202 protein-coding genes and 1 tRNA gene (2 of these 203 only partly in view) are annotated in these 228,111 nt (G+C 70.2%); 56 read left to right on the top strand and 147 right to left on the bottom strand.

The window, feature by feature from the left end:
* From ACSQ18_RS02775 to ACSQ18_RS02745, 7 genes are all read right to left on the bottom strand, one after another.
* On the bottom strand, window positions 1-30 hold the beginning of the coding sequence (locus ACSQ18_RS02775; protein ID WP_436035551.1) for a hypothetical protein. It extends 627 nt beyond the left edge of the window; 30 of the gene's 657 nt are visible here — the first part of the coding sequence; its start codon is at window positions 28-30; its stop codon lies off the left edge, out of view.
* A gap of 49 nt (window positions 31-79) precedes the next feature.
* The gene (locus ACSQ18_RS02770) at window positions 80-859 is read right to left on the bottom strand and encodes a glucosamine-6-phosphate deaminase (RefSeq protein ID WP_436035550.1); all 780 of its coding nucleotides are present in this window, start codon (window positions 857-859) and stop codon (window positions 80-82) included.
* On the bottom strand, window positions 852-1,796 hold the full coding sequence (locus tag ACSQ18_RS02765; protein ID WP_436035548.1) for an ROK family protein: 945 nt from the start codon (window positions 1,794-1,796) through the stop codon (window positions 852-854). The genes ACSQ18_RS02770 and ACSQ18_RS02765 overlap by 8 nt, the downstream gene beginning before the upstream one ends.
* Before the next feature lies 1 nt (window position 1,797).
* A complete protein-coding gene (locus ACSQ18_RS02760) occupies window positions 1,798-2,640 on the bottom strand; it encodes a carbohydrate ABC transporter permease (protein ID WP_436035546.1) in 843 nt (280 codons plus the stop codon).
* A complete protein-coding gene (locus tag ACSQ18_RS02755; protein WP_436035544.1) occupies window positions 2,637-3,599 on the bottom strand; it encodes a carbohydrate ABC transporter permease in 963 nt (320 codons plus the stop codon). The genes ACSQ18_RS02760 and ACSQ18_RS02755 overlap by 4 nt, the downstream gene beginning before the upstream one ends.
* A gap of 64 nt (window positions 3,600-3,663) precedes the next feature.
* Complete coding sequence (locus ACSQ18_RS02750; RefSeq protein WP_144807197.1) at window positions 3,664-4,944, bottom strand: extracellular solute-binding protein; 1,281 nt, start codon at window positions 4,942-4,944, stop codon at window positions 3,664-3,666.
* A gap of 66 nt (window positions 4,945-5,010) precedes the next feature.
* Window positions 5,011-6,150, bottom strand: a complete 1,140-nt coding sequence (locus ACSQ18_RS02745; protein ID WP_436035542.1) for an ROK family transcriptional regulator — start codon at window positions 6,148-6,150, stop codon at window positions 5,011-5,013.
* Between the two features lie 150 nt (window positions 6,151-6,300).
* Between ACSQ18_RS02745 and ACSQ18_RS02740 the strand changes: the two genes are divergently transcribed.
* The gene (locus ACSQ18_RS02740) at window positions 6,301-7,701 is read left to right on the top strand and encodes a L,D-transpeptidase family protein (RefSeq protein WP_436035540.1); all 1,401 of its coding nucleotides are present in this window, start codon (window positions 6,301-6,303) and stop codon (window positions 7,699-7,701) included.
* A gap of 113 nt (window positions 7,702-7,814) precedes the next feature.
* Here the strand turns inward: ACSQ18_RS02740 and ACSQ18_RS02735 are convergent, their stop codons facing one another.
* Entirely contained in the window at window positions 7,815-10,031 is a 2,217-nt protein-coding gene (locus ACSQ18_RS02735) for an NADP-dependent isocitrate dehydrogenase (protein WP_436035538.1), read from the bottom strand.
* A gap of 153 nt (window positions 10,032-10,184) precedes the next feature.
* On the opposite strand from ACSQ18_RS02735, the gene ACSQ18_RS02730 reads away from it, so the two are divergent.
* Entirely contained in the window at window positions 10,185-10,637 is a 453-nt protein-coding gene (locus ACSQ18_RS02730; RefSeq protein ID WP_144807193.1) for a GNAT family N-acetyltransferase, read from the top strand.
* Window positions 10,638-10,848: 211 nt separating this feature from the next.
* Here the strand turns inward: ACSQ18_RS02730 and ACSQ18_RS02725 are convergent, their stop codons facing one another.
* The 7 genes from ACSQ18_RS02725 to ACSQ18_RS02695 form a co-directional block, all read right to left on the bottom strand.
* Window positions 10,849-12,663, bottom strand: a complete 1,815-nt coding sequence (locus tag ACSQ18_RS02725; protein WP_436035536.1) for an ABC transporter ATP-binding protein — start codon at window positions 12,661-12,663, stop codon at window positions 10,849-10,851.
* Window positions 12,660-14,489, bottom strand: coding sequence for an ABC transporter ATP-binding protein (locus ACSQ18_RS02720; protein WP_436035535.1), 1,830 nt, complete (start codon window positions 14,487-14,489; stop codon window positions 12,660-12,662). The genes ACSQ18_RS02725 and ACSQ18_RS02720 overlap by 4 nt, the downstream gene beginning before the upstream one ends.
* Window positions 14,490-14,812: 323 nt before the next feature.
* Window positions 14,813-15,295, bottom strand: coding sequence for a methylated-DNA--[protein]-cysteine S-methyltransferase (locus ACSQ18_RS02715; protein ID WP_436035534.1), 483 nt, complete (start codon window positions 15,293-15,295; stop codon window positions 14,813-14,815).
* Window positions 15,292-16,791 (bottom strand): AlkA N-terminal domain-containing protein, encoded by a 1,500-nt coding sequence (locus tag ACSQ18_RS02710; RefSeq protein ID WP_436035533.1) that lies wholly within the window; start codon window positions 16,789-16,791, stop codon window positions 15,292-15,294. The genes ACSQ18_RS02715 and ACSQ18_RS02710 overlap by 4 nt, the downstream gene beginning before the upstream one ends.
* A 55-nt stretch (window positions 16,792-16,846) precedes the next feature.
* Window positions 16,847-18,451, bottom strand: coding sequence for a bifunctional phosphoribosylaminoimidazolecarboxamide formyltransferase/IMP cyclohydrolase (gene purH / locus ACSQ18_RS02705; RefSeq protein ID WP_436035532.1), 1,605 nt, complete (start codon window positions 18,449-18,451; stop codon window positions 16,847-16,849).
* A 36-nt stretch (window positions 18,452-18,487) separates the two neighbouring features.
* Window positions 18,488-19,081 (bottom strand): phosphoribosylglycinamide formyltransferase, encoded by a 594-nt coding sequence (gene purN, locus ACSQ18_RS02700; RefSeq protein WP_144807187.1) that lies wholly within the window; start codon window positions 19,079-19,081, stop codon window positions 18,488-18,490.
* The gene (locus ACSQ18_RS02695; RefSeq protein ID WP_436035531.1) at window positions 19,005-20,312 is read right to left on the bottom strand and encodes a cell division protein PerM; all 1,308 of its coding nucleotides are present in this window, start codon (window positions 20,310-20,312) and stop codon (window positions 19,005-19,007) included. The genes purN and ACSQ18_RS02695 overlap by 77 nt, the downstream gene beginning before the upstream one ends.
* 167 nt (window positions 20,313-20,479) lie before the next feature.
* Between ACSQ18_RS02695 and ACSQ18_RS02690 the strand changes: the two genes are divergently transcribed.
* On the top strand, window positions 20,480-21,895 hold the full coding sequence (locus ACSQ18_RS02690; RefSeq protein WP_436038377.1) for an NCS2 family permease: 1,416 nt from the start codon (window positions 20,480-20,482) through the stop codon (window positions 21,893-21,895).
* 172 nt (window positions 21,896-22,067) lie between these two features.
* Here the strand turns inward: ACSQ18_RS02690 and sucD are convergent, their stop codons facing one another.
* Complete coding sequence (sucD, locus tag ACSQ18_RS02685; RefSeq protein ID WP_144807186.1) at window positions 22,068-22,970, bottom strand: succinate--CoA ligase subunit alpha; 903 nt, start codon at window positions 22,968-22,970, stop codon at window positions 22,068-22,070.
* Window positions 22,971-22,981: 11 nt separating this feature from the next.
* Window positions 22,982-24,145, bottom strand: coding sequence for an ADP-forming succinate--CoA ligase subunit beta (sucC, locus tag ACSQ18_RS02680; protein WP_436035529.1), 1,164 nt, complete (start codon window positions 24,143-24,145; stop codon window positions 22,982-22,984).
* 146 nt (window positions 24,146-24,291) lie between these two features.
* Here sucC and ACSQ18_RS02675 point away from each other — a divergent pair, with 146 nt between their 5' ends.
* Window positions 24,292-24,972 carry a TetR/AcrR family transcriptional regulator gene (locus tag ACSQ18_RS02675; protein WP_436035528.1) on the top strand — a complete coding sequence of 227 codons (681 nt, stop codon included), beginning with the start codon at window positions 24,292-24,294 and terminating at the stop codon, window positions 24,970-24,972.
* Here the strand turns inward: ACSQ18_RS02675 and ACSQ18_RS02670 are convergent.
* Complete coding sequence (locus ACSQ18_RS02670) at window positions 24,953-26,146, bottom strand: pyridoxal phosphate-dependent aminotransferase (protein WP_436035527.1); 1,194 nt, start codon at window positions 26,144-26,146, stop codon at window positions 24,953-24,955. The genes ACSQ18_RS02675 and ACSQ18_RS02670 overlap by 20 nt on opposite strands.
* A gap of 96 nt (window positions 26,147-26,242) precedes the next feature.
* Here ACSQ18_RS02670 and ACSQ18_RS02665 point away from each other — a divergent pair, with 96 nt between their 5' ends.
* Entirely contained in the window at window positions 26,243-27,490 is a 1,248-nt protein-coding gene (locus tag ACSQ18_RS02665) for an acyl-CoA dehydrogenase family protein (RefSeq protein ID WP_436035526.1), read from the top strand.
* Window positions 27,491-27,493: 3 nt separating this feature from the next.
* On the opposite strand, the gene ACSQ18_RS02660 is transcribed toward ACSQ18_RS02665, so the two are convergent.
* A complete protein-coding gene (locus ACSQ18_RS02660) occupies window positions 27,494-28,069 on the bottom strand; it encodes a hypothetical protein (protein ID WP_436035524.1) in 576 nt (191 codons plus the stop codon).
* A 161-nt stretch (window positions 28,070-28,230) separates the two neighbouring features.
* Here ACSQ18_RS02660 and ACSQ18_RS02655 point away from each other — a divergent pair, with 161 nt between their 5' ends.
* The 3 genes from ACSQ18_RS02655 to ACSQ18_RS02645 all read left to right on the top strand — a co-directional run bounded on the left by ACSQ18_RS02655 (window position 28,231) and on the right by ACSQ18_RS02645 (window position 32,137).
* The gene (locus ACSQ18_RS02655) at window positions 28,231-29,280 is read left to right on the top strand and encodes an ATP-dependent DNA ligase (RefSeq protein ID WP_436035523.1); all 1,050 of its coding nucleotides are present in this window, start codon (window positions 28,231-28,233) and stop codon (window positions 29,278-29,280) included.
* 197 nt (window positions 29,281-29,477) lie between these two features.
* Complete coding sequence (locus tag ACSQ18_RS02650; RefSeq protein WP_436035521.1) at window positions 29,478-30,779, top strand: threonine/serine ThrE exporter family protein; 1,302 nt, start codon at window positions 29,478-29,480, stop codon at window positions 30,777-30,779.
* A 170-nt stretch (window positions 30,780-30,949) separates the two neighbouring features.
* Window positions 30,950-32,137 (top strand): AI-2E family transporter, encoded by a 1,188-nt coding sequence (locus ACSQ18_RS02645; RefSeq protein WP_436035520.1) that lies wholly within the window; start codon window positions 30,950-30,952, stop codon window positions 32,135-32,137.
* 19 nt (window positions 32,138-32,156) lie between these two features.
* Here the strand turns inward: ACSQ18_RS02645 and ligD are convergent, their stop codons facing one another.
* The 4 genes from ligD to ACSQ18_RS02625 all read right to left on the bottom strand — a co-directional run bounded on the left by ligD (window position 32,157) and on the right by ACSQ18_RS02625 (window position 37,132).
* Window positions 32,157-33,173 (bottom strand): non-homologous end-joining DNA ligase, encoded by a 1,017-nt coding sequence (gene ligD, locus ACSQ18_RS02640; protein WP_436035519.1) that lies wholly within the window; start codon window positions 33,171-33,173, stop codon window positions 32,157-32,159.
* A 44-nt stretch (window positions 33,174-33,217) separates the two neighbouring features.
* The gene (locus ACSQ18_RS02635; protein WP_436035518.1) at window positions 33,218-34,192 is read right to left on the bottom strand and encodes an SseB family protein; all 975 of its coding nucleotides are present in this window, start codon (window positions 34,190-34,192) and stop codon (window positions 33,218-33,220) included.
* 85 nt (window positions 34,193-34,277) lie between these two features.
* Window positions 34,278-36,368 (bottom strand): carboxypeptidase regulatory-like domain-containing protein, encoded by a 2,091-nt coding sequence (locus ACSQ18_RS02630; RefSeq protein WP_436035517.1) that lies wholly within the window; start codon window positions 36,366-36,368, stop codon window positions 34,278-34,280.
* A gap of 140 nt (window positions 36,369-36,508) precedes the next feature.
* Window positions 36,509-37,132, bottom strand: coding sequence for a sunset domain-containing protein (locus ACSQ18_RS02625; RefSeq protein ID WP_436035516.1), 624 nt, complete (start codon window positions 37,130-37,132; stop codon window positions 36,509-36,511).
* A 307-nt stretch (window positions 37,133-37,439) separates the two neighbouring features.
* Here ACSQ18_RS02625 and ACSQ18_RS02620 point away from each other — a divergent pair, with 307 nt between their 5' ends.
* Window positions 37,440-38,972 carry a SulP family inorganic anion transporter gene (locus ACSQ18_RS02620; RefSeq protein ID WP_436035514.1) on the top strand — a complete coding sequence of 511 codons (1,533 nt, stop codon included), beginning with the start codon at window positions 37,440-37,442 and terminating at the stop codon, window positions 38,970-38,972.
* 24 nt (window positions 38,973-38,996) lie between these two features.
* Here the strand turns inward: ACSQ18_RS02620 and ACSQ18_RS02615 are convergent, their stop codons facing one another.
* The 5 genes from ACSQ18_RS02615 to ACSQ18_RS02595 all read right to left on the bottom strand — a co-directional run bounded on the left by ACSQ18_RS02615 (window position 38,997) and on the right by ACSQ18_RS02595 (window position 45,183).
* A complete protein-coding gene (locus tag ACSQ18_RS02615) occupies window positions 38,997-41,468 on the bottom strand; it encodes an ATP-dependent helicase (protein ID WP_436035513.1) in 2,472 nt (823 codons plus the stop codon).
* A 107-nt stretch (window positions 41,469-41,575) separates the two neighbouring features.
* Entirely contained in the window at window positions 41,576-41,986 is a 411-nt protein-coding gene (locus ACSQ18_RS02610) for a hypothetical protein (protein WP_436035512.1), read from the bottom strand.
* Window positions 41,987-41,994: 8 nt separating this feature from the next.
* Entirely contained in the window at window positions 41,995-43,068 is a 1,074-nt protein-coding gene (locus tag ACSQ18_RS02605) for a glycosyltransferase (RefSeq protein WP_436035511.1), read from the bottom strand.
* Between the two features lie 134 nt (window positions 43,069-43,202).
* Window positions 43,203-43,865: a LuxR C-terminal-related transcriptional regulator gene (locus tag ACSQ18_RS02600; RefSeq protein ID WP_436035509.1), complete on the bottom strand. Its 663-nt coding sequence runs from the start codon at window positions 43,863-43,865 to the stop codon at window positions 43,203-43,205.
* Window positions 43,858-45,183: an ATP-binding protein gene (locus ACSQ18_RS02595; RefSeq protein ID WP_436035508.1), complete on the bottom strand. Its 1,326-nt coding sequence runs from the start codon at window positions 45,181-45,183 to the stop codon at window positions 43,858-43,860. Before ACSQ18_RS02595 ends, ACSQ18_RS02600 begins: the two co-directional genes overlap by 8 nt.
* A gap of 115 nt (window positions 45,184-45,298) precedes the next feature.
* Between ACSQ18_RS02595 and ACSQ18_RS02590 the strand changes: the two genes are divergently transcribed.
* The 5 genes from ACSQ18_RS02590 to ACSQ18_RS02570 all read left to right on the top strand — a co-directional run bounded on the left by ACSQ18_RS02590 (window position 45,299) and on the right by ACSQ18_RS02570 (window position 49,328).
* A complete protein-coding gene (locus ACSQ18_RS02590) occupies window positions 45,299-46,834 on the top strand; it encodes a PspC domain-containing protein (protein ID WP_436035507.1) in 1,536 nt (511 codons plus the stop codon).
* Window positions 46,831-47,133 (top strand): hypothetical protein, encoded by a 303-nt coding sequence (locus tag ACSQ18_RS02585; RefSeq protein ID WP_436035505.1) that lies wholly within the window; start codon window positions 46,831-46,833, stop codon window positions 47,131-47,133. The genes ACSQ18_RS02590 and ACSQ18_RS02585 overlap by 4 nt, the downstream gene beginning before the upstream one ends.
* A gap of 7 nt (window positions 47,134-47,140) precedes the next feature.
* Window positions 47,141-47,530 (top strand): YccF domain-containing protein, encoded by a 390-nt coding sequence (locus tag ACSQ18_RS02580; protein ID WP_436035504.1) that lies wholly within the window; start codon window positions 47,141-47,143, stop codon window positions 47,528-47,530.
* Window positions 47,531-47,567: 37 nt separating this feature from the next.
* Window positions 47,568-49,085, top strand: coding sequence for a M16 family metallopeptidase (locus ACSQ18_RS02575; RefSeq protein WP_436035503.1), 1,518 nt, complete (start codon window positions 47,568-47,570; stop codon window positions 49,083-49,085).
* A 167-nt stretch (window positions 49,086-49,252) separates the two neighbouring features.
* Window positions 49,253-49,328: transfer RNA gene (locus tag ACSQ18_RS02570), tRNA-Met, on the top strand.
* 24 nt (window positions 49,329-49,352) lie between these two features.
* Here ACSQ18_RS02570 and ACSQ18_RS02565 read toward each other — a convergent pair.
* The 3 genes from ACSQ18_RS02565 to ACSQ18_RS02555 all read right to left on the bottom strand — a co-directional run bounded on the left by ACSQ18_RS02565 (window position 49,353) and on the right by ACSQ18_RS02555 (window position 51,677).
* Window positions 49,353-50,564: an MFS transporter gene (locus tag ACSQ18_RS02565; RefSeq protein WP_436035502.1), complete on the bottom strand. Its 1,212-nt coding sequence runs from the start codon at window positions 50,562-50,564 to the stop codon at window positions 49,353-49,355.
* Window positions 50,565-50,680: 116 nt separating this feature from the next.
* Window positions 50,681-51,028, bottom strand: coding sequence for a hypothetical protein (locus tag ACSQ18_RS02560; RefSeq protein ID WP_436035501.1), 348 nt, complete (start codon window positions 51,026-51,028; stop codon window positions 50,681-50,683).
* A 34-nt stretch (window positions 51,029-51,062) separates the two neighbouring features.
* Window positions 51,063-51,677, bottom strand: coding sequence for a GNAT family N-acetyltransferase (locus ACSQ18_RS02555; protein ID WP_436035499.1), 615 nt, complete (start codon window positions 51,675-51,677; stop codon window positions 51,063-51,065).
* A gap of 99 nt (window positions 51,678-51,776) precedes the next feature.
* On the opposite strand from ACSQ18_RS02555, the gene ACSQ18_RS02550 reads away from it, so the two are divergent.
* From ACSQ18_RS02550 to ACSQ18_RS02530, 5 genes are all read left to right on the top strand, one after another.
* A complete protein-coding gene (locus ACSQ18_RS02550; protein WP_436035498.1) occupies window positions 51,777-52,124 on the top strand; it encodes a DUF6804 family protein in 348 nt (115 codons plus the stop codon).
* A 128-nt stretch (window positions 52,125-52,252) separates the two neighbouring features.
* On the top strand, window positions 52,253-53,842 hold the full coding sequence (locus tag ACSQ18_RS02545; protein ID WP_436035497.1) for a serine/threonine-protein kinase: 1,590 nt from the start codon (window positions 52,253-52,255) through the stop codon (window positions 53,840-53,842).
* 74 nt (window positions 53,843-53,916) lie between these two features.
* Window positions 53,917-54,501, top strand: coding sequence for an alpha/beta fold hydrolase (locus tag ACSQ18_RS02540; RefSeq protein WP_436035496.1), 585 nt, complete (start codon window positions 53,917-53,919; stop codon window positions 54,499-54,501).
* 1 nt (window position 54,502) lies between these two features.
* A complete protein-coding gene (locus ACSQ18_RS02535) occupies window positions 54,503-55,030 on the top strand; it encodes an N-acetyltransferase family protein (protein WP_436035495.1) in 528 nt (175 codons plus the stop codon).
* Between the two features lie 46 nt (window positions 55,031-55,076).
* A complete protein-coding gene (locus ACSQ18_RS02530; protein WP_436035494.1) occupies window positions 55,077-55,475 on the top strand; it encodes a hypothetical protein in 399 nt (132 codons plus the stop codon).
* Window positions 55,476-55,583: 108 nt separating this feature from the next.
* On the opposite strand, the gene ACSQ18_RS02525 is transcribed toward ACSQ18_RS02530, so the two are convergent.
* The 4 genes from ACSQ18_RS02525 to ACSQ18_RS02510 all read right to left on the bottom strand — a co-directional run bounded on the left by ACSQ18_RS02525 (window position 55,584) and on the right by ACSQ18_RS02510 (window position 61,896).
* The gene (locus ACSQ18_RS02525; protein WP_436035493.1) at window positions 55,584-58,658 is read right to left on the bottom strand and encodes a S8 family serine peptidase; all 3,075 of its coding nucleotides are present in this window, start codon (window positions 58,656-58,658) and stop codon (window positions 55,584-55,586) included.
* Between the two features lie 180 nt (window positions 58,659-58,838).
* On the bottom strand, window positions 58,839-59,915 hold the full coding sequence (locus tag ACSQ18_RS02520; protein WP_436035491.1) for an ABC transporter permease: 1,077 nt from the start codon (window positions 59,913-59,915) through the stop codon (window positions 58,839-58,841).
* Window positions 59,912-60,844 (bottom strand): ABC transporter ATP-binding protein, encoded by a 933-nt coding sequence (locus ACSQ18_RS02515; protein WP_436035490.1) that lies wholly within the window; start codon window positions 60,842-60,844, stop codon window positions 59,912-59,914. Before ACSQ18_RS02515 ends, ACSQ18_RS02520 begins: the two co-directional genes overlap by 4 nt.
* A gap of 44 nt (window positions 60,845-60,888) precedes the next feature.
* Window positions 60,889-61,896: a glycerophosphodiester phosphodiesterase family protein gene (locus ACSQ18_RS02510; RefSeq protein ID WP_436035488.1), complete on the bottom strand. Its 1,008-nt coding sequence runs from the start codon at window positions 61,894-61,896 to the stop codon at window positions 60,889-60,891.
* Window positions 61,897-62,041: 145 nt separating this feature from the next.
* On the opposite strand from ACSQ18_RS02510, the gene ACSQ18_RS02505 reads away from it, so the two are divergent.
* Window positions 62,042-62,974, top strand: coding sequence for a Bax inhibitor-1/YccA family protein (locus ACSQ18_RS02505; RefSeq protein WP_144807154.1), 933 nt, complete (start codon window positions 62,042-62,044; stop codon window positions 62,972-62,974).
* A gap of 138 nt (window positions 62,975-63,112) precedes the next feature.
* The gene (locus tag ACSQ18_RS02500; RefSeq protein ID WP_436035486.1) at window positions 63,113-64,330 is read left to right on the top strand and encodes a DNA polymerase domain-containing protein; all 1,218 of its coding nucleotides are present in this window, start codon (window positions 63,113-63,115) and stop codon (window positions 64,328-64,330) included.
* A gap of 7 nt (window positions 64,331-64,337) precedes the next feature.
* Here ACSQ18_RS02500 and guaA read toward each other — a convergent pair whose 3' ends face one another.
* The 4 genes from guaA to ACSQ18_RS02480 are packed head-to-tail and all read right to left on the bottom strand — an operon-like array spanning window position 64,338 to window position 68,479.
* A complete protein-coding gene (gene guaA, locus ACSQ18_RS02495; protein ID WP_436035484.1) occupies window positions 64,338-65,921 on the bottom strand; it encodes a glutamine-hydrolyzing GMP synthase in 1,584 nt (527 codons plus the stop codon).
* On the bottom strand, window positions 65,918-66,466 hold the full coding sequence (locus ACSQ18_RS02490; RefSeq protein ID WP_436035482.1) for a DUF3817 domain-containing protein: 549 nt from the start codon (window positions 66,464-66,466) through the stop codon (window positions 65,918-65,920). Before ACSQ18_RS02490 ends, guaA begins: the two co-directional genes overlap by 4 nt.
* Window positions 66,467-66,476: 10 nt before the next feature.
* Entirely contained in the window at window positions 66,477-67,361 is an 885-nt protein-coding gene (locus tag ACSQ18_RS02485; RefSeq protein WP_436035480.1) for an SURF1 family cytochrome oxidase biogenesis protein, read from the bottom strand.
* Entirely contained in the window at window positions 67,361-68,479 is a 1,119-nt protein-coding gene (locus tag ACSQ18_RS02480; protein ID WP_301040764.1) for a GuaB3 family IMP dehydrogenase-related protein, read from the bottom strand. Before ACSQ18_RS02480 ends, ACSQ18_RS02485 begins: the two co-directional genes overlap by 1 nt.
* Before the next feature lie 307 nt (window positions 68,480-68,786).
* Between ACSQ18_RS02480 and ACSQ18_RS02475 the strand changes: the two genes are divergently transcribed.
* On the top strand, window positions 68,787-69,638 hold the full coding sequence (locus ACSQ18_RS02475) for a DUF559 domain-containing protein (protein WP_436035478.1): 852 nt from the start codon (window positions 68,787-68,789) through the stop codon (window positions 69,636-69,638).
* A gap of 206 nt (window positions 69,639-69,844) precedes the next feature.
* Here ACSQ18_RS02475 and guaB read toward each other — a convergent pair whose 3' ends face one another.
* Window positions 69,845-71,347: an IMP dehydrogenase gene (guaB, locus tag ACSQ18_RS02470; protein WP_144807150.1), complete on the bottom strand. Its 1,503-nt coding sequence runs from the start codon at window positions 71,345-71,347 to the stop codon at window positions 69,845-69,847.
* A gap of 207 nt (window positions 71,348-71,554) precedes the next feature.
* On the opposite strand from guaB, the gene ACSQ18_RS02465 reads away from it, so the two are divergent.
* The 4 genes from ACSQ18_RS02465 to ACSQ18_RS02450 all read left to right on the top strand — a co-directional run bounded on the left by ACSQ18_RS02465 (window position 71,555) and on the right by ACSQ18_RS02450 (window position 75,642).
* On the top strand, window positions 71,555-72,880 hold the full coding sequence (locus tag ACSQ18_RS02465; RefSeq protein WP_436035476.1) for an ABC transporter permease subunit: 1,326 nt from the start codon (window positions 71,555-71,557) through the stop codon (window positions 72,878-72,880).
* 5 nt (window positions 72,881-72,885) lie between these two features.
* A complete protein-coding gene (locus ACSQ18_RS02460; RefSeq protein WP_144809085.1) occupies window positions 72,886-73,875 on the top strand; it encodes a branched-chain amino acid ABC transporter permease in 990 nt (329 codons plus the stop codon).
* Window positions 73,865-74,866 carry an ABC transporter ATP-binding protein gene (locus ACSQ18_RS02455; protein WP_436035474.1) on the top strand — a complete coding sequence of 334 codons (1,002 nt, stop codon included), beginning with the start codon at window positions 73,865-73,867 and terminating at the stop codon, window positions 74,864-74,866. Before ACSQ18_RS02460 ends, ACSQ18_RS02455 begins: the two co-directional genes overlap by 11 nt.
* 62 nt (window positions 74,867-74,928) lie before the next feature.
* Window positions 74,929-75,642, top strand: a complete 714-nt coding sequence (locus ACSQ18_RS02450) for an ABC transporter ATP-binding protein (RefSeq protein ID WP_436038376.1) — start codon at window positions 74,929-74,931, stop codon at window positions 75,640-75,642.
* Window positions 75,643-75,949: 307 nt separating this feature from the next.
* Here the strand turns inward: ACSQ18_RS02450 and ACSQ18_RS02445 are convergent, their stop codons facing one another.
* The 3 genes from ACSQ18_RS02445 to groES all read right to left on the bottom strand — a co-directional run bounded on the left by ACSQ18_RS02445 (window position 75,950) and on the right by groES (window position 78,728).
* Entirely contained in the window at window positions 75,950-77,218 is a 1,269-nt protein-coding gene (locus ACSQ18_RS02445) for an ABC transporter substrate-binding protein (RefSeq protein WP_144807147.1), read from the bottom strand.
* A 119-nt stretch (window positions 77,219-77,337) separates the two neighbouring features.
* The gene (rarD, locus tag ACSQ18_RS02440) at window positions 77,338-78,276 is read right to left on the bottom strand and encodes an EamA family transporter RarD (RefSeq protein WP_436035471.1); all 939 of its coding nucleotides are present in this window, start codon (window positions 78,274-78,276) and stop codon (window positions 77,338-77,340) included.
* 155 nt (window positions 78,277-78,431) lie between these two features.
* Window positions 78,432-78,728, bottom strand: a complete 297-nt coding sequence (gene groES, locus ACSQ18_RS02435) for a co-chaperone GroES (protein WP_005050391.1) — start codon at window positions 78,726-78,728, stop codon at window positions 78,432-78,434.
* Window positions 78,729-78,887: 159 nt separating this feature from the next.
* Between groES and ACSQ18_RS02430 the strand changes: the two genes are divergently transcribed.
* The gene (locus tag ACSQ18_RS02430; RefSeq protein WP_436035469.1) at window positions 78,888-80,075 is read left to right on the top strand and encodes a THUMP-like domain-containing protein; all 1,188 of its coding nucleotides are present in this window, start codon (window positions 78,888-78,890) and stop codon (window positions 80,073-80,075) included.
* Between the two features lie 33 nt (window positions 80,076-80,108).
* Here ACSQ18_RS02430 and ACSQ18_RS02425 read toward each other — a convergent pair whose 3' ends face one another.
* The 9 genes from ACSQ18_RS02425 to coaA all read right to left on the bottom strand — a co-directional run bounded on the left by ACSQ18_RS02425 (window position 80,109) and on the right by coaA (window position 87,845).
* The gene (locus ACSQ18_RS02425) at window positions 80,109-80,564 is read right to left on the bottom strand and encodes a hypothetical protein (RefSeq protein WP_436035467.1); all 456 of its coding nucleotides are present in this window, start codon (window positions 80,562-80,564) and stop codon (window positions 80,109-80,111) included.
* Complete coding sequence (gene tsaD, locus ACSQ18_RS02420; RefSeq protein ID WP_436035465.1) at window positions 80,561-81,652, bottom strand: tRNA (adenosine(37)-N6)-threonylcarbamoyltransferase complex transferase subunit TsaD; 1,092 nt, start codon at window positions 81,650-81,652, stop codon at window positions 80,561-80,563. The genes ACSQ18_RS02425 and tsaD overlap by 4 nt, the downstream gene beginning before the upstream one ends.
* Window positions 81,652-82,191 (bottom strand): ribosomal protein S18-alanine N-acetyltransferase, encoded by a 540-nt coding sequence (rimI, locus tag ACSQ18_RS02415; protein ID WP_436035463.1) that lies wholly within the window; start codon window positions 82,189-82,191, stop codon window positions 81,652-81,654. Before rimI ends, tsaD begins: the two co-directional genes overlap by 1 nt.
* Window positions 82,188-82,856 carry a tRNA (adenosine(37)-N6)-threonylcarbamoyltransferase complex dimerization subunit type 1 TsaB gene (gene tsaB, locus ACSQ18_RS02410; protein ID WP_436035462.1) on the bottom strand — a complete coding sequence of 223 codons (669 nt, stop codon included), beginning with the start codon at window positions 82,854-82,856 and terminating at the stop codon, window positions 82,188-82,190. The genes rimI and tsaB overlap by 4 nt, the downstream gene beginning before the upstream one ends.
* A gap of 40 nt (window positions 82,857-82,896) precedes the next feature.
* Entirely contained in the window at window positions 82,897-83,406 is a 510-nt protein-coding gene (gene tsaE / locus ACSQ18_RS02405; RefSeq protein WP_436035461.1) for a tRNA (adenosine(37)-N6)-threonylcarbamoyltransferase complex ATPase subunit type 1 TsaE, read from the bottom strand.
* A complete protein-coding gene (gene alr, locus ACSQ18_RS02400) occupies window positions 83,403-84,527 on the bottom strand; it encodes an alanine racemase (RefSeq protein WP_436035459.1) in 1,125 nt (374 codons plus the stop codon). The genes tsaE and alr overlap by 4 nt, the downstream gene beginning before the upstream one ends.
* Window positions 84,524-84,889 (bottom strand): holo-ACP synthase, encoded by a 366-nt coding sequence (locus tag ACSQ18_RS02395; protein WP_301039286.1) that lies wholly within the window; start codon window positions 84,887-84,889, stop codon window positions 84,524-84,526. Before ACSQ18_RS02395 ends, alr begins: the two co-directional genes overlap by 4 nt.
* Window positions 84,890-84,963: 74 nt before the next feature.
* Window positions 84,964-86,814: a glutamine--fructose-6-phosphate transaminase (isomerizing) gene (gene glmS / locus ACSQ18_RS02390; RefSeq protein ID WP_436035456.1), complete on the bottom strand. Its 1,851-nt coding sequence runs from the start codon at window positions 86,812-86,814 to the stop codon at window positions 84,964-84,966.
* An 86-nt stretch (window positions 86,815-86,900) separates the two neighbouring features.
* Window positions 86,901-87,845 carry a type I pantothenate kinase gene (coaA, locus tag ACSQ18_RS02385; protein WP_436035455.1) on the bottom strand — a complete coding sequence of 315 codons (945 nt, stop codon included), beginning with the start codon at window positions 87,843-87,845 and terminating at the stop codon, window positions 86,901-86,903.
* Window positions 87,846-87,894: 49 nt separating this feature from the next.
* Between coaA and ACSQ18_RS02380 the strand changes: the two genes are divergently transcribed.
* A complete protein-coding gene (locus ACSQ18_RS02380; protein ID WP_436035454.1) occupies window positions 87,895-88,839 on the top strand; it encodes a Ppx/GppA phosphatase family protein in 945 nt (314 codons plus the stop codon).
* 51 nt (window positions 88,840-88,890) lie between these two features.
* Here the strand turns inward: ACSQ18_RS02380 and ACSQ18_RS02375 are convergent, their stop codons facing one another.
* Genes ACSQ18_RS02375 through rplM form a run of 4 tightly spaced genes read right to left on the bottom strand, consistent with a single transcriptional unit; the run spans window position 88,891 to window position 92,998 of the window.
* A complete protein-coding gene (locus ACSQ18_RS02375; protein ID WP_436035452.1) occupies window positions 88,891-90,675 on the bottom strand; it encodes a hypothetical protein in 1,785 nt (594 codons plus the stop codon).
* Window positions 90,676-90,682: 7 nt separating this feature from the next.
* Window positions 90,683-92,026: a phosphoglucosamine mutase gene (gene glmM, locus ACSQ18_RS02370; protein ID WP_436035450.1), complete on the bottom strand. Its 1,344-nt coding sequence runs from the start codon at window positions 92,024-92,026 to the stop codon at window positions 90,683-90,685.
* 7 nt (window positions 92,027-92,033) lie between these two features.
* Complete coding sequence (gene rpsI / locus ACSQ18_RS02365; protein WP_436035448.1) at window positions 92,034-92,522, bottom strand: 30S ribosomal protein S9; 489 nt, start codon at window positions 92,520-92,522, stop codon at window positions 92,034-92,036.
* 29 nt (window positions 92,523-92,551) lie between these two features.
* The gene (gene rplM, locus ACSQ18_RS02360) at window positions 92,552-92,998 is read right to left on the bottom strand and encodes a 50S ribosomal protein L13 (RefSeq protein WP_144807132.1); all 447 of its coding nucleotides are present in this window, start codon (window positions 92,996-92,998) and stop codon (window positions 92,552-92,554) included.
* Window positions 92,999-93,318: 320 nt separating this feature from the next.
* Between rplM and ACSQ18_RS02355 the strand changes: the two genes are divergently transcribed.
* Complete coding sequence (locus ACSQ18_RS02355) at window positions 93,319-94,344, top strand: CAP domain-containing protein (protein ID WP_436035446.1); 1,026 nt, start codon at window positions 93,319-93,321, stop codon at window positions 94,342-94,344.
* A 1-nt stretch (window position 94,345) separates the two neighbouring features.
* Here the strand turns inward: ACSQ18_RS02355 and ACSQ18_RS02350 are convergent, their stop codons facing one another.
* From ACSQ18_RS02350 to ACSQ18_RS02065, 58 genes are all read right to left on the bottom strand, one after another.
* Window positions 94,346-95,038 (bottom strand): endonuclease/exonuclease/phosphatase family protein, encoded by a 693-nt coding sequence (locus tag ACSQ18_RS02350; RefSeq protein ID WP_301039278.1) that lies wholly within the window; start codon window positions 95,036-95,038, stop codon window positions 94,346-94,348.
* 77 nt (window positions 95,039-95,115) lie between these two features.
* The gene (gene truA, locus ACSQ18_RS02345; RefSeq protein ID WP_436035444.1) at window positions 95,116-95,952 is read right to left on the bottom strand and encodes a tRNA pseudouridine(38-40) synthase TruA; all 837 of its coding nucleotides are present in this window, start codon (window positions 95,950-95,952) and stop codon (window positions 95,116-95,118) included.
* Window positions 95,953-95,983: 31 nt separating this feature from the next.
* Window positions 95,984-96,898 (bottom strand): carbohydrate kinase family protein, encoded by a 915-nt coding sequence (locus tag ACSQ18_RS02340; protein WP_436035443.1) that lies wholly within the window; start codon window positions 96,896-96,898, stop codon window positions 95,984-95,986.
* A 50-nt stretch (window positions 96,899-96,948) separates the two neighbouring features.
* Window positions 96,949-98,001, bottom strand: coding sequence for a GNAT family N-acetyltransferase (locus tag ACSQ18_RS02335; RefSeq protein WP_436035441.1), 1,053 nt, complete (start codon window positions 97,999-98,001; stop codon window positions 96,949-96,951).
* 107 nt (window positions 98,002-98,108) lie between these two features.
* The gene (gene rplQ, locus ACSQ18_RS02330; protein ID WP_436035439.1) at window positions 98,109-98,672 is read right to left on the bottom strand and encodes a 50S ribosomal protein L17; all 564 of its coding nucleotides are present in this window, start codon (window positions 98,670-98,672) and stop codon (window positions 98,109-98,111) included.
* Window positions 98,673-98,727: 55 nt separating this feature from the next.
* Window positions 98,728-99,717 (bottom strand): DNA-directed RNA polymerase subunit alpha, encoded by a 990-nt coding sequence (locus ACSQ18_RS02325; protein ID WP_144807125.1) that lies wholly within the window; start codon window positions 99,715-99,717, stop codon window positions 98,728-98,730.
* A gap of 115 nt (window positions 99,718-99,832) precedes the next feature.
* Complete coding sequence (gene rpsK, locus ACSQ18_RS02320; RefSeq protein WP_144807124.1) at window positions 99,833-100,231, bottom strand: 30S ribosomal protein S11; 399 nt, start codon at window positions 100,229-100,231, stop codon at window positions 99,833-99,835.
* A gap of 33 nt (window positions 100,232-100,264) precedes the next feature.
* Window positions 100,265-100,639, bottom strand: coding sequence for a 30S ribosomal protein S13 (gene rpsM / locus ACSQ18_RS02315; RefSeq protein WP_144807123.1), 375 nt, complete (start codon window positions 100,637-100,639; stop codon window positions 100,265-100,267).
* Window positions 100,640-100,804: 165 nt separating this feature from the next.
* A complete protein-coding gene (rpmJ, locus tag ACSQ18_RS02310) occupies window positions 100,805-100,921 on the bottom strand; it encodes a 50S ribosomal protein L36 (protein WP_005050492.1) in 117 nt (38 codons plus the stop codon).
* A 65-nt stretch (window positions 100,922-100,986) separates the two neighbouring features.
* Entirely contained in the window at window positions 100,987-101,208 is a 222-nt protein-coding gene (infA, locus tag ACSQ18_RS02305) for a translation initiation factor IF-1 (protein WP_017201569.1), read from the bottom strand.
* A 146-nt stretch (window positions 101,209-101,354) separates the two neighbouring features.
* Window positions 101,355-102,032, bottom strand: coding sequence for a DsbA family protein (locus ACSQ18_RS02300; RefSeq protein WP_436035428.1), 678 nt, complete (start codon window positions 102,030-102,032; stop codon window positions 101,355-101,357).
* A gap of 255 nt (window positions 102,033-102,287) precedes the next feature.
* Complete coding sequence (locus ACSQ18_RS02295; RefSeq protein WP_436035426.1) at window positions 102,288-103,295, bottom strand: hypothetical protein; 1,008 nt, start codon at window positions 103,293-103,295, stop codon at window positions 102,288-102,290.
* A gap of 200 nt (window positions 103,296-103,495) precedes the next feature.
* Window positions 103,496-104,329 carry a type I methionyl aminopeptidase gene (map, locus tag ACSQ18_RS02290; RefSeq protein ID WP_436035424.1) on the bottom strand — a complete coding sequence of 278 codons (834 nt, stop codon included), beginning with the start codon at window positions 104,327-104,329 and terminating at the stop codon, window positions 103,496-103,498.
* Between the two features lie 2 nt (window positions 104,330-104,331).
* Window positions 104,332-104,943, bottom strand: a complete 612-nt coding sequence (locus ACSQ18_RS02285) for an adenylate kinase (protein ID WP_436035422.1) — start codon at window positions 104,941-104,943, stop codon at window positions 104,332-104,334.
* Complete coding sequence (gene secY / locus ACSQ18_RS02280) at window positions 104,940-106,268, bottom strand: preprotein translocase subunit SecY (protein WP_144807119.1); 1,329 nt, start codon at window positions 106,266-106,268, stop codon at window positions 104,940-104,942. The genes ACSQ18_RS02285 and secY overlap by 4 nt, the downstream gene beginning before the upstream one ends.
* A 105-nt stretch (window positions 106,269-106,373) precedes the next feature.
* Entirely contained in the window at window positions 106,374-106,991 is a 618-nt protein-coding gene (gene rplO, locus ACSQ18_RS02275; RefSeq protein ID WP_144807118.1) for a 50S ribosomal protein L15, read from the bottom strand.
* On the bottom strand, window positions 106,991-107,176 hold the full coding sequence (rpmD, locus tag ACSQ18_RS02270) for a 50S ribosomal protein L30 (RefSeq protein ID WP_144807117.1): 186 nt from the start codon (window positions 107,174-107,176) through the stop codon (window positions 106,991-106,993). The genes rplO and rpmD overlap by 1 nt, the downstream gene beginning before the upstream one ends.
* On the bottom strand, window positions 107,176-107,868 hold the full coding sequence (rpsE, locus tag ACSQ18_RS02265) for a 30S ribosomal protein S5 (protein WP_436035419.1): 693 nt from the start codon (window positions 107,866-107,868) through the stop codon (window positions 107,176-107,178). Before rpsE ends, rpmD begins: the two co-directional genes overlap by 1 nt.
* On the bottom strand, window positions 107,865-108,224 hold the full coding sequence (gene rplR, locus ACSQ18_RS02260; protein ID WP_144807115.1) for a 50S ribosomal protein L18: 360 nt from the start codon (window positions 108,222-108,224) through the stop codon (window positions 107,865-107,867). Before rplR ends, rpsE begins: the two co-directional genes overlap by 4 nt.
* A gap of 2 nt (window positions 108,225-108,226) precedes the next feature.
* Window positions 108,227-108,763: a 50S ribosomal protein L6 gene (gene rplF, locus ACSQ18_RS02255; protein WP_144807114.1), complete on the bottom strand. Its 537-nt coding sequence runs from the start codon at window positions 108,761-108,763 to the stop codon at window positions 108,227-108,229.
* A 6-nt stretch (window positions 108,764-108,769) separates the two neighbouring features.
* Complete coding sequence (rpsH, locus tag ACSQ18_RS02250) at window positions 108,770-109,168, bottom strand: 30S ribosomal protein S8 (protein WP_144807113.1); 399 nt, start codon at window positions 109,166-109,168, stop codon at window positions 108,770-108,772.
* A 67-nt stretch (window positions 109,169-109,235) separates the two neighbouring features.
* A complete protein-coding gene (gene rplE / locus ACSQ18_RS02245) occupies window positions 109,236-109,823 on the bottom strand; it encodes a 50S ribosomal protein L5 (protein ID WP_436035417.1) in 588 nt (195 codons plus the stop codon).
* A gap of 2 nt (window positions 109,824-109,825) precedes the next feature.
* On the bottom strand, window positions 109,826-110,185 hold the full coding sequence (gene rplX / locus ACSQ18_RS02240) for a 50S ribosomal protein L24 (protein ID WP_144807111.1): 360 nt from the start codon (window positions 110,183-110,185) through the stop codon (window positions 109,826-109,828).
* 2 nt (window positions 110,186-110,187) lie between these two features.
* Window positions 110,188-110,556 (bottom strand): 50S ribosomal protein L14, encoded by a 369-nt coding sequence (gene rplN, locus ACSQ18_RS02235; protein ID WP_144807110.1) that lies wholly within the window; start codon window positions 110,554-110,556, stop codon window positions 110,188-110,190.
* Between the two features lie 35 nt (window positions 110,557-110,591).
* Window positions 110,592-110,858 carry a 30S ribosomal protein S17 gene (rpsQ, locus tag ACSQ18_RS02230; RefSeq protein ID WP_067165812.1) on the bottom strand — a complete coding sequence of 89 codons (267 nt, stop codon included), beginning with the start codon at window positions 110,856-110,858 and terminating at the stop codon, window positions 110,592-110,594.
* A 119-nt stretch (window positions 110,859-110,977) separates the two neighbouring features.
* On the bottom strand, window positions 110,978-111,292 hold the full coding sequence (gene rpmC / locus ACSQ18_RS02225) for a 50S ribosomal protein L29 (RefSeq protein ID WP_144807109.1): 315 nt from the start codon (window positions 111,290-111,292) through the stop codon (window positions 110,978-110,980).
* Window positions 111,292-111,711: a 50S ribosomal protein L16 gene (rplP, locus tag ACSQ18_RS02220; RefSeq protein WP_018171451.1), complete on the bottom strand. Its 420-nt coding sequence runs from the start codon at window positions 111,709-111,711 to the stop codon at window positions 111,292-111,294. Before rplP ends, rpmC begins: the two co-directional genes overlap by 1 nt.
* On the bottom strand, window positions 111,711-112,466 hold the full coding sequence (rpsC, locus tag ACSQ18_RS02215; RefSeq protein ID WP_144807108.1) for a 30S ribosomal protein S3: 756 nt from the start codon (window positions 112,464-112,466) through the stop codon (window positions 111,711-111,713). The genes rplP and rpsC overlap by 1 nt, the downstream gene beginning before the upstream one ends.
* The gene (rplV, locus tag ACSQ18_RS02210) at window positions 112,466-112,858 is read right to left on the bottom strand and encodes a 50S ribosomal protein L22 (RefSeq protein WP_144807107.1); all 393 of its coding nucleotides are present in this window, start codon (window positions 112,856-112,858) and stop codon (window positions 112,466-112,468) included. Before rplV ends, rpsC begins: the two co-directional genes overlap by 1 nt.
* Window positions 112,859-112,896: 38 nt before the next feature.
* Window positions 112,897-113,178 carry a 30S ribosomal protein S19 gene (gene rpsS / locus ACSQ18_RS02205; protein WP_144807106.1) on the bottom strand — a complete coding sequence of 94 codons (282 nt, stop codon included), beginning with the start codon at window positions 113,176-113,178 and terminating at the stop codon, window positions 112,897-112,899.
* Window positions 113,179-113,190: 12 nt separating this feature from the next.
* Window positions 113,191-114,030, bottom strand: a complete 840-nt coding sequence (gene rplB, locus ACSQ18_RS02200) for a 50S ribosomal protein L2 (protein WP_144807105.1) — start codon at window positions 114,028-114,030, stop codon at window positions 113,191-113,193.
* A 25-nt stretch (window positions 114,031-114,055) separates the two neighbouring features.
* Window positions 114,056-114,355: a 50S ribosomal protein L23 gene (gene rplW / locus ACSQ18_RS02195; protein WP_144807104.1), complete on the bottom strand. Its 300-nt coding sequence runs from the start codon at window positions 114,353-114,355 to the stop codon at window positions 114,056-114,058.
* The gene (gene rplD, locus ACSQ18_RS02190) at window positions 114,352-115,014 is read right to left on the bottom strand and encodes a 50S ribosomal protein L4 (protein WP_144807103.1); all 663 of its coding nucleotides are present in this window, start codon (window positions 115,012-115,014) and stop codon (window positions 114,352-114,354) included. Before rplD ends, rplW begins: the two co-directional genes overlap by 4 nt.
* Window positions 115,015-115,016: 2 nt before the next feature.
* Complete coding sequence (gene rplC, locus ACSQ18_RS02185) at window positions 115,017-115,676, bottom strand: 50S ribosomal protein L3 (protein ID WP_144807102.1); 660 nt, start codon at window positions 115,674-115,676, stop codon at window positions 115,017-115,019.
* A gap of 7 nt (window positions 115,677-115,683) precedes the next feature.
* Window positions 115,684-115,992 (bottom strand): 30S ribosomal protein S10, encoded by a 309-nt coding sequence (gene rpsJ / locus ACSQ18_RS02180; RefSeq protein ID WP_005050520.1) that lies wholly within the window; start codon window positions 115,990-115,992, stop codon window positions 115,684-115,686.
* A 450-nt stretch (window positions 115,993-116,442) separates the two neighbouring features.
* Window positions 116,443-116,658 carry an Rv0909 family putative TA system antitoxin gene (locus ACSQ18_RS02175; RefSeq protein ID WP_144807101.1) on the bottom strand — a complete coding sequence of 72 codons (216 nt, stop codon included), beginning with the start codon at window positions 116,656-116,658 and terminating at the stop codon, window positions 116,443-116,445.
* Window positions 116,659-116,759: 101 nt separating this feature from the next.
* Entirely contained in the window at window positions 116,760-127,373 is a 10,614-nt protein-coding gene (locus ACSQ18_RS02170) for a hypothetical protein (protein WP_436035408.1), read from the bottom strand.
* Window positions 127,374-127,642: 269 nt separating this feature from the next.
* Complete coding sequence (gene tuf / locus ACSQ18_RS02165; RefSeq protein ID WP_144807099.1) at window positions 127,643-128,836, bottom strand: elongation factor Tu; 1,194 nt, start codon at window positions 128,834-128,836, stop codon at window positions 127,643-127,645.
* A gap of 151 nt (window positions 128,837-128,987) precedes the next feature.
* The gene (fusA, locus tag ACSQ18_RS02160; RefSeq protein ID WP_144807098.1) at window positions 128,988-131,102 is read right to left on the bottom strand and encodes an elongation factor G; all 2,115 of its coding nucleotides are present in this window, start codon (window positions 131,100-131,102) and stop codon (window positions 128,988-128,990) included.
* A gap of 111 nt (window positions 131,103-131,213) precedes the next feature.
* A complete protein-coding gene (rpsG, locus tag ACSQ18_RS02155; RefSeq protein WP_144807097.1) occupies window positions 131,214-131,684 on the bottom strand; it encodes a 30S ribosomal protein S7 in 471 nt (156 codons plus the stop codon).
* 5 nt (window positions 131,685-131,689) lie between these two features.
* Window positions 131,690-132,058, bottom strand: coding sequence for a 30S ribosomal protein S12 (rpsL, locus tag ACSQ18_RS02150; protein WP_018171438.1), 369 nt, complete (start codon window positions 132,056-132,058; stop codon window positions 131,690-131,692).
* A gap of 312 nt (window positions 132,059-132,370) precedes the next feature.
* Window positions 132,371-133,039: a hypothetical protein gene (locus ACSQ18_RS02145; RefSeq protein ID WP_436035406.1), complete on the bottom strand. Its 669-nt coding sequence runs from the start codon at window positions 133,037-133,039 to the stop codon at window positions 132,371-132,373.
* Window positions 133,036-133,518 carry a hypothetical protein gene (locus ACSQ18_RS02140; protein ID WP_436035404.1) on the bottom strand — a complete coding sequence of 161 codons (483 nt, stop codon included), beginning with the start codon at window positions 133,516-133,518 and terminating at the stop codon, window positions 133,036-133,038. The genes ACSQ18_RS02145 and ACSQ18_RS02140 overlap by 4 nt, the downstream gene beginning before the upstream one ends.
* Window positions 133,519-133,561: 43 nt before the next feature.
* On the bottom strand, window positions 133,562-135,442 hold the full coding sequence (locus tag ACSQ18_RS02135) for a hypothetical protein (protein ID WP_436035403.1): 1,881 nt from the start codon (window positions 135,440-135,442) through the stop codon (window positions 133,562-133,564).
* On the bottom strand, window positions 135,442-135,729 hold the full coding sequence (locus ACSQ18_RS02130) for a hypothetical protein (protein WP_144807093.1): 288 nt from the start codon (window positions 135,727-135,729) through the stop codon (window positions 135,442-135,444). Before ACSQ18_RS02130 ends, ACSQ18_RS02135 begins: the two co-directional genes overlap by 1 nt.
* Before the next feature lie 116 nt (window positions 135,730-135,845).
* Window positions 135,846-136,133, bottom strand: a complete 288-nt coding sequence (locus ACSQ18_RS02125; RefSeq protein WP_144807092.1) for a WXG100 family type VII secretion target — start codon at window positions 136,131-136,133, stop codon at window positions 135,846-135,848.
* Between the two features lie 217 nt (window positions 136,134-136,350).
* The gene (locus ACSQ18_RS02120; protein WP_436035402.1) at window positions 136,351-136,521 is read right to left on the bottom strand and encodes a hypothetical protein; all 171 of its coding nucleotides are present in this window, start codon (window positions 136,519-136,521) and stop codon (window positions 136,351-136,353) included.
* A 301-nt stretch (window positions 136,522-136,822) separates the two neighbouring features.
* Entirely contained in the window at window positions 136,823-137,389 is a 567-nt protein-coding gene (locus ACSQ18_RS02115) for a hypothetical protein (RefSeq protein WP_436035401.1), read from the bottom strand.
* Complete coding sequence (locus tag ACSQ18_RS02110) at window positions 137,386-137,847, bottom strand: hypothetical protein (protein WP_436035400.1); 462 nt, start codon at window positions 137,845-137,847, stop codon at window positions 137,386-137,388. The genes ACSQ18_RS02115 and ACSQ18_RS02110 overlap by 4 nt, the downstream gene beginning before the upstream one ends.
* Before the next feature lie 103 nt (window positions 137,848-137,950).
* Window positions 137,951-138,412, bottom strand: a complete 462-nt coding sequence (locus ACSQ18_RS02105) for a hypothetical protein (RefSeq protein ID WP_436035399.1) — start codon at window positions 138,410-138,412, stop codon at window positions 137,951-137,953.
* Window positions 138,413-138,468: 56 nt separating this feature from the next.
* Window positions 138,469-139,761, bottom strand: a complete 1,293-nt coding sequence (locus tag ACSQ18_RS02100) for a hypothetical protein (protein WP_436035397.1) — start codon at window positions 139,759-139,761, stop codon at window positions 138,469-138,471.
* A gap of 354 nt (window positions 139,762-140,115) precedes the next feature.
* Entirely contained in the window at window positions 140,116-140,403 is a 288-nt protein-coding gene (locus ACSQ18_RS02095) for a WXG100 family type VII secretion target (RefSeq protein WP_144807092.1), read from the bottom strand.
* A 185-nt stretch (window positions 140,404-140,588) separates the two neighbouring features.
* Window positions 140,589-145,061: an FtsK/SpoIIIE domain-containing protein gene (locus ACSQ18_RS02090; protein ID WP_436035396.1), complete on the bottom strand. Its 4,473-nt coding sequence runs from the start codon at window positions 145,059-145,061 to the stop codon at window positions 140,589-140,591.
* The gene (locus ACSQ18_RS02085; RefSeq protein WP_436035395.1) at window positions 145,058-146,116 is read right to left on the bottom strand and encodes an RDD family protein; all 1,059 of its coding nucleotides are present in this window, start codon (window positions 146,114-146,116) and stop codon (window positions 145,058-145,060) included. The genes ACSQ18_RS02090 and ACSQ18_RS02085 overlap by 4 nt, the downstream gene beginning before the upstream one ends.
* A gap of 41 nt (window positions 146,117-146,157) precedes the next feature.
* Window positions 146,158-147,717 carry a DUF5684 domain-containing protein gene (locus ACSQ18_RS02080; RefSeq protein ID WP_436035394.1) on the bottom strand — a complete coding sequence of 520 codons (1,560 nt, stop codon included), beginning with the start codon at window positions 147,715-147,717 and terminating at the stop codon, window positions 146,158-146,160.
* Window positions 147,718-147,727: 10 nt separating this feature from the next.
* Window positions 147,728-148,393 (bottom strand): spermidine/putrescine ABC transporter substrate-binding protein, encoded by a 666-nt coding sequence (locus ACSQ18_RS02075; protein ID WP_144807088.1) that lies wholly within the window; start codon window positions 148,391-148,393, stop codon window positions 147,728-147,730.
* A 78-nt stretch (window positions 148,394-148,471) separates the two neighbouring features.
* Window positions 148,472-148,927: a hypothetical protein gene (locus tag ACSQ18_RS02070; RefSeq protein WP_436035393.1), complete on the bottom strand. Its 456-nt coding sequence runs from the start codon at window positions 148,925-148,927 to the stop codon at window positions 148,472-148,474.
* Window positions 148,928-148,982: 55 nt separating this feature from the next.
* Window positions 148,983-149,918: an ABC transporter gene (locus tag ACSQ18_RS02065; RefSeq protein ID WP_436035392.1), complete on the bottom strand. Its 936-nt coding sequence runs from the start codon at window positions 149,916-149,918 to the stop codon at window positions 148,983-148,985.
* Between the two features lie 134 nt (window positions 149,919-150,052).
* Here ACSQ18_RS02065 and ACSQ18_RS02060 point away from each other — a divergent pair, with 134 nt between their 5' ends.
* On the top strand, window positions 150,053-150,694 hold the full coding sequence (locus ACSQ18_RS02060; protein WP_436035391.1) for a hypothetical protein: 642 nt from the start codon (window positions 150,053-150,055) through the stop codon (window positions 150,692-150,694).
* Between the two features lie 3 nt (window positions 150,695-150,697).
* Here ACSQ18_RS02060 and ACSQ18_RS02055 read toward each other — a convergent pair whose 3' ends face one another.
* From ACSQ18_RS02055 to rpoB, 3 genes are all read right to left on the bottom strand, one after another.
* A complete protein-coding gene (locus tag ACSQ18_RS02055; protein WP_436035390.1) occupies window positions 150,698-151,309 on the bottom strand; it encodes a hypothetical protein in 612 nt (203 codons plus the stop codon).
* Between the two features lie 214 nt (window positions 151,310-151,523).
* Window positions 151,524-155,399 (bottom strand): DNA-directed RNA polymerase subunit beta', encoded by a 3,876-nt coding sequence (gene rpoC, locus ACSQ18_RS02050; RefSeq protein ID WP_144807084.1) that lies wholly within the window; start codon window positions 155,397-155,399, stop codon window positions 151,524-151,526.
* Between the two features lie 41 nt (window positions 155,400-155,440).
* The gene (gene rpoB, locus ACSQ18_RS02045; protein ID WP_436035389.1) at window positions 155,441-158,941 is read right to left on the bottom strand and encodes a DNA-directed RNA polymerase subunit beta; all 3,501 of its coding nucleotides are present in this window, start codon (window positions 158,939-158,941) and stop codon (window positions 155,441-155,443) included.
* Window positions 158,942-159,214: 273 nt separating this feature from the next.
* On the opposite strand from rpoB, the gene ACSQ18_RS02040 reads away from it, so the two are divergent.
* Window positions 159,215-161,839 carry a DUF4062 domain-containing protein gene (locus ACSQ18_RS02040; RefSeq protein ID WP_436035388.1) on the top strand — a complete coding sequence of 875 codons (2,625 nt, stop codon included), beginning with the start codon at window positions 159,215-159,217 and terminating at the stop codon, window positions 161,837-161,839.
* A gap of 43 nt (window positions 161,840-161,882) precedes the next feature.
* Here the strand turns inward: ACSQ18_RS02040 and ACSQ18_RS02035 are convergent, their stop codons facing one another.
* The 3 genes from ACSQ18_RS02035 to ACSQ18_RS02025 are packed head-to-tail and all read right to left on the bottom strand — an operon-like array spanning window position 161,883 to window position 164,839.
* Window positions 161,883-162,470, bottom strand: a complete 588-nt coding sequence (locus ACSQ18_RS02035; RefSeq protein ID WP_436035387.1) for a hypothetical protein — start codon at window positions 162,468-162,470, stop codon at window positions 161,883-161,885.
* 45 nt (window positions 162,471-162,515) lie between these two features.
* Window positions 162,516-164,090 (bottom strand): 5-oxoprolinase/urea amidolyase family protein, encoded by a 1,575-nt coding sequence (locus tag ACSQ18_RS02030; protein ID WP_436035386.1) that lies wholly within the window; start codon window positions 164,088-164,090, stop codon window positions 162,516-162,518.
* Entirely contained in the window at window positions 164,084-164,839 is a 756-nt protein-coding gene (locus ACSQ18_RS02025) for a LamB/YcsF family protein (RefSeq protein WP_436035385.1), read from the bottom strand. Before ACSQ18_RS02025 ends, ACSQ18_RS02030 begins: the two co-directional genes overlap by 7 nt.
* Window positions 164,840-165,062: 223 nt before the next feature.
* Here ACSQ18_RS02025 and ACSQ18_RS02020 point away from each other — a divergent pair, with 223 nt between their 5' ends.
* A complete protein-coding gene (locus ACSQ18_RS02020; protein ID WP_436035384.1) occupies window positions 165,063-166,784 on the top strand; it encodes an ABC transporter ATP-binding protein in 1,722 nt (573 codons plus the stop codon).
* Between the two features lie 54 nt (window positions 166,785-166,838).
* On the opposite strand, the gene ACSQ18_RS02015 is transcribed toward ACSQ18_RS02020, so the two are convergent.
* The 3 genes from ACSQ18_RS02015 to ACSQ18_RS02005 form a co-directional block, all read right to left on the bottom strand.
* The gene (locus ACSQ18_RS02015) at window positions 166,839-167,792 is read right to left on the bottom strand and encodes an ABC transporter permease (RefSeq protein ID WP_436035383.1); all 954 of its coding nucleotides are present in this window, start codon (window positions 167,790-167,792) and stop codon (window positions 166,839-166,841) included.
* Window positions 167,789-168,793, bottom strand: a complete 1,005-nt coding sequence (locus ACSQ18_RS02010; protein ID WP_301039240.1) for an ABC transporter permease — start codon at window positions 168,791-168,793, stop codon at window positions 167,789-167,791. The genes ACSQ18_RS02015 and ACSQ18_RS02010 overlap by 4 nt, the downstream gene beginning before the upstream one ends.
* A gap of 83 nt (window positions 168,794-168,876) precedes the next feature.
* Window positions 168,877-170,541 (bottom strand): ABC transporter substrate-binding protein, encoded by a 1,665-nt coding sequence (locus ACSQ18_RS02005; RefSeq protein WP_144807076.1) that lies wholly within the window; start codon window positions 170,539-170,541, stop codon window positions 168,877-168,879.
* 142 nt (window positions 170,542-170,683) lie between these two features.
* Here ACSQ18_RS02005 and ACSQ18_RS02000 point away from each other — a divergent pair, with 142 nt between their 5' ends.
* The 3 genes from ACSQ18_RS02000 to ACSQ18_RS01990 all read left to right on the top strand — a co-directional run bounded on the left by ACSQ18_RS02000 (window position 170,684) and on the right by ACSQ18_RS01990 (window position 172,666).
* Entirely contained in the window at window positions 170,684-171,547 is an 864-nt protein-coding gene (locus ACSQ18_RS02000; protein ID WP_436035382.1) for a spermidine synthase, read from the top strand.
* 79 nt (window positions 171,548-171,626) lie between these two features.
* Window positions 171,627-172,148, top strand: coding sequence for a hypothetical protein (locus ACSQ18_RS01995; RefSeq protein WP_436035381.1), 522 nt, complete (start codon window positions 171,627-171,629; stop codon window positions 172,146-172,148).
* A gap of 29 nt (window positions 172,149-172,177) precedes the next feature.
* The gene (locus tag ACSQ18_RS01990) at window positions 172,178-172,666 is read left to right on the top strand and encodes a SprT-like domain-containing protein (protein ID WP_436035380.1); all 489 of its coding nucleotides are present in this window, start codon (window positions 172,178-172,180) and stop codon (window positions 172,664-172,666) included.
* A 156-nt stretch (window positions 172,667-172,822) separates the two neighbouring features.
* Here the strand turns inward: ACSQ18_RS01990 and ACSQ18_RS01985 are convergent, their stop codons facing one another.
* Window positions 172,823-173,461 (bottom strand): 2-phosphosulfolactate phosphatase, encoded by a 639-nt coding sequence (locus ACSQ18_RS01985; protein ID WP_436035379.1) that lies wholly within the window; start codon window positions 173,459-173,461, stop codon window positions 172,823-172,825.
* Between the two features lie 53 nt (window positions 173,462-173,514).
* Between ACSQ18_RS01985 and ACSQ18_RS01980 the strand changes: the two genes are divergently transcribed.
* Window positions 173,515-174,057 (top strand): hypothetical protein, encoded by a 543-nt coding sequence (locus ACSQ18_RS01980; RefSeq protein ID WP_436035378.1) that lies wholly within the window; start codon window positions 173,515-173,517, stop codon window positions 174,055-174,057.
* A gap of 118 nt (window positions 174,058-174,175) precedes the next feature.
* Here the strand turns inward: ACSQ18_RS01980 and ACSQ18_RS01975 are convergent, their stop codons facing one another.
* From ACSQ18_RS01975 to ACSQ18_RS01955, 5 genes are all read right to left on the bottom strand, one after another.
* Entirely contained in the window at window positions 174,176-175,639 is a 1,464-nt protein-coding gene (locus ACSQ18_RS01975) for an FtsX-like permease family protein (RefSeq protein ID WP_436035377.1), read from the bottom strand.
* Complete coding sequence (locus ACSQ18_RS01970) at window positions 175,636-176,397, bottom strand: ABC transporter ATP-binding protein (protein ID WP_436035376.1); 762 nt, start codon at window positions 176,395-176,397, stop codon at window positions 175,636-175,638. The genes ACSQ18_RS01975 and ACSQ18_RS01970 overlap by 4 nt, the downstream gene beginning before the upstream one ends.
* 104 nt (window positions 176,398-176,501) lie before the next feature.
* Window positions 176,502-177,158, bottom strand: a complete 657-nt coding sequence (locus ACSQ18_RS01965; protein WP_436035375.1) for a response regulator — start codon at window positions 177,156-177,158, stop codon at window positions 176,502-176,504.
* A complete protein-coding gene (locus ACSQ18_RS01960) occupies window positions 177,155-178,342 on the bottom strand; it encodes a sensor histidine kinase (RefSeq protein ID WP_436035374.1) in 1,188 nt (395 codons plus the stop codon). The genes ACSQ18_RS01965 and ACSQ18_RS01960 overlap by 4 nt, the downstream gene beginning before the upstream one ends.
* Before the next feature lie 79 nt (window positions 178,343-178,421).
* A complete protein-coding gene (locus ACSQ18_RS01955) occupies window positions 178,422-178,877 on the bottom strand; it encodes an Lrp/AsnC family transcriptional regulator (RefSeq protein ID WP_436035373.1) in 456 nt (151 codons plus the stop codon).
* Between the two features lie 118 nt (window positions 178,878-178,995).
* Between ACSQ18_RS01955 and ACSQ18_RS01950 the strand changes: the two genes are divergently transcribed.
* Both ACSQ18_RS01950 and ACSQ18_RS01945 read left to right on the top strand, forming a co-directional pair.
* Complete coding sequence (locus tag ACSQ18_RS01950) at window positions 178,996-180,411, top strand: DUF6421 family protein (protein ID WP_436035372.1); 1,416 nt, start codon at window positions 178,996-178,998, stop codon at window positions 180,409-180,411.
* Complete coding sequence (locus ACSQ18_RS01945; RefSeq protein WP_436035371.1) at window positions 180,404-181,102, top strand: SDR family oxidoreductase; 699 nt, start codon at window positions 180,404-180,406, stop codon at window positions 181,100-181,102. The genes ACSQ18_RS01950 and ACSQ18_RS01945 overlap by 8 nt, the downstream gene beginning before the upstream one ends.
* 6 nt (window positions 181,103-181,108) lie before the next feature.
* Here the strand turns inward: ACSQ18_RS01945 and ACSQ18_RS01940 are convergent, their stop codons facing one another.
* Window positions 181,109-182,614, bottom strand: coding sequence for an MFS transporter (locus ACSQ18_RS01940; RefSeq protein ID WP_436035370.1), 1,506 nt, complete (start codon window positions 182,612-182,614; stop codon window positions 181,109-181,111).
* Window positions 182,615-182,679: 65 nt separating this feature from the next.
* On the opposite strand from ACSQ18_RS01940, the gene ACSQ18_RS01935 reads away from it, so the two are divergent.
* Window positions 182,680-183,750: a threonine aldolase family protein gene (locus ACSQ18_RS01935; protein ID WP_436035369.1), complete on the top strand. Its 1,071-nt coding sequence runs from the start codon at window positions 182,680-182,682 to the stop codon at window positions 183,748-183,750.
* Window positions 183,751-183,778: 28 nt separating this feature from the next.
* Here ACSQ18_RS01935 and ACSQ18_RS01930 read toward each other — a convergent pair whose 3' ends face one another.
* The 4 genes from ACSQ18_RS01930 to ACSQ18_RS01915 all read right to left on the bottom strand — a co-directional run bounded on the left by ACSQ18_RS01930 (window position 183,779) and on the right by ACSQ18_RS01915 (window position 188,714).
* Window positions 183,779-185,110, bottom strand: a complete 1,332-nt coding sequence (locus ACSQ18_RS01930; RefSeq protein ID WP_436035368.1) for a cell division initiation protein — start codon at window positions 185,108-185,110, stop codon at window positions 183,779-183,781.
* Between the two features lie 178 nt (window positions 185,111-185,288).
* Window positions 185,289-187,202 carry a M3 family metallopeptidase gene (locus ACSQ18_RS01925; protein WP_436035367.1) on the bottom strand — a complete coding sequence of 638 codons (1,914 nt, stop codon included), beginning with the start codon at window positions 187,200-187,202 and terminating at the stop codon, window positions 185,289-185,291.
* A 26-nt stretch (window positions 187,203-187,228) separates the two neighbouring features.
* Window positions 187,229-188,044: an AlbA family DNA-binding domain-containing protein gene (locus tag ACSQ18_RS01920; RefSeq protein WP_436035366.1), complete on the bottom strand. Its 816-nt coding sequence runs from the start codon at window positions 188,042-188,044 to the stop codon at window positions 187,229-187,231.
* Window positions 188,045-188,057: 13 nt separating this feature from the next.
* On the bottom strand, window positions 188,058-188,714 hold the full coding sequence (locus tag ACSQ18_RS01915; RefSeq protein ID WP_436035365.1) for an NUDIX hydrolase family protein: 657 nt from the start codon (window positions 188,712-188,714) through the stop codon (window positions 188,058-188,060).
* A gap of 84 nt (window positions 188,715-188,798) precedes the next feature.
* Here ACSQ18_RS01915 and ACSQ18_RS01910 point away from each other — a divergent pair, with 84 nt between their 5' ends.
* The 5 genes from ACSQ18_RS01910 (at window position 188,799) to ACSQ18_RS01890 (ending at window position 198,567) form a co-directional block, all read left to right on the top strand.
* Entirely contained in the window at window positions 188,799-189,446 is a 648-nt protein-coding gene (locus ACSQ18_RS01910) for an alpha/beta hydrolase (protein WP_436035364.1), read from the top strand.
* Window positions 189,447-189,726: 280 nt separating this feature from the next.
* Window positions 189,727-191,331, top strand: coding sequence for an ABC-F family ATP-binding cassette domain-containing protein (locus ACSQ18_RS01905; protein WP_436035363.1), 1,605 nt, complete (start codon window positions 189,727-189,729; stop codon window positions 191,329-191,331).
* A 151-nt stretch (window positions 191,332-191,482) separates the two neighbouring features.
* A complete protein-coding gene (locus tag ACSQ18_RS01900) occupies window positions 191,483-192,916 on the top strand; it encodes a hypothetical protein (protein WP_436035362.1) in 1,434 nt (477 codons plus the stop codon).
* Between the two features lie 55 nt (window positions 192,917-192,971).
* A complete protein-coding gene (locus ACSQ18_RS01895; RefSeq protein ID WP_436035361.1) occupies window positions 192,972-197,774 on the top strand; it encodes an Lhr family ATP-dependent helicase in 4,803 nt (1,600 codons plus the stop codon).
* Window positions 197,775-197,793: 19 nt separating this feature from the next.
* Window positions 197,794-198,567 carry a DNA-formamidopyrimidine glycosylase family protein gene (locus ACSQ18_RS01890; protein ID WP_436035360.1) on the top strand — a complete coding sequence of 258 codons (774 nt, stop codon included), beginning with the start codon at window positions 197,794-197,796 and terminating at the stop codon, window positions 198,565-198,567.
* Between the two features lie 25 nt (window positions 198,568-198,592).
* Here the strand turns inward: ACSQ18_RS01890 and ACSQ18_RS01885 are convergent, their stop codons facing one another.
* Window positions 198,593-199,291 (bottom strand): YitT family protein, encoded by a 699-nt coding sequence (locus ACSQ18_RS01885; protein ID WP_436035359.1) that lies wholly within the window; start codon window positions 199,289-199,291, stop codon window positions 198,593-198,595.
* Between the two features lie 99 nt (window positions 199,292-199,390).
* Between ACSQ18_RS01885 and ACSQ18_RS01880 the strand changes: the two genes are divergently transcribed.
* The 4 genes from ACSQ18_RS01880 (at window position 199,391) to ACSQ18_RS01865 (ending at window position 202,611) form a co-directional block, all read left to right on the top strand.
* Entirely contained in the window at window positions 199,391-200,332 is a 942-nt protein-coding gene (locus tag ACSQ18_RS01880; protein ID WP_436035358.1) for a phosphodiester glycosidase family protein, read from the top strand.
* Complete coding sequence (locus ACSQ18_RS01875; RefSeq protein ID WP_436035357.1) at window positions 200,329-201,432, top strand: glycosyltransferase; 1,104 nt, start codon at window positions 200,329-200,331, stop codon at window positions 201,430-201,432. Before ACSQ18_RS01880 ends, ACSQ18_RS01875 begins: the two co-directional genes overlap by 4 nt.
* 38 nt (window positions 201,433-201,470) lie before the next feature.
* On the top strand, window positions 201,471-201,878 hold the full coding sequence (locus tag ACSQ18_RS01870; RefSeq protein ID WP_301039214.1) for a transferase: 408 nt from the start codon (window positions 201,471-201,473) through the stop codon (window positions 201,876-201,878).
* Between the two features lie 145 nt (window positions 201,879-202,023).
* Complete coding sequence (locus ACSQ18_RS01865; RefSeq protein ID WP_436035356.1) at window positions 202,024-202,611, top strand: thermonuclease family protein; 588 nt, start codon at window positions 202,024-202,026, stop codon at window positions 202,609-202,611.
* A gap of 55 nt (window positions 202,612-202,666) precedes the next feature.
* Here ACSQ18_RS01865 and ACSQ18_RS01860 read toward each other — a convergent pair whose 3' ends face one another.
* Window positions 202,667-203,065, bottom strand: coding sequence for a DUF1304 domain-containing protein (locus ACSQ18_RS01860; RefSeq protein WP_436035355.1), 399 nt, complete (start codon window positions 203,063-203,065; stop codon window positions 202,667-202,669).
* A 31-nt stretch (window positions 203,066-203,096) separates the two neighbouring features.
* Between ACSQ18_RS01860 and ACSQ18_RS01855 the strand changes: the two genes are divergently transcribed.
* Entirely contained in the window at window positions 203,097-203,846 is a 750-nt protein-coding gene (locus tag ACSQ18_RS01855) for a LysR substrate-binding domain-containing protein (RefSeq protein ID WP_436035354.1), read from the top strand.
* A gap of 450 nt (window positions 203,847-204,296) precedes the next feature.
* Here the strand turns inward: ACSQ18_RS01855 and ACSQ18_RS01850 are convergent, their stop codons facing one another.
* Genes ACSQ18_RS01850 through ACSQ18_RS01835 form a run of 4 tightly spaced genes read right to left on the bottom strand, consistent with a single transcriptional unit; the run spans window position 204,297 to window position 209,642 of the window.
* Entirely contained in the window at window positions 204,297-206,786 is a 2,490-nt protein-coding gene (locus tag ACSQ18_RS01850; RefSeq protein WP_436035353.1) for a CHAT domain-containing protein, read from the bottom strand.
* A 59-nt stretch (window positions 206,787-206,845) separates the two neighbouring features.
* Window positions 206,846-208,513 carry a S8 family peptidase gene (locus tag ACSQ18_RS01845; RefSeq protein WP_436035352.1) on the bottom strand — a complete coding sequence of 556 codons (1,668 nt, stop codon included), beginning with the start codon at window positions 208,511-208,513 and terminating at the stop codon, window positions 206,846-206,848.
* A 33-nt stretch (window positions 208,514-208,546) separates the two neighbouring features.
* Window positions 208,547-209,011: a hypothetical protein gene (locus ACSQ18_RS01840; RefSeq protein WP_436035351.1), complete on the bottom strand. Its 465-nt coding sequence runs from the start codon at window positions 209,009-209,011 to the stop codon at window positions 208,547-208,549.
* Window positions 209,001-209,642, bottom strand: coding sequence for an RNA polymerase sigma factor (locus ACSQ18_RS01835; RefSeq protein WP_301039209.1), 642 nt, complete (start codon window positions 209,640-209,642; stop codon window positions 209,001-209,003). The genes ACSQ18_RS01840 and ACSQ18_RS01835 overlap by 11 nt, the downstream gene beginning before the upstream one ends.
* Before the next feature lie 187 nt (window positions 209,643-209,829).
* On the opposite strand from ACSQ18_RS01835, the gene ACSQ18_RS01830 reads away from it, so the two are divergent.
* Window positions 209,830-210,555: a glutamine amidotransferase-related protein gene (locus ACSQ18_RS01830; RefSeq protein ID WP_301039208.1), complete on the top strand. Its 726-nt coding sequence runs from the start codon at window positions 209,830-209,832 to the stop codon at window positions 210,553-210,555.
* Between the two features lie 26 nt (window positions 210,556-210,581).
* Here ACSQ18_RS01830 and xylB read toward each other — a convergent pair whose 3' ends face one another.
* Both xylB and xylA read right to left on the bottom strand, forming a co-directional pair.
* The gene (gene xylB, locus ACSQ18_RS01825) at window positions 210,582-211,865 is read right to left on the bottom strand and encodes a xylulokinase (protein ID WP_436035350.1); all 1,284 of its coding nucleotides are present in this window, start codon (window positions 211,863-211,865) and stop codon (window positions 210,582-210,584) included.
* Window positions 211,866-211,870: 5 nt separating this feature from the next.
* The gene (gene xylA / locus ACSQ18_RS01820) at window positions 211,871-213,070 is read right to left on the bottom strand and encodes a xylose isomerase (RefSeq protein WP_436035349.1); all 1,200 of its coding nucleotides are present in this window, start codon (window positions 213,068-213,070) and stop codon (window positions 211,871-211,873) included.
* 166 nt (window positions 213,071-213,236) lie between these two features.
* Between xylA and ACSQ18_RS01815 the strand changes: the two genes are divergently transcribed.
* A complete protein-coding gene (locus ACSQ18_RS01815; RefSeq protein ID WP_436035348.1) occupies window positions 213,237-214,415 on the top strand; it encodes an ROK family transcriptional regulator in 1,179 nt (392 codons plus the stop codon).
* On the opposite strand, the gene ACSQ18_RS01810 is transcribed toward ACSQ18_RS01815, so the two are convergent.
* Window positions 214,381-215,379, bottom strand: coding sequence for a LacI family DNA-binding transcriptional regulator (locus ACSQ18_RS01810; protein WP_436035347.1), 999 nt, complete (start codon window positions 215,377-215,379; stop codon window positions 214,381-214,383). The two genes, ACSQ18_RS01815 and ACSQ18_RS01810, sit on opposite strands and share 35 nt — an antisense overlap.
* A 124-nt stretch (window positions 215,380-215,503) precedes the next feature.
* On the opposite strand from ACSQ18_RS01810, the gene ACSQ18_RS01805 reads away from it, so the two are divergent.
* The 4 genes from ACSQ18_RS01805 (at window position 215,504) to ACSQ18_RS01790 (ending at window position 221,040) form a co-directional block, all read left to right on the top strand.
* Complete coding sequence (locus tag ACSQ18_RS01805) at window positions 215,504-216,793, top strand: ABC transporter substrate-binding protein (protein ID WP_144807041.1); 1,290 nt, start codon at window positions 215,504-215,506, stop codon at window positions 216,791-216,793.
* An 8-nt stretch (window positions 216,794-216,801) separates the two neighbouring features.
* Window positions 216,802-217,821, top strand: coding sequence for a carbohydrate ABC transporter permease (locus tag ACSQ18_RS01800; RefSeq protein WP_436035346.1), 1,020 nt, complete (start codon window positions 216,802-216,804; stop codon window positions 217,819-217,821).
* A complete protein-coding gene (locus ACSQ18_RS01795; RefSeq protein WP_301039203.1) occupies window positions 217,818-218,726 on the top strand; it encodes a carbohydrate ABC transporter permease in 909 nt (302 codons plus the stop codon). The genes ACSQ18_RS01800 and ACSQ18_RS01795 overlap by 4 nt, the downstream gene beginning before the upstream one ends.
* Window positions 218,727-218,814: 88 nt before the next feature.
* Window positions 218,815-221,040, top strand: coding sequence for a glycoside hydrolase family 3 N-terminal domain-containing protein (locus ACSQ18_RS01790; RefSeq protein WP_436038375.1), 2,226 nt, complete (start codon window positions 218,815-218,817; stop codon window positions 221,038-221,040).
* Window positions 221,041-221,126: 86 nt separating this feature from the next.
* On the opposite strand, the gene ACSQ18_RS01785 is transcribed toward ACSQ18_RS01790, so the two are convergent.
* Window positions 221,127-222,644 (bottom strand): alpha-N-arabinofuranosidase, encoded by a 1,518-nt coding sequence (locus ACSQ18_RS01785; RefSeq protein ID WP_436035345.1) that lies wholly within the window; start codon window positions 222,642-222,644, stop codon window positions 221,127-221,129.
* A 71-nt stretch (window positions 222,645-222,715) separates the two neighbouring features.
* Between ACSQ18_RS01785 and ACSQ18_RS01780 the strand changes: the two genes are divergently transcribed.
* Window positions 222,716-223,744 carry a LacI family DNA-binding transcriptional regulator gene (locus ACSQ18_RS01780; protein WP_436035344.1) on the top strand — a complete coding sequence of 343 codons (1,029 nt, stop codon included), beginning with the start codon at window positions 222,716-222,718 and terminating at the stop codon, window positions 223,742-223,744.
* Here ACSQ18_RS01780 and ACSQ18_RS01775 read toward each other — a convergent pair.
* The 3 genes from ACSQ18_RS01775 to treY form a co-directional block, all read right to left on the bottom strand.
* Window positions 223,713-224,567 carry a tryptophan-rich sensory protein gene (locus ACSQ18_RS01775; RefSeq protein ID WP_436035343.1) on the bottom strand — a complete coding sequence of 285 codons (855 nt, stop codon included), beginning with the start codon at window positions 224,565-224,567 and terminating at the stop codon, window positions 223,713-223,715. The two genes, ACSQ18_RS01780 and ACSQ18_RS01775, sit on opposite strands and share 32 nt — an antisense overlap.
* Before the next feature lie 63 nt (window positions 224,568-224,630).
* Window positions 224,631-226,406 (bottom strand): malto-oligosyltrehalose trehalohydrolase, encoded by a 1,776-nt coding sequence (gene treZ, locus ACSQ18_RS01770; protein ID WP_436035342.1) that lies wholly within the window; start codon window positions 226,404-226,406, stop codon window positions 224,631-224,633.
* Window positions 226,403-228,111, bottom strand: partial view of a malto-oligosyltrehalose synthase gene (treY, locus tag ACSQ18_RS01765; RefSeq protein ID WP_436035341.1) — the 3' portion only. 808 nt of this gene lie beyond the right edge of the window; 1,709 of the gene's 2,517 nt are visible here — the last part of the coding sequence; the start codon falls outside the window, past its right edge — the gene reads right to left on this strand; its stop codon occupies window positions 226,403-226,405. The genes treZ and treY overlap by 4 nt, the downstream gene beginning before the upstream one ends.

The raw sequence follows: 228,111 nt of genomic DNA, 5'->3' as shown, positions 1-228,111 counted from the left end.
TGTCGTCGTCATCCTCGCCGCGTCGCTCACGGTGCCGACTCTAGCGCCGGCGCCCGATGCGCTTCAGAAACCCTGCGCCTCAGAATCCCTGCCAGGCGGGCTTGTGGGCGAAGGCATACCGGTAGTAGTCGGCGTTGCGCAGTCGGGAGGCAGCCGCCTCGTCGACGACGACGGTCACGTGCGGGTGCAGTTGGATCGCCGATCCGGGCAACGAGGAGGTCACCGGGCCCTCCACCGCGCCCGCCACGGCATCCGCCTTGCCCTCCCCGAACGCCAGCAGGAACAGGTGCCGGGCGTCGAGGATCGTGCCGAGGCCCTGCGTGATGCAGTGCCGGGGAACGTCGTCGATCGAGTCGAAGAAGCGGGCGTTGTCGGCACGGGTCTGCTCGATGAGGGTCTTGACCCGCGTGCGCGACGCGAACGACGAGCCCGGCTCGTTGAAGCCGATGTGACCCGACGTGCCGATCCCGAGGAGCTGGAGGTCGACGCCGCCGGCAGCGGCGATCGCCGTCTCGTAGTCCTCTCCGGCGTGCTCGATCCCGTCGAGGCTGCCGTCGGGCGTGCGGATGCGGTCCGGGTCGAGCCCCAGCGGCTCGACCACCTCGCGCGTGATCACCGAACGGTAGCTCTCCGGATGCCGCGGATCGATGCCGACGTACTCGTCGAGCGCGAAACCGCGCACGCGGCTGACATCGACGCCGGTGAGCCGCGGGCGCAGCGCCGTGTAGACCGGCAGGGGCGTCGAACCGGTCGCGAGTCCCAGCACGGCATCCGGGCGGGTTCGGACGAGGCGGACGATCTCGTCGGCGACGAGTTCTCCCGCCGCGGCCGGAGTGGGGACGATGACGACCTCAGCCATGCGCGAGGACCTCCTGTTCGTGTGCGGTCGCGCCGATGAGGGCGGCGCCCAAGGCTGCCGCGGGCGAACCCGGCGGCAGGAGTTCGATGCGTTCGGGAAGGTGCAGCGACCGCAGGAACGTCGACTCCGCCGCGCTGACCTCGAGCTCCGCCACGAGCGGTGCGAGCAGACGATCGCCGAGCGCCGTCAGTCCCCCGCCGAGTACGACGGTCTCCGCATCCTCCGTCAGCACGAGGATGCGGACGGCCGCCGCCACGCCGTAGGCGAGATCGCGGCGGAGCCCGTCGGCCGTCGGGTCACCGGCATCCGCCGCGTCGAACACATCGCGGATGGGAAGGATGCCGGGCTCGCCCCAGCGCTGGGCCACGGCACCGCCGCCCGCCAGCGCCTCGATGCACCCGCGCTGGCCGCACCGGCAGCGCGGCCCGCGCGGATCGACGGGAATGTGCCCGACCTCACCGGCCGTGCCGCGCGCACCGCGCCACAGACGACCGTCGCGCACGATGCCGGCCGCGACACCCGTTCCCAGGTTGAGGTAGGCGAGGCTCCCGGATGCCTCCCGCGCTCTCGCCCTGCGCCGGAGCGCGAAGGCGCCGACCGCCGCTGCCTTCACGTCGTTCTCCGCGCGCACCGGCACGCCGAAGAGCGGACCGACGGCGGCGCCGAGGTCGAGCGTCTCGATCCCGAGGTTCACCGCGTGGGAGATGCGCGCCGTCCCCTCGGCGACCTGGCCCGGGATGCCGATGCCGATCGAGTCCAGCTCGGTCGGCGCATGCCCGATGTCGGCACAGAGCGCGACCACCGCGTCGGCGATCGTTCCCACCACGGCATCCGCGCCCCACCCGGTCGGCCGGCGCAGACGCGCGACGATCTCGCCGTCGGGCGCGACGGCCACTGCGTCGGTCTTGGTGCCGCCGACGTCGAATCCGAGACGCATGTCAGCCCTTCACCGCTCCGGAGACCAGGCCGCTGGTCATGCGTCCCTGAACGATCAGGAAGAACACGACGACGGGGATCGCCATGAGCGTCGAGCCGGCCATCACGACCGCCCAGTCGGTGGCCTTGGTCGCCTGCACGAAGCTGCGAAGCCAGATGGGCAGCGTCTGCGATTCGGGCCGGGTCATGATCACCAGCGCGAACACGAACTCGTTCCAGGCCTGGATGAACGCGAAGATGCCGGTGGAGACGAGCCCCGGAGCCAGCAGCGGGAACGTGACACGCCAGAAGGCCTGGTTCCGGCTGCAGCCGTCGATCATCGCCGCCTCCTCCAGGTCGGCGGGCACCCCGTTGACGAAGCCGCGGAGCGTCCAGATCGTGAACGGCAGCACCATGGCGATGTAGACGGCCGACAGACCGACGATCGTGTTCAGCAGCTGCCACCCGTCGAGCACCCGGAACGTCGAGATGATCATGGCTTCGGCGGGGATCATCTGGATCACGAGGATCGCGATGATGAACGACTTGCGGGAGCGGAAGCGATAGCGCGACACGGCGATCGACGCCAGGAAGGCGAACAGCAGCGCGGTGACGACCGTGAGGATCGTGACGGCGAGCGAGACGCCGAGCGCCGGGAGGAACCCGCCGTCGTTCCACGCCGCGACGAACGAGCGCAGCGTGAACTCGTCGGGCCACAGGTGCGGCGTCTCGCTCCGGACGGCGGAGCCGGGCAGGAAGGCGGTGTTCACCATCCAGTAGACCGGGAAGACCGAGCAGACGAACACGACGAGTGCCGCGAGATTGAGGAGAAGACGCCGCGCCCGGCGAGTCGTGCGCGCGCTCACAGTTCCTCCTCCGACTTCAGCATCGTGCGGATGTAGGCGGCGGAGATCGCGAGCAGGATGAGCACGAGGATCACCGCGATCGCACCGCCCGACCCGAGGTCTCCGGTCGCCATCGAGACGCTGTAGATGTAGACGCCGATCGTGTTCGTGTCGGCGCGGACGCCGCCGATCGTCTGCAGCGCGTAGATCTGCGCGAACACGCGCAGGTCCCAGATCACCTGCAGGATCAACAGGACGATGAGGATCGACTTCACGTACGGGACGACGATGAGTCGGAAGCGCTGCCACCCGCCGGCACCGTCGAGCGAGGCCGCCTCCATGACCTCGTCGGGCACCTGAGTCAGACCCGCGTAGGTCGAGAAGGCCACGAAGGGGATCGCGCCCCACGTGATGATGATGGCGGCGACCGCGAAGAAGCTCAGCGGATCGCTCAGCCAGCTGTGACCGGTCCAGTCGGTGCCCGTCACCTGAGTGAGGAAGTAGTTGACGAGACCGTAGTCGGTGTCGAAGATCCACCCCCACACGATCGTGGCGGTCAGCGCCGGCATCGCCCACGCCAGCAGCAGCCCCACCGAGACGACGGTGCGCATGACCGACCCGAGCGCCCGCATGAGCAGGGCGATCGATACGCCGAGCACCATCGTGGCGGCCACGCTCACGAGGCAGAGACCGACACTGCGGCCCAGCACCACCCAGAACTCCGGGTCGGTGAGCACGCGGACGTAGTTGTCGATGCCGATGAAATCGGCAGGAGCGCCGAAGATCTGCTCGCGGCCGTACTTCTGGAACGACATCATCACGAGCTGCACGAGCGGCCAGCCGATGAAGACGACCAGCATGACCAGCGACGGGAGCAGGAGGGCCAGCGGCGTGGCGCTGAACCGGCGGCGACGAGGTGCCGCCGGGGCCGGCGGCGGACTGCCCGTCGCGGCGAGGGGGAGGGTGGTGGAGGCCGACACGGTCTCGTCCTTCTGTGTGGGGAGTTCCCCCGGGGCGCCCGGCGCCCCGGGGGAACGGGATCGGTCAGCCGTTGAGGATGGACTCGATCTGGGTGTCGAGCTCGGCGGCCAGCGACGCGATGTCACCGCCGTTGGCGACCTTGACGAAGAAGTCCTGCAGGAGGCCCTTCGCTTCCACGTCGGCCCACTTGGGCGACGCGGGGGTCAGCTTCGCGTTCGCCGCGGCATCCGCGATGACCTTGGCGAGCTCGGGGGTCGCCGCCGCGACGTTGCCGCCCAGCGACTTCTTGGCGGGCACGAGTCCCGCCTTGGCGAGGATCGTCTGGTACTCGTCGCTCAGCATGATCTCCAGAGCGCTCTTGGCGAGCTCCGGGTGCGCCGACTTCGCGGCGATACCCACGTTCGAGCCGCCCGCGAACACCTGCGCGGCGCCGCCGTCCTTGCCCGGGAGGGCGAAGTAGCCGAGCGTGTCGGTGAGCGCCGTCTCCTTCTGGTCCTCGTCGGCGACGATCGACCAGTAGGCCCAGCTCGGAACCGACAGGGTCGCAGCCTTCTCGGTGCGGAACGGCACCCAGGCCTCGGTCTCGTCGCCGTCCTTCGCGGCGAGTGACGCCTTCGTCATGAGCTCCTGCACCTGAGCGATGCCGGCGAGCGAGCCCTCCGACGAGAACTGCGCGTCCCAGCTGCCGTCGTCGTTCTGCACGGCGACCTCGCCGCCGTTCTCCCAGATGAAGGGCAGGGCGTTGTACCAGTCCTTGCCCGGGAAGTAGACGCCGGAGACCCCGTCGAGCGAGTCGGCGAGCGTGACGCCGTTGGAGACGTACTCGTCGAGCGTCGTCGGCACGGCGACGCCGGCCTCCTCGTACTGGGCCGTGTTGTAGAAGACCACGCGGGCGCCCGAGTAGTACGGCGCGGCGTAGAGCTTGCCGTCCCACGAACCGGCCTCGACGAACCCGTCGAGGAGGTCGGAGCCGCCCAGCTGCTCCTGGATGTCGCTGAGATCGAGCAGCGCCCCCGCCGACGTGAACGCGGCGGCCTGCGTGTTGCCCATCTCGACGATGTCGGGGCTGTCGTTGGAGGACAGGCTCGTGGTCAGCTTGTCCACGAGGCCGGTCCACTGCTGCTCTTCGATGACCAGGGTGCTGCCGGGGTTCTCCGCCGCGAACGTCTCGGTGAGGTAGTCGCGCGCTTCCTGCGGGGTGTCGGTGCCGACGAGCCACACGCGCAGCTCTCCCGGCTCCGGCGTGCCCGCGGACGTGGGCGTCGTTGCTCCGCCGCCCGCGCAGCCTGCGAGAACGACAGCCGAAGCGCCGATGAGCGCAAAGGCTCCGAGCTTCTTGTTCATGGTGTCTTCCTTCGTTTTCTCTTGGTGTTCCGGAGGGATACCGTCCGGGATGGGTGATGCCGGGTGTCAGGAGACGCCGAGGCGTCCCGACAGGACCATGACGGCGGCGCCGCGGAGGACGATGTCCTCGCCTTGCGCCGTCATCCGCACCCGCACGCCGTCGTGGAACTGGGCGAGCGTGCGTGCGCGGAGCGTCTCGACGGTCGCCTGTGCGAGCGCGCCGTCGAGAAGTTCGAGGGGGCCGGAGAGCACGATCTCCGACAGGTCGAGGGCGCCCACGATGGGCGCGAGGGCGATGCCGAGGCGTTCGCCGGCGTCACGCAGGATGCCGTCGGCATCCGCGTCGTCTTCTGCGAGGCGCGTCTCGAGTGCCGGTACGGACAGCCACGCCTCGAGGCAGCCGACCTTGCCGCACACGCAGCGGGGACCGCCGTCGGTGCCGACGGTCACGTGGCCGATCTCGCCCGCGGCGAAGCGGCTCCCCCGCATCGGTACCCCGCCGGCCAGGAGTCCCGAGCCGACACCGCGACCGACGCGTACGAGGAGCACGTCGTCGGGAGCGCCGCCGAAGGTGTACTCGGCGAGCACGGCGGCGTTGGCGTCGTTGGCGACGAGGACGGGGAGGTCGAGCTCGCCCGACAGCGCCCCTTCGACGTCGACCTCGGTCCACGCGAAGTTCGGAGCGGTCAGCACGACGCCGCTGTCGTCGACGATGCCGGGAGTGCCGACGCCGATGCCGAGCACGGGGGCGTGGGCGTCGGCGACGAGGTCGCGGGCGAGGGAGGTGACGACGCTCAGGATCTCCGCCGGGTCGGCGGGGACGGGCACGTCGTGGCGGGCGACGATCTCGCCGTCGAGGGTGAGTACCGCGCCGAGGAACCGATCGGTGCCGGACAGATCGAGGCCGACGATCCGGTGACCCTCGCGGTCGAGATCGACGAGGATCGCGGGCTTGCCCGGGCCCGACACTTCCCGCAGGCCGCGTTCGATGACGTAGCCGTCGGCGATGAGCTCGCTGATGAGGTCGGAGATGGTCACCCGGGTGAGGCCGGTCTCGCGCGACAGGTCGGCGCGGCTCATGGCCCCCTGGTGGAAGAGGGTCTGGAGCACGAGCGAGCGGTTGTGCGCTCGGGCGTGCTCGGGCAGCACCTTCGTCGCGTGGCGAATGCCACGACCCGGAAGGGAGCGCACGTCGGATGCCGTCATGTTTGTTAGTAGACCTTACGAACTCCCGCCGACGCAACGGCTTTCCGGAATTCGGCAGGATCATTTACAAAACTGTTACATTCACCGGTGCATTCGCGCTGAGCAGCCGATTCACTGCTTCTTCCCGACCGGCTCGCGTACCATGGGCCCGTGACCGATCCGACCGAGACGACCCCCGACGCGCCCGCTCCGGCGCTGCAGTGGGCGCCCGCATCGCCCGCGCCGAAGCGCCGGCGTTGGGGACTGCGCATCGGCGTTCCCGCCGCCGTCGCGACGGTCGGACTCGTCGCGGCATCCCTCGTCCTCATCGCGCCGGGCACCGCCGTGGCCGGCGTTCCCGTCGGCTTCCTCACGGCCGGTGCCGCCAGCGACGCCATCGCACAGCGCCTCGCGAACACGACCGTCACCCTCGGCGAGGGCGGCCCGAGCGTCACCGGTGCCCAGCTCGGGGCGATCGTGGATGCCGGGACTCTCGCGGGCCAGGCGTATCACGACCGTCCGCTCTGGAACGTCGCGCAGTGGTTCGGCGACACGGCCGACGCCGAGATCGACCTCGACGCGACCACCGCGACGGCCGCGCTCCAGCAGGTCGCACCCGAATCTTTCACGGCTCCCACCCCCGCCGCGATCGTCTTCGCCGACGACGGCTACATCGTCACGCCCGCCGTCGACGGCCGCGGCATCGACCTCGATGTCGTGACCGCCGCGCTCCAGGACGCGTTCTCCTCGGGTCGCTCCGACGTCGTCATCGACCCGACGGCCGGGCCGGTGTCCGCGACCGCCACCACCGAGAAGGCGCAGGCCACCGCCGACCGCCTCAACGCGATGCTCGCCGAGATCGGGTTCTACGTCGGCGACGAGCGCACCGTCCCGGTGAGCCCAGCGGATGCCGCGTCGTGGCTCACGATCACCACCGACGACACCGGCGAGTTCGTCGTCACCGCCGACGCCGCCCGCATCCAGGAGGTCGTCGACTCACTGGACATCGATCAGAAGGTCATCGACGGGACGGTCGTGACCAACGCCGCGGGCGACGTGCTCCGCGAGATCGTCACGGGGCAGGACGGCCGCGTCCTCGGTGACACCTCCGGCGTCGCGGCGGCCTTCGCCGCTCAGCTCGCCTCCGGCTCCGGTGTCTACGAGCTCCCCGTCGCCGTCACCCCGCAGAAGACCACCGAACTCGAACGGCTCCTCGAGGTCGATCTCAGCAAGCAGCGCCTCTACCTCAAGGAGAACGGCAAGGTCGTCGACACGTGGCTCATCTCCAGCGGACGCCCCGGCGCGGTCACCTACCAGGGCCACTACTCGATCGGCTGGAAGACGGCGTCGCAGGATATGCAGGGCACCGCGCGCGACTCGGGCAAGAAGTACACGCAGGAAGACGTGCCGTGGGTCATGTACTTCAACGGCAACCAGGCCTTCCACGGCGCCTACTGGCACAACAACTTCGGCAACGTCATGAGCGCCGGCTGCGTCAACATGCCGCCCGCGAAGGCCAAGAAGATCTACGACTGGTCGCCGGTGGGCGTCGACGTGTGGATTCACGCCTGAGCCATCGCCGGCAGGCACCACCCAGACCTCAGACCGACCCGCACGAAGGCGGCCCGGCATCCTCTCGGATGGCTCGGGCCGCCTTCGTCGTCGCCCTCTCGGGGCGTGCCTGACTACAGGGCGTCGATGACGCCGTTGAGCGTCGCGGACGGCCGCATCACGGTTTCGACCTTCTGCGTGTCGGGGTGGTAGTAGCCGCCGATGTCGACCGGCTTGCCCTGCACCGCGACGAGCTCGGCGACGATCGCCTGCTCGTGTGCGGCGAGGGTCTCCGCGACCGGAGCGAACGCGGCGGCCAGCTCGGCATCCGCCGCCTGCCGCGCGAGCTCCTGCGCCCAGTACAGCGCGAGGTAGAAGTGGCTGCCCCGGTTGTCGATCGTGCCCAGCGCGCGACCGGGCGACTTGTCCTCTTCGAGGAAGGTGCCGGTGGCCGCGTCGAGCGTGTCGGCGAGGACCTTCGCCTTCGCGTTCCCGGTGAACTCCGACAGGTGCTCGAAGGAGGCCGCGAGCGCGAAGAACTCCCCCAGCGAATCCCAGCGGAGGTAGTCCTCCTCGACGAGCTGCTGGACGTGCTTGGGGGCCGAGCCGCCCGCACCCGTCTCGAACAGACCGCCGCCGGCCAGGAGCGGCACGATCGAGAGCATCTTGGCGCTCGTGCCGACCTCGAGGATCGGGAACAGGTCGGTGAGGTAGTCGCGCAGCACGTTGCCGGTGACCGAGATGGTGTCGAGGCCGTGACGCATGCGAGCGAGCGTGTACCGCGTGGCCTCGGCGGGCGACAGGATCGAGATCTCCACGCCGTGCGTGTCGAGCGTGGCGAGAGCCTGGTAGACCTTCGCGATGATCTGGGCGTCGTGTGCGCGGTTGACATCGAGCCAGAACACGGCGGGCACGCCCGTCGCACGGGCACGACCGACCGCGAGCTTGACCCAGTCGACGACGGGCAGGTACTTCGTCTGCGTCGCGCGCCAGATGTCGCCGGCCTCGACGTCGTGCTCGATGACGACCTCGCCCGAGCCGTCGACGATCTGCACGACACCGGGCGCGGCGATCTCGAAGGTCTTGTCGTGGCTGCCGTACTCCTCGGCCGCCTGCGCCATGAGACCCACGTTCGGGACGGTGCCGATCGTGGCGGGGTCGAGCGGACCGTTGGCGATCACGTCGTCGATGACGGCCTGGTACACACCGGCGTAGGACGAGTCGGGGATGACGGCGAGCGTGTCGGCTTCGCCGCCGTCGGCGCCCCACAGCTTGCCGCCGTTGCGCACGAGGGCCGGCATCGACGCATCGACGATGACGTCCGACGGGACGTGGAGGTTGGTGATGCCCTTGTCGCTGTTGACGTAGGACAGGCGCGGGCCGTCCTGCAGTCGCGCCAGGAACGCGGCGCGGATCTCCTCGCCGCCCTCGACCTCGCCGAGTCCCGCGAGGATCGAGCCGAGCCCGTTGTTCGGCGTGAGGCCGGCCTCGGCGATGCGGTCTCCGAACCGCGCGAACACGTCGGCGAAGAACGCCTTCACGACGTGACCGAAGATGATCGGGTCGCTGACCTTCATCATGGTCGCCTTGAGGTGCACCGAGTAGAGCACGTCGTCGGCGGAGGCGGACTCGAGCGTGTCGGCGAGGAAGGCATCGAGCGCGGCAGCCGAGAGGAAGGTCGCGTCGATGATCTCGCGCGGCAGCACCTTCAGGTTGTCCTTGAATACCGTCTCCGTGCCGTCGGCGGCGACGTGACGGATGGTCAGCACGTCGTCATGGGCGGCGACCCAGGACTTCTCGTTGCTGCGGAAGTCGTCATGGCCCATGGTGGCCACGCGCGTCTTCGAGCCCGCGGGGAACGGCTTGTTGCGGTGCGGGTGCTTGCGCGCGTAGTTCTTCACCGACAGGGGCGCGCGACGGTCGCTGTTGCCCTCGCGCAGCACGGGGTTCACGGCCGAGCCCTTGATGCGGTCGTAGCGGGCGCGGATGTCCTTCTCCTCGACCGTGGCCGCCTCGTCGGGGTAGTCGGGGATGTCGTAGCCCTGGGCCTGCAACTCGGCGATGGCCGCCTTCAGCTGCGGGATGGATGCCGAGATGTTCGGCAGCTTGATGATGTTCGCCTCGGGGAGCGTGGCGAGACCGCCGAGCTCGGCGAGCGCGTCGCCCACCTGCTGCTCGGGCGTGAGCCGCTGCGGGAACGCGGCGAGGATACGACCGGCGAGCGAGATGTCGCGGGTCTCGAGCTCCACGCCCGCCTGCCCGGCGAACGCGCGGACGATCGGCAGGAACGAGGCCGTCGCAAGCGCGGGCGCCTCGTCGGTGTGCGTGTAGATGATGGTGGAATCGGGCACGGGTGTCTCTCCTGATGAGCGTCGGAACGAGCGACTGAGGGCCTCGCGGCGCCGTGCCCCAGCCTATCGCACGACCCGCGAAGATATCTCGACGTCGAGATATCTCGAGAATCGGGGAGTGCGGCACGGCATCCCGCCGGGTAGCCTGGCCCCATGACCGAGCTGCGCCTGGTGGAACTCTCGGCCGCGACCATCGTGGCCGTCAACGCGATGTCGCTCAAGCCCGGCCAGGAGCAGTTCCTCGCACCCACGAGCTACGCCGTCGCGGCGGCGGTGATCAACCCGGCCACGGCGTGGCAGCGGGTCGTCCTCGACGAGAACGAGGTCGTCGGCTTCGTGAGCGCGAACTTCGACCCCGAGGCGCCGCAGGAGCACTTCCGCTCCGTGCTGTGGCGCATCAACGTCGACGCCGATGACCAGGGCCGAGGTGTCGGGCGCTACGCCGTCGAGCAGCTGCTGGACGAAGCGCGTCGCCGCGACATGGACCACGTCAACGTCATCTACGAAGCCGGCGAAGGGGGCCCCGAGGCGTTCTTCCGCCGCGTCGGCTTCACTCCGGTGGATGAGACCGAGTTCGGCGAAGTGGTCGCCGAAATTCGGCTCTGACCTGCACTTCCCTCTCCCACCGCCGTGGGATTCCGGCCGGCGGCGAGGCATTCGTATACCCTCCCCCAACGGTGCCTCGCCGCCCTCGGTGCGCCTGCCGACGACCCGCGGGGCCGGCGGCACAACGGAGGAGATCCGCATAGCGGAGGGTGCCTGACCGGCATCCGCCCTCCGTTACGCGGATCTCCTCCGCTACGCCACCTCGACGCCGCTAGACGAGCGACTCCCGCCAGGCGGCGTGCAGCTGCGCGAACTTGCCCGTTCCCGAGATCAGCACCTCCGGGGAGTCGTCCTCGATGATGCGACCGTGCTCCATCACGAGCACCCGGTCGGCGATCGCGACCGTCGACAGCCGGTGCGCGATGATGATCGCCGTCCGGTCGGCGAGGAGGGTCTGCAACGCGTCCTGGATCTGCCGCTCCGACGGGATGTCGAGGGATGCCGTGGCCTCGTCGAGGATGAGCACCGCCGGATCGGCGAGGAACGCGCGGGCGAACGAGATCAGCTGACGCTGACCCGCCGACACCCGGCCGCCGCGCTTGTTCACGTCGGTCGCATAGCCGTCGGGCAGTCGCTCGATGAAGTCGTGGGCCCCGACCGCACGCGCCGCGGCGCGGATCTCGTCCATCGTCGCGTCGGGCTTGCCGAGGGCGATGTTGTCGGCGACCGTCCCGCTGAACAGGTAGGCCTCCTGCGTGACCATGACGATCGCGCGACGGAGGTCCTTGGGGTGCAGCGACCGCAGATCGACGTCGTCGAGCGTGACGGCGCCCTTCGACGGGTCGTAGAAGCGCGACACCAGCTTGGCGAGCGTCGACTTGCCCGCACCGGTCGTGCCGACGAGCGCGATCGTCTGCCCCGCCGGGATGTCCAGCGAGAAGTGCGGCAGGATCGTGCGGTCGTCGGAGTAGCCGAACGTCACGTCGCGGAACTCGATGTGCCCCTTCGCCGTCCACAGGTCGACGGGCTTCGCCGGGTCGGGAACCGTCGGCTCCTCCTCCAGGACGCCCGAGACCTTCTCCAGCGCGGCCGTGGCCGACTGGTAGGAGTTCAGGAAGAACGCGATCTCCTGCAGGGGCGAGAAGAAGTTGCGGACGTAGAGCACGCCGGCGAGCAGCGTTCCCACGAGGATCGTGCCCTCCGCCACGCGGATGCCGCCCCACAGCAGCACGAGCGCGACCGAGATCGACGCGACCGCCATCATGGCCGGCTCGAAGATGCCGAACAGGCGGATCGAGCGGAGGTTCACGTCGCGGTACTGGCTCGACAGGTCGCCGAACTCGTCGTCGTTGCGCGTCTCCTTGCGGAACGCCTTGACGGCACGGATGCCGGTCATGGTCTCGACGAACTTGACGATCACCTTGGCGCTCACGACGCGGGACTCGCGGTACACCCGCTGCGAGTTCAGGTAGAACCACCGCATGACGAACCACAGCGGGATGCCCATCACGAGGAGGATGACGCCGGAGTGCCAGTCGAGCAGCAGCAGCGCGATGAGCGTGAACCCGCCATAGAGCACACCGGAGACGAGCTCGTTGAGTCCTCCGTCGAGCAGCTCGCGGATGGAGTCGAGGTCGCTGGTCTGGCGGGAGATGATCCGGCCCGACGTGTACGACTCGTGGAACTCCAGACTGAGGCGCTGCGTGTGGAGGAAGATCCGCTTGCGCAGATCGAGCATGACGGCCTGCGTCAAGCGGGCCGCCACGACCGCATACCACCCGATGAGGGCGGCGCCGCCGATGCCGGCGACGAGGTAGACGAGCACGACGACAGCCGTCGGCATCCAGTCGCCCACGGAGAGCACCTTGGGCAGCGCCTGGTTGATGCCGTAGGCGATGAGCGCGGGGCCCGCCACGCGCAGAGCGGTGGACACGACGAGCACTGTCGCCGCCAGCACGAGCTGGGGGCGCAGCGGCTGCACGAGCGAGCCGAGCAGCCGCAGCGAACGCTGACGGATGGCGCGCGATTCGTCGCGCGTGTAGTCGGAGCGGTCTTCGCCGCTGGTTCCGGTGACCGTGGAGCTCACAGGTTCACCTCCCTCTCCCGCTGGCGGGATTGTTCGTCTTCGAGACTCGAGATCACGTGGCGGTAGTGCTCGCTGGAGCGCAGGAGCTCGGAGTGGGTGCCCACGGCGGTGATGCGCCCGTCTTCGAGCAGCGCGACCCGGTCGGCGAGCGTCACGGTGGACGGCCGGTGCGCGACCACGAGCGCGGTCGTCTCGTGCAGCACCTCGCGCAGCGCGTCTTCGACGAGGGCCTCGGTGTCGACGTCGAGCGCCGACAGCGGGTCGTCGAGCACGAGCACCGCGGGGCGGGCGGCGACCGCGCGGGCGAGCGCGAGCCGCTGACGCTGACCGCCCGAGAGCGACAGGCCTTCCTCGCCGATGACCGTGTCGGCACCGTGAGGGAGGTCGTCGACGAACCCGGCCTGGGCGACGGCGAGCGCCTCGCGCATGACGGCTTCGGCCTCCTCGCTGCCGACCTCGAGGTCTTCCCTGCCGAGCAGCACGTTCTCACGGACGGTCTGCGAGAAGAGCGTGGCGTCTTCGAAGGCCATGCCGACGACCGTGCGCAGCTTCTTCAGCGGCAGGTCGCGCACGTCGATCCCGTCGACGGCGACCCTGCCCTGCGTCACGTCGTAGAGGCGTGCGGGCAGGGTCGTGAGCGTGGTCTTGCCCGAACCGGTGAGACCCACGAGCGCCATCGTCTCGCCCGGGAGAAGGGCGAGGTCGATGCCGTCGAGCAGGTCGCGCTCGGAGTCGGCCGCGTCCTGGTAGCGGAAGTGGACGCCCTCGAAGGTGAGCGCGCCGCGGGAGACGGGCGCGTCGACCGGGTTCTCGGGGTCGACGATGGTGTTCTCCTCGTCGAAGACCTCGAAGATGCGGTCGGTGGCCGTGCGCGCGTCGAGCAGGAACGAGAACAGGAAGCCGATGGACTCCATCGGCCAGCGCAGTACCGTCGCCATCGCGAAGAACGCGACGAGCTCCGCGATCTGCAGCTGGTCGGTCTGGATCAACAGGATGCCGACGCCCAGGCACAGCGCGAACGCGATGTCCGGGAGCAGCACCAGCCAGAACCAGATCCAGCCGATCGCGCGCGCCTTACTCAGCTCTGTCTCGCGCAGCGTCTCGGCCTGGCGGGTGAACTTCACGAGCGCGTGCTTGCCGCGCCCGAACGCCTTGAGCACGCGGATGCCGTGGACGGACTCCTCGACCGACGTCGCGAGGTCGCCCGCCTGGTCCTGGCTCTGCCGGGCGAGGGTGCCGTAGGTCTTCTCGAACCGGTAGCCGGCGTACCACAGCGGCGCGCACACGACGAGGAAGGTCGCGCCCAGCAGCCAGTGCCAGCGGAACAGGAGCACCGCGCCGACGAGGATCGTGAGCATGTTGACCACGAGCAGCACGAGGCCGAACGCCATCCAGCGGCGCATCATGCTGATGTCCTGCATCATGCGGCTGAGGAGCTGGCCCGACTGCCACTTGTCGTGGAAGGAGACGGGCAGGCGCTGCAGCCGCTCGTAGAAGCCGGTGCGCAGGTCGTACTCGACCTTGGTCGCGGGGGCCATCACGAAGAAGCGGCGGGCCCACACCATGAGCGCCTCGAGGAGGCCGAGCACCAGCACGACGCCCGCGCCCCACGCGAGCTGCGTGAGGTCTCCCGAGGCGATGGGGCCAGCGACGACGACCTCGAGCACGAGCGGGATGGCGAGCGCCAGCAGGCTCGCGATGAGCGCGCTGACGGCACCCAGCACGAGCCGCGGCAGCACCGGTTTGGCGTACGGGTAGAGGCGGGCGAGCGCCCGCAGAGTGGAAAGTCGCGGAGTCGCGGAGGGTCTCTCGGTGGAAGAGGTCATGATCCTTGTGGGGTGGTGGAGCGGATGCCGGAGTCGGCGGAGAGGCGTAGGCGCGCGGAAAGGCGGTTCGTCACCGTGACGAACGTAACGCGGGGTGGAGACACTGCCTTCCCGAGGGAGGGCGTGCTCCGCGTGAGGCGGAGCGGGGCGTCAGGCCCGGTCGCGTCCGGCGACGGCGAGGGAGGACGGCTTCGTGATGACGATGGCCTGGGACATGATTCCTCCTCGGGTCGGTGACAGGGACGCCGCCACATCGTGCGAACGACGCGACAGCCCTCCAGCCTATGCCTGGGAAAACGCTGAGCGCAACACCCGATGCCGGATCAGGCCGCTTCTCGCGCCAGCAGACTCCGCTTCACCTCGACGCCCCACGCGAATCCCCCGAGGCTGCCGTCGCCCCGGAGCACTCGATGGCACGGCACGAACAGCGCCGGAGCGTTGCGCGCACAGATGGATGCCGCGGCGCGCACGGCGCTGGGTCGGCCGAGTTCCGCGGCGAACGCCGTGTAGCTGAGCGGCGCGCCCGGAGCGATGCGCCGCAACGCCGCCCACCCCGCCAGCTGCAGGGCGGTGCCTATCTGGGCGACCGGCACCGCATCGATCGCTGCCACATTCCCGCCGTAGTACTCCGCGACAGCGCCGGCGGCATCCGTCTCGCCTTCGCGCGCCTGCGGGGGCGTGCTCAGTCGTGCGAGGATCGCCTCCGCGTCGGCGGTCCACCCCGACGCGAGCACCCGCTGGCGCGCGTCGGCGAGGATCGTGAACGCCCCGTCGGGGGTGTCGATGGTCTGGATGATCGCGGTCATGACGAGGTCCTGTTCTGCGGAGTGGTGTCGAGCGCGCGCCACAGGTGCGCGGTCATGTAGCTGCGCCACGGCGCGGTGCGCGCGGCCCACGTGTCGAAGCCGCGCGGATCCGAAGGGATGCCGAGAAGCGCTGCCCCCGATCGCACCGCGACGTCGCCGGGGAGGGTGATGTCGGGATCGCCGGTGACGCGCATGCGGACGTAGTCGGCCGTCCACGGACCGATGCCCGGCCGCGCCAGTAGCGCCGCACGCTGGTCGTGGCCGTCGTCGGCGGTCGTGAGGGTCAGCTCGCCGGCCGCGAGCGCCTCGGCGGTCCCGGTGACCGCCCGGATGCGCGCGCCCGGTCCGCGGAGGACGTCGGCGCCGTGCGCGGCGATCGCCGCCATCGTCGGGAAGAGCCGATCGGTTCCCTCGAACGCGTCGACGCGCTCCCCCAGCGCTTCGGTGAGCGCCGTCAGCGCCGTGCGTGCGGCGGCGACGGTGATCTGCTGACCCACCATGGCCCGGATGAGCATCTCGTGCGGGTCGGCGGCGCCGGGAACACGGATGCCGGGCACGGCGGCGACGCGGGCGGCCAGCTCGGGATGCGTGGCCAGGGCGGCGTCGACGGCGAGCGGATCGGCGTCGAGATCGAACAGGCGGCGGGCGCGGGCCACGAGCGGCGCCAGATCACGCAGATGGGTGAGCCGTGCGCGCAACCGGACGCGGCCCGCGGCGTCGAGGCGCACCTCGAACCAGGCCGGTCCGCCGTCGAGTCGGAGGGTGCGCGCGAAGGACCGCTCGGTCGCGACCTCCGCGCCGTGCACGGCCCGCACCGCCATCCACCGGAACAGCCCGTCGGCGTCGATGGGTCCGCGATGGGGCAGGACGAGATCGATGGCCCCGGGCGCGGCGGTCGCGGCATCCTTCGCCGAGCGTCGGGCGCGCAGCTCGGTCGGGGTGAGCCCGAACACCTCGCGCACGGTGTCGTTGAACTGCCGCACGCTCGCGAAGCCCGCGGAGAACGCGACGTCGGCGGCGGCGAGATCGGTGCCGACGAGCAGCATGCGCGCCGTGTGTGCGCGCTGGGCGCGCGCGAGGGCGAGCGGACCGGCGCCGAGCTCGGCCGTCAGCAGGCGGGTGAGATGCCGGCTCGAGTACCCCAATCGCGCGGCAAGGCCCGGCACGCCCTCGCGCTCGACCACGCCCTCGGCGATGAGCCGCATGGCCCGGGCGGCCGTGTCGCCTCGGAGATCCCACTGCGGCGAGCCGGGGGCGGCTTCGGGCAGGCACCGCTTGCACGCGCGGTAGCCGGCCTCGTGCGCGGCCGCCGACGTCGGGTAGAACGTCACGTGCGACGGCTTCGGCGTGCGCGCCGGGCACGACGGCCGGCAGTAGATGCCGGTCGAGCGCACCGCCGTGACGAACTGGCCGTCGAAACGCGCGTCACGGGCGTCGATCGCGCGGTAGCGCTCGTCGAACGTCGCGCTCGTCATCGTGATCGCAGGGCCGGTCATGCCTCCACTCTCGCACGCGTCACCGACACCCGCTCGCGGGAATCGGACATCGCGATCAGTGGAAGAAGTGACGCTCTCCCGTGAAGAACATCGTCACGTTCGCGGCGCGGGCAGCGTCGATGACCTCCTGATCGCGCACCGATCCGCCGGGCTGGATGATCGTCTTGATCCCGGCGTCGATGAGCACCTGCGGGCCGTCGGCGAAGGGGAAGAACGCATCGGATGCCGCAACCGACCCGGCCGCCCGGTCACCGGCGCGCTCCACCGCGAGGCGGCAGGAGTCGACACGGTTGACCTGGCCCATGCCGATGCCGACCGTGGCCGACCCCTGCGCGAGCACGATCGCGTTGGACTTGACGGCGCGGCACGCCTTCCACGCGAAGATCATGCCCTCGAGCTCCTCGGGGGCGGGACGGTCGCCGGAGACCAGCTGCCAGTCCTTGGCGACCGACTCGATCTCGTCGGGGAACCGATCGGCATCCTGGAGCAACAGTCCGCCGGAGACGAGACGCACGTCCATGCGCTCCTGCTTCCAGTCGGCCGGCAGCCGCAGGACGCGGAGGTTCTTCTTGAGCTTGAACACCTCGAGGGCCTCGGGCTCGAAATCGGGGGCGACGATCACCTCCGTGAAGATGTCGCGCAGGTTCTCGGCCATCTTGAGCGTGACCGTGCGGTTCGCCGCGATCACGCCGCCGAAGGCCGACACGGGGTCGCACTCGTGCGCGCGCAGGTGAGCCGACGCGATCGGGTCGAGCGCGTTCGGCGCGCCGATCGCGATGCCGCAGGGGTTCGCGTGCTTGATGATCGCGACGGCGGGCTTCACGAGATCGAACGCCGCGCGCAGAGCGGCGTCGGCGTCGACGTAGTTGTTGTACGACATCTCCTTGCCCTGAAGCTGCGTGGCCTGCGCGATGCCGTGACCGCCCAGGCGCGTGTAGATCGCTGCGCGCTGGTGCGAGTTCTCGCCGTAGCGCAGGGTCGCGAGCCGCTCGGCCTTCACCGTCAGGTGCTGCGGCAGCTCGTCGGAGGACAGCGTCTCCTCCGCGAACCACGTGGCGACGGCCCGGTCGTACTCGCACGTGTGCGCGAAGGCGCGCGCCGCGAGGTCACGTCGCTGCGCGAGGCTCGTGCCGCCGCCGGCGACCGCCTCGATGATCGCCGGGTACGACTCCGGGGAGACGACGATGGCGACGTTGGCGAAGTTCTTCGCCGACGCGCGCACCATCGCGGGACCGCCGATGTCGATCTGCTCGACGACGGCGTCGCCCGTGGCGCCCGAGGCCACGGTCTCGACGAACGGGTAGAGGTTCACGACGACGAGTTCGAAGGGCTCAATGCCGAGCTCCTTGAGCTGCGACTCGTGGTCTTCCAGCCGCAGGTCGGCGAGGAGGCCGGCGTGCACGTGGGGGTGGAGCGTCTTGACGCGGCCGCCCAGCGACTCGGGGAAGCCCGTGATCTCCGAGACGTCGGTCACGGCGATGCCGGCATCCCGCAGGAGCGCGGCCGACCCTCCGGTCGAGAGGATCTCGACACCCGCGGCGGAGAGCGCCTCGGCAAGCGGGAGGAGCCCCGTCTTGTCACTCACCGAGATGAGTGCGCGCCGGATCGGCACGAGGTCGCGAGGGCGGTAGAGGGCAGGGTCGATGGTCGGTCCGGCCATGGGGGCTCCTTGTCCTGAGATGCCAGGGTGTGGGTGTCAGTGGGTGTCGTAGACGGAGAGGTCGAGGTCGCCGGTCGCGATGCGTCGCACGACATCGATGAGGAGGCGCCGCTCGACGGGCTTGATGCGCTCGTGGAGGGTGTGCTCGGTGTCGCCGGGGAGCACGTCGACGCGCTCCTGCGCCAGGATCGGCCCCGTGTCGACACCGCCGTCGACCACGATGACGCTCGCGCCGGTCTGGGTGGCTCCCGCCGCGAGCGCGTCGCGGACGCCGTGGGCGCCCGGGAACTCCGGCAGGTACGCGGGGTGGGTGTTGATGAGGCGCGGCGCCCACGCGTCGACGAACGCGGCCGGCAGCAGGCGCATGAGGCCACTCAGCACCACGAGGTCGGGGCGCCACACCGTCAGCTGCGCGTGCAGCTCGGCGCCCCACTCCTCCCGCGAGGCGAACTCGCTGTAGGGGACCATGATCGTCGGGATGCCGAAGGCCTCCGCGTGCGCGAACCCGTCGGCCTGGCGATCCGCTCCGACGACGACGATCCGGGCGGGGAAATCAGGGTCGCTCGCCGCCTCCAGCAGGGCCCGAAGATTCGAACCCGTGCCCGAGATCAGCACGGCCAGGGTCAGCACCGGCCCAGTCTACCGGCGACGACACGGCTTCCTCGCCGGGGGAATCGGCCCGGGGCGACAGCAGGACCGCCGCCGCACCGAGGGCGACCTCGACGGCCACCGCGAGAGCGAACGACCCCGCCGACGGACCCGCCTGCGCCAGACGACCGGGCCCGAGCGACCCGGACGCGAGCACGGCCAGCAGCGCCGCGCCTCCCGCAGCCCCCGCGACCACCAGGGCGAGGACGATGAGCCGGGACAGCAGCGGCTCCCCGGCATCCGCCGCTCTCAGTCGCGCACGCGCGACCCAGCCCGCGCCCGCGCCGACAGCGACCACGGCGAGCGCGAGGAGCAGGAGCCACGGCGACGGATCTTCGGGGATGAGCCCCAGCACGGGCACCCCGGGCACGACACCGAGGTCGGTACCGCCCGGGCCCACGGCGGTGCCCTGACCGACCGAGAAGCCGGGCCCCGACGCGAACGCCGCCGCCCACACGATGAGGGTCGGGAGGTAGGCGAGCTGGCCGAGCCCGAGGACGATCACACCGATCAGGTCGACGTGCGCGGCTTCGAAGAGCGCGACCATCCGGCCGCCGCCCGCGAAGACCGCCACCGTCACGACGAGGCCGCCGACGCCGAGGATGCCGGTGAGCGCCGCGGCGATGCCCCGCGCTCCCGCCTCGACGACGCCCGTGTCGTCGACGTCGAGGCGATGCCGAAGCCGGTCGAGGATGCCGTCGTCGCCGTGACGCCAGGCGGTCACGAGCGCACCGAGCAGACAGGGGACGGCGAACACCGCGACAGGGATCGCGATCGCCGCGACGGTGTCGACGGCGACGACAGTGAGCCGCGAGGTGAGCGCGACGAGGGTCGCGAGCACCCCGACCACGACGACGCCCGCGGCGACGCCGACCGGCCAGGCTCCGGCGCGGGCGGCGCGGGCTCCGGAGCGCGCCGCGAACACCGCGGTGAACACGGTGAAGGCGAGCGGGGCGAGGGAGAAGACGAAGTTCGACGCGTCGGGGCTGATGCCGACGGCCGTCACGTACTCGGCATCCAGTGCCACTTTGAGGGGCACGAGGTGTCCCGCCTGCCACAGCGTCGCGGCGGCCGGCCACAGCGCCTGCCAGTCGGCCGCGGGGACGCCGAACACCCACAGCACGGTGAGCGGGGCGAGTGCGGCGGCGAGGCCGACGGCGACGACGATCACGGCGTCGAAGGCGGCGAGGAGGGCGACGAGCAGGCGGTTCATGCGGGTTCGACCCTACCTACCGGTCGCGAGCGTTCCCCGAGGGCGCGCGGGCGCGCTACCTTCGTCGATGGAGGTCCCCCTTGAGCACCAAGCGAAACACCCGCGCGCAGAGCACCGCGAGCACCGAGAACACCGCGCGAACCGACACCACCGGGAGCACGACGCGCATCGACCGCTTCTTCCAGATCACGGAGCGCGGCTCGACGATCGGGGCGGAGGTCCGCGGCGGCCTCGTCACCTTCGTCGCGATGGCCTACATCGTCATCCTGAACCCGATCATCCTCTCCAGCGGCGTCGACGTCACGGGCACGCAGCTCCAGTTCGAGCAGGTCGCGGCCACGACGGCTCTCACCGCCGGGGCCATGACGATCCTCTTCGGCCTCGTCGCCCGCCTGCCGTTCGCGTTCGCCGCGGGCCTCGGCATCAACTCGTTCCTCGCCGTCGCCGTCGTCGGTCAGGTCACGTGGGCCGAGGCGATGGGCCTCATCGTCATCAACGGTCTGCTGATCGTCCTCCTCGCCGCCACCGGCCTGCGGCGCCTCATCTTCGACGCCGTCCCCATGGCGCTGAAGACCGCCATCACGGTCGGCATCGGCCTGTTCATCGCTTTCATCGGCTTCGTCGACAGCGGCTTCGTGACGGCCACGGGGGCGAACTCGCCGCCCGTAGGTCTCGGTGTCGCGGGGTCGATCGCCACCGTTCCGACGCTCCTCTTCGTCCTGACGCTGCTCCTGGCGGCCGTGCTGCTGGCACGCAAGGTCAAGGGCGCGATCCTCATCGCGCTGGTCTCGGGCACCCTCGCCGCCGTCGTCGTCGAGGCGATCTGGAACCTCGGTCCGAAGATCGGTGCCGACGGGCAGGTCGCGAACCCCGGCGGGTGGGGCCTGTCGGTGCCTGAGCTGCCCAGCTCGCTCGTCTCCTGGCCCGACCTCTCGCTGGTCGGACAGATCAGCTTCGGCTCGTTCGAGCGCATCGGCGTGCTCGCGGCGACGATGCTCGTCTTCACCCTCCTCTTCACGAACTTCTTCGACGCGATGGGCACCTTCACCGGCCTGTCGCGCGAGGCGGGTCTGGCCGACGCCAAGGGCAACTTCCCGCGCCTGCGCTCCGCGCTGATCGTCGAGGGTGTCGGCGCCGTCGCGGGAGGCCTCACGTCGTCGTCGTCCAACACGGTGTTCATCGAGTCGGGCGCGGGTATCGGCGAGGGCGCCAAGACGGGCCTGGCGAACCTCGTCACCGGCGGACTGTTCCTCCTGGCGATGTTCTTCACGCCGCTCACCACGATCGTGCCCACCGAGATCGCGGCCGCGGCGCTCGTGATCGTCGGTGCGCTGATGATGGCGCAGATCCGTCACGTCGACCTCACCGACCTGTCCGCACTCGTCCCCGTCTTCCTCACGGTGACGGTGATGCCGCTGACCTACTCGATCGCCAACGGCATCGGCGCGGGCTTCGTCAGCTGGGTCGTGATCCGGTCGCTGTCGGGCAAGGCGAAGGAGATCAGCCCGCTCCTGTGGGTCGTCGCCGCCGGATTCGTCGTGTTCTTCGCGCGCGGTCCGATCGAGGCCCTGCTGGCCGGCTGACCGCCGCTGCGGGCGCTCGTCGAGGCGCCCGACGGGGCTTCGACCGCGCCACTCTGCGGGTGCGCACGCCGCGGACCCGCAGAATGGCGCCGGCGAAGCGCGGGCAGCTCCCCCGCGGAACGACGAGAGGGCCGGATGCCACGTGGCATCCGGCCCTCTCGGGTGTCTGGTCTCAGAGACCGGCGATGATCTCGCGCATGAGCGCGGCGGTCTCGGACGGCGTCTTGCCGACCTTGACGCCGGCGGCCTCGAGGGCCTCCTTCTTCGCCTGCGCCGTGCCCGCCGAGCCGGAGACGATGGCGCCGGCGTGGCCCATCGTCTTGCCCTCGGGGGCGGTGAAGCCGGCGACGTAGCCGACGACCGGCTTCGTCACGTTCGCCTTGATGAAGTCGGCCGCACGCTCCTCGGCGTCGCCGCCGATCTCGCCGATCATGACGATCGCCTTGGTCTCGGGGTCGGCTTCGAACGCGGCGAGCGCGTCGATGTGGGTCGTCCCGATGATGGGGTCGCCACCGATGCCGATCGCGGTCGAGAAGCCGATCTCACGCAGCTCGTACATCATCTGGTACGTCAGGGTGCCTGACTTGGACACGAGCCCGATGGGGCCCTTGCCGGTGATGTTGGCCGGCGTGATGCCGACCAGCGCCTCGTCGGGCGTGATGATGCCGGGGCAGTTCGGACCGATGATGCGCGTCTTGTTGCCGCGGCTCTGCGCATACGCCCACGCCTCGGCGGTGTCGCCGACGGGCACGCCCTCGGTGATGACCACCAGCAGCGGGATGTCGGTGTCGATGGCTTCGACCATCGCCGCCTTCGTGAACGCGGGCGGCACGAAGGCGATCGACACGTCGGCGCCGGTGGCCTCAATGGCCTCCGCGACGGTGCCGAAGACCGGCAGCTCGATCGAGTTGCCGTCCTTGTCGGTGTGCAGCACGGTGGTGCCCGCCTTGCGCGCGTTGACGCCGCCGACGACGTTCGTGCCCGCCTTCAGCATGAGCGCCGTGTGCTTGGTGCCCTCGCCGCCGGTGATGCCCTGGACGATGACCTTGGAGTCCTTGGTGAGGAAGATCGACATTTCTCTAGTCCTTACAGGTTGGCGAGCTCGGCGGCCTTGTCGGCGCCCTCGTCCATCGACACGGCCAGGGTCACGAGTGGGTGGGCGGCGTCGCGGAGGATGGCGCGACCCTCCTCCACCTTGTTGCCGTCGAGGCGCACGACGAGCGGCTTGGAGGCGCTGGAGCCGAGTTCGGCGAGCGCGCCGACGATGCCCTTGGCGACGGCGTCGCACGCCGTGATGCCGCCGAACACGTTGACGAACACCGACTTCACCTGCGGGTCGCCGAGGATGACGTCGAGACCGGCGGCCATGACCTCGGCCGAGGCGCCGCCGCCGATGTCGAGGAAGTTGGCGGGCTTCACGCCGCCGTGCTTCTCGCCCGCGTAGGCGACGACGTCGAGCGTCGACATCACGAGGCCGGCACCGTTGCCGATGACCCCGACCTCGCCGTCGAGCTTCACGTAGTTGAGGTCGTTGGCCTTGGCCTTCGCCTCGAGCGGGTCGGCCGCCTCCTTGTCTTCGAGGAGGGCGTGGCCGGCGTGGCGGAAGTCGGCGTTCTCGTCGAGCGAGACCTTGCCGTCGAGGGCGATGATGTCGCCCTCCTCCGAGAGGATGAGCGGGTTCACCTCGACGAGCGTGGCGTCCTCGCCCTTGTAGACCTGGAAGAGCTTGACGAACACATCGGCGACCTTGGGCGCCAGCTCGTCGTCGAAGTTCGCGGCCTTGGCGATCTCGAGGGCCTTGGCGGCGTCGATGCCAACGAGCGGGTCGACCTCGACCCGGGCGAGGGCCTCGGGACGCTCGACGGCGAGCTCCTCGATCTCCATGCCGCCCTCGACGCTCGCGAGCGAGAGGTAGGAGCGGTTGGCGCGGTCGAGCAGCACCGAGAAGTAGAACTCCTTGGCGATGCGGGCTCCGGCGGCGACCATGACGCGCTTGACGACGTGGCCCTTGATGTCGAGGCCGAGGATGGCCTGCGCCGCCTCGAACGCCTCGTCGGGCGTCTTGGCGACCTTCACGCCACCGGCTTTGCCGCGGCCTCCGGTCTTGACCTGAGCCTTGACGACGACGACGCCGCCGAGCTTCTCGGCCGCTGCCTTCGCCTCCTCAGGGGTGTCGGCGACGATGCCGGCGAGCACCGGCACCTCGTACTTTTCGAACAGGTCTCGTGCCTGGTACTCGTAGAGATCCACGTGCAATCCTTCGCTGGGCGACGGTGGGTTTTGAGGACGAAGAAGTCTCGATGTCGAGATATCGACCAATCCCCCAGCCTAGTACGTGCGACTGAGTGCCCCGTTCAGGGAGCACGGGCGGTCTCGGCGTCGCTAGGCTCGGCGTCATGAGTGACCTCACTCCCCCGCCCACCCGCAACACCGTCGTTGCGGCCGCTCTCGACCTGTTCGCCACGCAGGGGTTCGAGGCGACCTCGGTCGAGCAGATCGCGCAGGCCGCGGGGGTCTCCCGATCCACCTTCTTCCGTCAGTTCGGCGGCAAGGACGACGTCGTCTTCACCGATCACGACGAACTCCTCGCGCGCCTGCGGGGGTTCCTCAGCACGGCGCACGAGAACGGCCACGAGAATCCGTGGGCCGCGGTGTGCGAGGCATCCGTCCAGGTGTTCCGGCACTTCGCCGCCGATCCCGAGCTGGCCCGCCGTCGATACTCCGTCGTGCGACAAGTGCCGGCGCTGCGGGAGCGCGAGATCGTGACGGTGTTCCAGTATGAGCGCCTCTTCGACGACTTCTTGCGCGGAGCGCTCCCGGGCATCGACCCGGTGGAGTCGGTCGCCTTCTCCGCGGCGGTCACCGCGGTGCACAATCACGTGCTGCGGCGGTTGCTGCGCGGCACGAAGAAGGTGCCGGCATCCGTTCTCGCCGACGCCTACGACGACCTCATGCACCGATTCGGCGTGCACCCCGGCGGCGAGACTCCGGCCCCCGACGATCTCGTCATCGCGGCGTTCCCGCGTCGCATGCCCACCGCGGAGATCGCGCGTCGCCTCAAGTCCGAGCTGACGTGACCGGTCCTGCCTCGACCGCCGCGGGCGGGTGCGGCAGCAGCGACAGTCCGTGGAGCAGGTCGGCGCGCGACGCGGCGACGCAGACGCGGATCCACCCCTCGCCGGACGGCCCGAACGCCGAACCGGGTGCGACCGCGACGCGCTCGCGTCGGAGGAAGTCCTCGGTCCAGGCGGCGACGTCGCCGCCGGAGGCATGGCGCATGTCGATCCACAGGTAGAAGGCGCCCGACGGCTCGAGGTAGCGGATGCCGCGCGCGTCGAGGAGGTCGGTCGCAGCGCGCAGGTTGTCGCGGTAGTGGACGCGCGCGTCGGCGACTCCGCTCTGGCTTCCGGCGAGCGCCGCGATGGCCGCGTGCTGGGCCGGGGCGTTGAGGCAGGAGATCATCGCCTCCTGAGCCGACCGCAGCGGACCCTCCCAGTCGCGGGGCGCCACGAGGAACCCCACCCGGATGCCGGTCAGGGCATATGTCTTGGACAGCGAGAACACACCGACCACGCGCTCACCGCCGGTCTCGCGCGTATCGAGCGCGGTGAGGCTAACGTGCGGCGCGTCCCACGTGAGCTCGGCGTACACCTCGTCGCTGAGCACCCAGAGGTCGTGCCACCGAGCAAAGTCGAGGATGCCGCGCGCCCTCTCCTCGTCGAGGGTCGTGCCGAGCGGGTTGGACGGCGAGTTGACGATGATGACGCGCGTGCGCGGCGTGACGAGACGTTCGAGCACGTCGAGCTCCGGGAGGAAGGCCGCCTCCTCGCGAAGCGGGTAGGCCACAGGGATGGCCGACAGCATCCGGGGACTCATCGAGAACGTCGTGTAGCCGGGGTCGGGCACGAGCACCTCGTCGCCCGGATCGAGCATGAGACCGAGCGCCTGGTGCAGCGCCTGCGTGCCGCCGACCGTGGCCCAGACGCGTTCGGGATCGAGGGCGACCCCGCGGTCGTGGGCGAACCGCTGCGCGAACGCGCGGCGCAGGGGCGGGATGCCGCCGTTGGCGGTGTAGTTGGTGTCACCGGCATCCCACGCCGTCTTCGCGGCCGCGGCGATGTGGTCTGCGACGGGAAGGTCGGGCTCCCCTACGGCGAGGAACGTCACGTCGTCGAGGGTGAGCGCGATCTCGAAAAGGCGACGGATGCCGCTTCCGGGAACGTGGGCGACGTGAGGGCTGAGGTGCGGCACCGGGCCAGGCTACGCTCCCGGTGTGACGGTCGGATCACATGAGACTGCGTACCGCGTAGGGTGACACTGAATCTCCAACGGCGGTATTCTGAAGGAATGTCCACCCGCACCGACACCCTCCCCGGCGAGTCCGTCGCGTCGTATGACGTCACCGGCCGCCTCGGCACCGACTACTACGCCGTCTTCGCCGACATCCCCCACGAGGACCGTGCGGTGTGGGAGCGCGCGCAGGCCTACATCGACGAGGTCGGCCCGCAGATGCGCGACGCGTGGGATGCCGCGGAGTACCCGCTGCACCTCGCGGCACGCCTGGGCGAGCTCGATCTGCTCAACGACGGCATCGATCACCCCGACCTCACCCGGTTCTCCCCCTTGGCGGCCGGACTCGTCAACATGGAGGTGTCCCGCGGCGACGGCTCGCTCGGCACCGTGATCGCCGTGCAGGGCGGTCTCGCGCTGCGCACGCTCGCGCTCTTCGGCAGCCCGGCGCAGCAGGCGCGCTGGCTGCGACCGATCGCGCGCGCCGAGGTGCCCGCCGCGTTCGCGCTCACCGAGCCCGACCACGGCTCCGACTCCGTCTCGCTCGAGACCGTCGCGCGGCGCGAGCCCGCCGATGACGGGGGCGGCTGGGTGCTCCGCGGCACGAAGAAGTGGATCGGCAACGGCGCCGCGGGCGGCGTCACATTCGTCTGGGCCCGCGTCGACGACGAGGGCGCCGACGACCACGGCGCGGTCCGATGCTTCCTCGTCGAGCAGGACACGCCCGGCTACACCGGCACGGTCATCACCGGCAAGGGCGCGCTGCGCGGCATCCATCAGGCCCACATCGCCCTCGACGACGTGCGCCTTCCCGCCGACGCCGTGCTGCCGGGCGCCCGCACCTTCCGCGACGCCTCGACGGTGCTGTACTCGACGCGATCGGGTGTGGCGTGGTCGGCCCTCGGCCACGCGACCGCGTGCTACGAGGCCGCCCTGCAGTACGCCGGCCAGCGGATGCAGTTCGGCAAGCCGCTCGCCCGGTTCCAGATGGTCCAGGAGCGGCTGGCGCAGATGCTCGAGGAACTCACCGCGATGCAGCTCTACTGCCGCCACCTCGCCGACCTCGAGACGTCGGGAGGCCTCCGCCCCACGCAGGCGTCGCTGGCCAAGTACCACAACACGCGCGCGGCACGGCGAATCGCCTCGACGGCTCGCGATCTGCTGGGGGGCAACGGCATCCTCTTGGAGAACGGCGTCATCCAGCACATGGCGGACATCGAGGCGATCCACACCTACGAAGGCACCGAGAGCGTGCAGGCTCTCCTCATCGGACGCGACATCACCGGAGTGAGCGCGTTCGCCTGAGGATCAGCGGCGGACGATCGACCCCGACCCGCCCTCGCTGACGGCACCCTCGATCTCGGCTCCGCGGTAGAGGATGAGGCTGCCGCCGTCGCGCTCGATCACATCGCGGTCGACCTCACCGGTGCGGAACACCGCGAGGTTGCCGGTGCCGGTCTCGCGCGCAGTGCCGTCGACCGACCCGTGGATGTGGAGCGAGTTGCCGTCGCGCTCGGTCACGTTGCCGTCGACCTCACCGGAGCGCTCGATGTACACGCCGCCGGAGTCATGCTCGGAGACGTGGCCGTCGACCTCGCCGATCACGCGGACCCCGCCGGAGCCGGACTCGACGACGCTGCCGTCGACCTCGCCACGTGTGCCCACGACGACCCCGCCGGAGCCGCTCTGGCGGACGTTTCCGGTGACATGTCCGTGGATGGTGACGGTGCCGCCCGTGACCACGAGGTCGCCGCGGATGATGGTGCCGGCCGCCACCGTGTAGTCACCGGAGCGCACGACATCGGCGGCCATGGCGGCAGCCGGAGCGGCGACCAGGAGGAGTGCGGAAGCGGTGCCGATGGTCAGGATGCGTGACGTCTTCATGGGGAGTCCTCTCGTCGTCGCCGGAGCCGTTCCGGCGGTGAACCCAGTTCATCGGGCGAGGATGAGACGGCCATGAAGCGGCCATGAGAACGCTCTTAGCCGCTTCGTTCTCGGGTCCGCTTCGGCTCCACCCCTCGCCCCGTTCCCCGCGACGGACCAGGATGGATGCCGTGTACGAGATCCCCGCACCGATGCTCGCCAAGTCCGTCCCGGCGGTCCCCGCCCCCGATCGCGTCGAAGGCGGCCTCTCCTACGAACCGAAGTGGGACGGGTTCCGCGCACTCGTCGCGTGGGACGGCACCGGCGTCGAGATAGGCTCGCGCGGCTCGAAGCCGCTGACACGCTACTTCCCCGAGCTCGTCGAGGCGTTCTCACGCCTCCTCCCGGGGCCGTGCCTCCTCGACGGCGAGATCGTCGTGGCGGTCGGGGAGCCCGGGCGGCAGCGCCTCGACTGGTCGGCGCTGTCCCAGCGCATCCATCCGGCTGCCTCCCGCGTCGCCTTGCTCAGCGAGACCACCCCCGCGATGTTCATCGCGTTCGACCTGCTCGCGCTCGGCGACGACGATCTGCAGGACGAGCCGTTCAGGCAGCGGCGCGCCCGGCTCGAAGAGCTGCTGGACGGTGTCGCCCACCCGATCCACCTGACGCGCACGACCCGCGATGCGGCGCTCGCCGACCGCTGGCTCGCCGAGTTCGAGGGCGCCGGACTCGACGGGGTGGTCGCCAAACCGCTCGCGCAGCCGTATGCACCCGGAAAGCGGACGATGTTCAAGGTCAAGCACGCACGGACGGCCGACGTGGTCGCCGTCGGCTACCGGGTGCACAAGAGCGGCGAGGGCGTCGGTTCGCTGCTCGTCGGCCTGTACGACGCCGACGGGCGCATCCGCAATGTCGGCGGCGTCGCCGCGTGGAGCGACGTGCGGCGCCGCGAGCTCGTCGACGAACTGGCACCGCTGGTGGAGCGCGACGAGGAGGGCGCGACGGTCGTCGGAGAGACCGATCGCTCGCGCTTCTCGGCATCCAAGGACGTGTCGTTCGTGCGGCTGCGTCCCGAGCGCGTGCTCGAAGTGCGCTACGACCAGCTCGAAGGCGAGCGCTTCCGCCACACGGTGCAGTTCGAGCGCTGGCGCCCCGACCGCGACGCGCGCTCGTGCACATTCGACCAGCTCGAGACGGTCACGGCCTACGACCTCGGCGACGTGCTCGACTGACACAGAACGGGCCCGTGTCGGCGCCGGACTCCAGCGGCCGGACTCACGGGCCCGAAATCTGTGTGAAGCCGTCGGGGGGGTCCGGCTCCGTGTCTCCGACGCTACCCACCCCGCCGCCACCCGACGTCGCCGCTCGCCGTGATTAATGCCGGTTCCGCGGTCGTGCGATGCGGCATCCCGGATGCCAGGATCGAGGCATGGCCGACGCATCCGGGACGCCGGATCCCGATCCCACCCACACGGCGGAGCTCCGGCTGGAGCCCGTCGGGTTCATCGCGCGCACGGATGCCGTCCTGCGGCTGGGCGCGCTCATGCTCGGCGCCGGCGCATCTTCGGCCCGGGTGAGCGACAGTATGGCGCGCGCCGCGCGTGCGGTCGGGATCGAAGAGCTCCACTCCCGCGTCGGGATGAAGGACATCGTGTCGACGGCGAGCCGCGGACAGATGTTCCGTACGCGGGTCGCGGAGATCCGCACCCCCGCCGTCGACGCGGATCGCCTCACCGCGCTCAAGCGGCTGACCAACGACCTGCGCCCCGGCATGACGGCCGCCGCCGTGCAGGAGCGTCTCGACGGAATCGAACGGATGCCGCGGCGGTACTCCTCCGTACTGCGCGTCGTCGCGGCCGCCCTCGCGTGCGCCGCGTTCGCGCTCCTCAACAACGGCGGGTGGCAGGAGTTCGTCGCCGTGGGGATCGCGGCGGGAACCGGCCAGGCGGTGCGCATGACGATCCACCGCCTGCGCATCAACGAGTTCCTCGTCGTGTTCGCCTCGGCGATCACCGCTCTGCTGGTCTACCTGCTCGTCGCGCAGCTGTTCACCCTGCTGGGGCTGCCGGGGGGTCAACACGACGCGGCACTCACGAGCGCGGTGCTCTTCCTCGTGCCGGGCTTCCCGCTGGTCACGGGCGCGCTCGACCTCGCACGCCTCGACCTGAACTCCGGGATCGCGCGCGTGACGTACGCGGTGCTGATCCTCCTGGCGACGGGCACGGCGGTGTGGGGCGTCGCGACGGTCTTCGATGCGACCGTCACGCAGACGGCGAGCCCCGCCTTCGCCGAGCCGTGGCTGTCCCTCATGCGCTTCGCCGCCGGAATCGTCGGCGTGGTCGGTTTCGCGGTGCTCTTCTCGACGCCTCCGGCGATCGCCCTGGCCGCGGCCCTGCTCGGCGCGACGGCGAACGTCGGGCGCCTCGCCCTCATCGACGCCGGTCTGATGCCGGCGGTGGCCGCTGCCGCAGCCGCCCTCGCGGTGGGCCTCGGCGCGTTCCTCGTCGGCGATCGCCTCCGCGCGCCCCGCGTGACCCTCACGGTGCCCGCCGTGCTCATCATGGTGCCCGGGGCAGCGGCCTACCGCTCGATCGCGGGGGTCATCGACGGCGACACCCTCGCCGCGATCCAGAACGGGATGCAGGCGCTGTTCGTCGTCGTCGCGCTCGCCATCGGACTCACCGTCGCGCGCGTGCTTACCGAACGCGAGTGGCAGCTGCCCGCGCGCTGACGCCCCGGCATCCCCTCCCGCCCCCTCGCGACCTCGCGAAAGTGACGCAAGCGGCCGCCACCACCTCGCGAAAGTGACGCAATCGGCCGCCACCCCGCGCACGTGACCACACCATGCGCCACGTTCGCAAGGTGTTCTCTGACGAAGCCGGCGTCGTCTAGCGTCGACTCATGGCTCCCTTCCAGCTCTTCCGTCCCGCGCCGAAGACCGTCCGCCTCGACACCACGCACGCGGCCCCCGTCGGCGTCGTGGCCGGCGGGAAGCCCTGGAGCCTGTGGAGCGACGGCCTCGGCACCCTCGCGATCCGGTCGCTGCAGGTGCTCATCGTCGTGGCCATCACGGCGGGCGTCATCCTCGGCATCCAGCAGCTCACCGTCGTCACGATCCCGCTGGTGCTGGCGCTCATCTTCGCCTCCGCGTTCGCGCCCGTCATGACGTGGTTGCGCCGTCGTGGCGTGCCCTCGCTCGTCGCGACCCTCCTGGCTCTCCTCGCGATCGTCCTGATCCTGGGCGGAGTGTCCTGGCTCATCGTCTGGGCCGTGCGCGATCAGTGGGACGAGCTCTACACCAAGGCGCAGCAGGGCGTGCAGGACTTCACCGCGTGGGTGGGGACGCTGCCGTTCGACATCGATCAGGGGCAGATCGACGAGTGGGTCGCGACGCTCCAGGACTTCGTGACGAGTGCGCAGTTCGGCTCGGGGGCCCTTGCGGGGGTCAGCGCTGTCGCGAACTTCATCACCGGGCTCGTACTCATGATCGTGATGCTGTTCTTCTTCCTGAAGGACGGCCCGCAGATGTGGGCGTTCCTCCTCCGCCCCTTCCAGGGGGAGCAGTACGAGCGCGCCGTGCGCATCGGCGACAAGACCGTGACGACCCTCGGCTCCTACGTGCGCGGCACGGCGACCGTCGCCGCGGTCGACGCCATCGGCATCCTGATCGGTCTGCTCATCCTGCAGGTGCCGCTGGCGATCCCCCTGGCCGTCCTCGTGTTCCTGCTCGCCTTCATCCCCATCGTCGGGGCGACCGTCGCCGGCATCCTCGCCGCCCTCGTCGCGCTCGTCGCGAACGGCTGGTTCGTCGCCCTGATGGTCATCGGAGTCGTGGTGCTCGTCAACCAGCTCGAGGGCAACCTGCTCCAACCGCTCCTCATGGGCCGCACGATGAAGCTGCACGCTTTCGTCGTACTCATCGCCCTCACGATCGGAACGGTGCTCAGCGGCATCATCGGCGCCGTTCTCGCCGTACCGATCGCCGCGGTCGCGTGGGGCATCGTGCAGGTGTGGGACGGCCCCGACCTCCCCGCACGCTGGGCGCGCCCGAAGCGCCGCGAGGCCGTCTCGAAGGCCGTCTCGGCCTGACGGCTCTCGGCCTGACGGCTCAGGCGTCGGGGTTCTTCGCCCTGCTGGGCTGCACGCGCGGCGGCTCTCCCGGCATCTTCGGGAACTCCGGAGGGAACGGCAGCTCGCCGAGACCGTCGGAGAGGTCGCGTTCCCACCACTGGAGGAGCGTGTCGATGCGCCCCGGCGCCGCCTGCATCCGCTCCCACGGGTCGCCGACGTCGGACAGCCGCTGCGGAACCGTGCGCACGGTGAACGCCGCCGGGTCGACGCCCTCGGCGAGTTCGTCCCACGTGATCGGCGTGGCGACCGTGGCGGTCGGGAGGGCGCGCGGACTGTAAGCGCCGGCCATCGTGCGGTCGCGGTTGGCCTGATTGAAGTCGAGGAAGATGCGCTCGCCGCGCTCCTCCTTCCACCAGTTCGTCGTGACCTTGTCCGGCATCCGGCGCTCCAGCTCGCGGCTCGCGGCGATCACGGCGTGCCGGACGTCGAGGAACTCGTGCGTCGGCTCGATGGGACAGAAGACATGGATGCCGCGATTGCCGCTCGTCTTCAGCCACGCCTCCAGCCCCGCTTCCCGGAGCACGTCGCGCAACGCCGGGGCGACCGCCGCGGCATCCGCGAAGTCGGTTCCCGGCTGCGGGTCGAGGTCGATGCGCAGTTCGACGGGGTTGTCGGTGTCGGCGGCGAGCGAGGCCCAGGGGTGGAAGACGACCGTGTTCATCTGCACCGCCCAGACGATCGCCGCGGCCTCATCCAGGACGACCTGCGGATGCCGTCGCCCGCTGTTGTAGGTGCACATCACCTGATGGACGTACTCCGGTGCGCCCTTGGGCGGGTTCTTCGAGAAGAACCGCTCCCCGTCGACGGTGTCGGGGAAGCGCTCGAGCGAGACCGGACGATGACCGTTGGCACGCAGGAACGGCTCCGACACGGCGATCGCGTACTCCGCGAGTTCGTGCTTCGTGATGCCCAGGTCGGGCCAGATGACCCGGTTGGGGCTCGACAGCGAGACCTCCCGGTCGCCGGCGGTCAGAGTGATGCGCTCAGAGGCCATGGCACGACCCTAGGCGCTGCGTCCGACGTCCGACAGCCCGGCCCTCAGTCGGCGAGCGCGAGCACGGGGGCGAGCTCGGTGCGGCCGAGTTCGATCCACGGACCCGCCGGATCTACGACGACACCGGTGATGCCGTCGTCGGCGGCGAGCGCCTTCGCCAATTGCTCGCCGGTGATGGGGAGCGGACGGTCGCCGCGACCGAGGGCGATCACTTCCAGCGGGTGGGAGAAGACCTCGAGGCGACGGCGTCCGTCGGTGGAGCGTGCCTCGGCGAGGCCGATGCGGCCCTCGGGATCGGCGTTGCCGGCGACCCACAGCTTGGCGCGGGTGAGAGCGTCGGCGACGTCGACGGCCGTGCGGGGGGTCCGTTCCGACACGAGCAACGTCTTCACGGCGAAGGTCGGATCGGCCTCTTCCAGCGCCTTCGCGATGAGCTCCGAGGGCAGGATGAGGCGCGCGCCCGAGGTCGCGTGATCGAGGAAGAGACCCGCGTACGGGCCCGCGACGACGTTCTGGAACACGGTCGATGCCGGCTGCCCGACCGCCGAGGTGGCGGCGTCGCCGTCGGCGCGTACCGAGTCCTGGAGTGCCGCGCCGCCGGTGAAGGCGAGGAGGAACCGCTTGTCGCCGATGGCGGTGACGGCGAGGGTGAGGTTCTGCCCTTCCGCGATCAGCGCTTTCGCGTCGCCCTGCACCCGGACGTAGAGGTGACCCTGGAGGGCCTGCCGCATGACGTTCATGACGTCGGTGTTCTGCGGCGCCTCGGGAAGAGCGGCGAGCGCCTGCTTGACGATCGCGTTGTCGGGCAGCCCCGGCACCGTCTGCGTGCGCGCGGGCGCCTCCGCGGCGGGGCGCACGGCGGCGGGGGTCTCGGCGGCCTTGCCGTAGGTGGAGAAGGAGATGCCGACCTCCGGCACGATCTCCTCAGGGAGCACGACGTCGTCGGCCGCGGCCTCGGCATCCTGCTGCGGGGTCGTTTCGGGCTCGTCGGGCCGGTCGCGACGCGAGAAGAGTGCCATGCGGCCAGCCTATGCGAGAACGGGGCGCCGTCCCCGGCTGGGGAGCCGGGTGACCGCCCCGTCCGATACCGACGCCCTGTCGGTGTCAGCCGACCCGGGCGGTGGCCTTCGACGTCTTCGCGACGGTGCCGTAGCCCGACTTCGATCCCGTGACCTTCACGGTGATCTTTTTGCCCTTCTGCGACGAGGAGATCGTGTACGTCGACTTCGTCGCCTTGCTGATCGCCGTCCCGTTGGCGTACCAGCGGTAGGTCAGGGTCGTGCCCGACGTCCAGGTGCCCGGCTTCGCCGTGAGCTTCTTGCCGACCTTCACCGTGCCGGAGATGGTGGGCACGGGGGCGGTCAGGATGCCGGCGGCCACCTTCGCGGTGGGAGCGGAGGTCTTCGCGGTCGACGCGTATCCGGTGCGCGAGGCCGTGACGCGCACCGTGAGGGTCTTGCCGCGCTGCGACGCTCCGGGCGTGAAGGTGCGGGCGGTCGCGCCACTGATCGCCACGCCGTTCGCCGACCACCGGTAGGTGTAGACCGTGCCGGTCGGCGCGGCCGGAGCGGTGAGCTTCACGCCCACGCGCGCGGTGCCCGTGATCTTCGGCGTCGACAGCGCGACGGGCGTCAGAGCGAGGGTCGCGGTGAGCGAGGCGGGTGCGGTGCCGGGAACCACGGTGATCGTCGTCGCGGTCGCGGCGGTCGCGGCATCCTTCCACCACTCGGGCACGTACGTGCCGGGGTGGGCGGCGACGCCGAACGCGACGGTGTAGGTGCCGCGCGGCAGTCCGCGGACGGAGAACGCGCCGCTGGATGCCGTGGTCGTCGCGGCCGGTGCCGCCACGACGTCGGGGTCGTCGCCGGTGGGCGGGTGCACCTGCACCGAGACGCCACGGAGGGCGGCGTCCCCGACTCCGAGGACCTTGCCGGAGAGCGTTTCGCCGACGATCGCGTTGACGTTCGGCGTCACCTCCCTGGCTTCGACGACGACGGGAGTGCTCTCGTCGCACGATGAGCCACCGAGCCATCGCGGCGCGTAGGCCGTGGTCGCCTCGTCGCCGAAGCGAAGCCGGTACGAGCCCGGAAGGAGTCCCTGCAGGCGGTAGGCGCCGTCGTTCGCCGTGCGCACCACGGCGAACTGCACGTCGGAGGTGCAATCCGCGTAGGCGTACACGGACAGGTCCCCGACGCCGCCGAAGGCGTCGGTGACCGTGCCGGTGATGGAAGAGGCGGCGTCGAGCACCGCGTTGACGTTCGTGGCGGCCGAGCCGTAGATCCCGACCAGAACGGCATCCGATCGCGTCGCCGCGCCGTCCCACCACTCGTCGGTGAGGTTCGCGTCGAACGGCGCATCGACGTAGAGCACATACTCGCCGTCGGGCAGGTCGGTCATCGCGTACGCGCCGTCCTCGTCGGTGCGCGTGAAGAGAGCCGTACTGTCCGCATCGGACGGGTAGAAGTAGACGGTCGCATCGGCGATTCCCTGATGGTCGCAGTTCGTGACACGACCGGAGACGACGCCCGTCTCGCCCAGTTCTGCGTCCACTCCGACCAGATGACTGCCCTCGCGCACGTCGAGGTACGTGCTCGACGCGGGAAGCGGGGTCTCGTACGACTCGTAGGAGAGGCGATAGTCCCCCGGCCACAGGCCGGTGAACTCGTAGTGACCCTCGGAGTCGGTCGTCGTCTCGTCCACGAAGGACTCGCCCCACGGCGTGCGGACGAAAGCCGACACCACGACGTACTCCACGGTGGCGAGGGTGGTGCCGTCGATGACGCGGCCCTCGATCTTCGCCCCGTCGTACAAGCTCGCATCGGCTGTGGCCGTCGCCCCCGCGGTCACCGTCACGGGAGTGGCATCCGCCTGCACCCGTGCACCGTTGTACCACTCGCTCAGGATGCCGTCGATGACGTCGGCGTTGAACCGCACCTTGTACTGGCCCGCGGCGAGCCCGGAGATCGTGTAGCGGCCGTCGTCGTTCGTCAGAACCGCCGGTTCTTCGCTGCCGCCGACACGGGTCGCTTCGACAGAGACATCCGCTACCGGGTCGCCGCTCGTGTCGACCACGACGCCCGTGATGACGCCATCGTCGGCCGCCTGCGCGGCGGTGCCCGACAGTCCCGCGAGGAGGATGCCGGCCACGGCCGCCGTCACCGTCGCGGCGCGCCAGCGCGATCGCATCGTCGTCATGATCTCCCCCGGATCGCGAAAAGCACGGGCGGGCGAGTCGGGTGGATGCTGTGGATCCACCCGACTCTGCCCCGGGTTTCCCGTGTACCGCCGAAGCCCCGTTCGACGGTGGGTCTTGTGTTGTGGTGTGGTCTGTCGAATCAGACCTTGGATGCCCGGTAGCCGGCGGCTCGCGCCGCGGTCTCCGTGGCGAAGCACTCTTCCGGATGTGTGGCTGCGTAGTAGCGGCCGCCGGGGACGTGGTAGATCCAGTCAGACGTGTGCCGAGTCGTCTGGTTTCCCTTGATCGGATAAGCCTTCGGGCACGAGGTCTTCGACGCCGGGCGCGCTTTCCCCGACTTCACCGCCGCGGTCGGCTTCGAGGTCTTGGACACGGTGGTGTGGCCGGCCTTCTTGCCCGTCACCTTCACCGTGATCCGCTTGCCGATCTGCGCGCTCTTCAGCGTGAGGGTGCTCTTCGTTGCACCGGAGATGGCTTTGCCGTCCGCGAACCACTTGTACGACAACGACGCCCCGCTGGTCCACCGCCCCGGCTTGGCGGTGAGCTTGACCGTCGCGATCGCGCGGCCAGAAATGGTGGGCGTGGAGGAAGCAACGCGCTTTGCGGGGAGCACTCGGATGCTCAGCTCCGCAGCGGCGGAGGCCGCCTGAGTCGCACCGAGGGACTCGGCGGCGACGGCAGGCGCGGCCAAGGCAAGGGTCGACGCCAGCATCGCGCTCGCCATGGCGAGAGCGATCGAACGCGTGCGAAGTCGAGTGCGCATGAATCCCCAGGACACATCCCCGCCGGGGGTCAACGAGCCGACGTGTCTGCGCTGAGATTAGAGCATTCTCATGTAATTGGAAAGTGGGTGTCGCAAAACGGCTCATCAGGCATCGGTCTGCCGCGAAAGCTCGAAGCTCACCTGTCGGGCGCGGCTCGGCTCCGCGATACGCCCGATATCGACGTACATTTGCTCACAGACGCGATTCTCGCGATCTCTTCCCCCTTCTCCTCACGCCGGCCGCTAACACGCGCCCGCGCACACCCCCCGACGTCCTCTCCCCCGCGAGAACGCCAGCCCAGGAGGCATGTTGACCGCCGTCAACCCCGCACGCGACCGCGCACCGCGGTACCGCATCGAACCGACTGTGCTTCAGGCGCTTCGCACCCCGCGCATCCTCACGCGCGAAGTGCTGGCAGGGCTGGTCGTCGCCCTCGCCCTCATCCCCGAGGCGATCGCGTTCTCGATCATCGCCGGGGTGGACCCCCGCCTCGGGCTGTTTTCCTCGTTCGTCATGGCGGTCGCGATCGCCTTCCTGGGCGGCCGTCCGGCGATGATCACCGCGGCCACCGGCGCTGTCGCGCTCGTGATCGCTCCCGTCGCCCGCGAGCACGGAATGGACTACTTCATCGCGACGGTGCTGCTCGGCGGGCTCCTGCAGATCATCTTCGCCGTCCTCGGCGTCGCGAAGCTGATGCGATTCATCCCCCGTTCGGTGATGGTCGGCTTCGTGAACGCGCTCGCGATCCTCATCTTCACCTCTCAGTTCCCGCAGTTGTTCGGCGACGGCATCCCCTGGCTCGTCTACCCCCTCGTCGCCGCCGGGCTCATCGTCATGTACGTGGTGCCGCGATTCACGAAGGCGGTTCCCGCGCCGTTGGTGGCCATCGTGCTGCTGACGGTGGTGGTCGTGGCCGCAGCGTGGAAGGTGCCCACCGTCGGCGACCAGGGAGAGCTGCCCGACAGCCTCCCCACGCTGTTCATCCCTCAGGTGCCTGTGAACGTCGAGACGCTGCAGATCATCGCTCCCTATGCGCTGGCCATGGCCGTGGTCGGGCTGCTCGAGTCGCTCATGACCGCGAAGCTCGTCGACGACATCACCGACACCCACTCGCCCAAGACCCGCGAAGCCTGGGGACAGGGCGTCGCCAACATCCTCTCGGGCGCCTTCGGCGGCATGGGCGGTTGCGCGATGATCGGCCAGACGATGATCAACGTGAAGGCCTCCGGCGCTCGCACCCGCATCTCCACCTTCCTCGCGGGCGTCTTCCTGCTGATCCTGGTGCTCGTGCTCGGCGACATCGTCGCCATCATCCCGATGGCGGCGCTCGTTGCCGTCATGATCGTGGTGTCCATCGCGACCTTCGACTGGCACAGCATCCGTCCAAGCACGCTCACGCGGATGCCGAAGAGCGAGACGGCCGTGATGCTCATCACCGTCGTCGCAACCGTGTGGACCCACAACCTCGCCATCGGCGTGGTCCTCGGGGTGATCGCCGCCATGGTCATGTTCGCCCGCCGCGTGGCCCACTTCGTGACGGTCACGCGCTCCGTCGAGGAGACAGCCGCCGAGCCGACCGTCTCGTACACGGTCGACGGCGAACTGTTCTTCGCATCCAGCAACGACCTCACCACGCAGTTCGCCTACACCGACGACCCCGAACGCGTGGTCATCGACATGAGCCGCTCACACATCTGGGATGCCTCGACGGTCGCTGCCCTCGACGCGATCGTCACCAAGTACGAACGGCTCGGCAAGACCGTTCGCATCGACGGGCTCAACGCGACCGCATCCGCTTTCCACGGACGACTCACCGGCAACCTCGGCGACGGCCACTAGGAGATACGCGCCGCGCCCGCAGCGCTACAGCTTCGCGATCGGGGCGATCTTGATGAGGAGCTTCTTCGGCCCGGCAGAGTCGAATCGCACGTGCGCGACGCGCTTGGCGCCCTCGCCGGTGACCATGTCGACGCGCCCCTCGCCGAAATCGTCGTGACGGATGCGGTCGCCGGGAGCCAGTTCCAGGTCGCCGTTGTCGCGCACCTTCGCCGGGATGCGGTTCGCGAACTTCGCGATGTCACCCACCGGCTTGTCTCGCCGCGGCAGCGGCACGAGGTCGTCGCCGTAGCGGTTGCCGCCGCCGTAGCCCTGCCCACCGCCGCGCCGCGCATTGAGCGCGCGGGACTGACTGCCGCCGCGGGAGTTGACGTCGCCGGGCGACTGTCGCCAGTCGATGAGCTCGTGCGGGATCTCCTGGAGGAAGCGGCTCGGCATCGCGACGGACACCTCGCCGAACTGCGCGCGCGTCATGGCGAGCGAGAGATGCAGCTTCTTCCGCGCTCGCGTGAGGGCGACGTAGAACAGGCGACGCTCCTCCTGCGGTCCGCCGGGCTCGCCGGCCGAGATGCGGTGCGGAATGAGGTCTTCCTCCACCCCGGTGACGAAGACCGCGTCGTACTCGAGGCCCTTCGCCGTGTGCATGGTCATGAGCGAGACGGTGCCCGACGCGTCGTCGAGGTCGTCGGCATCCGACACGAGCGCGACCTCCGTGAGGAAGTCGAGCACGGTGCCGTCGGGGTTGTTACGGGCGAACTCGCGCGTGACGGCCACCAGCTCGTCGAGGTTCTCGACCCGCGCCTCGTCTTGCGGGTCTTTCGAGATACGGAGCGCGTCGAAGTAGCCGCTCTTGTTGAGCAGCAGCGACAGCCCCTCGGTGACCGACGTCGACGGCGCCACCTCGCCCGACGACGGCAGCATGATCTCGGTGGCCTCGGCCAGCACAGCGTCGAGCTGCGCGATGGACTTCTGGATCTTCGGCCCGACCCCGAGCGCCGACGCGTTGGCCAGGGCGTCGCGGAACGTGATGCCCTCCTCCGCCGCATAGCGGGAGATCGACGTCTCGGTGACGTCGCCGATACCGCGCCGCGGCTTGTTCAGGATGCGGCGCAGGGCCAGCTCGTCGGCGGGGTTGGCCACCGCCACGAGGTACGCCAAGGCATCCTTGATCTCGGCGCGGTCGTAGAACTTCGTGCCGCCCATGATCTTGTACGGCACCGCCGAGCGGATGAGGATCTCCTCGAGCGCGCGGGACTGCGAGTTGGTGCGGTAGAAGACCGCCATCTGGCCGTACGGCAACCCCGCGCGGTGCAGCGCCTCGACCTCGTCGGCGACGAACTGCGCCTCGTCGTGCTGCGAGTAGCCCGTGAAGCCGATGATGGGATCGCCCGCCCCGACGTCGGTCCACAGCTTCTTGTCTTTGCGGTCGAAGTTGTTGCTGATCACCGCGTTGGCGGCAGAGAGGATGTTCTGCGTCGAACGATAGTTCTGCTCGAGCAGCACGACCCGCGCCCCCGGGAAGTCGCGTTCGAACTCGGAGATGTTGCGGATGTCGGCGCCGCGGAACGCGTAGATCGACTGGTCGGAATCGCCGACGACGGTGAGCGAAGCCCCCTCGAGTTCGGGCGCATCGACCGGGTCGAAGATCATCATGCCGCCCGACGAGAACGCGTCGGGGGTCGCGCCGACGACGGGCCGCGTGAGCTCGTGGATGAGCGAGTACTGGGCGTGGTTGGTGTCCTGGTACTCGTCGACGAGGATGTGCCGGAACCGTCGCCGATAGACGTCGGCGACGTGCGGGAACGCGCGGAACAGGTAGACCGTCTGGGCGATGAGATCGTCGAAGTCGAACGCATTGGCCTTCTGCAGGGCGCGCTGATAGTCGCCGAAGATCGCGGCGAACAGGCGCTCGGCGGGATCGTTGAGATTCGCCTGGCGGGCGAACGACTCGGCATCGGACAGTTCGTTCTTCAGCTTCGAGATGCGCCCCTGCACGGACGCGGGGGTAAGCCCGAACGCGTCGGCCTCGTGCTCCTTCACGAGCCGCTTGATGAGCGCCCGGGAGTCGGCGGAGTCGTAGATCGTGAAGCTCTTGGTGAACCCGAACTGATCGGCCTCACGGCGGAGGATGCGCACGCACGCGGAGTGGAACGTCGAGATCCACATGCCCTGCGCGGCCTGACCGACCAGGTGCTGCACCCGCTCGCGCATCTCGCCGGCGGCCTTGTTGGTGAAGGTGATCGCGAGGATCTGACTCGGCCACGCCTCGCGGTTGCGCAGCAGCGACGCGATGCGGTGCGTCAGCACGCGCGTCTTGCCCGACCCGGCGCCCGCGACGATGAGGAGAGCGGGCCCGCGGTAGGTCACCGCCTCGAGCTGCGGCGGGTTCAGCCCCTCGAGGAGATCCTGGTCGGCGCGCACGTGGTCGCCTGCCCCGGGGTCTCCACTCGCGCGGCGCGGGCCGCCTCCGACGATGACGGGCTTGATCGGGTCGCTCATGACCCGTCAAGTCTAGGCTCGCGCCCCGACACCCGACCGGTCGCCCGCGGCGGACACACTCCCGGATGCCGACCACCTCGCGCGAAGGTGGCGCATACTGCGGCCACTTACGTGGCGAGGTGGCCGATTGCGTCACCTTCGTGAGACACCACGTGCCACCGAGCGGGGTGAGCCGGCACCACCACCGGCACGGCGAACGCGACCGCCAGGGCTAGGGGCCAGGCGACACCTCCGGCGGCCCACACGCTTCCGGATGCCACGACCGCCCCGCCCGCGAGCAGCGGCACGACGAGCAGCTCCGCGCGGAAGAGGTCGATCCGCTGGCGGACGCCGAGCGACACCGCACGCTTGGGCGTGACCCGGAACACCGCACGCCGGCCGAGCAAGCCGCCGACGACGGCCGCGACGACGACGAACATCGTGGAGGCGTACAAGGCGCCCGCCGCGATCGCGAACGTGACGCCGGCGGCGAGCCTCCGCGACCGTGCACGACGAACCGCTTCCGGCAGGAGCGGCATGAGCCCACTCAGCGCCGACAGCACGAGGGCCCACAGCGGGGGGACGGACCCGCCCGCGGCGAGTGCCGCTCCCGACACGATCGAGGTCGCGCCGGCGAGTGCCGCACCGGGGACCAGGGCGGTCTCCCCCACCACGTCGATCGCCTCCCGGACGGGGAGCCCGCGCACGGCGGGCCGCCGAAGGAACTCCACGGCACCCTCCGCCGTCTTGCGCAGTTGCGTGCGGAACGCGCGGTAGTCGACCGGGAAGTCCTCTGTGAAGGCGATGTCCGCGTGACCAGGCGCCACCCGCGGCGGCGCAGCGCGACGGTCAGCGCGAGGTCTTCGGCCACGACCTCCGGCACGCCTCCGACGTCGTCGAGAGCGGCGGCGCGCAGCAGCGCACCCCGCCCGAGGAACGCCGACACTCCGTCTCCGGCGCGTCCGCGACGCGTGACGGCCAGGTGCGTGGCGAGCAGCGGGCCGAAGTATCGTGCGAACGCGGTCCGTCCGAGGGCTGCGACCGGCGCGGCCTGGGCGACCGCGACCGTCGGATCGGCGAGCTCCGCCGCGCACACACGGACGAACCCGGGCGGGAGCACCACGTCGCTGTCGCACACGACGTACGCGTCGTAGCTCCCCCGCAGCACCCGGAGGGCGTGATTGAGGTTGCCGGCCTTGAACCCGGTGCGGTTCGAGCGACGCACGACGCGGCATCCCGACTCCCGCGCGAACCGGTCGATGTCGGAGCGCGAACGCGGGTCGCGAGAGTCGTCGAGAATCACGGTGTCGACGTCGACGTCCTGCCGCATGCTCACCGACACCGCCGCCGCGTCGACGTCGGCGACGCAGAAGAGCAGAGCGACGCGCAGGGGCGCGGGGTCGTGATGCGGAGCGTGAGCGCGCCGGGCGCGCTGTCGCACCGACCGCACCCACAGGGCGGCGGAGCGGACCCCCGTCGCCCACAGGATCGACGTCGCCACGGTGAACGCGATCGCCGCGATGGTGCCCAAAGACCACGCCCACACCGTCAGCGGCGCCATCACGGCGAGCCAGCAGGCGAGCGGAAAGGATGCGGACGGGGCGACCCTCGGTGAACTCATGTCAGGAGTCTGTCGAGGCCGGTGCACTCGTGGCATCCGGGGTGCCCCTGGTCCATGCCCTGGCCGGTCCCTGGTCCGCCCACCGGGTCGGTCCCGGAGTGCCGCCGGGGCGTGTCCCCCGAGGCATCGCGGGCTCAGAGCAGACGGCGCTCCGACGCCCACACCGTGAGCTCGTGCCGCGACGACAGCTGGAGCTTGCGCAGCACCGACGACACGTGCGTCTCGACCGTCTTGATCGAGATGAACAGCTCCGCGGCGACCTCCTTATAGGCGTAGCCGCGGGCGATGAGCCGCATCACCTCCTGCTCCCGTGACGAGAGCCGATCGAGCTCGTCGTCGACGACGGCGGTCTCGCCCGCGACGGCGCCGAACGCATCGAGCACGAAGCCCGCCAGCCGGGGCGAGAACACGGCGTCACCCCCGGCGACGGCGTGCACCGCGCGGCTCACCTCCCCGCCCGACGAGCCCTTCGTGATGTAGCCGCGGGCGCCCGCGCGGATGACCCGCACGACGTCCTCGGCGGCATCCGACACGCTGAGGGCGAGGAACCGGGATGCCGTCGGCGCCGAGCCGCGGATCACCGCCTCACCGCCCGAGGCCTCCGCGACGCCGGAGGCGCCCGGCAGGTGCACGTCGAGCAGCACCACGTCGGGGGCGGTCTCGGCGATCACCGCGATCGCCGTGGCGACATCGGCGGCCTCGCCCACGACATCGACCGACGGGTCGAGATCTGCGCGTAGCCCCGACCGGAAGATCGAGTGATCGTCGACGATCACGACGCGCAGCGGCTCACCCATGACGCCCCTGCCCGCTGGAGACCCGACCCGGACCGGGCGCGTACCGCAGGTGCACCTCGGTGCCCGTGCCGCCGCCGCCGGGCCGGATCGTCGCCGACCCGCCGATGCGCCGCATCCGCCCGATGATCGACTCGCGCACGCCGAGCCGGTCGGCCGGCACGGCGTCGGGGTCGAACCCGGGCCCGCGATCACGCACGTACACGTCGACGGATGCCGCGGTGCCCTCCAGGTAGACGGAGATCTCGCCGCCGGCGTGCCGCGCCGCGTTCAGGATCGCCTCCCGCGCCGCCGCCGCGACCTCGCCGCTCGCACGCTCGTCGGAGGCGCCCGCCGAGACGACGTCGATGCGCACCGGGAAGTCGAGCTCCAGCGCCCCCGCGTAGTCGCGCAGATCGGTGGGCAGGTCGCTGTCGGCGGGGGCGTCGCCGTCGTAGAGCCAGGCGCGCAGCTCCCGCTCCTGCGCGCGGGCCAGTCGAGCGGCCTCGCTCGAGGCGCCGGCCCGGTTCTGGATGAGCGCGAGGGTCTGCAGCACGGAGTCGTGCAGGTGCGCCGCCATCTCGGCGCGCTGCTCCTCACGGATGCGCTTGACACGTTCGCCGCTGAGGTCGCGCCAGCGCTCGATGAGCGTCGTCGACGAGACCGCCACGAGCGCCACCAGCGGGATCGCCGTCCGCACCAGCTGCGTGACCCCGCCGCCGCCCGCCAAGCGCGACGACTCCAGCACCAGCAGCACGGCGAGGAGCGTGATCACCGCCGCGCGGACGAGCAGAGCGTGGCGGATGCCGCGCGCCGGGTCGGCGCGGTCCACCAGCGCCGCCCACATCCCCGCGGTCATCGCGAGGGCGACCGTCGTGACGAGAAGAAGCATCGCCGCAACGGCGTCGGGGGCGCTGTACCCTCCCCAGATGTTCCACGCCCACGGGTCGAGGGAGAGGGGCACGAAGGTGAGCGCGAGCGCCGTCGACGCGACGGTCAGCAGCCAGGCAACGGGCGCGCGCCGCGTCGGCGAGGCCTCGCCCGCGGCCCACGGCATGAACACCCAGCACCACAGGTACAGCAGCACCCCCGCGCCGAGCATGCCGGCGGTCACGACGAAGAAGGCGCGCACCGCCCACAGCGGCGCACCGAGGTGGACCGACAGTCCCTCCGCGACCCCGGCAACGAGGCATTCGCGAGGCCGCACGAGTGGCGGCCGCGGCGGTGCGGCGACCACCGGACGCGCGGGCCGCGGCGGGCGTGCGGGCCGCGGCGGACGGACCGGGCGCATCGACAGCGACCCCGGTTCGGGCCGAGCCCCGACGGGGGCGGTGGAGGACATGCCGCCATCCAATCACCCGCACCCGCGCCCTCGGTACGCCCGGCGGGCATAATCAGGGGCCGCTCAGGGGTTCACCCCATGGCCGGCCACCACCCGCGCCAGGGAGGATCGAGACATGACCACCGCGCCCCCGATCGATCCCGGCCCGCCGCCGGCCGCACCGACGATGACCTCCCGGTCGGACGGGATCTTCTCCTGGACCGCCGGCCTCGGCCTCGTGCGCGGTGAGGGCTGGATCGGCGGCGTGGCCGCGGGTGTCGCAGCGCGCCTGCGCATCGACCCGCTGATCGTGCGCGGCATCCTCCTCGTCATCGGCCTGTTCGGCTTCCCCGTCCTCTTCCTCTACGGCGTCGCCTGGGCACTGCTGCCCGACCTCGACGGGCGCATTCCGCTGCAGGAGGCCGTCCGCGGCCGGTTCACCGCGTCGCAGGTCGGAGCGGGCCTCTTCGTGCTCGCCGGGTTCGTCCCGTTCCCGGTGCTCATGTGGGGCGGCTCGTTCGGCCTCGTCTCCGTCGCCTGGGTCTTCGCGCTCGGCTTCGTCCTCTTCGTCGGCGTCCTCCTCGCCGGCGGCCTCATCCTTCTCATCGTGCGTGCCGCGCGCCGCACCCCGGGCGAGTCCGAACTGCGAACGGCTTCCGCAGCGTCCGACACGCCCGGTCCGTCTGCCGACGAGTCCGGCCGGGAACCGGACGACGTCGCGGACCCGCGGGGGGTGGATGCCCTCGCCGCCGGCGACGCGGCATCCCTCCCCGCACCTCTCGACGACGGCGACGTCGCTGCCGCGGAAGCACCTCCCGCAGACCTCGCCGCGTGGAGAGAGCAACACGCCGCCTGGAAGGAGCAGGACCAGCAGTGGCGCCAGCAGCAGCAGGATGCCGTCCGCGCCGCACGCGAGGAGGCGCGTCGCGAGCGTCAGGCCCGAGCGACGGCCTTCGCGGCGGAGGCGGCGGAGCGACGCCGCCTCCGCCGGGCGAGCCACCCCCGCACCCCGGCCGCGGCCGTCGTGGTCGCGCTGGGACTGGCGGTCGTCGTGGGAACCGTGGCGGCGCTCACCGAGGGCGGCCCGCTCGCGCCCGCACAGGGGCTGTTCGTGGCTGCCCTCGTGCTGGCCGCGGGGATGGTCATCGCGGGAGCGCTGCGACGACGCAGCGGCTTCCTCGCGTTCGTCACGCTGCTGACCCTCTTTGGCGGGGCCGCCGCGACCGCCGTGCCGGCCGCGCAGGCGCTGCACCTCGGCAACTACGGCATCTCCAACACGAGCGATCAGCGCTACCCCGCCTCCGCCCCGTTCACGCAGCCGTGGGGCGACCTCAGCGTCTTCCTCGGCGCCACGGGCGACGACGGCACGACCTACATCGACAAACGTTCGGGCGCGACGTTCATCACCCTCGAGCCGGGTGTCGAAGTGACCCTGGAGGCGACGACGAGCACCGCCGCCCTCTACTACGGGGGGTCGGACAACACGTCCGAAGACCTCACCCGCGCGGCCGGCACGACCATGGAGACCCTCCCCGACGGCCGCGTCCGATACCGCGCGGTCGTGGCGGCGGGCACCGAGCCGGTCACGACGCGCGAGACCATCGTCATCGAGCAGGACTCGGGCTACATCGAGCTGTACATGATCGACACCCGCATCGGAGAAGACCAATGAGCGACGACACCCTCCCCCTCGCGTCGGAACTGCTGGCCGAAACCGAAGACCCGCAGCCGCCGCGTCCTCGCACCCGCTGGGCGGGCATCGTCTGGGGGCTCGCCTTCGGAGCGATCGCCGCGGGCGGCATCTGGCTGAGCTCCGGACTCGAGCGGCTCGAAGGGCTGTCCACCTGGCTTCTCGACCTCGGCGCGGGCGCGGCCGTCGGCTACGGCCTCCTCGCCATCGGGGGCCTGCTCCTCGTGGGCGGTATCGCGGGACTGCTGCGTCGTGCGCAGGTCGCGACATCCCGGAGATAATCGACGAGTGCGCACACTGCTCAACATCATCTGGGTGATCTTCGCCGGGTTCTGGCTGTTCGTCGGTTACGTCCTGGCGGGGGTGCTCCTGTGCATCCCCATCATCACGATCCCCTGGGCGATCGCGTCGTTCCGCACTGCGCGCTACGCGATCTGGCCCTTCGGCCGCACGATCGTGAGCAAGCCCACGGCGGGCGTCGGCTCGTTCCTCGGCAACGTCATCTGGGTCATCCTCGCCGGATGGTGGCTCGCGATCGCCCACCTCGTGAGCGGCATCGCGCTGTGCCTCACGATCATCGGCATTCCCCTGGGAATCGCCGACTTCAAGATGATCCCCATCTCCCTCATGCCCCTCGGCAAGGACATCGTCTCCACGCGCGACGGCTCCCTCGTCTGATCGCGGGCACCTTCGCGGATGTCCCACAATGTGACGTATGCCGATTCCCCCGATCACGGCCGTCGACGTCGACGGCATACCCGCCTACTGGGCCGACATCCGCACGAATTACACCGGCACCTTCACGTTCGGCGTCGGGCTCCGTGATGAGACCGCGCGCACCGCGGGGCTCGCACACCTGATCGAGCACCTCGTCATGGCTCGCGTCGGCCGCGTGAACGTGACCCACAACGCCACGACCGCCGACGAGTCGATCTCGTTCTACGCCCAGGGCTCCCCCGCCGCCGTCGGCGACTTCCTCACGCGGGTCGGCCAGGCGATCTCCAGCCTGCACGAGACGACCCCCGAGACGGTCGCCGAGCAGCGCCGCATCATCAGCAACGAGCTCGGCGACCAGGACGAACGCCCCGGGCGCGGGCACCTGATCGACCGCTTCGGCAACCGCTCGGTCGGGCTGCTCGACCTCGGCAGCCCCGCGCACCGCTCGCACACGCGGGAAGACGTGCTGCGCTTCGCCGACGAATGGCTGCACGTCGGCAATGCGGCGCTGAGCTTCACCGGTCCCCCGCCGGAGGGGCTCTCGATCACGCTCCCGCCCGCACGCGCCCTCCCCTCCCGCCCCGATGCGGAGATCATCCGCCACGGGCAGTGGGTCGTCAACGGCGACGCGCCCCTCGTGCTGTCGGTCGTCGTACCCGCCGACGATCTGGCCGTCGCCGGCATCGCATCCGCGCTCGTCGCCGACACCCTCCTCGGCGTCCTGCGGACCGAACGCCACCTCATCTACTCGGTGGGAGCCATGCAGGTGCCGCTCACGCGCGACTCCGGACTCACCGGTTTCGTGCTCGACCCGCGCCCCGAGCACGTGGTCGAGACCGCCGCGGCCGCCCTCGACGTTCTCCGCCGTCTCGCCGCGGAGGGGCCGACGGCCGAGGCGCTCGCCGAGCAGATCGAGAAGTGGCAGCAGAGCGATGAGGATGCCGTCGTCCAAGCCGAAGTGGTCGACGGACGCGCGATCGCCGTCGTCCGCGGCCGCCGCTCTCGCGACGACGAGACTCCGCCGGCGACACCCGACCACGTCACGGCCGAGGCCGTGCGCGATCTTCTCGCGGGCGCCCTCGAGACCGTGTTCGTGACCATGGGAGAGGAGTTGGAGGCGGAGAGCGAAGAGCAGATCACCGAGGCGCTCGGTCTCCCCGCCGCCGAAGACCCCGACCCGCTCTTCCCCTCCCTGACCAAGTGGCAGCTGATGTCGCACTACACGCAGGACTCCACGGAGATCTTCGGCGGCAAGCTGTTCTCCGGGGCGCGTGGCGCTGACCTCGTCATCGACACGGAGCGGGTCAGCCTCGTCGACGACGGGGTGTCCGAGGTGCGCTACGACGACATCGTGCTCGCGACCTACTCCGAGAAGCTCCGCCTGTGGACGCTGATCGCCACGCAGGGACACATCATGTTCGTCGACCTCGACCAGTGGCGTCGCGGATCGAACCTGCACGCGCTGCTCGGCCGGCGCATCCCCGGGTGGGCGCAGTGCGAGGTCGACGCGGCGTGAGATCCGCGTGACGGGACGTCGTCTCGACGGGATGCCGCTCGCGACCGCGACCGTCACACGAGGACTCACGCCGGAATCACAGGTCACATTGCTGGCGCGCGTCGGAGGCCGGGGTTAGCGTGAGGACAGTTCCACGATCGTCGGCTCGCCGGCATCCGTGGGATCATCGCGGCGATCCGGGCGGCCCCGGGCATCGGCTCATACCCGATCGCGTTGCGGGTTCGACTCCCGCCGTCGCGTCCACCCAGACGGCACGCCTTCGCGAGGTCAGAGCGTTCGAGACAGCTGAGCACCCCTGCGCGTCAGGCGGTGGAGGCGTCCGGCCATGATCAGGCCGAGCAGCATCAGCGCGCCGAGGAAGAGCGGGAAGATCCACAGCCCCGACCATGCCGAGATCGCGCCGAACAGCGGCGGCGCCAGCGTCGACCCGGTGTATGCGGCCGCCATCTGCACGCCGATGATGGCCTGTGAGTTGCGGCGCCCGAAGTTCACCGGCGTGGAGTGGATGATCGCGGGGTAGACCGGGGCGCAGCCGAGCCCGGCGATCACGAGGCCCGCGAGAGCGAGGACGTTCGTCTGCACGGGGAGGGCGAGGAGCACGACGCCGAGCCCCACCGTGAGGAACCCGCCGCGGATCATCCACCGATCGCCGATCCGGTCAGCGAAGAAGCCGGCGAGGAAGCGCCCGGCGGTGATGCCGAGGAGGAACAGCGAGGCGAAGGCGGCCGCGGTGGCCGCATCCACTCCCCGGTCGGTCACCAGATAGGTCGATGCCCACAGGATGGTCGTGCTCTCGAGCGCGCAGTAGGCGAAGAACGCGGTCAGGATGAGCCACACCCCGCGAATCCGCAGCGCCACCGCGAGAGGCACGTGCGTGGCACCCGATCCCTCGGCGCCCCCGGACGCGTCGCGCGCATCGGCAACGGTCGGGTTCACCTTCGTCCACAGGGGAACGCTCACGAGCAGCCCGAACGTGAGGACGACCTGGATGACACCGATGATCAGGTAGGCCGACGACCAGCCCGACCCGGTGGCGAGAGCGGAGCTCATGATGAACGGGCTGATCGAGGCGCCCAACCCCCAGCACGCGTGCAGCCAGTTCATGTGCCGGGCGGCGTAGTGCAGCGCGACGTAGTTGTTGAGGGCCGCGTCGACGGCTCCCGCTCCGAGGCCGTAGGGGATCGCCCACAGACACAGCATCCAGAACGAGTCGGAGAAGGAGAACCCCACGAGCGCGGCGGCGGTCATGCCCACGCTCACCGCGGTCACGAGGCCCGCGCCGAACCGCCGAGTCACTCGCTCCGACGCGAGGCTCGACAGGATCGTCCCGCTCGCGATGATCATCGTGAGGATGCCCGCGAACCCGATCGGCACACCCAGGTCTTGATGCATGACCGGCCAGCCGGCGCCCACGAGGGAGTCGGGCAGTCCGAGGCTGATGAAGGCGATGTAGATGATCGCGAGGAGGAGGGCGTACACGAGGAGCGGGATGCCTTTCGAGCGGAGGCGGCGGCGCCGCGGGTCAGAGGCGGGTCAAAGGTGGGGAGGATCTGAGCGAAGCGCGCGCAAGGAGAGCGTACGACCACCGCGCGGCGTCACCCGCCGAGCCGGTTCATCCACTCGCGGCGGCGGGCGATCTCGGCATCCGATTCTGCCTCGTCGGACGCGTCGTGCGGCTCCAACCGGCCGTCGGCATCCAGGGCGATCAACCGCAGGCAACTGGGGCACAGCGCCCGCCCGTCGGGGTAGCCGTCGGGCAGCGTGGCCGCCGCCACCGCCGCCTCCCCCGACCCCGGACAGCGAGGCGGATCGGATGCCGGGTCGGCCCACATGATCGTGCGGTGACGGTGGAGCCCCGGATGATCGAGCGGACGCGTGCAGCGCCGACCGTCGTTGCGGTGCCGGCAGAAGCGCACCACCCCGGCATCCGTCGCCCCCTCCATGCTCCGAGGGTAGCCGCGCCCACGCAGCGGCGCGTCACGCCACCGCGGGCGGGACGGTGAGGCGCATGACCGTCTTGCTCGTGCCGATGTGCCGCTCGAAGGTGAAGCCGGCCTTCTCGAACATCGCGCGCGTGCCGTTGTGCAGGAACGACGACGACGTGCGCTTTCCGGGGGCGAGCTCGTTCGGAAACGACACGACCTCGCCGCCGCCCCGCTGCGCGATGAGAGCGAGCGCACCGTCGAGCGCTTCACGGGCGACCCCAGAGCGCCGGTGGTCGCGGTCGACGAAGAAGCAGGTGATCCGCCACGGCGCGGGGCGCGACTCCCCCGCGTCGTACTGCTTGCGGTGGTAGATGTTGGGCAGCTCGACCGGGCTCCCGAACTCGCACCATGCGATGGCGTCGTCGCCGTCGAAGACGAGCGCGGCGTGCGCCACGCCCTCCTCGACGAGGCGCCGCTTGAACGTCGCACGGTCGTCGTCGTCCTTCACGGTGCCGGCGGTATCGCCGTGGAAGTAGGAGCAGTAGCACCCGCCCCACACCCCGTTGTGCTTCTGGGCGAGAGCAAGCCACGCCGGGAAGGTCTCGGGAGTGAGCGGGCGCACGATGTGGCGGCTCGCGGGATCCGTCGCCTTCTGCTCGGCGCCCATCGCCGCCTCCTCGCCTCGACCGTGGGCCCAGTCTGCCGACCCCCACCGACACCGGCAATGCCTCGGCCGCGAATTATCGGACGTTGGATAATGGGAGCGATGTCACGCCACGCCGAGCCCGTCCTCTTCCAGCGCAACGCCCTCGCGCCGAGCCTCATCGCCGCCGCCGTGCTGTTCGCGGCGCCGCTGCTGGCCGCGATCGAGTGGGGCCCGTCGACCGTGCGGTTCACGACGGCGATCCTCGCGCTCATCGTCGCGTGGTTCGCGCTGCAGGCTCGCCAGTGGTGGTGGACGATCGTGTTCGTCGCGATCGCTGTCGTCTGGAACCCCGTCTACCCGTTCGCGTTCGACGCACTGGTCTGGACGATCGCTCAGCCCGCGGCAGCCGTCGTCTTCCTCATTGCCGGCGCGCTCATCAAGGTACGCCGCGAGACGCCCCCGCGCTGATCAGCCGCAGCGCCTGGTTCTCCGAGCGTGGAATCAGGAATCCGGGCCGCTGTCAACCCCGAGCGTCGCCCCGATCCCGCCCGTAGAGTGCTTCACAGCGCATGGGGCGCTACGCAGGAGGTCACGCGGTGACATCACCCATCGAGGGCGAGCACACGGCCGAGCTCCTCGGCGGACGGTACGCCGTCGGAGAGTGCATCGGCCGCGGAGCGATGGCCGACGTCCACCGCGCCGACGACGTGATCCTCGGCCGGGCGGTGGCCGTGAAGATGCTCCGCGCCCCCGACGACGGGTCGAATCCCGCCCCGCGCGCACGCGTCGAGATGGCGCTGCTGGCATCCCTCAATCACCACTCGCTCGTCACGCTGTACGACGCGCGGATCGAGCCGGGGATGCCGTCGTACCTCGTGATGGAGCTGATCGACGGGCCGTCGCTGGCGGAGGAACTGCGCCAGGGACCGCAGGACGCCCGGACGGTCGCGCTACTGGCCGCAGACCTCGCCGGCGCGCTCGAGGTCGTCCACGCGGCCGGTGTCGTTCACCGCGACATCAAGCCGTCGAACATCCTCCTCGCGAACGATCCGCTTCCCGGACGTCCCCGGCGCGCGAAACTCGCCGACTTCGGTGTCGCGCACATCGCCGACGGCGCGCGCTACACGTCGCCCGGCTTCGTGATCGGCACGGCGGCCTACCTCGCTCCCGAACAGGTGCGCGGTGCCGCTCCCGCGCCGCCGGCCGACATCTACGCCCTCGGCCTCGTGCTACGCGAGGCGCTCACCGCTCAGCGGGCGTACCCGGATGCCACGGGCATCGGCGCGGCGATGGCGCGCCTGGTCGAATCGCCGGAGATCCCCTCCTGGTTCGGGCCGCAGTGGTCCGATCTGCTCACGCGCATGACGGCTTCCGATCCGGCCGAGCGGCCCACGGCGCACGAGGTGGCGGTCATCGCCGCGACACTGCCCGGCGACGTGTCGCCCGCTGCGAGCACGGATGCCGGCGAGCTGACGGAGCCGGCGGATGCGGAGAGTTCCGACCTCGATGTCTTCGCGGCGCTCGACGACACCGACGAGTCGCCCACGATGGTCGTTCCGCCCGTTCTCACCCCGAGCGGCTCTGCGTCGTACCCGCCCCCGCCGCCTCTGCCGAGCGGAGCGGTTGCGGACGGCGGCGCATCAGCCGCGCCGGTATCGGTCGTCACCACGTCCGTCGACACAGCGAGCGATGCGGTGCCCCGCGGGTCGCGCCGCGAACGCTCGCTCCGGCGTCGGCGCCGCCGCACCCGCGTCGCCGTCGTCGTCGGTTCGGCGTTCACGGCGGCCGTGATCATCGGGCTCCACGCCGCAGGATGGGTGGGCGGCGCAAGCCTCGGCCCGACAGAAGTCGAGACGGTGCCGTCCCCCTCGTCGTCCGTCGTCGAGCCGCTGGCCGACACCGACCTGTTGGGCGGCACCGGCACCGCCTCCGAGAACACCGACGGGGTGACCACGGTGACCGTGTCGGTCGACGAACCGGCTCCGCAGGACGAGAACGCTGCGCGGAAGGCGGAGCGCGAAGCGGCCAAGATCGCCGCCGCCGACGAGCGCGACGCCGCGAAGGCCGCTCGGGAAGAGCAGAAGGCCGCCGCCGCTGCGGAACGTGACGCCGCCAAGCAACAGCGCGACGCGGCGAAGGGCAAGCCGGGGAAAGCCGACAAGCCCGGCACACCCGACAAACCCTGAACCCCGACCGGATTGGCGAACCCTGCGCGACGCTGATAGACCGGAGGATGCACGCGTCTGCGCGAGAGGGATCCATGACTGACACAGACCGCCACATCTTCGAGCCCGACGGCCGCGCCGTCCCCTACGTCGACGAGGGGTCGGGCCCGGCGCTCGTCCTCGTTCCCGGCAAGGGCATCGACCCCGTGCACCTGGGGACGCTTGCGCACGTGATGCTGGAGGAGGACTTCCGCATCGTGCGCGTCGGCTCCCGCCACTCCGGCGCCGACGAGGGCACGACCCTCCTCGAAGCGGCACAGGACGTCGTCGATGTCATGGACCACCTCGGCATCGCCGACGCGTGGGTCGGCGGGCACGCCTTCGGCGGCACGGTCGCCCGGGCCGTCGCCCGCGCGCACCACGACCGGGTCAACGGCGTGCTCCTCCTCGCCGTCGAGAGCGACGTTCCGGCCGAGGCAGAGCTGGCCGACGGCATCCCCGTTCTCGTCCTGCAGGGCGCCGACGACGACATCACTCCGCCCGCGAACGGCGAGGCGCTCCGAGACGCGGCCCCAGGCCTCGTGAGCCTCGTGACCATCGACGGGGCCGGGCACCTCTTCGCCGCGACGCACGCGGGCGAGGCCGCCGCCGTCATCGAGGACTACCTCGACTGGGACTGACGTGACCTCCGCGCCTCGCCTGCGGGACGCCGAGCCGCGCGACGGCGAGGCCATCGCCGCGATCTACAACGACGCCGTCGCTCACACGACCGCCATCTGGAACGACGCGACGGTGGATGCCGCCGACCGCGTCGCCTGGATGACCGCTCGCCAGTCCGCCGGTCACCCCGTGATCGTCGCGGTCGACGCCGACGACGAGGCGATCGGCTACGCGACCTACGGCCCCTGGCGTCCGCACGACGGCTACCGCCACACCGTGGAGCATTCGGTGTACGTCCGCGACGACCAGCGGGGCCGGGGGCTCGGCCGCAGCCTCATGGAGGCGCTCATCGGCCGGGCGCGCTCGGCCCGCATCCATGTGCTCATCGCCGGGGTCGACGCGGGCAACACCGGCTCGATCGCGCTCCACGAGCGCCTCGGCTTCGTGCAGGTCGGCACCGCTTCACAGGTGGGGACGAAGTTCGGCCGGTGGCTCGATCTGACCTTCCTGCAGTTGACCCTGGATGCCGGCGAGCCGACTCCCCGCTGATCCTCAGCCGACGGTCCTAACCTGGCTGCGATCGTCAGGAGTCACCATGCGCAGACGTCTCGCCGCGGCATCCGCGGTCGCCCTCGCCCTCGTCCTCACCGCCTGTGCGACAGGAGCACCGATGCCCGATCAGTCCTCCTCCCGACCGCCGTTCCAGACGACGACACCGGGAGCGGTAGGCCCTTCGGGCACCCCCGCCGCCGTGCCCGCCGATCGGTGGACGGCCATCCAGGACGACCTGGCGGCACGGGGCGTGACCGGAGAGGCGACGGTCGTGTCGTCGGAGCAGGTGACCTTCTCCGACGGTTCGCTCGGGTGCGCCGAGCCCGGCCAGTCGTACACGCAGGCGATCATCGACGGGATGCGCGTGGTCGTGGCGGTCGACGGCACGAGCTACGACTATCGCTTCGGCGAGGGCACCGACCTCAAGCTCTGCACGCGCTGACCTCGCTCGGCCCGAGGCTCGCGCCTGCCGTGGCACCGTGGCCGCCTGCCGGCGGACACACCGAGGGGGCGGTGCGTCGCGCACCGCCCCCTCGGGCTGGGGAGCCCCTTACTTGACCTTCAGCAGCAGCGCCTCACCCGCACCCGACTGGTTGTCGAAGACGACCACCATCGAGCCGAGCGGCTTCTGCGCCTTGTAGGCGTCGGCGTCGACCTCGACCTCGACCGTCGCCTTGCCCCGCTTGGGGACGGTGGCGTACTGGCCGTTGCTGATCGCCGGTGCCGTCGGGTCGTACGTCGCCGTTCCGGAGAACGCGTCCGTCCCGCTGTTGGTCAGGCTGAACGACTGCACGGTGTAGTCGAACTCGCCCGAGACGTCCACGTCGCTGGCCCAGACCGGCAGCAGGATGGTGCTGCTGTCGGTGGGAGCCTGCGCGAGGAAGCCCGTGGCCGCGAGAGCGCCGGTGGCGATCTCCTGCACGAACACCTCGGCCACACCGTCGACGCTTCCGGCACGCACGGCGCCGGAGTCGTACGAGAAGACGATGTAGTCGGGCTCGCCGTCGCCGTCGACGTCGAGGACGACGTCGAACTCGTTGCTCGCGGCGTTCGACCAGCGCTTGTGCGTGTTCACGGCGAAGACCAGCAGGTGGTCGTCACCCTGGGCGAACGACTGCACGCCGGCGGCCCGCAGGTCGTACCCGGTGTCGACGATCGCCTTCGAGACGTCCTTCTTGTCGGAAAGACCCCACGTGTACACGTCGGCCCCGGCATCCAGCGCGCCGAGCGTGTTCCGCAGCGAGATCTTCTTCGTGGTGTCCTTCATCTTGTCTCGGTGGGAGAACAGGGTCGAGACGTTCGCGCTCACCTTGCTGTTCGAGCGCGGCACCAGCAGGTACGGCACGCGCAGCGTCGAGTCCTTCGAGGTCAGGACGACATCGCCCGAGATCTCGTAGAAGGCGAACTGATCGTCGCTCAGCACCGACGTCGGGACGTCCTTCGCGGCGCCCGCGACGGCCACGACGAGCTTGGCGGTGCCGCCGGCCCGAACGGTGACCTTCTTGGTGCTGAACTTCACCGAGGCCTTGGCCGACTGCTCCGACGGCGTCGAGGACACCGTGTAGGTGACCGACTTCTTGCCGTGGTTGGTCAGCGTGACCGTCTTGACGCCGCCGAACCCGAGCGCCGACTCCTGGAAACCGAAGCTCAGCGCGGACTCGCGCGCCCAGCCGCTCTCGGTGCGGAAGGCGTCGCCCGTCGCGGTGACCTGCGTCGCCACGGCCTGGGCCGTGTCGACGAGACCGAGGCCGCCGATCGTGAGGCTCTGACCGGCCACCTTGTCGGGGTCGGCCGTCGAGACGATGGCCGCCGAGATCTGCGGAGCCGTCCACTTCGGGTGCGACTGCACCGTCAGCGCCGCGACACCGGCCACGTGCGGGGCCGCCATCGAGGTGCCGGACAGGATCGCCGCACCGTTGCCCGTGCCGACAGCAGCCGACGAGATCGAGACGCCGGGAGCTGCCACGTCAGGGCTGATCGCGCTGTCGCCCGAGCGCGGACCCGCCGACGTGAACGACGCATAGCCGCGGAAGCCCGGGTTCGTGATCGTCGCGGCGGCGATGGACGCCGTGGCACCGGCCGTCAGGTCGGCGCCGTCGGAGGAGCGGACACCCAGGAACGGGATCGTGACGAGGAACTCGTCACCCGTGTCGGGGTTCGACGTGATCTGACCCTCGTAGGGCGGGAGGTCGTCGGAGGTGTTGACCATGACGACCGCAGCCGCACCCGCCTGCTGACCGAAGATCGGCTTCGCGGCGCGGGCACACGTGCCGCGCGAGACCACCGCGAGCTGGTTGCCGCCGCTGACGATCCCCGCCTTGGTGAAGGCTTCGACCGAGCATCCGAGCGCCTCGTTCTCCGAGGTCGCCGGGTCGTCGGTGACGCGCACGACCGTGAGGTCGCCGATGCCCTCGAGCGACGCGCCGTTGGCGTTGATCGCCTCGACGGTGTTGCCGCCGACCGTGATCTCCGCTCCCGGGAAGCTCTCCGTGCTGTCGACCGCCGAGACCGCGATCACGCCGTCACCGGTGCCCGGCGAGCCCGTCAGGTACGGGTTGTGGCCGGAGTTGCCTGCCGAGGCGACGACGACGACACCGGCACCCACAGCGTTCGCTGCGGCTACGGCATCCGGGTCGTCCCCACGCCCGTACGACGAACCGAGCGACATGTTGATGACGTCCATGCCGTTGGCGACGGCCCAGTCGATGGCCGGGACGACGACATCGGTCGAGCCGTCGCAGCCGAAGACGCGGACGGCGTAGAGGTCGGACTCCGGCGCGACACCCGGACCGACGCGGAACTCGTTCGACGAGGTCGTCGAGTCGTAGGCGCCGGTGTAGGTCGAGCCGTCAGCGAGCACGCCCGAGCCGCCGGCCGTACCGGCGACGTGCGAGCCGTGGCCCTCACAGTCGAGCGGGTTGTCGTCGGGGTGCGGGACCGGCTGGTAGGAGTCGCTGTTGGGGTCGGCGTTGTAGTCGTCGCCGACGAGGTCGATGCCGCCCTTGACGCGCGGCGCGTTCGGACCGTAGAGGGCGGGATCGGCCGGCTGGTCGGAGGTCGCCGCGGCGGCCTCGTACGACTCGACCGTGCCCGGACCGCCGAACGTCGCGTGGGTGTAGTCGATGCCGGTGTCGAGGATCGCGACCTTCACGTTCTCGCCCGTGTAGCCCGTGTTCTCCCACACCTGCGGCACACCGAGGAAGGGGACCGAGACCGAGTTGTCGAGCTCGTACGTTCGCACGGGGTGGATGGCGACGACGCCCGGCAGGTCGGCGACCGCGTCGAGCTGCGACGCGGGGACCGAGGCCTGGATGCCGTTGTACGCCGACTGCATCTGGGCCTGGATCTTGCCGCCCTTGCCGGTGATCGAACCGCGGATCGAGTCCTGCGCCTTCTTCAGCTTGCCCTTGACGGACGAGCGCTCCGAGGAGGTGAGATCCCTCCCCTTCTCGGCCTGCACGACAGCCACGGGATCGCCGGTCATCTCGATGATGACCGTGACGCGCCCGTCGGACCCGATGGCGGAGGCCGAGATGGAACTGTCGACGCTGCCGTGGGAATCGGACTGCGTGAAGCGCGACGACGGATCGTCGTCGGTTGCGGCGAAGGCCGCGGTCGAGGGCAACAAGAGCGCTATCGCGCCTACTGCTGCCAGAGTGCGTCGTTGCAAGGTGGAACCGCCTTTCGTGCAGGGGCGTGCATTTTGCATACCAAGACCCCGGCGTGGTTGAGCAGGGGCTGAAAGGAGGCTATGCATCCGCCGTACGCGGACGATACCCGTATGAGAGGACTCTCACACGAACTTTTACGCGATGCGCGTTCCCGGCGGCAGGGCACGCGCGGGAGTGCGGGTGCGGGCGTAGGCCCAGACCAGCAGCGCCACGGCGAGCAGCAGCTGCACGCCGAGACCGACGAACCAGCTCGGCACCGTCTGGTCGAGGATCTCCTGCGCCGTCGGGTACGGGTCCTCGTCCCAGGGTGCGCACTCGTCCCACACGATCTCCAGGTCCGGGGGGATCTGCGTCTGGCGCACACCGACCTTGAGGTAGCCGAACGCGTCCTCCGGGTTGCCGAAGCGGTCGAACTGCGTCGGGGTGGCGTCGGCGAGGATGACGAAGGGGTTCGCCGACAGCAGCCACCACACGCGATCGAACCTCATGGTTGGCTGCGTGTCGGTGGTCCACTCGTCGCAGACCATCTTCTCGGGCTCGTCCCAGCACGTCGTCGCGTCGTCGATGCACAACGGCCCGTCGTCGCCGTACACGGCACTGCGCTGCGAGACGGTCGCCTCCGAGGTCATACTCGATCCGATGAGCCCGAAGCCGATCACCGTGCCGATCGCGAGGGCGGCGACCACCAGATAGGTCGTCGCCACCGAGAACAGCGGACGAGCAAGGATGCCGCTGAGAGCGACCCCGATCGCGGCGATGACGCCGATCTCCACGATCAGCACGACCAGCGACACGGCCACCGTCGCCCCCTGCACGCCACCCGCCAGGGTCGCGATGAGGAGGAACGGCGCGGCGACCGCGGCGAAGGCGAGCCCCGTGATCCAGGCGGCGAGGAACTTACCGAGGAGGATTTCCGCCGTCGTGGCGAGGGTGACCTGCAGAGGCGCGAGGGTCGCGGCATCCCGGTCGCCGTTGATGCTGTTGCCGCTGAGGGTGGGCGAGACGAGGATCACGAGGAGGAGCGTGATGTAGACGACGGTCGAGTACACGCCCGGACCGGTCTGCTCCTGACCCCCGAACGACAGGAAGGCGAGCCCGGTGGCTCCGACGAGCAGGAGGGCGAACACCCCGAGGAGCACGTACCAGGACACCGTGCGCACGCGCTGGAGGAGTTCCAGTCGCGCGATGGTCCACAGCCGGACGACGTTCATCGCGCACCCCCTTCGAGGTCGAGGAAGGTGTGTTCGAGGAGCCCCGTCGCCGCGGAGAACTCCGCGACGGGAAGCCCGGCGCCGATGAGGGCGGCGAGGCCGGTCGCGGCGGCGGCGTCGGAATCGAAGCCCACCAGGACGTCGCGGCGGTCGACGGGAACGAGGGCGGCGTCGAGCCCGAGAGTCTGCGCGATCGGCAGCACGCTGGCCGTCGCGTCGCGGTCGGCGAGTCGGATGCGCCACGTTCGGACGCGGGTGGCCGCCTCGGCGACCCGCTCGGAGCTGACGGTGGCGCCCTGCACGAGGAACACCGCGTCGTCGACGACCTCCTCCAGCTCCGAGAGGATGTGGCTCGACAGGAGGATCGTGCGGCCGTCGGCGGCAAGGCGGCGCAGCAGCAGCCGGAGGTCGATGCGGGCCTGCGGGTCGAGACCCGACGCCGGCTCGTCCAGCAGCAGGACGCGAGGATCGTGGACGAGCGCCCGAGCGAGTCCGAGGCGCTGCTTCTGCCCGCGCGAGAGCACGCGCGCCGGTGCGTCGGCGAGATCGGTGAGACCGACCTCCTGCAGCAGCTGCGCCGCGCGCGCGTGAGCGACGTCGCGATCGAGGTCGTAGAGGCGGGCGGTCGTCACGATCGTCTCGCGGGCCGTGAGCGAGGCCCATGCGCCGAGCGCGTCCGGCATCCAGCCCAGCAGGGCGCGCGCGGCCGCGGGGTCGGCGACGGGGTCGACTCCGCCGATGCGCACTTCGCCCGCGTCGGGAGTGAGCAGCGACGCGAGCATGAGCAGGAGGGTGGTCTTGCCCGAGCCGTTGGGTCCGACCAGACCCGTGACAGCGCCCTCGCGGGCTTCGAGCGAGACGTCGCGGACGGCGTGGACGTCGCCGAAAGAACGGCGCACTCCGCGGGCGACGATGCCGGGTGTGGTCATGGCCTCACCCTATGCGCTCGCTGTGGACGTCGGCCAACCGTGCGTCAACGGAAGGCGGTCATCCCGAGGTCGGGATGATCGACGAAGACACCGTCGACCCCCAGCTCGGCGATCCGCCGCCACTCCGCGGCGAAGTCGCCGTGCGCGGCGGGGTCGTCACCCGAGCGGAACTCCGGCTCGAGGAACGCGTTCTCGGGGCGGCACGTCCAGGTGAATACGCGGAGACCTCGGGCGTGCGCCTCGCCGACGAGGGTCGGCACGGCCGCGCCCGGCGGCCCGACCAGCAGGAGCTTGTCGACGCTGATTCCGTCGACCTCGGCGGCGAGCGCGTCCAGCGCGGACGGCTCGAGCATCGACCGGTACGTCGGCGCGGCCGGGCCGTCGGCCAGCACGAGGTCGTAGGGCTTCCCGTCAGCTTCCAGGAGGAAGACGAACTCGGCCCGGATGCCACGGGCTTTCAGCTGCGCGAGCACCGTCGGCTCGAACGACTCGACGATGAGCGGATGGATGCCGGCGGCCCACCCGGCATCCGTCAGTTCGGTGTGCAGGAGCGAGGCGACGTCGAAGCCCATCGAGGCGAACAGCGCCGCGTGCTTCACCTCGAGCACGACGGCGATGTCGCGATCGTGGCGCGAGGAGGCCTCCTCGACGAGGTCGAACAGGTCACGCAGGCGGAGGATCGGTTCGGTGCCGTCGTGGGCGGCGCTGTCAGGGCGCAGCAGCGGCAGCCGTTCCCGGCAGCGCAGGGTCGCCAACTCCTCCCACGTGAAGTCCTCCGTGAACCACCCGGTGAGAGGCACGCCGTCGACGGGCTTCGTCGTGCGGCGGGCGGCGAACTCGGCGCGATCGGCGACGTCGGTGGTCGAGCCGATCTCGTTCTCGTGCCGCACGACCGCGACCCGGTCCTTCGTGAAGACGACGTCCGGTTCGACGGCGTCGACACCAGCGGCGAAGGCGAGCTCGTAGGACGAACGCGTGTGTTCCGGACGATAGCCGGGGGCGCCGCGGTGTCCGATCACGAGGGGTCGACGAGTCGGCGAGGGACGCGGCATCCCCCCAGGCTATCGGCGGCGTGTTCGCTCAGGGCGAGGGGCTTCATGGCGCTCTCACAGCACCGCCCCGAGACGCCGGAAACACGGTCCGATACGCTGGAATCCACAGCAAAGCGCTGTGCACCTATTTGGAGTGAGAGAGACCATGGCCTCCGGCAACTTCGCATTCAACAACCCGGCCTTCCAGGAGCAGCGCCCCGGCCTGACTCCGCCGTCCGCACAGCAGCAGACCGGCGCCCAGACCGCGTACGCGTCGGCGACCCACCAGGCGGCCGACGCGGCCGTCAACGCCCAGCTCGAGGGCGCCTTCGCCGCACCGCCGGCCGGCTCGGTGCAGACCGGTCGCATGACCGTCGAAGACACCGTCGCCAAGACCCTCGGCCTGTTCGCCATCCTGCTCGTCACCGCCGTGGTCGGCTGGGTGTGGACCCTCGGCGGCGCGTTCAGCCCCACGCAGGTGGTCAGCGAGTCGCAGGTGACGATCCTCCCCTGGATCATCGGCATGCTCGGTGGCTTCGTGCTCGCCATGGTCGTGTCGTTCACGTCGCGGAAGAAGATCCGCCCCGCGCTGATCTTCGCGTACGCCGCGTTCGAGGGCCTCTTCGTCGGCGGCATCTCCGCCTACTTCGAGCTCCTCTGGCCCGGCATCGTCATCCAGGCCGCGATCGCCACGTTCGCCGTCGTCGGCGTCGTCCTCGCCCTCTTCGCGAGCGGCAAGGTGCGCGCCTCGGCCCGCGCCAACAAGATCTTCCTCGTCGCGCTGCTCGGCTACGCCGCTTTCGGCCTCATCAACCTCGTCCTCATGTGGACCGGCGTCACGCAGGGCATGTTCGGCCTGTACAGCGCCGAGCTGAGCATCATGGGCATCGACATCCCGATCGGTCTCATCATCGGCGTGTTCGTCGTCCTCCTCGCGTCGTACTCGCTCGTGCAGGACTTCGACCTCATCCAGCAGGGCGTCCGCAACGGCGCTCCGCGCGAGTTCGGCTGGCTCGGCGGCTTCGGCATCATGGTCACCGTCGTCTGGCTGTACATCGAGATCCTCCGCATCATCGCGATCGTCCGCGGCAGCAACTGACGCGGGTCGCATAGGCGAAGGGCCGTCCGGCATCCGGGCGGCCCTTCGTCGTATCCGCTCGTCCGTCGACACGCCGCCGCGACGGTCCGCGTGTCAAGGCGGTGGCAACACGGCATCGGCCGGGGCTAGCGTGTGGCCGTGGCAGCACGCACAGAGACCCACGTCGAGGCCGCCGGGCACGAGGTGCGCATCTCGAGCCCCGACAAGCTCGTCTTCCCGCAGGCGGGGATCACCAAGCTCGATCTCGTCGAGTACTACCTCGCCGTCGCCGACGGGGCGCTGTGCGGCGCCGGCGGCCGGCCCATGGTGCTCAAACGGTTCGTGAAGGGCATCTCGGCGGAGCCGTTCTTCCAGAAGCGCGTGCCCGACGGCAGGCCCGACTTCATCGACACCGCGACGCTCCACTATGCGTCGGGCACGTCGGCGGAAGAGACGGTGATCCGGGATGCCGCGGGCCTCGCGTGGGTGATCGGACTCGGATGCCTCGACCTCAACCCGCATCCGGTTCGCGCGGAAGACCTCGATCATCCGGACGAACTGCGGATCGACCTCGACCCCATGCCGGGCGTGGACTGGGGCCAGATCGTCGACACGGCGTTCGTCGCGCGAGACGTCCTCACCGACCACGGACTCGTCGGGTGGCCCAAGACGAGCGGCTCACGCGGTCTGCACATCCTCGTGCGTCTCACACCCGGCTGGACCTACCCCGACGTGAGGCTCGCGGCGGAGAGTCTCGCCCGCGAGGTCGCGGAGCGCGCGCCAGGCCTCGCGACGGCGCGCTGGTGGAAGGAGGAGCGCGGCGAGAGCGTCTTCGTCGACTTCAACCAGAACGCGAAGGATCGCACCGTCGCCTCCGCCTACTCGGTGCGCGCGCTCCCCGATGCGCGCGTCTCGACGCCGCTCGACTGGGACGAGGTGCGCGTCCGCCGCCCGGAGGAGTTCACGGTCACGTCGGTCCCGGCGCGCTACGCCGAACGCGGTGATCCCCACGCCGGCATAGACGATGCCGCCGGCCCGCTGGACGGACTCCTGCAACTCGCCGAACGGCTCGGACCCGCGGAGAAGCCGCCCCGCGGACGCAGCGCCACGGGGCGCCGGGAGTCGGTCATGCCCCTCGTGGAGATCGCGCGCACCCGGACGAAGCCCGAGGCGGAGGCCGCGCTCGCACAGTGGCGTGACCGGCATCCGTCCGTCGCCGACGCGCTGCACCCGGCCGACGTGCTCCTCGACGGCATGCGCGGGTCGAGCTCGCTCTGGTACCGCGTGCGCATCAACCTCCAGCACGTGCCGGAGGCCGACCGGCCGCCGCAGGAGGAGCTGCTCGCGGACTACGACCCGTGGGCGTCGAGGCGCTGACGCGCCGTCACTCCCACTCGATGGTCCCCGGAGGCTTGCTCGTGACGTCGAGCACGACCCGGTTGACCTCACGCACCTCGTTGGTGATGCGGTTGCTGATCTTCGACAGCACGTCGTACGGCAACCGCGTCCAGTCGGCGGTCATGGCATCCTCGCTGGAGACCGGACGCAGCACGATGGGGTGACCGTAGGTGCGACCGTCGCCCTGCACCCCCACCGAGCGGACGTCGGCGAGCAGCACCACGGGGCACTGCCAGATCTCGCCGTCGAGGCCGGCCTTCGTCAGCTCCTCGCGGGCGATGGCATCGGCGTCACGCAGGATCTCGAGGCGGTCAGCGGTGACCTCACCCACGATCCGGATGCCGAGGCCGGGGCCAGGAAACGGCTGACGCGCGACGATGACCTCGGGCAGCCCCAGCTCGCGACCGATCGCCCGCACCTCGTCTTTGAAGAGGGTGCGCAGCGGCTCCACCAGTTCGAACTGGAGGTCTTCCGGCAGACCGCCGACGTTGTGGTGGCTCTTGATATTGGCCGTGCCCGCACCGCCACCGGACTCGACGACGTCGGGGTACAGCGTGCCCTGCACGAGGAAGCGGATCGGGTCTCCCTCGGCGGCCGCCTCCGCGATCAGGTCGGACTGCACCTTCTCGAACGCGCGGATGAACTCGCGCCCGATGATCTTGCGCTTCTCCTCCGGGTCGCTGACACCGGCGAGCGCCTGCAGGAACGTCTCGCGCGCATCGACCGTGATGAGGCGCACCCCGGTGGATGCCACGTAGTCGTTCTCGACCTGCTCCCGCTCGCCCTTGCGCAGCAGTCCGTGATCGATGAACACGGCGATGAGCTGGTCGCCGACCGCCTCGTGGACGAGCGCGGTCGAGACGGCGGAGTCGACACCGCCGGACAGCGCGGACAGCACGCGGCCGGAGCCCACCTGCGCACGGATCTTCTCCACCTGCTCGGCGATGACGTTTCCGCTGGTCCAGTCGGCGGGGAGCCCTGCCGCCTTGTGCAGGAAGTTGACGATGACGTCCTGGCCGTAGTCGGAGTGCTTGACCTCCGGATGCCACTGCACGCCGTAGAAGCACCGCTCCGCGTTGCCGAACGCGGCGACGGGGGTGGCGGCCGTCGAGGCGAGCACCTCGAAGCCCTCGGGGGCGGCCGAGACCTGGTCGCCGTGGCTCATCCAGACGTTCTGCTGCGACGGCTGCCCTCCCAGGAGCACTCCGCCGTCGTTCGCCACGACGGCATCCGTCGCGCCGTATTCGCGCAAGCCGGTGTTCGCGACCTCGCCGCCGAGCTGCTGCGCCATCACCTGGAAGCCGTAGCAGATGCCGAGCGTCGGGATGCCGAGCTCCAGGATGCCGGGGTCGAGCGACGGGGCGCCCGGCTCGTACACCGACGACGGACCTCCGGACAGGATGATCCCGACGGGGTTCTTCGCGGCGACGTCATCGGCGGTGGCCGTGTGCGGCACGATCTCGCTGTAGACCCCGGCTTCGCGCACGCGACGGGCGATGAGCTGGGCGTACTGCGCGCCGAAGTCGACGACGAGGACGGGCCGCTGGGCGGTCTCGGTCTGAGTGGTCACCGCATGTTCTCCGTGGGGATCTGGGTGGATGGGGCGTCGGGGGTGGGCGGGGCGTCGGGTGAGGCCTCCGCCGCCTCGCGCTGCGCGAGGTAGCCGCGCACCTCGCGGGCGACGCGGGCCTCCATGAAGAAGGACAGCAGCGGCACGATGCCGCCGAGCGCCAGCAGGATGAACCGCGGGAAGCCCCAGCGCATGAGGCTCCAGATGCGGAAGCACGCGAAGAGGTACACGACGTAGAACCAGCCGTGAGCGATGAGGATGAGCAGCGAGATGTTGAGGCCGTCGCCGGCCGACGTGATCTCGCACGTCGTGGAGCCCGGAACGAACAGCGACCACCACTGGCAGTCGTAGCCCACGATGACGGGGGCGAACCACAGGAAGCCACCGCTGCCGCCGGCGAAGAGTTCGACGTGGAGCGGCGAATACTTCAGCACCATCTCGGTGACGAGCAGCAGCAGACCGACACCCGTGATGATCGAGGCGATCTGGTAGAACTTCAGCGCCCCGCGGATCGCCGGAAACGAGGCGAGTTTGGGCTGCGGCATGCCACCCAGTCTAGTCGGCGGGGGGAGCGGCCCCGGCGCGCTCGAGGGCCGCCTCCTCGAGCGCCTCGACTTCCTTCTCCCACGCGTCGCGGGCGAGCCGGTACCACATGTAGAAGGCGAAGCCGGCGAACACCGCCCACTCCACCGCGTAGAAGACATTGAGCCAGTTGACGCTCGACAGCTCGGTCGGCGCGGGCGAGTCGATCGCGACGAGCGGGCCGCGCGCCTCGGGGAGTCCCGTGCTGTCGAGGTCGGCCACGAGGTACGGCCGATAGACCGACAGCCCCTCGGTGTCGTGCCACCAGCCCAGCAGGGCGGCGGGCGACATCGTGGTCATCTCCGTCAGCGGCGCCCCGGGCGCCGGAGCCCGCGGCCCCTCGTCGGAGACCAGCCGCCCCACGAGTGTCGCCTCGCGGCCGTCCTGAGAAGAGAGGGAGTCGATGAGAGCGGATGCCGCGGCATCCGCGTCGGCCCGGTCCGCCGTCCACCCGATCGCGACGGCGAGAGCCGTCGGCCCCGCCACCCCGGAGGCGGCGTCGGACACGCGGAACTGACCGGTGACCCAGTAGCCCTGGTCGCCACCGTTGAACCGCGACGAGACGACGAGGAAGTCTTCCGCGACCCAGGCGCCGTCGAGCTCGACCCGCTGCCCCACGAGGGGCTCCGGGAGATACTCCCCCGGCGCGACGATGTCGGCCAGCGGACGCACCGTCTCGGTGGCTCCCGGCGGAGGCGGGTCGGTGTCGATGGCACGTCCGAGCTGCCACTGCCCGAGCCAGGCGAAGACGGCGGCCACCGCGAGCGCGAACAGGAGCATGCCGATCCACCAGGGCCGCAGCATGACTTCCCGCAGCGTGGGCGGGAAGACGTCGAGCGTCGTGGTGTCGGTGCTCATCAGTGCGACGCGTACGGCGCGACGACCACCTCGACGCGCTGGAACTCCTTGAGGTCGGAGTAGCCCGTCGTGGCCATCGACTTGCGGAGCGCGCCGATGAGGTTCGCCGTGCCGTCGGCGACCGGCGCCGGGCCGTACAGGATCTCTTCGAGGGGAGCGACCTGACCGACCTCGACCCGACGGCCGCGCGGCAGCTTCGGGTGATGCGCCTCCGGACCCCAGTGGAACCCGCGGCCGGGTGCGTCGATCGCGCGAGCCAGTGCGACACCGAGCATGACGGCATCCGCGCCCATCGCGAGGGCCTTCACGATGTCGCCCGACGTGCCCACACCGCCGTCGGCGATGACGTGGACGTAGCGCCCGCCCGACTCGTCGAGGTAGTCGCGCCGTGCCCCGGCCACGTCGGCCACAGCGGTCGCCATCGGCGCGTGGACCCCGAGGGTCGCGCGGGTCGTGGAGGCGGCGCCGCCGCCGAAGCCGACGAGCACGCCGGCAGCGCCCGTGCGCATGAGGTGTAGGGCGGCCGTGTAGGTGGATGCGCCGCCGACGATGACGGGGACGTCGAGGTCGTAGATGAACTTCTTGAGGTTCAGCGGAGCGGCGTCGCTGGACACGTGCTCGGCCGAGACGGTCGTGCCGCGGATGACGAAGAGATCGACCCCGGCCGCCACGACGGTCTCGTACAGCTCCTGCGTGCGCTGCGGCGTGAGCGCACCGGCCACCGTGACGCCCGCGTCGCGGATCTCGGCCAGCCGCGCGCGGATGAGCTCGGGCTTGATCGGCGCCGCGTACAGCTCCTGCATGCGGCGGGTCGCGACGTCGGCCGGGAGCGAGGCGATCTCGGCCAGCAGCGGCTCGGGCTCGTCGTACCGCGTCCACAGCCCCTCGAGGTCGAGTACACCGAGTCCGCCCAGGCGGCCGAGCATGATCGCGGTCTGCGGGCTCATCACCGAGTCCATCGGGGCGCCGAGCACCGGGATCTCGAACCCGAACGCGTCGATCGACCACGCCGTCGAGACGTCCTCCGGATTGCGCGTGCGGCGCGAGGGCACTACGGCGATGTCGTCGAACGCATACGCGCGGCGGGCGCGCTTGGCGCGGCCGAGCTCGATCTCCATGCTCACACCCCCAGCCTACCCGCGCGGCCCGCCGGCGCCGCCGACGGCATCCGTCTCGTTCACCGGCCTTCGTGTGGGGATGAGCACCTGCGGATGCCGCGGCGTTCGCACAGCGGAGGAGTTCTTCACAACGGAGGGCGCTCCCGGCATCCGCGCCCTCCGCTGTGCAGATCGCCTCCGAACGGCAGCGACCATGGCCCACCCGAGACGGACCGCCACCTCCTCCCCCGCGCGGAAGCGCATCGCAGTTTCCCCCGATCGTGCGCACGCGAACCACCGACGCCCCCGCACGCCCCACGCTGAAGCGATGAGCAACGCGACGCGCGACGCCCTCCTTCGCTGGATCGACGTCCGTGGCGGCGTCGTCCGCACGACTGCGGCACAGGATGCCGGTCACTCGCGCCATCGCATCGCGGATGCCGAGCGCGCGGGCGACCTCGTCCGCGTGCGACGCGGGTGGGTGGCGCTGCCCTCTGCCGACTCGTTCCTGATCGCGGCGGCGCGCGCCGGCGTCGTCCTCACGTGCGTCACTCAAGCGGCACGGCGCGGTCTCTGGGTGCACGGGCACGGGGACGCCACGCGACCTCACGTGGCCGCGCCGTCGCACGCCGGACGCGTCTGCGCGCGCGACGCGACGGTCCACTGGAGCGCTCCCGTGGTGCCACGCCACCCCGATCGTCTCGAGGACGGCATCGAGAACACGCTCGTCGCGGTCGCACGCTGCCAGCCATGGGAGGAGGCGTTGGCGGTGTGGGAGTCGGCGCTCCGCCAGGGGCAGACGACTCGCGAGGAGATGGCACGCCTCCCGCTCCCCTCGCAGGCGCAGCGGCTGTGTCGCGAGGCTCGACTCTTCGCCGACTCGGGACTCGAGACGATCGTCCCCGCACGTCTGCGGTGGCTGAAGCTGCCACTCCTCCCCCAGGCGTGGCTCCTCGGCCGCCCCGTCGACCTCTTGATCGGTGACCGGCTCGTCCTTCAGATCGACGGCGGCCACCACGTCGGAGCCCAGCGCAGCAGCGACATCGAGCACGATGCCCGCCTGCTGCTGCACGGGTACCACGTGATCCGCGTCACGTATGCGCAGGTGATGGACGACTGGCTGACGGTGCAGCAGCTGATCGCCGGCGCCGTCGCCCAGGGTCTCCACCTCGCGCGCTGACCGCCCGGCTCCGACTACGGCGCCGACATCACCACGCTGCGAGAGACCCCACGCGTCCTGCACAGCGGAGGAGATCCGCACAGCGGAGGACCGACGCGCGGACCCTGGGCCTCCGCAACGCAGATCTCCTCCGTTACGCGGCCCAGTGGAGTCGCGCCGCCCGGTCGGGAAAGCGAGTCCCGGTCGGGCACACCCGATCCGGCGGACTACTTCTTGTAGTTGGGGGCCTCAACGACGATCTGCACGTCGTGCGGGTGCGACTCCTTGAGCCCGGCAGCCGTGATGCGGACGAACTTGCCGCGAGACTTCAGCTCGTCGATCGTGCGCGCGCCGACGTAGAACATCGACTGACGGAGACCGCCGACGAGCTGGTAGGCGACGGCGGATACGGGGCCGCGGTAGGCGACCTGACCCTCGATGCCCTCGGGGATCAGCTTGTCGTCGTTGGGCACATCGGCCTGGAAGTAGCGGTCCTTCGAGTACGACGTCTTCTTGCCGCGCGTCTGCAGCGCCCCGAGCGACCCCATGCCGCGGTACAGCTTGTACTGCTTGCCGCCCTGGAAGACGACCTCGCCCGGCGACTCGTCGGTGCCGGCGAGCAGCGACCCGAGCATGACGGTGTCGGCACCGGCGACCAGCGCCTTCGCGATGTCGCCCGAGTACTGCAGGCCGCCGTCGGCGATGACCGGGATGCCGGCGTCACGCGTGGCCTGGAAGGCCTCCCAGATCGCGGTGACCTGGGGGACGCCCACTCCGGCGACGACGCGCGTCGTGCAGATCGAGCCCGGACCGACACCGACCTTCACGGCATCCGCTCCCGCGTCGACGAGCGCCTGCGCACCCTCGCGCGTGGCGACGTTGCCGCCGATGACGTCGATGTGGTCGAACGAGCTGTCGGCCTTGATGCGGCGGATCATGTCGATGACACCGGCCGACTGGCCGTTGGCGGTGTCGACGACGAGCACGTCCACCCCGGCGTCGCGCAGTGCCTCGGCCCGCTGCCAGGCGTCGCCGAAGAAGCCGATGGCGGCGCCGACGCGCAGCCGTCCCTGCTCGTCCTTCGTGGCGAGGGGGTACTTCTCGCTCTTGTCGAAGTCCTTGATGGTGATGAGACCCGCGAGCTTGCCCTCGTCGTCGATGAGGGGAAGCTTCTCGACGCGGTGCTGGGCGAACAGGGCGATGACCTCGTTCGCGCCGATGCCGACGCGGCCGGTGACCAGACCGTCGCTCGTCATGACGTCACGGACCTTCGTGGTCTGACGCTCGAAGCCCGACACGAACCGCATGTCACGGTTGGTGATGATGCCCACGAGCCGCCCCTCGGCATCCACAACCGGCAATCCCGAGATCCGATACTGCGCGCAGAGGCTGTCGACCTCTTCGATCGTCGCGTCGGGTGTGGTCGTGATGGGATCGGTGATCATGCCGGACTCGGAACGCTTGACGCGATCGACCATCGACGCCTGCTCTTCGATGGAGGCGTTGCGGTGCAGGATGCCGATACCGCCCTCGCGTGCGATGGCGATCGCCATCCGCGATTCGGTGACCGTGTCCATCGCCGCCGACAGGAGCGGCGTCGCGACGGTGATGCGCCGCGTGACCCGTGACGAGGTGTCCGCCTCGGACGGGATGACATCGGTGTGCCCCGGCAGTAGCAGGACATCGTCATACGTCAATCCGACGAAACCGAACGGGTCGTTGTGCTCCATGCGCTCTCCTGCAGTATTCGGGCTCTCTGAGTCTAAGTCGTGCGGATACGGTTTCATTCCGGTCGCGGATCGACCGGTAGGCGAAACACGGCCGACACATTACGCTCGTACCGTCGTTCATCGATGCTGATGCGACCGCATCACCCGATCCGGTGCGCTGGACTGGAGGAACCTTTGAGTCCCACGACCAACACCGCACTCCGACCCATGAGGTGGGGTGCGCTCGTTCTTGGCGTCGTGCTGGCGGCCGTTCTGCTGATTCTCAGCAGTCCGGGTGCGGCACACGCAGCGGCGCCCGATACCCCGGGTGCCGATCAAGAAGAGACAGACTTCTACTTCGGCGGCGTCATCACATTCGACGACGAACCCGTGCCCGACGTCACCATGTCGATCTCCGGCAACGGGTTCGAGGCGGCCACGATCACGGATGCCGAGGGCCGCTGGCGACTCTACGTCCCCGCGAAGGAGACGTACACGCTCGTCGTCGACGAGAACACGCTCCCGGAGGGCGTCATCGTCGACCCGGCGCTGTTGACCGAGGGCCTGCAGCCGGTGTCGGGGACGACGGGGTCGTTCGAGGTCGAGTTCGGCCTGACGAAGACGAAGATCGTGAACCTGTTCCTGGGTGAAGGTCAGCGGGTGACGCAGTCGTTCGTGGACCAGCTGCTCATCCGCGTCGTGAACGGCCTCAACTTCGGCCTGCTGCTCGCGCTGGCGGCCATGGGAGCCGCCCTCATCTACGGCACGACGGGCCTGTCGAACTTCGCCCACGGTGAGATGGTCACGTGGGGCGCCCTCGTGACGATGATCGCCACCACGACCTTCGCCCTCCCGCTGTGGCTCGCCATCGTCGCGGCCCTCGCGGCGGGAGCGTTGCTCGGGCTCATCCTCGACGCGGGACTCTGGCGGCGACTGCGACACCGCGGCCTGGGCGTCGTGCAGCTCATGATCGTCAGCATCGGTCTGTCGCTCGCGCTGCGCTACACGTTCCAGTTCGTCGTCGGAGGCTCGACGTCGCAGCTCCCCGGCGCGAGCCCGACGCCCATCCAGATCGGCCCCATCCAGGTCTCGTACATCGACCTCGTCAGCATGGGCGTGAGCGTCGCGGCGATCCTCGGTGTCGCCTTCTTCCTCCTGCGCACCCGCATCGGCAAGGCCACGCGGGCCATCTCGGACAACCCGCAGCTCGCGGCATCCTCCGGCATCGACGTGGACCGCGTCGTCCGGATCGTGTGGGTGTTGGCGGCGACGCTCGCCGCCGTGTCGGGCGTGCTCTGGGCCTACTTCCGACCGGGCGTCCGCTGGGACATGGGCACGCAGATGCTGCTCCTGATCTTCGCGGCGATCACCCTCGGCGGCCTGGGCACCGCCTTCGGCGCCCTCCTGGGCGCGCTCATCGTCGGTGTGGTGGTCGAGACGTCGACGCTCTGGATCCCGTCCGACCTCAAGTACGCCGGCGCGCTCGTCGTGCTGATCCTCATCCTGCTCGTGAGACCACAGGGCCTACTCGGTCGTAAAGAAAGGCTGGGGTGATCGCCATGGATTGGGGTGCCATCCTCAACAACACGCTCAGCTACCTGCTGAGCCCCGTCACGATCGCCTACGCCCTCGCGGCCACGGGCCTCGCCGTGCACTTCGGCTACGCCGGACTGCTGAACTTCGGTATGGCCGGCTTCATGGCCCTCGGCGCCTACGGCTACGCGATCTCCATCCTCACCTTCCAGCTGCCGTGGTACCTCGCGATGCTCGTGGGTCTCGCGCTGGCCGTCGTTTTCGCCGTCATCCTCGGTGTGCCGACGCTGCGCCTGCGCGCCGACTACCTCGCCATCGTGACCATCGCGGCCGCCGAGATCGTGCGCCTGCTCTTCACGACCCAGGTGTTCGACGAGTGGACCAACTCGGCCGACGGCCTCGGCAATTACAACGGCAGCTTCCAGTCGTCCAACCCGTTCCCGGCGCTCCCGACGGGCGAACGATACGGCTTCGGTCCCTGGCAGTTCACGCCGCAGCAGCTGTGGATCGTGGTGTTCGGTCTCATCGTGCTGGCGCTGTCGATCTTCGTCGTGTGGTCGCTCATGCGCAGCCCGTGGGGCCGTGTGCTCAAGGGCATCCGTGAAGACGAGGATGCCGTGCGCTCGCTCGGCAAGAACGTCTTCGCCTACAAGATGCAGGCGCTCATCGTCGGTGGTGTCATCGGTGCCCTCGGCGGCATCGTCTACGTGCTGCCGTCGGCGGTGATCCCGTCGAGCTACACGACGGCGCTCACGTTCTTCCTGTGGACGATCCTGCTGCTCGGCGGCGCATCCACCATCTTCGGTCCGTCGCTCGGTGCCGTGATCTTCTGGATGGTGCTCGCACTCCTGGGCAACCTGCTGCCGCAGATGGCGCAGGCGGGCTGGCTCCCGATGACGCCGATCCAGGCGGGCACGCTCCGCTACATCCTCGTGGGCGTCGCGCTCATGCTCCTCGTGATCTTCAGGCCGCAGGGAATCCTCGGCGACAAGAGGGAGATGACCTTTGTCAAGTAATGAGACTCCCGGCGCCCCCGAACCGGCGCCCGTCACGGGCAGCGTCCCGCGGCCGAAGACGACAGGACTCGCGAAGGGCGACGCCGTCCCCGGCGTCGCGAAGGTCGATCCGATCATGGTGGTCGACGGCGTGACGCGGCAGTTCGGCGGCCTGAAAGCCGTCGACGTCGAGCACCTGGAGATCCCGCGCAACGCGATCACCGCGCTCATCGGCCCCAACGGCGCCGGCAAGACGACGCTGTTCAACCTGCTCTGCGGGTTCGACAAGCCCAACTCCGGAACATGGTCGTACGACGGGAAGAGCCTCTCCGGCATCCCCGCCTTCAAGGTGGCCCGCATGGGCCAGGTGCGCACTTTCCAGCTCACGAAGGCGCTGTCGCTGCTCACGGTGCTCGAGAACATGAAGCTGGGCGCCCCCCAGCAGCGCGGGGAGAAGTTCTGGCAGTCGTTCCTCCCCGCCACCTGGCGGGGTCAGGAGACCGACAACGAGGAGAAGGCGCGCGGTCTGCTCAAGCGCTTCAAGCTCGACGCCAAGGAGCAGGACTTCGCGGCATCCCTGTCCGGCGGTCAGCGCAAGCTCCTCGAGATGGCGCGGGCGCTCATGAGCGACCCCCAGCTGGTCATGCTCGACGAGCCGATGGCCGGGGTCAACCCGGCGCTGACGGAGTCGCTGCTCGATCACATCCTCGATCTGAAGGAACTCGGCGTCACGGTGCTGTTCGTCGAGCACGACATGCACATGGTTCGCCACATCGCCGACTGGGTCGTCGTGATGGCCGAGGGCAAGGTCGTGGCCGAGGGTCCGCCGGACACCGTCATGCAGGACCAGGCGGTGATCGACGCCTATCTCGGCAGCCACCAGGACGTCGATCTGGGCGTCGTGACCGGTCGCGTCTCGGGCACTCTCGACGATTCGGCGCGGGAACTGCTCGACGAGATCAACGAAGAGGAAGCCGCCTCGATCGCCGACGCGGAGGAGGACAAGAAGTGACCGATTCTTCCAGCCAGCCGGAAGGCGCGGGCGCCGCGACCGTCGACGAGCGAGAGGTCGTCGTGCAGGTCACCGATCTGCTCGCGGGCTACCTGCCCGGCATCAACATCATCAACAGCGCCAACCTGGTCGCTCACAAGGGCGAGCTCATCGGCATCATCGGCCCCAACGGCGCCGGGAAGTCGACCCTGCTGAAGTCGATCTTCGGTCTTGTCAAGGTGCGCGGCGGTGACATCACCGTCAACGGCGAGTCGATCGTGGGGCTCAAGGCGGACAAGCTCGTGCAGCGCGGGGTGGCCTTCGTGCCGCAGACGAACAACGTGTTCCCCTCGCTCTCGATCGAAGAGAACCTGCAGATGGGGCTCTACCAGAACCCCCGCATCTATGCGCAGCGACTGGAGTTCGTCACGGGGATCTTCGCGGAGCTCGGCAAGCGTCTCAAGCAGCGTGCCGGTTCGCTCTCCGGCGGTGAGCGTCAGATGGTGGCGATGAGCCGCGCCCTCATGATGGACCCGTCGGTGCTGCTGCTCGACGAGCCCTCCGCCGGCCTCTCCCCCGTTCGCCAGGACGACGCGTTCTTGCGCGTATCGGACATCAACAAGGCCGGCGTGACGACGATCATGGTCGAGCAGAACGCCCGCCGCTGCCTGCAGATCTGCGACCGCGGCTACGTTCTCGACCAGGGCCGCGACGCGTACCACGGCACCGGTCGCGAGCTGCTGAACGACCCCCAGGTCATCGGCCTCTACCTCGGGACGCTCGGCTCCGGCGACTGACCGCCCCACAACGACGACAGAGGGTCGGATGCCACGTGGCATCCGACCCTCTTCTCGTGCGCGTAGGCGGCCCGAGGGGGTGTGCGGCCCGTGCGACGGGTGCGCGGTCCGGGCGTGGCCGCTGGGGCGCCCAGGCGCGGCACAGCGGAGGAGGTCGACGCTTCGGAGGAAAGGATGCCGGCTGCGCTCCCTCCGTCACGCGTATCCCCTCCGCTACGCGCCCTGGCCACCCGCGCTCCCTGGCCGCGCCAGCACGGGAAAGGCCCCGCAGCCGGAGCTGCGGGGCCTTTCGCGTGCCGTGTGAGCGTCAGCGGGTGTCGATGCGCTCGTGGGTGTTGTCGGCCTTGTACTGGAAGATACCGATCGACGCTTCGGTGGGGTCACCGGCCTCGTCGAACGTGATCGGACCGGAGACGCCGTCGTAGTCGGCGGTGCCGCCACCGAGGATGATGTCGGCGCACTCGGCGTACGTGGTGCACTTCGTGCCCTCGCCCGAGCCTCCCGAGACCTCCTGGAGCTTGCCGGCGATGTCGGCGGCGTCGGTCGAACCGGCAGCCAGCGATGCCAGCGAGAGCAGCACGACGGCGTCGTACGACTCAGCGGCGTACGAGTAGTCGTCGAGCGCAGCGTTGCCCGCGTCGGTCCAGGCCGCGTTGAGACGGTCCTGGAAGTCCGTCTCGAGCACCGGTCCGGGCGTCGTGCCCTTCGCGCCCTCAAGCGAGACCGACACGTCGTCGCCCCACTGCTTGAGGTTGCCGTCGACGAGGTAGTAGTTCGCCGGGTCGACACCCGCGTTGGACAGCAGCGGCGCGATCGTCGCGAACTGGTCGAACGTGATGAGCACCACCGCGTCGGGCTTGGCCGCCGCGATCGTGGACACCTGGGCGTCGAACGAGCTGTCGCCGTCGTTGTACGACGCCTCAGCCACGACCGAACCACCGGTCGACTCGAACACCTCCTTGATGACACCGAAGAGGCCGGTGCCGTAGGCGTCGTTCTGGTAGATGATGCCGATGTTCTTGTGGCCGTCCTCGGCGATCAGGTTGCCGAGAACCTCACCCTGGAGCAGGTCGCTCGGAGCGGTGCGCCAGTAGAGGTTGTCGTCGTCCCACGTCGTGAAGTCGGGCGAGGTGTTCGCCGGCGAGAACGTGATGATGCCCGCCTGGACGTTGGAGTCGAGGAACAGCTTCGTGACACCGGATGCCGCGGCACCGATCATCGCGGAGACTCCCGCGTTCTGCAGCTTCGGGACCGTGGTCTCGAACGCCTTGTTGTCGGCGTCACCCGAGTCGCCGGGGGTGAACTCCACCTCGAGGCTCTTGGCGGCCTCGTTGATCTCGTTGACGGCGAGGAGCACACCCGCCTCTTCGGGCGGGCCGAGGAAGGCGAGGCTGCCGGTCTGGGGCAGCACGCTGCCGATCTTGAGGGTGAGGTCCTCTGCGACAGGCGCACTGCTGTCGCTCGGCGCCGGCGTGCCACCGCCGCCGGCGCAGCCGGCGAGCAGAAGGGCGCTGACACTGACGACGGCGATGCCGCCAAGGACCTTGCCCGCACGCGAACGTGTGAAGACGGTCATGTTGCTCCTTGCTATGGATGAACAAGGGACGACCTCGGGTGCCGTCCCAGTTGGAATCAACCTAATCGCCGAGACGCGTCACCAATGTTGCGATCCGTTAACGCTGTGAAACGTCATGATCACGATGCGATAACGGCATCCCCCACCCGTGAGCGGCGTGCGTGGCGCAGCGTGTCCGCCATGAGCACGACGAGCGCGAGCCACACCAGCCCGAAGCCGATCCAGCGCTCGAGAGGCATCGGCTCGCCCATGATCCACGCGCCCGTGATGAACTGCAGGATCGGCGCGACGAACTGCAGGAGCCCGATGACCGTGAGGGGCGCGCGGCGCGCACCGGCCGCGAAGAAGAGGAGCGGCGTGGCGGTCACCGCGCCCGCCAGCAGCAGCAGGGCGGCGTGCCCCGGACCGGCCTGGCCCATCGTGAGACCCGTGGTCGCCGCGACGACGATGAGCTGGACCACGGCGACGGGGAGCAGCCACAGCGACTCCAGGGTGAGCCCGCTGATGGCATCCACACTCGGACCGATCTGCTTCTTCACGAGACCGTACGCGCCGAAGCTCGCCGCGAGGGTCAGCGCGATCCACGGGAAGTCGCCGTACCCCACCACGATGACGATGACGGCCAGCACGGAGATGCCGATCGCCACCCACTGGGCGATGCGCAACCGCTCCCCGAGCACGAGGACGCCCAGGAGCACCGTCACGATCGGATTGATGAAGTAGCCGAGGCTGCCCTCGATCACGTGGCCGGTGAGCGTGCTGATCAGGAAGACCTGCCAGTTCACATAGATGAGGAGGCCTGCCACGATCGTCCACAGGACGAGCCGGGGCGTGCGCAGAATGGCCCACAGCTTCGCCCACGTGCGCGTCACCGTCAGTAGCACGGCGCAGAACGCCAGGGACAGGATGATGCGCCAGGAGACCACTTCCCACGGGCCGGTCGGGGTCAGCGTGAGGAAGTAGAGGGGCATGAAGCCCCACAGGAAGTAGGCGATGAACGCCAGCACTCCCCCGCGCACCTCATCGCCGTCACGGACGGAACGCGCGGAAGGTGTCATGGGTCCAAGCCTAGGACGGTCATGACGCCGCGCGGCCTTCGGGAGCGACGACATCCTGCCGTTCGTCGCGACGCGACTGCCAATACCCTCGGCGCCGGCAACGACGAAGGGTCCGGATGCCACGGCATCCGGACCCTTCGGTCAGCTGTATGCGATCAGCGGACGACGACCGCCAGCACGTCGCGAGCCGACAGGACGAGGAACTCGTCGCCGCCGAACTTCACCTCGGTGCCACCGTACTTGCTGTAGATCACGCGGTCGCCGACGGCGACGTCGAGCGGAACGCGGTTGCCGTTGTCGTCGATGCGACCGGGGCCCACCGCGACGACCTCGCCCTCCTGGGGCTTCTCCTTCGCGGTGTCGGGGATGACCAGTCCACTGGACGTGACCTGCTCAGCCTCGACCTGCTTGATGACGATGCGGTCCTCGAGCGGCTTGATGGAAACCGACACGGTCTACCTCTTTCTTGCTTCAGGGGTCATGCGTAAAGACTCATTAGCACCCGCACACCGCGAGTGCTAATGCCAGTCTAGGGCGATGCTGGCACTCGTGCAACGCGAGTGCCAATCCTCCGACGCGCGGCGACACGCGGTGCCGCATAGGCTTGCCCGGTGGACCACGCCGAGCTCGCGACCCTGCTGACACCGGAGGCGCTGCGTCTGCTCGACTCGCTCGGCCGCATCGACTCGACCGACGACGTCGCCGCCGCCGTCAGCCGCCTGCGCGCCGCCGGAACCCCTCCGGAGCTCGTGTCGGCGGTGGTCGGTCAGGCGCGACTGCGCACCCGCGCCGCCGCGAAATTCGGGCCGTTCGCCGAACGCATGCTGTTCACCCGCGCGGGGCTGGAGCAGGCCTCCCGCCTCGCCGTCGCGGCCCGCCACGCCGGTCGATTCCGGGATGCGGGCATGACGCGCGTCGCCGACCTCGGATGCGGCATCGGCGGCGATGCACTGGGGCTCGCGGGGATCGGCCTGCACGTGCTCGCCGTCGACGCCGACGAGATCACCGCCGCGATCGCCGCGTACAACCTCGCCCCGTTCGGCGACACGGCGACCGTGCGCCACGCGACCGCCGAGTCCACCGACCTCGCGGGCATCGACGCCGTCTGGCTCGACCCCGCCCGCCGCTCCGCCGGACACAGCGAGACGCGTCGCACGCGCGCGGCCGACTGGACGCCGTCGCTGGATTGGGCGTTCGACCTGGCATCCCGGATGCCGGTGGGGATCAAGCTGGGTCCGGGCTTCGACCGCGAGCAGATCCCCGACGGCGTCGAAGCCCAGTGGATCACCGTCGACGGGTCCACGATCGAACTCGTGCTGTGGTCGGGTGCCCTCGCCCGCCCGGGCGTCGCGCGAGCCGCGCTCGTCGTCCACGGCGATGCGGCGCACGAGCTGACGGCATCCGGCGACGCCCCCGATGCCCCCGTGCGTCCGCTGGGCGCGTACGTGCACGAGCCCGCGGGCTCGGTCATCAGGGCCCGTCTCATCGGCGAGGTGGCGCGGCGCCTGGATGCCGGCATGATCGCCGACGGCATCGCCTACCTCACGTCGGACACGACCACGACGAGCCCGTTCGTGCAGACGTTCCGCGTGCGCGAGCAGCTGCCGTTCGACCTCAAGCGGTTGTCGAAGGCGCTCCGCGAGCGCGGCATCGGCACGCTCGAGATCAAGAAGCGCGGCGTCGACATCGACCCGGCATCCCTGCGCACGAAGCTGAAGCTGCGGGGCGACGCTGCGGCGACGCTCCTGCTCACGCGCGTGGACGGTGCGCGGGTCGCGCTTCTCGCCGACCGCCTCTGACCGTCGCGCCGAACCTGGGGAACCGGTGGCCGTTCAGCCGAACAGCGGCCCCTGCGTCGAGGCCCACCACAGCCAGCCGCCGCTGTACACGAGCGACAGCGCGCTCAGGCACAGCGCCCAGACGGCCACGCCCCGGCTCTCCCACGGGCGACGCAGGGCGACGACGGCGAGCGACGCGCCCAGGATGCCGATGAGGAACCCCCATCCGACGAGCAGCGACACGAGCAACCCGAGGACGGCGAAGGTCAGCGCCCACGGCGCGCTGCGGGGCAGCGGAGCGGGCGGGGCAGGCGCCCACCGCACCTCCGTGTGCACGGGAGCGGTCACCGCGACCGGTTCGGTCAGCGCGCGCTGGAAACCGCCGCGGTGCTCCCCCGGCAGCCTCACCGTCTCCCCGGGCACGACGTCGCTCGACGCCGACTCGATGATCGGCACGGGAAGCTGCGGCACATCGGCCGGCAGGGCGGGCGGGTCGTCGGGCCTGCTCATGCGCTCACCGCCACCTGGATCTCGGTGACGGGAAGGGTGGAGTCCGCACCGAACTCGAGCGTCGAGGCGGGACGCCCGCTGCGGATCAGTTCTGCCGCGAGGGCGGCGATCATCGCGCCGTTGTCGGTGCACAGCGACAGCGGCGGGATGCGCACCGCCACTCCGGCGGCCTCGGCGCGCGCAACGGCCACCTCACGCAGGCGCCGGTTCGCGATGACGCCGCCGCCGAGGAGGAGCCGGGGCACGCCGTAGCGCTCACAGGCATCGAGGGCCTTCGTGACGAGCACGTCGACGACCGCCTCGCGGAAGGACGCGGCGACATCGGGGACGGACACCGTCTCCCCCGCCGCCTCGGCCCGCTCCACCCAACGGGCGACCGCGGTCTTCAGTCCCGAGAACGAGAAGTCGTACCGGTGCTCCGCCATGTCGGAGGCGCGGGAGAGTCCGCGTGGGAAGCGGATCGCGTCGGGGTCGCCCAGCGCGGCTGCGCGGTCGATCTCGGGACCGCCCGGGTAGGGCAGCCCGAGGATGCGCGCGATCTTGTCGAAGGCCTCGCCCGCCGCATCGTCCATCGTCTCGCCGAGGAGCTCGACGTCGGAAACCAGGTCGCGCACGAGCAGCAACGACGTGTGTCCGCCCGAGACGAGGAGCGCGACCGTCGGGTACTCGACCTCTTCGCCCGTGAGGATGTCGGCGGCGATGTGACCGACGAGGTGGTTGACGGCATAGAGCGGGCGGTCCAGCGAGACGGCGAGCGCCTTCGCCGCGCCGACACCGACCATGAGGGCACCGGCGAGGCCCGGTCCGCTCGTGACGGCGACGGCATCCAGGTCGGTGAGGGCGATCCCCGCTTCCGCGACGGCCTGCTCGATCGCGGGCTGCAGCGCCTCGAGGTGTGCGCGCGCCGCGACTTCGGGCACCACGCCGCCGTAGCGCGCGTGCTCGGCCATGGAGCTCGCGATCGTGTTGGACAGCAGCGTGCGGCCCCGCACGATGCCGATGCCGGTCTCGTCGCAGCTGGTCTCGATCCCGAGCACGAGCGGCTCGCGGGGAGCAGCGCCGTTCGACGAGAGGATGTCCCCGACCATCAGCACCACCCCGTTCCAGCGGTGGTCGCCGCCGACGCTCCCGGCTCCGCCGGTGCGGACGGCCGCTCCGAGTCGGCGTCGCGCGCGGCCCACGCCGCCAGGTCGAGCTTCATCACGACGGCGTCGACGTCGTCGGGCTGGTAGTAGCGCGGACGACGGGCGATCTCGATGAACCCCTCCGAGATGTACAGCGCCGTGGCCACCGGGTTGTCGGCGCGCACCTCGAGGAAGACCTCGCGAGCCCCGCGCTCCCGCGCCGTGCGCAGCAGCTCGTCGAGCAGCTGACGCCCGCGCCCACGACCCCGCGACGACGCGACGATCGCGATCGTCTGGATGTCGGCATCCGCGGATCCCTGCACGGCGCGCACGCCGCCGTAGCCGTGGAGCACGGCGCCGTCGACGTCGACGACGTAGCGCCCGTGGGGCGACGCGAGCTCAGCGGCCATCATCGCCTCGCTCCACGCGTCGGTGGGGAACGAGTCGCGCTCGAGCGCCATGATGGCATCCAGATCGGATGCCGTCGCCGTCCGCACCGTCATGTGCCCACCTTCTTGGGGCCGGCGGGGAGGGTGACGTCGGGCGCCCGGAGGTAGAGCGGCTCACCGTCGGCGAGGACGCGCCCCGAGGCGACCGCGCGTGCCGCGGCGAGCGCGAGCATCGCAGCCGAGATCGACGACACGTCACGGCGCTGGACACCGAGGTCCGCCAGGACGTCGTCGATCGCGTCGCGGGGGGCGAGGGCGGCGGGCGCTCGCCGCACGGGCAGCCCGTCGTCGTCGACGCCGTCGTAGACGGTGTACGCGTACTCCCTGCGGCGGGCGTCGGTGACGACGGCGAACGGGCCCGGCACGCTGTGCGGATCGGCCAGCAGCATGGCGAGCGCGGCGGCGTCGTGGCTGGGCACGGGGATGACGGGCAGTCCGCGGCCGAGCGCGAACGCCCGGGCGGCCGCGATGCCGACCCGGAGGCCCGTGAAGGGCCCCGGCCCCATACCCGCTGCGACATGCGTGATCTCGACGGCGTCGGAGAAGGTCGTCGCCCCGATAGGACCGTGCGCCGCGTCGGCGAGCACACCCTCCAGGAGCATGCCGATGACCTCCGCGTGCGCGAGGGCGTCGGCGCTCGTCGCCTCGGCGCGGACGACACCGTCCGCCTCGACCACGGCGACCGCCGTGCCGAGGGAAGTGTCAACGCCCAGGATCATCCCTCCAGCGTAGCCGCGGCTCCTCGAGATGCGAGCGCGGTCAGGGACGACGGGCGACCGTCACCAGCCGCGGCGCCGTGTCGTCCATCTCACGCGCGCCCGGCCCGCCGACGCCGCACGCCGTGTCGATGCCGGCGCCGCCCCACTCGCGATCCAGCTCGATCTCCCACCACTCGTCGACGAGGGCCTCGACCATCCCGCGACCCCACTCGACGATCGTGACCGAACGTTCCAGATCCAGGCCGAGATCGTCCAGCTCCGCCGCCGACCCCAACCGATACGCGTCGACGTGGACGAGCGCAGGGCCTCCGACGAGCGAGGGGTGCGTGCGGGCGAGGACGAACGTCGGACTCTGGACGGGTCCGCGCACCCCGAGGCCGGCCGCGATCCCCCGCGTGAGGGTCGTCTTGCCCGCACCGAGGGCTCCCGTGAGCACGACGACGTCGCCGGCTCGGAGCACGGCGCCGAGCTCGCGCCCGAACTCCTCCATGGCCGAGGCGGAAGCGATCTCGCGCCGGCCGACGAAACGTGCCAGGTCGTCCGTGCTCATCGCGTCACCTGACGGCGCGGCACCCGCGGCCCGATGCGGGTGACGATCTCGTAGTTGATGGTGCCCGCGGCATCCGCCCACGTCTCCACCGCAGGCTCGCCCAAAGTCGGGTCGCCGAACAGCAGGGCCTCGTCGCCCACCGCGACGGGGTGGTCGCCGACGTCGACGACGAACTGGTCCATCGCAATCCGCCCCGCCACGGGGAACACCCGCCCGCCGATGCGCACAGCCCCGCCGGCGGACGCGTTGCGCGGGATGCCGTCGGCGTACCCGAGCGGGATGAGCGCGAGCGTCGTATCGGAGTCGGTGCGATGGAGGTATCCGTACGAAACGCCCTGACCCGCCGGGACGCGGCGGACGGCGGCCACGGCGGCCCGCAGCGACATCGCGGGACGGAGCCCGAGTTCGGCGGAGGTACGGTCGGCGAACGGCGACAGGCCGTACATCGCGATGCCGATGCGCACGGCGTCGAATCTCGCTTCCGGCAGGGCGATGGCCGCGTGCGATGCGGCGAGATGGCGCAGCCGTGGAGCGAGGCCCTGCGCTGCGGCCGCCAGCAGCGCCTCGTCGAAGCGTCGCACGGCGGCCCGGTCATCGGCCTCGCTCGTATTCGACAGGTGGCTGAAGATGCCGACGACCCGCACCCGGCCGAGGCGCTCCCAGCGGGCCGCCTCGGCGAACACGTGTCCCCATTCGGCCGGCGGCACGCCGTTGCGACCGAGGCCCGTCTCGACCTTCACGTGGATGGCGGTCGGCCGGTCGGCAAGGGCGGCGGACGCAGCGGCCAGAAGCTGATCCGCCGACGAGACCCCGATCTCGATCCCGCGAGCCGCGGCCTCGGCGAACGTCTCACCGGGGGCGTGGAGCCATGCCACGAGAGGGGCATCGATGCCCGCCCGACGCAGCGCGAGCGCCTCCGTCACGTCGGCGACGCCGAGACGCGTCGCCCCGCCGTCGAGGGCGGCGAGGGCCGATCGCGCCGCACCGTGGCCGTACCCGTCGGCCTTCACGACCGCGAGCACCTCGACTCCGGTGAGACGGCGCAGGTGCCGCACATTCGCGGAGATGGCTCCGACGTCGATCGCGGCCTCCCGCATCTCGCCCGGGTGCAGAGCGGTCATGCGGGACTCCCGTCGCTCTCGGCCACGACATAGGCGATCGCGACGCCCGCGTCGTGGGTGAGGGACAGATGCACGGTGCGGATGCCTCGCGCCGCGACGGTGGCCGCCGTCTCGCCGGTGAGCGCGAAGACCGGGCGGCCCGACGGCTCGGAAGCCACCTCGATGTCGGTCCAGTGCACGCCGTCCGACCCGCCGAGCGCCTTGATCAGCGCCTCCTTCGCGGCGTATCGCGCCGCAAGGGACGGCGGACGCAGAGCACGCTCCGCCGGTGCGAACAGGCGGTCCATGAGACGCGGCGTCCGCTCGAGCGAGCGCTCGAAACGGGGGATGTCGACGAGGTCGACGCCGATGCCGACGATCATCCCGCCAGCCTACCGTCGGCCGGACGGCGCACGCCGGGCGAAGGCGGATGCCGTCACCCGCCGCCCGGTTGCGCTCACTCGACCGTGACGGACTTCGCGAGGTTGCGCGGCTGGTCGACGTCCAGGCCCTTGGCGGTCGCGAGCCCCATCGCGAAGATGTGGAGGGGCACGACGGCCAGCAGCGGCTCGAAGAGAGGCCCGGCGAGCGGGATGCGCAGCACCTCGTCGGCGAACGGGAGGACGGCGGCATCCCCTTCTTCGGCCACGGCGATGACGCGGGCTCCGCGAGCGCGGATCTCCTGGATGTTGGAGACGACCTTCTTGTGCAGCTCGGCCGACTCGCGCGGCGACGGCACGATGACGAAGACCGGCTGGCCGGGCTCGATGAGGGCGATCGGGCCGTGCTTGAGCTCGCCGGCGGCGAAGCCCTCGGCGTGGATGTACGAGATCTCCTTGAGCTTGAGGGCCCCCTCGAGCGCGATCGGGTAGCCCACGTGACGCCCGAGGAACAGCACCGACTGCGTGTCGGCCATCCAGTGCGAGAACTGCGCGATGTGCGCCTGCTCCTTCTCGAGCACCCACGAGATCTTCTCCGGCACCGCCTCGAGTTCGCGCACGAATCGGGCCGCGTCGGCGTCGCTGAGGGCGCCGCGCACCCGCCCGACGTGGAGGCCGAGGAGGTACAGCGCGGTGATCTGGGCGACGAACGCCTTCGTCGAGGCCACCGCGACCTCGGGCCCCGCGTGCGTGTAGACGATGGCATCCGATTCGCGCGGGATCGTCGCGCCCTGCGTGTTGCAGATCGACAGGGTGCGTGCGCCGCGCTCCCGCGCGTACTTGACCGCCATGAGCGTGTCCATCGTCTCCCCCGACTGGGAGATGGACACGACGAGCGTGTCGTCGCCGATCACCGGGTCGCGATAGCGGAACTCGTGGGCGAGCTCGACGTCGACGGGGATGCGTGCCCACTGCTCGAGCGCGTACTTGCCGACCATGCCGGCGTACGCCGCCGTGCCGCACGCGATGACGATGATGCGGGAGATGCCCGCGAACAGCTCGTCCAGGCCCTCCAGCTCGGGAATCACGACCTGACCGTCGCGGATGCGGCCGCGCACGGTGTTGGCGACGGCCTCGGGCTCCTCGGATACCTCCTTCGCCATGAACGACGGCCAGCCGCCCTTCTCGGCAGCCGCAGCGTCCCACACGACCTCGAAGGGCTCGACCTCGACGGGGTTGCCGTGGAAGTCGGTGACCGTGACCCCCTCGGGCGTGATCGAGACGATCTCGTCCTGGCCGATCGCGAGCGCGTTGCGGGTGTGCTCGACGAAGGCCGCGACATCGGAGCCGAGGAAGTTCTCGCCCTCGCCGAGACCGATCACGAGCGGGGAGTTGCGCCGCGCCCCCACGACGAGCCCGGGCTCGTCACGGTGCATCGCCAGCAGGGTGAAGGCGCCCTCCAGACGCGACACGACCGTGCGGAACGCGGCGACGAGGTCACCCGTCGCGCGGTACTCGCGGCCGAGCAGCACTGCCGCGACCTCGGTGTCGGTCTCGCTGCGGAACGTGAACCCCTGCGCGACGAGTTCTGCCTTGAGCTCCGAGAAGTTCTCGATGATGCCGTTGTGGATGACGGCGAGCTTGTCGTCGTCGGCCAGGTGCGGATGCGCGTTGGCGTCGGTCGGTCCGCCGTGCGTCGCCCAGCGCGTGTGCCCGATGCCGGTCGTGCCGTCGGCCAGCGGATGCGCCGACAGGTCGTCACGCAGCACCTTCAGCTTGCCCGCGCGCTTGCGCAGCCCGAGGTCGCCGTCGGCGTCGATGACCGCAATGCCGGCGGAGTCGTAACCGCGGTACTCCAGACGGGCCAGGCCCGAGAGCAGGATGTCCTGGCTCGGCCGTGGGCCGACATATCCGACGATTCCACACATGCGTTCAATCGTAGGCGGGCCGTGGCCGGGAGCCGCGCACCGGGGCCGGGAATGACCTGGGGATGCCGTGGCCTCCGGCGGCGCGGTCAGAGCTTGCGGAGTCGGACCGACGAGACGGTGTGGTCGGCCGCCTTGTTCAGAACGAGTTGGGCGCGGTGTCGCGTGGGTTCCACGTTCTCGCGGAGGTTGGGCAGATTGATGTCGCGCCAGAACCCGAGCGCCTGACTGACCGCCTCGTCGTCGGAGATGTCGGCGAACACCCGGAAGAACGACTTCGGGTTGCTGAAGGCGCTCTCGCGCAGAGCGAGGAACCGGTTCACGAACCAGGACTCGATGTGGTCCACATCGGCATCCACGTAGATCGAGAAGTCGAACAGGTCGCTGACGGCGACGTCGTGCGGGGACGGCGGGGGTGCCAGCACATTGAGACCTTCGACGATGACGACGTCGGGGCGCCGCACCGTGACGTAGGCGTCGGGGATGATGTCATACCGCATGTGCGAGTAGAACGGCGCCCGCACCTCGGCTGCCCCCGACTTCACCGCCGAGAGGAAGCTCACCATCGCGCGGCGGTCGTACGACTCCGGGAACCCCTTGCGCTCCATGAGGCCGCGACGTTCGAGTTCGGCGTTCGGGTAGAGGAACCCGTCGGTCGTCACCAACTCCACCCGTGGCGTACCGGGCCACCGGCTCATCAGCTCACGCAGGAGGCGCGCGATCGTGGACTTCCCGACCGCCACCGAGCCTGCCACCGCCACGACGAAGGGGGTGGTGGAGTCGGGCTCACCGAGGAAGGCCGCCGTCTCCGCCCCGAGGCGCTTCGTGTTCTCCGCGTAGGCGCTCAGCAGCCGACTCAGCGGAAGGTAGACCTCCCGCACCTCGGCCAGGTCGAGCCGGTCTCCGATGCCGCGCAGCTGCACGATCTCGGTCTCGGTGAGCGGGTTGGGAACGCCCGGGGCCAGCCGTGCCCAGTCGGCGCGGTCGATCTCGCGGTAGAGCGAGTCGCTCATGGCGGTGTCTTCGGTGGCCATCGACGGCCACTCTATCCTCTGCTCTCCCGCATCCCGCTAGCCTGACGGGATGCGCCTGGGAGTCCTCGACATCGGCTCGAACACCGTCCACCTGCTCATCGCCGACGTGCACCCCGGCGGGCGTCCGCTCGCGACGACGAGCACGCGCACCGTCCTCCGACTGATGCGATACCTGGAACCCGACGGGGCGATCTCCGAAGCGGGTGTCGTCGCGCTCGTCGACGCGGTCGCGCGGGCGCGGGAGGTCGCCGAGAGCGAGAACGTCGCCGAACTGCTCGCGACGGCCACCAGCGCCGTCCGCGAGGCGACCAACGGAGACGACGTCATCTCCCGTATCGAGTCGGCCCTCGGGCAGGAACTCCAGGTGCTCGGCGGCGAGTCCGAAGCGCGCTTCACGTTCCTGGCCGTCCGTCGCTGGTTCGGCTGGTCGGCGGGCCAGATCCTGCTCTTCGACATCGGCGGGGGCTCCCTGGAAGTGGCCGCCGGCGCCGACGAGCTCCCGGACGTCGCCGCATCGGTTCCTCTCGGTGCCGGTCGCATGACGGTCGAGTTCCTCGCGGAAGACCCGCCCGGAGAGGATGCCGTCGAGGTGCTCCGCGACCATGCGCGAGCCACCCTCGCCCCGGTCGCCGAGCTCATGGTCGACCAGCCGGCACCGCACCACGTCGTCGGGTCGTCGAAGGCGATCCGGTCGCTCGCGAAGCTCGCCGGCTATCCCGTCCCCGGGTGGAACGGCGCCGACCGCATGCTGCTCCCCCGCGGCGCTCTCGGCTCGTGGATCCCGCGGCTCGCGCGGCTTCCGGCATCCGCTCGACAGGAGCTGCCCGGCATCACCGCCGACCGCACGTTCCAGATCGTCGCCGGAGCGGTCGTCCTGCACACGGCGATGACCGTGCTCGACGTCGACGAACTCGAGGTCTCCCCGTGGGCGCTCCGCGAGGGCGTCCTCCTGCGGTACATCGAGTCGCTCTCGTGGAGTGCACCGGGCGTCTGAGCGCGCCCGGCATCCCGGAACACGCAACGCCGCAGGCGCACCGCCGCCGCGTCAGGGCAACGAGACCGTCGTGGTCGGTGCGCGCCAGCGACGGTGCGGTCCGCCCTTCCTGCCGACGCCCGCGCGTGCCAACGGGACGATCACCTGCAGCACGACGTGGTCGCCTTCCTGCCGCAACGTCGCCTTGTCGCCGAAAGACGCGAGTCCGAGACCCGTGGCACCCGACCCGCGAAGGACTCCCCGTGACGCGATGGCGACGGTCAACTCCGACTCATCGGCGCTCGTGGTCACCGACAGACGCGCCGCGCGTGCTTCGGAGTGTTTGACGGCGTTGACGAAGCCCTCGCTCACCGCGGCGACGACCGCCGTGGCGACGACGGGCGTCTGCAACGCCACCATCGCCGACGTGTCGATGTCGGCCTGCACGTCGAGCACTCCGGACCACGTCGCGAGGAGACCGTCGAGATCGGCGATGTCGGCCCGGTCGGGTGCGCCGACCAGGATCTCCGCGAAGGCGGCCTCGGTCGACGCACGGAAGCGGCGGATCTCCTCGGGTGTGGGCTCCCGCTCATCGACACGTGCCGCGAAGATGACGCATCGGCTCTGCACGCGATCGTGGAGGAGGTCGACCGCGCGCCACAGCGGCTCACGCGCCTGAGCGGTCTGCGCCGTCGCGAGGGCGGCCGTGTGGGCGAGCAGGTCGGTGAGCGTGCGGCTCTGCGTGCCGGTGCGCTCCACGGCATCCGCCGTCAGCGCGACGACCACCGCGAGAGCGGGGATCGTGACGAGCGGGATGGCGAGCACCAGTTCGTCGGCGTCTGTCAGGAGCACGCCCACGAGAACCGTCCCGAGAGCGACGGCCACCCAGCACAGCAGCACGATGATGCCGCGCGCGACGGGTCCGTGACCACGCGAGGCGAGACGGATGACCGCGTCGGCGATGAGCGCGAACACGACGAGCAACGCGAGTGCGGCGATCACCAGCAGCACCCCACCCAGCGCGAACGTGTACGGCGTGCTGGCGGCGAAGTAGAGTCCGACGACGAGCAGCGGATGCGGCCGTGCCAGGCGCGCCAGGAACGGGACGCGCGGCGTCCGTGCCGCCTCGTCCGGGGCGTCGTGGTCGAGCACGACAGCGTCGAGCCGGGCACTCAGCCGCGCATCGAGGCGGTGGCTGGCCGCGCGCACGTCGTCGGCGAAGGCCCGCACGGCGTCGAAGTCGATCACCCCCGCCAGCAGCGCGTCGCGACGACGCCGCACGTCGGCGACGGCATCCGTGAGGAGCGCGGCGTTCTGCTGGCCGTAGCGCCGCACGAGCCCGCGCAGATCGGCGAATACCGCGAGCGCGGACTCCAGCCGCTGAGCCGTCTCGCGCGCGTCCGCATAGCGCGACGCGGCGGCGGCCACCAACGGCAGCACCGTGAACCAGCTGAGGGCGTTCGTCGCGACGCGCTGAAGCCATTCCGCCGTCCACGGATGGTCGAACAGGAGCGCGGCTGCCGCGTCGTTCAGGAAGGGGCGCGCGATCGAGATGGCGAGGAGCGCTCCGATCACGAGGGCCCCGCGCGCGGCCGGACGGGAGAGGCGACGTTCCGCGACAGCTGCCGGGATGAGGAGGACGACCAGGGTCAACCATGTGACGGCCGAGGCGATCATCGCCGCCAGGTGCTCCGCGACACCGTCGAGTCCGCTGAACGGGCTGAGGATGAGAATCGCGACGACGGCGGATGCCAGGAGGGTCCAGCGGGTGAAGAAGCGGCCTCCCGAGACGGCGCCCCACCAATGATCGACGACCTCCGCCAGTCCTAAGCGGTCGCTCGATCGCGGGGTCGTCATCTCGCTGTCAGCCGCGCACCACGTCGGCGAGATCGTCGGCGACGCGTTGAGCCGTCGCTGCGTCCGCAGCCTCCACCATGACCCTCACCATAAGCTCCGTGCCCGACGGGCGCAGCAGAACGCGACCCGTGTCGCCCAGTTCTGCTTCCGCCACACGGACGGCCGCCTGCACGTCGGGGTCGGCCGCGCGCGTGCGATCGACCCCGCGAACGTTGACGAGCACCTGCGGGAACACCGTCATCACGGCGGCGAGCTCGGCCAGCGACTTCCGTTGCCGCGCCATCTCGGCGCACAGGTGCAGCCCGGTGAGAAGCCCGTCACCGGTGGTGGCGTACGCGCTGAGGATGACGTGACCGCTCTGTTCGCCGCCGAGCGAGTAGCCGCCCTCCGTCATCCGCTCGAGGACGTAGCGGTCGCCGACCGACGTGGTCTCCACACGGATGCCGTTGGCGGCCATGGCGCGGTGCAGACCGAGATTGCTCATGACGGTCGCGACGAGCGTGTCGTGATGAAGCCGCCCACGGTCGCGCATCGCGACGGCGAGGATCGCCATGATCTGGTCGCCGTCGATGACGCGCCCCTCGGCGTCCACCGCGAGGCACCGGTCGGCGTCGCCGTCGTGGGCGATGCCGACATCCGCTCCGACGCGGACCACTTCGGCAGAGAGTCGCTCGAGATGCGTGGAGCCGTAGCCCTCGTTGATGTTGAGGCCGTTGGGGTCGTTGCCGATGACGGTGACCTTGGCTCCCGCGTTGCGGAACGTCTCCGGCGACACGCCCGACGCTGCGCCGTGCGCACAGTCGACGACGACATGGAGGCCGTCCAGACGGTGGGGCAGCGACGCGAGGAGGTGCAGCACGTAGCGGTCTTCGGCATCCGCGAATCGGATCACGCGTCCGACATCGCCTCCCGTCGGCCGCAGCTTCTCCCCGGACATCGCTTCTTCGATGCGCTGCTCCACGACATCGGGAAGCTTGACGCCCCCGCGCGCGAAGATCTTGATGCCGTTGTCGGCGGCGGGGTTGTGCGACGCGGAGATCATGACACCGAAGTCCGCATCGACGTCGCTGATGAGGAACGCCGCCGCCGGAGTCGGAAGCGTGCCGGCATCCAACACATCGACGCCGGAGGAGGCGAGTCCCGCCTCGACGGCAGCACTCAGAAACTGACCGGACAGCCGGGGGTCGCGCGCGACGACCGCCGTCAGTCGCTTGCCTGCGGTCTTTCGCGCCTCCGCGATACGCCCCTGGCCCAGGACGACAGCAGTCGCCTGGGCCAGGGAGAGCGCGAGGTCCGCGGTGAGGGGGCCGTTGGCCAACCCCCGCACACCGTCCGTACCGAACAGCGCCATCGAGTGTTTAGCGCTTCGAGTACTGAGGTGCCTTGCGGGCCTTCTTGAGACCGGCCTTCTTGCGCTCCTTGACGCGAGCGTCGCGCGAGAGGAAGCCGGCCTTCTTGAGGGTCGGGCGGTTGTTCTCGACGTCGATCTCGTTCAGCGCGCGAGCGATGCCCAGGCGCAGCGCACCGGCCTGGCCCGAGGGGCCACCACCGGAGATGCGGGCGATGACGTCGTAGGCGCCGGCGAGGTCGAGCACCGTGAACGGGTCGTTGATGAGCTGCTGGTGCAGCTTGTTCGGGAAGTAGTCCTCGAGAGTGCGGCCGTTGACCGTGATCGTGCCGGAGCCGGGCACGAGGCGCACGCGCGCGATGGCCTGCTTGCGACGGCCGACGGCAGCGCCGGGCACCGAGAGAACGGGGCGCGGGGCGGCAGCGGCGGCCTCGGCGGCCGGGGTCTCGGTGGAGTAGTTCTCGGGGGTCTCTTCGAGGGAGTCAGCGATCTTCGCCATGGGATGTCCTCAGTCTGTTTCGGCGGCGCTTACTGGGCGACCTGGTCGAAGGTGTACGTGGTGGGCTGCTGGGCCGCGTGCGGGTGCTCGGCACCGGCGTAGACCTTCAGCTTCGACAGCTGCTGGCGGCCCAGGCTGTTCTTGGGGAGCATGCCGCGGACGGCCTTCTCGACGGCGCGAACCGGGTTCTTCTCGAGAAGCTCGGCGTAGGAGGTCGCGGTGAGGCCACCCGGGTAGCCCGAGTGACGGTAGGCCATCTTCTTCTGGAGCTTCTGGCCCGTCAGCGCCACCTTGGCGGCGTTGACGATGACGACGAAGTCACCGGTGTCGATGTGGTTGGCGAAGGTGGGCTTGTGCTTGCCGCGGAGGAGGGCCGCCGCGTGCGAGGCGAGGCGTCCGAGGACGACATCGCTCGCGTCGATGACCAGCCACTCGCGCTGGGTCTCGCCAGCCTTGGGGGTGTAGGTGCGCGTCACAGTAGTGCTGCTTTCTTGATCGAACGGAGAAGTTCGTGAATCCCACTCCGGGGTGGTTCCCGTGCTCGAGTGATCGAGCGGAACACGCCAGTGGAGGGCTCACGTTCGCGGCGCCGGGTCAGCTGAGCCGAACACCAAGGGACCAGTCTACGCGAACGAGGGCGTCACCGCGAATCGGTCCGCCGTCGAGGCCACCATTGGTGATGGCTGACACTCGTAGCACGCAATCAAGGAATCCCCTGATATTGGGATTGGCGTGTCGCGAGTGACCTGTGGTACCAATGTGGCACAAGAAGTCCTTTCCCCCCGGAGGATTACAGATGTTCAGTCGCCCTCGGCGACGCCTCGGCGTCGCTGCTGGGGCGGCGACGGCATTGGTGGTGGCGCTACTCGGCGCCGTCGTCCCTGCCACCGCCGCCGCCGGCGCTAGTTCATGCACGTCGTCCCTCACCGTCTCCCAGGTGCAGGATCGCATCCTCGCCGACGTCAATGCGGCACGCAGCCGCGTCGGCGTGAAGGCCCTGCGCGCCAACGCCGCGATGGACTCGGTCGCCCTCAAGTGGTCGCAGCGACAGGCAGCCGACGCGACCATGAAGCACAATCCGAACTACTCGACGCAGATCCCCGCCGGCTGGTCGGCGGCCGGTGAGAACGTCGCGTTCGGGTACTCCCCCACCACCGTGACGCGGGCATGGCTCGACAGTCCCGGCCATCGCGCGAACATCCTCCGTTCGAGCTTCACGCACATTGGTATCGGTGTCGGGTGCAGCGAATCCGGTCGCCCGTATTACACGCAGGTGTTCGGCGCCTACAAGACACTCACGACCACGGCCCCCGCCATCAGCGGCACCCCGAAGGCGGGCATCACGCTCACGGCGAAGACCGGCACATGGACGACCGGCACCACGCTGAAGTACCAGTGGTACGCCGACGGTTCGTCGATTTCGGGCGCCACCGCGAAGACCTACACGCCGAAGTCGACGGATGCCGGCAAGACGGTGAAGGTCAAGGTGACCGGCGTCAAGACCGGCTACGCGCCCACTGCGCGCGTCTCGAAGCCGACCGACGAGGTGGCCAAACTCAGCACCTTGACCACCGTGAGGCCGCGCGTCTCCGGAGTCATCAAGGTCGGTGAGGAGCTCCTGGCGGTCCGCGGCGTATGGACGACCGGCACGACCTACTCGTACCGGTGGTACCGCGACAGCACCGCCATCTCCGGCGCCACGGGGAAGCGGTACGTGCTGACCAAGTCCGACCGAGGCCACACCATCACCGTCAAGGTCACGGGCAAGAAGGCGGGTTACGCCACCGCGAGTCGCGTGGCGGCGAAGACCCTGGTGCCCTGACTCAGGCGGTCGCACCTGACCGGCGCGGACTGAGTTCGGCGTCGATGAGGATCGGCAGGTGGTCGCTGCTGCCCTGCGGCAGCGTCGTGATGCTCTCGATGGTGACGCCCACGCTCGTCGCGAAGTCGTAGTGGCCACGGAAGAACTTGTAACGCGTGTAGGTGCGGGCATCGCTGAGCGTGAGCTCGTAACCGGCATCCCGGATGCGCTGGCTCAGGCTCTCCTTGAACACCGGATAGTTGTAGTCGCCCACCATGAGGATCGGGAGGCCGGGCCCGAGCGTGCTCAACTCTGCGAGGGCCGCCTGGATCTGCTTGCGACGGAGGGAGTTGAGTGCCGTCAGAGGTGCGGCATGGAAACTGGCCACGAGGAACTCGCGGCCATGATCGATGTCACGCATCCGGACACCGAGCATGCGCTCCTCGGCCGGCTTGAGCACTCGGTCGTGCAGCGACTTCTTGAGCGCCAGCGTGCGCACCTCGACCGCGGTGTAGGTGTTCTCCCGGTGGTACACGGCGAGTCCGAGCCGGTTGCGGACCGTGGCCTCGGCGAGGCGCAGACCCGCGATCTGCGTCGGCAGATCGTCGCTCACCGCCTCCTGGAGGCACAGGACGTCCGCGGCGTGCGCCTCGACCAGCTCTTCGAGCTCGTGCGCAGCCTTGTGCTTATTGAGGTTGTACGAGATGACCTTCATACCGTCGACAACAATATGCCGCGTGCCTGGGATCCGCCTCGGGGTTGCAAAAGTGTCCGCGGTGAAGCAGGGCGGTGTCAGTCGCCGTCGAGCGAGCGCCGCTTCCTCGTCTGCTCGGCCCGGACGGCGAGCAGCTCATCGGGCGGGTAGCCGACCTCGGTGAGAGTGAGTCCGCGCGCGGCGAGCACCTTGGTCTCGCTCGTGCGCTCGCCCGCCTCGCGGATAGCCACGACGTCGGCCACATCGAGTCGCCCCTGCCCCACGGCGACGCACGCGCCGACGAGCGCACGCACCATGCTGTGACAGAACGCGTCGGCCTTGACGTTGGCGACGAGGATGCCGTCGGCGTCGCGGTGCCAGTCGAATTCGAGCAGAGTGCGGATCGTCGTGGCCTCCTCCCGCCACTTGCAGTACGCGGCGAAGTCATGCAGCCCGACGAGCGACCTCGCGGCGGCATCCATCTGCTCCACATCGAGGTCGGCGTTGACGCTCGTCGTCCGCAGCCGATCCAGCGGATCGTACCCGCTGACCCGGTCGGCGACGCGGTACGAGTACCGGCGCCAGACGGCGGAGAATCTGGCATCGAACCCATCGGGCGCCACCGCAGTGAGATGGACGGCGAGATCGGGGTACTGCCCGAGCACTCCCGTCAACCGCGCGGCGAGGGCCTCCGGATGCGGGTTGCGACCGCTCTCGAGCCGGTGGCGTTGCGCGTCGCTGAGATCGACGTGCGCCACCTGACCGCTCGCATGCACCCCCGCGTCGGTGCGTCCCGCCACCACCAGGCGCGGGTCGCCGCCGAGGATGCGCGCGATCGCCGCCTCCAGGACGCCCTGCACGGTGCGCAACCCCGGTTGACGCGCCCACCCGCGGAAGTCGGTGCCGTCATAGGCGAGATCGAGACGCAGCCGCACGTCGCCAGCCTACCGATCCCCCGACGGCGAGTCAGAGGGCGGCGTCGACCTCCGCGCGCCGCGGCGGGTTCGCGCCGGCGCGGGCGACCGTGAGACCCGCGGTGACGGCGGCGCGCCGCAGCGCCCGCAGCAGCGCTGGCTTCGACTCGAAGAGCTGCGGGTCGTCGAGGACGCTGGAGATGAGGCTCGCCATGTACGCATCGCCCGCCCCGATCGTGTCCACGACGTCGACGGGCAGCGCAGACACCTCCGCGACTCCGCCCGGACCGAGCGCGAGCGCTCCCTCGCCGCCCCGGGTCATGACAACGATGCGCGGACCGAGCGTCGCGATCTCTGAGAGCACCTGCTCCGGGAGCAGCTCGGGATAGAGCCACACGGCATCCTCGTCGCTCAGCTTGACGAGGTCTGCCGACCGTGCCGCCTCGGAGAACTGCTGCAACGCCGTGTCGTGGTCACCGATCAACGCGGGCCGGATGTTGGGGTCGAGGGTGACGCGCTGCGAGCCGGCTGCCCGGCGAAGCGTGTCGCGCACGGTAGCGGCACCCGGCTCCAGGAAGAGGGCGATGGACCCGGTGTGGACGAGGTCCACCCCGTCGAGGTCGGGCGCGCCGACCGCCCAATCAATGTCGAACTCGTACTCGGCCGACCCGTCTGCGCGGAGGCGCGCGCGCGCCGTCGAGGTCGCGGCGTCGGTCCAGGAGGCCGCGGTGAGCGCCGCGCCGGCAGAAGCCACGTGCTCGGCGATGCGCGCCCCCCGCTCGTCACGGCCGATCCGCGTGAGCAGGTGCACGTCGTGGCCCTGCCGCGCGAGCCCGACGGCGACATTCGCCGGGCTGCCGCCCACGAGTTCGCGATCCAGCGTCGCCGCCGTGGAGTCGCCCTCGGACGTGCGTCCGTGAACGATGTCGATGAGAGCCTCGCCGATGACGAGCGTTCGGGTGTTCATGGCATCCAGTCTTGTGGAACGGTGCGGTCGGTGGAAGCGCGACGCGGGGGCTACAGGCGGTGAACGAGAGCGAGCGAGCGCTCCGTCGCTGCGAAGCCGAGTCGTTCGTAGAGGGTATTCGCACCCGTCGGGCTGGCCGTGTCGACATCGAGCACGGCCTTCTCGAGCCCCTCCTCCGCGATCGCGGCGAGAGTCGCGGCGATGACGGCGGGCGCCAGACCGCGGCGACGGTGCGCTCGCACCACACCGATGAGATCGATGTAGGCGTGGGTGGCCCCGAGCGCCTCCCAGTCGTCGCGATTCACGGATGCCAAGCACAGCGCGATCACGGCGCCGTCCGCGTCGAGCGCGATCCGGGAGAGGTCGGGCCGCAAGAACTCGCCGCCGACGAACTTCTGCCAGCTCTCCTCGCTCGTCGGGAGGCTCCCCCAGTGATCGCGGAAGGCGTCGTTCCGGGCAGCGAGGACGTCGAGCGCCCGATCTGATGAGTACGCGACGATCGTCGCATCCGCGACGGCCGGCGGAGCGGGAACGGGCTCCGACATGTCGCGCACCATCGTCGTGAACCAGCGTTCGACTTGGAAGCCGAGCGGCTCGGTGATCGCGATGACGTCGGGCGTCGACTCCTCCGCGTACACCTTGATCTCGAGCTTCCACGGCTCGCCGTCGTGCGTCGCCGGAAGATCGGCGGCGGCCTCGGCGAGCTGCCCGAGCGCCCGTGCGTGGCTCCACGCCAGAGCGGCGGAGCCGATACCGCGACGACGCCATTGCGGATCGACCGCCCCACCGATGTGCACCGTGAGCGTGCCCTCGCGAGACGGGTGGAGGAACGCGCTGGAGAACACGACCGGGGTGCCGTCGACGCCGAATCCGATCACCGTGTCGCGAGTGTGGTCGATATGGCTGAGCTCGAAGGTGTCGGCGATTTCTTCCCGCGGCGTGATCCACGTGGGATGGTCGGCGGCGTCCGCGACGGCGTGCACACGGTGAATGTGGTCGATGTCTTCGACCGTGGCGGTGCGCCACGTGGCGATGTCGTCGTGACGGGGAGGCTCGGGCGACGGGACGGCGCCGATCCGGTCGTTCAAGGGCTGCGCACTCACCGCGCCAGCCTACCTGTCGCCGGCGACACGCGTTCTGTCGCCGCCCGCCAGGAACGACGAAGCCCGCACCGTGAACGGTGCGGGCTTCGCGACGTGGATGACGGAGATTACTCCGCCTTCTCCTCGGTCTTCTCCTCGGCGGGTGCCTCGACGGCCTCCTCCGCGGCGGCCTCGGCGGCAGCGCCCTCGTCCTGCGACTCGGCGCCGGCATCCTCGGTCGGGGTCTCCTCGACCGGGGTCTCCTCAGCGGGGGTCTCCTCGGCGGGGGTCGCCTTCGCGGCGGACTTCTTCGCCGACTTCGGCTTCGGGTTCACCGGCTCGAGCACCAGCTCGATGACGGCCATGGGGGCGTTGTCGCCCTTGCGGTTGCCGACCTTGGTGATGCGGGTGTATCCGCCCTCACGCTCCGCGACCAGCGGCGCGATCTCGGCGAAGAGGACGTGCACGACCTCCTTGTCACCGATGACCGACAGCACGCGACGACGTGCGTGCAGGTCACCGCGCTTGGCGAAGGTGATGAGTCGCTCAGCGAGGGGACGCAGGCGCTTGGCCTTCGTCTCCGTCGTCTTGATCGACTTGTGCGTGAAGAGGGCAGCCGCGAGGTTCGCAAGCAGCAGGCGCTCGTGGGCGGGGCCGCCTCCGAGGCGGGGACCCTTGGTGGGCTTGGGCATGTCAGTTACTCCTGGTGAAAAGTGTCAGCGAGAGACCCGGCGGACCGGAATCCGCTCAGAGGGTCTCGTCGTCGTAGCCGCCGTAGAAGTGCGCGCCGTCGAACCCGGGCACCGAGTCCTTAAGCGACAGGCCGAGCGAGACGAGCTTGTCGCGCACCTCGTCGACCGACTTCTGACCGAAGTTGCGGATGTTCATCAGCTGCGTCTCCGAAAGGGCGACGAGCTCGGACACCGTATTGATGCCCTCGCGCTTGAGGCAGTTGTACGAACGCACCGACAGATCGAGGTCCTCGATCGGCATCGAGAGCTCGTTGGTGAGCACCTGCTCGACCGGCGCGGGGCCGATCTCGATGCCCTCGGCCTCGACGTTGAGCTCACGGGCGAGCCCGAACAGCTCGGTGAGCGTGCGACCGGCGGAGGCCACAGCGTCGCGCGGGGCGATGGAGGGCTTGCTCTCCACGTCGAGCACGAGCTTGTCGAAGTCGGTGCGCTCGCCGGCACGCGTGGCGTCGACGCGGTAGCTGACCTTCAGGACGGGCGAGTAGATCGAGTCGATCGGGATCTGACCGGCCTCGGCGTACTCGTTGCGGTTCTGCGTCGCCGACACGTAGCCGCGGCCACGCTCGATCGTCAGCTCGAGCTCGAAGCGCGCGCTGTCGTTGAGGGTCGCGATGACCAGCTCGGGGTTGTGCACCTCGACGCCGGCAGGAGCGGAGATGTCGGCAGCGGTGACCTCACCGGCACCCGTCTTGCGCAGGTACGCCGTGATCGGCTCATCGCGCTCGCTCGAGACGACGAGCTGCTTGATGTTGAGGATGATCTCGGTGACATCTTCCTTGACACCCGGAATGGTGCTGAACTCGTGCAGCACGCCGTCGATGCGGATGCTGGTGACGGCTGCGCCGGGGATCGAGGAGAGCAGGCTGCGACGCAGCGCGTTGCCGATCGTGTAGCCGAAGCCGGGCTCCAGCGGCTCGATGACGAAGCGGCTGCGGAACTCGCCGATCTTCTCCTCGGTCAGAGTGGGACGCTGTGCGATGAGCACTATGTGTTCCTTTCAGTCACGTGCCCGCTATATGACACGTGGGTGTTCTGAGATTTTGAGTTGTTCATGGCGGATGCCGGGACGCACCGGAAACGGTGGCCCCGGCATCCGGAAATCAGACGCGGCGACGCTTGGGCGGGCGGCAGCCGTTGTGGGCCTGCGGGGTGACGTCCTGGATGGAGCCCACCTCGAGGCCGGCGGCCTGCAGCGAGCGGATCGCGGTCTCGCGGCCGGAGCCGGGACCCTTCACGAAGACGTCGACCTTCTTGACACCGTGCTCGGCGGCCTGACGGGCGGCCGACTCGGCGGCCATGCCGGCCGCGTACGGGGTCGACTTGCGCGAGCCCTTGAAGCCCACGCCACCCGAGGAGGCCCAGCTGATGACGGCGCCGGACGGGTCGGTGATCGAGACGATCGTGTTGTTGAACGTCGACTTGATGTGGGCGTGGCCCAGCGCGATGTTCTTCTTCTCCTTGCGGCGCGGCTTGCGCGCGGCGGACTTGGCCTGTGCCATGGTGCGTTCTCCCTAAATCCCTGGGGCCGCGCCTTAGCGCGCCTTCTTCTTGCCGGCGACGGTGCGCTTGGGGCCCTTGCGGGTACGCGCGTTCGTCTTCGTGCGCTGACCGCGCACGGGAAGGCCGCGGCGGTGACGCAGACCCTCGTAGGAGCCGATCTCGACCTTGCGGCGGATGTCGGCGGCCACCTCACGGCGGAGGTCACCCTCGACCTTGTAGTCGGCCTCGATGAGGTCGCGGAGTGCGACGAGCTGGTCGTCGGTGAGGTCCTTGACGCGGATCGACTCGTCGATCTGCGTCGCCTTGAGGATCTCGACCGAGCGGGTACGGCCGATGCCGTAGATGTACGTGAGGGCGATCACCACGCGCTTGTCGCGCGGGATGTCAACGCCGGCAAGACGTGCCATGCGGTTCTCCTGGGAGTTGGTGGAGGTATGGAGCAGAATCGGTGCCCGGGCCTCCGACCCGGGGTGTCCCCCCGCCGTGCGACCGGAGCCGCGGCGAGGTTCTGAAGCTGCCTGTATTTGTGAAGTTGTGAGTCCGAGGCCGGATGCCGTGGCATCCGGAGCACATCAGCCCTGGCGCTGCTTGTGACGCGGGTTCGACTTGCAGATGACCATGACGCGACCGTGGCGGCGGATGACCTTGCAGTGGTCGCAGATGGGCTTGACGGAGGGGTTGACCTTCATGATTTCCTGATTCGCTGTCTTCACCGGGCAGACCGAGGTCTGGGGTGTTACTTCTCGACCGGTCTTTAGCGGTAGCGGTAGACGATGCGGCCGCGCGTGAGGTCGTAGGGCGAAAGCTCCACGACGACGCGGTCTTCGGGGATGATGCGGATGTAGTTCTGCCGCATCTTTCCGGAGATCGTGGCGAGAACCTTGTGTCCGTTGCTGAGCTCCACGCGGAACATCGCGTTCGGCAGAGCCTCGGAGATCACACCTTCGATCTCGATGACACCGTCTTTCTTCGCCATACGCTCGCTTACAGTCGTGCAGACCGGTCGATCTGCGGTGGGTGGGATTGTCGGTGCTCCGACACGCCAATGAAGGCGCAAGGCACCAAAGATCCAGTGTACGTGATAGAACGCGGCGCGGCAAACCGCCGGTCGATGCTGATGGGTTACTGCGTCAGCCGGTCGACGATGTCGGCCTGCGGGTCGAAGGTCACAGGCACCAGGGTGTCGTTGACCGCGAGCGTCGGAGTTCCCGTCGCGCCGTCGGGCAGGGTCTGGCTCTTCGCGAAGTCGAGGAACTTGTGATCGAGGATCGCGGACTCGAGGTCGGCGGTGACATCGACCCCGGCATCCTTCGCGATCTGGACGATCTGCTCGTCGGTGAGCCCCGTCGACTGCTCCGCCGGCTGGTTGTCGTACATCGCCACGAGGAACGCGTACGCGTTTTCCGGATCGGCCTCCGCGACGGCGTACATGGCGGAGGCTGCGCGGCTGGAGAACTCGGTGCCCTGCGACAGGCGGTCGAGGATCGCGACGGGGTGCAGTTCGAGTGTGATGCTGCCGTCCTCGACGAGCTGCGTGATCGTCTCACCCTCGGTCTGCTCGAACTGGTTGCAGTAGGGGCACATGAAGTCGACCCACGTCGACACCGTGTCGGGTCCGTCACCGAAGACGATGGCCCCGGTCTCCTGATTGATGCCGCTGGAGTCGGGGGCGAGGCCAGGATCGGTCGCCTTGTTGTTCATCAGCATCACGACGACGACGAGGATCGCGACGACGGCCACGACGGCGACACTCGTCCAAATCGCGAACCAGTTGGTCTTGTTGGTTGCAGCGCCTGCCATGTTCGTGCCTCTCTCCGGTCGGTCTGGGAACCGACCTCTCATTCTGGCATCGACTCCTATGTGCCTGCTGTGCCGGGCCCGTGCAAATCCGCGGGCCGTGCGCCCGTGCGCAGCCCCAGCCCCCGAATCAACAGCCTCCCCGCGAAACAACGGCCTCCCCGCGAAACCACACTCCCGATGCGCGGCGCACGTGTTGATTCGCGCGAACCGTGTCGATTCGGCGCGGTCGCCGCGGGAGCGGAGAGGCGTGACCTCTCACCGGGTCGACCGCGGGTAGACGGAGAATGCCGCAAGCCGTTGCCGGAGAGCGGACGCGTCGCGGATGTCGCGAGCACCCCAGCGCACGATGCGGCGCCCCGAGACTCCGCGGATCCAGTCCTCGCGCTCCTTCTCCGCGAACATCACGTCCTCGAGATCCGCGCGAGACCCGCGCAGATCCGAGTCGGTGTACTTCGCGCGGCCGTCGAACTCACCCCACACGTCGGCATCGTCCAGGCCGAAGTCCACGAAGTAGGAGCCTCCTCGCGGCCCGGCGATCGGCACCTGCAGTCGGGGCTGGGCGAATCCCAACCGGATCAGGTACAGACGACTGATGCTCTCGCCGGGCAGTTGCGCGCGGCCGTCGCCGAGCGGCAGGAGACGCCGCGCCCGGCGAACGCCGCGCGCCCCCGCCTGCAGATGCTCATCGACCTCGCCGGAGAAGTCGTCGGCCGCGGCCTCGTCGTACCGTCGGCCGGAGTCGTCCCAGGCTCTCATCCGCAGCGCCGCGTCCAAGGCGGCGAGCCCCGTCTCCTCCGACGTCGTGCGGAGGAGGTCCGCCACCGTGCGCGCGAGCGATGTGCAGGGCAGCGAATGCACGATGGTGGTGTCGGACGGAGCGACCGCAACGCGATGACGCGACACGAGCGGGTCGCCCCCGCGGACGCGCCCGTTCGTGGCATCCCCGGAGATCTGGACGCGATCCGGCTCCCAGCGAGCGAGGGGAAGCCCCCACAGCACCGCAGCGGAGGCGTGCGAGAAGACGCCCCCGACCGTACCGCGCCCCCCATGGGCGCTTCGCCGGCGATGCGCCGCCAGCACCCGGATCAGCTGGCGCTCCTCCGTCGTCCACTCGCGCCAACTCGCACCGTCGACGTACCACCCACGATCGACCCGCTGCATGCGTCCGTGCTGCACATGGGATGCCAGCATCCTCGCGGTAATGCCTGCTCGCTCCAGCTGCGCAGCGGACCGCAGCCACCGTAGGCCTTCGTCGACATTCATGGGTGCCACGCTGGCCGACGCGGGCCGTTGCATCTCGAGCGATCCGCGACTCCGTGGCATCCCCGTCGGGATCGATCACTGGGGAGGAGGCGAGCCGCCGCGCCGACACCACAACCACCCACCGAAACAACACCACTCGAGCGCGGGAGTCGTGTGGACTCGCGCGAATCGTGTGGAGTCGAGCGAAGTCGCCCGGTGCCTCAGGCGATGGGGGTGGGGGTGATGCCGAAGCGCGCGAGACCGGCAGCGCCACCGTCCGGCGCGGTCAGCACCCAGATGCCGTCGGCGTGCACGGCAACGCTGTGCTCCCAATGACATCCGTCCGAGCCGTCGACCGTCGACACCGTCCAGTCGTCGTCCTCGACGAGCGTCGCCTCGGATCCGGCGACGACCATCGGTTCGATCGCGACGCAGAGGCCCGGTCGGACTGCCGGGCCGAGATCGTCCACACGATAGTTGAAGACGGTCGGGCCCTCGTGCATGCGGCGACCGATACCATGACCGACGTAATCCCGCAGGATGCCATAGCCCTCCCCCGACGACTCGATCGACGTCTGCACCGCGTCGCCGATCTCGCCGACCCGTGCGGCTGACGCGAGCGCCGCGATACCGGCCCACAGCGACGTCTCGGTCACCTGCGACAGTCGCTCGCGTCCGGCGACGAGCTCCGGACGCGACGGATCGGGCACGACGATCGTGATGGCCGAGTCGCCGTTCCAGCCCTTGTACTGCGCGCCGGCATCGATGGACACGATGTCGCCGGGCTCGAGAACGCGCCCGCCCGGTATGCCGTGCACCACCTGCTCGTTCACCGATACGCACGTCGTGTGGCGGTAGCCGCGGACCAGCTGGAAGTTCGACTCCGCGCCGCGTACGCGCACGACCTCGTCCGCCGCCGCGTCGAGCTCGGCCGTCGTCACGCCGGGCGCAACGATCGCACGCACCGCGTCGAGCGCCGCAGCAGTGATGAGTCCGGGCTCGACCATCGACCGCAACTGGGCGGGGGTCTTGTAGAGCGAGCGGCGGAGTCCCACGATCAAGCGGTGATGCCGCGTGCCGCGAGGGCGGCCATGATGCGTTCGGTGATCTCGTCGAGCGACCCGACCCCGTCGACCTCGTCGACGATGCCGCGGCCGCGGTAGACCTCGAGGATCGGCGCGGTCTCGGACTCGTAGATCGACAGGCGCTTCGCGATCGACTCTTCGTTGTCGTCGGCGCGACCCTGTTCGGTGGCGCGCAGCGACAGACGCTGAATGGACTCTTCCCGCGGCACCGACAACTCGATGACGGCCGTGAGGGGCTCGCCGCGGCCGTCGAGGAACGCGTCGAGGTCGCCGACCTGACCGAGGTTCCGCGGGTAGCCGTCGAGCAGGAAGCCACTCGCGGCATCCTGCTGCGACAGTCGGTCGCGCACGATCGCGCTCGTCAGCTCGTCGGGGACCAGGTCGCCGGCGTCGATGATCGCCTTGACCTGCTGGCCGAGCTCGGTCCCGTCCTTGACGTTGGCGCGGAACACATCGCCGGTTGACACTGCCGGTATGCCGAGAGCCTCCGCGATGCGGACGCCCTGCGTCCCCTTCCCGGACCCCTGCGGGCCGATGATGAGAAGCCGAGCCGCGGCGCCGTCCTGAGCCTGTCGAAGGGTCATCGCAGCAGTCCCTCATAGTGGCGCTGCTGCAGCTGCGCGTCGATCTGCTTCACCGTCTCGAGACCCACACCGACGATGATGAGGATCGAGGCGCCGCCGAACGGGAAGTTCTGGTTGGCACCGACGGTCGCGAGGGCAATGAGCGGCAGGAGGGCGATGAGACCCAGGTAGATCGAGCCGGGCAGCGTGATACGCGTGAGCACGTAGTCGAGGTACTCGGCCGTCGGCCGTCCCGCACGGATGCCGGGGATGAATCCGCCGTACTTCTTCATGTTGTCGGCGACCTCGACCGGGTTGAACGTGATCGCGACGTAGAAGTACGTGAATCCGATGATCAGCAGGAAGTAGACGGCCATGTAGATCGGCGAGTCGCCGGTCGTGAAGTACGCCTGGATCCAGGTCACCCACCCGGGGACGTTGCCGTCGGCATCCGGGGTCTGGTTGAACTGTGCGATCAGCGCGGGGATGTACAGCAGCGACGAGGCGAAGATGACGGGCACCACGCCGGCCATGTTCACCTTGATCGGGATGTACGTGTTCGTGCCGCCGAGCGTGCGGCGTCCGACCATGCGCTTGGCGTACTGCACGGGGATGCGGCGCTGCGACTGCTCGACGAAGACGACGAGCGCCACGACCGCGATACCCACCGCGAGGACGAGGAGGAAGACCTCGAAGCCGTTCGTCGCCTGGATCGCCCACAGTGCGGCGGGGAAGGTGGCGGCGATCGACGTGAAGATGAGGATCGACATGCCGTTGCCGACGCCGCGCTCTGTGACGAGCTCGGCGAACCACATGATGAGGCCCGTGCCGGCGGTCATCGTGATGATCATGAGGAGCTGGGCCCACCAGGCTTCCTCGGTGAGCAGCGCCTCACACTCGGGCACCCCCGAGCCGCTCGGGAAGAGCTGGCCCGAACGAGCGACCGTCACGAGCGTGGTGGACTGCAGGAGCGCCAGCGCGATCGTCAGGTATCGCGTGTACTGCGTCAGCTTGCTCTGGCCCGCCTGACCCTCCTTGTAGAGGGTCTCGAAGTGCGGGATGACGACGCGCAGCAGCTGCACGATGATCGTCGCCGTGATGTACGGCATGACGCCGAGCGCGAAGATCGACAACTGCAGCAGCGCACCGCCGGAGAACAGGTTCACGAGCGACAGGAGCCCGTCGGTCGATCCCGTCTGGTCCAGACAGGTCGTCACGTTCGGGTAGTCGACGAACGGCGTCGGCACGTGGGCACCGAGGCGGTAGATGGCGATGATCGCCAGGGTGAAGGCGATCTTCCGCCGAAGATCCGGCGTGCGGAAGACCCGCGCAATGGCGCTGAACAAGAGATTCCTCCAGGTGGACGACGGCGTGTCGGGACACACCGTCAACCAGAGTACGGCAACAGGGGCCGACCCGGCTGATGAGCCGGGGCGGCCCCTGTCACAGGACTACTTGACCGAACCGCCCGCGGCGACGATCTTCTGCTCGGCAGAACCCGAGACCTTGTCGACGGCGACGGTGAGCTTGACCGAGATGTCGCCGGTGCCGAGCACCTTGACCTTCTCGTTCTTGCGCACGGCACCCTTGGCGACCAGGTCGCTCACGGTGACGTCACCACCGCTCGGGTACAGCTCGGCGAGCTTGTCGAGGTTGACCACCTGGTACTCGACGCGGAACGGGTTCTTGAACCCGCGCAGCTTCGGCGTACGCATGTGGAGCGGCATCTGACCACCCTCGAAGCCGACCTTCACCTGGTAACGGGCCTTCGTGCCCTTGGTACCACGGCCGGCCGTCTTACCCTTCGAGCCCTCACCGCGACCCACACGGGTCTTCGCGGTGTTGGAGCCCGGGACGGGACGAAGGTGGTGCACCTTGAGGACGCCCGGACGCGCCGCAGCGGCATCCTTCTCGTCCTTCTTCGGAGCAGCCTTCTTGGCGGGCGCCTTCTTGGGGGCGGCCTCGTCCTTGGCGGCGGCCGCAGCCGGAGCCTTCTTGGCCGGAGCCTTCTTGGCGGGCGCCTTCTTCTCGACGACCTCTTCGGTCGCCTTTTCAGCCTTCTCGGCCATCAGTCGATCTCCTCAACCTTCACGAGGTGTGCGACGGTCTTGACGTACCCGCGCGTCTGCGAGTCGTCGGGACGGACGACGGAGTCGCCGATCCGCTTGAGACCGAGGGAACGCAGCGTGTCACGCTGGTTCTGCTTCTCGCTCACCTTGGACTTGACCTGGGTCACCTTCAGACGGGCAGCCATCAGGCACCAACCTTCTGTGCCTTCGCGGCCTCAGCCTCGGCACGGACGAGGCGGGCGGGCGCGACCTGGTCGAAGTCCAGACCACGGCGCGCGGCGACCGCACGGGGCTCTTCGAGCTGCTTCAGGGCCGCGACGGTCGCGTGCACGATGTTGATCGTGTTCGACGAACCGAGCGACTTCGACAGCACATCGTGGATGCCGGCGCACTCGAGCACGGCACGCACCGGGCCACCGGCGATAACACCGGTACCGGCGGCAGCCGGACGCAGGAGCACCACACCGGCAGCGGCCTCACCCTGCACGGGGTGCGGGAGGGTCGAGCCGACACGGGGAACGCGGAAGAAGTTGCGCTTGGCCTCTTCGACACCCTTGGAGATGGCCAGGGGCACCTCGCGGGCCTTGCCGTAGCCGACCCCGACGAGGCCGTTGCCGTCACCCACGACGACGAGCGCCGTGAAGCTGAAGCGACGACCGCCCTTGACGACCTTCGACACGCGGTTGATCGTCACGACGCGCTCGAGGAACTGGCTCTCGTTGCGGTCGCGCGAGTTGCGGTCACGGTTCGGGTTGCGCTCGCGGCCACCGCGGCGCGGCTCGCGCTCACGCTCGGTGGTCGCCTCGGTCGCAGTCGTGCCCTCGGGCGCGGTCTGCTCGGCAGTGGCTGCCACTTCGGTCTCCTTGATTTCGCTCACAGGTTCAGTCCCCCTTCGCGGGCGCCTTCGGCGATCGCCGCGACACGGCCCGCGTAGCGGTTGCCACCACGGTCGAACACGACATCCTCGATGCCGGCCGCCTTGGCACGCTCGGCGACGAGTTCGCCGACCTTGCGGGCCTTCGCGGTCTTGTCACCCTCGAAGCCGCGCAGGTCGGTCTCGAGCGTGGATGCCGAGGCCACGGTGTGGCCCTTGCTGTCGTCCACGACCTGGACGAAGACGTGGCGGGCAGAGCGGGTGACGACGAGACGCGGACGCGACTCGGTGCCCACGACCTTCTTGCGAAGGCGCTTGTGACGACGCGCGCGGGCGTCGGACTTGGACGTGATAGCCATGGTTACTTACCACTCTTTCCGGCCTTGCGGCGAACGTTCTCGCCGGCGTACCGCACACCCTTGCCCTTGTAGGGCTCGGGCTTGCGGATCTTGCGGATGTTCGCGGCGGCCTCACCGACCGCCTGCTTGTCGATGCCGCTGACGGTGAGCTTGTTGTTGCCCTCGACGGTCAGGGTGATGCCGGCCGGAGCCTCGACGAGAACAGGGTGCGAGAAGCCGAGTGCGAACTCGACCGCCGTGCCCTTCTGCGCGACGCGGTAACCGGTGCCGACGACCTCGAGGCCCTTGGTGTAGCCCTGGGTGACGCCGATGATGTTGTTGTTGATGAGGGTGCGGGTAAGACCGTGGAGCGAACGCGATGCGCGCTCGTCGTCGGGACGCGAGACCAGAACCTGGTTCTCTTCGACCGCAACCTCGATCGGACGCGCGACGGTGAGCTTCAGCTCCCCCTTCGGGCCCTTGACGGCGACATCCTGGCCGGCGACCTCGACGGTCACTCCTGCGGGGATGTCGATGGGAAGACGTCCAATACGCGACATGTCAGATCACCACACGTAGGCGAGGACTTCCCCACCCACGCCCTTCTGCTCGGCCTGGCGGTCCGTGAGGAGACCGGAGGAGGTGGACAGGATCGCGACGCCGAGGCCACCGAGGACCTTGGGGAGCTCGGTCGACTTCGCGTAGACGCGGAGACCGGGCTTCGAGACGCGCTTGATGCCGGCGATCGACCGCTCGCGGTTCGGGCCGTACTTCAGCGTCATGGTGAGGGTCTGTCCGACGCGGGCGTCCGAGACCTCCCAGCCGGCGATGTAGCCCTCCTGCTGGAGGATCTCGGCGATGTGCGTCTTGAGCTTGGAGCTCGGCAGCGCCACGGTGTCGTGGTGCGCGGAGTTCGCGTTGCGCAGACGGGTCAGCATGTCTGCGACCGGGTCTGTCATCGTCATTTCGTGTGTTTCCTTTGTTCAGCGGTTTCGGATGCCGTTACACGACAGCCGACCTTCGTGATGGGTATTACTGGGCGTCGTCCGTCTTGAACGGGAACCCGAGCTGGCGCAGCAGCGAGCGACCCTCGTCATCCGTCTTCGCCGTGGTGACGATCGTGATGTCGAAGCCGCGCACGCGGTCGATCTTGTCCTGGTTGATCTCGTGGAACACGGACTGCTCCTGGAGACCGAACGTGTAGTTGCCGTTGCCGTCGAACTGCTTGGGCGACAGACCGCGGAAGTCGCGGATGCGGGGCAGCGCGAGGTTCACGAGGCGGTCCAGGAACTCCCACGCGCGGTCGCCGCGGAGGGTGACGTGCGCGCCGATGGCCTGGCCCTCGCGCAGCTTGAACTGCGCGATCGACTTGCGGGCCTTGGTGACGAGCGGACGCTGTCCGGTGATCTTGACGAGATCGTCGATCGCGCCCTCGATCACCTTGCTGTCGCGAGCTGCCTCGCCGACACCGGTGTTCACGACGACCTTGACGATCCCGGGGATCTGCATGACGTTCGCGTAACCGAACTCCTCCTGCAGAGCCTTCTTGATCTCGCCCTGGTACTTCTGCTTCAGGCGGGGCTGGATCTTGCCAGCCGCCGCGGCAGTGGTGGTGCTCATATTCAGAGGTCCTTGCCGCTCTTCTTCGCGTAGCGCACGCGGACGGTGCGCTTCACGCCGTCCTTCGTCTGCTCCTCGACACGGTGACCGACACGGGTCGGCTTCTTGGTCGAGGGGTCGACGAGGGCGACGTTGGAGATGTGGATCGGGGCTTCCATCGTCTCGATGCCGCCCGTCTTCGTGCCGCGCTGGGACTGGCCCACACGGTTGTGCTTCGTGACGTAGTTGACGCCCTCGACGATGACGCGGTTCTGCTCGACGAGGATCTCGAGGACCTTGCCCTGCTTGCCGCGGTCGCCGCCCTTGTCCTGCTTCTTGCCGGTGATGACCTGAACGAGGTCACCCTTCTTGAGCTTCGCCATGATCAGATGACCTCCGGGGCCAGCGAGACGATCTTCATGAACTTCTTGTCGCGAAGCTCACGACCGACCGGTCCGAAGATGCGGGTGCCGCGGGGCTCCCCGTCGTTCTTCAGGATGACGGCGGCGTTCTCGTCGAACTTGATGTACGACCCATCGGCACGACGGGTCTGCTTCTTGGTGCGGACGACGACGGCCTTGACCACGTCGCCCTTCTTCACGTTGCCGCCCGGGATCGCGTCCTTGACGGTCGCGACGATGATGTCGCCCAGACCGGCGTAGCGGCGGCTGGAGCCACCGAGCACGCGGATGGTCAGCAGCTCCTTGGCGCCGGTGTTGTCGGCGACCTTGAGGCGGGATTCAGTCTGAATCACTTCTTACTCCTTGGGTTCCAAGAAGGCCGGGGGCCTTACTTGGCCTTCTCGAGGATCTCGACCAGGCGCCAGCGCTTGGTGGCGCTGAGCGGACGGGTCTCGTTGATGAGGACCAGGTCGCCGATGCCGGCGGTGTTCGCCTCGTCGTGCGCCTTGACCTTCGACGTGCGGCGGATGACCTTGCCGTAAAGCGGGTGCTTCACGCGGTCCTCGACCTCGACGACGATGGTCTTGTCCATCTTGTCGCTGACGACGTAGCCGCGGCGCGCCTTGCGGTACCCGCGGGCGTCGGCGTCACGCACGTCGTGCGCTGCCGACTCGTGGCCGGCGACCTGCGTCTCGACGGGCTCGGCCACCGCAGCGGCTGCGGGCTTCTTGGCGGCCGGCTTCTTGGCCGGAGCCTTCTTCTCAGTCTCAGCCATCACTCGGCCTCTTCCTTCGCAGCCTCGTCAGCGGCATCCGCCTTCTTGGCCTTCGTCTTCTTCGCCTTCGTCGCGACCTCGACGGGCGCGGGCGTGGCACGGATGCCGAGCTCGCGCTCACGGATCACGGTGTAGAGCCGCGCGATGTCGCGCTTGACCGCACGGATGCGGCCGTGGCTCTCGAGCTGGCCGGTGGCCGACTGGAAGCGCAGGTTGAACAGCTCTTCCTTGGCCTTGCGCAGCTCCTCGACGAGGCGCTGGTCTTCGAACGTATCGAGCTCGCTCGGAGCGAGCGTCTTGGTGCCGACGGCCATTACGCGTCGCCCTCCTCGCGCTTGATGATGCGTGCCTTGAGAGGCAGCTTGTGGATTGCACGGGTCAGGGCCTCGCGAGCGAGTTCCTCGTTGACGCCGGCGACCTCGAAGAGGACGCGACCCGGCTTGACGTTCGCGACCCACCACTCGGGCGAGCCCTTACCGGAACCCATGCGGGTCTCAGCCGGCTTCTTGGTGAGCGGACGGTCGGGGTAGATGTTGATCCACACCTTTCCACCACGCTTGATGTGACGCGTCATAGCGATACGAGCGGACTCGATCTGACGGTTCGTCACGTAAGCGGGCGTGAGCGCCTGGATGCCGAACTCACCGAACGACACCTTGGTGCCACCGGTGGCCTGGCCCGAGCGACCCGGGTGGTGCTGCTTGCGGTACTTGACCTTGCGGGGAATAAGCATCAGGCAGACGCTCCTTCTGCGACGGGGGCCTCGTTGCGCGGGCCACGGCGACGGTCGCCGCGGTCGTCACGACCGCGGGACTTCGGCGCGTTGGCCTGCTCGCGCGCGAGCTCCTTGTTGGTGAGATCGCCCTTGTAGATCCAGACCTTCACGCCGATGCGGCCGAAGGTGGTCTTGGCCTCGTAGAAGCCGTAGTCGATGTTCGCGCGGAGCGTGTGCAGCGGCACACGACCCTCACGGTAGAACTCCGACCGGCTCATCTCCGCGCCGCCGAGGCGGCCGGAGACCTGGATGCGGATGCCCTTGGCGCCGGCGCGCTGTGCGCCCTGGAGACCCTTGCGCATCGCGCGACGGAAGGCGACACGGGCAGAGAGCTGCTCGGCGATGCCCTGCGCGACGAGCTGAGCGTCGGCCTCGGGGTTCTTGACCTCGAGGATGTTCAGCTGGATCTGCTTGCCGGTGAGCTTCTCGAGGTCGGCGCGGATGCGCTCGGCCTCGGCGCCGCGGCGACCGATCACGATGCCCGGGCGGGCGGTGTGGATGTCGACGCGAACGCGGTCACGCGTGCGCTCGATCTCGATGCCGCTGACGCCGGCGCGGTCGAGCTGCGTCTGCAGAAGCCGGCGGATCTTGATGTCCTCGGCCACGTAGTCGGCGTAACGCTGTCCCGGCTTCGTCGAGTCGGAGAACCAACGCGACACGTGGTCCGTGGTGATGCCGAGGCGGAAGCCGTACGGGTTGACCTTCTGTCCCATTACTTGCTCGCCTTCTTGGTCGTGGTCGCGACCTCAGCGACCTCGGGGGTCGCGAGCTCGACGGTGATGTGGCTCGTGCGCTTCTTGATCTGGAAGGCACGACCCTGGGCGCGGGGCTGGAAACGCTTCAGCGTCGTGCCCTCGTCCACGTACGCGTTCTTCACGTACAGGTCCTGCTCGTCCAGGAACTCGCCGTCCTTGTCCGCCTTCACGCGGGCGTTGGCGACTGCTGCCGCAACGAGCTTGTAGATCGGCTCGCTGGCGCTCTGCGGGGCGAACTTCAGGATGGCGAGTGCCTCCTGAGCCTGCTTGCCCTTGATGAGCGCGACGACACGACGAGCCTTCTGAGGGGTCACGCGGATGTGCTTCACGCGTGCGATGGATTCCACCATGTCTCTCCTCCTCTAGTCCTCTCTGGAACGCCCCCGCGTCAGCGGCGGCGGCCCTTCTTGTCGTCCTTCACGTGGCCGCGGAAGGTGCGGGTGGGCGCGAACTCGCCCAGCTTGTGGCCGACCATGGTCTCGGACACGAACACGGGGATGTGCTTGCGTCCGTCGTGCACGGCGATGGTGTGTCCCAGCATGGCGGGGATGATCATCGAACGGCGCGACCAGGTCTTGATGACGTTCTTGGTACCGGCTTCGTTCTGCGAGACGACCTTGCGAAGCAGGTGCTCGTCGACGAAGGGGCCCTTCTTAAGGCTGCGAGGCATCTTCCTCTACTCCTACTTACGCTTCTTGCCGGCGTTGCGACGACGGACGATGTACTTGTCGCTTTCCTTGTTGGCGTGGCGGGTGCGACCCTCAGCCTGGCCCCAAGGAGAGACGGGGTGACGTCCACCGGACGTCTTGCCCTCACCACCACCGTGCGGGTGGTCGACCGGGTTCATCGCGACACCGCGGACGGTCGGGCGGACGCCCTTCCAGCGCTTGCGGCCGGCCTTGCCCCAGTTGATGTTCGACTGCTCGGCGTTGCCGACCTCGCCGATGGTCGCGCGGCAGCGCGCATCGACGTTGCGGATCTCGCCGGACGGCAGACGCAGCTGGGCGTAGGGGCCGTCCTTCGCGACGAGACGCACCGAGGTGCCCGCGGAGCGGGCGAGCTTGGCGCCGCCGCCGGGGCGGAGCTCGATCGCGTGGATCACGGTACCGGTGGGGATGTTGCGCAGCGGCAGGTTGTTGCCCGGCTTGATGTCCGCGCCGGCACCCGACTCGACGATGTCGCCCTGCTGCAGCTTGTTCGGGGCGAGGATGTAGCGCTTCTCACCGTCGAAGTAGTGCAGGAGCGCGATACGCGCCGTGCGGTTGGGGTCGTACTCGATGTGAGCGACCTTGGCGTTGACGCCGTCCTTGTCGTTGCGACGGAAGTCGATCAGACGGTACTGGCGCTTGTGTCCGCCACCGATGTGACGGGTGGTGATGCGGCCCTGGTTGTTGCGGCCACCGGTCTTCGACAGGGGGCGCAGCAGCGACTTCTCCGGCGTCGAGCGCGTGATCTCGGCGAAGTCAGCCACCGACGAACCGCGACGACCCGGGGTCGTGGGCTTGTACTTGCGAATAGCCATGGTGTGTTGTCCTCTATCCCGACCGTCAGCCGACTGCCGTGAAGATGTCGATGGTGCCCGACTTCAGCGTGACGATCGCGCGCTTGGTGTCCTTGCGCTTGCCGATGCCGAAGCGGGTGCGACGGGCCTTGCCCACGCGGTTGATGGTGTTCACCGCGGCGACCTTGACGCCGAAGATCTTCTCGATGGCGAGCTTGATCTCGGTCTTGGTCGCGCGGGGGTCCACGAGGAACGTGTACTTGCCCTCGTCGATGAGCCCGTAGCTCTTCTCGGAGACGACCGGCTTCAGGATGATGTCGCGCGGGTCCTTGTTCACAGCGGTCATGCCGAGACCTCCTCGGTGGCGCCGGCCTTCGCAGCGACGAACGCGTCGTAGGCGGCCTTGGTGAAGACGATGTCGTCGGAGACGAGCACGTCGTAGGCGTTGAGCTGGCCGACGGGGAGCACGTGGACGTACGCGAGGTTGCGCACGCTCTTGATCGTGATCTCGTCGTCGCGGTCGATGACCACCAGGACGTTCTTGACGGCCGACAGGCCGGTCAGAACGGCGGCGGCAGCCTTCGTCGAGGGCGTGCCCTCGATGCCGAAGGAGTCGACGATGTGCAGACGGCCACCGCGAGCGCGGTCGCTGAGCGAACCCAGGAGCGCCGCAGCGATCATCTTCTTGGGCGTGCGCTGCGAGTAGTCGCGCGGCTTGGGGCCGTGGACGATGCCACCACCGGTCATGTGCGGCGCGCGGATCGAGCCCTGGCGGGCGTTACCCGTGCCCTTCTGCTTGAAGGGCTTGCGGCCGGCGCCGGAGACCTCGCCACGACGCTTGGTCGAGTGCGTGCCCTGGCGAGCCGCCGCGAGCTGCGCGACGACGACCTGGTGGATGAGCGGGATGTTCGTCTTGACGTCGAACAGGGCGGCGGGAAGCTCGACCGAACCGGCCTTCTTTCCGCCGACGCCGTGGACGTCGAGCGCGAGAGTCGAGTCAGCCATGATCAGGCACCCTTCACTGCGTTGCGGACGTAGACGATGCGGCCGCGCGCACCGGGGACGGCGCCCTTGACGAGCAGCAGACCCTTCTCGGCGTCGACGGCGTGCACCGTGAGGTTGAGGACGGTCACGCGCTCGCCACCCATACGGCCGGCCATGCGCATGCCCTTGAAGACGCGGCTGGGCGTCGAGGACGCACCGATCGAGCCGGGCTTGCGGTGGTTGCGGTGCGCACCGTGCGAAGCGGAGACGCCCTTGAAGTTGTGGCGCTTCATGACACCGGCGGTGCCCTTGCCCTTGCTGGTGCCGACGACGTCGATCAGCTGGCCCGCCTCGAAGGTGGCGTCGACGGTGAGCTCCTGACCGAGTGAGTAGTCAGCGGCATCCGCCGTGCGCACCTCGGTGAGGTGGCGGCGCGGGGTCACGCCCGCGGCCTCGAAGTGGGCCGTCAGGGGCTTGTTCACCTTACGGGGGTCGATCTGGCCGTAGCCGATCTGCACCGCGTTGTAGCCGTCCTTCTCGGGCGTGCGAACCTGGGTGACCACGTTCGGCGCGACCTCGATGACGGTGACGGGAACGAGCTTGCCGTTCTCGTCCCAGACCTGGGTCATGCCGAGCTTGGTACCCAGCAGGCCCTTGGAAACCTTGTTGTTGATGTCAGCCATGTCGACCTCAGAGCTTGATCTCGATGTTGACGTCGGCCGGGAGGTCGAGGCGCATCAGCGAGTCGACGGCCTTGGGCGTCGGGTCGATGATGTCGATCAGACGCTTGTGGGTGCGCATCTCGAAGTGCTCGCGGCTGTCCTTGTACTTGTGGGGCGACCGGATGACGCACACGACGTTCTTCTCGGTCGGAAGGGGCACGGGGCCCACGACAGTCGCGCCCGCACGGGTCACGGTGTCGACGATCTTTCGCGCCGACGTGTCGATGACCTCGTGGTCATACGACTTCAGGCGAATGCGGATCTTCTGTCCCGCCATTGTCTGCTCACTCTCTTTCTCGCGTCATACCTCTCGGGCATTGGACGCACGTGGCGCGGTTACGCCGGGTACTTCGTCCTCATGGCTCGTGTTGCGAACCGGTGAGGGATGCTGCACCGCTGTTCTGATGTCAGTCCGTTCCCCCCGCACGCGTGCGGAACCTGTTTCCAGGTGAGGAGTCGGATGTGGTGTTCTGCTGCCCGCGGCCTAGGACCCTGCACCGGTCCTCGCGAGGAGGAGGCGCCGCCTATGCACTGCCCTGGCAGTGATCCCGCAGCGCGCTGGCGCGCACGCAGGAATGTGGAACCTGACTAGTCTACGTGCCGCCCGGGCGTGTCGCAAACTCGGGCGTGTCGCGCTTCACTGAATCCCCCGCGCCCGGCGTCTGCCGGGCCGGAAACGACGGAGGGACGGATGCCGCGCGGCATCCGTCCCTCGTTCGGCGAGGTGCTACTCGTTGCCGATCTTCGAGTCGATCGTGCCCCGGACGTCGTCCACGGTGCCGTGGGCCGACTCGGGGGCGACCTTCTTGACGAACTCAGCAGCAGCGTCGAGAACGTTGTCGCTGACCTCCTCGGCCTGATCGGAGTTGAGCGTCTCCTCGATCTTGTCCTTGTTCTTCTCCAGGAAATCCTTGCCCTGGTTCACGAGATCCTCGATGCCCATATGTTCTCCTCCCGCTCGGCGGACACACCGGCGGATGCCGTCGTGCTGGCACCATCATGACGCGAAGGCCGCCCCCGGTCCAGGGCAATGTGACCGGCGATCTACGCCATCTCGACGGTCCGACGACGCCCCCACCAGAGAGCCGCAGCGCCCAGCAGAAGCAGCCCGATGCCGAAGGGCAGGTACGGCGCGAGCGTACCGCCACTGGACGCGAGCCCGGTGACGGTGACGTCGCCGGAAGCCGAGGCCTCCGAAGGGGTGGGATCGGCGTCCGAGTTCACTGTCGCCGTGTTCACCACGGTGCCCGAGGCCGACGCTGCGACGTCGACGGTGAGGGTGATCGTCACCTCCTGACCGACGGCGAGCCCGCCGATCGTGCAGGTGAAGGTGGAGGCGGACATCTCACATGCGCCGTCGGCGCCCTCGATGTCGAAGCCACGCGTGACGAGCCCGTCGGGCAGCTCATCGATCACCGTGACAGGGCCCGGGTCCTCCGTGGGACCCTCGTTGACGACGGTGACCTCGTAGCGGGCCTGCTGACCGGTGACGAGCTCGTCGAGCAGCGTCTTGGTGATGCTGAGCTCGCTGAGCGCCGGCACGGCGACCACGGCGGTGGAGGAGTTGTCGCCGAGGGTGCCGGCATCCTCCGGGGTCGTCGCAGTGACCGTTGCGGTGTTGGACACCTCCGGGTGGGCCGCGGCGAGCACACGCACCTCGAGGGCGATGACCGGAGCGGTCGCGCCCACGGCGAGCACATCACGCAGGCACAGCACCTGGCCGGTGGACGCGTCGACCGCGCAGTCCCAGCCCGTGCCGGTGACGCCTACCACCTCGAGGCCGGCCGGAACGAGGTCCGACACGCGGACGCTGGCGGCATCCGACGGCCCGTTGTTGGTGACCGAGAGCGCGTAGACGAACGTGTCTCCCACGCGCGGCGTGCCCGTCGCGGTCTTCACGATGGCGAGGTCGGCGACCCGGGCGATCGTGCCGGACGCGGTGGCCGTGTCGTTGTCGGCATTGGTGTCGGGCGTCGAGGTCGAGACCACAGCAGTGTTCTCGATGTCCCCGTCCAGGTCGGCTGCCGCGTCGACCTCGAGCACGAACGACGCGGATGCCGCGGGCGCGAGCACACCATCGAAGGTGCACGTGACGTCGGCTCCCGTCGGGTCGCACCTCCAGCCGTCGCCGTCGACCCCTGCATAGGTGAGGCCGTCCGGAAGGGGATCGGTAACGGTGACGTCGCGGGCCGAGGAGGGACCGAGGTTCACCACGGTGAGCGTGTACCCGCCGGAGCCGCCCGCGGTGATCGTCGTCGAGACGGCCTTGCTGAGCGCGAGGTCGGTCTGCTCGGTGACGGGGACGACGGCGTCGGACGTGTTGTTCGACACGCCGCCCTCGAGAGGCTCCGCGGTCAGGCCCGGGGCCACCCGGACGTCGTTGCGGACCTCACCCTGCACGTCGGGGGCGATGAGACCGGTGACGGTGATCACCGGAGCGTCGCCGACGGGCAGGTCGGTGACCCGCTCGCACACGATCGTCTGGCGGCCGTCCTCGGTCGGCTCACCCGCCAGGCAGGTCCATTCGTCACCCTCCGCCGAGACGAAGCTCACACCGGCCGGCAGGGTGTCGACGACCCGGATGGGGTCATCGACATCCGCGTCGGAGTTCGAGGGTCCATTGTTGCTGACGACGACCGTCCAGGTGATCTGACGGCCGGCGACGACGTCCTCACGCGACGTGGCGACATCCTTCACGATCGACAGGTCGGCGACCTCCGACACGGTGACCGTGTCGGAGGCGTCGTTGTTGGTGAGGTCGCCGTCGGCGGTCTCACCCGGTACGACGCCGGCGGTGTTGGTGACGTCGCCGCTGAGGCCCTCGTCGAGGGCCACCCGCACGTCGAACGACACCGCATCACCCGAGGCGATCGGCGAGGTGATCTCGCACACGATCTGCTTCGGATCGGTACCCGGCGCGCAGCCGGCATCGGAGCCGTCGGCGACGAAGGTCACACCGGCGGGCAGGGTGTCGGTGACGACGATCGGCGAGGCCTCGGAGGCGGCCGAGTCGCTCGGGCCGTCGTTGGCGACCGTGACGGTCCAGGTGAATTCCTCGCCGGCGACGGCGCGCGCCTCCGGGTCGTGGGTTTTGGTGAGTACGAGGTCGGCGGTCGTGACGAGCACGCCGGTGACCGAGTCGGAGTTGTTGGACGTGTCGGAGTCGGTCGTGGTGGAGTCCACCGTGGCACGGTTGGTCACACCGCCCGTGAGCTGCGGCGACGCTGCGACCTGCAGCAGCAGCTCGACGGGATCGGCACCCGGCGGGATAGCCCCGTCGTATGTGCAGAGCACGAGGGTCGGGTCGGCCCCGTCGGCGGCGCAGGTCCACGGGCTGGTCTCGCCGTCGGCGACGACCACGCGGTCGAACGTGAGCACGGAGGGCAGTACGTCGGTGACGGTGACGTCACGGGCGGTACTGGGACCGTCGTTGAAGACCTGGATCAGGTACGTCCCGGTACCACCGGCGACGATCGGTGTCCGCACTTCCTTCAGCAGGCGCAGGTCTGCCGATTCGGCGACCGACGACGACGTCGTGTCCTCGTCGTTGTCCGTGGCGCCTGCCGGCTGCGCGGTGAGACCGGGAGCGACGGTAGCGGTGTTGACGATCGTGCCCTGCACATCGGCATCCACCATCGCGTCGATCACGATGACCTGCGGATAGCCGGTGGCGAGGTCGGATGCCAGTTCACAGCTGACCGTGGCCCCTCCGGTGCCGATCGTGCACTCCCCATCGCCGGGCGATGTCACCGCGGTGGCGGTAACTCCGGCGGGAAGGGTGTCGGTCACCACGATCGGGTGGTCGGCGTCTGCGTCGGAGTTGGACGGGCCGAGGTTTCTCACCGTGAGCTCCCACCGGATCGCCTGACCGGCGACGATGTCGTCCGCGTCGGTGACGACGGTCTTCTCGATCGCGAGGTCGGCTTCCTCGACGACGGTCGGGGTGACGACCGTCGCCTCGTTCGGCCACACCGCATCGGTCGGCTCGGGGGTCAGCCCCGGCGTGACGGTCGCGGTGTTCGAGAGGGTGCCCGAGACGCCCTCGGCGACATCGACGGTGACGGTGATGGTCACCGAATCGCCGGGCGCCAGGGTCGAGGTGATCTCGCACGCGACCCCGCCGGCGTCGTCATCGCAGGTCGCACCGGTTCCCGTGGCCGAGACGAAGCTGGTGCCATCGGGCAGCACGTCACCGATCGTGATCGGGTCGTCGGCGGTGGCGACGGAATCGCTGGGGCCGTGGTTGGTGACCACGATCGTCCACGAGTACCGTTCACCGGCGGTCGGCGTGCCCACGGCGGCCTTGGTGATCCCGAGGTCGGCGAACGTGCTCACCATGACGGTCGCGTCGTCGGAGGGCGGTGTCGACTCCGACGGCGACGTGACGGTCGCGGTGTTCGTCAGCGCGCCCGCCTTCAGCGACGGGTCGACGGCCGCGGCGATCTGCAGCACGGGGGCATCTGCGCCGGCGGCCAGCATGACCGCGGCGCCATCGGCATCCTGCAGCTCGCAGAGCACGTCCTGCGCGTCGGTGATGCATGACCACACTGCGGGGCCGCCGATGGTCGATGCCGAGGCGAGCGTCAGCCCGTCGGGCAGGGTGTCGGTGATGACGACAGATGCCGCGGCATCCGACGGTCCGTCGTTGCCGACCTGCAGGCGGAAGGTGGCGATGCCGCCAGCGTCGACGGCGGTCTGCACCGCGGTCTTGACGATGGTCAGCTCGCTGACGGCGACGACATCGATGCTGTCGTCGTCGGTGGCGGTTGCCGGCTCGTCGGTGGCGCTGTCGATGGTCGTCGAGGTGGCCGTCGCGGTGTTCGGGATCGTCGCACCATCGACGACCGAAGAGCGCACGGTCGTGGTGACGGTGAGGGAGACCTCACCGCCGGCGGGGATCGTCCCGATGGTGCACGCGAGCGAGGCCGTTCCCGTGCAGACGATGTCGTCGTCGGGGTCAACGGACACGAGCGCGAGGCGGGCATCGAGCACATCACTCAGGGACACGTTCCGCGCGTCGGAAGGTCCGTCGTTGCCGATCGTGATGCTCCAATCGACCTCGTCGCCGGCACGCACCCCCTCCTCCGATGCGGTCTTCTCCACCGTGAGGTGGGCGCGCTGGATGACGGGGAGCTCGACGTCGTCGACGTTGTTGGTCGGCACCGGATCGGAGGTGGTGGATGCCACCTCGGCCGCGTTGGTGAGGGTGCTTCCCTGGAACGAGGCGGCGATTCGTACGGTCACCTGCACCGTCCACGGCGACTCGTCGGCATCCAGTCCCGTGGACTTCACGCAGGTGAGGTCCTGGCCGTCGATGGTGCAACCCGCCGGCAGCGGCGTCACGGCGGTGAGCCCCGTCGGCAGCGTGTCGGTGAGGGTGACGGCGTCGGCATCCGACGGTCCGCGGTTGTCGACCGTGAAGGTGTAGATCGCGGTCTCGCCGGCGCGCACGGGATCACCGGCGGCACCCGAGGTCGGACGCACCGTCTTGGTCAGCGCGAGGTCGGCGCTCGGCTGGGCGGGGCCGGGCTGAGCGTCGTCGGTGGCCTGGTCGGCGCGCCACGTGGAGGAGACGGTGGCGGTGTTCACGAGGTCGTCGCTGTCGCCGGAGAAGGCCGGGGCGAGGGTCACCGTGTACTCCAGCTCCGGAGCAGCTTTGCCCGCGGCGAGCGTTCCCACCAGAGCGAATCGCACCGTGCGTCCGGAGACCGATGCCGTCCAGGCCGAGCCACCCGCGGTGATCTCGTCGAAAGTCGTGGCCTCGGGAAGGGTGTCGACCACGAAGATGCCGCGCGCGTCGGACGGTCCGCGGTTGCCGACGGTCACACGGTACGACACCGTCTCGCCCGGCGTGACCGGCGCCGGCGGCGCCGGGTCGATGACCTCCTTGACGATGGTGAGGTCCTCCTCGACGGCGACGTCGGTGCGCACTGTGGAGATGTTGTTGCTCGTGACCGGGTCGGTGGTGACCGGCGTGACGGATGCCGTGTTGACTATCACGTTCGTCCCGGCGGCCACCGCGCTGTCGACGGTGCCGCGCACCCGGACGGTGATGGTGTCCCCCACGGCGAGATCGTGCGCGATGCGGCAGGTGAGCACGCCGGAGGCGATCTCACAACCGTCGGGCGCGGTGCCCACGAGCGCTGCGCCAGTGACCTGGGACGGTAGCGTGTCGCGCAGGACGATGGGGTTACCGGCGCTTCCGCGCGAGACGGACGGGCCGTGGTTGGTGAGGGTGATCGACCACTCGATCTGCTCACCCGCCGTCACTGCACCGACTGCCGGGGTCGTCACCGTCTTCACCACGCCGAGGTCGGCACGAGTCGTGACGGTGCCGGTTGCGGTGGCGGTGTTGTTCGCCGGAGTGCGGTCTTCGGTGTTGGCGGCGACGGTGGCCGTGTTGGGCACCTCGGCGCCTGAGACGACATCGGCCGCAATGGCGACGGTCACAGTGATGATCGGGAAGCTCGCCCCGGAGGCCAGCGTCTCGCTCGCGGAGGTGCGCACGCAGGTGAGCACGCCCGACCCGTCGGGAGTCCCACAGGTCCAGCCTGTTCCGGACGCGCCCTGGAAAGTGACCCCCGCCGGCAGCGTGAGCGTGTCAGCGACTCGGACGCCCACGGCCGGATCGGGGCCGTTGTTGGTCACCGTGAGGCTGAACTGCCCCGTCTGGCCCGCGACGAAGGTGTTCGCGACGACCCGCTTGGCGAGCCGCAGGTCGGCCTGGTGGATGAGCGCGGTGGCCTGGCCGCTGTTGCCGATGTACGAGCCGTTGCCGCTGTTGTACGACGTGCCGCCCGTGGCATCGGTCACGCGTGCAGCGACCGCGGTGTTGGTGTGAGGCTGCGCGCTCCCCACAGCTACACTCGTGCCGGCCACCGCTTGGTAGGTGATCGTGTGGGTGGCGTTCGTCGTCAGCGCACCGAGGTCCGCCCAGGTGAGGGTCTGGCCCGACGCGGAGGGGTCCGCCGCGGCAACACCGTCGATGACGGTCGAACCGGCGACGTAGCTCCAGTTCGCGGGCAGAGTGTCGACGGCATCCATCGACACCGCCGTCGCTGTGCCAGCGTTGCGCAGGGTGATGGTGAAGCTCACGTCCTGACCGATGTACACCGGGTTGGCGGTGACCTGCGTCTTCGAGGTGTTGATGCGCGGGAACGCGGGCGTCACCGCGGCGGTCGAGGCCGTGCCTGGGCCGTACATCTTGCCGTCGTTCGGGAGGGATGTCCACGACTGAGGAACGATCGAGTTGGTGAGCGCCTCGCCCGACAGTGTCGAGGCCGTTTCCAGCCGCGCCGGGTAAGTGACCGTCTGCGGGCTGCCGACGTCGAGGGAGGAGATGCGCCACGTGATGGTGCGCGCCGCCGCGTTCCACTCGCCGCCGGCGACAGTCGCGCCATCGGCGACGCGGGTGCCGTCGGTGGTGGAGACCACCGGGTAGACGCCGGTGGGCAGCGTGTCGACCACGACGAGGTTGTGGGCCGTCTTGCCATGCAGAGTGGTGTCGCCGGATGCCGTGATCGTCGCCGAGTAGGTGAAGATCTCGCCCTGCGCCTTCGGCGTCCCCGCGTCGCTCACCGACTTCGAGACCGACACCCGCGGCTGACGGATCTGCACCGTTGCGGTAGCGGTTGCCGACGTGGCCGTGCCCGGGACCGCGGTGGTAGGCGCCGTACCGTCGGTTGCGTCCCACGTGATGCGCGCCTGGTTCTGGGCCGAGAGCACTGAGGTTGCGATCGTGGTGGGCACCGTGGAGGTGACGTCGAGGGTCAGCGTGCGAGCAGCGGGCGCGGCGGCGATGTCGTCGAGGTACACGCCGAGCACCTGGGTGTTGCCGGCCGGCGACGGGAGGCGGGTGGCCGTCGGGCAGGGACCTGTCCAGTCCGCTCCGCAGCTCAGCTCATACGTCGCGTCGGCAGCGATGCCCAGCGGCGCACCCAACGTGTCGAGGATGCGCGCCTGGTAGAAGTTGACTCCCGCGGGCACGGTGACAGTCACCCGCCATGTGACCGGTTCCCCGGCGACGGCCGACCCGGTCGGCGACGTCTTCACTTTCGTCACGGGCGGCACGGCCGCCGTCACGGTGCGGTTGGCCGAGGCGGGGGTGATCGTGCGCTCACCGGCGACCGTGCCCGACATGGTCGTGCCCGAGATCGTCGCGGTGTTCACGAAGGTGCTGCTGGCGACGATCGGTGACGGCACGCGCGCCGAGTACACGATGTCCACGCTGCCCGGGGTCAGAGCCGCAGCGAGCGTCCAGGTGTACTTGGTGCGCCCCACAGCACAGCCGTTGGTGCCATCGCCCGCCACAGGGCCGGAGACCGTCGCTACCGACGAGCTCGTGAGGCTTGTCACGTCGAGTAGGCGACTGTCGATGCAGTCGACGATCACGCCCTCGTGCAGCGGCGGACGACCGGTGGAGTTGGACGCGCGCAGACGGTAGTAGACGGTCTGACCGCCCGTCGCTTCGGTGTCGGTCGTCAGCCAGGGTCCGGTGGCCCCCACGAGGGACACGTTCTTCCCGATCGTTGGATTCGGCAGCACGATGGTGACCTGCGCGTCGTCGCGGTCACGCTCGGTGGCCCCCGTCGTCGCGGTGGTGGGCGTGCTCATCATGCGCGCCTCGTTGACGAGGGTCGTGTTGTTCGCATTGGGAACGACATCGGCCACGCGCATCGTCAAAGAAACGGTGAACACCGCCTCGGTGGTAGTGGTGTTCGTCCACGTCGTCGGGAAGAGCAAGTCGCCGAAGTTCGCGCCGGCGGTCGTGCACAGGCGGAACTCGTTCGTCGCCTGCGTGCAGCCGTCGGCCACGGTGATCCCGGCGGGCGAAGCGATCAGCGAGGGCGAGCCGACGGCAACCCAGCGCGCGGCGGTGGGCGGCAGCTCGTCGAGCACGCCGTTGAAGACGGTGGTCTTCGCCGGGATCTTCGCCGAGTAGTTCCACGTGACGGTCTCCCCGACGGTCGCCTGACCGGTCGCGTTGTTGTTCGTCTCGGTGACGCCGGTGGCCGTCACCACTTTGTCCACCTCCGCGTTCGGCAGCGAGATCGTGGTGGAGTCCGCCGCCTGGGGCGCGTTCTTGATCTGCCCTTCGTACGCGCCGATCGGGTTGGTCGGATAGAACGTGGGGCCCGCGGCATCCGCATCGATACCGTTCGTGCTGACCGAGGTGAACCGTGTCACGGCGGCGTCGTTGGTGTGCGCCGACGCGATTGACAGCGGCGACGGCACGCGCAGCGTGTAGGAGATCGTCGTGGTCTCGCCATCGCGGAGCGGATCGGCGCTGAGGTCGAGCACCCAGGTGACGACGACGCGACCGCCGCGCACGCTGCAGTCCGCCGCAGTGATCGCCGGCGACGCCGTGGTGATGTCGTCGCAGTCGAAGCCGGCCGGCAGAACGTCTTGGACTTCGATCTCATCGAGGGGGTAGTCGCTCAGTCCTCCGGCTGTGCCATCGTGGCGCACGTCGATGGTGAAGGAGAGGTCCTGCCCCTCCTGCACCGGGCTCAGCGCGTTGGCGCCGTCGACCTTCTTGTCCAGCGATAGCGGCGGGGCCGGCGCCAGGCGCACGCCCACGTCATCACGCAGCGCCACGATGCTGCCATCGCCTGAGGAGTAGCGCATCTTCGCGAGGTTGCCGGTGATGCGCGGCTGTGTCTGCGGCACCGAGTCGATGCGACCGAGGACATAGAGCTGCAGGGAGTCGCCGGGAGCGACGTAATACGCCCCGGCCGCCAGCTCGCCCAGACGCCAGCGGGTCGAGGTCGCCGTCGGAGTGTCGAGGGCGGTGACCGTCGCGCGTCCGGCACCGGAACTGGCCGCCCACGCGACCATCGAGGTGCCGACGGGCAGGAAGTCGGTGAGCTGCACGTCACGAGTGGCGACACCCGTCGGGAAGGTCGCCTCGATGCGGAAGCAGACGAGGTCTCCCAGCTGGAGGGCGGGCGACGAGGATGCCGCGGGCTTCGTGTAGTCGGAAGTGGCGGTGCACGTGGTGCCGGCGCCGGCGACCCCGGTGATCGCGAGTCGGTCAGAGTTCTCCCACACGGTCTTGGTGAGCGAGACGCCGGACGTGCCGACCGTGGCCGACGAGTCGTTGTCTCCGGGCGCGGTGCCGGAATCGACGGTGTTGGAAGCCACCGGCTCCACCGTGCCCTCGAGGTGCACGCGGTTGGCGAAGCTGTCGCCTGCCGACGTGCGGGTGCCGTCCTGATAGTGGCTGCGCATGAAGACGGAGTAGCGCACGGTCGCGTCTTCGTCCTCGTCGCGGTCCACCACCGAGAACGTCACCGTGAAGCGTCCCGTCGCCGCGTCGAAGTCCACAGACTCCATGGCCCCCGCACCTGAGACGGTTCCGGTGCCGCTCTGCGCGGCGGAGCACTCCGCCGGCCACGTGTCGCCGGAAACGGTGACACCGGCGGGGAGCACGGGACACATGCCGTCGGGAATGGTGTCGACGACGGTGATGTCCGAGGAATCGACGTACTCGCTGGTGCGCACCGTGAAGCTGTACTCCTTCGTGCCGCCCACGGCGAAGTCTCCGGAGGCCGCGGACTTGACCACACCCACGTCGAGCACGGTGACGGTCGACTCGGCGGATGTCGTGATCGAGGTGCTGCCGCCGGTGGCGACGTTGCCGGTGTAGGTGGCCGTGACGTCGACGGTGTTGGTCACGCCGTAGCCGCCCGTCGTCGGACGCGTCGGCGCCCCCGGGGAGGCTGCGCCGGGGAGGGTGACCTCTCGCAGCGCGACGTAAGCGTCGTAGGTCAGATCGATGGTCCGGTCGCGCGCCACATCGCCGAGCTTCCACGTGAGCTTGGTGAAGACCTCACCGTCGAGCTCGACGATCTGACAGGTGTAGTCCGCGTCGGCACACCCGAGCACTGTGAAGGTGGCCGGCACGTAGTCCGAGACGACGACGTTGTTCGATCCTGCCTCGGGCGCGGTGCGCACCGAGACCTTCCAGGTGGCCGGGTTCTGCGGTCCGCGATAGACCTCGGCCTCGGCGTTGGCGATCTCCGTCTTCGACACACTGATCGCGGTAACCGTGACATCAGCGTCGACGGACCCGCCCTCGGTGGCGTCGGTGACCGTTGGCGCCCCCGAAGCGGGCACCGTGACGGTCGGGACCACCCGCTCATTGCTGTTCGCGTAGACGCCCGCACCCAGCTCGAACGACGAGCCCACCGGGTATCGGTCGTCATCGGCCCGCACCGAGAACGCCACCTGCGTCGAGGCCCCCAGCGGCAGGTCCGCCACGTTCTCCCAGACGAGCACCTGCGCGGTGTAAGGGTTCTCGGCATCCGGATCGTTCGGGTCGGGGGTCCAGTTCTGCACGGTCGGCTCCCCCGGACCGCCGGGAGCTGCGGGTGAGCTGCCGCTGACGTACGTCACGCCGACGGGCAGCACGACGACCGCGCTCGCGTTGTACAGGTCCGCGCCCGACGGGTTCGATGCACGCACCGTGACTCGGCCAGTGCCGCCGGCGAGGACAGTGGCGCCGGTCGAGCTCACCGAAACTCCCGTCGCGGTGCCGACAGGTTCCGTGGCACTCGCGATGGTCGGGACGGCCACGAGTCCGAGGGTCAGAACCAAGGCGATGATGACGGCGAAGACCCAGGAGCGCGCGCGAGTGAGCATGCTGAAGGCAGGCATGATGAAACCTCTGCAGTAGCGGAGTCTCATCGCTCGGGGACGCGAAGAGACGAGAGGGTCGGGTGTCCCTCCGCTTGTCACGCTATCGAGCCGTGCCTACCGAATTGCCGCTCAATCTGCCGCTTGAGGCGATCCTGAGCAAACCCTGTCGTCCTCACCCAATCTTGAGCCGATCTTGAGGATTAGTCGCGTAATAGATGAGTCACGACGCAACGACGAAAGGGCCGGATCCTTTCGGATCCGACCCTCTCGATGCAGTCTGGAAAGACTTACTTCACGATCTTCGTGACCGTGCCGGCGCCGACGGTGCGGCCACCCTCACGGATCGCGAAGCCGAGGCCCTCTTCCATGGCGATCGGCTGGATCAGCTCGACCGTCATGTCGGTGGTGTCACCGGGCATGACCATCTCGGTGCCCTCGGGCAGCGAGATGACGCCGGTGACGTCGGTGGTGCGGAAGTAGAACTGCGGGCGGTAGTTCGTGTAGAAGGGGTTGTGACGGCCACCCTCCTCCTTGGACAGGATGTACGCCGTGCCCTCGAAGTTGGTGTGCGGCGTGACCGAACCCGGCTTCACGATGACCTGGCCGCGCTCGACGTCGTCACGCTTGGTGCCGCGAAGGAGCAGACCACAGTTCTCGCCGGCCCAGGCCTCGTCGAGCTGCTTGTGGAACATCTCGATACCGGTGACGATCGTCTTCTGCGTCGGGCGCAGACCCACGATCTCGATCTCGGAGTTGATCGCCAGGGTGCCACGCTCGGCGCGACCCGTGACGACCGTGCCACGGCCGGTGATGGTGAAGACGTCCTCGACGGGCATGAGGAACGGCTTGTCCTTGTCACGCACCGGGTCGGGGATGGACTCGTCGACGGCCTCCATGAGGTCGAGGATCGCCTGCGTCCACTTCTCGTCGCCCTCGAGAGCCTTGAGGCCCGAGACGCGGACGACGGGAGCGTTGTCGCCGTCGAAGTCCTGCGACGAGAGCAGCTCGCGAACCTCGAGCTCGACGAGCTCCAGGATCTCCTCGTCGTCGACCATGTCCGACTTGTTCAGCGCGACGAGCAGGTAGGGCACGCCGACCTGCTTGGCGAGCAGCACGTGCTCGCGCGTCTGCGCCATCGGGCCGTCGGTGGCGGCGACCACGAGGATCGCGCCGTCCATCTGAGCGGCACCGGTGATCATGTTCTTGATGTAGTCGGCGTGACCCGGGGCGTCGACGTGAGCGTAGTGACGCTTCGGGGTCTCGTACTCGACGTGCGAGATGTTGATCGTGATGCCGCGCTGACGTTCCTCGGGAGCCGAGTCGATCGACGCGAAGTCGCGCTGGACGTTGGTCGCGGACGGGAACTTGTCAGCGAGCACCTTCGAGATCGCCGCGGTGAGCGTCGTCTTGCCGTGGTCGACGTGACCGATCGTTCCGATGTTCACGTGCGGCTTGGTCCGCTCGAACTTGGCCTTAGCCACTGGGTCCTCCTCAGGACGGTCGTTGTAGAGCTCCGGGCGCTGGATTGCGACCGGCGTTCTACGGGGATGTTGTCAGTGTAGTTGACGGTTCTGTATTCAGTTTGGGTGGATGCCGGGAGCGCAGGCCCCCGGCATCCGAGCAGGGAAAGGGTTACTCGCCCTTGGTCTTCTGGACGATCTCGTCGGCGACGGCCTTGGGGACCTCGGCGTACGAGTCGAACTCCATCGAGTAGACCGCGCGGCCCGAGGTCTTCGAGCGCAGGTCGCCGATGTAGCCGAACATCTCGGACAGCGGGACGAGCGCACGGACGACCTTCACGCCGGCGGCGTCTTCCATGGACTGGATCTGGCCACGGCGGCTGTTGAGGTCGCCGATGACGTCACCCATGTACTCCTCGGGAGTACGGACCTCGACGCTCATGAGCGGCTCGAGGATGGCGGGGTTCGCCTTGCGGACGGCCTCCTTGAAGCCCATCGAGCCGGCGATCTTGAACGCCATCTCGGACGAGTCGACATCGTGCGAGGCACCGTCGAGCAGGATCGCCTTCACGCCCACCATGGGGTAGCCGGCGAGCACGCCGACGTTCATGGCGTCCTGGAAGCCCTGGTTGGTCGGCTCGATGTACTCGCGCGGGATGCGGCCACCGGTGACCTTGTTCTCGAACTCGTACGTCTTGTCGGCCGTGACCTCGAGGGGCTCGAGCGCGAACTGGATCTTCGCGAACTGACCCGAACCACCGGTCTGCTTCTTGTGCGTGTAGTCGTGACGCTCGACCGTCTTGCGGATGGTCTCGCGGTACGCCACCTGCGGCTTGCCGACGTTCGCCTCGACGCGGAACTCGCGCTTCATGCGGTCGACGAGGATGTCGAGGTGCAGCTCGCCCATGCCCTTGATGACGGTCTGACCCGTCTCGGGGTTGAGCTCGGTGCGGAACGTCGGGTCTTCCTCGGCGAGCTTCTGGATGGCGACACCCAGCTTCTCCTGGTCGGCCTTCGTCTTGGGCTCGATCGCGACCTCGATGACGGGCTCGGGGAACGTCATCGACTCGAGGACGACCGGCTCGTTCGGGTCGGCCAGGGTGTCACCGGTGGTGGTGTCCTTCAGGCCGATGACGGCGTAGATGTTGCCCGCGGTGACCGAGTCGACCGGGTTCTCCTTGTTGGCGTGCATCTGGAAGATCTTCCCGATGCGCTCCTTCTTGCCCTTGGTCGAGTTGATGACCTGCGCGCCGGAGTCGAGGTGACCCGAGTAGACGCGGATGTAGGTGAGGCGACCGAAGAAGGGGTGCACCGCGACCTTGAAGGCCAGCGCGGCGAACGGGTCGTTGGCGTCGGGGTGACGCTCGATGACCTTCTCCTCGTCCTTCGGGTCGTGCGCCTCGATGGCGGGCACGTCGAGGGGCGACGGGAGGAAGTCGACGACCGCGTCGAGCATGGGCTGCACGCCGCGGTTCTTGAACGCGGAGCCGCACAGGACGGGGTAGAGCTCACCGGAGACGGTCATCTTGCGGATGGCGCCCTTGATCTCGGCGATCGAGAGCTCCTCACCACCGAAGTACTTCTCCAGCAGGGTCTCGTCGCTCTCGGCGACCGTCTCGAGCAGCTTCTCGCGGTACTCGGCGGCACGGTCGGCGAGGTCGGCCGGGATCTCCTGGATCTCGTACTTCGCGCCCATGGTCACGTCACCCTTGGCATCGCCGGGCCACACCAGGGCGCGCATCTCGACGAGGTCGATGACGCCGATGAAGTCGTTCTCAGCGCCGATCGGCAGCTGGAGGACGAGCGGCTTGGCGCCGAGACGGTTGATGATCGTGTCGACCGTGAAGTAGAAGTCGGCACCGAGCTTGTCCATCTTGTTGACGAAGCAGATGCGCGGGACGTCGTACTTGTCGGCCTGGCGCCAGACGGTCTCGGACTGGGGCTCGACGCCCTCCTTGCCGTCGAAGACGGCGACCGCGCCGTCGAGCACGCGGAGCGAGCGCTCGACCTCGACCGTGAAGTCGACGTGGCCGGGGGTGTCGATGATGTTGATCTGGTTCTTGTTCCAGAAGCAGGTCACGGCGGCAGACGTGATCGTGATGCCGCGCTCCTTCTCCTGCTCCATCCAGTCGGTCGTCGAGGCACCGTCGTGCGTCTCGCCGAGCTTGTGGTTGACGCCCGTGTAGAACAGGATGCGCTCGGTCGTCGTCGTCTTGCCGGCATCGATGTGCGCCATGATGCCGATGTTGCGGACCTTGTTGAGGTCGGTGAGCACTTCTTGTGCCACGGGGATGTCCTTTATCTGGAGGTTCGGGTGGGGCGTTTCGACTCGCGGCTTCGCCGCTCGCTCAACGACCGGTTCTTCGGTCGTTGAGCGAGCGAAGCGAGTCGAAACGGATTACCAGCGGTAGTGCGCGAAGGCGCGGTTCGACTCGGCCATCTTGTGGGTGTCTTCGCGGCGCTTGACCGCGGCACCGAGGCCGTTCGAGGCGTCGAGGATCTCGTTCTGCAGACGCTCGGTCATCGTCTTCTCACGACGACCCTTCGCGTAGCTCACGAGCCAGCGCAGCGCGAGCGTGTTCGCGCGGTGCGGCTTGACCTCGACGGGCACCTGGTAGGTCGAACCGCCGACGCGGCGGCTCTTGACCTCGAGGGTGGGACGGACGTTGTCGAGCGCCTTCTTGAGCGTCGCGACGGCATCCTGGCCGTTCTTGGCCTCGACGCCCTTGAGGGCGTTGTAGACGATCGACTCGGCGAGCGACTTCTTGCCGTCGACGAGGATCTTGTTCACCAGCTGGGTGACGATCGGAGCACCGTAGACCGGGTCGTTGACGACGATGCGGCGGGGTGCGGGTCCCTTGCGAGGCATCTGACTCAGCCCTTCTTGGCGCCGTAGCGACTACGGGCCTGCTTGCGGTTCTTGACGGCCTGGGTGTCCAGGGCGCCGCGGACGATCTTGTAGCGCACACCGGGGAGGTCCTTCACACGACCGCCGCGGACGAGCACCAGCGAGTGCTCCTGCAGGTTGTGACCCTCGCCGGGGATGTACGCGGTGACCTCGGTGCCGTTGCGAAGCTTGACACGAGCGACCTTGCGCATCGCCGAGTTCGGCTTCTTGGGCGTGGTCGTGTACACGCGGGTGCAGACACCCGCCTGCTGCGGGTTCGCCTTCAGGGCGGGCGCCTTGGTCTTCGAGACCTTGGGCGAGCGACCCTTGCGAACCAACTGCTGAATGGTTGGCACGTTCTCTCCTTGTTGAGCTGCGCGGACCTTCGGTCCGCACAGGTGCTGCACGGTGACAGCGTTCGTGGTTTCACCACAGATCCACCGGCACGACGCGAGAGCGCCGAACGTGTGAGTGGTGGATATGCCGTGGGGGCGCCCTGTTCGCAGGACGATCCCTGATGTGTGACGCTCTCTGCCCTGTCCGCACCGTTGGCACGACGCAGGGCGCGCGAGAGCGCACACCCGGTCAATGATACGCCGTATTACAGACGGCGGCAAACGCGGATGCCACGCGGGATTCCGCAGAGGACGCCGTGGGCGTCGCCGCGGTCAGCCCTGGAGTTCCGCTCGCAACGAGGTCGCCGGCTCACCGGGTTCCGCAGCCCACGAGGCCGCCGAGACGATCGCGTCGAACAGCTCCACCATCACCGGCTCGAGGTCGACCAGCGCGGTCGTGAAACTCACGAGCACGGCATCGGGGCGGCCCGGCCGCGTGAGCCAGTAGTCCACCGTGGTCGCGCCGAGATCGTCGTCGTCCACGGGGGCGCGCCGGCGCGTCGTCCGGAGCACGAGACCGTCGCCGCGATCGAAGACGGCACCGCCGGCGGCGGCGAACACGTCCCAATGATCGCCCGCTGCTGCAGCCGAGGACGCACCGCCGACGAGCACGCGAACGAGCGCATCGGCGACGGCCGGCGGCTCGGTGGCGGTCCCGAGGGGAAGCGCCGGGTGATACTCCGCGACCGTGGCGGCGAGACCGACGCCGCCGGGCACCGTGAGCGACAGCTGGAACTGCGCGGCACCGGCATCCCGCGCCCGGCGCGCTGCGGCCCGCAGGCGCTCCCGCTGCTGGGCACGGAAGACAGCCTGGTCGTCGCGCCGACCGAAGTGCCCGCGTACGAACGAGGCGACGTCCTCGTCGATCGCGGCGTCCTCCCCCAGCGGCACCGGGTGCCAGTCACCGGGCAGGGTGAGCTCCAGTGCGGGACGACGGTTCATCCGGCGGCGACCTCCGCGAGCTCGGATGCCGTCAGCGACAGCGTCGAGCCGAGGTACGTGCCCTGGGAGAACGGGATGTCGTCGCGGTAGCGGGAGAGGGTCAGCACGATGAGGTCGGACGGCTCGCTCTCGTCGGGCGCCGTCACCTCGAACTCGTACGTCGCGTAGTCGCCAGGGTCGGCGGCGACCGCCCGCGCCGCTTCGTGAAGCACCTCGCCGAGGCGTGCGAGTCCGCCCTCGTCGAGGGTGAGGGCGATGCGCGCGGCGAACGATCCCGGCGTGCCCGTGTTGAAGGCGCCGACGTCAGCCGACGCAACGCCGGGGATCTGCTCGATCGCCGCGGTCACGGCTGCTTTGTCCATGTCCGGTTCTCCTCCGGGTGTCGTCGGGGTCGGTGACGCGGCGCACGCGACCAGGACGAGCGCGCACAGCGCCGCGACGAGCACCGCGGCCGCGCGGCGGATGTCTCGTAGGGGCATGGCGCCCTCCCGTCTCTCTCGTCCCATTCTGACGGCCCTTGCCTCAGTCGCCGCGCGTGTACGCGTAGTCGTGGGTTCCGATCCGGTTGCCGTCTTCGTCGCGCGTCGCCGGCGTGCCGAAGTAGTCCGAGATCTGCACGCCGTCCTGGGCGTTCGGGTCGTCCGCGAGGAAGTCGCGGCCCGCCTGGCTCCCGCCCTGCGTCACCTGCGCGTCGACGGTCGACTGGTACTGCTTCGCGTTGTGGCCCAGCCCCTCGCCCGGGTTCGGTGCCGGCACGTCGATCTTGTAGCGGTTGGGATCGTCCGAGTGGTCGGCGGCGTAGGGGTTCTCGGTGCGCGGCACGGGATCGGTCGAATGCGACACGTCGAGCACGCGTGTCGAGTGCGGGATGTCCAGGTCGTCCACCGACGAGCCGGCGACGGCGATGGCATCCACGCGGTACGTGCTGGAGAACTCGGGGTCGGCGGCGAGGTTGCCCGCGGTGATGCCGCCGAGGCTCCAGCCGGCGAGCATGACGTGGTCTCCGGGTTGGATGCCGGCACGCTTCATCGCGTCGATGACCATCTTCTCCAGCTGGGTCTGCTGAGCCTGGTTCATCTTGGCGACGACGTCGCTGGTTACGTCGTTCCCGCTGGTTCCCCCGGGCGTCCACTGCTGCGTCGAGGGGATGTGCACCCGATAGATGATCTGACCGTCGGGGCCGACGAACGGGATGATCCGCACGACCGACTCGTGGTTGACGGAATCGTCGTCGGGGTCGAGGTGCCCCGCTTCGTCGATCGCCATGAGGTCGTCGAACATCGTCGACAGCGACTCGTCCTGACGGCGCGGCTGTGCCTCGGCATCGACGAACTCCGGCGTGCCGGTCTCCTGCAGCGACGCGAGCGCGATGACGGCCCACAGCTCGGGGAACGCCGTGAGCAGCGCGGGGATCGCCGCCTGCACGAGCGCCTGCATCGGGTCCATGCCGCGCAGCAGATTGATCGCGAGGAGCCACGAGAACCCGACGACGAACACGAACAGGCCCACCAGCACCCGCGCGACCAGGATCACGAGCACCGCGAGGGCGACGAGCACGAGCCCCAGCACCAGCAGGGCGGCGACGACGAGGAGCACGAGGGCGGCGGCCACGACGAGTACGAGCACGGCGAGCGCGACGATCGCGAGCGCCAGCGCGAGGAGGATCACGAGGCCCAGGAGCAGCACCGCCGCGAGCACGGCGAGTACGGTCACGATGAGCGTGACGATCGCCTCCAGCACCGCGACGATCGCGTCGACGATCGCCTCCAGCGCATCCGCCAGGAAGTCGACGATGTCGTGGAACACGCCGGATACGTCGTCCCAGAAGGAGTCGTTGAGCGAACTGCCCTCGACGACGTCACGGATGCGGTCCATGGCGGCGCGAGCGGCGCGATCGCGATCGGCGACCGCATCGTCGTAGCGTCGCCGCGCGGCGGTGGCAGCGGCCTCGGCGGCATCGGATCCGGCACCGCGCAGCAGGCGGTCGAGTCCGGAGAGTTCGTCGGCGCCGTCGCCGCCGGACGCGGCGGTGGTCGAGGCGCGCAGCAGAGCGGAGCGCTCGGACCGCAGCGACCGGGAGCGTGTCTGGGCCGCCGCGAGATCGGTGGCCGCGGCATCGTGGTCGGCGATGGCGCGAGCAGCGCGCTCCTGCGCGTCGGCGAGCGCCGCCGCGTAGTCGAGGAGCGCATCACCCGTCTCGCCGTAGCGGCTCTCGGCCGCATCGATCTCACTCGCCAAGTGCTCCGCGTCGCCGCGCACGCGATCGATCGCGACGCTCACCATGGCGCCCGGTCGGGCGATCTCCTGCAGGGTGGAGACGGCGATGCGGATGGCGGCGGCCGTCTCGCGATAGCGCTGTCCGGTGCTGCGGAGGACGACCGGGTCGCCGTCGAGCTGCTCCATCAGCGCTCCCCTGCCGCCGTGCCGAGTTCCAGGTCGATCTGTGTGAACGCCGTGCGGATGTCCTCCAGCACGCCGCCCAGGGTGCCCAGCGCCTCGGCCATCCCCCGCCGCCGGTCGTCCCACGTCGACGCGAATCGCCGCACGGTGTCGGCCAGGTCGTCGTGCCCGCAGGCGTCCGCGGCTCGTCGGGCCGAATCGTCCGACGCGTCGAACGTGCGACGGATGCGCTCAGCGCGACTCGCGGTCGCGGCGATCTCGCCGAGGTCGAGTCGGACCATGTCAGCCATCGGATGCCTCGCGGTTCGGAACGGGAAGGGACGGGGATGCCGCGACCGGCGGCAGAAATGCGTCGGTCGCGGCGGCGGCACCCTCCAGGGGCGCCGCCCGCCGCGACCGGAGGACGTCAGTTGCCGGCGAGTGCCTGGTCGGTGTCCTTGATCGCCTGCTGCATCTTGCGCAGCGACTCACCCATGTCCGAGATACCCTCGATGGCCTTCTCCAGACCCGTCGTCAGCTCGTTGTACCCCTCACCGAACTTGCCCGACGCGTGCTGCGTCTTGAAGTCATCGCCCAGCAACCGGTCCACATCGCTCTTCAGACGACGAAGAATGTCACCGATCTCCTCACGACCCGAGTCGAGCTTCCCCGACATCGCTTCCATCTCGCCGTACGAAGCCTTGAAATCAGCCATCGATCCATCTCCCTTTCAGAATCACCGGACCTCCCGGCACACCCCCAGGCTACGAGACGCCCTCCGGGGAGCCAATGGGGAGAACTCCCCGATCCGTCGCCGGTCGGCGCGGGGACGCGTCGTCCGCCACCTCCTGCAACACCACGACCCGGGGCACAGCAGCGTGTATGGGGTCGCGGTAGTGACGGGCTCTCCCCAAGCTCTTCGCGCAGCGAGTTCACCGCCGACGCTCCTTCCACCCCGGCACCGCGGTCCGGCGAAGCGCGGCGCGCTCCTCCCGCTCCGTGATGTACGTCGTGGTGCGAAGCTTGGCGAGGACGGCCGCGCGGGCCTGCTCAAGCCCTTCCCGGTCGGCCGCGAGCGCCGCCGGCCGACCGCGGCCCACCACGCGTCGAGCGCGGCCAGCACTTCCCCGGCGTCCGCCTCGTCGATGAGATCTCGGGTGAGCCGGCCCATGCTCGACTGCGCGCCGCTGCGGTCGGTTCGCAGCCCTCGCCGCCAGAGAGTAAAGGCAGCGACGCCGGCTGCCGCGAACAGAAGAAGTCCGGCGACCACCGGCAGCGGCTCATCGGGCGGTTGCTTCGGCGGAAGCGATGGAGGCGAAGAGCGCATCCGTGTCGGCGAGGCAGGCCTCAAGCTGATTCACGTCGAACGAGGCCGTGAAGATAGCCATGCACCCATCTCCCTTTTCACACCGTGCGAAGCCGAATGCTGCGGAAGAGCCCTTCGATCTCGGGAGTGAGCAAGGCGATGGCATGGGGATCATCGTCGATGAGCTCGAGGAGCAGCACGGTGCCGTCCCGCGCGCCGATCACCCGTGTGACCGACGCGACGCCCTGCGGGAGTTCGATCAGAAGAGCCACCCGTAACGCGACCGAGAACGCGGTGTCCTCGAGCACGGCGACGCTCTGAACGAAGCCACCGACTCCTGTCCGCGCCAGCTCGACGAGTTCCTCGGCGGCGGTCTCGTGTGACGCAATCGCGTAGAGGTGCACGAGTCGGTCGGGTGCGCCCGAGTCGGGACGGCGCCAGAAGCGCTCGATCGCCTCGGGAAGGGGTGAGTCCATCACCGCTCGTTCGACCGCGGTCGCGGCGAACGCGCGCCGCACCTCTTCGGGGACGCGCCTCTCGGGCAGCAGGTCGGATGTCAGGTCGGCCGCCCATGCAAGCGCCGTGTCGTAGCCGTTCCAGGGGAACTCCAGCGGCACGGGAATCCAGACGGCGTAGTCGAGGTCGACGGTGTATTCGAGGGTCATCGCCAGCGGAAGGTCTCCATGATCGTGTCTGCGGTCTCGGTAAGCAGGTCGAGGTATGAGGAGTCGGCGTCGTCCACGTGCGCGATCGAAGCGAGGAAGACCATGCCCCGGTGTTCGTCCGCACCGGGAAGCGGGAATCCGTAGCCGATCTGGCGGGAGGCCACGCCGTCAAACTCGCCTGTTCCGTGCGCGTCCTTCACCCAGCGCAGAACGGTGCCTATCGAAGTGTCGAGAGTCTCGACCGACGCGCCCGAGGCGAGTGCGCGGAGCGAGTCGGCGAAGGGCCTACCCGGAGGTGCCACATGCTGCTTTACGGCGATCGACAGTGGTGCACCGCCACCCTCGGGGTCGCTCGGCAGGTAGACGGCGGAGATGCGGTTGGCTTTCAGCGTGCGCCAGTAGGACTCGATCATCGTGCGCGCCTGCGCGTCGAGATCGGGCCGCGACAGCTCCCGCATGCGCGCCGATGCCTGAGCGACACCGCACGCTTGCCCTCCGCGTCGATGAGATAGCGCACCCACCCGCGCGGCATCATGATGTGGAAGCCCCGGGGAGTCTCAGTCACCACGACGCTCCGCCCGAGAGGCGGATGCGCTCGTACTCCCGCCCCTTGACGGCCACGGCGATGATCAGGACTACGAGCGAGAAGACCGTCGGGACGAGGGCCACCCAGTGCCATCCGAGCGAGCCGTCGTCGGGGTCCGGCATCGGGAAAGGTCCGTCATCGGCCGGGAAGAGGAACATGAAGAGGACGGCCGAGCCGCCCGCGGCGAAGGTCGGTCCGACGGCCCCCAGCAGGATGTTGGCGCGCGCCGCGGGAGTGCGGATGCACATCGGCAGGACGACGAACGCGCCGACGATGGCCGGGACGATCAGGATCCACGCTGGCACGGGGAACACCGGCCAACGCCACACTTCGTCCCAGTTCGTATTCTGAGCCTCCCCCACGCGACCGCCGGTGAAGATCAGAGATCCGACGATGAACGCCAGGAGCACGACCGCGAGGAAGATCTGACACACCACATAGATTCGGTGAAGCACCCACCCTCTACCGAAGGGTCCGCCATCGCCCGGTCGTATCATCCGATCCTCACTTCGTTCGCACTGGGGATTTCGAACGCGAATCCGGTCACGGGCTTGAGGTTCTGCGTCAGATCGAATCCGAACGATACGCCCCAGACTCCGACGTTGATCCCCTGCTTCCACAGCGCGGGCATGGCCCCCTGCGTCGGTGCGATGAACCGCTGGACCGGCGCGGCACCACCCCAAGGAGACGCGCGCATTGTCCCGAGGAAGTTCTCGACCTGCACCAGTCTGGCGTCGCCGAGCGCCATCGTGCGAAACGGGTTCACGAACGGTCCCGGCACCGGCAATCCCGCGCGAGCTCGACCAGGCGCGCTGAGCCACCGGAACGGCGTGGACCAAGTGGTAGGGCGGAACAGACTCCATCGAGGAAGCCCACTGCGGATCACGCCTGTCACCACGCCGCGGCCGCTCTGGATCACCGCGGACAGCGCCGGGGCACCCTTCGAGAGCAGCCTTCCGATTCCGAAGGGAAGAAGTCCGACAGCCGACAGCATCAGATCGCTCAGCGTGCCATTCCCGGTGAAGAACTTGAGTGCGTTCAGGACGAAGACCAGGAGGGTGAGCCCGAGGATGATCGCGCCGAGCAGGCCGGCCAAGGGGGCGCCGATGATGAGCGCGATGACCGTGAGTGCCAGGATGACCCACCCGACCAGTTCGAGGAAGTTGTCGAGGGTCTCCCAGAATCCGTCGTTGTTGTTAGCGGAGTCCATCGCCCTCTGAACCCCGGTCACCGCATCCTCGTATGCCGTCTCCCACGTTTCGAAGGTGTGGTCGAACTGGCTCCACATCTCGTCGCGATGGGCCAGCGCGCCGCTCTCGGTAGTCGCGGCGTTCGACGCGGCCGCCTCGGCGGCGCTCAGCTCCGCTCGACTGGGCTCCGCTTCCCACACCAGGACCTTCTCGAGCGATGACAGGTCGCCGTCGGCTGATTCGCGGGCCTCGCGCGCCGACTGGTAGTCCCGCTCGGCCCGCTCGACGGCGGCGATGTTGTTGCCGATCCATGATTTCGCTGTTCCGAGAGCGTCTGCGTACGTCCTGAGCACGCGCCCGGTGTCCTCGTATCGGACCGCTGCCTGAGCGAGATCTGCGGCGGTCTCGCCCGCGATCTGAGCCAGCTTTTCGGTGCCCATGCTCTTGCAGACCTCCGAGTCAGCGATGTCGCGCAACGCGTTGGCCGTCCGGTCCATCGTCATGCCCAGCTTGACGAGCGCATCTCCTCGATTCCACACGTCGTCGGGATTGCCCTCCAGCTGACGCAGCTCATGGTTGCCAACGGGTGAGCGCATCAGAGAGCCACCTCCGCGCGAACCGTCCCGCTCGCCTCTGCGCCCTCGAGCGAGCTTGCAGTGTCGCGATCCCACTCGTCCCAGCCGTCGACGATCCCCGTGAGCCGCTCGAGGATGCTCTCAAGGTTCTCCCCCAGCCTGCCGCGCTTGTCGTTCCACGCGGACTCGAAGTCCGACGCCTTTCGCGCAGCTCGCCTCGGTCGTCAGGTCGACCGATGGCGTCTTCGAGTCCGTCGTTCGTCTTGGCCGCGGAATCGAACTCGGAGACCGTCGCCGTGAGACCGTCCCTCGTTTGGCGGAGTCTTTTCGAGGTCCAGCATGATGTCGACCACGGCTTCCCCCTCCGTACCAGCGTCAGTTGCCGGCGAGTGCCTGGTCGGTGTCCTTGATCGCCTGCTGCATCTTGCGCAGCGACTCACCCATGTCCGAGATGCCCTCGATGGCCTTCTCCAGACCGGTGGTGAGCTCGTTGTACCCCTCACCGAACTTGCCCGACGCGTGCTGCGTCTTGAAGTCATCGCCCAGCAACCGGTCCACATCGCTCTTCAGACGACGAAGAATGTCACCGATCTCCTCACGACCCGAGTCGAGCTTCCCCGACATCGCTTCCATCTCGCCGTACGAAGCCTTGAAATCAGCCATCGATCCATCTCCCACTCTCACGCGCGCCGGACCACCCGGCGCACCCAGGGTAGGAAGCCCGCGGAGGGCCGTCCGGCGGGCAGCGGGGCGCATCCACGTGTCGACGGCGATGGGCCCGCCGAAATCACCGGGATATTGCCGCCGCGGCTGCCCGTCGCGGGTGACTGTCCGTGGCGGATGCCGGATCAGTCGGCGAGCGGGAGCTGCACCGTGACGAAGCGGCCGTTCTCGACGAACAGACCGCGGCCGACGGGGAACTCGTGCCGCTGCACCTTGGGGAACGGCACCTTGAACAGCGACTCGCCGTCGTAGCTCTCCGGACGCAGCGCGATGCCGTGGCGGCCCGCCTTGAGCTCGCCGATGAGGCCGTAGCCGCTCGAGAGCTGCGTGACGTCGCCGTCGGCGATCAGCAGGTGGTCGCTCCGGTTGATCGCCTGGAACAGCTCCTTCAGCGGCCTCTCGGCATCCGTGTCGCCGAACTCGGTCACGTTCTCGACGACGATGACGATCCGGGTGGGGATGGTCTCGTCGGCCACGACGTCCTTCAGCTCCTTCGCGAGCGCCCGCACGTCTTCGATGCCCGACGCGGCTCGGCGCCACGCCCGCGCGTCGCGGAGTGCGGCCCGTCGCCCACCGATGTGGAAGAGCTCGACCTTGGGATCGAACCGCTCCATGGCGGCGACGATCGCGCGCAGCGCCGTGGTCTTCCCCGACTGGGGCGGACCCGCGACGACGAACGTGCCCACGGGCTCGAACCCCTTGGGGCCGAGCGTGTCGTCACCGACACCCAGCACGGGCAGGTCGTCGACGCGGTCGGGAAGATCGGCGGGGGCGAGCTCGGTCGGAAGCGAGCCGATGTTGCGCGCCTCGACCGCTCCCCGCGCACGGAGATCGCGTGCGAACTCCGCGCTCGCGGCGTTCTGCTCCGCGACGTTGGTCGTGCCGCCGATGACGGCCATCTGGGTCTCCAGGCCGTCGACGATGGCGCGGCCGGGTGCGCTCCGCTCGCTCAGGACGTCTTTGGCGACGCCCAGGATGGCGTACGCGCCCTCGTCGGACATGCGCAGCACGACCCGCTTGGTGACGTTCGCGCTCACCGCGGTGGGAACGGCGCCGTAGCGGTCGGCGGTGGCGACCACGTGGATGCCGAGGGGCCTGCCCTCGCCGAGGATCCGCATGAAGATCGCGTAGAAGGGGGCCCGAGCCGAGACGGTCTCCCAGTCCTGCTTGAAGACGCCGAATCCGTCGAGCAGCAGCACGATGCGAGGCTCCTGCAGGTCGCCCGTGATCGTGCGGTACTCGGAGAGGGTGGCGGCTCCCGCTTCGGAGAATCGCTTCGCGCGGTCGTCGAGCATGCCGCGGAGGGTGCGCAACAGGCGCTGCACCCGCTCGACGTCGTCGCCGGAGACGACCGACCCGACGTGCGGCATGACCTCCAGCGAACGCAGCGCGCCGGTGCCGAAGTCGATGCCGTACACGGCGGCGCGGCCGGCCTCGGGGCGCGCGCCCGCGGCGATCCCGATGGAGCGGAGCGCGACCGACTTGCCGGCCCCGCTCGTGCCGTAGACGAGGAGGTGGCCGTCGACGTCGGGGACGAACGTGACCGCCTCCTGGAGCTGGCGCTGCGGGATGTCGGCCAGACCGAGCGGGATGCGGCTGTCGCCTTCGAGGGGAAGGTCGCGCAGGTCGATCGTCGTCGCCAGATCGTCGAGCCAGGGGCGCCGGGGCTGCGGAAGGCCGGCCTCGGCGGTCGCGGCGACGAGGTTCGCCACGAGCCGCTTCTGGTCGTTCGGTCCGAGATCCTCGTCGTGCGTGTCGCTCTCCTTGCGATCGTCATCGTTCTCCCACAGGGTGACCGAGCCGAAGCGCAGCTCCGCGACCCGCACCTGCGCGCGGTCGGGGTCGTCGGTGGTCCAGCCGCCCGCGTAGGCGGACTGGAAAGGCACAAGGCGCCCCGGCCCCGTCTTCGCGATGCCGCGGCCCGGGATCGACGGATCGAACGTGGATGCCACGACATCGCCGACGACGTCGTTCGAGTCCGAGGCATCCGCCATGCGCAGCGCCACGCGCAGGTTGGTGTTCGCGCGCAGGTTGTCCTTGATGACGCCGGCGGGACGCTGCGTGGCCATGATGAGGTGGATGCCGAGCGAGCGACCCCGCTGGGCGATGTCGACGACACCGTCGACGAACTCGGGCACCTCGGTCGCGAGGGCCGCGAACTCGTCGATCACGAGGACGAGCGCGGGCGGGGTGTCGGGGTCCTGTCGCTTCTCCAGCTCGAGGAGGTCTTTGGCCTTCTTGCGGTTGAAGAGGTGCTCGCGGTGGTGCAGCTCGGCCCGCAGGCTCGTGAGCGCCCGGCGCACCAGGTGAGGGCTCAGATCGGTCACGAGCCCGACGCAGTGCGGCAGTTCGACGCAGTCGGCGAAGGCGGAGCCGCCCTTGTAGTCGACGAAGAGGAACGTCACACGGTCGGGACTGTATTCGGCCGCCATGCCGAGCACCCACGCCTGCAGGAACTCGCTCTTGCCGGAACCGGTCGTGCCGCCGACGAGCGCGTGCGGGCCCTGCGTGCGCAGGTCGAGCGACATCGCGTCGGGGCTCCCCTGGCCGATGTACGCCTTCAGCGTGCCCGCCCGCTTCAGGCGCGGCCGCGGCGTGCGGGAACGGTCGATGATCGACGCGTTCTGCCGCCAGCGCTCCAGCACGGCCGAGGTCTCGGCGGCGCGCTCGGTTCCCACGAGCCGCAGCAGCGAGACACTCTGCGGCAGGTCGGAGGAGTCGGGGGCGACGGAGCTGGAGTCCACGACCGGGGCGAGGCGCTTCGCGAAGTGCTCCGCGTACTCCCGGGAGACGCCCTCGACCGTGACGTCGTCGATGCGCTCGCCCGAGCGCACCCAGCCGACCGAGGCATTGTCGAGCCCGTCGGTGACGTCGAGGTAGGTGCGGCAGGCCGCCGGCAGCGACTCGACGGTCGGGGCCACGAAGATCGTGTAGACACCGGCATCCGGTCCGCGCTCGATGAGCTGCGTCAGGCGCGCCCGGTCGACAGGGGCGTCGTTGGTGACGATGAGGACGAGCGCCACGTCGCCGGCCGTCTTGGAGGTCTGGCCCGGCCGTTCGCCGACGTGCTTGCCGGCCTCCATCGACATGTCGGCCACGGCGAGCGGTCCGCGGTGCGACGGCGACCCCGACAGCCGTTCGAGGATCGCCTCCTCCAGGGCGTTCAGCAGCACCGTGCCGGCGGACTGGCTGTCGGCCAGCGCGATCTCCGCGAACGGCGACTGCGGGCTGGTCGTGTGCGGCAGCCACTTCATCCACTCCACGTCGGGCGTCCACGCGGGGTCGACGATCGCCGCGGTGATCACCTCGTTCGGAGCGTGGAGTCCGAACAGCTGCACGCTGAGCCCCCGGAGGACATCGCCCACCGGCTGGCGGGGCCCGGCGAGACCGATCGCGCCGGCGGACGGCAGCAGCTCGATGAGCGGCACGTCCTCGATGCGGGCGAAGCGCTGCCCCACCGCGGTGACCTGATCGGCGTATTGCGCGATGCCACGCTGGTCGTTGACCTCTTTGATCGTGTTCCGGCTGGCGGCCGTGCCCGACCCGAGCCGCAGCGACAGGAAGTTCCAGTGCTCGGGGCGCCGGGTCCACAGGAGCGGTCCGAGGCGCATCGCCTGCTCGTACACCGTCGCCGTCGGCGGCGCCTCTTCGCGGCGTCGCTCCCGTTCGACGATCTCCTCGGCCGCCATGGCGTCTTCGAGCTCGTCGAGCTGCCGCTCGAACGTCTCGATCTCCTGTCGCAGCTTCTTGCCCTGCTGCGTGCGCTGCCCGATGAAGTTCCCGAGCATCATGAGCGGCGCCATGACGATGATCAGGAGCGACGACGATCGTCCGGTGAAGGCGAACATCGCGAAGCCGAGCAGGACGGGCGCGGCGATCATGGGCCACGGGAAGATGCGCGGGTCGGCTTCCGCGGGGATCATCGGATGCCGGTGCTCTTTGCCCGGGTACCGCTTCTCGACGCGCGGCGACCGGTTGAACAGCAGGGTGCCGCCCCGCTCCAGCACGCGGTCGTCGTCGGCGCCGGGAGCCGTTTCGGTCTTCACGAACGTGACGTCGGTCGCGCCGATGGTGATGACCTGCCCCGGGAGCACGCGGACGCGCTGGACGAGCCCGCCGTCGACGAGCAGCCCGTTGGCGGAGTTCAGGTCGATGACCTCGATCTCCTGGTCGATCTCGATGCGCGCGTGCCGCTTCGACACCTGCGGGTCGGACAGCACGACGTGGGCCGGCTCGGTGCGCCCGATGATGGTCGTGCCCCGCGAGAGCGGGACGACCCGGCCCGCCTCCGGCCCGTTGAGGATCTGGAGCACCGCGGCCGTCTCGCCGCCCGCGGCGTACGCTTCGACGGTCGCCGGCACGACCGACGCGTCGAAGCCGGAGCCCACCGGGGCATCGCCCAGCAGCGCGGTCGGATCGAGCTGGACGGGTTCGCCCGCGGGCGGGGCGACGAGGAGCGTCGGGGTCACCGAGGGCGTCAGCCGCGCCGGGTCGACGAGCGACCGCGCGACGTCTTCGACCGTCGCCGTCGCATCGGCCGTGACGATGACGTCGACGGGCGGCGCGGCCTCGCGGCGCAGGGCGAGCTTGATCTTCATGCGCCGAGTCCTCCGTAACGCACCTGGAACATCCGACCGCCGGCCCGGACGACCGTGCCGTGGGCGACCGCGACACGCGTGCCCGCGGGAAGCGGCGAGTCCGTCCCGTCGGCTCCGACGATCGCGGTGCCGTTGCTGGATCCCTGATCGAGCACCCACACCGTGCCGTCTTCGACACCGAACGCGAGGTGGGTCTTCGACAGCAGCAGCTGCGGATCTTCGAGCGTGAGCAGGACGTCGGCGGCGCGGCCCGCAGGGGCCTCCGGCATCCGTCCGATGAGTCCGTACGAGGGGACGATCACCGTCGAACCGTCCTCGAAGACGAGGAACGGGGCGGCCGGGTCGGCGACCGCCGCGACGACCGGAGCCACGACATCGGGCCGTTCGCTCCACGTCTGCCGCGAGACGCCGACGATGCCGGCGCGCGAGCGGCGCTCCTCCAGCACGGGACGATCGGCGACGGGGACGGTCGCCAGCGACGGCAGGTGCTCGGAGATGTCGCGATTGGGCGCCTCCCGCGCCCGGCGCGCACGACGCAGCTGCGACGCGTCGAACGGGTCGATGCCCGCGCGGACGTCGAGCAGCCAGCACCCGGCCGTCTTGTCCAGCACGCTGCGGCCGCGCCGGTCCCACAGGTTCGAGGTCAACACGACGAGCGGACCGATGACGGGCAGGATGCCGGACGCACCGAGCACGAGGGCGCGCAGCACGATGCGCCAGAAGCCGGGCCGCGTGAAGTCGTCGACGCGCACCGAGCGCAGGCGCATCGACGCCTTACCGACCGTCACGCCGCGACGGCCGTGGAGCACGAGCTGCAGGATGCCGAAGACCACCGGCAGCGCCGCCCCGACGATGTATAGGACGAGCGTGGCGACGGGCGCGTCGATCATGTAGCCGATGAGCGCCGGGGATGCCAGCACCGCCAGCACCAGCAGGTCGATCACGAACGCCCACGTGCGCACGCCGGGCGCCGCCGCGACCATGCCGAGCCGCTCGCCGAGGTCGGCGGGGTCGGATGTCGTCGGGGCGGCGTCCACCTGGACGTCGTCGGTCATCGATGCTCCTCGGGGGGGTGGGCGACGGCGTCGCCGGTCGCTCAATCGTGCTGCAGGTGGAATTCTTCGTCGCCGAGGAAGAACCGTTCGCCCGGTTCGAGCTCGGTGCCCGGCTCCACCTCGACCTCCTCGCCCATGAGCGTGCGCACGAGCACGCCGTTGGTCGAGCCGAGGTCGGTGACGAGCCACTTCTCCCCGCGCAGTTCGAGGCGCGCGTGCGTCTTGGAGACGGTGCGCGCATCGTCCTGCACGGCGACGAGCTGCGCCTGCGGGAAGGCGGGGTCTGCGGCGGGGCGGCGACCCAGCACGACGACCTCTCCCGTCAGCGGAACGGCGGGACCGGATGCCGGCACCAGCTGCCACGTGATCTTCTTGCGCCGCACCATGACGGTCTGGTCGACGTCGTCCTCGCTCGGTGCCGCGTGCTGCGGCACCTCGGCGGCTTCCGGAGTGCGCTGCTGGGCCGACACCGACGACCGTGCCGACAGCGGAGCGCCGGCCACGGGCGAACCGACGACCGCCGATACCTCCCCCGACAGCTCGGGGAACTCGTCGCCCCGGTCGGCTCGGGAGGGAAGCGGCGTCTCGATCGGTGCCGTGACCGGCATCCGCGTCACGGGAGCGGGCGGCGCGGGCGTCTCGGGAACGGCCGAGCGCCTGCCCGGCACGAAGGAGATGAGGCCGTCGGGGTCGGCGGAGGCCACGGGCTCCGCCGGGACGGCGTCGGATGCGGAGCTCGGCTCACCGCTCGGCGCGACTGCGGAGGGGTCCGACAGCGGCTCGGGCGACGGCTGCGGCGACGAAGCGCGACGGGCGCCGATCGGTGCGGCGGCGCTCGGCGGGAACGGCGACGGCGAGACGGCCGACACGTCGTCGATCTCGGACGGCCACGACGCGACGTCGGGTTCGTCGTCGCTCACGCGGGACGCGCCGGGCGCCGCGGACGACTGCGGAGCCCACCCACCCGACGTGGGGACGACCGGCTGCGCCGCAAGGGGGTCGCGCGAGGGCGCCCCCGGGAACGGCGCCGCGGAGAACGCGCCCGTCGGCGAGGCGGACGCCGCGGGGATGCCGACCGGCGGGAGCGGCGGCGCCACGGGGTAACCGGCACCGGTCGCGGCCGACGACGCCGCGAAGGAGGCGCTCGTCGACGGGAGGGGCGGGAGCGGGGGCGCCGGCGGAACACCCGGGGGAAGCGGCGCGGCGGGCGCGACCGAGTGCCGCGCGCCCCGCCACGGGGCCGGGCCGAACCCGAGGATGCTCGCCCACACGATGAAGAGGAACGCCGCGACCACCGTCATGCTCGTGCCGTAGCCGAAGCCCGGATTGATGCGGTGCGCGGAGACGATCAGGAGCACGAGCACGGCGAGCTGTCCCACGATCGGCACCAGCAGAAGCAGGATGAGCCACGGGGAGAAGCCACCCCACGCGAGCACCGTGGCCTGATTGAGGAACGGCACCCAGCCCTTCCACGCCTCCTCGCCCATCTTGCGGAACATGGCCGACAGCGCGAGCGCCATCCACACGTACAGGGCGATACCGATCACGAAAGCCAGCAGGCCCACGAGGGGCGCCAGCGAGGTGTCGATCGTCGGACTCATGCCCTCCACCTTAGAGGTCGGGGATGCCGGGCTCGCTTCCGGGATCGAAGGGGGCGTCGAGCGATTTGGTGAGCTCGTCCAGCATCGCCGCGATCTGCGGCTCGACGTACTGACCGACAGCGGCCTGGATGCGCAGGCGGTGGTGCAGCAGGACCGTGCAGACCTCGCGTCCGATCATGTTCGCGTAGTCGTCGGCGAGCCCCACCTCTTGACGCAGCGCCGCTTTGGCCTCGTCCGACAACGGCGGAAGCGCGGGGATGTCCGCGTTCTCCTCGTCGGCGAGACCCGAGATCGTGAAGAGGAACGGCGCACCGGGAACGGGATCGGGGTCGAGCGGAAGTCCCTCGAACTCGGGCGCGAGGCCCTCGGTGGGCCGGTAGCTGCGTGCGCGGTTGCGCGCGGCCTGCTGATCCAGTTCCGCCTGCAGCATCGGCAGATTGCGCGACGTGTACTCGGCGACCGCGTGGTCGACGATCGTCTTGATCCGCGTGGACAGGCCGTGCTGCACCCCGTGAGGCACGTCGGCCCCGAGACCCGCCGCCGACAGCACGGGCGAACCGAAGCAGCGGCGACACGGAGCGACCCGCCCGCGGTGGGTGGCCGGCTCCCAGCGCGGCAACCACTTCAGCCAGGCGTCGACCGCCTGGCTGACCTGGGTCTCGATCGACCGCTCCACGGGCACCATTGTCCCCTGTTCCCGGCCGCTGGCGTGGGATTTCCCCCGTTCCGCGCGCGGCGCACGCCCTCGGAGGCCTCACTGAGCGTCGTCGTCGTCCTCCCACGGCCACCGCGGCGGCGACGCGCGCGTGCGCACGAGAGCGACCGCGACCCAGGCGCATACGGCGGCGGATGCCGCGAGCATCACGGCGAACGGACTCCCGACGAAGCCGCCGACGGCCGCCGTGGCACGTCCGGCATCCGTGCCCGTCGCCAGCGCCCCCGCCCACAGTCCCGCGAGATAGGCCAGGAAGACCGCCGCGACGACGGCCACGACGGAGACGAACGACGGACGCGGCACTCGCACCGACAGCCACGTCAGCCCGGCGAACGCGGCGGTGGCTGCAGCGAACGCGGCGGCACCCGGCACGGCGCCGAGGCCCGGGATGCCGATCACCTCGGTGTCGGTGAGCAGACTGACGATCCCGAAGCCGGCGATCAGCAGGGCGACGAACCCGGCGGCGGTGAGCGCGAGGGCCAGAGCCGGCCGCACGGGAGATCCCGAGCCTGCCGGGGACCCGCCCCGCTCCGTCATCGCCGCCCCGGGCTCACAGGCGGTGGAGCTGCGGGCCCGCCTCGAGAGTGCGCTCGTACTCGCGCTGCGCCTCGGTGTTGAGCTCGGTCACCCGGGCACCACGCGCGGCGACCCATGCGCCGAACCAGATCGTGATCTCGCGGCCCAGGATGAACGCGACGATCGCGAGCGGGGCGAGCAGCTGATCCTCGACGATGTCCGCGCCCTGGCTCGCCGTCAGCGTCCAGAACGGCGCCTGGAAGAGCTGACCGAGGATGTGTCCGCCGTACGAGACGGCGCCGACGAGGAGGCCGAGGATGACCCACCGGCCCCACCGGCCGCGGTTGATGATCGCACCCAGCAGCCAGAAGCCGAGGAAGAAGACGACCACGGGCACCCAGAACCACCACGAGGTGACCGCGGCGGTCAGCTCCTGCGCGACGTTGCCGGCCGTCACATCGCCCGCAGCGGCTCCGAAGCCCAGCGCGGCAGCCAGGTACAGCACGGCGAAGACGAGCGCGGCGAGCAGACCGATCGCACCGGCCGCACCGCGGTTGCCGCGGGCACGCGGCGCCTCCGGCGCCTGGACGAAGATGGGCTGCGGAGCGGGCTCGGCGGCAGGGGCCACGGCAGCGGGAGCGACGGCGGCAGGAGCGACGACCGTCTCGGCCGGGGCGGCGACAGGCTCGCTTGGGCTGATCACCGCGGTCTCGTCGGCGGCGGTCGCACCCGCCGGCGCCGTGGCGACCGCGGGCTCCTCGCGAACGGTCTCCGGCGCGGGGCCGGCGGCCTCGATGTACGACAGGTCGTGGTGGGCTTCGGCGGCCTCTTCGGGAGTCACAGCGTCACGGGAGGCTGCTTCGGCCTCGGCGAGCCCTTCGTTGGCGCGGCCGACGACGTCGTCCACGTGGGTCGGCTCTTCGGCGGGCGTCGTCTGCTCCGCGGGCTGGCCGTTGCGGGGATCGCTCATGTCCGGTGTGCTCCTCACGCGGAGGCGCGCGCCACCGCTCGACAGTGAGCGTAACCCGCGGCATCCATGACGACGCGAAGGCGTGCCGACGTGTCTGCCAGGCGACTGTCGGCTCCGATGCGTAGGGTGTCGGAATGCTCCGTCTCACCACGACGACACCGACCCCGTCCGTCCGCCACCCGCGGGGCGCGCGTGCGGCCGTCCTGGGCGGTCTCGTGGCGATGGCGGCCCTCGCCGTCACGGCGTGCACGGCGGCGCCCGCGCCCGCGCCATCCGCGTCGTCGCCCGCACCGACGCCCGAGGCGTCGAGCACGCCGACCGGGCCGGTACTCGCCGACTTCCCCTTCGGTCCGTCCACCTCGACGACGCCGCTCCCCGACGACTGCCGCGCGATCCTCACCGACAGCGTGCTCGCCGAACTCGACGGGGTGCCGCTCAACGCGCCCGGCATGGGCGGCGGCATCCGCCCCGACAGCAGCCGCGTCTGCGCGTGGGGGGAGCCCGGGGCCGCCGCCACGTGGCTCGTGACGGTCATCGGCTTCTCGCCCTACCGCGAAGCGACCGATGCGTTGTTCGCCCTCGGCAACGACGGGTACACGTGCTACGAGCCCGACGGCGGCATCCGCTGCGAACGCACGTGGGAGCACGACACACTCCCGGTCACGCAGGGCCGCACGCTGTACTACCGCGACGGGATCATCGTCGACACGCAGTACTCGAACCTCGCCCCCGCGGGATACACGAGCGCGATCATCGCCGCTCTGTGGTCGCGCTGACGCTCAGTCGGTCCACACCCGCTCGGCCACGCGCGCCGCATAGTTGGCGGGATGCCAGTCGTGCTGCACGGTGGACAGCCACACGCCCCCGCCGGTCTCGATCGTCTCCCGCGTGCCGTCGTCCTCGCGCGTGCAGCGCGTGCGGGCATCGACCGTCTCGCACGTGAAGCCGAGCGACGGCAGCGCGGTCGTGGCAATCGCCCCGGCATCCTTCGGCACATCGGCGAGTGTCGTCGAGATCGACCCGTCCGCCGACGTCCAGTCGCACGTGAACCGCACCGACGGCGAGAGCGCGTCGAGCAGGCCGGAGGCCGACGACGCAGGCGCATCGGTCGAGGGCGTGAGGACCGAATCCGGAGTCCACACGAGCGAGGTCCACAGGGCGTTCGCGTACAGATCGCGGCACTCGCTCGGGTCGCCGTCCGCCGCGTCTCCGGCCTCACCTGCCTCGCCGGCCGCCGGGTCGGAGGTCGGCGGATTCAGCTGGTCGCCGACGAACTGCGCCGCGCCGGGAAGCAGCGGCGCCGCCGTCCAGGCGAGGACGCCGATCACGCCCGCGCAGACGAGACCGACGATCCACGCCAGGGACGTGTTCCTTCCGCCGACTCGAGCCATGGCTCCACGGTACGTCGCGGCATCCGATCGGTCTTCGCGCCCCGCCGCGCGGCGGCCAGGACACGCACCGGAAACGGCGGAAGCCCCGCAGGACGTGTGTCCTGCGGGGCTTCCGTCACGGGTGACGCGTCACTCAGCTATGTTCGCGACTTCGTCGCTCGACAACCTCAATCGGCTCGGTCGAACGAGCGAGCTCGTTCTCCGCTCGCCTCAATCAGTTGTAAGTACCGGGAGTGAAGTCGTCGGTCGAGAAGCTGTCGAAATCGACGTAGCTCAGGTCGGCGTCGCTGTAGGCGCCGTCCGAGGCGAAGATGCGGTTCGGGTACCGCTCGCTCTTGGCCTCCTCCGTCGCCTCGACAGCGACATTGCGGTACTTCGCAAGGCCGGTGCCGGCGGGGATGAGCTTTCCGATGATGACGTTCTCCTTGAGGCCGACGAGCGGGTCGCTCTTGCCCTCCATGGCGGCCTGCGTGAGCACGCGGGTCGTCTCCTGGAACGATGCGGCCGACAGCCACGACTCCGTCGCGAGCGACGCCTTCGTGATACCCATCAGCTCCGGGCGGCCCGACGCGGGGCGCTTGCCCTCGGCCACGGCCTCACGGTTCATCTGCTGGTAGCGCTTGAAGTCGACGAGCTCACCCGGAAGCAGGTTGGTCTCGCCGTGGTCGACCACGGTAACCTTCCGCAGCATCTGGCGCACGATGACCTCGATGTGCTTGTCGTGGATCGGCACACCCTGCGAGCGGTACACGCCCTGCACGCCGCCGACGAGGTACTTCTGCACCTCGCGGGCACCCTGCACGCGCATGACCTCCTTGGGGTCGAGCGTTCCGACGAGGATCGGCTGACCGACCGTGACGCGCTGACCGTCCTCGACCAGAAGCGTCGCGCGCTTCAGGACCGGGTAGACGTGCGGCTCGTCGCCGTTGTCGGGCGTCAGGATGACCTTCTTGGCCTTGTCGGTCTCGTCGATCTTCACGACACCGTCGGCCTCGGCGATCGGGGACGCACCCTTCGGGGTACGGGCCTCGAACAGCTCCTGGACACGCGGCAGACCCTGGGTGATGTCGTCGGCGGAGGCCGAACCACCCGTGTGGAAGGTACGCATCGTCAGCTGCGTGCCGGGCTCACCGATCGACTGGGCCGCGATGATACCGACGGCCTCACCGATGTCGACGAGCTTGCCGGTGGCCAGCGAACGGCCGTAGCACTTCGCGCAGACGCCGACGGCCGAGTCACAGGTGAGCACCGAGCGCACCTTGATGGTCTCGATGCCGCCCTCGACGAGCTTGTCGATGAGCACGTCGCCCACGTCGTCGCCGGCCTCGGCCAGCACGGCACCCTTGGCGTCGACCACGTCGGCGGCGAGGGTACGGGCGAACACCGAGTTCTCGACGTTGGCGTCACGCACGAGCGTGCCGTCGGTGCCGGGAGCGGCGATCGTGAACTCGAGGCCCTTGGAGGTGCCGCAGTCGTCCTCGCGGATGATGACATCCTGCGACACGTCGACGAGACGACGCGTGAGGTAACCCGAGTCGGCCGTACGGAGGGCCGTGTCGGCCAGACCCTTACGGGCACCGTGCGTCGCGATGAAGTACTCCGCCACCGACAGACCCTCGCGGTACGAGGAGATGATCGGACGGGGGATGATCTCACCCTTGGGGTTGTTCACCAGGCCTCGCATACCCGCGATGTTGCGGATCTGCAGCCAGTTACCACGCGCTCCCGAGCTCACCATGCGGTTGATGGTGTTCTCGGCCGGGAAGTTGTCGCGCATCGCCTTCTGGACGGCGTCGGTCGCCTCGGTCCAGATCTTGATGAGCTCCTGACGACGCTCGGCGTCGGTCGTGAGACCCTTCTCGAACTGCGCCTGGACCTTCGCGGCCTGCTTCTCGTAGCCCGCGACGATCTCGCCCTTGTTCGGCGGCGTCAGGATGTCCGACAGGGCCACGGTGACACCCGAGCGGGTAGCCCAGTGGAAGCCGGCGTCCTTGATGCGGTCGAGCGAAGCGGCGACCTCGACCTTCGGGTACTCCTCGGCCAGCTTGTTGACGATCTGCGACAGCTTGCCCTTGTCGGCCTGGCTCCGCACGAACGGGTAGCCCTTGGGGAGCGTGTCGTTGAAGATCGCCTGTCCGAGCGAGGCGTCGACCAGACCGTGGCGCTCGTAGCCCTCGGGCGCTTCGCCCTCGAGGAACGTCAGGCCGGGGATGCGGATGCGGACCTTGGCCTGCAGGTCGAGGGTGCCCTCGTCCTTGGCCAGGATCGCCTCGCCCACCGAGCCGAACACGCGACCCTCGCCGGCGGCACCCTCGATGACCGTGGTCAGGTGGTGCAGACCGATAATCATGTCCTGCGAAGGCAGGGTGACCGGACGGCCGTCGGACGGCTTGAGGATGTTGTTCGACGCGAGCATGAGCACGCGGGCCTCGGCCTGGGCCTCGACCGACAGCGGCAGGTGGACGGCCATCTGGTCACCGTCGAAGTCGGCGTTGAACGCCGCGCAGACGAGCGGGTGCAGCTGGATCGCCTTGCCCTCGACGAGCTGAGGCTCGAACGCCTGGATGCCGAGACGGTGCAGCGTGGGCGCACGGTTCAGCAGCACGGGGCGCTCGCGGATGATCTCCTCGAGCACGTCCCACACCTCGGGACGCGTGCGCTCCACGGCGCGCTTGGCGGCCTTGATGTTCTGCGAGTGACCCAGGTCGATGAGGCGCTTGATCACGAACGGCTTGAACAGCTCGAGAGCCATCTGCTTGGGCAGACCGCACTGGTGGAGCTTGAGCTGCGGGCCGACGATGATGACCGAACGACCCGAGTAGTCGACGCGCTTGCCGAGCAGGTTCTGACGGAAACGTCCCTGCTTGCCCTTAAGCATGTCGGACAGCGACTTGAGCGCACGGTTGCCGGTACCGGTGACGGGGCGACCGCGGCGACCGTTGTCGAACAGCGCGTCGACGGCCTCCTGCAGCATCCGCTTCTCGTTGTTGACGATGATCTCGGGCGCGCCGAGGTCGATCAGGCGACGGAGACGGTTGTTGCGGTTGATCACGCGGCGGTACAGGTCGTTCAGGTCGGAGGTCGCGAAGCGGCCACCGTCGAGCTGCACCATCGGGCGCAGCTCCGGCGGGATCACCGGGACGACGTCGAGCACCATCGCGGCCGGCGACATGCCGGTCGAGAGGAACGAGTTGACGACCTTGAGGCGCTTGATCGCGCGGATCTTGCGCTGGCCCTTGCCCTCGGAGATCTGCAGGTGCAGGCTCTCCGCCTCGGCGGCCAGATCGAAGGCCTGCAGGCGACGCTGGATCGACTCCGCGCCCATGTAGGCCTCGAAGTACTGACCGAAGCGGTCCTGGAGCTCGTGGAAGACGTCGTCCTCCTGCTTGAGCTGACCCACCTCGAGCGTGCGGAACTCCTCCCACATGCGCTCGAGCTTGGCGATCTGCTCGTCCGAGCTCTTGCGGATGCCGGCCATGTCCTTCTCGGCGGCGTCCTTGACCTTCTTCTTCTGGTCGGCCTTGGCGCCTTCCTCCTCGAGCGCGGCGAGCTCCTCCTCCAGCTTGGCCAGACGCGCGGCCACACGGGCATCGCGGCGGTCGCCGAGGTTCTTGATCTCGAGGCGCAGGTTGGACTCGTGCGTCGGGAGGTCGCGATGACGCGCGTCCTCGTCGACCGAGATCACCATGTAGGCGGCGAAGTAGATGACCTTCTCGAGGTCCTTCGGCGCCATGTCGAGCAGGTAGCCCAGGCGCGAGGGCACGCCCTTGAAGTACCAGATGTGGGTGACGGGTGCGGCGAGCTCGATGTGGCCCATGCGCTCACGACGAACGGAGGACTTGGTGACCTCCACGCCGCAGCGCTCGCAGACGATGCCCTTGAAGCGGACGCGCTTGTACTTGCCGCAGGCGCACTCCCAGTCGCGGGAAGGTCCGAAGATCTGCTCTCCGAAGAGACCGTCCTTCTCCGGCTTCAGCGTGCGGTAGTTGATGGTTTCGGGCTTCTTGACCTCGCCGTAGGACCACCGACGGATGTCGTCGGCGGTGGCCAGGCCAATACGAAGCTGGTCGAAGGTGTGTGACTCGAGCACTGATTCTCCTGTGTCGGAATTCTGTTCGTTGCCTGGCCGGGTCAGATCTCGTCGATCGACGAGGACTCGAAACGGCTGGAGATGTTGATGCCGAGCTCTTCGGCGGCGCGGAAGGCCTCGTCATCGGTGTCGCGGAGGTTGACCTCCGTGCCGTCGGCCGAGAGGACCTCGACGTTCAGGCACAGCGACTGCATCTCCTTCATGAGCACCTTGAAGGACTCGGGGATGCCGGGCTCCTGGATGTTCTCGCCCTTGACGATCGCCTCGTAGACCTTGACGCGGCCGACGATGTCGTCGGACTTGATCGTCAGGAGCTCCTGCAGCGCGTACGCGGCACCGTAGGCCTCGAGGGCCCACACCTCCATCTCACCGAAGCGCTGACCGCCGAACTGCGCCTTACCACCGAGCGGCTGCTGGGTGATCATCGAGTACGGGCCGGTCGAGCGGGCGTGGATCTTGTCGTCGACGAGGTGGTGCAGCTTCAGGATGTACATGTAGCCGACCGAGATGGGAGCCGGGAACGGCTCGCCCGAGCGACCGTCGAACAGCTGGGTCTTGCCCGAGCTGCCGATGAGACGCTGGCCGTCGCGGTTGAGGTTCGTCGAGTCGAGCAGACCGGCGATCTCCGCCTCGTGGGCACCGTCGAACACAGGCGTGGCGACCTTGGTGCCGGCAGGGGCCTCGAAGGCCTCCTTCGGCAGGTGCGCGGCCCACTCCGGGGTGCCCTCGACCTTCCAGCCCTGCATGGCGATCCAGCCGAGGTGCAGTTCCAGCACCTGGCCGAAGTTCATGCGGCCAGGGATGCCGAGCGGGTTCAGGACCACGTCGACCGGCGTGCCGTCGGCGAGGAACGGCATGTCCTCGACGGGCAGGATCTTCGCGATGACGCCCTTGTTGCCGTGGCGGCCGGCGAGCTTGTCACCCTCGGTGATCTTGCGCTTCTGGGCAATGTAGACCACGACGCGGCGGTTGACGCCCGAGCCGAGCTCGTCATCGCCGTCCTCGGCGTTGAACTCCTTGACGGCGATGATCGTGCCCTGCTCACCGTGGGGAACCTTGAGCGACGTGTCGCGCACCTCGCGGCTCTTCTCGTTGAAGATCGCACGGAGCAGGCGCTCCTCGGCGCTGAGCTCGGTCTCGCCCTTGGGCGTGACCTTGCCGACGAGGATGTCACCGGGACGGACCTCGGCGCCGATGCGGACGATGCCGCGCTCGTCGAGGTCCTTCAGCAGGTCGGGGCTGACGTTGGGGAGGTCACGGGTGATCTCCTCCTTGCCGAGCTTCGTGTCACGCGCGTCGACCTCGTACTCCTCGATGTGGATCGAGGAGAGCGTGTCGTTCTTGACGAGGTCCTGGCTGAGGATGATCGCGTCTTCGAAGTTGTGACCCTCCCACGTCATGAACGCGACGAGGAGGTTCTTGCCGAGCGCGAGCTCGCCGTTCTCCGTCGCCGGGCCGTCGGCGATGACCTCGCCGACCTCGACGCGGTCGCCGGCCGAGACCACGACGCGCTGGTTGTAGCTCGTGCCCTGGTTGGAGCGGTCGAACTTGCGCAGGAAGTAGTCCTGCGTGCCGCCCTCGTCGAGCTGCACGGTCACGACGTCGGCCGAGACCTCGGCGACGACACCGGCCTTCTGCGCGGTGAGCACGTCACCGGCGTCGACGGCTGCGTAGCCCTCCATACCGGTGCCGACGACGGGCGAGTCGCTGCGCAGCAGCGGCACGGCCTGACGCTGCATGTTCGCACCCATGAGGGCGCGGTTCGCGTCGTCGTGCTCGAGGAAGGGGATGAGCGAGGTCGCCACCGACACCATCTGGCGCGGCGAGACGTCCATGTAGCCGATCTCCTCGGCGTGGAAGAGGTCGACCTCGCCACCCTGGCCGCGACGGGCGAGGACGCGGTCGTTGGCGAACGATCCGTCGGCCTTCAGCTCGACACCGGCCTGCGCGACGATGTAGTCGCTCTCCTGCGAGGCGGTCAGGTAGTCGATCTCGTTGGTGACCTTGCCGTCGACGACGCGACGGTAGGGCGTCTCGATGAAGCCGAACGCGTTGATGCGCGCGAACGACGCGAGCGAGCCGATCAGACCGATGTTCGGGCCTTCCGGCGTCTCGATCGGGCACATGCGGCCGTAGTGCGACGGGTGGACGTCACGGACCTCGACGCCGGCACGCTCGCGCGACAGACCACCGGGACCCAGCGCCGACAGGCGACGCTTGTGGGTCAGACCCGCGAGCGGGTTGTTCTGGTCCATGAACTGCGAGAGCTGCGACGTTCCGAAGAACTCCTTGATCGCGGCGACGACGGGGCGCACGTTGATCAGGGTCTGCGGCGTGATGGCCTCGATGTCCTGCGTGGTCATGCGCTCGCGGACGACGCGCTCCATGCGGGACAGACCCGTGCGGACCTGGTTCTGGATGAGCTCGCCGACGGCGCGGATGCGACGGTTGCCGAAGTTGTCGATGTCGTCGACGTCGAGACGGATCTCGGCCGGCTTGCCGTCGCGGATGCCCGGGAGCGTCGCGTCGCCGCGGTGCAGGGCCACGAGGTACTTGATCGTCGCGACGATGTCGGCGACGGTGAGCACCGAGTCGGTGGGCGCGGCGTCGAGACCGAGCTTCTGGTTGATCTTGTAGCGACCCACCTTCGCCAGGTCGTAGCGCTTCGGGTTGAAGTAGAAGTTGTCCAGGAGCGCGCGGGCGGCCTCGGCGGCGACCTGCTCGCCCGGACGGAGCTTGCGGTAGATGTCGCGGAGCGCGTCCTCCTTGGTGAGGATCGTGTCCTTGCTGAGGGTGTCCTCGATCGACTCGTAGCCGGCGAACTCGTTGAGGATGTCCTCGCTGGACAGGCCCAGCGCCTTGAGGAAGACGGTGACGGACTGCTTGCGCTTACGGTCGATGCGCACGCCGACCTGGTCACGCTTGTCGATCTCGAACTCGAGCCACGCACCGCGGCTCGGGATGACGCGCGCCGAGACGATGTCCTTGTCGCTCGTCTTGTCGGGCGTCTTGTCGAAGTAGACACCGGGCGAACGCACGAGCTGCGACACGACGACACGCTCGGTGCCGTTGATGATGAAGGTGCCCTTGCCGGTCTGGAGCGGGAAGTCGCCCATGAAGACCGTCTGGGTCTTGATCTCACCCGTGAGGTGGTTCATGAACTCGGCCTCGACGTACAGCGGGGCGGCGTACGTCTTGCCGCGCTCCTTGCACTCCTCGATCGAGTACTTCTCGGGCTCGAGGTACGGGTTCGTGAACGAGAGCTGCATCGTCTCGCCGAGGTCCTCGATCGGCGAGATCTCCTCGAAGATCTCCTCGAGACCGCTCGTGCTGGGGACGTCGGTGCGGCCGGCGGCCTGAGCGTCGGCGACGCGGGCCTTCCATGCCTCGTTACCGACGAGCCAGTCGAACGACTCCGTCTGCAGCGCGAGAAGGTCGGGGACCGTCAGCGTGTCGGAGATCTTGGCGAACGAGAGGCGGGATGCTCCGCGACCGTTCTTCGTGGTGGTGGTGGAATTGGTTGCGTTGCGCGCAGCAGCCAAGGGGATTACCTCCGTGAGCCCGGGTAGGGCGGGTTTTCCTTGTCGTCAGGTGAAACGCATCCCGTTCCAAGCCTGCAACACGCGCCATCGCGAAGCGACGGGGCTGCAGGCACAAGCCGACCACCATATGAGGGCATGGGGATTGGGAGCGCAACTACCCACTATAGGCCGCGCGACGCGCCATGTCCAGTCGGATTCTTGACCGAGTGCGTGCGCTGCGGTATAACCGCGCGAACGGTGGTGGCAATGGCCCCGCCGCGCCATGATGTCGTCATGATCGGGGTCACCGAACCCGTCATCCGCACCCCCGACCAGCGGATCCGGGTCTTCGTCAGTTCCACCCTGCGCGAGCTCGCCGAGGAGCGTCGCGCAGCCCGTGCGGCCATCGAAGGGCTGCGCCTCGCGCCCGTCATGTTCGAACTGGGCGCGAGGCCGCATCCACCCCGCGCGCTCTACCGCTCCTACCTCGCCCAGAGCGACGTCTTCGTCGGGATCTACGGCGCGAGCTACGGATGGGTCGCTCCCGGCGAGGACATCTCCGGGCTGGAGGACGAGTACCGGCTCGCCCCGCCCGACATGCCGAAACTCATCTATCTCAAGAGTGACGTCGTCCGCGAACCGCGGCTGGAGGAACTGATCGACCGCATCCGTTCCGACGACACCGCCGCCTACCTGTCGTTCGACACCCCCGAGGCGCTCGGCGCCAGGATCGCGAACGATCTCGCGACCATTCTGGCGGAGCGGTTCGACCAGTCACGGGCGCGGGAGGCGGACACCCCGACGCCCTCGGCATCCCTCGTGGCACGTGTGCCCGTCCCGTACACCCGCACGATCGGTCGGGAGGGCGACATCGCGGCGGTGCGCCGACTGCTCGAACGCGGCGAGGATCGCGTCGTCAGCCTGATCGGCCCCGGCGGCATCGGCAAGAGCCGACTGGCGATCGAGACCGCCCTCGCCGCGGCAGACCTGTTCCCCGACGGCACCTACTTCGTCGCTCTCGAGAACGTGCTGGAGCCGGGGCTGCTGCTGCCGACGATTGCGTACGCCCTCGGCATCCGCGACAACGGCGAAGCCGCGCTCGAGGAGCGCCTCTCGCTCGCGCTCGCGGGGCGCCGCGTCCTGCTCGTGCTCGACAACTTCGAGCAGGTGGTCGAGGCCGCGCCCGTGCTGGTGCGCCTGTTCACCGTCGCGCCGCTGGCGAGCTTCCTCGTCACGAGCCGCATCGTGCTGCGCATCCGCGGCGAGCGCGTCTACGAGGTGCCCGCCCTCGTGGCACCCGCCGACGGCGCACCCGCGACGCTCGACCGTGCCGCCCAGTCCTCGGCGTGCGCCCTGTTCGTCGATCGCGCAACCGCCGCCAGCCCCGGATTCGCGCTCACGGCGGAGAACGCGGGTGCCGTCATGGACATCTGCCGACGACTGGAAGGGCTGCCCCTGGCCATCGAGCTCGCCGCCGCGAAAGCGAGGATGCTGACACCTCAGTCGATCGCGGAGCGGCTCGGACGGAGCCTGCCGCTCCTCACCGCGGCCGTACGCGACCTGCCCGAGCGGCACCGGACCATGCGCGCCACCCTGGAGTGGAGCGTGAGTCTCCTCACGCCGCCGCAGCGGGCGATGCTGGAAGACCTCGGTGTCTTCGCCGAGCGGTTCACCGTGGATGCCGTGGAGGCTCTCGGCGAGGGACGGACTTGGGAGGGCGAGATCCTCGACGGCCTCGCCGCGCTCGTGGACGCGTCGCTCGTGAAGCAAGCCCACATCGACGGCCGCGGGGTGCTCTCGCTGCTGGCGATCGTCCGGGAGTACGCGATGGGACGGTTGAAGGAACGGGGCGAAGCCGACCGGATGCGTGCCGCGCACGCCGACTATTACCACCGCTTGGTCGAACGCCTCGCCCCGGAGCTCCGCGGCACGGGGCAGGCGGCGGCGCTTCCCGAGCTGGGTCTCCAGCTGGCCAACCTCCGGGCCGCCATTCGTCACCTCGTGTACACGGGCAGGCTGGACGACGCGGCCGATTTCGCGTGGCGCATGCTCATCTACTGGTGGATCATGGGCCTCTTCGGCGGAGTGCGCGTGTGGATGCTGGAGCTGCTCGGGCGGGACGAACCGATCGCACAGCGCTCGCGGGCGGCGGCGTGGTTCTTCGCCCTCTGGGGCGAGCTGTGGCAACGACCCGCTCAGGAGGTGGTGGCAGGGCTCGGTGAGGTGGCGCGACTGTTCGCCGAGAGCGGCGACGAAGACGCCTCCGCGATGGCGTTCGCCGCGAGGGCGACGGCCCGCGTGCAGCTTCCCGACCCCGACATCGATCTCGCGGAGCGAGAGCTGCGCGACGCCGTCGACCGGCTGGAGCGGGTGGGCAACTCGTGGGCGGAAGCGATCACGCGTGTCTCACTGGGCAGGGTGGCGTGGCTGCGCGGCTCCATCGACGACGCACTCGCTCATCTCGAGCGGGCCTCCGAGATCGCCCAGACCCATGGCGACCGGTTCACGCTGTCGATCGCGGGCAATCAGCGCGGCCGCCTGCTGATCGTCCGCGGCGCGATCGACGAGGCGGAGGAGGTGTTCGTGACGACGCTCGCCCAGTCGGTCCGTCTCCACCACGAGGAGGGGGTCGCGTATGGACTGGAAGGACTGTGCGCCGTCGCCGCCGCGCGGGACGACGCCGAAAGGGCGGGGGAGCTGTCCGCCGCGGCCGCGGCGATCCGTCATCGCGTGGGCGTCTTCGACGTCGAAGCATTCACCGTGCACGCCTTGTCGCTCGACGAGGTGCGCGCCCGGCATCCCGATCGGGTCGCCCGTGGCGAAGAGCACGGACGCACGCTCACCATTGCCGAGGCCGTCTCACGAGCACTGCCCGCCGACCAGGCCGCCGAGGCTGAGAACGCGCTCGCGCATTGGTGACGACGCGCCGCCGCGGCGCGCAGACGAACCGGACGGCCCGGTGTCAGCTCCAGGCCCAGGATGCCAGTACGGCATCCGTCACGGCCTGGCGATCGACGTCGGCGACGTCGGGGCTGAAGGAGAAGGTGACGATGTACGTCTGGTCGTCGCTGTTCAGGTAGAACTGCTCGATCAGGTAGGACGTGTCGCCCGACGCCAGGTTCGCGGAGATGTGCGCAGCCTCCTCACCCGCCACCGTGACGCGCGGCTCCACGCTGACGTCGGTCGCGCCGCCGCCCTCGAGTTCGCCGGGACCGGCGCTCTCCACCTGGTCGAGCTCGACCTTGCCCGCCGGGGACAGGATCACGTTGACGTTGTCCGCGAAGCCGTCGGCGTCGTCGAGGTCGGCGGCGAGGCTGTCGGCGTCGAACCCCTCGATGGGCCCCGGGTCGCCCCAGCCCTCGGGCACGGCGAAGCTGTATCCCGTACCGCTGATCGTGTCGCCGTCGGCGGGTTCGACGGCGGGTGCCGACGAGACGGGCGTGGGTTCGGCCGGCCCGTTCGTGCCCGGCGACGTGCACCCCGCGAGGGCGAGCGAGGCCGCGATCGTGACAGCGGCGAACGGAAGGGCGAGGGGAGACAGACGCGACATGCCCTCCACTCTATGAGTCCGCTGTGGCTGCGCCCACCCCCGGCGTCACCGCGCGTGACGGAATCGCACCCGCGTGCCCGGGCGAGCCTGGGCGAGCCGGTCGCGCGTCGCGTCGGTCACGACCGCCACGACGGGGTATCCGCCCGTCACCGGACCGTCCGGCCCGAGGATCACCGGCAGGCCCGACGGCGGCACCTGGATGGCACCCGGGAGCATCCCCTCGCTCGGCAGCTCCCCCGGCCGCGTCCGCTGCAGGACCGGACCGTCCAGACGGATGCCGACACGATCGGCGTCGCCCGACACCGCCCAGACGGTCGTGAACAGCGCGGTCCGCGACGCCTCGTCGAACCAGTCCGCGCGCGGCCCCGGTGCGACCTCGAGTTCGATCACGTCATCGTCCGGCGGTCCCCACGGCAGGACGTCGGCGGGCGGGACGGGGGCCACGGCATCCGTCGCCAGCGCCAGTTCGTCACCGGCTCGGAGCGGCGCGGGACCGAGGCCCGCGAGCGTGTCGGTCGACCGTGAGCCCACGGCGCGCGGCGCCTCCAGTCCCCCGCGGATCGCCACGTAGGCGCGCACCCCGCGGGCGAAGAGGTCGACGTGGAGCTCCGCACCGGCCGGCCAGCGCTGCGCCGTGTAGGGGTCGACGTCGCTACCGTCGACCCGGATCGGTCCCCACGCGCCCGCGACGGCAAACCAGAGGTCGACGAGCGCCACCACTCGGAGGCCGCCCATCGTGACCTCGATCCCCGCCGCGCCCTCGTCCGTGCCGACGAGCCGCAGCGCGGTGCGAAGAGCTGCCCGGTCGGCGGCGCCCGACGGGGACACCCCCTCCGACGCGTGTCCGGGACGGCCCTGGTCCTGCACCGTCGCCCGCAGCCCCGGCTCGACGATGCGCACGGCCGGCGTCGCCGCGCTGGGGCTCGTCGGCGACGAGGGCCGCAGGGCCACCGCGGGCTGCGGCGCGGCGGACCCCGCCGTCGAGAGCTGCTCGCGCTCCTGCCGGAACCGCACGCGCGCGCCCGGCGACAGGAGCGCGGGCTGCGCGGCATCCGGGTCGAACAGCGTGGCCGGCGTCGTGCCGATCAGCTGCCAGCCGCCCGGCGTCTCCCGCGGGTACGTGCCCGAGAACTCCCCGGCGAGACCGACCGCGCCCGCGGGAACCCGCGTGCGCGGCGTCGCCAGGCGCGGCACGTCGAAGGGCCAGTCCTCGCTCACCAGGTACCCGAATCCCGGAGCGAACCCCGTGAAGGCGACGGTCCACACGGCATCCGCGTGGCGGGCGACGACCTGCTCCGGAGAGAGTCCGATCGCGGCAGCGACGTCTGCGAGGTCGGCCCCGTCGTAACGGATCGGCACCTCCACCTCGAGCGGCGGCGCCTCGGCATCCGTCCCGCGCTCGGCCTCGGCCGCGGCCGCGATCCACGCGCGGGCCGCGCCCGCCGTCAGCACCCGCGGATCGACGCGGACGAGCACGGTGCGCGCCGCCGGGACGACGTCGACGACACCGGGCGGCCGGGATGCCGTCAGCCGCCGGTGCAGGTCGAGCACGGCCTCGAGCGACCCCACTTCGGCCAGCACCGCCGCCTCGCCGAAAGCGCGCAGCGTGGGCGTCACCACGGGGCGTGCACCTCGACGCCGGCGGCATCCAGCGCCGCGCGCACCGACCGGGCCATCGCGACGGCGCCCGGCGAGTCCCCGTGGAGGCAGAGCGAGACGGCCGGGGTGCGCACGAGCGTGCCGTCCACCGCCACGACGGTGCCCTCCCGAGCGAGGCGGAGCGCGCGATCGGCGACGAGGGCGGGGTCGTGGAGCAGCGCACCCGGGTCGGTGCGGGGCACGAGGCGGCCGTCGGGCAGGTAGCCGCGGTCGAGGAACGCTTCGTACACGAACGGGAGACCGGCATCCGCTGCGGCACGGACGATCTCGCCGTCCATCCCCAGCATCGGCACCGCGCGGCCGAGCCGCTCGGACAGATCGGCCACGGCGCCCGTGACCGCACGGGCCGCGCCGGCGTCGGCCGAGACCGCGTGATAGAGCGCGCCGTGCGGCTTGACGTAGCGGATGTCTCCGCCGCACTCCCGAAGCGCGTCGAGCTGCGCGGCCACCTGCGCGCGGAGCGTCGCGGGCTCGATGCGCTGGGCGACGCGGCCGAAGCCGGCGCGGTCGACGTAGGAGGGGTGCGCCCCGACGGCGACACCGCTGCGCCCGGCCCGATCCACCGCTTCCCGCATGGACGCGGTGTCGCCGGCGTGGCCGCCGCACGCGATGGACGCGCTCGAGATGACGGCGAACATGGCCGCGTCGTCGGCCGTGGGGCGGCCGTCGACGGTCTCACCGAGGTCTGCGTTGAGGTCGATCACCGCCATGAGGCCACGGTACCGGCGCGGCGACGTGGGCAACTCCTTCGATCCGACGTCCTGGCCCGGGCGATCGGGGGTACGGGGCCGAATTGCGCACACTTTGGAGGAGTTAGCCACACGCACCGCCGCGGCCGGGGGCGCGGGCGTGTGACGGCGGGGCGCGTTACGACTGCGTAAAGACCGCGACGCGGACCGTGCGCGGCGACCCGCTGCGGGGCAGGATGGTCGCATGTCCCTCCAGACCCGCCCGGCGGCAGCGACGCCGCTCCTCCAGGTCCGCGATATGGCCGTCGACTTCCGCACGGTGGGCGGTGTGGTCCACGCGGTCGAAGCCGCCGACCTCGAGATCGCCGCCGGCGAGACCGTCGCGATCGTCGGCGAGTCCGGGTCGGGCAAGTCGACCACGGCGATGGCCGTCATCGGCCTCCTCCCGGGCAACGGGAAGGTCGTCCGGGGCAGCATCACGCTCGACGGGCAGGAGCTGGTCGGCGCGTCGGAGTCGAGGATGCGGAAGGTCCGCGGCGCGCAGATCGGCCTCGTGCCGCAAGACCCGATGTCGAACCTGAACCCCGTCTCGAAGATCGGGACGCAGGTCGCCGAGACGCTCCTCGCGCACGGCTTGGCGACGACGAAGGACGTCGACCGCAAGGTCGTCGAGACGCTCGCCGCGGCGGGACTCCCCGACGCGGCGGAGCGGGCGAAGCAGTACCCGCACGAGTTCTCCGGCGGCATGCGGCAGCGCGCGCTCATCGCGATCGGACTCGCGTGCAATCCACGGCTCCTCATCGCCGACGAACCGACGAGCGCCCTCGACGTCACGGTGCAGAAGACGATCCTGGATCAGCTCGACCGCATGACGACCGACCTCGGCACGTCGGTCCTGCTCATCACCCACGACCTCGGCCTCGCGGCCGAGCGCGCCGCTCGCGTCATCGTCATGAACCGCGGCCGCATCGTCGAACAGGGCCCCGCCCGCCAGATCCTCGAAGACCCGCAGCACGCCTACACGCAGGCACTCGTCAAGGCGGCGCCCTCGGTGGCGGTCGCCCGCCTGCGGCCCGAGGTATTCCGCACCGACGCCCGACCGTCGACGGACGTCCCGGTGACAGACGGCCCGGCGAGCGCCGCACCGACGACACCGGATGCCACGGCGCCCGCCCCCGTCGACAACATCGTCGAGGTCGAGAACCTCACCAAGGTGTACAAGATCCGCGGCAAGAAGGAGGACTTCACGGCGGTCTCCGACGTCTCCTTCGCGATCCCGCGCGGCGAGACCGTCGCGATCGTGGGCGAGTCGGGCTCGGGCAAGACCACGACGGCGCGGATGCTGTTGAAGGTGGTGGAGCCGACGTCGGGAGCTCTCCGGTTCGAGGGACAGGACGTCGCGACGCTCAAGGGTCGCGCGCTCCGCGAGTTCCGTCAAAAGGTGCAGCCCATCTTCCAGGACCCATACTCGTCGCTGAACCCCATGTTCACGATCGAGCGCATCGTCTCGGAGCCACTCGACTTCTACAAGCGCGGCTCGGCGAAAGAGCGCGACGCGCGCGTGCGGCAGCTCCTCGACGACGTCGCCCTCCCCCAGACGATGCTGCGCCGCTACCCGTCGGAGCTCTCGGGAGGACAGCGCCAGCGTGTCGCGATCGCGCGGGCCCTCGCGCTCAACCCCGAGCTCATCGTGTGCGACGAGCCCGTGTCGGCGCTCGACGTGCTCGTGCAGGATCAGATCCTCACGCTCCTGCGCGACCTCCAGTCGGAATACGGCCTGAGCTACCTCTTCATCTCCCACGACCTCGCCGTCGTGCGTCTCATCAGCGACTACGTGTGCGTCATGAAGGACGGTCAGCTCGTGGAGGCCGCTTCCAGCGAGGAGATCTTCACGAACCCCCGCGACCCGTACACGCGGCGCCTGCTGGCATCCATCCCCGGCAACGAGCTCGACATCGCGGTCTGACGCGACACGTCGCGCCGCGTCACCGTCGCGCCGCGTGAGGCGGGCGGATGCCGGTCAGCGTGCGCGGGTGCGGGGGTCCATGGCCTCGCGGAGCGCTTCGCCGAGCAGTGTGAAGCCCAGCGCGGTGACCGAGATGCAGATGCCGGGAAGGAACGCGAGCCACGGGGCGATCGCCAGTTCCGCCTGCGCGTAGGTGAGCATGCGTCCCCACTCGGCGGTCTGCGGCAGGCCGCCGCCGAGTCCGAGGAACGACAGCGCCGCCGCGTCGATGACGGCCGTCGCCAGCGACAGGGTGCCCTGCACGATGACCGGCCCGACGGAGTTCGGCAGCACGTGGCTCATCGTGATGGTGCCGCGTCCGAGGCCGAGGGTCTGCGCCGACAGCACGTAGTCCGCCGATCGCTGCTGCAGCATCGAGGCGCGCAGCAGTCGCGCGAACACGGGCACCTGAGAGGCACCGATGGCGATCATGACGGCCGTCTGCGACTGCCCGAGGATCGCCGCGATCGACACCGCCAGCAGCAGGTTCGGCACCGAGAGCAGGATGTCGACGAAGCGCATGATGACGTTGTCGACCCACCCGCCGAACATGCCGGAGAGGAGCCCGAGGATCATGCCTCCGAGGAGGCCGAGGGCCGTGGAGATGACGCCGATCATGAGGGATGCCTGCGCACCCCAGATGAGCTTGGACAGCACGTCGCCGCCGAACCGGTCGAGTCCCAGCGGGAACTCGGCGATCTCCCCGGGGCCGGGGATGTGGGTCGGCGTGATGTATCGCTGGCCGGGGAGCTCGGTCGGCCCGAACGGCGCCAGCAGCGGCGCGAGAGCGGCCACGAGCAGGAACAGCAGCACGATGATGGCGCCGACCCAGGCGGACGGGTTGTGGCGCAGGCGCGCGAAGACGTCGCGCCAGAATCCGCCCTTCGTCTGCGTGTTCTGCACCTGACGCTCGGCGGCGTCGTCGGCGGGACCGCCGCCCGGCGCCGGCGGGAGGATCGCGGAAGTCATTGGACCCTCACTCTCGGGTCGATGACGCTGTACGAGACGTCGACCAGCAGGTTGATGAGCGCGTAGAGCACGGCGATGAAGAGGATGAACCCCTGGAGCACGGGGAAGTCCCTCGTGAAGATGGCGCGCGCGAGGAACGATCCGATGCCCGGGAAGGCGAACACCGTCTCGGTGAGGACCGCGCCGGAGATGAGGAGCCCCGTCTGCAGACCGATGGTGGTCACGACGGGGAGCATCGCGTTGCGGAGGATGAACCGGCCGCGCAGCGTCTGCCGCGAGATGCCCTTCGCCATCCCCGTGCGCACGTAGTCGGCGTTCTGCACCTCGAGCACCGACGCCCGCGTGATGCGGACGATGATCGCCAGCGGGATCGTCCCGAGGGCGATCGCCGGGAGGATGAGGTGGAGCACGGCATCCCATGCGGCGTCGAACTCCCCCGTGAGGAGGCCGTCGAGCACGTAGAAGTTCGTGTAGTGCGTCGCGTCGATACGGGCGTCCTGCCGACCGTCGGACGGCAGCCAGCCGAGCTGCACGGCGAAGACGTACTTGAGGATGAACGCGAGGAAGAAGACGGGGATCGTGATGCCGACGAGGCTGAGGGCGACCGCAGAGTGGTCGCTCCACTTCCCGTGGCGCCGCGCGGCCCAGTAGCCGAGCGGGATGCCGACGCCGACGGCGATGATCATAGCCGCGACCGACAGTTCGATCGTGGCGGGGAAGCGACGGGCGAACTCCTCGATGACGGGACGTCCGGTCTGGATCGAGCTGCCGAAGTCGCCCTGCAGCAGCCGTCCGAGCCACGTCACGTACTGCTCGATGAGGGGCCGGTCGAAGCCGTACAGCCGGTTGATCTCGGCGACCGCCTCCGGGGTCGCCCGTTCGCCGAGGAGGGCGACGGCGGGACCGCCGGGCAGGGCGCGGACCCAGAAGAACAGCAGGATCGTGAGCCCGAGAAGGGTGGGGATCAGCAGCAGGATGCGCCGACCGATGGTGCGTAGCACGGGATGCGACTCCAGTGGGTGGGGAGGTGACGCGGATGCCGCGACCGGGTGCGCCGGTCGCGGCATCCGCCGTTCGGGCCGTCTTACTCGGACAGCACGATCATGTTGTACACCTCGTCCTGGACGGGGCTGGCGGGATACTCCGTGACGCGCGCGTCGAACGCGAGCGTGGGCACGGGGTGGGCCAGCGGCACGCCCGGGATGAACTGGGCGATCTGCTCGTTGATCGCCTCGTAGGCCGGAACCTGCTCCTCTTCGGTCTTGAGGCCACGGGCCTCGGTGAGCGCCGAGAACAGCTCCGGGTTGTCGAAGCCCCACTCGTTCGTCTCGGCGCCGAAGAAGACGCCCACGAAGTTGTCGGGGTCGTTGTAGTCGCCCGTCCAGCCGAGCAGGTGGATGCCGTGGTCGGATCCGCCCTGCATGCGGTCGAGGTACTCGCCCCACTCGTTGGACTCGGCCGTGATCTTCACGCCGACCGCCTCGAGCTGGCTCTGCAGGTTCGCGAAGATCTGCTCGGGGTTGGGCATGTACGGACGCGAGATGTTCACGGGGTAGTTGAACAGGATCTCGAGCGGGTTGGACTCGTCGTAGCCGGCCTCGGCCAGGAGCGCCTTGGCGGCCTCCGGGTCGTAGTCGTACGTTGTGACATCGGGGTTCCAGCCGATGACCGTGTCGGGCATGAACTGCGTCGCCGCGACCGTGCCCTCCGGCAGCACCTGCGAGATGAGCGCGTCCTTGTCGATCGCCTGCGTCAGCGCCTGGCGCACCTTGATGTCGTCGAGACCCTCGGCGGCCTGGTTGAAGGCGAGGTAGAGGACGTTGAACGGCGCACGGTTGACCAGGTTGAAGCCGGCGTCCTCGAGGGCGCCGAGGTCGGCGGGGGCCACGAGGTCGAAGCCGTCGATGGAGCCCGACTCGAGCGCCTGACGACGGGCGGTGGTGTCGCCGATCACCTTGAAGATGACCTTCTCGACCTGGCCCTGCTCGCCCCAGTAGTCGTCGTAGACCGAGACGGTGGCCTCGGCGCCCGGCTCCCACGAGTCGAACTTGAACGGGCCGGTGCCGGTCGGGTGACCGGTCGCGTACTCGCTCTGCGTCGGAGCCTCCTCGGTGCCGCCGACCTCGTCGGCGTTGTACTCCTCCAGCGCCGTCGGGCTCTGGATCGCGAACGCGGGGAGCGACAGGGCGGGGATGAAGCCTGCGAACGGCTGCGTGAGCGAGATGACGACCTCGGTGTCGCTCGTGGCCTCGCACCCGGCGTAGATGGACGTGCCGGTGTCGGCATAGCCGCGCATGAGGGCGCCCCAGTAGTACGACATGCTCGCGCTCTGAGCGACGCCCGTGAAGTTGTTCTGCCGGTCGAAGTTGAAGCACACCGCGTCGCCGTTGAAGGCGCTGCCGTCGTGGAAGGTCACGCCCTCCTTGAGCTGGAACGTGTAGGACAGTCCGTCCTCGGACTGCTCCCACGACTCCGCCAGGAGCGGTGCCGGGTCGGCGGTTCCCGGCTCGACGCCGACGAGACCCTCGAAGATCTGGCGCGAGATGCGGAACGACTCGCCGTCGCTGGCGAACGCGGGGTCGAGGCTCGACGGGTCGCCGGACGCGCCGAACACGAACGTCGTGTCGACGTCGCTCGGAGCCTCCGACTCCTCCTGACCACGCTGGCTGCTGCAGGCCGTCAGCACGAGGCCGCTGATGGCGACCGCCGTGACGGCGACCAGCGCACGCCTTCTCGAAGTGAAGAGCATTGTGGACCTTCCGTTGTACGAGCCCGGCATGGGGCGCGGGCATGCGCCGCCGGGGATGCGATCGACGCTACCTGTGAACCGGCTGAGCAACGGTTACACCTTTGTCTCGATCCTGTTTCGTCGTCCGGGCTACCGTGGAGACATGGCGCGGGCACGGATCGAGGAGGCGGGACCCTCGGCGCGCCTGTCCGACGGAACGCTCGCACGCGTCGTGCCCAGCCGGTTCGCCGGGGGGTGGGAGCTCGACGTCGACGGCACGCCGCAGTCCCACGTCGACCTCGACGACCCCACGCATCTGCACTTCGAGTACATCGCCCGCATGGCCGCGGTGATCGACCTGCTGCGGATGCCGGGGCAGCCGCTGACCGCCGTCCACCTGGGTGCGGGCGCCCTGACGCTCCCCCGCTACGTCGAGCACACGCGGCCCGGTTCGCGCCAGCAGGTGATCGAGCTGGAGCAGGCGCTCGTCGATCTGGTGCGCGAGAACCTCCCCCTCCCCCGCGGCGCCCAGCTGCGGGTGCGGATCGGCGATGCGCGCGACGTCGCCGGACGGCTTCCTGCCGGACTCCGGGGCGCCGCCGACCTCGTCGTCTCGGACGTGTTCGCCGGCGCGCAGACGCCCGCCCACCTCACGACCGTCGAGTACTACCGCACGCTGGCGGGCCTCCTCGCACCGACCGGTGTGCTGCTCGTGAACGTCGCGGACGGCGTCGGACTGGCGTTCGCGCGCCGCCAGGTGGCGACGGTGCGCGCCGTGCTCGAGCACGTCGTCGTGCTCGCCGAGGTGCAGACGCTCAAGGGCCGACGCTTCGGCAATCTCGTCATCGCGGCGTCCGCCGCACCGCTGCCGACCACGTGGCTCCCGCGCCTCATGGCGGCCGGCCCGCACCCCGCGAAGGTCGCGCAGGGATCGGAGCTCGACGAGTTCGCGCGCGGGGCCCGGGTGAGCGTCGACGCGGATGCCGAGGCGTCGCCGAAGCCCGCGGCATCCGTCTTCGATCGGTGATCCGGCGCGCCCTCGCGATGTTCGCCGAGTGACGGGTGAGACTGGAGGGGCGAACCGCGCGGCATCGGAGGGAGACACGGTGAGCTACATCCTCGGATACGACCCGGACACGCTGCGCGAGAAGGTCGACCCGCGTCGCTGCAAGGAGCGCCTGAGCGAACTCGGCGATCAGCGGAGCCTTCCCGCCCTGCTGGAGCGCGTGTGGCTCTTGAAGGTGCTCGACCGGCTCGAGGACGCTCTCGTCGTCTCGGAGCAGTCGGTGCGCGTCGCCCGCATGGGCGGCACCCGCAAGGACCTGCTGCGCGCCCGCATCCTGCACGCGACCGTCATGCAGTTCCGCGGTGCCTACGCCGCCGCCGTGCAGGAGCTCACGACGTGCGCCGAAGAGGCCGAAGGCCAGCGCTGGGCGGCGCTGGCGGCGTTCGCCTACCAGCACCGCGGCAAGGTGCACTACGACGCCGGCGACTTCGCCGACGCACGCGCCGACTTCAAGCGCGCGCTCTTCCTGCGTCAGGAATCGGGCGCTCCGGAGGAGCAGCTGGAGTCGACGCTGCTCGCGATCGAGGCCGCCGACCGGCGTCGCACCGCCGTCGCGTCCTGAGTGTCCGCGGCCCGACGTACACTGCCCGCATGACCGATCTGCTCGACGTCCGTCGCGACGCGGAAGCGCTCATGTCGGCGCACCTCGACGCGTCGTGGACGTTCGCGTTCGACAACGCCAAGCGCCGCGCCGGCGCCTGCGACTACACGCGCCAGCGCATCACGCTGTCGCGGTATCTCTCCGCACGCTACGACGCCGAGACCAACAGGCAGACCATCCTCCACGAGATCGCGCACGCGCTCGCGGGTGCCCGCGCCGGCCACGGCGTCGCCTGGAAGCGGGCGGCGCGCGCGATCGGCTACACCGGCGGGGTGACCCACCACGGCGAGACGGCGACCGAGCTCGCGCCGTGGGTCGGGGTGTGCCCGGCCGGACACGTCGCGTACCGCCACCGCCGTGCCTCCCGCCCGACCTCGTGCGCGAAATGCTCGCCGCGCTTCGACGACCGCTACCTCTTCTCCTGGACACGACGCGAGATCACGCGGGCCGCGCGGGTCGCAGCCATGACACCCCGCTGAGGGGGGCGGAACTTCGCGTTTCGACTCGGCGTTTCGACTCGTCGCTGCGCTCCTCGCTCAACGACCGGGGAACGGGGGTCCACTTCGACTCGGCGTTTCAACTCGTCGCTGCGCTCCTCGCTCAACGACCGGGGGGAACGGGGCGCGGGCGGGGAGTCAGGCGGCGGTGAAGACGCCGTCGCGCAGCACGGTGGCGACGGCGACGGCATCCGTCTGCGCCGCATGCAGCACCTCGTCGCGGGCGTCGCGGTCCAGCAGCTCCTGGCCCGATCCCGACGCCGTCAGCAGGTGCCGCACGGCGCCGCGCAGTCCCCGGAACGACTCGCACGCCGCCGCCGCGTCCGGGGAGGTGTGGTCGACGCCGAGGGTTCCGAGGGCGTCGATGACCGCCCCCGCCCCCAACTGGTCCTCGACCGCGAACCGCAGCGCGGCGCCGACGTCTCGGGAGGCGAGCTCGCCGGCGGCGATCACGGCGATGCTCGTGCGTCCCCCGCGCCGAACCTGCTCGGCGAGCACGGCCCGCGCCGTCGCCGCCGCATTGCGCAGACACCCGAGGAACACCGTCGCGCCCGTGGCCGCGGCGTAAGCGGCGACCGCTGCGCCATTCAGCGACACCGCGTGCGCGGCTTCGTCGAGCGGCACCGATTCGCCGGCGCCGACGCGGTCGGCGACCGTCGTGCTGAAGCTCAGCACGTCGACCACGACGACGACGTCGGCGGGGGCGAGCCGGTCGAGTCCGGCCGCGCCCCACTCGAAGCGGACCTGATAGCGGGACTGGTCGAAGGGGGAGCTCACCGTCCCAGGCTAGGGGCCTCCGCCCCAGGCCGGGGACGGTGCAAGACTGGGGCATGCGCATCCTGCTGAAGACCGTGCTCGACTGCGACGCGGACGCCGCGTGGCGGGCGCTGCACTCCCCCCGCGTCGTCGCCGAACTGTACGGGCCGCTGCTCGAACTGGAGCCGATGGCATCCGGCGGCCTGCCGACCTCGCTCGAGCCCGGCACCGACGTCCCCGTGCGGATGATGCTCGCCGGCGCCGTGCCGCTCGGCGCGCAGCTCATCCATGTCAGCGATCGGCGCACCGAGACGACGGAAGGCCCCGTGCGCATCTTCCGTGACAGCGGCATCCCCCTGACGGGCCCCCTGGCATCCCTCGACGTCTGGGACCACCAGATGGCCGTGTCGCCCGCGCCCGGCGACCCGACGCGCACGCTGTGGCGCGAGCGGCTCGTTATCGGCGGACCGACCGCCGCCGCCCTGTGGCCCGTCCTGTGGACCGTGTGGCAGTGGCGGGCCCTGCGGCTGCGGCGCCTCGCACCGACCTGGGCGCACGATCCGGAAGCGGAGTCGGCCCCCGTGGCTGCACCCGGCTCGGACGGGCCGCGCGGCTAACTCCTTCGATCCGCGCGCAGATCGGCGCCCAGAAGGGCATCGGGCCGGGTTCTCGCCCGGATCGAAGGAGTTCGCCACGCAGCGCACGCGGCAGCGCTACGCGGCAGCGGTACCGGCTCTACTCGGCGAGCACCTCGACGGGGGTCGCGCGGGTCGCGAGCCGCGTCGGCACGACGGCGGCGATGAGCGTCAGCACGGCGGTGGCCGCGACGACGACGAGCGTCGGCCCGACCGGCACGGCCGGCAGAACGAGCGTGGGCGACTGCCACAGCGGCGGCATCGGCACCGAACCGAGCACCGCCTGCGCCGCCACCCACCCGTAGGCCGTGCCCAGCACGAGCCCGAAGGCGAGCGCCGTCACCGTCACGTGCGTCGCCTCGAGCAGCACCATGCTGCGCACCTGACGCGCCGTCAGTCCGAGGGCCCGGAGGAGTCCGAGCTCTCGACGCCGCTGCACGACACCGATCGTGAGCAGGTTCACGAGCCCGACCGCGGCGATGACGGCGCTCACGGCGACGAGGGCCATCATCACCCCCGCAAAGGAGTCGACCATCTGTGAGAAGTAGAGGTCGGGCTCTCCCCCGCTGGACGCCGTGATGAGCACCTTCGCCGACTCCGCCGCCACCGCGAACATCGTCACGAGCGCGACGCCCATGACCACGCCGATCGCCATGCGGCTCGACCTCTCCGGGTAACGCAAGGCGTTCTCGGCCGCGAGGCGCGCCGTCGCCGAGCGGCCGAACAGCCGGCCCGTCAGACGCAGGAGCGGGGGCATGATGACCGCCGCCGCCAGCGTGAGCGCCGTGAAGGAGAACAGTCCGCCGAAGAAGGCGACCACGACGCCGAGCGGACTCAGGAGCCCCAGCAGCAGTCCGCCCACGAGCAGCAGGATGCCGAGGGCACCGAGCGCGACGGTGACCGCGTTGCGGCCGCGGTGCGCCGCGACGTCCTCGTGCGTCTGCTCGACCGACCCGCCGAGGGCCTGGAGCGGGGTCACGGTGAGGACGCGCCGTGACCCCGCCCACGCCGCCGCCCAGGTGGTCAGGGTCACCGCGACCGCGGGCAGGACGAGGGTCGGCTGGAGGACGTCGTAGGCGACGCCGCCGCCGAGCGCCCGACCGAGGATCGGGATCGTGACGGCGGTCGCGGCCGTGCCAAGCACGAGTCCCGTCACCGCGCCGATCGCCCCCACGACGAACCCCTGCGACGCGATCTCCGTACGCTGCGACCGTGCCGAAGCCCCGATGAGCCGCAGCAGGGCGATCCGCCGGGTGCGCCCGGCGACGATTGTCGCGAACGTGTTGGCGGTGACGATCGCCGCGACGTACACCGCGACGGCCAGCAGCAGCATCCCCAGGATGCCGACGACCACCGCGAGCGTGTCGGAGGTGCCGTACGTCGGGGTGGCGAGCATGGCCGCACCGATGTAGCCGGTCGCGCTGATGAGGGCGACGCCGAAGGCTGTCGAGATGGCCGCGACGAGGATCGTGGCCCCCATCCCGCGTTCACGCAGCCACGCCAGTCGACCCGCACCCCGCGCGACGGATGCCGTCATCGGCATCCGTTCTGCGACCGCGGTCATGCCGTCACCTCGGCGGCGAGCATGTGGGCCGAGATCTGCTCGGCGGTCTGTCGAGGCTTGTCGGCGACGACGCGTCCGTCGCCGAGGAACACGACGCGGTCCGCGTACGAGGCGGCGACCGGGTCGTGCGTGACCATCGCGATGGACTGGCCGTGTTCGCGGCTGGCGGCCGCGAGGAGGGCGAGCACCTCGCGGCTCGAGCGCGAGTCGAGGTTGCCGGTGGGCTCGTCGGCGAAGACGAGGTCGGGGGCCGTGGCGAGGGCGCGAGCGATCGCGACGCGCTGCTGCTGACCGCCGGACAGCTGGTGCGGGCGGTGCCGCAGGCGAGGCCCGAGCCCGAGGGTCTCCACGAGCCCGTCGATGCGTGCGCGCTCCAGTGCCGAGGGGCGGCGCCCGTCGAGGTCGAACGGGAGCATGATGTTGCCGATCGCGTCGAGGGTGGGCACGAGGTTGAACGCCTGGAAGACGAAGCCGACGCGGCGCCGGCGCAGGATCGTGAGCTCCAGGTCGGAGAGCCCCGTGATGTCGGTGTCGCCGATCCACGCACGGCCCGACGTCGGCGCGTCGAGGCCCGCCATGATGTGCATGAGCGTGGACTTGCCCGAGCCGGACGGTCCCATGACGGCGGTGAACTCGCCGCGACGGATGCCGACGGTGACGGCGTCGAGGGCGCGGACGCCGCTCTCCCCGGCGCCGAAGGTCTTGGTGAGGTTCTGCACTCGCGCCGCGAGGCCCAGGTCTGTGGTCGTGATCTCCATGACATCGACGTTATGGATCGCCTGTGCGTGGGCGCGTCGTCCGTCCGTCGCGATCACCTACATCGGAAGGATGATCCCGGCGGCGCGCGGGGAGGAGGCGCGGCTCAGGCGAGCCCGTGCTCGAAGGCGAACACCACGAGCTGCACGCGGTCACGGAGACCGAGCTTGGTGAGGATGCGGCTGATGTGGGTCTTCACGGTCGCTTCCGAGAGGAACTCGCGCGCCGCGATCTCGGCGTTGGACAGCCCGCGCGCGGCGAGCGCGAAGATCTCCCGCTCGCGATCGGTGAGCGCGGCGAACGCGGGCGGTGGAGTCTGCGCGGTGTCGCCGAAGTGCGCGAACAGCTCCCGCGTGGCCGCGGCGGCGATGACCGACGACCCGGCGTGGACGGTGCGGATCGCGGCGAGCAGGAACTCGGGGTCGGCATCCTTCAGGAGGAATCCGCTCGCCCCTTGCCGGATGGCGCGCGCCGCCGCTTCGTCGAGGTCGAACGTCGTCAGCATCACGACCCGCGGCGGCTCGTCGCCGAACGACGGGTCAGCCAGCAGCTCCGCGGTGGCGGCGAGGCCGTCCATCACCGGCATCCGGATGTCCATCAGCACGACATCGGGACGCTGCGCCCGAACGACGCGCACGGCTTCCGCGCCGTCGCCGGCTTCCCCCACGACCTGCAGGTCGGGCTGGGAGTCGATGACCATGCGGATGCCGGCGCGGAACAGGGCCTGGTCGTCGACGAGGACGACGCGGATCGGGGTGCTCATACCGCGGCCCCGATCGGGATGGTGGCGCGCACGGTGAAGACGTCGCCGTCGAGTCCCGCCTCGAACGTGCCGCCCACGAGCTGTGCGCGCTCGCGCATGCCGATGAGGCCGTGCCCGCGCGAGTCGCCGGTGGCCGAGCCGGCGGAGGCGGGGTTGCGGACGATCAGGCTCACGCGGTCAGGATGCCACGACAGCCCGACGTCGACGGCACCTCCCGCGCCGTGTCGGAGGGCGTTGGTGAGAGCCTCCTGCAGGATCCGGTACACCGCCAGCTGGGCCGCGGCCGGCGGCTCGGCGACAGGGGCCGGGTCGACGTCGACCCGCAGATCGACGCCGGCGGCGCGGACGTGCGCGTAGAGCTGCTCGAGATCGGCAAGGGTCGGCTGCGGGCCTGGTCCTTCGCTGTGGCGCAGCTGCGTCAGCAGCATGCGCACGTCGGCGAGGGCGGAGCGCGCGGCCCCGGAGATGGCGGCGAGCGCGTCGGTCGCGGCGTCGGGATTGCGGGCTGCGGCGTAGCGGGCGCCGTCGGCCTGCGCGATCACGACGGCGAGCGAGTGGGCGACGACGTCGTGCATGTCACGGGCGATGCGATTGCGCTCCGCCTCGACCACGGTCTCCGCTTCAGCCCTCTCCTGGGCGCGGCGGTTCTCCCGCGCGCGCAGGGCCGTCCTCACCAGCGCGCCGACGGTCCAGGACAGGAGCAGGGCGAGTGCCGCGCTGAAGAAGACGGTGATGCCGACGATGAGATTCGCCTCGATGGCGCCCATGAGGCTCCATCCGCCGCGGATGAGCGGCGGGACGATCAGGTAGGCGGTGATCGCGACCGCGCCGACGACCGCGGAGGCGAATCCGACCCAGAACAGCGTGCGCGTGCCGTAGGCGGCGGTGACGTACAGGATGCCGAAGATCGCGACGTTGGCCGGGAGCGGCGGGAGCCCGAAGCTCATCTGCACGAGCGCGAGCACCCACGCGAGGGTGAGGGCGAGGGGCGGCGACCACCGCCGGATGCCGAGTGCCACCGAGAATCCGGCGGTCAGCACGACCGCCGCCACGACGCTCGCGGTCGTGTCGACGCCGTTCCAGTAGCCGTAGGGCAGGACGGTGAACAGTACCGTGCCGAGGAAGAACAGCACGGCCACGACGATGTCGACGGTCAGCTGGTATCGCTCGAGGGGGCGGAACACCCTTCGACGCTACGCGAGCGTGGTGCCCGACGGCATCCGTCGGGGGATGTATCCGCGCCGCCGAGCGCGATGTCGCGCGTCAGGAGCGGGCGGGGTGGAGGGGGCGCCCCTCGAAGAAGGTCTGGAGCACGACGGTCGTGCGGGTGCTGACCGACGCGGCCGCGCGGATGTCGCGGATCAGCTCTTCCAGGGCGCGCGGCGTGGCGACCCGGACGAAGAGCATGTAGGCCGCGACGCCGGCCACCGAGTGACACGCCTCGATCTCATCGAGGTGCGCGAGCATCTCGGGCGCGTTGTCGGGCTGGGCGGGGTCGAGCGGCGTGATCTCGATGAAGGCGGCGAGGGGCTTGCCCACCGCCTCGGGGTTGATCGTGGCGCGATAGCCCGCGATGGTGCCGTCGGCTTCGAGTCGCTTGAGCCGCGCCTGCACGGCGGAGACGGAGAGTCCGACGGCGGCCGACAGCTGCGAGAGGGTGGCACGACCGTCGCGAGAGAGGGCTCGAACGATTCCCGCATCGACATCTGTGAGGGTCATAGGTCGAAACTACCGGAAGATTTCCTGCCGTCTATTTATCCTGGCGGAACTTCTCTCGTAGAATTCGGGGAGCTCGCGGCTCGGCGCTGCGACACGTCGCTCTGATCGGAGGTTCACCATGTCCCTGACCGCACCCACCCGAAAGGTCGTCATCGGAGAACCGGAGGTCGTCGAGGACGGCCGGGCGATCGCCGAGCAGCCCGCGTGGCTCGCCCTGAAGGATGCCGCGACCGCTCTCCAGGAGCTGCAGGTGCAGGACGGCTCCGTCCCCGAGGCCGACGCACACGAGGAGGCGCGCGCCTACGTCGAGACGATCGTCCTCGCGATCCGCGCGCTCGCGCCCCTGTTTCCGCACGACGCGGAGTACCTCGCGGCGAGCGTCCATGATTTCCAGCGCTGGGTCGACGGCGGGTTCGGCGTGCCCGACTTCCTCGACTCGCTCACCGCGTTCCAGCCGCAGCAGCATCGGGTCGACGGGCTCACCCACCTCGTGGTGTTCCCCATGTACACGCAGAACGGTTCGCGCAACCGCTACGTCGAGGCGGTGCTGGTCGAGGTGATCTGGCCCGAGTTCATCGCGGAGCTGGAGAACACCTACACGAACAAGCTCTTCGTCTCGCTCCGGCTCCTCGACTTCACGCCCGGTTACGACACGAACTCCGCCGTCCTGTTCCCCGAGACGGTCGCCATGCGCGAGATCCCGACCTTCACCTGGGGCGCGATATTCCAGGACCGCGAGGCCGCCCGCTACCGGCGCGTGGTGCGCGCGGCATCCGAGACCACGAAGCTCGACCTGCCCGACGACGCCGCGCGGATGCTCGATGACCAGGCGCTCACCGAGAAGACCTTCGTCATGTGGGACATCATCCACGACCGCACCCACATGCGCGGCGACCTGCCCTTCGACCCGTTCATGATCAAGCAGCGGATGCCGTACTTCCTCTACTCCTTGGAGGAGCTGCGCTGCGATCTCACCGCCTTCCGCGAGTGCGTCGCGATCGAGCAGGAGCTGCGGGCGCGAGCGGAGCTGTCGGAGGTGGAGGCCGAGACGCTCGAGCACGCGAAGCTCGTGCAGTACGCCGTCATCTTCGATCGGATCTTCCGTTTCTCGATCACCGGCACCCGGGTGCGCAACTACGACGGCCTCGGCGGGCAGCTGCTCTTCGCGTGGCTGCACCAACGCGGCGTGCTCCACTGGACCGACACGGCCCTCGCATTCGACTGGGATGACGTGCCCGCTGCGGTCGTCGCGCTCGGCGACGCGATCGACGAGCTGTACTGGAAGTCGATCGACCGCCCGAAGGTCGCGCACTGGCTCGCCGCGTACGACCTCGTGCGCCAGACCGTCACACCCCATCCCGCCTCGGTGTGGAACCGCGGGCTCCCCGACGAGGTGCTCGCCGGTGCTCCGAAGGGATACACCGACGCGGTGCTGGACGACGAGTTCCCGCTGTCGATGTTCTTCGAGGCGTTGGAGAAGAAGATGCGCGACGTGATCGCGTCGACGTCGGGGATCACCGGCGCCGATGCCTGACGAGACGGTCGCGTCTCAGACGCGGGGCGTCGGGGGGCGCCTCGTGCTCGTGGCGGGGGCGACGAGCAACAGCGGGGAAGCGGCGACGCGTGCGCTGGTGGGGGCCGGCGCGCGCGTGGTCGCCGTGGGGCGCGATGAGGAGCGCCTCGCGCCGCTGGCGCGACTCGGTGCCCGGACGGCCGCCTGCGATCTCACCGACGAGCACGCCGTCGCCGCGCTGGCGGCCCAGCTGGCGGCGACGGGCGAGCATGTCGACGGCATCCTGCACCTCGTCGGCGGCTGGCGCGGCGGTGGCGGCGTGGCCGGGCAGACCGACGACGACTACCGCTTCCTCGAGCAGTCGCTCACCGCGTGGCGGCACACGTCGCGCGCCTTCTGGGGCGAACTGCTCGCTTCGTCGGCCTCGAGGATCGCCGTCGTATCGTCGACGGCGGTGGTGCGGCCCCTCGCCGGAGGCGCGAACTACGCGGCCGTCAAGGCGGCCACCGAGGCGTGGACGCGCGCCCTGGCGCAGGGCTTCTCGAAGACCGCGCGGGATGCCGGTGAGCCGCTGCGCTCTGCCGCCGTCATCTTCCGCGTGAAGAGCCTGGCCGGAAGAGAAGCCGACCTCGCGGCGGCGTTCGTGGACCTGTGGGACGCGCAGGCGGATGCCGTGAACGACACGGTCATCACCCTCGCCGACGGAGCCTGAGCCGGTTCAGTCGCGGTGCGCCGCTCCCTGATCGGACACACCACCGCGCACCTGCGCGGACGAGGCGGGCGGGATCGGCGGCGCGTCCGCCGCGGCACCGGCGCCGGTCGCGGTGCCGGAAACGGCTTCCTGGCCGCCCGCATCTTCACCGGCGGCGACGGTCGTCTCCGGTGCTTCCCGATAGCCCGCAGACAGCGTGCGGTAGGACTTCGTCGCGAAAGCGAGCATCGCGAAGACGACCATGATGAGGCCGGAGAAGAAGAACACGAGCGCGATCCCTCGCGCCTCGCCCTCGCCGAGCAGCCACCCCCACGTGCGCTGACCGGCATCCGTGTTCATGTAGGGGATGATCCAGAACTCGGCGATCGGCGCGATGAGGAACGAGGTGATCGGCGCCGCGGACACCTCGATCGCCGTGGCCGCTCCGAACACGCGCCCCTGCCGCTCGAACGGCACCACCTTCTGCACGACCGTCTGCTCTGCCGCCTCGATCGCCGGGATCAGCATCATGTACAGCCAGATGCCGAGGGCATACAGCCACCACCACTCGCGGATCGTGAAGAGCGATCCGAGCAGCCCCATGACGACGACCAGCAAGAGCATCGTACGGATCGGGTTCTTGCCGAGGCCCTTGGCGGCGACGATGCCGCCACCGATGAGGAAGCCCGTCGACGAGACGGCCAGCACGACGCCCCACCATTCGACGGGGAAGAGCGTGAGGCCGTAGGGGTCCATGAGCGCCATGTACACGCCGCCGACCAGATTGTTGAAGGTCGAGAACAGGATGAGCGCGAACAGGCCTGGGACGGCCCGGATGGCGGCGGCGGCACCCCGGAAGTCGACGAGCTTGGACCCCGGCTCACGCGCGGGCTCGTCTTCGGGAACCTTCAGCAGGAACAGGTGGATCAGCGCCGCGAGGGTGAGGACGAGCGCGATCACGAGGGTCCAGCCCATGCCGAGGAAGCCGATCGCGAAGCCCGAGAACACGCTCGTCACCAGAAAGGCGAGCCCCTGCACGGTGCCCACGAGGCCGTTCGCGTTGGCGTGACGCTCGGTCGGCACGAGAAGGGTGACCGTCGTGGACAGGGCGATGTTGCGGAGGTTCTCGACGACGGCGCCCGCGAGGATGATGCCCGAGAAGAGCCAGAACCACGGAGCGCCCAGATCGAGCAGGGTCGCCTCGGTCTGGGACAGATAGATGCCGCCCGCCAGGAGGAACGCGACGAGGGTGACGAACCCCGACAGGATCATGACGCGGTGCTTGCGGTGCCGGTCGACGAACGTGCCGAAAACCATGCCGAAGACCGCGAGGAGCAGCATGTAGGCGCCGCCGATGATGCCGGTCGCGAGGACCGACTTCGTCTCCAGGTAGACCCAGAACGTGAGCGCGAACCACAGGAAGCTCGTGGTGATGTTGGCCGCAGCCGTGTTGACCAGCACGTGCACGAAAGTGCGCATCCCGTTGGCGGGAACCGCCCGGGAGGGGGCGGCGTCAGGCTGCGGTTGCGACATGAGGCGAGGCTAGCGAGCACCACCGACACGCGGAACCCCCGGACCGCGAACTAGGCTGGGATGTCGTGACCACCCTCCACGACACGACCGTTCGCGGCTTCGCCAGCGACAATTACTCCGGCGTCCACCCCGAGGTGCTCGCGGCGATCGCCGCCGCCAACGACGGCCACCAGATCGCCTACGGCGAAGACGTCTACACGGCGCGACTGCAGGAGGTCTTCGTACGCCATCTCGGCGAGGGCGTGGAGGCCTTCCCGGTGTTCAACGGCACGGGAGCCAACGTCGTCGGCCTCCAGTCGATGCTGCCCCGCTGGGGCGCGGTCATCGCGGCATCCACCGCGCACATCAACGTCGACGAGGGCGGCGCGCCCGAGCGGGTCGCGGGCATCAAGATCCTCAACGTCCCCACCGACGACGGCAAGCTCACGCCCGAGCTCATCGACCGGGAGGCCTGGGGCTGGGGCGACGAGCACCGCGCGCAGCCGCTCGTCGTGTCGATCACGCAGTCCACCGAGCTCGGCACCCTGTACACGCCCGACGAGATCCGCGCGATCGCCGACCACGTCCACGCACGCGGCATGCGCCTCCACCTCGACGGCGCCCGCATCTCCAACGCCGCCGCCGCACTCGACGTACCGCTGCGGGCCTTCACGCGCGACGCCGGCGTCGACGTCATGAGCTTCGGCGGCACGAAGAACGGCGCCATGCTGGGAGAGGCCGTCGTCGTGCTCGACCCCGCGGCATCCGAGGGTCTGCTGTTCCTCCGCAAGCTCAACATGCAGCTGTCGAGCAAGATGCGCTTCGTCTCGGCGCAGCTGGTCGCGCTCCTCGAAGACGACCTGTACCTGCGCAATGCCCGCCACGCGAACGCCATGGCGGCGCGGCTGCGGTCGTCGGTGGAGGCGGGCCTCGCCGACGGATCGATCCGCGGGGTCGCCTTCAGCCAGCCGACGCAGGCCAACGGCGTGTTCGCGACGCTGCCCGACGGTGTCGCCGACCGGCTGCGCGAGAGCTTCCGCTTCTACGACTGGGATGCCGCGAAGAACGAGGTGCGCTGGATGTGCTCGTTCGACACGAGCGAGAGCGACGTCGACGCGTTCGTGGCCGAGCTCGGTCGACTCACGACCGCCGGCTGAGCACCGCCGCCGCCGCCGACGGCACGTCTCAGCGCCGCTCGACGGCCGTGACCGACTCGATCGCGTCGTCGAGCTCCGCCTCGGCCACCTCGTCGGGCACTGCCCCGTCGGAGGCGTCCGAGCTCGAGTCGGCGTCGGCATCCGTCTCTTCCACGGGAGCGGACTCGCCGGCGGCGGAGGCCTCGCCCCGCATGAGCTCGCGCACCTCCGACATGAAGCTCGTGAGCTGGTGCTGCTGCCAGCGCAGCTGACGCGTGCGGTCCTCGGCGTCGCGGAGCACCGAGTCGGAGTGGGCCGTCACGGTCTCGATGATCTTCTGCGCCTTCACGCGGGCGCGGTCGAGCTGCTCGCGCGCCTTGAGGTGGGCATCGGCCTCGATCTGCGACGCCTGGGCGCGCATGAGGCGGTCGAAGTCGTCGGCCTTGGCCGTGATCCGCTGCGAGTGCTCGAGCGACGCGGCCACCTGGTCGTTCGCGTCCTTCGTGATGCGCTCCGCGTGGGCGACGGCCTGGTTGTGCAGCATGAGGAACTCCTGCTGCGCGTCGTCCTGCCGGCGGGTCAGCGACTCCTCGAACTCGAGCGCGCGCATCCGCAGCTCGCGCACCGCCTCCTCGGCCTCGGCGCGGGCCTGCTCGGTCTCGCGCGCGACGAGCGAACGGAGAGCGGCAGCGCCCTTCTCCGACTCGGTGCGGATGGTCGCCGCCTCCTGCTCGGCCTGCGCGACCTTTTCCGCGGCGTGAGCACGCTCGCGCTCCAGCTGCGCGGCGTGCGCCGTGAGCTCCGTGTCGATGCGCACCCGCGCCTGCTGGGCGTCGTGCTCGGCGCGCGCGATGATCGCGTCGGCGTCGGCCTGCGCCTCCTTGCGACGGTTCTGGATCTCCTCGTTGGCCGCTGCGAGCAGGCGGTCGGCCTGCACGCTCGCGTTCTTGATGAGCAGGCTGGCCTGCTCCTCCGCGACGTGCAGCACCTCCTCGAACTGGCGACGGTTCGCCGACTCGCCCGAGGCACCCAGCAGCTCCTCCGTGAGGGTCTGCACCTGCTCCTCGGCGTTGGACGCCTTCGCGGTGGCGACGGCGAGCTCCGCCTCCAGCTCCTCCACGCGCTTGCTGCCCTGCGACTGCGCCTGGTTCTGCGCCTTCGCCGACGCGACCGCGCGGCGGTAGCGGTCCTTCAGCTGCGAGAGCTCCTCGCCCTGCACACGTAGCCGCGTGGTCAGCTCCGCGATCGCCGACTCGACCTCGCCCTTGTCGTACCCTCGGAACGCCGTCGTGAACGTCGCGTCACCGCCGCCCTCCTGGGCGCGGATGAGGTCGTCGAACGGCGAGTTCTCGTCGCCGGGAGAGGTCTGCAGGTCGGGCATGAGGACTCCGCGAGGTCGGGGGATACCGGGTAACCACACCGGTACTTGGAAGGGTACCCTTCCCGCCGCCGCCGTGCGCACCGCAATATCGACGGCGACTCATCCGCGTCATCTTGTGGGTGGCGGGGCCCCGAGCCACGATTCGGCGCGGACGAACCGCGCCGCCGCACGGGCGGACTCAGCTGCCCGCGAGCCACTCCCGGTAGGCGTCGAAGGCGTAGGGCCGGCCGAGGAAGGATGCCACGAGGTCGGCGGCATCCCTTCGTCCTCCCGGTTCGAGGATCTCGCGGCGGTAGCGCTCGGCGACCTCCGGGTTCATGAGGTCGTCGCCGAACGCGGAGCGGAGATCGCGCGCGATGACGAGGCTCCATTGGTACGTGTAGTAGCAGGAGCCGTATCCGGTGAGGTGCCCGAAGCCCGCATAGGGGTGCAGGCCCCGCAGCGGCTGCACGGGAGACGTGACCGCGTACCAGTGCTCGGTGGCGGCCTGGAGGTCGGCGGGCCGGTCGACGTGCAGGTGGTACGACACGTTCGCGTGGCCGAGCTGGCGACGCACCTCCAGCGCCCGACCGAAGCCGTCGGCCACCCGCATGCGCTCGACGAGGTCGGCGGGGATCGGCTGCCCGTCCGCGTCGGCCGTGAAGGATGCCAGCACGTCGGCATCCCACGCCCACTCCTCCAGGAGCTGGCTCGGCGCCTCGACGAAATCCCACTCGGTCGCCACGCCCGTGAAGCGGGCGAACCGCTGCGCGCCGCCGAGGATGTCGTGCACGAGATGACCGAACTCGTGGAAGAACGTGGTGACCTCGTCGTGGGTCATGAGCCCTCGCGCGAAGTTGCACAGGAGCGCCGCCTCCGGGAGCACCCGCCCCGTGATGCCCGGCGCCAACGGGAAGCACGCCGCGTGGCTGAACTTGCCCTCTCGCGGGTGGAGGTCGAGGTGCACCCGCCCGATGCGCTCGTCGCCGCGCACGACGTCGTAGCTGCGCACGTCGGGATGCCACGTCGGCACGTCGACGGGCTGGAAGTCGATGCCGAGCAGCCGCGAGGCGGTCTGCAGCACTCCGGGCAGCACGCGATCGAACGTGAAGTACGAGCGCACGAGCTGCGCATCCACATCGTGACGCTCGTTGCGGAGCACGCTCAGGAGATAGAAGAAGTCGGCGACCGTCACCTCTTCGGCATCCGGCTCGTCGTGGCGCAGACGCTCCAGCAGCAGCGGGTACTCGGCCTCCGCCGCCGGGCGCGACGCCTCGTCGAGCCGGTCCAGGAACGCGCGGACCGCGGCGCCGGAGCCGATCATGCGCGGCTCGGTCTCGAAGTCGGCCCAGTCGCCGTAGCCGAGCAGGTGCGCCCGCTCCTCCCGCACGGCGAGGAGCTCGGCGAGCACGGCGTCGTTCTCGGGCCACGCGAGGTCGTTGTAGGCGGCCACGAGGGCCGTGCGCGTCGCTCGCACCGTGGCGTACTCGCGCACCGGCATGAGGTCGGGATAGTCCGTCGTGAGCACGACGAGCCCGTCTTCTCCCGCCGGGTGCGCATCGAGGAAGTCCTGCGGCAGTCCCGCGAGGTCGTCGGGATGCACCCGCACCTCGCGCCGGCCCTCGCGGATGTTCCGGGAGAAGGTCAGGCTGAGCTCGGTGTCGCGGTCGGTCAGCTCGCGCACGCGCTCGCGGTCGGCCTCCGCGAGATCCACGCCGCCTCGACGGAAGTCGCGCAGCGTGTGGGACAGGAGGCGCTCCTCCTCGGCATCCAGGTCGGCGCCCTCGAAGGCGGCGAGCGCCGCGAACAGGGCGGGGTCGAGCAGCCGGGCGGACGAGAGCGCCTCGAGCGTCTGCACCGACGCTTCGGCCGCCGCACGGACGTCGGCGTCGGGGTGCGCCTCGCTGAGGATGTAGGCCTCACTCATCGTGCCGCGGAGGGCGAGATCGGCGTCGTTCCAGAGGTCGAGGGCCTCGGATGCCGTGGCCGCGCCGGCCGTCAACTGGCCGTCGAAGTGGCGCACGAGCCGCACGGCCGCCTCGGCGTGCTCGGTGGCGGCGGCCAGCCAGCCGTCGCGGGTGATCGGGAAGACGAAGGGCTCGGGCGCACTCATGGGTTCGAGCCTACGGGTGGCATCCGTCAGCGACGCCCGAACAGCATGGTCGTGAGGGTCGGCCGCCAGTGGCGGGCGACGTACGAGACCGCTTCGTCGACCCCGAACGATCGCGTCGAGTTGCCGACACGCACCCACAGGTCGGTGCTCTGACCCTGCGCGAGGAACACCGGCTCCGGAGCGCGAGGGCAGCGGACGGCGCACACCGTGACGCCGTCGACGTCCGCGAAGCGGATGCGCGGGAGTGCCGCGGCGTTCTTGCCGAGGGTCGTCGAGAGCATGTCGCGCAGCCACAGTTCGAACCGATCGACGTCGGGTTCGCGCAAGGTCGCGAGGTCGCGGTCCAGGCCCGTCGGACGCCCGGCGTCGTCGGCGCCGATGAGGAGGGTGCCGCCACTGCTGTTGAGGAACGCGGCGACCGTCTTGGCGACCACCGCCTCCATGCGTGGGTCCTTCTTGTCCTCGCGCACGTTCCAGCGCGCCGTCTCCTTGAACTCGACCCGGTCGGACTCCCCCGCCGCCAAGAGGGCGCGGACGTCGACGGCGGCGCTGTCGCGGCGCACGAGGGCGACGACCGCGGAGGCGAGCAGCGAGAGCCCGAGACTGCAGCCGGCGGCCAGGAGGATGGTCGTCGGCATCCAGAGTCGGAGACCGGCGAAGAACCAGCCGGCGATGAAGAGACCGGCGCTGAGCCCCAGGATCGAGATGATCGTCATCGCCGACAGCGGCAGCGAGAGGCGTTGGCCGAAGAGGCGGCGCAGCGTCCAGGCGATGACGAACGACACCAGGAGCGCCGCCGGCAGGGCGAGGGCGAAGTCGACGAGCAGCGCGCTCTGCGGCATGACGGGGGCCGCCTCAGCGCAGGGCGCCGACGGAGGCCAGCGCCAGCCGCACCAGCGTTCCCCGGCCGCCCTCCATCTCGGCGGCCAGCGAATCCGAGGAGGCCTCGGCGGGGGTCAGCCACGTGACCTCGAGGGCATCCTGCCGCGGCTCGCACGTGCCGGTGACCGGCACGACGAACGCGAGCGACACGGCGTGCTGACGATCGTCGTGGTAGGCGCTCAGGCCCGGCATCGGGAAGTACTCGGCCACCGTGAACGGCACCGGCTGCGGCGGGAGAAGCGGGAAGGCCATGGGCCCCAGGTCGTTCTCGAGATGGCGGAAGAGGGCATCGCGCACCGTCTCGCCGTAGCGGACGCGGCCCGACACGGTCGAACGCGTGATCTCACCGAGCGGAGTGGCGCGCAGGAGGATGCCGACCTCGGTGACGACACCCGTGCCGTCGGTACGGACGGGAACGGCCTCCACGTAGAGGATCGGCAGGCGCCGACGCGCCTCGGCGAGCTCGATCTCCGTCAGCCAGCCCGGGTTGGCGGCGTTGCCCGGGGCGGGAGAGCCGAAGGAGCCGTCACCCACCGGGTGGCCCTCGCGACCGTACGCGCGCAGCGAATCGCGCGGCGCTCCGTCGTCGTCGCGGTCGTTCGGGTCGGGGTCGGGGGTGCGGACGGCCATGCTCCATGTATACCCGCGCCCGCCCCCGATCGCGCGGGCGCACGCCGGAGGACACGACCGGACGGCGTTTGGGACAATGGGGCCATGAGCGAGTTGGATGCCGACGCCGTGCTGTGGAGCGCCTCGCCCGCCGAGCGTGCGGGGCGCCCGCTCGTGGTGCTCCTGCACGGCTACGGCTCGGAGGAACGCGACCTCTTCGCGCTCGTGCCCCACTTGCCGCCGGAGTACGTGTTCGCCGCCGTCCGCGCCCCGCTCACGCCGCCGTTCCCCACTCCGGGGTGGTCGTGGTTCCCGATCGAAGGCCTCCGCGGGCGAGACCCGGAGGGCACGACGACCGCGGCGAGCGCGTTCCTCTCGTGGCTGGACGCGTCGACGGATGCCGAGGTCGTCGGCCTGCTGGGCTTCTCGCAGGGAGCGGTGATCGCCCTGCAGGCGCTGCGTCTGCAGCCGCAGCGGTTCGCCTTCGTCGTCGCCCTCGCGGGATACGCGGATGCCGCTCCCCTCCCGACCGATGCCGAGCTGGCCGAGCGCAAGCCCCCCGTCTTCTGGGGGCGCGGAGCGCGCGATGAGGTCATCCCGGTCGACCGTGTCGCCCACACCGTGCAGTGGCTCCCCGAACACGCGGAACTGAGCGGCCGCGTCTACCCGGGGCTCGCCCACAGCGTGTCGCAGGACGAACTGGAGGACGTGCGCACCTTCCTCGAGAAGCGCCTCGCCGACGAGCGGGGTTGACGCCCTCCGATAGAATCGTCGTGTCCCCCGTCCCGAGTGTGAGGAAGACCGTTGAAGGGTTTCGACGCCGCGCTGTGATCTCGCGCCAGCCGTCGCCCTCCGCTTCCCTCCGCTACCCGCAGGACCGGACTCTTCGCGACGTCTGCGCACCCATCCCGCGCTGACGTCGTCGACTCCCTCCGCCTCCCCCGGCCGCGTGCCGGGCGCGAGGCTGCCCGGTGTCCGCTGCGTCGGCGCACCCCCGACCGAGATCGGGGCCACCGACAACCGGGAGGCACTCATGCCTGCACCACACTCCGCGGTCGCTCTCGACCGCCTCTCCTTCACCTGGCCCGACGGCACCGTCGCCCTCGACGGCGTCACGGGCGCGTTCGGCACCGGCCGCACCGGTCTCGTGGGCCGCAACGGCGCCGGCAAGTCGACGCTGCTCTCGCTTATCGCGGGCGAACGGATGCCGACGTCCGGCCAGCTCACCGTCACCGGCCGCGTCGACCGCCTGCCGCAGCAGCTCACGCTCGACGTGGACGTGCCCGTCGCCGACCTGCTCGGCGTGGGCGATGCGCTCCGCGCCGTGCGGGCGATCGCCGACGGCGATGTCGACCCCGCGCACTTCGACGCCGTCGGAGACGACTGGGACGTCGAAGCGCGGGCCACGGCATCCCTCGCCGAGGCGGGACTTCCCGCGGGAGCGCTCGACCGGCGGGTGGGCACGCTGTCCGGCGGCGAAGCGGTACTCGCCGCGCTCGTCGGCGTCCGGCTCCGCGGCGCGCCGATCGCCCTGCTCGACGAGCCCACCAACAACCTGGACCGCGATGCCCGCGCGCGCGTCTACGACCTCGTCCGGGGGTGGCGGGGCACGCTCGTGGTGGTCAGTCACGACACCCGGCTGCTCGACCTCATGGACGAGACCGCCGAGCTGTACCGCGGCGGGCTGTCGGTGTTCGGCGGCGGCTACTCGGCGTGGCGCGAAGCCCTCGACGTGGAGCAGGCCGCCGCGCGGCAGGCCGAGGCCGCCGCGCGGCAGGTGGTCCGGCGCGAGAAGCGCGACCGCCGCCTGACGGAGACGAAGATCGCCCACCGCCAGGCGGCCGGACACAAGGCGCAGATGGAGAAACGCGTGCCGGGCATCGTCGCGGGCGGACGCAAGCGCGCCGCGCAGGTGTCGGCAGGGAAGCTGCGGACCGAGGCCGTCGAGAAGGTCGCGACGGCTCGCGCGGACCTCGACGCCGCCGAACGCCGCGTCCGCGACGACGAGTCGGTGCACATCGACGTCCCCGATCCCCGGGTCGCGGCGGGGCGGCGCATCGCGATGCTCGGCGACGGCGAGCGCGCGTGGATCGTGCAGGGGCCGGAGCGGGTGGCCGTCATCGGCCCCAACGGCGCGGGGAAGACGACGCTCCTCGAGAGCCTCGTCGGCGTCGGCCGCTCCGGGACCGGCCTGCACACGGAGACGTACACCGACCGCATCGGATACCTCCCCCAGCGCGTCGACGGGCTCGACGACGATCGGTCGGTGCTCGACAATCTCCGCAGCCCCGGCATGGGCGACGTGGAACTGCGCAACCGGCTCGCCCGGTTCCTCCTGCGCGGCGACACCGTGCTGCGGCCGGTGGCCACTCTGTCGGGCGGCGAGCGCTTCCGGACGGCGCTGGCACGCCTCATGCTCCACGAACCCGCCCCGCAGCTGCTCGTGCTCGACGAGCCGACCAACAATCTCGACGTGGAGACGGTCGACCACCTGGTCGACGCGCTCGCCTCGTACCGCGGCGCGGTGCTGATCGTGAGCCACGACGACGCGTTCCTCGCGCGCATCGGCCCCGACCTCGTGCTCGAGCTGCGCGCCGGGCTCCTGAGCGAGCGTCCGATGACCGTGCTATTCCCCTAACGGAATGCATGCGATGCGCAACTGTTATCGCGGCCCGTAGCAAGCGCTATCCGGCTCGCATACGCTTCCCACAGGAGGAGAAGTGTCACCTGAAGAACCCGGCCCCGAGGCCCCTGAGAACACCCCCGCAGCATCACGTACGCCACGGCGCATGAACCGCCCGGCGCTGTGGATCACCGTGGGCACGGTGGCGGCGATGGCGATCGCCGGCGCAGCCGTCGCTGCCCCGCTGATGCGACCGTCCGCGGAGGGGGCGGCCTCCCCGAGCACCGCGCCGTCCGCGTCGCCCACGGGCGAAGCCGAGTCCCCGTCGCCGACTCCGTCACCGACGCCCACGCCGACGCCGACGTGCACCGTGACGATGCACGATGTCCTCTGGTCCGATCCGTTCGAGCTCACCCTGCCGGCCACAGGCCCCGCCGACGCCGATCGCGTGCAACGGATCGAGCGCGCCGACGTCGACTATCGCCCCACCCCGTTCCCGTTCCCCATCGACGAGGAGAGTTTCGGCATCCTGACCGCGAACGACCTGCGGTCGCGCAGCTCGCTGACCGTGGCGGGCCGTGACGGTCAGGAGCGGTGGACGGTCGTGATCGACGGTGGTCGACTCCAGGTGCTCTCGTCACCGGCGACCACGGGCGTGCAGGGGATCCTCGTGATCGGCGTGACGGCATTCGAGGGCGGCGACCACCGCATGATGTCGTTCGATCTCGCCACAGGTGATGTCATCGCGGAGCGCGAGACCGGCGAGACCAGTCCCATCACGTGGCGCGCCGGGCGAGCGTGGTGGACGAGTGTCGCGCCTGCCACCGCGGACAGCTTCTACCTCAGCGATCGCGACGCCCTCTCGCGGATCGACGCGACCACCCTCGAGACGCGATGGACGGTGGCCGGTTCGGACTACGGCGTGGAGTGGTTCGAGGGCGGCGTGCCGTTCGGCGTCATCGGAGACCGGGCGTTCGTCGGCAGTCATGCCGTGGATGCCGAAACCGGAGAAGGTCTCGGGTGGGAGTCTGCGGGCACCGTCACGTCCGTGGCCGGCGCCACCCTGCACACACGTCTCATGTACGACCACGTCGGCCCGTTCGACCTATCCGGACTCGATCTGGCGCGAGGAGAGTCGTGCTGGACGCGCGAGGTGCTCAGCTACACGGGCGACGCCGACACGCTGTGGATCCTCACGCCGGAGGGAGCGATCGAGCGCATCGACCCCCTCACCGGCGAGGCGCTCGAGACCGTCGCGCAGACGACCGCGAGCTCGCTGAGGGCAGTCGGACGTTATCTGTTCGCCACCGAGTCCGATCCGGACGACTACAGGCAGCCCACCACCGTGAGCGTCTTCGAAGACTCGGTGCTGCGCTGGACGTACACGGACGACTCCTCCGCGCCCCCGTATGTCTCCGGATCGCAGATCGTCGTGCACGAGCGCAAGCGCGGTCTCGACACGCTGACGGGATACGACGAGCCCGGCGGCGATCCTGCCTGGCAGATCGAGGAGCTCGACATCTTCGTCGACGAGGGGGTCGTGCTCCAGGCAGAGGTGGACTGGAACGAGAACATCATCGACTACGCGCTGCGCCACTGACAGCCCGCGGCGCAAGCCCTGTCCGGATGTCGGACGGACGGACGAAGATGGAGGGATGGCCGAGGTGCTCGAGCGATTCGGTCCTGCGACGCAGGACTGGTTCCGCAGCGCCTTCCATCGGCCGACCGCCGCGCAAGCCGGCGCGTGGGAGACCATCTCCGCCGGGCGGCACGCGCTCGTGGTGGCTCCGACCGGGTCGGGCAAGACGCTCTCGGCCTTCCTGTGGTCGATCGATCGGATCTTCCACGACAAGCAGGATGCCGCGGCCGCCGCACCCGCACCGTCCCGGTCGAAGCAGCCTCGCCCGCCGCGCACGCGCGTGCTCTACATCTCACCGCTGAAGGCGCTCGGCGTCGACGTCGAACGCAACCTGCGCTCTCCCCTCGTGGGCATCGGCCAGTCGGCACGGCGCCTCGGCATCCCCGTGCCCGACATCACCGTCGGCGTGCGCTCGGGCGACACGACGTCGGCCGACCGCCGGAAGCTCGTCTCCGATCCGCCCGACATCCTCATCACGACGCCCGAGTCGCTGTACCTCATGCTCACCTCGCAGGCGGGCGAGACGCTGCGCGGCGTCCACACGGTGATCGTCGACGAGGTGCACGCCGTGGCCGCCACCAAGCGGGGGGCGCACCTCGCGGTGAGCCTCGAGCGGCTCGACGCATTGCGCCGGGAGCACGACGAGAGCGTCGCACCCGTGCAGCGGATCGGGCTGTCGGCCACCGTCCGACCGATCGACGAGGTGGCGCGGTTCCTCGGCGGTTCGCAGCCCGTCGAGATCGTGGCGCCGAAGGCGACGAAGGCGTTCGACCTGTCGGTCGTGGTCCCGATGGACGACATGCTCAACCCGCCTCCCCCTCCCGGTGCGGCGGCCGAGGCGCCGTCGCCCGGGGCCGGCGAGGGGGCCGCGGACGCCGCAGCATCCGACGACGGTGACGGACCCGCCTGGTACGACGCCGCACCCGGCCCGACGGGGTCGGCCTCCGCGCCAGGTCCGAGCGAAGTGACCGGGTCGGTGTGGCCGCACGTCGAGGAGGCGATCGTCGACCGCATCCTCGCCCACCGCTCGACCATCGTCTTCGCGAACTCGCGCCGGCTCGCGGAGCGGCTGACGGGGCGGCTCAACGAGATCTACGCGGAGCGACTCGGGCTCGACCTGCCCGATCCCGCCGTGCCCGCCGCGATGATGGCCCAAGCGGGGGCGACGAGCGGCGCCGACCCCGTGCTCGCCAAGGCTCACCACGGCTCCGTCTCGAAAGAGCAGCGGGCCCAGGTCGAGGACGAGTTGAAGTCGGGGGCGCTGCGGTGCGTCGTCGCGACGAGCAGCCTCGAGCTCGGCATCGACATGGGAGCCGTCGACCTCGTCATCCAGGTCGAGGCGCCGCCGTCCGCGGCATCCGGTCTCCAGCGCGTGGGACGCGCGGGCCACCAGGTGGGCGAGGTGAGTCGAGCCGCGCTCTTCCCCAAGCACCGGGGTGACGTGCTCCACACCGCCGTCGTCACCGAGCGCATGCTGGCCGGTCAGATCGAGGCGATCGCCGTGCCGCAGAACCCGCTCGACATCCTCGCGCAGCAGACGGTCGCCGCGTGCGCGACGGGCCCGGTCGACGTGGAGGGCTGGTTCGAGACGGTGAAGCGGTCGGCGCCGTTTCGCACCCTTCCCCGCTCCGCCTTCGAAGCGACCCTCGACCTCCTCGCGGGCCGGTTCCCCTCCGACGAGTTCGCCGAGCTCCGTCCCCGCGTGGTCTGGGATCGCGACCACGGCACGCTGACCGGTCGGCCGGGAGCGCAGCGCGTCGCCGTGACCAGTGGCGGCACGATCCCCGATCGCGGCCTCTTCGGCGTCTTCGTCGCCGGCGAGAGCCGCAATGCGCGCGTCGGTGAGCTCGACGAGGAGATGGTCTACGAGTCGCGCGTGAACGACGTCTTCACGTTGGGCACCACGAGCTGGCGCATCGTGGAGATCACTCACGACCGCGTCAACGTGCTGCCCGCGTTCGGGCAGCCGGGGAAGCTGCCGTTCTGGCACGGCGACGGCCTGGGACGACCCGCCGAGCTCGGCGAGGCGCTCGGCCGGTTCTCGCGGGAGGTGGCGGCGGCGACCCCCGAGAAGGCGACTGAGCGATTGCGGGAGTCGGGCCTCGACGACAACGCCATCGGGAACCTGCTGTCCTACCTGTCCGAACAGCGTGAGGCGACGGGCACACTGCCCACCGATCGGACGCTCACGGTCGAGCGGTCGCGCGACGAAGTCGGCGACTGGCGCATCATCCTGCATTCCCCGTACGGCATGCACGTGCACGCACCGTGGGCGCTGGCCGTCAACGCGCGGATCCGCGAGCGGCTCGGTGTGGAGGGATCGGCGGTCGCGAGCGACGACGGCATCATCGCCCGCGTGCCCGACGCGGAGTCCGAACCGCCCGACGCCGAGCTCTTCGTCTTCGACCCCGACGAGCTCGAGCAGATCGTCACCGACGAAGTCGGCGGCTCCGCCCTGTTCGCCTCGCGCTTCCGCGAGTGCGCGGCCCGCGCGCTCCTGCTTCCGCGCCTCAACCCGAACCGTCGCTCGCCGCTGTGGCAGCAGCGGCAGAAGTCGGCGCAGCTGTTGGAGGTCGCGAAGAACCATCCGACGTTCCCGATCATCCTCGAGACGCTTCGCGAAGTGCTGCAGGACGTCTACGACCTTCCCGCCCTGCTGCGCATCGCCCGGTCGATCGGCGACCGACGCATCCGCCTCGTCGAGACCACCACCTCGCAGCCGTCGCCGTTCGCGCGCGACCTGCTGTTCGGGTACGTCGGCGCGTTCATGTACGAGGGCGACTCCCCGCTCGCCGAGCGTCGGGCGGCCGCGCTCTCCGTCGACCCTGCACTGTTGAGCGAGCTCCTCGGCAAGGTCGAGATGCGCGAGCTCCTCGACCCCGGCATCATCGCCCAGTTCGAACGCGAGGTGCAGCGGCTCGACCCCACCCGGCGAGTGCGCGGGCTCGAAGGGGTCGCCGACCTGCTGCGCCTGCTCGGCCCGCTCGACGCCGACGAAGTGGCCGCCAGGCTCGACGCCGCCGCTCCCCCGTCCGGAGCGCCCACGCCAGACGGCGCACCCGACGCGGCTGCGACGGCGGCCGAGGCCCAGGCCCACCTCGATGCGCTCGTCGACGCCCGGCGCGCGATCCCCGTGACGATCGCGGGCGTCGCGCGGGTGGCCGCGATCGAGGATGCCGGGCGGCTGCGCGACGCGCTCGGCGCGGCGCTGCCCGTCGGCATCCCCACCGCGTTCCTGGAACCCGTCGTCGACCCGCTCGCCGATCTCGTCGCCCGTCACGCCCGCACGCACGGCCCGTTCCGCACGGGCGACGTGGCGGCGCGACTCGGGATCGGCGCGGCCGTCGCCCGGCAGACGCTGCAGCGGCTCGAGTCGCAGGGCCGGCTGTCGAGCGGCTTCTTCCTTCCCGACCCGGCGCGGGGTTCCCGCGAGGCGCAGGCCGACGGCGCCGATCCGGGCTCCGAGTGGTGCGACACCGAGGTGCTGCGTCGGCTGCGGCTGCGCTCGCTCGCCGCCATCCGCGGGGCGGTCGAGCCCGTGGCTCCCGAGGCGTTCGCCCGCTTCCTCCCCGCGTGGCAGCACGTTCACGCCGCCGAGTCCGCCCGCGGTCTCGAAGGGGTCGACGGCGTGCTGGCCGTGATCGAGCAGCTCGCCGGCGTGCCGCTCCCGGCGAGCGCGTGGGAGTCGCTCATCCTGCCCTCGCGCGTCGTGGACTACACCCCGGGCATGCTCGACGAGCTCACCTCCACGGGAGAGGTGATCTGGTCGGGTCACGGCTCGCTCCCCGGCCGCGACGGCTGGATCGCGCTGCACCCCGCCGACACCGCCGCGCTCACGCTCCGTCCCGAAGACGACACCGCGCCGTCGCCGCTGGAGGAGCAGCTCCTGTCGGCCCTCGCCGGCGGGGGCGCCTTCTTCGCGGGGCAGCTCGTGCCCCTCGTGGGCGCCGAGAACGAGCAGTCCGTCGTCGATGCGCTGTGGAACCTCGCGTGGACGTCGCGCATCACCAATGACACGTTCGCGCCGGTGCGGCTGCTGCTGGGCGGCGGCTCGCAGGCACACCGCACGGTGCGCCGCACTCCCCGTGCCCGCATGTTCCGCGGCACGCCGATCGCCCGACCCCAGACCGCACCTCAGCGGCCGCCGCTCGTGGGAGGGCGCTGGTCGCTGCTCCCGGCACCCGAGGGCGACCCGTCGCTGCGCGCCGCGGCATCCGCCAGCATGCTGCTCGAACGCTACGGGGTGGTCACCCGCGGCTCGGTGACCGCGGAGGAGCTGCCGGGCGGGTTCGCGCAGGCCTACCGCACCCTCGCCGGCTTCGAAGACGCAGGGCACTGCCGGCGCGGCTACTTCATCGAACGTCTCGGCGCCGCGCAGTTCGCGACGTCGGCCACGGTCGACCGGCTGCGCACCTACACAGGCCCCGACGCCGACGAGGGCGCTCCGCGCCTGCACGCACTGACGCTCGCCGCCACCGATCCCGCCAATCCCTACGGCGCGGCGCTCGGCTGGCCGGCACAGGACGGCGGCCACCGCCCCGGGCGGAAGGCGGGCGGCCTCGTCGTCCTCGTCGACGGCGCACTCGTGCTGTACCTCGAGCGCGGCGGCCGCTCCGCGCTCGCCTTCTCGGACGACGAGGCCGTGCTGTCCGCCGCGGCGCGCAGCCTCGTCGAGACGGCGCGCGCTCGACGGCTCGACACGCTGACGATCGAACAGGTCGGCGGCGCGTTCGTGTACGGCACGCCCGTCGGCCGCGCGCTCCGCGACGCCGGCTTCGTCGAATCCGCGCGGGGCCTCACCCTCCGGCGGGCCCGATGACAACCCCGGATGCCTGCTGATGCCCGAGGGCGACACCGTCTTCCGCACGGCGCGACGCCTCCACCAGGCGCTCGCGGGGGCGACGGCGACACGCTTCGACATCCGCGTCCCGGGAAGCGCGACCGCCGACCTCACGGGGGAGATCATCCGCGAGGTCGTTCCGCGCGGCAAGCACCTGCTCCTGCGGATCGGCTCCTACACGCTCCACTCCCACCTGAAGATGGAGGGCCACTGGGACCTCTACCGACCCGGGGAGCGCTGGCACGCGCCGGCGTTCCGCGCGCGGGCGATCGTCGGGTCTGCCGCCGCGGATGCCGTCGGCTTCGACCTCGCGATGGTCGAGGTGCTGCCCACCGCCGACGAAGACCGCATCGTCGGGCATCTCGGCCCCGATCCGCTCTCGCCCGCGTGGGATGCCGCGGAGGCCGCCCGGCGCCTCTCGATAGACGAACGGGCCGCGCACGTCGCCCTGCTCGACCAGCGCAACGTCGCCGGGTTCGGCAACGAGTACGCCAACGAGCTCCTCTTCGTCCGCGGCATCCTCCCCACCACCCCGGCGACGCGCATCGACGCGCGCGGCCTCGTCGACACGGGCGCCCGGATGATCCGGCAGAACCGCGACCGCCACGGCCGCACGTTCACGGGCGACACGCGGCCCGGAGCGCAGAACTGGGTGTACCGCCGCGAAGGCAAGCCCTGCCGCCGGTGCGGCACCCTCATCCAGAAGACGGAGCTGGGCGCCGACCCCACGCAGGAGCGCATCGTCTTCTGGTGCCCCCGCTGCCAGACCTGACCGCACGGCCGCCGGCCTCGCGGCGTCAGTGCCCGAGGTACCGTCCGGGGCGGTGGTTGAGGGCCAGCACGAGGTTGAGCAGCACGGCGCCGGCGGCGCTCAGCAGCACGATCGGCCACGGCACCACCAGCAGCGCGGCCACGATCACGAGCACGTCGAACACCATGAGCGACCAGCCCGCCCGGATGCCGAGGCGCTCCTGCAACAGCAGGGCGATGATGTGCACGCCGCCGACGCTGGAGCGGTGACGGAACAGGATCAGCACGCCGACCCCCGCCAGCAGATTGCCGGCGAGGACCGCGTAGATCGGCTCGATCTCGACGATCGGGAGAAAGGCCTGATGCACGACGGCGAAGGCCGAGACCAGCGCGATCGACACCGCCGTACGGATCGTGAAGTCCCAGCCCTTCTTCCACACCGCCAGCGCCGCGAACGGCAGATTGATGACGGCGAAAAGCACCCAGAACGGCCACGGGGTGGCGTAGCCGAGGAGCAGGGACAGCCCTGCCGTGCCGCCGGTCACCGCGTGGGCCGCGTGCAGCAGATGCAGCCCCAACGAGGCGACGAACGTCCCCGTCAGGATGCCGAGCACGTCCTCGACGACGCTGTGCTCGGTCGCCTTCGCATCGAACACGAGCGACGGACCCGTCGTGGGGTCGGGGTCGCTCGCCGCCGCATCGACGACCGGGGTGGAGTCGGGCTCGGGGGAAGTCACGGCATCCATCCTGCATCACGACAGCCGCGGAGAACGGCGGTCGGGTTCATAGGCGGCGCCTAGACCGGCCACACAGGCCACATCACGGGGGCGGCGACACTGGCGGGCATGAACAAGCGCCTGAAGCACAGCCTCATCGCCGGCGGTCTCGTCGTCGCGCTGTCGGCGACCGGCGGCACGGTGTGGGCGCTCGAGCGCTTCGTGGTGCCCCACGTCGTCGTCGACGACGTCGCCGCGTACGAGGCGGCACAGAACCCCACGGCATCCGCGACCGAGTCGGCCACCACGAGCGCCCCCGCCGAGGTCACCGACACGACCTACACCTCCGACGACGCCTCGATCGAGATCACGACGCACACGCAGGGCACCGGTGACGACACGGTCACGTACTACGTCGCCGACGTCGAGCTGGGCGACGCGACTCGCCTGCGAAGCGCGTTCGCCCAGAACCAGTTCGGCGAGAACATCACCGATCTCGTGTCGAACATCGCGACCGACAACGGCGCCGTCTTCGCCGTCAACGGCGACTACTACGGGTTCCGCGACAGCGGAATCGTCATCCGCAACGGGGTCGTCTACCGCGATCAGGGTGCGCGCGAAGGGCTCGTCTTCTACGAGGACGGATCGGTCGCCGTCTACGACGAGACCGAGACGACGGCCGCGGAACTCCTCGCCGACGGCGCCTGGAACACCCTCAGCTTCGGACCCGCGATCGTCGAGGACGGGGCTGCCGTCGCGGGAATCGACGACGTCGAGATCGACACCAACATCGGCAACCACTCGATCCAGGGCGAGCAGCCGCGCACGGCGATCGGCGTGATCGGCGACAACCACCTGGTGATCGTCGTGGTCGACGGGCGCGACACCGGCTACAGCCGCGGCGTCACGATGACCGAGCTGGCCGACATCATGGTGTCGCTGGGCGCGACGACGGCGTACAACCTCGACGGCGGCGGGTCGAGCGAGATGTGGTTCAACGGCGAGGTGGTCAATCAGCCCTCCAACGGCGGCGAGCGCGCGACGAGCGACATCCTCTACCTGGCGGGGTGATCCGGGTGCACATCGTCCTCGTCCCCGCCTTCGAGCCCGACGCCCGGCTCGTGGACCTCGTGACGGCGCTCGCGCCCGACGGGCCGGTCCTCGTCGTCGACGACGGGTCGGGACCCGCGTTCGCGTCCGTCTTCGCCGCCGCCGCCCGCGCCGGCGCCGTCGTCGTGAGCCACCCGCACAACCGCGGCAAGGGGGCGGCGCTGCGCACCGGGTTCGCGGAGGCCGAGCGCCGGTGGCCGTCGGCATCCGTCGTCACGGCCGACGCCGACGGACAGCACACGGCCCATGACATCCACCGCGTCGCGGAGGTGCTGGCAGCCGCCGACGCGGAGGCACCCGCGATCGTGCTCGGCAGCCGGACGTTCCTCGCCGGCGCCGTGCCGCTGCGCAGCCGAGTCGGCAACGTCGTGACGCGCACGCTCTTCCGCGCGACGACGGGCAGGCGCCTCACCGACACCCAGACGGGCCTGCGCGGCTTCCCCGCCGCGACGCTCGCGTGGCTTCAGAGCGTCCCCGGAGACCGCTTCGAGTACGAGTTCGCCATGCTCCTGCGGGCGAGGGATGCCGGATTCGGCATCGTGGAGGTGCCGATCGCCACCGTCTACCTCGACGGGAACGCGTCGAGCCACTTCCGTCCCCTCGCCGACTCGGCCCGGATCTATGCACCGCTGGCGCGGTTCGCGGCATCCGCTGTGCTCGCCTTCGGAATCGACACGCTCGCGCTCCTCGCGCTGCACGCCGTCACGGGCTGGCTCCTGTTCTCGGTCGTGGCGGCGCGGGTGCTCAGCGCGAGCATGAACTTCGCCGTCAACCGGTCGCTGGTGTTCGGGGCGGGACGCACCATCCCGGTGCGCACGGCCGCCGCGCGCTACTTCTCGCTCGCGGGGCTGCTGCTCATCGCCAGCTACGGCCTGATCACCGCGCTCGCCGACGTCGGCGTGCCCCTTCTGGCAGCGAAGATCCTCACCGATGCGACGCTGTTCGCGGTGAGCTTCGCGGTGCAGCGGGCTGTGGTCTTCGCGCCCGTCGGCACTCCATCGGAGGCCGTTCCCGCGCGAGCACACGCGACGGCACGCGAACCGATGTCCGCGCGGGAATGACTATGCCCCTGCATGCGTTTACCCCATCAGGAGGACCAGTGGGCAAGAACTACGTCGACATCGAGAACGACCGGGGCGAGACGCTGCGTTACCGCAAGCACGTCAACGGTCGAGGCCTCATCGCGAACGGGGCCAAGGTACACGCGAGCGCGCTCGTCGAAGCCGGAGCCTATGTCGAACCCGGAGCACAGATCGCCGCGGGCGCGCACATCGGCCGCGGCGCCTGGATCGAACCGGATGCCGTCATCGGCCCCGACGTCGAGATCGCGCCCCACGCGCACATCGGACCGGGAGCGGCCATCGGGCCGCGCGCCAAGATCGGCGTCCGCGCCTTCGTCGGCGCGAACGCGCGTGTCGCGGGAGGGTCGCTGATCGGCGACGACGAGTCGATCGCCGATGGCGAAGCCGTCGCGACCGACCGACGCGGCCTGCACCTCGCGGCCTGAGACGCGCGCACCGGCGGGGCCGGCGCGTGGCTAACTCCTTCGATTTCCTCGGCGGAGCGCCTCTTCGGGCCCTTTCGGGGGCGGCGACCCACCGATCGAAGGAGTTCGCGACAGCGCGCGCCGGGCACCGGTTAGGGTTCGGGGGGTGAAACGCACCCGAACGGCCGTGGCCGCCGCCGCGATCGCCGCCGTGCTGGCCGGTGGCCTGTGGTTGGCGATCGGTTCGGGGGCGCTGGGCGGCGGTGAGGCGCGGCCGGTGGTGATCCCGTCGACCGACGTGCCGCCACGACCGGGAGACGCCGTCGCGCTCACGGTCGCGCACGTGTCCGACGGCGACACGATCCGCGCGACGACGACCGGTGCGACCGCCATCGGTCCCGGCGATGTGCTCGCCGGCGGTGTCACCGTGCGCGTGCGTCTGATCGGGATCGATACGCCCGAAGGCACCCCGACGGTGGAGTGCGGCGCCGACGAGGCGCGGGACCACCTGCGCGAGCTGCTGCCCGAGGGCTCGCGCGTGTGGGCGGCCACCGACCGCGAGCCGCGCGACCGGTACGGCCGCGTGCTGCTCTACCTGTGGACCGATGACGGCATGTTCGTCAACCACCGGCTGGTGGCGTCAGGGGATGCGCGCGCCCTGACGGTGCCGCCGAACACGACGCACGCGGACCTGTTCGCCGAAACGGAGACGGCGGCACGCGCGGCATCCGTCGGTCAGTGGGGGTCGTGCTGACCTGCGCCAGCGCGGGCGCCCGGGCCGGGCAACCCGCGCGCACCTCTGCCGAACCTCAGGCGAAGAGGAAGAGGACGAAACCGATCAGCGGGAGCGTTCCCTGCACGAGCGCGGGGCGCAGGTACTTCGCGCCGGACGTGACGAGCACGAGGGATGCCGCGAGCATCGACCCGAGGCTGAACAGCACGAGCGTGCGTCCGGCGACGTCGCCCGCCGCGTCGGAACCGCCCGCCCAGAAGAGCGCCAGCCCGATGATCGTACCGATGGCGAGGAACAGGTTGTAGAAGCCCTGGTTGTACGCCATCGGCTTGGTCACGTCCGCGGCGGCCTGGTCGGCCACCCCGAAGCGACGCCACACCTTGGGCTGGGTCCACTGGATGCTCTCCATGACGAAGATGTACACGTGGAGCAGCGCGGCCAGCGAGGCCGCGATCGTCGCGATGATCGGCACCATAGCCCGACGATAGCGCGACTACGCTGGCTGCATGGCTGCCGGACGCGCATCGAAGGGCGGGCGCCGCCCCCCGAAGTCCTCGCGGCCCGCGAAACCGCAACGCTCGACGACGTCGAAGGCTGCCCCGGGCGCCAAGAAGCGCACGCGTCCGGCGCCGCCTCCGCCGGCGGCCGTCCCGGCGCTCCCGGTGGGGCCGTTCCGCCTGGGCGCCGTTCCCGGCACGACGCCGGGCAAATGGATCGACATCTGGCAGGAACGGATGCCGGACACGGCACTGGAGCTCGTGGCCGTGTCGGTGGCCGAGCAGCGGGAGGCCGTGGCATCCCGAGCCGTCGACGCCGCCCTCGTGCGGCTGCCGGTGGATCGCGAGGGTCTCCACGTGATCGCTCTCTACGACGAGCTGCCGGTGGTCGTGTGCGCGGCCGACTCGCATCTGACCGCCGTCGAAGAACTCGGTCTCGACGACCTCGCCGGTGAGGTGGTCATCGTTCCCGGTGACGACGTACTCCACGTGGACGTGCCGGGGGCGGAGGCTCCCCGTTTCGCGCCTCCGGAGACGACGGCGGATGCCATCGCGACCGTGGCTGCGGGCGTCGGCGTGGTGATCGTGCCGATGTCGCTCGCCCGGCTGCACCAGCGCAAGGACGTGGAGTACCGGCCGCTGCGCGATGCACCCACGTCGACGGTCGCGCTCGCCTGGCCGTCGGCAGATCCGTCGCCGCTCGTCGACACGTTCGTCGGGATCGTCCGCGGGCGCACGGCGAACTCCTCCCGCGGCTGACGTCGGACCGGCGAGACCCCGCAGACAGACGAGGGGCCGGCGGTGCCCCCCGACTCCGCCGGCCCGAAGATCCGGCCCTCCCCCCAGAGTGCGTACCCGGTCTTCCGAACATCCTGGTGATCCCCCCCGGGGACGACGATCGCATCCCCATGCGGGCGTCATCAGGTCGTTCATTGATCAGGAGCGGGTCGGTGCCTCGCTGATACACGATCCGCGAACTTTTCTTCCCGGGGTGCGGAAGCGGGTCCCCGGGTGGTGGAGCGAGCGACGCAAAACGAGACGTCGCCCCCGGTCGTTGAGCGAGCGCAGCGAGACGAAACGCCGCCGCCTTCCGGTCGTTGAGCGAGCGCAGCGAGACGAAACGCCGCTCCCCGGTCGACGTTTCGTCTCGTCGCTCCGCTCCTCGCTCAACGACCGGAACCCGCTCGCCCCCGGTCGGGCGGGAGCGCGTCAGAAGCCGCTGCCGTGGCACTGGAAGGGTGCCACGATGCCGGTGGAGCGCTGCGCGGCGGCGAGCGCCTCCGCCGGCACGGTGCCGGCGGCGAGTCCTTGATGCACCGCGCCGAGCAGTTCGCACGCGTCATCGTCTGCGACGACCACGGGAGCGGCGATCACACAGTCCGCTCCGGCGTGCAGCCACGCGCGCGTCATGCCGATCGCCTCCTCCCCCCACCGCACCGATGAGCGCCCCACCTCGCACGCAGAGAGCACGACGGTGCGAGGCACGGGCCGCACCTGGTCGATGTCGAACCCGAAGAGGATGCCGTCGGCGAGCTCGAGTCCCGAGAACAGCGGGTTGTCGGCCGCGTGCCGACCGTGCGCCGCGACGTGGAGGACGTCGACGTCGCGGGCCAGTTCGGTGACGCTCGCGACGGTGGCCTCTGCGGCCGGCAGGCGGCGTGCGGCATCCCACGCAGCCGCGGCGACCGCGATCTCCTCGCCACCACGCGTGACGCGCGGACCGGCGGCGAACCCGGCCATATGCGGCGCGCGGAGTCGGGTACGCACCCAGCGCGACGCGGACGGAGCAAGGGTGAAGGTGCGACCGACGAAGGCGGGCAGCATGCTCCACGGCACGCCCGCGAGCACGCCCGGGGTCGTCAGCACGAGGCGACGGTCGCCGGCGCTGCGCAGCGGCTCCTCGACGAGCGCCCGGGAGAGGTCGGCGAGGCGCCCCGAGAGCGACCGCCGGATCACGTCGCTCATGGGTCCGGTGCGCACGGACGCGGCCATGTCGAGGTCCGCGCGCAGCCCCGGCAGCGCCGCACGGGCCTCCGCCCACCCGGGCAGGTCGACGACCACGGCGTCAGCGGAGGTCACGACGACGCAGGCGAGACCCGCGCTCCCGAAGACATACGCGAGCACCGCGGTGCCGGCATCCAGTCGCTGCTGCACCGCCGCGAGGTCGAGTCGCTCTTCGACGTCTGCGGCTCCCGTGCGGGTCCACTGGTGGTGGCGCACACGATCGCCGAGCGCGACGGCCCGCGGGTCGGACAGCCAGTCCGCGCCCGGGAGGTCCGCGCGCAGCATGCGCAGCTCGGCCAGGTCGGCCGCCAGCTCCGGATCAGGCGGTGGCCGCAGCGGCACCACCTGCTGGCTGAGCTGGCGAGCCCGCTCCGACCAGGCGAACACCCGCTCCGGACGCCCCGACGCGACCGCAGCGTCGATGCCTGTCAGCAACAGGCCCTGACCGTGCATCGCCACCGACGTCTGCAGATCGAGGCTGCCGAACGACGACTGCCACGTCGCGAGTTCGTCGAGCCCCGCCGCCGCGTGCCGCTCCGCCGCTCTGCTGTCCTGGTGCGCCGCAGCCCCGTCAGAGCGGGCCGCGCGGGCCGCGCGCACCTCGTGCGCCAGCAGCCTCACCTCGAGCGACGATGTCGGCGCGACGCGCGGCATCCGGGCCACCGGCCGTCCGGTGCGGGCGCGCCACAGCTCGCGGGCCAGGCGCAACGCGGTCGCCTCGTTCGCGAACCCCGCCCCCGTGAGGCGACGGGCGACCCGGTCGACCTCGGCCTCGTCGACCCCGTCGTCCACGTCGGCGACGATGCGGCCGGCGCGGTCCATCGTCCCTCCCGACAGAAGCGCACGAAGGCGGATGCCGTCGGCACGCGCCGCCCACGACGCGGAACCCACCTCGGTGAACCGGTCGGCCGCGACCCGCGCGACCGACTCGGCCCGCGCCGGGTCGTGGCGCAGGAGCGACGCGGCGAGGTGCAGTTCCGCCTCGGCCCGGGCCTGCGGCATCCCGTCGGCTCCGAATGCGGTGGCCGCCGCTTCGAGAAGCCGTTCGGCTTCGGTGACGAGCCCCGCATCGCGGAGCACTTCGGCGCGATCGCTGTCGCTGATCGCCGCATTGGCGGGGGAGAGATCGGCCAGCACGGGGCGCGCGGCGCTCATCTCACGCATGGCGCGGACGAGGTCGCCCGCGAGGAGCGCCGTGTACCCGAGGTTGTGCTGCGTCTCGGCGATGTCGGCGGCGGTCCCGTGCTCCGTGTACACGGCGAGCGCCCGTTCGAGATCGGAGAAGCTCGCGGCAAGGTCCCGACGCTGCATGTGCACGAGGCTGCGATTGACCCGCAGATTGGCGACGGCGAGGGGATCGTCGGGGATGGTGTCGATCGCTCGTCCCAACCATTCGATCGCCTCGTCGAGCCGGCCCTGGTGGACGAGCACGCTGCCCAGCTGACCGGCCAGGACACCACGCGTGTGGGCGCCGATCCGCTCATCGGCGAGGGCCGCGCGACATGTCCGCTCCCCCGTCTCGGCGTCGCCGATCTGCGTGAGCGCGAACGCGCGGGTGCCGACGATCCGCGCCGCGAGGTCCGGGTCGGCGGCAGCGGCCGCGGCATCCGCGAGGACGTCCGCCGCTTCGGCGTAACGGCGCTGCGCCGACAGCTCGCGCCCGCGCGCGTAGAGCTCATCGGCGGAGGGGGTCACTCCCTCAGCATGCCGTGCCCCGGCCCCCGGCGCGATGCCGTGCGACCGGAACTGACCACTCAGCCCGCGCCGAGCACCCCCTCGACGACGTCGCGCACCACGGGGATCGCCTTCTCGGGCGGCCCCGACTCGACAGGCGGCGCCAGCTCCGCAGCGATCCGTCCGGCCACGAGCGGCGCGGCGAACGACGTGCCGCTCCAGACGGCGAAGCCACCGCGGAAGTCCTCGGGACCGATCGTCATCCGCTCACGCTCGTACTGGTCGTCGCGCGCCGAGGCCTGGATGCCGCCGTAGAAGTCGGGCAGGGTGCTCACCACGGCCGCTCCCTCCGCATACGTCGCCACCCAGGGTCCGACATTGGAGAAGAGGGCGGTCGTGCGGCGGTCGGGGTTGAGCGCACCGACCGAGAGGTGCGGCGCACCGGCGTCCGGCTCGATGCCGTTGTCGGAACCGGGCCACGGCCACAGCGAGGCCGGGAACGACGGGCGGTCGATAGCGTCGTTGCCCGCGGAGACGACGACGGTCGTGCCGAGACCGCGGAGGACCGCGAGCAGGTCGTAGAGGTCGCGGGTGTAGAGCCCGTCCTCCGGGGTCTCGTGGTAGTAGCCGAGCGAGAGGTTCACGACGTCGATCGGGCGTCCGCCCTCCTCGCCGTGGACGTAGCGATGGACGAGCACACCGAGATCCTCGACGACGGCCAGCAGGTTCGACTCCTCGACCATGCCGAGCGCGTCGGCGACCCGGATGGCGAGGATGTCGGCATCCGGGGCGGCCTGGCGGACGATACCGGCGATGAAGGTGCCGTGGCCGGCGACGTCGTCGAGCTCGCCGTCGAGCGGACCGTACAGGTCGGGGTAGATCTCGGGGTTCGCCTCGTCGTCGAGACCGATCACGTGCCCGTCGACGGTCACGTGCCGATCGACGATGTCGTCGGGCAGCCACGCGTGGACGCCCGCCCCCGTGTCGAGCACGGCGACCACGGCGCGGCGGCAACCCGGCGCGACGTCGGTGCGTCGAGGAGCCGCCCCGACCCAGGCGACCGGCTGACGCCCGCCCGACCCGCCCTCGGCGTATTCGCCGACGGGATTGGTCTTCGTGTACGGGTTAGTCTTCGTGTAAGGGTTCGTCTTCGTGTACGGGTTCGTCTTCGTGTACGGGTTCGTCTTCGTGAAGGGATTCACCCCGATCGGGTCGACCGTCAGCACGTGATCGAGCCCGACGCGGTCCGCTCCGGTGGCGCGCAGCGTCGCCGCGACGTCGACCTCGCCGTCGCGTCCGCGCAGCGCCTGCTGCATCGCGTCGCGCCGCACCTGCTGCAGCACGCGCCACGCATCGGGGAGTGCCGGCGAGATGCCGCGCGTCTTCTCGTCGGGCGTGGTCAGCCGTACCCGCAGCACGCGGGGTGCGCCGGGGAGCCGCGCGGCGGGAAGCTCGCCGTCGACGTCGGAGCCGTCGAGGAGCTCCGGCACGACCCCCCACCCGAACGCCCGCGCCGCGCCGCGGACACGGTCGAACGGACCGCCCTCGCGGTCGAGTTCCTTGTCGTCGGGATCGAGGCTCACGAGCAGACGGTGCGGCACGTACACGGTCTGGAACGCCTCGATGCCGTCGAGGGGCTCCGACCCCGGGTCGAGCGTCGTCGCGGTGATCACCGACCCCCGCGCGCGGTCGCGCCACGACCATCCCTTCGGCAGTGGACCGTCCGAATCGCGTCGCTCATCGACCATGGGGGGAGTTCCTCTCGTGTGTTCCCGAACCGGTCACACCTCGAACCGCGGCGTGCGCAGTTCGGCGGGCGTGCCGGCATCCGTCGTGTCGGTCAGCACGATGCGCAACCGCGTCATGCCGGCCGGGATGTCTTCGAAGGCGAATCGGCCGTGCTCGGCCGCGGTCGCCCACGTGCGCTCGTCCTGTTCCAGTTCGACCGACGTGGCCGGCGCGTCGACCCAGCCGTCGACGCGCCGCAGCCCGTCAGCGGCGGGAACGACGTGCACGAGAACGCTCGCGGTGCCGTCGCTGAACTGCATCGTCAGCGCGTCGGCGTCGCCGCGGACCGCGGCCAGCTCCGTCGCCGTGACGAGCGTGAGCAGCGCGTACTCGCGCGACAGATCGGCCGTGGCCACCGCGGCGACCATGCGGTCGACCAGGTCGGCGGGGGCGGGATCGAGTTCCTCCCACGTGCGCCGCAGCGCCCGGAACAGCTCGGCGTCGGTTTCAGCGCTCATCGGCGTCTCCTGTCCATCCGTCGGCGGTCAGTGCAGTACGCAGCTTCGCCAGGCAACGCTGTCGTGTGGGGCCGATCGACCCGACCGGCATCGCGAGGTCCTGCGCGATGTGCGCGTAGTCCGGGCGCTCCTCGAAAGCCACGATCCGCAGCAGCCGGCGGCACCTCTCGTCGAGGCCCCCGACCGCCCGCCACAGCCGCGTGTCGCTGTCGGCGAGCTGTGCGCGCTCCTCGGCCGACACGTCGACCGGCAGATGGGGTTCGATCTCGGCATCCTCGGTGGGCCGCACGCGCTGGTGCGCCTTCGCCGTCCGCCACGCCTCACGGCGGGCACACGTCGTGAGCCACCCCGCGACGGCGCGCGTCTCGGCGATGCTGTCGTGGCGCCGCACGAGCGTCAGCCACGTCGTCTGCACGACGTCTTCCGCGAGCGCGCTCTCGAGCCCGTAGGCGCGCACGACGTGCCACAGGACGGGCGTCATGGTCCGCACGAGATCGTCCATCGCGCGCGTGTCACCGCCGCGCCAGCGCGCGAACGCCGAGGCTGCGCGGTCCCAGATCGACGGGTCGCCCGACGGCCGCCCGTCGTCGTCGGGGTCGTCCCGCACGTGCGACGGGTCGGTTGCAGTCATACCGCCCATTGTGGCCACACACACAGGAGTGAGGCCAGCGCCCGCCTGATACATCCGGGTTTGCAGGAAGACCGTCGGGCGCACCCGCGCACCGTCACCGGCCTGGTCCCCGCCGGCCGAGTCGCCCTGGCCCCCGCCGGTCGAGTCAGCCTGGCCCCGTCCGCCCGCGCCCGCCTAGACTCGGGCCATGCGTCCGCTCGCCTACCTCTGCGTCCGTCCGCAGCGCGGTGCGGCCGCCGCCGAGTACGAGTCGTTCCGCAGCGCCATGCGCCTGGACGAGGAGAGCCTCCAGCGGTGGGACCTCGTCACAGACCCCCTCCCGGCGGATGCCGCCCAGCGCTGGCGGGGCGTCGTCGTCGGCGGCAGCCCCTTCAACGTCACCGACCCGGAGTCGACGAAGACCGACGTGCAACGCCGCCTCGAAGCCGACCTGTCCCGCATCGCAGCGGCCGCGGCCTCCGGCGAGCTCGCCGCCCTTTTCACCTGCTACGGCATCGGAGTCGCCACCCGCACGCTCGGCGGCGAGGTGACGCGTGCGTACCCCGAGGACACGGGACCCACCAGCGTCACCCTCACGACGGATGCCGGCAGCGACCCGCTCTTCGGCGGCCTCGCCGACACGTTCGCCGCCCTCACGGCCCACAAGGAGGGCACCGGCCGGCTCCCCGAGGGAGCGGTGCTGCTCGCGACGAACGACACGTGCCCGGTGCAGGCCTACCGCGTCGGCGACCACCTGTACGCGACGCAGTTCCACCCCGAGCCCACGGGCCGCGCCTTCACCGAGCGGATGGCCGTCTACCGCGACGACGGGTACTTCGCGGCCTCCGACTACGACGCCATCGCCGGGCGGGTGCTCGCGGCATCCCTCACCGAACCCGCGCGCATCCTCCGCGGCTTCGCGCAGACGTTCTGAGACCGCAGACGTTCTGAGAGCGGCCGTCAGGCCACCCACGCCGCCTGACGCGCCGCCCCCAGCGCGACGTACTCGCCGGGCTCCGGCACCTCGACGGGAACGCCCAGCACGTCGGGCGCGATCCGGCGCACCGCCTCGGACTGCGCGCCGCCGCCGATCAGCAGCGCCCGCTCGATCGGAACGCCCTGCGCGCGCAGCGCATCCAGGCCCGCGCCGAGTCCCCGGAGCATGCCCTCGACGGCGGCGCGCGCGAGGTTCTCGCGGGTGGTCGAGGCGAGGGTCATGCCGGTGAGGGATGCCGTGGCATCCGGCAGGTTCGGGGTGCGCTCCCCCTCGAAGTACGGCACGAGGGTGAGTCCGTCGGCACCGGCCGGGACGGCGAGCGCGAGACGCGACAGCTCCGCGTGATCGACGCCGAGGAGACGTCCGATCGCGTCGAGCACCCGCGCCGCGTTGAGGGTGACGACGATCGGGAGGAAGTGTCCGTCGGCGTCGGCGAAGCCGGCGATCGTGCCCGACGGGTCGCGCACGGGCTCCTCGCTGATCGCGAAGACGGTCCCGCTCGTACCGATCGACACGACGACGTCACCCACCCGCGCACCGACCCCGAGGGCCGCGCCTGCGTTATCGCCCGCACCCGGGGCGACGCGCCGGCCCTCGGCGTCGGTGACCGACTCCCGCGGCCCGAGCACCCGCGGGAGGATCGCGTCGTGACCGAGGGCTGCGACGAGCAGCTCACGGTCGTAGGCGTCGTCGGCGGGCCGCCAGTAGCCCGTGCCGGACGCGTCGGAACGGTCGGTCACGAGCTCGCCGAGTTCGGGTCGCTCGGGACCGAACCCGCGCAGGCGCCACGTGAGCCAGTCGTGCGGAAGGGCGACCGCCGCCACCCTCGCCGCGTTCTCCGGCTCGTGGTCGCGCAGCCAGCGGAGCTTCGTGATGGTGAAGGATGCCACGGGCACGAGCCCCGTCCGGGCGACGAGATCGTCGGCGCCGAACTCGGCGACGAGATCGGCCGCGGCACCGGCGGAGCGCGTGTCGTTCCACAGCAGCGCGTCGCGGACGACCCGCCCCTCGGCGTCGAGGGCGACCATGCCGTGCTGCTGCCCGCCGATCGACCATGCCGCGACGTCGTCGAGACCGCCGGCCGCGGCGATCGCCTCCTGGAGGGCGGCCCACCAGGCATCCGGGTCGACGCTCGTCCCCTCGGGGTGGCGGGCGCGGCCCTCGCGGACGATCGCGCCGCTGGCGGTGTCGACGACGACGACCTTGCAGGACTGCGTCGAGCTGTCGACGCCCATCACGAGTGCCATGCGGGTCAGCGCGCTCCGAGCAGGTGCTCCGTCGCGAGCTGCTGCAGGCGGACGAAGCCGAAGCCCTTGCCGCCGAGGTACGCGTCGGCGTCGAAGTCCTCGTAGGCCGAACGGTCGGCGACGAAGTCGTCGTATGTCTCACCTTCGGCGAAGGTCGGCTGCGACAGCTCCGCGACGCGCGCGGCGGCAAGCGCCTCCTGCACCTCGGGGTCGGCGCGGAAGGCCTGCGCCCGCTCCTTCAGGAGCAGGTAGGTGCGCATGTTGGCCGCGGCGGAGTCCCACACGCCGGTCTCGTCCTCGGTGCGGCTCGGCTTGTAGTCGAAGTGCCGCGGGCCCGTGTAGGCCTGGCCGCCGTCGGGTCCGCCGTTCTCCAGCAGGTCGACGAGGGCGAAGGCGTTGTGCAGGTCGCCGTGGCCGAAGACGAGGTCCTGGTCGTACTTGATGCCGCGCTGACCGTTGAGGTCGATGTGGAAGAGCTTGCCGTGGTAAAGCGCCTGCGCGATGCCCGCGGCGAAGTTGAGGCCCGCCATCTGCTCGTGGCCGACCTCGGGGTTGAGGCCGACGAGCTCGGGACGCTCGAGCGACTCGATGAAGGCGAGGGCGTGGCCGACGGTCGGCAGCAGGATGTCGCCGCGCGGCTCGTTGGGCTTCGGCTCGATCGCGAACCGCAGGTCGTAGCCCTTGCTCACGACGTAGTCGCCGAGGAAGTTGACGGCCTCGCGGTAGCGCTCGAGGGCGGCGCGGACGTCTTTCGCGGAGTCGTACTCGGCGCCTTCGCGGCCGCCCCACATGACGAAGGTCTGGGCGCCGAGCTCCGCGCCCAGGTCGATCTGGCGGAGCACCTTGCGCAGCGCGAAGCGGCGCACGTCGCGGTCGTTGGAGGTGAAGCCGCCGTCCTTGAAGACGGGCGCGCTGAAGAGGTTCGTCGTCACCATCGGCACGATGAGGCCGGTGTCGGCGAGAGCGCTCTTGAGGCGGTCGATCTGCTTCTGACGCTCGGCGTCGGTCGAGCCGAACGGGAAGAGGTCGTCGTCGTGGAAGGTCAGGCCGGCCGCACCGAGCTCGGCGAGCTTCTCGACGGCGTGCACGACATCCAGCGACGGTCGCGTGGGTCCGCCGAACGGATCGCTGCCGTTGTAGCCGATGGTCCAGAGTCCGAAGGTGAACTTGTCTGCCGGGGTCGGACCGGTGGAGGAAGTGGGCATGACGCTCCTTTGCGCGACGTGCGGGGAATTGTTGTGGTCTACAACCTATACCGCAAGCGCGGCATCCGTCCAGTGCCGCTGGCCGTGGCATCGTCCGTCGCCCTCCCGCGGCGCGCGCATTTCGGAAACGACGCAACAAAAGCCTCCCGCGCTCTACAGTGGACGGATGCGTGAGACGGTGGGCGTGCGGCAGACCAACCTCGCCCGGCTGCTGCAGCTCGTGCACCGGGGCGGTCCCCTCTCGCGCGCCGCACTGACCGAGGCGACCGGCCTCAACCGCTCGACCATCGCCGACCTCGTCGGCGAGCTCGTCGACGAAGGCCTCGTGGTGGAGCGCGCACCCGACCCGAGCCGGCGCGTCGGCCGGCCCTCCCCCCTCGTCTCCGCCGACCCGAACGTGCTCGCCCTGGCGGTCAACCCCGAAGTGGATGCCGTGACGATCGCCGCCGTCGGCCTCGACCGACGGATCGCCGTGCGCGTGCGCATCGATGTGCCCGAGCCCCCCACCCCCGAGACCACCGTCGCCCTCGTGACCGCCCAGCTCGACACGTGGCGGGCGGGCGACCTCGCGAACGCCCGGATCGTCGCGATCGGCGTCGCGGTGCCCGGCCTCGTCCGCCGCGACGACGGCCTCGTGCGGGAAGCGCCCCACCTCGGCTGGGCTGACGCCCCCCTGCGCGAACAGATCCAGGTGGCCACCGGCATCCCCGCCTCCGTCGCGAACGACGCCAGCCTGGGCGCCCTGGCGGAGCACCTGTTCGGCGCCGCGGTCGACGTCGACGACGCGGTCTACCTCAACGGCGGCGCGAGCGGCATCGGCGGTGGCCTCATCGTCAACGGGATGCCGGTGAGCGGCGCGGGCGGGTACGCGGGCGAGTTCGGGCAGAACCGCCCCGGCATCGCCGACGCGGGCGACCGGCGCGCGCCCGGCGGCGTGCTCGAGGACGAGGTGAGCCGCTCCCGCCTGCTGGATGCCGTCGGACTCTCCTCCGCTGACGAGCCGACCCTCGCCGCGGCCCTCGCCGCCGACGTGTCCGCCGCCGTCGCCGACGAGGTCGATCGGCAGCGGCGCATCCTCTCGACGGCGCTGGCGAACGCCGTCAACGTGCTCAATCCCCAGGTGGTCGTGCTCGGCGGCTTCCTCGCGACCCTCGCCACGGCCGGGCTGGAGGAGCTCACCGCTCTCGTGCGGGCGCAGTCCATGCCCGCCAACGCCGCGGATGTCGTGATCCTGCCGGCCGCGCTGGGTGAGGACCGCCTGCTGATCGGCGCCGCCGAGGCCGCGTTCGGCGACCTCCTACGCGACCCGATCAGCGCGGCGGAGCCGTCGTCGCCCGCGGGATGAGTTTCGTCGGCAGCCGCAGGTGGGTCACCTCCGGCTGCTCGCCGCGGAGGAGCGCGAGGAGCATGCCCGCCGCCTCGGCGCCGAGCCTCCCCATCGGCTGACGCACGGTCGTGAGGGGCGTCGCGAGCCGCGTGGCCTCCGGGATGTCGTCGAAGCCGACGATCGACAGGTCTCGCGGCACGTCGAGGTGCAGTTCGGCGGCGACCTGGAGGATCGCGAGAGCGGAGATGTCGTTGGCGGCGAAGACCGCGGTGGGCCGGTCGGGCGCCGACAGCATGTCGATCGCCACCTCGCGCACGGTGGCCTCCTGGTAGCGCCCCGCGCCGACGTAGGCCGGATCGAAGCGGATGCCGGCATCCGCCAATGCTCGTCGGTACCCGGCGTCGCGGGCGATCGAGGAGCGCAGGTCGGCGCGACCGGCGATGTAGCCGATGCGGCGATGACCGAGCTCGATGAGGTAGTGGGTGGCCTCGCGCGCGCCGCCGAAGCTGTCGCACTCGACGATGGGCAGATCGGCGGGCCCCGCGTGGGGATCGACCGCGACGAGCGGCACCTCGGTACTGACGTTGACGACGGTCGGGGTGACCATGATCGCGCCGTCGATGAGGGTGCCGCTGAGGCGGGAGAGCGATCGCCTCTCCCAGCCGTCCTCGTCGCCGCGGGAGCCCGTGTAGGCGAGCAGGTCGTAGCGGGAGTCGCGGAGCGCCTCGCCGACGCCCTTGAGCACTTCGGCACTGAAGGGCTCGAAGTCGGCGACGAGCACGCCGATCACGCCGGTGCGGTGCGACCGCATGCTCCGGGCGATGAGGCTCGACTCGTAGCCGAGCTCCGCGACGGCCCGGAGCACCCGGTCGGCGGTCTCGGTCGCGACCCCGTATCGGCCGTTCATCGCCTTGGAGACCGTGGCCACGGAGACGCCGGCACGGTCGGCCACGTCGTGGATGGTCGGTCTGCGTTGACTCATGGGAGCACCCTAGCGTCTTGGAAAACGGTTTCGAAAACGTTTGACACCGTTTTGTTGTGTTTAGAAACTTATGCGACCGGCTGCACCGCCGGGATGCCGACTCGACGAAGAGAACAGGAATCACATGAAAGCCCACAAGATCCTGGCCGGAGCATCGCTCCTGGTCGCCGGCTCACTCGCGCTGAGCGCCTGCGGCGGAGGCGGTGAACCCACGGCGGAGGGCGGTCCGGTCGAGATGACCCTCTGGCAGAACTCCACCACCGGACCCGGCCAGCAGTTCTGGAAAGACGCGATCGCGGCCTTCGAGGCCGAGAACGACAACGTCACCATCAAGATGCAGTCCGTGCAGAACGAGGACATGGACGGCAAGCTCCAGACGGCCCTCAACGCGGGCGACCCGCCCGACATCTTCCTGCAGCGCGGCGGCGGCAAGATGACCGCCATGGTGCAGGCCGGCCAGCTCATGGACCTGACCGACCTCATCAGCGACACGGCCCGCAGCGAGATCTCCGAGGGATCGTTCAAGGCCGAGACCTACCAGGACAAGGTGTGGGCCATGCCGCTGGCGGTGCTGCCGTCGGGCTTCTGGTACGCCTCCGACCTGTTCGACGAGGCCGGCGTCACCGCGACGCCCACGACCGTGGACGAGCTCAAGAGCGTCGTCGGCTCGCTCAAGGACGCCGGGATCGCCCCGATCGCGCTCGGCGCGAAGGACGCGTGGCCCGCTGCCCACTGGTACTACAACTTCGCGCTCCGCGAGTGCGCCCCGGCCACGATCGAGGCCACCGGCGACTCGAAGGACTTCAGCGACGCCTGCTGGCTGAAGGCCGCGCAGGACCTCGCCGACTTCGCCGCCATCGAGCCGTTCAACGAGGGCTTCCTCACGACCTCCGCACAGCAGGGCGCGGGAAGCTCCGCCGGGCTCGTCGCCAACCACAAGGCGGCGATGGAACTCATGGGGGCGTGGGACCCGGGCGTGATCGCCTCGCTCACCCCCGACGAGAAGCCGCTCCCCGACCTCGCCTGGTTCCCCTTCCCGGAGCTGTCCGGCGGCGCCGGTGAGCCCGGCTCGATGATGGGCGGCGTCGACGGATACTCGTGCTCGGCCAAGGCACCGAAGGAGTGCGCCGACTTCCTCAACTTCATCGCCTCCGCCGACCAGCAGAAGGCGTACTACGAGGCCTTCAGCGCCCCGCCGGTCAACACGGTCGCCCAGAGCGCCGTGCAGGAGGACTACCTGAAGCAGGTGCTCGAGGCCTACAACAAGGCGCCGTTCGTCTCGCAGTGGCTCGACACGGTGCTCGGACAGAACGTCGGCAACGCGCTCAACGTCGCCGTCGTCGACCTCCTGGCAGGCAAGAGCACGCCCGAGCAGATGATGCAGTCGGTCGCCGACGCGGCCAAGAAGGGCTGACCGCGATCATGACCCTCAGCGAGACATCTGTGACGCCCGCGCCGCAGACGGATCTCGCGCAGCACGGCGGGGGCGGCCACACGCCGCCCCCGCCCTCGCCGCGCCGCCGTCCGCGAGGAATCGGCTGGACCGGCCGGCTGGAGATCGCCCTCCTCGTCGGACCGGCGCTCCTGATCTTCCTCGGCTTCGTCATCTTCCCCGTCGCGATGGCGGCCTACTACGGCTTCTTCCGCTGGCAGGGCTACGGCCCGCCCACCGACTTCGTCGGACTGCAGAACTACCTGACGATCATCACCGATCCGACCTTCCTCGAGGCGCTCGGCCACAACGGGTTCATCGTGATCGCCTCGATCGTCCTGCAGGGTCCGGTCGCGGTGCTGCTCGCGCTCCTGCTGAACCGCCGCATGCGCGGGCAGTCGATCATCCGCGTGCTCATCTTCGTGCCGTACGTCATCGCCGAAGTCGTCGTCGGCACGGGCTTCGGCCTCATGCTCCAGACGCAGGGAGCGCTCAACGGGATGCTGGAAGGCCTCGGCCTCGGCTCGTTCACGCAGGACTGGATCTCCGACCCGTCGATCGCGATCTGGACCCTCATGGCGATCCTCACGTGGAAGTACGTCGGATTCGCCGTCATCCTCTTCCTCGCCGGCCTCCAGGGCATTCCCGAGGAGCTCTACGAGGCGGCCGCGCTCGACGGCGCCGGCTACTGGCAGACCCATTGGCGCATCACGCTGCCGCTGCTCGCACCGACGCTGCGCATCTGGGCGTTCCTGTCGATCATCGGCGCCCTGCAGCTGTTCGACCTCGTCTACATCATCTGGGGCCAGTACGTCGCGTCCACCGCCGGCACCTCGACGATGGCGACCTACATGGTCGTCAACGGCCGCAACGCCGGCAACTTCGGCTTCGGCAACGCGGTCGCCGTCGTCATCTTCGTCATCTCGCTCATCGTCGCCCTCATCTACCAGCGCTTCGTGCTCCGGCGCGACACCGAGGGCGCCCTCACGGAAGGGAAGAAGGGCCGATGACCTCCGTCACCGCACCGGCATCCCCCGCCGCCTCCACCGACACCGTCGCTCTCGTGACCGGCGGGCGACACCGGCGCACGAGGGAGAAGCTGCCCTGGGGCAATCCCCTCGTCTACTTCGTGGCGCTCATCGTGATCGCGCTGATGCTCGCGCCCGTGCTGTACATCATCATCGGTGGCTTCCGATCCAACTCGCAGATCACCGTCGACCCCGCGGGGTGGCCCGACCCGTGGAACATCGAGAACTACCTCACGGTGCTCACCGGACCGCAGTTCTGGGGCCAGGTGCTCAACTCCGTCATCGCGGCGACCGCCACCACGGCGGGGGTCGTCGCCCTCGGTCTCATGGCCAGCTACGTCATCGCCCGCTACCGCTTCCGCGGGCGCGGCGCGCTGTACGCGCTGTTCGCCGCGGGCCTGATGTTCCCCATCACGGTCGCCATCACCCCGCTGTACATCGTCATCCGCGACCTCGGCCTCATGAACTCGCTGGGCGGCATCATCCTGCCCCAGATCGCATTCGCACTGCCGACGACGATCATCATCCTCGTCCCGTTCCTGCGGGCGATCCCCGACGAGATCCAGGAGGCGGCGTTCATCGACGGATGCAGCCGACTGGGCTTCTTCTGGCGGATGGTGCTGCCCCTGTCGGTGCCCGGCGTCATCACCGTCGGCATCCTCGCCTTCATCGGGAGCTGGAACAGCTACCTGCTGCCCCTCTTCATCCTCAACAACGAGGCGACCTACACGCTGCCCCTGGGGGTGCAGGCGTTCTCGTCGCAGTACTCGGTCGACACCGCCAAGGTGCTCGCCTTCACGTCGCTGTCGATGATCCCCGCCCTCGTGTTCTTCAGCCTGTTCGAACGCCGCATCGTCGGCGGCCTCACCGGCGCCGTCAAGGGCTGAGCCCGCCCGCCTTCCCCTCAAGGAGTTCCGTACCGTGACCCTGACCACCCCTGCCGTCTCGACCCGCGTCGCCGACCTCGTGGCCCGCATGAGCATCGAGGAGAAGCTCGCCCAGCTCGTGGGCTACTGGGTCGACCAGGGCGACGACCTCGTGGCGCCCATGGCCGGCGAGATGGCGAGCTCCACCCGGTACGAGGATGCCTCGGCCCACGGGATCGGCCATCTCACGCGCGTGTACGGCACCCGTCCGGTCGATCCGATCGAGCGTGCCGCGTGGCTCTGGGGAGAGCAGCGCCGGCTCGTGCAGGAGACACGCCTCGGCATCCCGGCGATCGTCCACGAGGAGTGCCTGACGGGCCTCGCGGCGTGGAAGGCCGCGACCTTCCCCACGCCGCTCGCGTGGGGCGCCGCGTTCGATCCCGACCTGGTGGACCGCATGGGGCGCCTGATCGGCGAGTCGATGCGCGCCCTCGGCATCCATCAGGGTCTGGCGCCCGTGCTCGACGTCATCCGCGACCCGCGCTGGGGTCGGGTCGACGAGTGCATCGGGGAGGACCCGTATCTGGTCGGCGTCCTCGGGACGGCGTACGTGCGCGGCCTGCAGGACGCGGGCGTCCACGCGACGCTGAAGCACTTCGTCGGGTACTCGGGGTCGCAGGCCGGTCGCAACCACGCGCCGGTCCACGCCGGTCCCCGCGAGCTCGCCGACGTGTTCCTGCCGCCGTTCGAGATGGCCGTGCGCGACGGCGGGGTGCGCTCGGTCATGAACTCCTACGCCGAGATCGACGGGATGCCGGTGGCCGCCACCCCCGCCTACCTCACCGATCTGCTGCGCGCGGAGTGGGGGTTCGACGGCGTGGTCGTCTCGGACTACTTCTCCGTCGCCTTCCTCCACACGATGCACGCGGTGGCGCGCGACCTCGGTGACGCCGCCCGGCTCGCGCTGGAAGCGGGCATCGACGTCGAACTACCGACGGGCGATGCGTTCGCGGGACCCCTCCTCGACCTCGTGCGCTCCGGCGGCATCGACCTCGAGATCATCGACCGCGCGGTCGTGCGCGTGCTGGCCCAGAAGGACGAGCTGGGGCTCCTCGACGCGACCTTCGACGACGCACCGACCGCCGTCGACCTGGACTCCCCCGCGCACCGCGAGGTGGCGCGGGAGCTCGCGGCCTCTTCGATCGTGCTGCTCACCAACGACGGCACGCTGCCGCTGCGGGAGCCCGGACGCGTCGCGGTGATCGGCCCCAACGGCGACAGCGCCGAAGCGCTCATGGGGTGCTACTCGTTCGCCAACCACGTGCTCGCCCACCACCCGGGAGTGCCGTTCGGGTTCGAGATCCCGACGTTCGCCGCGGCCCTGTCGGACGCGCTCGGCGAGGATCGCGTCCTGCGCGCACACGGGTGCGACGTGGAGGGCGACGACCGGTCGGGCTTCGACGAGGCGGAGGCCGCCGCGCGCGGTGCCGACGTCGCGTTCGTCGTCGTCGGCGACCGCGCCGGCCTGTTCGGCCGCGGCACGGTCGGCGAAGGGAACGACGCCGAGTCGCTGGAGCTTCCGGGCGTGCAGCGCGAGCTCATCGAGCGCGTGCAGGCGACCGGCACCCCGGTCGTGCTCGTCGTGCTCTCCGGCAGGCCCTACGCGATCGACGGGGCACTCACCGGCGAGCGGTCCGTCGCGGCAGCGCTGCAGGCGTTCTTCCCGGGTGAGGAGGGTGGCACGGCGCTCGTCGACATCGTGACGGGCCGCGTCTCCCCGTCGGGACGCCTCCCCGTCTCCCTTCCGCGCTCCGTCGGCGCGCAGCCCTACACGTATCTCCACCCGTTCCTGGGCGGCCCGAACGAGATCACGAGCGCCGACAGCACACCCGCGCTCCCCTTCGGCCATGGCCTGTCGTACACGACCTTCACGCACGACGAGATCACCGCCCCGACCGAGGCGGCGGCCGGCGCGCCGCTCACCGTGAGCGTGCGCGTGCGGAACACGGGCGACCGCGCCGGCACCGATGTCGTGCAGCTGTACGCGCGCGACGTCTTCGCGAGCGTCACGCGTCCGGTCGCCCAGCTCGTCGCCTTCGCCCGCGTCCCGCTCGAGGCGGGCGAAGAGGCGACGGTGTCGTTCGACGTGCCGCCGACGCGGTTCGCCTTCACTGGCCGCGACGGACACCGCATCGTCGAGCCGGGCGACATGGAGCTGTGGGTCGGACCGTCGTGCGAGACCCGGGAGGCCGAGACGGTCGTCGCGCTCACGGGCCCCGTGCACGTGGTGACCCCCGCCGACGCGCGCATCGCGTCGGTCGCCGTGCGCCGCTGAGCCGAGCCGGGGAAGCGGACGCCTTTCGTCTCGCTGCGCTCTGCGTTTCGTCTCGCTGCGCTCGCTCAACGACCGGGGGGGCGGGCTCAGTCGAGCGCGAGCTCCACGGTGGCGAACGCGTGCGGCGGCAGCGTCAGCCGCAGGATGCCGTCGGCGTCGACGGCGGCCGCCAGCGGCACCGGGGCGACGGCGGCGGGAGCCTCGGGCGTGTTGTGCGCCGCGGCATCCGGGCCGGTCAGCACCCGCGCCCGCGTGACGCGCGCCGCGCGGCCCCGGAGGTCGACGGCGAGGTCGATCGGCTCATCGACGCCCACGTGGGTGATCGAGACGAGGCCGGTGCCTTCCCGCGTGGAGGCCGACAGCGAGATGAGGGGCAACTCGTCGCCGTCGACGGCGACGACGGGCGTCTCGATCACGTGCGACGGCGCAAGGGCGGCATCGTGGTGCGGGGAGTTCATCTCGTATACGTGATAGGTCGGGGTGAGCACGAGGCCGCCGTCGTCGTCGGTGAGGATCATCGCCTGCAGCACGTTGAGGGTCTGCGCGATGTTCGCCATCCGCAGCCGCGCGGCGTGCCGGTGGAACGCGTCGAAGTGGATGCCGGCGACCAGCGCGTCGCGCACCGTGTTCTGCTGGAAGAGTAAGCCCGGGTTGGTGCCCGGCTCCACGGTCCACCAGGTGCCCCATTCGTCGCAGACGAGACCGATGCGTCGCTCGGGGTCATAGGCGTCCATCACGGCCTCGTGGGCCGAGATGACCCGCTCGACGCCGGTCGCGTGCGCGACGGTGCGGAAGTACTGCGTGCGGTCGAACTCCGTCGCCGACTCCCGCTGTATGCCCGTTCCCGCATGCGTGTAGTAGTGGAACGAGATGGCCTGATACGGAGAGGGTTGCGGGTCGGGGGTGTTCGACGACACGGCCGATGACATGAGCGCGTGGGTCCAGCGCACGTCGGCGTCGGCGGCGCCCGCCGCGATCCTCGTCAGTCGATTGCCGTCGTGGTCGCGGCAGAAGGTCGCGTAGCGACGTGCGAGCGACGTGTAGTACTCGGGGGTCATGTGGCCGCCGCATCCCCAGGCCTCGTTCCCGAGGCCCCAGAACGCGACCTGCCACGGCTCGTCGCGCCCGTTCTGTCGGCGCAGGCGGGCCATGGGGCTGTCGCCGGAACGGGTGAGGTACTCGACCCACTCGCTCATCTCCTGCACCGTGCCGCTGCCGACGTTGCCGTTCACGTACGCATCCGCGCCGAGCATCTCGCACAGGTCCATGAACTCGTGCGTGCCGAAGGCGTTGTCCTCGACGACGTCGCCCCAATGCGTGTTCACCATCGTCGGGCGGTCCTGTCGCGGGCCGACGCCGTCGCGCCAGTGGTACTCGTCGGCGAAGCAGCCGCCGGGCCAGCGCAGGTTCGGGATGCGCAGCGCGCGGAGGGCCGCGACGACATCGCTGCGGATGCCGCGCACGTTCGGGATCGGGGAGTCCTCCCCGACCCAGAAGCCGCCGTAGATGCACCGGCCGAGATGCTCGGCGAAGTGTCCGTAGAGATGCCGGCTGATGGTGTCTCCGGTGACGTCCAGGTCGACGACGGCGTGCGCGGTGGTCATAGCACTCCCTTCCCTCGCCCACGCTCGCAAACCGGGTCGCCCGGCACCAGTCTTTTGCGCAAAAATAGAGGATGCCGTCACGCCCGACTCTCGCCGCCGTCGCGGCCGCCTGCGGAGTGAGCGTCGCCACGGCATCCCGCGCGTTACGCGGCACCGGCGAGATGTCGCCCGATACGCGCCGCCGCGTCGTCCGCGAAGCACAGCGCGTCGGCTACGAGCGCGCACAGACGGCGCGCGGTCGCCCGGCCCGTCGCACCGACACCCTCATCGATCTCGTCCTGTCGCACTTCGACGGCGCGTGGGCCGACGAGGTGATCGCGGGCGCGCGCGCGGAGTCCACCCGCCTCGGCTTCGACCTCGTGCTGACGGCCGAGCGCGAGGACCCCGACGACGACTGGCCCGAGCGCCTGCGCGCTCGGCGACCGGCGGCCGCGATCCTCGGCCTCCTGCAGCCCACCGACCGGCAGCTCGCAGCCGTCAGCGCAGCCGGCATCCCGGTGGTGCTTCTCGACCCGCGCGGGGAGCCACGGCACCCGCTGCCGTCCGTGCGGTCGACCGATCCCACCGGAGTGCAAGACGCGGCGCGACTCCTGATCGAACGGGGAGTGCAGCGGATCCTCGTCATCGAAGGCGCTCCGTCCTACCGGTTCGGGCGAGACCGGGTGGCGGGCTTCCTCGGCGGCCTGACGGCAGCCGGGAGCATCGGTCCGACTGGTCCGGAGGGTCTGCCGACCGTCGAACGGGTGCGCGCCTCCTGGGGCGCCGATCAGGCGCGGGAGGCGGCGCGACCCGCGCTCGCCCGCGCCGCCGCCGACGGCGTCGTGGTGGGCGTGTTCGCGTGCTCCGACGAGATGGCCGTCGGCGCGTATCGGGCGGCCGCCGACACGGGACTCGTCGTGGGACGCGACGTGCTGGTCGTCGGTTTCGACGATATTCCCGCGGCGGCATGGCTCTCGCCGCCGCTCACGACGGTGCGTCAGCCCATCCGCGAGATGGCCGCGGCGGCGGTACGCACCGCCGCCGCGATCGTCGACGGGGCACCGGTCGCGGCCGGCGACGCCGAGTTCCCTACGCGACTCGTGCGGCGCGGCTCCGCCTGAGACCGTCGCGTCGCTCCGCGCCGAGACCGCGCAGCTCTCCGCGCCCGCGTCCCGTCGCCCACACGATCACGGGAGCGAGAAGGACGATCGCCGCCGCCACCCACGCCGCGACCGCGATCGGCATCGACGCGGGCTCACCGGTAGCGCGGGCGACACCGATCCACGTGAGACCCCAGGCCATCGCGAGCGCCGGGGCGAGGCGACCGCGCGTGCCCCACGCCACCGCGGCGCCGACGACGGCGACCACGGCGAGCACCGCCACGGCGACGGGCACCGCGGCATCCGCCCACGACGCGGGGGCCACCTCGGCGGTGAGCCACGCCGTCACGTTCGCGACGGTCGCCAGCGCCACCCACCCGAGGTGGAGGCCGACCATGAGGTCCATGAAGACGACATCGGCGACGGTCCGCTGCGGCACGCGTGTGAGCACGCGCAGCGTCACCCCGAGGGCGACAAGCAGCACCACGATGGCGAGCACCGTGACCGGGAGCGTCGTGAACTGCGCGGCCAGCAGCCAGCCGCCGTTGAGCACGGCCGTCAGCGCGATCCACCAGCCCGCCGCCTGCTGGCGGTGCCGAGCGCGCTGGCCGGGGAGCGCCTGCCACACGGCGTACGCGATGAGCAGGGCGTAGATGACCGACCAGATGCCGAAGGCGGGACGGTCGGGCGCCAGCACCGTGGCATCCGCGTCGAGCGCGCCGCCCTGCAGATCACGCACGTTCGTGCCGCCGAAGAAGCCGGTGCCGACCATCGCCGCGACGATCATGAACGACACCGCGGAGATCACCGCCACCTGGCGCAGGATGTCAGAGCGGAGGTTCATGACAGCGAGCGTAGGCGCCTCCGCCGCGGCTCGACAGACCCTTGCGACGACGCCCTCGCACCGCTAACGCTCCGGCGGCCGAAGCGCTCGCGCCTCCCGCGGGCCCAGCACGACGGCGGTGTCCGGCGGGAGCACTCGACGGCCATCCCGCACCGGCACCTCGTCGGTCGCGAGCCACTCCACCTCGTCGGCGCGCACCGGCACCTCCCACGGCACCGCCGAGAGGTTCACGAGCACCCGCGCGTCGCCGCGCTCCAGCTCGTACACCCGTCCGCCGATCGCTTCGGCCGCCGTCGCGCCGAGAGTATCGGAGCGCGCGTCGGTGAGCTGGGGCCGCTCGCGTCGCAGCGCGGCCAGGCGCCGGTAGAGGTCGAGGAGGCGTGCGTGGTCGCCCTCGTCGCGTTCGCTCCAGTCGAGTCGGGAGCGTGCGAACGTCGCCGGGTCGTTCGGGTCGGGGACGATCGACTCGTCCCAGCCCATCGCGGCGAACTCGGCCTTCCGACCCCGCGCCGTCGCCTCCGCGAGCTCCGGCTCCGGGTGCGAGGTGAAGAACTGCCACGGCGTCGACGCGCCCCACTCCTCCCCCATGAACAGCATCGGTGTTCCGGGGGCCGTCATCGTCAGCACGGCCGTCACCGCGAGCCGGCCGTACGAGAGGGATGCCGAGAGGCGATCGCCCGCGGCGCGGTTGCCGATCTGGTCGTGGTCCTGTGCGAAGGTCACGAGCCGCCACGTCGGCACGTCGGCGGGCAGCGGCGCGCCGTGGTCGCGCCCGCGGAACGACGAGTGCGTGCCGTCGTGGAAGAAGCCGCCCCGCCAGGTCTTGGGCACCGCGTCGAGCGCCGCGAAGTCGGCGTAATACCCCTGCGTCTCGCCCGTCACCGCGACGTGGACGGCATGGTGCCAGTCGTCGACCCACTGCGCGGCCAGCCCGTGCCCCCCGGCCTCACGCGGCAGGATCATCACGGGATCGTTGAGGTCGCTCTCGGCGATGAGCGTCAGCGGGCGACCGAGCCGCGCACTCAGGGCATCGGTCTCCTCCGCGAGCTCGCGCAGGATGTGCACGGGGCTCGCGGGCGACTCGTAGAGCGCGTGCACGGCATCCAGTCGCAGTCCGTCGACGTGATGGTCGCGCATCCAGGCGAGCGCGTTGTCGATGATGTACCGGCGCACGGCGGGCTCGTCGAGGTCGACGCTCGACCCCCACGTGTTGCTGAGCCCGTCGCGCAGGTACGGGCCGAACTCCGGCAGGTAGTTGCCGCTCGGGCCGAGATGGTTGTAGACGACGTCCTGGATGACGGCGAGTCCGGCCCGGTGGGCCGCGTCCACGAACCGCTGATGCCCGGCCGGGCCGCCGTAGGTCTCCTGCACGGCGTACCAGAGCACGCCGTCGTAGCCCCAGTTGTGGCTGCCGTTGAACGCGTTGACGGGCAGCAGCTCGACGTGGGTGACTCCGAGCTCCACGAGGTGCGGCAGCCGCTCGGTGGCCGCGTCGAAGGTGCCCTCGGGCGTGAAGGTGCCGATGTGCAGCTCGTAGATGAGGCCGCCGGCCAGCGGCCGTCCGGTCCACGCGTCGTCGGTCCACGCGAAGGCGGTCGGGTCGTACCACGCGGATGCCGCGTGCACCCCGTCGGGTTGCCGCCGCGACCGGGGGTCGGGCCGGAGCGCGTCACCGTCGCCCAGGACGAACCCGTAGGCCTCCCCGTCGGTCAGCGTGACGTCGGCCCGCCACCAGCCGCCGTCGCCCGCGGTGAGGTCGACATCGGCATCCGCGGGGGTGCCGCTTCCGGGACGACGCAACCGCACCCGCGCCGCTCGCGGCGCCCACACCTCGATCATCGTGCTCCCTCGCGTTCGTCGACGGGCGCCAGCAGCGCCACGGGGTACAGGTCGAGCAGTTCCGCCAGTGCGAGCTCGCCCCCCTCGAACACGCGTCCGGTGAGCATCTCCACCGTCGGTCCGCTGTGTCGCAGCAGCACCGTGTCGCCCCAGCCGCCGCGCGCGGCGAGTCCGACGGGAAGCCTCGTGGCGACGGCGAGCGCTCCGCCGCGGTCGAACGCGATCGCGTGGTCCGCGGCGTCACCGACGACGGTCATCGGCGTGTAGCGGGTGAACAGGTCGGGGCGGCGGCGACGCAACCGCAACGTGCGGGACACGAGCAGGAGCTTGGCGGCCCCGCTGTCGTCGACGGGAGGCAGCATGCCGCCGTCGAGTTCGGCCAGGAGGCGCCGGCGCGACGCGAAGTCGACGGCGCGTCGATTGTCGGGGTCGACGAGCGAGTGATCCCACAGCTCGGTGCCCTGGTAGACGTCGGGGACGCCGGGCCCGGCCAGCTGGAGGAGCTTGGCCGACAGAGCGTTCGAGCGGCCGGCGGCGGCGATGTCGGCGACCAGCTCGTTCACGATCGCCACGGCCCGTCCGTGTGCGGCGGCGACGAGGTTGTCGATCCGCGCCTCGAAGTCGTCGTCGGGCTGGGCCCACGTCGTGCGCTCGGCCGATTCGCGCGCCGCCTTGATCGCATACGCGCGGAGGCGCTCGGATGCCGCGGGCCACGCCCCCACGATCGCCTGCCAGACGAGGGCGTCGAAGGGCCCGTGCCCCGTCGACGCGATCTCGCGCAGCCGCGTGAGGCCCGCCGCCCACCGGTCGGGGACCTCCGCGAGCACCGACAGGCGCGCGCGCACGTCTTCGCTGCGCTTCGTGTCGTGCGTCGTGAGGGCGGTCATCGCCGCCGGCCACGCGGACTGTCGGCGCCCCGCCGCCGCGTGGAACCCCTCGACGTCGAGCGAGAACACCGACGGGTCTCCGCCCACCTCGGTGAGGGTGCCGAGGCGCGTGTCGCGGTAGAACGCGGCGTCCTCGACGCCCTTGGCCATGACCGGCCCGGTCGTCTGCATGAACCGCCGCGAGAGTTCGAGGCCGGGATCACCGATCAGGGGTTCGATCGCCGCGATGGCCCGGGCGAGGTCGGGGCGGCGCGCGGCCGCTTCCGCGGCGGCATGCCGCACGTGCTCACGCCCGGCGGGCAGGTACGAACGATAGACGGGGAAGGCGGTCAGCAGCTCGGCGAGCGCGTCGCGCGCGACGTCGGCCCCGAGGCTGTCGCGGATGCCGCCCGGCAGGCAGCGGACGAGCCGGCCGACCTCGGCGGCCTGGGCCGTGTCGGCGACGGTGCGTTTGGTCGAGTGGACGAGGTCTGCCCAACCCGTCGAGGGCGGCAGCTCCGTGGCGGCGCGGAGGTCCGCGTCGAGCGCCGCGAGCGGCTTCTCACCGCGCGGGTCGATGAGCACCCGGTCGATCTCCGCCATCGCGTCGTAGCCGGTCGTGCCGTCGGTCGCCCACCAGGCGGGGAGCTCTTCGCCGTGCTCGAGGATCTTCTCCACCACCACATAGGGCGGCTCTGGGTCGCCCGTCGCCTCGCTCACCGCGCGCGCCAGGTCGTCGAGATAACCGCCGGGGTCGGCGAGTCCGTCGGGGTGGTCGATCCGGAGGCCGTCGGCCAGCCCTTCCCGGAACCATCGCAGCACCTCCACGTGGCTGGCCG

Source organism: Microbacterium sp. LjRoot45 (genome assembly GCF_964253325.1).
In the GTDB taxonomy this organism is placed as follows: Bacteria; Actinomycetota; Actinomycetes; order Actinomycetales; family Microbacteriaceae; genus Microbacterium.
The sequence above is the reverse complement of the archived record's forward strand: the minus strand, read 5'-3'. Positions and strand labels throughout refer to the sequence as shown.

What these genes read in the sequence shown, in the direction of transcription:
- ACSQ18_RS02770 (WP_436035550.1), bottom strand. Translation starts at nt 859, where the DNA reads ATGGCTGAGGTCGTCATCGTCCCCACTCCGGCCGCGGCGGGAGAACTC.
- ACSQ18_RS02765 (WP_436035548.1), bottom strand. Translation starts at nt 1,796, where the DNA reads ATGCGTCTCGGATTCGACGTCGGCGGCACCAAGACCGACGCAGTGGCC.
- ACSQ18_RS02750 (WP_144807197.1), bottom strand. Translation starts at nt 4,944, where the DNA reads ATGAACAAGAAGCTCGGAGCCTTTGCGCTCATCGGCGCTTCGGCTGTC.
- ACSQ18_RS02745 (WP_436035542.1), bottom strand. Translation starts at nt 6,150, where the DNA reads ATGACGGCATCCGACGTGCGCTCCCTTCCGGGTCGTGGCATTCGCCAC.
- ACSQ18_RS02730 (WP_144807193.1), top strand. Translation starts at nt 10,185, where the DNA reads ATGACCGAGCTGCGCCTGGTGGAACTCTCGGCCGCGACCATCGTGGCC.
- ACSQ18_RS02720 (WP_436035535.1), bottom strand. Translation starts at nt 14,489, where the DNA reads ATGACCTCTTCCACCGAGAGACCCTCCGCGACTCCGCGACTTTCCACT.
- ACSQ18_RS02715 (WP_436035534.1), bottom strand. Translation starts at nt 15,295, where the DNA reads ATGACCGCGATCATCCAGACCATCGACACCCCCGACGGGGCGTTCACG.
- ACSQ18_RS02710 (WP_436035533.1), bottom strand. Translation starts at nt 16,791, where the DNA reads ATGACCGGCCCTGCGATCACGATGACGAGCGCGACGTTCGACGAGCGC.
- purH (WP_436035532.1), bottom strand. Translation starts at nt 18,451, where the DNA reads ATGGCCGGACCGACCATCGACCCTGCCCTCTACCGCCCTCGCGACCTC.
- ACSQ18_RS02695 (WP_436035531.1), bottom strand. Translation starts at nt 20,312, where the DNA reads ATGAACCGCCTGCTCGTCGCCCTCCTCGCCGCCTTCGACGCCGTGATC.
- sucD (WP_144807186.1), bottom strand. Translation starts at nt 22,970, where the DNA reads ATGTCGATCTTCCTCACCAAGGACTCCAAGGTCATCGTCCAGGGCATC.
- ACSQ18_RS02675 (WP_436035528.1), top strand. Translation starts at nt 24,292, where the DNA reads ATGAGTGACCTCACTCCCCCGCCCACCCGCAACACCGTCGTTGCGGCC.
- ACSQ18_RS02665 (WP_436035526.1), top strand. Translation starts at nt 26,243, where the DNA reads ATGTCCACCCGCACCGACACCCTCCCCGGCGAGTCCGTCGCGTCGTAT.
- ACSQ18_RS02660 (WP_436035524.1), bottom strand. Translation starts at nt 28,069, where the DNA reads ATGAAGACGTCACGCATCCTGACCATCGGCACCGCTTCCGCACTCCTC.
- ACSQ18_RS02655 (WP_436035523.1), top strand. Translation starts at nt 28,231, where the DNA reads ATGGATGCCGTGTACGAGATCCCCGCACCGATGCTCGCCAAGTCCGTC.
- ACSQ18_RS02650 (WP_436035521.1), top strand. Translation starts at nt 29,478, where the DNA reads ATGGCCGACGCATCCGGGACGCCGGATCCCGATCCCACCCACACGGCG.
- ACSQ18_RS02645 (WP_436035520.1), top strand. Translation starts at nt 30,950, where the DNA reads ATGGCTCCCTTCCAGCTCTTCCGTCCCGCGCCGAAGACCGTCCGCCTC.
- ligD (WP_436035519.1), bottom strand. Translation starts at nt 33,173, where the DNA reads ATGGCCTCTGAGCGCATCACTCTGACCGCCGGCGACCGGGAGGTCTCG.
- ACSQ18_RS02635 (WP_436035518.1), bottom strand. Translation starts at nt 34,192, where the DNA reads ATGGCACTCTTCTCGCGTCGCGACCGGCCCGACGAGCCCGAAACGACC.
- ACSQ18_RS02630 (WP_436035517.1), bottom strand. Translation starts at nt 36,368, where the DNA reads ATGACGACGATGCGATCGCGCTGGCGCGCCGCGACGGTGACGGCGGCC.
- ACSQ18_RS02625 (WP_436035516.1), bottom strand. Translation starts at nt 37,132, where the DNA reads ATGCGCACTCGACTTCGCACGCGTTCGATCGCTCTCGCCATGGCGAGC.
- ACSQ18_RS02620 (WP_436035514.1), top strand. Translation starts at nt 37,440, where the DNA reads ATGTTGACCGCCGTCAACCCCGCACGCGACCGCGCACCGCGGTACCGC.
- ACSQ18_RS02615 (WP_436035513.1), bottom strand. Translation starts at nt 41,468, where the DNA reads ATGAGCGACCCGATCAAGCCCGTCATCGTCGGAGGCGGCCCGCGCCGC.
- ACSQ18_RS02610 (WP_436035512.1), bottom strand. Translation starts at nt 41,986, where the DNA reads ATGCCGCTCCTGCCGGAAGCGGTTCGTCGTGCACGGTCGCGGAGGCTC.
- ACSQ18_RS02605 (WP_436035511.1), bottom strand. Translation starts at nt 43,068, where the DNA reads ATGAGTTCACCGAGGGTCGCCCCGTCCGCATCCTTTCCGCTCGCCTGC.
- ACSQ18_RS02600 (WP_436035509.1), bottom strand. Translation starts at nt 43,865, where the DNA reads ATGGGTGAGCCGCTGCGCGTCGTGATCGTCGACGATCACTCGATCTTC.
- ACSQ18_RS02595 (WP_436035508.1), bottom strand. Translation starts at nt 45,183, where the DNA reads ATGTCCTCCACCGCCCCCGTCGGGGCTCGGCCCGAACCGGGGTCGCTG.
- ACSQ18_RS02590 (WP_436035507.1), top strand. Translation starts at nt 45,299, where the DNA reads ATGACCACCGCGCCCCCGATCGATCCCGGCCCGCCGCCGGCCGCACCG.
- ACSQ18_RS02585 (WP_436035505.1), top strand. Translation starts at nt 46,831, where the DNA reads ATGAGCGACGACACCCTCCCCCTCGCGTCGGAACTGCTGGCCGAAACC.
- ACSQ18_RS02575 (WP_436035503.1), top strand. Translation starts at nt 47,568, where the DNA reads ATGCCGATTCCCCCGATCACGGCCGTCGACGTCGACGGCATACCCGCC.
- ACSQ18_RS02560 (WP_436035501.1), bottom strand. Translation starts at nt 51,028, where the DNA reads ATGGAGGGGGCGACGGATGCCGGGGTGGTGCGCTTCTGCCGGCACCGC.
- ACSQ18_RS02555 (WP_436035499.1), bottom strand. Translation starts at nt 51,677, where the DNA reads ATGGGCGCCGAGCAGAAGGCGACGGATCCCGCGAGCCGCCACATCGTG.
- ACSQ18_RS02550 (WP_436035498.1), top strand. Translation starts at nt 51,777, where the DNA reads ATGTCACGCCACGCCGAGCCCGTCCTCTTCCAGCGCAACGCCCTCGCG.
- ACSQ18_RS02540 (WP_436035496.1), top strand. Translation starts at nt 53,917, where the DNA reads ATGACTGACACAGACCGCCACATCTTCGAGCCCGACGGCCGCGCCGTC.
- ACSQ18_RS02530 (WP_436035494.1), top strand. Translation starts at nt 55,077, where the DNA reads ATGCGCAGACGTCTCGCCGCGGCATCCGCGGTCGCCCTCGCCCTCGTC.
- ACSQ18_RS02520 (WP_436035491.1), bottom strand. Translation starts at nt 59,915, where the DNA reads ATGAACGTCGTCCGGCTGTGGACCATCGCGCGACTGGAACTCCTCCAG.
- ACSQ18_RS02515 (WP_436035490.1), bottom strand. Translation starts at nt 60,844, where the DNA reads ATGACCACACCCGGCATCGTCGCCCGCGGAGTGCGCCGTTCTTTCGGC.
- ACSQ18_RS02510 (WP_436035488.1), bottom strand. Translation starts at nt 61,896, where the DNA reads ATGCCGCGTCCCTCGCCGACTCGTCGACCCCTCGTGATCGGACACCGC.
- ACSQ18_RS02505 (WP_144807154.1), top strand. Translation starts at nt 62,042, where the DNA reads ATGGCCTCCGGCAACTTCGCATTCAACAACCCGGCCTTCCAGGAGCAG.
- ACSQ18_RS02490 (WP_436035482.1), bottom strand. Translation starts at nt 66,466, where the DNA reads ATGCCGCAGCCCAAACTCGCCTCGTTTCCGGCGATCCGCGGGGCGCTG.
- ACSQ18_RS02485 (WP_436035480.1), bottom strand. Translation starts at nt 67,361, where the DNA reads ATGAGCACCGACACCACGACGCTCGACGTCTTCCCGCCCACGCTGCGG.
- ACSQ18_RS02480 (WP_301040764.1), bottom strand. Translation starts at nt 68,479, where the DNA reads ATGGAGATCGAGCTCGGCCGCGCCAAGCGCGCCCGCCGCGCGTATGCG.
- ACSQ18_RS02475 (WP_436035478.1), top strand. Translation starts at nt 68,787, where the DNA reads ATGAGCAACGCGACGCGCGACGCCCTCCTTCGCTGGATCGACGTCCGT.
- guaB (WP_144807150.1), bottom strand. Translation starts at nt 71,347, where the DNA reads ATGGAGCACAACGACCCGTTCGGTTTCGTCGGATTGACGTATGACGAT.
- ACSQ18_RS02465 (WP_436035476.1), top strand. Translation starts at nt 71,555, where the DNA reads ATGAGGTGGGGTGCGCTCGTTCTTGGCGTCGTGCTGGCGGCCGTTCTG.
- ACSQ18_RS02460 (WP_144809085.1), top strand. Translation starts at nt 72,886, where the DNA reads ATGGATTGGGGTGCCATCCTCAACAACACGCTCAGCTACCTGCTGAGC.
- ACSQ18_RS02445 (WP_144807147.1), bottom strand. Translation starts at nt 77,218, where the DNA reads ATGACCGTCTTCACACGTTCGCGTGCGGGCAAGGTCCTTGGCGGCATC.
- rarD (WP_436035471.1), bottom strand. Translation starts at nt 78,276, where the DNA reads ATGACACCTTCCGCGCGTTCCGTCCGTGACGGCGATGAGGTGCGCGGG.
- ACSQ18_RS02425 (WP_436035467.1), bottom strand. Translation starts at nt 80,564, where the DNA reads ATGAGCAGGCCCGACGACCCGCCCGCCCTGCCGGCCGATGTGCCGCAG.
- tsaD (WP_436035465.1), bottom strand. Translation starts at nt 81,652, where the DNA reads ATGGTCGGGGACATCCTCTCGTCGAACGGCGCTGCTCCCCGCGAGCCG.
- rimI (WP_436035463.1), bottom strand. Translation starts at nt 82,191, where the DNA reads ATGACGGTGCGGACGGCGACGGCATCCGATCTGGATGCCATCATGGCG.
- tsaB (WP_436035462.1), bottom strand. Translation starts at nt 82,856, where the DNA reads ATGATCCTGGGCGTTGACACTTCCCTCGGCACGGCGGTCGCCGTGGTC.
- tsaE (WP_436035461.1), bottom strand. Translation starts at nt 83,406, where the DNA reads ATGAGCACGGACGACCTGGCACGTTTCGTCGGCCGGCGCGAGATCGCT.
- alr (WP_436035459.1), bottom strand. Translation starts at nt 84,527, where the DNA reads ATGACCGCTCTGCACCCGGGCGAGATGCGGGAGGCCGCGATCGACGTC.
- ACSQ18_RS02395 (WP_301039286.1), bottom strand. Translation starts at nt 84,889, where the DNA reads ATGATCGTCGGCATCGGCGTCGACCTCGTCGACATCCCCCGTTTCGAG.
- glmS (WP_436035456.1), bottom strand. Translation starts at nt 86,814, where the DNA reads ATGTGTGGAATCGTCGGATATGTCGGCCCACGGCCGAGCCAGGACATC.
- coaA (WP_436035455.1), bottom strand. Translation starts at nt 87,845, where the DNA reads ATGGCCACCGAAGACACCGCCATGAGCGACTCGCTCTACCGCGAGATC.
- ACSQ18_RS02380 (WP_436035454.1), top strand. Translation starts at nt 87,895, where the DNA reads ATGCGCCTGGGAGTCCTCGACATCGGCTCGAACACCGTCCACCTGCTC.
- ACSQ18_RS02375 (WP_436035452.1), bottom strand. Translation starts at nt 90,675, where the DNA reads ATGACGACCCCGCGATCGAGCGACCGCTTAGGACTGGCGGAGGTCGTC.
- glmM (WP_436035450.1), bottom strand. Translation starts at nt 92,026, where the DNA reads ATGGCGCTGTTCGGTACGGACGGTGTGCGGGGGTTGGCCAACGGCCCC.
- rpsI (WP_436035448.1), bottom strand. Translation starts at nt 92,522, where the DNA reads ATGGCGAAGATCGCTGACTCCCTCGAAGAGACCCCCGAGAACTACTCC.
- ACSQ18_RS02355 (WP_436035446.1), top strand. Translation starts at nt 93,319, where the DNA reads ATGTTCAGTCGCCCTCGGCGACGCCTCGGCGTCGCTGCTGGGGCGGCG.
- ACSQ18_RS02350 (WP_301039278.1), bottom strand. Translation starts at nt 95,038, where the DNA reads ATGAAGGTCATCTCGTACAACCTCAATAAGCACAAGGCTGCGCACGAG.
- ACSQ18_RS02340 (WP_436035443.1), bottom strand. Translation starts at nt 96,898, where the DNA reads ATGAACACCCGAACGCTCGTCATCGGCGAGGCTCTCATCGACATCGTT.
- rplQ (WP_436035439.1), bottom strand. Translation starts at nt 98,672, where the DNA reads ATGCCCAAGCCCACCAAGGGTCCCCGCCTCGGAGGCGGCCCCGCCCAC.
- rpsK (WP_144807124.1), bottom strand. Translation starts at nt 100,231, where the DNA reads ATGGCACAGGCCAAGTCCGCCGCGCGCAAGCCGCGCCGCAAGGAGAAG.
- rpsM (WP_144807123.1), bottom strand. Translation starts at nt 100,639, where the DNA reads ATGGCACGTCTTGCCGGCGTTGACATCCCGCGCGACAAGCGCGTGGTG.
- rpmJ (WP_005050492.1), bottom strand. Translation starts at nt 100,921, where the DNA reads ATGAAGGTCAACCCCTCCGTCAAGCCCATCTGCGACCACTGCAAGGTC.
- infA (WP_017201569.1), bottom strand. Translation starts at nt 101,208, where the DNA reads ATGGCGAAGAAAGACGGTGTCATCGAGATCGAAGGTGTGATCTCCGAG.
- ACSQ18_RS02300 (WP_436035428.1), bottom strand. Translation starts at nt 102,032, where the DNA reads ATGGCAGGCGCTGCAACCAACAAGACCAACTGGTTCGCGATTTGGACG.
- ACSQ18_RS02295 (WP_436035426.1), bottom strand. Translation starts at nt 103,295, where the DNA reads ATGAATGTCGACGAAGGCCTACGGTGGCTGCGGTCCGCTGCGCAGCTG.
- ACSQ18_RS02285 (WP_436035422.1), bottom strand. Translation starts at nt 104,943, where the DNA reads ATGACCCTTCGACAGGCTCAGGACGGCGCCGCGGCTCGGCTTCTCATC.
- rplO (WP_144807118.1), bottom strand. Translation starts at nt 106,991, where the DNA reads ATGGCCGAGAAGGCTGAAAAGGCGACCGAAGAGGTCGTCGAGAAGAAG.
- rpmD (WP_144807117.1), bottom strand. Translation starts at nt 107,176, where the DNA reads ATGGCTGCCCGTCTGAAGGTGACCCAGGTCAAGTCCAAGGTGAGCGAG.
- rplR (WP_144807115.1), bottom strand. Translation starts at nt 108,224, where the DNA reads ATGGCTATCACGTCCAAGTCCGACGCCCGCGCGCGTCGTCACAAGCGC.
- rplF (WP_144807114.1), bottom strand. Translation starts at nt 108,763, where the DNA reads ATGTCGCGTATTGGACGTCTTCCCATCGACATCCCCGCAGGAGTGACC.
- rpsH (WP_144807113.1), bottom strand. Translation starts at nt 109,168, where the DNA reads ATGACGATGACAGACCCGGTCGCAGACATGCTGACCCGTCTGCGCAAC.
- rplE (WP_436035417.1), bottom strand. Translation starts at nt 109,823, where the DNA reads ATGAGCACCACCACTGCCGCGGCGGCTGGCAAGATCCAGCCCCGCCTG.
- rplX (WP_144807111.1), bottom strand. Translation starts at nt 110,185, where the DNA reads ATGGCGAAGCTCAAGAAGGGTGACCTCGTTCAGGTCATCACCGGCAAG.
- rpmC (WP_144807109.1), bottom strand. Translation starts at nt 111,292, where the DNA reads ATGGCCGTCGGCACCAAGACGCTCGCTCCGAGCGAGCTCGATACGTTC.
- rplP (WP_018171451.1), bottom strand. Translation starts at nt 111,711, where the DNA reads ATGCTTATTCCCCGCAAGGTCAAGTACCGCAAGCAGCACCACCCGGGT.
- rpsC (WP_144807108.1), bottom strand. Translation starts at nt 112,466, where the DNA reads ATGGGACAGAAGGTCAACCCGTACGGCTTCCGCCTCGGCATCACCACG.
- rplV (WP_144807107.1), bottom strand. Translation starts at nt 112,858, where the DNA reads ATGGTGGAATCCATCGCACGCGTGAAGCACATCCGCGTGACCCCTCAG.
- rpsS (WP_144807106.1), bottom strand. Translation starts at nt 113,178, where the DNA reads ATGCCTCGCAGCCTTAAGAAGGGCCCCTTCGTCGACGAGCACCTGCTT.
- rplB (WP_144807105.1), bottom strand. Translation starts at nt 114,030, where the DNA reads ATGGCTATTCGCAAGTACAAGCCCACGACCCCGGGTCGTCGCGGTTCG.
- rplW (WP_144807104.1), bottom strand. Translation starts at nt 114,355, where the DNA reads ATGACCGCTGTGAACAAGGACCCGCGCGACATCATCCTGAAGCCGGTC.
- rplD (WP_144807103.1), bottom strand. Translation starts at nt 115,014, where the DNA reads ATGGCTGACTCGACTCTCGCGCTCGACGTCCACGGCGTCGGCGGAAAG.
- rplC (WP_144807102.1), bottom strand. Translation starts at nt 115,676, where the DNA reads ATGGCTGACATCAACAACAAGGTTTCCAAGGGCCTGCTGGGTACCAAG.
- rpsJ (WP_005050520.1), bottom strand. Translation starts at nt 115,992, where the DNA reads ATGGCGGGACAGAAGATCCGCATTCGCCTGAAGTCGTATGACCACGAG.
- ACSQ18_RS02175 (WP_144807101.1), bottom strand. Translation starts at nt 116,658, where the DNA reads ATGGGCATCGAGGATCTCGTGAACCAGGGCAAGGATTTCCTGGAGAAG.
- ACSQ18_RS02170 (WP_436035408.1), bottom strand. Translation starts at nt 127,373, where the DNA reads ATGCCTGCCTTCAGCATGCTCACTCGCGCGCGCTCCTGGGTCTTCGCC.
- rpsG (WP_144807097.1), bottom strand. Translation starts at nt 131,684, where the DNA reads ATGCCTCGCAAGGGACCCGCACCCCGCCGCATCGTCGTCAACGACCCG.
- ACSQ18_RS02145 (WP_436035406.1), bottom strand. Translation starts at nt 133,039, where the DNA reads ATGAACCGTCGTCCCGCACTGGAGCTCACCCTGCCCGGTGACTGGCAC.
- ACSQ18_RS02140 (WP_436035404.1), bottom strand. Translation starts at nt 133,518, where the DNA reads ATGCCCCTACGAGACATCCGCCGCGCGGCCGCGGTGCTCGTCGCGGCG.
- ACSQ18_RS02135 (WP_436035403.1), bottom strand. Translation starts at nt 135,442, where the DNA reads ATGGAGCAGCTCGACGGCGACCCGGTCGTCCTCCGCAGCACCGGACAG.
- ACSQ18_RS02130 (WP_144807093.1), bottom strand. Translation starts at nt 135,729, where the DNA reads ATGGCTGACATGGTCCGACTCGACCTCGGCGAGATCGCCGCGACCGCG.
- ACSQ18_RS02125 (WP_144807092.1), bottom strand. Translation starts at nt 136,133, where the DNA reads ATGGCTGATTTCAAGGCTTCGTACGGCGAGATGGAAGCGATGTCGGGG.
- ACSQ18_RS02115 (WP_436035401.1), bottom strand. Translation starts at nt 137,389, where the DNA reads ATGACCCTCGAATACACCGTCGACCTCGACTACGCCGTCTGGATTCCC.
- ACSQ18_RS02110 (WP_436035400.1), bottom strand. Translation starts at nt 137,847, where the DNA reads ATGCGGGAGCTGTCGCGGCCCGATCTCGACGCGCAGGCGCGCACGATG.
- ACSQ18_RS02100 (WP_436035397.1), bottom strand. Translation starts at nt 139,761, where the DNA reads ATGCGCTCACCCGTTGGCAACCATGAGCTGCGTCAGCTGGAGGGCAAT.
- ACSQ18_RS02095 (WP_144807092.1), bottom strand. Translation starts at nt 140,403, where the DNA reads ATGGCTGATTTCAAGGCTTCGTACGGCGAGATGGAAGCGATGTCGGGG.
- ACSQ18_RS02090 (WP_436035396.1), bottom strand. Translation starts at nt 145,061, where the DNA reads ATGAAGATCAAGCTCGCCCTGCGCCGCGAGGCCGCGCCGCCCGTCGAC.
- ACSQ18_RS02085 (WP_436035395.1), bottom strand. Translation starts at nt 146,116, where the DNA reads ATGACCGACGACGTCCAGGTGGACGCCGCCCCGACGACATCCGACCCC.
- ACSQ18_RS02080 (WP_436035394.1), bottom strand. Translation starts at nt 147,717, where the DNA reads ATGAGTCCGACGATCGACACCTCGCTGGCGCCCCTCGTGGGCCTGCTG.
- ACSQ18_RS02065 (WP_436035392.1), bottom strand. Translation starts at nt 149,918, where the DNA reads ATGAGCGATCCCCGCAACGGCCAGCCCGCGGAGCAGACGACGCCCGCC.
- ACSQ18_RS02060 (WP_436035391.1), top strand. Translation starts at nt 150,053, where the DNA reads ATGCTCCGTCTCACCACGACGACACCGACCCCGTCCGTCCGCCACCCG.
- ACSQ18_RS02055 (WP_436035390.1), bottom strand. Translation starts at nt 151,309, where the DNA reads ATGGCTCGAGTCGGCGGAAGGAACACGTCCCTGGCGTGGATCGTCGGT.
- ACSQ18_RS02040 (WP_436035388.1), top strand. Translation starts at nt 159,215, where the DNA reads ATGATCGGGGTCACCGAACCCGTCATCCGCACCCCCGACCAGCGGATC.
- ACSQ18_RS02035 (WP_436035387.1), bottom strand. Translation starts at nt 162,470, where the DNA reads ATGTCGCGTCTGTCTCCCCTCGCCCTTCCGTTCGCCGCTGTCACGATC.
- ACSQ18_RS02025 (WP_436035385.1), bottom strand. Translation starts at nt 164,839, where the DNA reads ATGGCGGTGATCGACCTCAACGCAGACCTCGGTGAGACCGTCGACGGC.
- ACSQ18_RS02020 (WP_436035384.1), top strand. Translation starts at nt 165,063, where the DNA reads ATGTCCCTCCAGACCCGCCCGGCGGCAGCGACGCCGCTCCTCCAGGTC.
- ACSQ18_RS02015 (WP_436035383.1), bottom strand. Translation starts at nt 167,792, where the DNA reads ATGACTTCCGCGATCCTCCCGCCGGCGCCGGGCGGCGGTCCCGCCGAC.
- ACSQ18_RS02005 (WP_144807076.1), bottom strand. Translation starts at nt 170,541, where the DNA reads ATGCTCTTCACTTCGAGAAGGCGTGCGCTGGTCGCCGTCACGGCGGTC.
- ACSQ18_RS02000 (WP_436035382.1), top strand. Translation starts at nt 170,684, where the DNA reads ATGGCGCGGGCACGGATCGAGGAGGCGGGACCCTCGGCGCGCCTGTCC.
- ACSQ18_RS01990 (WP_436035380.1), top strand. Translation starts at nt 172,178, where the DNA reads ATGACCGATCTGCTCGACGTCCGTCGCGACGCGGAAGCGCTCATGTCG.
- ACSQ18_RS01980 (WP_436035378.1), top strand. Translation starts at nt 173,515, where the DNA reads ATGCGCATCCTGCTGAAGACCGTGCTCGACTGCGACGCGGACGCCGCG.
- ACSQ18_RS01975 (WP_436035377.1), bottom strand. Translation starts at nt 175,639, where the DNA reads ATGACCGCGGTCGCAGAACGGATGCCGATGACGGCATCCGTCGCGCGG.
- ACSQ18_RS01970 (WP_436035376.1), bottom strand. Translation starts at nt 176,397, where the DNA reads ATGGAGATCACGACCACAGACCTGGGCCTCGCGGCGCGAGTGCAGAAC.
- ACSQ18_RS01965 (WP_436035375.1), bottom strand. Translation starts at nt 177,158, where the DNA reads ATGAGCACCCCGATCCGCGTCGTCCTCGTCGACGACCAGGCCCTGTTC.
- ACSQ18_RS01955 (WP_436035373.1), bottom strand. Translation starts at nt 178,877, where the DNA reads ATGACCCTCACAGATGTCGATGCGGGAATCGTTCGAGCCCTCTCTCGC.
- ACSQ18_RS01950 (WP_436035372.1), top strand. Translation starts at nt 178,996, where the DNA reads ATGTCCCTGACCGCACCCACCCGAAAGGTCGTCATCGGAGAACCGGAG.
- ACSQ18_RS01945 (WP_436035371.1), top strand. Translation starts at nt 180,404, where the DNA reads ATGCCTGACGAGACGGTCGCGTCTCAGACGCGGGGCGTCGGGGGGCGC.
- ACSQ18_RS01940 (WP_436035370.1), bottom strand. Translation starts at nt 182,614, where the DNA reads ATGTCGCAACCGCAGCCTGACGCCGCCCCCTCCCGGGCGGTTCCCGCC.
- ACSQ18_RS01930 (WP_436035368.1), bottom strand. Translation starts at nt 185,110, where the DNA reads ATGCCCGACCTGCAGACCTCTCCCGGCGACGAGAACTCGCCGTTCGAC.
- ACSQ18_RS01925 (WP_436035367.1), bottom strand. Translation starts at nt 187,202, where the DNA reads ATGAGTGCGCCCGAGCCCTTCGTCTTCCCGATCACCCGCGACGGCTGG.
- ACSQ18_RS01920 (WP_436035366.1), bottom strand. Translation starts at nt 188,044, where the DNA reads ATGCCGCAGAGCGCGCTGCTCGTCGACTTCGCCCTCGCCCTGCCGGCG.
- ACSQ18_RS01915 (WP_436035365.1), bottom strand. Translation starts at nt 188,714, where the DNA reads ATGGCCGTCCGCACCCCCGACCCCGACCCGAACGACCGCGACGACGAC.
- ACSQ18_RS01910 (WP_436035364.1), top strand. Translation starts at nt 188,799, where the DNA reads ATGAGCGAGTTGGATGCCGACGCCGTGCTGTGGAGCGCCTCGCCCGCC.
- ACSQ18_RS01905 (WP_436035363.1), top strand. Translation starts at nt 189,727, where the DNA reads ATGCCTGCACCACACTCCGCGGTCGCTCTCGACCGCCTCTCCTTCACC.
- ACSQ18_RS01900 (WP_436035362.1), top strand. Translation starts at nt 191,483, where the DNA reads ATGAACCGCCCGGCGCTGTGGATCACCGTGGGCACGGTGGCGGCGATG.
- ACSQ18_RS01895 (WP_436035361.1), top strand. Translation starts at nt 192,972, where the DNA reads ATGGCCGAGGTGCTCGAGCGATTCGGTCCTGCGACGCAGGACTGGTTC.
- ACSQ18_RS01890 (WP_436035360.1), top strand. Translation starts at nt 197,794, where the DNA reads ATGCCCGAGGGCGACACCGTCTTCCGCACGGCGCGACGCCTCCACCAG.
- ACSQ18_RS01885 (WP_436035359.1), bottom strand. Translation starts at nt 199,291, where the DNA reads ATGGATGCCGTGACTTCCCCCGAGCCCGACTCCACCCCGGTCGTCGAT.
- ACSQ18_RS01880 (WP_436035358.1), top strand. Translation starts at nt 199,391, where the DNA reads ATGAACAAGCGCCTGAAGCACAGCCTCATCGCCGGCGGTCTCGTCGTC.
- ACSQ18_RS01860 (WP_436035355.1), bottom strand. Translation starts at nt 203,065, where the DNA reads ATGGTGCCGATCATCGCGACGATCGCGGCCTCGCTGGCCGCGCTGCTC.
- ACSQ18_RS01855 (WP_436035354.1), top strand. Translation starts at nt 203,097, where the DNA reads ATGGCTGCCGGACGCGCATCGAAGGGCGGGCGCCGCCCCCCGAAGTCC.
- ACSQ18_RS01845 (WP_436035352.1), bottom strand. Translation starts at nt 208,513, where the DNA reads ATGGTCGATGAGCGACGCGATTCGGACGGTCCACTGCCGAAGGGATGG.
- ACSQ18_RS01840 (WP_436035351.1), bottom strand. Translation starts at nt 209,011, where the DNA reads ATGAGCGCTGAAACCGACGCCGAGCTGTTCCGGGCGCTGCGGCGCACG.
- ACSQ18_RS01835 (WP_301039209.1), bottom strand. Translation starts at nt 209,642, where the DNA reads ATGACTGCAACCGACCCGTCGCACGTGCGGGACGACCCCGACGACGAC.
- ACSQ18_RS01830 (WP_301039208.1), top strand. Translation starts at nt 209,830, where the DNA reads ATGCGTCCGCTCGCCTACCTCTGCGTCCGTCCGCAGCGCGGTGCGGCC.
- xylB (WP_436035350.1), bottom strand. Translation starts at nt 211,865, where the DNA reads ATGGCACTCGTGATGGGCGTCGACAGCTCGACGCAGTCCTGCAAGGTC.
- xylA (WP_436035349.1), bottom strand. Translation starts at nt 213,070, where the DNA reads ATGCCCACTTCCTCCACCGGTCCGACCCCGGCAGACAAGTTCACCTTC.
- ACSQ18_RS01815 (WP_436035348.1), top strand. Translation starts at nt 213,237, where the DNA reads ATGCGTGAGACGGTGGGCGTGCGGCAGACCAACCTCGCCCGGCTGCTG.
- ACSQ18_RS01810 (WP_436035347.1), bottom strand. Translation starts at nt 215,379, where the DNA reads ATGAGTCAACGCAGACCGACCATCCACGACGTGGCCGACCGTGCCGGC.
- ACSQ18_RS01805 (WP_144807041.1), top strand. Translation starts at nt 215,504, where the DNA reads ATGAAAGCCCACAAGATCCTGGCCGGAGCATCGCTCCTGGTCGCCGGC.
- ACSQ18_RS01800 (WP_436035346.1), top strand. Translation starts at nt 216,802, where the DNA reads ATGACCCTCAGCGAGACATCTGTGACGCCCGCGCCGCAGACGGATCTC.
- ACSQ18_RS01795 (WP_301039203.1), top strand. Translation starts at nt 217,818, where the DNA reads ATGACCTCCGTCACCGCACCGGCATCCCCCGCCGCCTCCACCGACACC.
- ACSQ18_RS01790 (WP_436038375.1), top strand. Translation starts at nt 218,815, where the DNA reads ATGAGCATCGAGGAGAAGCTCGCCCAGCTCGTGGGCTACTGGGTCGAC.
- ACSQ18_RS01785 (WP_436035345.1), bottom strand. Translation starts at nt 222,644, where the DNA reads ATGACCACCGCGCACGCCGTCGTCGACCTGGACGTCACCGGAGACACC.
- ACSQ18_RS01780 (WP_436035344.1), top strand. Translation starts at nt 222,716, where the DNA reads ATGCCGTCACGCCCGACTCTCGCCGCCGTCGCGGCCGCCTGCGGAGTG.
- ACSQ18_RS01775 (WP_436035343.1), bottom strand. Translation starts at nt 224,567, where the DNA reads ATGAACCTCCGCTCTGACATCCTGCGCCAGGTGGCGGTGATCTCCGCG.
- treZ (WP_436035342.1), bottom strand. Translation starts at nt 226,406, where the DNA reads ATGATCGAGGTGTGGGCGCCGCGAGCGGCGCGGGTGCGGTTGCGTCGT.